This window comes from Lysinibacillus sp. NPDC093216 (assembly GCF_050280325.1).
Taxonomy (GTDB): Bacteria; Bacillota; Bacilli; order Bacillales_A; family Planococcaceae; genus Lysinibacillus.
Window position 1 is genome coordinate 1 of record NZ_JBNNVB010000004.1, and the last position, 230,686, is coordinate 230,686.

The window sequence follows — 230,686 nt, forward strand, 5'->3', positions numbered from 1 at the left end:
TATTTTTTATGAAAAAAATTGAAAGCCGGTGAAATTTTACTGATCGTAAAATTTCGCCGGCTTTTTAGTTTAGAGATGGGTTTTGTCCCAGCCTCTTGAGTTATACAAACATTATTTAGCTGGTTTTCAGGCAACTTTTTTGCCCAGTTAATTGATAAGGTGTCATGCATCCAAAATTCCGAAACTCATGAATCAAATGGGCTTGGTCATAATAACCATTCTCATAAATAACATCATTTAACGTAGAGTGGGTTGTCCTCAGAAGCATATTTAGTGATGATTGAAATCTTACTATTTGGCTAAATAATTTTGGGGAAATTCCAATATGATCTTCAAATTGTTTTCTTAAATATCTAGTTGAATATCCTACTTCTTCTGCAAGTTGAGCTATGGTAATATTACCTCTTGTCGCGTATATATTATATAATGCTTGTTTTATTAGTTTTGATGATTTATCAATCTCAAAAATTTGACTTCCCAATATTTCATTGACTCTCTCCGTAAAACTATCGTAGGTTACTACCCTTTCTAAAATATTCGTATTTACAGGAAACATTTCATTTAAGGAAACTTCTTTATCTGTAAGGTCTTTTATACCGAATTTTATTTTCTTAATATCTAGACATGGCAGAAAACGAAACCCAAAGTATGTACTGTTTGGGAGAAGGTTAATCTCTCTACTTTTAGTAACGCTTCCACAAATATTACCGTAATGCTGATCACAATTAATGAGAATATCGATACACCCATCCGGGATAACAGAAATTTGATTACTGACCCCTCCCATTTTAAATTGGTAAAACAGAATAGATGGTTGATTTGGTTTAATTCTAACTTTTTGTTCAGTATAGTAATCTGTCTGAAATTCAAAGTCAGGCTGAGACGGCAAGTAACTAATTATTTTGGAATTTAAAGGATTAATCAACTTTATACCACCTTTAATACAAATTAGTAAACGCTTACAAATCGATGTTTAATATGTGATAATTTCCTCGGTTAATCGAATAACAGCTAAATCAACGGTTTGAAAGTTGCTAATGTTGTTTACGAATGTTCGTAAAATAAGTGTAATAAAAAAAGGAAAAATAATCAATAAAATTTTTGGAAAATTTAGATAATTAATTATCTCCCCTCAGTGTTCCTTTTATTTGATGAAGATGGTAAATTCTTCGAAAAAGTAGACGAGTTACGAATAGCGGGCAGACTTTAAAACAGCTATAAAGAGCGCTTTCCCATTCATAGTAAGTTAAAAGCCTGTATCCCTTGTCACTCAAGGTTACAGGCTTTTCTAACAACGGTTCAATGCTTTATTGAGAAATATCTTCAAATCTATTAATATCCTCTTAATAGTATCGAGCTGTAAGTAATTTGAACTTCGCTGCAATCCTAAAACGGATAATCTAATTTACTTGTCTGTACGGATACCCATTTCGTAACAGTAAACTCATCTACAATCCATTCATATCCAAATCGCCCAATTCCACTTTGTTTCACTCCACCAAATGGAACATTTCCTTCTAGCACTGCAGGCATATCATTTATATGTGTTGTACCAGATTCGATCTCAAGGGCTAATCTTTCCCCTCTTTCTAAGTCACTAGTTATAATGGCAGAGGATAGTCCATATTCCGTGTCATTAGCAAAACGAATGGCCTCTTCATCACTTTCAGCCGGAATAATTTGTGCAACAGGACCGAAGATTTCACAAGATGCAAGACTTGAATCATTAGGTACATCAACAAATACAAATGGAGAAATAACATTCCCTGTAAGGTCACCTTCTACGGCAACTTTTAATCCACTTTCCTTTGCTTTATTAACTAAATCCATGATTTTATCAGCTTGTTTTTCATTTATAACAGGTCCAATAATTGTGTTAGGGTCCTTGGGGTCTCCTACTGTTAATCCCTTTACTTTTTCTACGTATCTAGCAACAAATTCATCATAAATATCTCTATGAACAATAATTCGGTTTGTAATCGCACAGATTTGGCCACTATGCAAAAATTTCCCGAAGATGGCGGCTCTCACAGCTTGTTCAACGTCGGCATCTCCTAAAACTACTAAAGGATTATTGCCTCCAAGTTCTAATGCCATTTGTTTTAATGTTCCGCCTGTTACCTTATTAATATGTTTTCCTACTGCAGTTGATCCTGTAAAACTGATAAACGAAGAATTCTTATTTAACAGGAATTCATCTTCTGATTCTTGAAGATCGGTTAAAATTGAATTAAACACTCCAGCAGGAAGTCCTGCTTCTTCGAAAGCCTTTGCAAAAACTTGTCCACCAACTATTCCAACTTGGAGATCTGGTTTATGAACAACACTGTTCCCGAGAGCAATGGCCGGGAAAATTGTTCTTGTTGCCATGTTAAATGGAAAGTTAAAAGGTGTGATGGACGTAATTACACCTAAAGGCAATCGATATACACGGCTAACCTTTCCTGGTGTAGTAGATGCATAATTTTGGGGTCTGTATATTTCATCAACCATATTAATAGAATCTTTTATGTCACTAACCCCAAAGCCAAACTCAATATGAGCTTTAAGTAGTGTTCCACCTGTTTCCCGTGTAATTAATTCCAAAATATGCTCTTTATTTTTCTCTAAATAGTCTAATGCTTTCGTTAAAACCTCTCTTCTTTGTTCTGGAGTAGATTTAGCCCATTCCTTTTGAGCTACTTTTGCTTTGTGATATGCGTCTTTTATTTGCTCTACATTCGCTAATTCTACAGATGTAATAGTTGACTGATCATATGGATCCTTTATTGAATAAGTTCTTTTACTACCACCCTCTACCCATTGACCGCCAATATAACTTTTGTTTATTTTACTTGCCCATTCAATGCAGTTCACATCTAAAGCCTGATTCTTTGTCATTTAAAGTCCCCTTCCTGAAATGAAAATCTATACTTAACGCGATGTAACCTAAATTGTAAGCGGTATTAATTGTTTTTTATTGTAAAAAGCGGAACTATACTTATCAGGATGATAATTGCTAAGAGAAGCAAAAAAATAAAAGAATAGGAATGAACGACTTACACGCCTTCTTACTTTTTAAAACGTGTATGAATATTGTTATACTTGTAAGTACCTTCCTCACTGAATTCAATCAATTCCATAGATAATGCCAGGTATCGTCTAGTAAATAGATCAGCAAAATGATCCTTCATTACTTCGAATAATTCGTCACAAGTTTCTTTCTTATTTTCAGCCGATCTTCCCGCCCCAATTTTTAATATAGCATGAACAAATGCATCATCTTCTGCTCCATCTGCTACTCGGTAATCTTGAAGTTCAACTGCTCTTGATCGAATTCCTCCAGTCGGAAAAAGATTACTACGGCTAATCAAAACATCATTCACTTTTTTAAGCAAATTCGGAATGTCTGTTTCTTTCTTTATATTATCGGTATACTCAACAATAAAATGCGGCATGTTTTCATCCCTTTCACTGACTAAAAATAGCGTTATCACTTTTAGTTTTTAAGAAATGTTTTTCGCTAATAATGGTATTTACTAGTCGTCCCACTCCTTCAATTTCAGTAATGACTTCATCTCCTTCCTTTGTATCAACTAAGCCCTCAGGCGTACCAGTAAGGATAATGTCGTTTTTATTTAATGTCATAAAACTACTTAAATACTCAATTAATTGCGGAATACTAAAAATCATATCTTTCGTTGTGCCTTCCTGAGTCACTTTTCCATTTACATAAGTACGCAATGTAAGATGCATAGGATCTTCAACATCTTTTGCATCGACTAGCCATGGACCGATTGGTGTACAAGTATCTCTATTCTTTACTTTTAAGTTTGGACGATAATAGTTTTCTAAATAATCACGGATGGCATAGTCATTTGCAACGGTATATCCTGCTACATAATCATAAGCATCTTCTCGGTTAATGTTTGTCCCGGAACGACCAATGACAACTGCAAGTTCACATTCATAATGCATATTGGTAGCCTCAGCCGGTCGGTAAGTCTGACCTCGATGACCAATCAAAGTATTAGGACCTTTTAGAAAAACTAAAGGTTCTGTTGGTGCTTGAAAAGCAAGTTCCTTTGCATGATCTGCATAATTTAGTCCTAAAGCAAAAATAGTTCTAGGTTGGACAGGCGGTAGCCAGACCACTTCCTCCTCAGAAACAATTTGTCCATTATCTAGTTTCAGGTGACCATCATTTGTTTCAATTGCGTGATGAATGACATCCTGAAATACTACACGTGCATGTTTCATAATAATCGCGCTCCTTTACAAAACAATGAGATTTTCATTTAACTGTATTTTCCAAATAACCGATTCCATCGATTGCAATCCGTACTCGATCTCCCTCTTTCACAAGCGGGGGATTTTCAGGTACCCCAACCAGTAAAACATCTCCCTCATACAGCGTCATGAATTCCGAAATTTCAGAAATCAATTGCGATACAGGACGAATTAAATTGGCCGTTGTATTCTTTTGTTTTAATTCATCGTTAACGAATACAGTAATCGTCAACTTATTAGGGTCAGAGATTGCATCGCGTTCAATAATCCATGGACCTACAGGGCAAAAGTTATCTCTTGCTTTTTGTTTAATAGCTGGTCGATAAAAATTCTCATGTGGAATACTCACATCATTTACAATGGTGTATCCTAATACATGATCTAAAGCTTTTTCTTCTGTTACACGAGTAGCATTTTTCCCTATGACAATGCCTAATGAGGCACCTACTTGCAGATGAGATGTATCCTCGGGTAATGGAATTGAAGATTTAAATCCAGTAATGGTGTTCACCGGTTTTATATATAAGACAGGCGCTTTGGGAGGCTGTTTATAAGGTTCTTTTGTTAAAGATGAACCTAATGCCTTAATCTCGCCACTATAATTTAATAAAGCCCCATATACTGTACCCGAAATTGGCGCCTCTAAAGAGGACTGTTCTACGGTTAAATTTCTATCACCGAGAATAATTGTATTGCTTTGAGGATCTACCTCCACTTCTTTTGTGTGAAGGGTTTCACTAAATTTAATAATTGCCTTACTCATAACTATTCACTCCTCTCATAAACTCGTAAATTCTTCTGATAATTACTTAATATTATTGACCTTGCAAAACTATTACTAATGATTAACTACACCTTTAACATCATTACCTATATTTGACTTAACGATAATTTCCGAAAAATTATCCTCTACATTTTTTGACTTACGGGCTCCTATAAATGTACCAATATAGCAGCCTAAGAAACCTAACGGTATTGAAAGAATTCCTGGTGATGCAAGAGGGAAAATAGGATTACCAGTAAATAAGGCTACACCTGGTTGTGGATTCCAAACATTTGGACTTAACATAACCAGACCAATCGTGCTAATTAATCCTATAAGCATCCCAAAGATTGCTCCAGTTTTGTTGAATTTTCTCCAAAAAATAGTTAATAAAATAACTGGTAAATTCGAACTCGCTGCTAATGTTAGAGCGAGTGATGATAAAAAGGCAACATTAAAATTTTGAAGAAATAGTGATAAGGCAACGGCACTAGCAGTGATGACAATCGATGCAAGACGTACCATAAACATTTGCTGTTTTTCGGTTGCTTTCCCGTCTTTTAAAATTTCGTTATAAAAGTCATGGGAAAATGCTGTTGCTCCTGTAACTACAATTCCAGCAACAACTGCGAGAATAGTAGCAAAAGAAACCGCAGAAATGAAAGCAAACATAAAATCTCCACCAATAAACTTTGCTAATAATGGCGCTGCCATATTCCCTGCTGGGTTAGCCTCTATAATATTCGAAGTCCCAACTAGTTTTGCTGCTCCAAGCCCAAGGAAAATGACCATAATATGGAATAGCCCCATAATCCACATAAGCCAAACAACTGACTTTCTGGCAACCTGAGCATTAGGTACAGTTAAAAAGCGAACTAATACATGGGGTAGACCCGCTGTCCCAAGAATGAGCCCAAGTGTTAAAGAAGCTGCATCCCATCCGTTTTTATATTTTAAACCAGGATTTAAGAAATCCATTCCAAAAGGAGTGGCTGTTTTCATATCAGTAAAAATGCCAATAAAATTAAAATTAAATTTCCACATAACCATTACAAACATAATAAAGGTTCCACCTACTAAAAGAACGGCTTTAATAATTTGAACCCAGCTTGTTGCGGTCATTCCTCCAAACAAAACAAAAGCTAACATAGCAACACCAACAATAAGGACTGAAATATTATACGGAATACCTAATAATAATTTGAATAAAGCTCCTGCAGCAACAAGCTGTGCGAGCATATAAAAAACTGAGATGATTATTGTATTGAAGGCAGTTACACCTCGTACTTGTTTAAACTTAAATCGCGCAGTAATCATATCACCTAGCGTATATTTTCCAAGATTCCTTAATGGTTCTGCAACTAAAAATAAAATGACAAGAAAAGAAACAAGGGCACCGTACATGAGGAAAAATCCGTCATATCCCGTTAAAGAAAAGGCTCCAATTAACCCTAAAAAGGTAGATGCAGACATAAAGTCTCCAGCTAAAGCAAGACCATTTTGCCTAGCAGTCAGACCACCTCCAGCTGTATAAAAAGAACCTGCCGTTTTTGTTTTTTTTGAAGCATAGTACGTAATGAAAAGTACCCCTATTGACATGAGTATAAAAAGAAGAATAATATCCCATCCCATATGTCTACAGCCCCTCTTTTACTATGATTTGCTTTACCTTTTCGTCAAATTCAGCAGCCTTCTTTACATAAACACTGCATACCCCAAATGACATAAAGATAATTGAAATACCGTAAATCCACGCCAACGTAATGTCTCCTATTACTTGGACGTTTAATAGATTTGTAAACAAGGCTAGGAATGGTAAAGCTAGTGAATAAGCCAAATAAAAAATTGTGTATGGAATAATAAACTTTTTCTTATATAAAAGTAGTTGTTTAAAATCCTCCGAAGCGGAAATTTTGTCATAATCTATTTGTTTGTTGTCTTGTTGTTCGATGTCTTTTTTTACACTACTCTGTTCTTTTACTAGCTCCAAATTGATAGCACCTCTTTCCTAATAATTTAATAGGGTACTTAAATGCTTCTAATTCTTCGATTTTTAATTTCTATTAAAAACCACTAGTTTTAGCTCTGTCATTTCCTCTACAGCATATTTTATTCCTTCTCTTCCAACTCCACTTTCCTTCACACCCCCATAAGGCATGTGATCTACACGAAACGTTGGAATGTCATTAATCATTACGCCTCCAACATGAAGATTTTCAGCTGCAGTTAACGCTGTATGAACATTATCCGTGTATATTCCCGCTTGGAGACCATATCGCGAATCATTTACTTGCTCAATTGCTTCTTCTACTGCTTGAACTTTATTGATGATCACAATTGGAGCAAACACTTCTTGACACGAAACTTTTAAAGAAGACTCTGCATTTAATATTACCGTTGGCAATAGAATATTCCCTTTTGCGATTCCCCCAGTTGCTACTTCTGCTCCATGTTGTTTCGCCTCATGAATCCAGTCTAAAGTACGTTCCACATCTCCTTTTGAAATAAGCGCTGAAACATCCGTACTTGGATCTAAAGGGTCACCAATTTTGAGTTGTTGAGTTGCTTCAACGAATTTTTGTACAAATGTTTCGTACAAACTTTCATGAATATAAATTCGTTGTAATGATATACATACTTGACCTTGGAAAGAAAAGGCTCCCTTCACACAACGATTAATAATTGAATCAATATCGATCCCTTTATCAATAATAACGGCTGCATTTGAACCCAGTTCTAATGTCACGCGCTTCAGTCCTGCTTTGTTTCGAATACCAATCCCAACAGCTGGACTTCCCGTAAATGTAATAGCTGCAATTCTACCATCGGTCACGATTTTATCCCCCACGACTCTTCCGCTTCCAGTAATAACATTAAAAGCTCCATTAGGTAAACCAGCCTCCTGTAACAACTCGGCTAAAAAGAAGGAAGATAGTGGAGTTTGACTTGCCGGTTTTAATACAATTGTATTTCCTGCGGCAATGGCAGGACCTACTTTATGGGCAACTAAATTCATCGGGAAATTAAATGGAGTAATCGCTCCAATAACCCCAATAGGTTCACGCACCGTATATGCTACTCGTTTTTCTCCACCTGGTGCAGCATCCAATGGAAGCGTTTCTCCATGAATTCGCTTTGCTTCTTCAGCTGCAAACTTATACGTTTGTATTGTTCGTTTCACTTCATCGATTGCAGTAGCAATTGGTTTCGCTGCTTCTAAAGCGATAATTTCTGCAGCTTCATCTAAACGCTTCTCAAACAAAGCTACCAAACGTTCCAAAATAGCTGCACGTTCGTGAGCTGGCATTTTCGCCATTACTGTTTTTGCACGAACTGCAGCTTCAATCGCCTCATTCACTTCTTTTTCATTAGCCTTAGGAATATATGCAATAACATCTCCAGAGTATGGAGATGTTAGAGATGCATGTTCAGTGGCTTCTTGCCATTGACCATCAATGTATAAATTTTTCTTTCTTGCTTGCACTTTTAAATTCATATTCTACTCCTTTCTGTTATAACCAACTATTAATTAGATCACTAGCTCATCTTTTTTCATGTATTCATTCATTCCATATGACTCATTTTGCTTGCCATATTTATAATCTAGCCACCTTACCTTAATCCGCTTCTTGTATGGGTTTACAGAACAATCTTTTAATTGTATTAGTAGTGAAGAGTGTTGCTCATTTATAGATATTTGGTGGCAGGTTCCATCATAATTTTTACCATCTATTTCAACTTGAATATGGTAAATACCAGGTTTAGGCATTCGGTATCTCTTTTTTACTATTAATTTAAGAAACTGATGTTTTTTGTAAAAAAGAGAACTTTGATTCACTTCTCCATTAATTTCATAAAAATCGCCAAGGTACATAGGAATCTTTTGCACATGACCTTCATCAAGCAATTTTCGGATTGCTGTTGAACTAATTTTTTCATCACAATGTTGGATCTTTGAGACAGTCGTTACTTCCAAACTTCCGGGATTATACTCTGATAACGTTTTCATATTACCGAGTCCTTTATAGCCATAATGATAATCAAAGCCTGCTACAACATGTACACAGCCAAGTTCAATAATGTATTGTTCAACAAAATCGATAGGAGAAAGACGGGCAAACTCAGGGCTAAACTCAACAACAAATAACTTCTCAACACCCAGCTTTTCAAATCGATCTTCTTTCAAAGGAAGCGGAGTTAAATAAGTCATTGGCTCCATATGAGGAAAGAGTATATCTTTTGGGTGCGGATAAAACGTCATAACACCAAAGGCGCATTGTTTTTGCACAGCAATTTGTTTTGCTGTTTCAAGAATTCTTTGATGACCGATGTGAACTCCATCAAAAAAACCAAGGGCCAAAACACAAGCTTCTAATTCAGTGAACTTTGATTTATCAATTGAACTTTTGATATAAATTGTCTCCATCGTTGGCCCTCTCCTTATATGTTAAGTTAACTGCGGTGCAGCGAGCTGGCCATATTTCCCTGCAAAGAATGTCAGAGGATTTCCTTCACGAAGGACAATATCTTCTACTTCTCCAAGGAACAGCGTATGGTCACCAGCTACTTGCTTTCCATATACATTGCATGTAATATTCGCCAGCGCATCCTTTACTACCGACATTTCATTTAGTCGGTCAAATTCTGGTTCACGCTTTTCTTTGATCTGGCCGGCGAATAACATAGAAACTTCTTGCTGGTCTTCCGATAAAATATTCACTGCAAATTTACCGGAGCGGTTAATTTTATCCAGCATTTTTGCATTTTCTTTAATCGATATTAGTACGAGTTGCGGGTTTAACGACACTGACATGAAGGCATTTGCTGTCATGCCATGAGGCTCTCCATCAATGTCCGTTGTAATAACTGTTACACCGGTTGCAAATTTACCCATGGCATCTCGAAATGTACGATCATCCATTGAAATTCCTCCATTCTTTTTATTTAAATAACTAATTCTGGTTTGCGCTGTGCAAGGTTTGGTGCCGTCGATTGAATTTGTTCATTGGTTTCAATATCTAAAAACGGAGACGTTTCATTAAACCAGCTGTCCGGTGCTTTTGCCCCCCATAATGTTTGACGACGTGGGTCATTTAAATCCCATCGAATTGGCTCGAAGTCATTGTCACTTGTTAAGTAATCTCCGTTATACAGCTCAATGCGGTATCCATCTGGATCTCTTAAATACAAGAAGAACGCATTGGATAAGCCGTGGCGAGCTGGACCTCTTTCAATGTTCTCTGAATAACCAAGAGAAGCTAAAACATCGCAGCAGTGAATTAGCGCAAGTGGATCCGGTAGCCAGTAAGCAAAGTGATGAAGACGCGGACCATCTCCGTTCATAAAGGCTTGATCATGCACGGTCTGTTTGCGGTGGAGCCACGCAGCCCAGATATTACCATCTTCTATAGTTGTATATTCAGAACATGCAAAACCTAGCTCGTTGATAAAGAAGTTGTAAGCTTTTTCTACATCCGGTACAGCACAGTTTACGTGGTCAATCCGCTGAATTCGGGCACCGCTGTATAAGTCGTAGCGCTGAAGTAAGCGCTCTGCTTTTTCAATCTTACAGAAAAATTCAAGAGGCATCCCTGAAATATCATGTACATGCAGTGCACGCCCAAGAGCATGCTGAGTTCCTTCCTTAAGCCACTTTGTTTTTAAGCCTTTTAATTGAAATAATTCGGCCAGACGGTCAAGATCTTCTTCTTTTGCTACTTTGTAACCGAGTGCATGTACCCCTAACTTATCAGACTTTTTAAGAACCAAGCTGTGGTGTGTGTGTTCTTCAAGCCCTCTCAAATAAACACAGTCGTCCTTTGTTTCCGTTTCAATCATGCCGAGCGCTTTTACATAAAAATCTTTTGAACGGTCTAAATCCTTCACATTAATAACCGTTCTGGCAATACGAATGATATTGAAATCCATACTCCTCATCTCCCTTAGTCGTTTAATTAGCTATTTTTAGCAAACTCTTCTGATCGATCCAAAAATTCTTTTACACGATCAACATATTCCTGTTTGTCATATCCGTTATAAAGCGTACTTGCCATTCTAATTGGATCACCAAAGAAGAAGCGCTCATAAAGTGTTTGTCGAGAACCGAATGAACTTATACATACATCCCATGCCAAACGATAAAGTTTCACACGATTATAAGCATCCCCAGTGGCTGATTGTAAATACTTATCAAGATCCGGACGAATATCAGAATTGAAGTCTGATTCTGATGGAATCGCCATTAAGCCACTTGCACCCACTAGTTGCATAATTTCTGTAAAGCGAGGGTAAATTTTTGGGAAGTAATGACGTGCTACATTTAACGGTGCAAACTCTGGTGTCATAATTCCCCATCTATCCACTTTTGCATTTGCTTCGGCAGCAACGACATATGCTTTCATCGTTTCAAGTGCAATAATTACCTCAGAGATTTTCTCCTGTATATGTTGGTATTGGCCAATATTAATTGTCTCTGCCATTAATTGAAGAATACCAAGTACAAACTCTGTCTTCGCAATATTTTTTGATACAACTTGATGCGTCATATGAACAACTGCATTACTTTCATTGTAGGCCTGGTTGCACACATTAACATCACCAAGGGCAAAGACTCGATTCCACGGAACGACAACATCATCAAACACAACAATGGTATCCATTTCTTCAAAGCGAGATCCTAGCGGATGGTCGAAATGAGACTTACCATAATCAAAAGATTCTCGACAAATAAATTTTAAGCCCGGTGTGTTATTAGGAATAGAAAATGCAAATGCATATGGATTTTCTTCAGCTGATTGTTTTAACAAAGTAGATGGGAATACCATGATTTCATCGGTAATACCACCTTGAGTAGCAAGTAATCTTGCCCCTTTAATAACGACCCCTTCAGATGTTTTCTCTTTAATCCGTGCTGCAATAAACGGATCTGGAAGCTGTGCTGAATTTACTCCCCTATTGACTTGAGGCTGAATCAACGTATGTGTTAAAGATAAATCATTTTCACGACAATACTCGTAGTAGTTGGTCATGTTTTCGGCATAGATGGAGTCCTGTTTTCCAAACATTTCTGAAGCTGAACCATACGCCATCATCCCGACATTAATGTAATCAGGGGAACGTCCCATCATGCCACCATTATATTTCGCCCATTCTTGCATCATTTTGCGACGTGTCACCAAATCTTCTTTTGTTTTTGGCTGAATAAAAGATGTACCTACCCGTTCACCAGTTGTTGGAGATACATATGTCATGTAATCCTTTTTGTCTGGATCATGTTGCAAATCGTAAAGTTCTGCCTGAGTCTTCATAACCCCTTTAAAAGCTGAATGTTCAGAAATCTTCCCTTCTACTCGTTTGCCATCAATCCATATATTTGCCTGTGCATTATCAACTCTTTCAATATATTGCTTTCCTGTTTTTGCTGGCATTATTGTGTCCCCCTTAAAAAATAGTTTTTACTTCCCAAATTGCGGAATATGATGATCACCTATAGCAACATGGATTACCTTTGGTTCTGTATAGAATTCAAAAATTGCGTAATGACCACCCTCTCTTCCAATTCCACTATCTTTCGTACCGCCAAATGGAATTCGAAGATCTCGTACGTTTTGAGCGTTAATCCAAAGCATACCTGCTTCAATAGCATCCGCCATACGATGTGCTCGTTTTAAATCTTTTGTCCATACAAAACCAGCTAGTCCGTAAGATACGTCATTTGCCATATGAAGTACTTCTTCATCTGTTTCAAATTCGATTACGGCCATAACGGGACCAAAGATTTCTTCCTGACATACTCTCATGTCATTTCTTGCATTTAATAAAAGTGTCGGTGGTACAAAATTACCTGCCTTTACCTTCTCCGGAACCACTCCCTGAATTACTTCACAACCTTCTTGTTTAGCGATTTCTATATATTTTTTTACTTTGTTGTAGTGATCTTTTTCAATTAGCGGACCAAGCTGAGTTGATGAATCCATTGGGTCACCGATTTTAATGTTAGCGACACGTGCTTTTAATTTTTCAACAAATTGATCTTTAATATTTTTATGCAAGAATACTCGAGAATTGGATGTGCAACGTTCCCCATTAAAAGAGAAAATCCCCCATATTGCTGCATCTAGAGCTCGTTCAAGATCTGCATCATCAAATACAATTAAAGGTGATTTCCCACCAAGCTCCATCGATGTTTTCTTTAAAGTATCCGCAGAGTTTTTAATAATAGTGGAACCTGTAGTCGTTTCACCTGTAAATGAAATCGCTTTCACATTTGGGTGAGCAACAAGAGCAGCCCCTGCAGTTTCTCCAAAACCATGAACGACATTAAAAACTCCATCCGGAACTTGAGCTTTATGAATAATTTCAGCTAACTTATTTGCAGTCAATGGTGAAAGTTCAGCTGGTTTTAGCACAACAGTATTTCCAGTCGCTAATGCAGGCGCTACTTTCCAAGTCTCTAACATGAATGGGGCATTCCATGGAGTAATTAACCCTATAACTCCTAATGGTTTATAAACTGTATAATTAATGAATTCATCATCCATTGGGTAAGATTCACCATGCAATTTTGTCTCAACCATTCGTGCGTAGAAACGGAAATTTTCTGCAGCACGTGCGGTTTGATTTCTTGTTTGGCTAATTGGCAGACCTGTATCTAATGATTCTAAGAAAGCAATTTCTTCAATCTCCTCATCGATGATATCTGCAATTCTATTAATATATTTCATTCTTTCTTTCAATTTCATCTTGCCCCACGGACCATTCTCGAACGCTTCTTTTGCTGAAAGAACAGCTTGATTTATATCCGCTTCACGTCCCTCAGCGATATAGTTGTTTATTTCATTGGTAAATGGATTTTTATTTTCAAAAGTAGCACTTGATTCACTGTCGACAAACTGTCCATTAATATAGAGTTTTACATTTTCTACTTGCTTGTGTTCGTGATTTTTTTGAGTCTCAGTTACTTGAACTTGCATGTTATTACACTCCTCACTCTTCTCTTACTCCTGTAACGAGGAGTAAGAGAATTTTTTAGATTTTGAATTATTATTTAGTTACACTCTCATTTGATAAAATGCCGTATTGATTTAAAACTTCACGAATTTCATTTTGAAGTGCCTCAGATGGTAAATCCATTGGCTTGCGTAAAACTGGCGTAATTTTACCCATCATGCCCAGAGCTGCTTTTACTGGTCCAGGGTTAGTTTCTTTGAATAACACATCATTTAATGTCATCAATTCATAATGAAGATTTAAAGCTTTTTCAGCGTCGCCTTCCTCCCAAGCATTGTGCATTTCTGCTACTTTTGCTGGTGCAACGTTTGCTGTGGCGCTAATAGAACCTTTTCCACCGATTGTTAACATTGGGTAGCAAAGAAGTTCAATTCCCGAGAATAGACTAAAATCTCTCCCACAATTTAATAGCACCCGATTGACATGTTCAAAATCTTTATTTGACTCTTTGGCACCAATAATGTTCGGGCAATCTTCAACAAGTCGAGCCATTGTTGTTACTTCCATATTTACACCCGTTCTTCCAGGGATGTTATATATAATAATTGGAATATCCACGGCATCGGCAATAGTTTTATAGTGTTTATATAATGCTTGCTGGGAAGGCTTGTTATAGTATGGAACAATGACCATCGCAGCATCTGCTCCCATTTCTTGAGCAGCCTTTGTTAGCCGAAGTGCTTCATTATGATTAACTGATCCCGTTGCTGGAACAAATGGAACTCGTCCGTTAATCGTTTTAATTGCTGTTTCCATCACAAGCTCTCTCTCTTCGATCGTTAGAGAACTAGGTTCCCCAGATGTACCGGTTACCGAAATACCATGGCTCCCACTTTCTATTTGCCAGTTAATTAAACTTTTAAATGTCTGTAAATCTAAGCTTTCATCTTCTTTGAATGGTGTAATAACTGGTGCAATTGAACCTTTTAAACTTTCTTTAGCTTTTCGAATTCTAGACATTTTATCTTCTCCCTCTATACCTTTTTATGGAATCGTTTACAAGATTAATGTATCATTAAGTATAAAATATTTAAAATATTTAAAATATTCGTGATGCATACAAAATAAATATACTTCTAAGGAGGAATTTCATGGATATAAGACAATTGCGATACTTTGCCACTATTGTTGAAGAAGGCCAAATCACTCGAGCAGCAAAAAAATTGCATATGGCCCAACCCCCTCTTAGTCAACAGCTAAAAGCGCTGGAGGAAGAACTTAGTACTCTTTTGGTAGTACGCAATGGAAAGAATATAGAACTAACAGCAGCAGGAAAAGTTTTGTATAAGAGAGCTACCAATCTGTTAAGTCAGATTGATGAAACAATTATGGAAGTGAAAGAAGTAGGAGAAGGACTTAAGGGTACCTTATCAATTGGATCTGTAAAAACATGCTTTTCTCACTTACCTGAACGCATTCGTTTTTTCCGAGAAAAGTATTCAAACGTTACATTTCGTTTATACGAAGGGGATACCTATCGATTATTACAAGATTTAAGAAATAGGCATATTGAGGTTGCTATAGTCAGGTTACCTTTAGAATCAGAATCAGATGACTTATCCTCACTGCCATTACCTCCGGACCATTTTGTAGCCGTTATCCCCGAGACGTGGAATTATGAAAATACATTAAAACTAGATGAACTTTCAAGTATGCCACTAATGTTGCTACAACGTTTTAAGGGTGTTGGTCAATACGAACTGGTTATAGAAGCTTGTAGAAAATATCACTATGAACCAAATATTGTCTGTCAATGTTCAGACGCTGATATGATTATGTCCCTAGTTAGAGAAGGTGTCGGTGCTTCCTTACTTCCAATATCTGTCTTAAGTTCATTTTCTATGAATGGCCTGAAAATATTGGAGCTCGAAGAACTTAGTATCCAATCAGATTCCGCCGTTATCTGGTTGAAGGACCGTTACCTTTCAAAAAGTGCTATTAAATTTATCGAAACTTTTAAGAGGGAATACAATTTAAATAATTTACAAGTAGAATGACTCAAATGATTCTATAAATCATATGTGTTGTAATCCAATGCATTATGTCGAGTTATTAAAAGATAAAGATTGCAAAACTACGAGGGATGATTAAAAAATTCATCGAAAGAAAATTCATGACTAAGAATGAGAGAATAAATGAAGATCATCCATTTTATTTACCTTTTTATATTGGTCTTCATTGTGGTGTTCGGGTCGGAGAATTATGCGGGCTTGAATGGAAACATATAAATTTTGATGAAATGGTAGTAGAAATTGAACAGCAACTAATAAATAAAAAATAAAAATTTACAGATGAAAATGAAAAAGAATATTTTAGACTATGGAAATGTATAGTCAAGTTTATCTTTTTATATTTCTATTTAACCGACAATCCTTTACTACATAAGGATTTTTCGGTTGTTTTTTATTTAATTTTATTCATGCTTTTATCGCCTTATTTTCTACATATGGTGGTGATATGATGTGCAAAAATAAGACCATCCGTCACACACTGGAGTGGTCTTTATATCTCTATCAATGTAAACAGTCTTGTTAACATCTATGTAAGGCTTTTAAATCGATTGTTCTAAGAATTGATGAATAAATCTTTATTGTGCTTTCTTTAGATTTAATTTGTACAAAATATTTTTCGGGAACTGTTGATAAATGCCCGTTTACAACCCTCTAGCCTTCCCCTAATAACACACCGTCAAATACATTTTGGTTATTAAATGCAAAAAGGCAGTTGAAAATCAGATTCTGCCGCACTTTCAACTGCCAACTCAAATATTTGATTACAAGGTTGTTTTTTCGATTAAATTTTGTTGCAGTGAACTGCGTTTTTTTTGTTCTGCTCCTCTAAAAACTAGAGATTATCAAGGACTAACTGGAGGAGTAAGCCCTGTAAGAACAGGAGTTATAACACTAGTTCCAGCTCCAAGGCGAATTTGTTGAACTTGCAGTACTTTTACAGTAAGCTCTAACACGATTTTTTCACGTAATGTGTCGAAAGTGCCTTCTGGTGCTGCCATAACCGGTGAAAAGTCAAGTTCAAAGAAGTTTGCAGCTACTAACTCGCCAAATGGTTGTTCATTGTATTTAACTAGATTTTGGAAGAATGCTTTATCCAATCGAGCATCCATTTGCGTAGTTTCATTAAGGAAGTTCGCTTCCGCAAACTCGGAAATTCCTAAAATCGGAGTAGGGCCTCCAAGTGTTTGTGGGAAAGTAAGGTCTGTAAAACCTGAAAACGGAACATCGGCAATTCTATCTTGGAGTGCCCCGTTACATGCTGCTGAAGCATATTCTATATTTTTGCGAATATTTCCAGCTACAAATAATTTAGCTCTTGTTACCGCAAAAAAGTCAGTGCCAGCAATACGCGCAAAAGCAACCGGTACTAGTTTCACTTGATTTAGGAATACATTTTTTTTCACTCTTTTGATTTCTGTTGCTGCAGGACTAAGCGTAATATCAGACTCCACAGCAATTTGAAGTGTTGGTTCTGCAAGTACAACTGGAACTTTAATAGTTGGAGTCACTAACGGTGTAGCGACTACTGGAGTAGTAGCAGTAGTTAATGGTATCTGTTCTGTTGATGTTACTGGACAAGGTTCGACTTGATTAACTTGAATATCTAATTGATCACTCAAAAAATTCCCTCTTTTCATTTTTTTAGTATTAGAGAGCGCTCTCTATATTGCTAGAATATGTAGCGATTAATTCTATGTATAGACGTGTATACTAGTTTTTTCTGATTTTTAAAAAGGGATTTTTAGGATGAATATTAAAATGCTAGATACTCACCATTTTTAGCACCTAGTTTTAATTGTTTAGTTACCTATTTCAACTGGAGAATTTCAAGAAAATAATAGTCAAAAGTAGAAGCAATATTACGAAGAAAGATTTTAGTGTATGAAAATTTTATGGCTGGAGGAATATGTTGACCTAAAAAAAGAAAATGGAGAACATTGTACGCCAAGTGTCATCAAATATAATACTAGAAAAATTAAATATTAGTTTTAACTATCACTCATTGCGTCACACACATACAACGACATTAATAGAGAATGGTACATCTGTTAAAACTGTATAAAAAAGATTGGGACATAGCAGGTCAGCAACTACTGAAGACCGCTATGTCCATTTAACTCAAAAGATGGCAAGAGATGCTGTCGATATTTTTAATTCCATCGCAAAAGATTTATAAATTGCTGGCACAATTTTAATGCGGTGGCAAATCGGTGGCAACCTCCACCATACTAATATAAAAACACACAATTAAAATCCTTATAAACGTTGTTATATCAACATTACTTCGAATCATCCATCTTCAGAACAGCCATGAATGCTTCTTGTGGTACTTCGACTGAACCTACTTGTTTCATACGTTTTTTACCTTCTTTTTGTTTATCAAGAAGTTTTCGTTTACGAGAAATATCCCCACCGTAACATTTCGCTAATACGTTTTTACGCATAGCTTTAATTGTTGAACGTGCCACAATTTTTTGGCCAACAGCTGCTTGAATTGGCACTTCAAATTGTTGACGTGGAATTAATTCTTTCAATTTTTCAACGATTACTTTGCCACGCTCGTATGCAAAGTCACGGTGTACGATAAAGCTTAGTGCATCGACTTGCTCACCATTTAATAAGATATCCATCTTCACTAGTTTTGAAGTCTGATAACCAATGAGTTCATAGTCAAATGAAGCATAGCCCTTCGTATTCGACTTTAAATAATCAAAGAAATCATAAACGATTTCTGATAACGGCATTTCATAAACAATGCTGACGCGTGTCGTATCAATATAATCCATTGTCATAAAATTACCGCGCTTTAATTGACAAAGTTCCATAACAGCTCCTACATAATCGTTTGGTACCATAATTGTAGCTTTTACATATGGTTCTTCCACTCGATCAATCTTTTGAGGATCCGGCATAAATGAAGGGTTGTCAACCTTTACTATAGATCCATCCGTCATTTGAACATTGTAAATTACAGAAGGCGCTGTTGTGATTAGATCAATGTTAAACTCACGCTCAATACGCTCTTGAATGATTTCCATGTGTAAAAGCCCCAAGAAGCCACAACGGAAACCAAATCCTAGTGCTTGTGATGTCTCTGGCTCATATTGAAGTGCAGAGTCATTAAGTTCTAACTTTTCTAACGCTTCACGTAAGTCATTATATTTCGCAGTATCGATTGGATATAATCCGCAGTATACCATTGGATTTAAACGACGATAACCTGCTAATGGCCCATCTGCTGGGCGATTCGCAAATGTAACTGTATCCCCCACACGAGTATCACCTACATTTTTAATAGACGCTGTTAAATAACCTACGTCACCGACTGTTAATTCATCTTGTGCTACAACTTTCGGTGTGTGTATACCAACTTCGATAACTTCAAATTCTGCTCCAGTAGCCATCATACGAATTTTATCGCCAGGTTTTACTGTACCATTCATGATTCGAATGGAAATAATAACACCTTTGTAAGCATCGTAAACAGAGTCAAAAATAAGGGCTTGTAATGGTGCATCCGGGTCACCAGTTGGTGCAGGCACTTTCTCTACAATTTGTTCTAAAATATCTTCAATCCCGATACCGGCTTTAGCAGAAGCTAAAACCGCTTCAGAAGCATCTAACCCAATTACGTCTTCAACTTCTTGACGTACACGTTCCGGATCCGCTGCTGGTAAATCAATTTTATTGATAACAGGTAAAATTTCTAGGTCGTTATCAAGCGCTAAGTATACATTTGCTAGTGTTTGTGCTTCAATACCTTGTGCTGCATCGACAACTAAAATTGCACCCTCACAAGCGGCTAAACTACGTGATACTTCGTATGTGAAATCGACGTGTCCCGGTGTGTCGATTAAATGGAATGTATACACTTCACCATCTTTCGCTTCATACTTTAATTGGACTGCATTTAATTTAATCGTAATGCCTCGCTCACGCTCTAAATCCATTGAGTCCAGGAGCTGTGCCTTCATTTCACGAGATGTTAAAGATTTCGTTTGCTCTAAAATACGGTCAGCAAGCGTTGATTTCCCGTGGTCAATATGTGCAATAATAGAGAAATTTCGTATATTCTCTTGTCTTTTTAAACGTGCTTCTCGGTTCATCTTTTCCACTCCTAATTAAACTATAATGAATTATACTATGAAAGATATGCAAAGTACAACAACAACTAGACTCAAAAGCCTATTACATCAATACTTATAAGTGTTTTTACGGTTTTTAGATTTTGCAAGATAAGGCATATAAATGCATGGATTTGGGGCTAAATGGGGCTAATAAAAATATGGCGAGCGTGTGTACAGGAATGTGTGAGTAAGAAAAATTGAGGCTAATTGCTTCGGTCTTTTTTTGTTAGTAAATTATAAGAATAGCACACTTACATAAAAATTTGCACTGCTTGGTACAGTGCATTTCTAGGTACATTCGATAACCCTTCAGAGCTAATTATGGAAGGTAACTTTATTTTCTAAATAACTACAGTTAGAACAAAGGTAATCTTTATTGATAAATATAGCACTGTACATATTTGTCCAAGGAATATGTTCAGAACATCTTTCGCATTTATCTACATATTTATCACCTAAAATACCATTCTCTAAAAAGACATGCCATTGTTTATCCGATAAACTTTCAGATCCATTTTTTATGAGGAGCAATGATATTTCTAACGCTTCACCATCGTCAAATCTATTCTCGCTTATTAGTTCTTTCAAATATGAAATAAATTTAGATGGTTCTCTTAATATTCTTTGTTTAAGCTGTTCTCCTTGCATAAAACCTCTCCTTTTTCCAACTACTTTAATTCGACAAAAGGGGATGATTTCCTTCTGAATTAGACAATAAATAATGCAGTTTATACTTAAGTGTCGTTACTAATCTCATGACAAACACCTATCGAAGGAAGTACTTTGTAAACACTCCTCATATTTTACGATTCCTCATTTTTAAGAAGCATAGCGAAAAGACGACTATTATTAGACTCTTAGTTACCGCCTGCAGATGAAAATGATCAAATCCACGACGGCATATTAGGAGAAATTTGTTGGAATTAGTTAGAAATCCATACTCTGATGATTGATAAAGATATTCGCGGTGTCTAAGTTATGTCCAGGCCAGCTGTTAAACCGCTTGGCGCTTTGATAATGCACTTCAAGACTCACAAAAAGCTGATTGGCCATTTTACAACGGGCAATCAGCTTTTTTATCGTTTAGAGATGATTAATGTACGTTGAATTGAACTACTCGCCACTTAGCTAACGCTTGAAGTGGGAGTCTTTTGTCGGGATCTGATCAAAAATCCTACCGACAACGTTCGGCGCTTAGGGATACCACTCGCAATAAACTAGACAGAAAACTACTGTCAGTCTTATTATTTTCGCCTACCACAGTAGGCGCCTTCGCTGAATGATAGAATAGCATCTTTAGCCAATATATTTAGTAAAGCAACAGGTGCTTACCCGAATTGCCACGGACGATTTGCGCCCGCCTTTTTCCTTGGCTTATTGGTCCCTAATTGTTCTCGACTCATAATTTGCGGTTCCATTCCCTTTTCGATTTGCGAACTAAGTGCTCTCGAAAGTGAATACACATTCGGTGCAAAATAGACCCGATTTGACTCTAATTGGCAAATAGGACAAGTTGATTTTTCTTTATTCCCCCCCATTGATTTAAAAAATAACGTAAACTCTCCACAATCATTGCAACGAAATGTGTAACTAGGCAAGAATAAACCTCCTTATCCTATCATTTTGGCATAATATTTTTATCGAATATTTTTGTAGGGATTGCAATGGTACAACAAGCATTTGGAACATCGACTATGCCATTGATTCTACTTTCAACTGGTGCTGTACTCAGCAGCATATAAGCTTGTTCACCTGTATAACCAAGCGTTTTTAAATACTCAATGGCATTCAAGCATGCCCGACGAAACGCAAGATTAGCATCTAAATAATGTTGTTTCCCATCCTTATTATCTACTGAAATCCCTTGGAAAACGAGGAAATCATTATAGTTTGGATCTACTGGGCCCGGTTGGAATACAGGATTTTCGTAAATTTTATAGGTTTCCATGCCACCTTTAATGACATCCACCTTTAGATCAATCCATCCTGCCATCTCGATACCACCACAAAATGTGATTTCTCCATCCCCTTGTGAAAAATGAAGATCGCCTACCGATAACTTCGCTCCCTCCACAAATACTGGGAAGAAGATTTTCGATCCTTTAGATAGATTTTTAATATCACAGTTCCCGCCATTTTCCCTTGATGGTACTGTTCGAGCTCCTTCCTTAGCTACTCGATCAAACTCAGCCCCTTTTAATGTGCCGAGCACTGCCCTCTCCGGAGTCGGTGCATTTGCCAACGTCGGAACCCGGTCCGGGTTGGTCATGATGAGTTCTTTTTCTCGTGCATTCCATTTTTGCAAAAGTTCCATAGAGGGAGCAACGCCTATTAAGCCAGGATGGATAATCCCAGCAAACTTCACACCAGGTATATGTCTCGAAGTCGTATAAATGCCTTCAAAATCCCAGATTGATTTAGCTGCTTCTGGAAATTCATCAACTAAGAAACTTCCCCCATTCTCTCTTGCGAAAATGCCGTTAAACCCCCACGCCGAATCTTGAAAAGTACCAATATCTAAAATATCTACGACTAATAAATCTCCAGGTTCAACGCCGTTCACATAGACCGGTCCACTCAACACATGAACACGTGCAAGATTCACATCTCGAATATCATTTGGACTATCATCATTTTTAATTTGTCCATCTGTCCAGTCTTTACATTCCATTCTAAAAGAAGTGCCTGGATCTACTGAAAATGCTGCTGGTATGTCTGGGTGCCATCGATTGTGACCAGGATGCGCCTGCTCTTCCATTGATTTGCTTAAATCTAGTTTGTACAGAGTTTTCACCATTTGATTTACTCCCCCTAGTTTCTATGTAAGTGATGTATGCGATTTCATATTATCAAGGATAAAAAATAATGTCAAATTATTTCGAAAATTCTATCTTTCGGTTAAGCAACCAAAAACTAGAATGAATTGAGGGCAGTCAAATGGATTATTTCTTATTTAAAAACCTCACACATTCAGTATCTCCTTTAACCCATCACAATCCACGGAATATTCTGATTATTTACTAGAAAAATGGATGCGAACAACTATTTATATATAGTTGGATTATTTAATTTCTTTGTCATTTATTGTGCATCTAAAAATGGTTTGTAACTAGGATTATTAATCTTTCCTTTTTTATGCAAATATGTACCGACAATAACGTACAGTATTAACATTGGAACGCCAATGTAGAATGAAAATCTCGTATCTGGACTGTAGGCTGTGTCTATAAGATTTACGGCCATGTATCGAAGGAATTAGAGGAGCAGTCTGTAACATAACATTAGAACGGCATAAATGCTGTTAAATCAATGGTTATTCTAAATAGCGTGCCATTTCCTCTGCAATCAATAAAAAAATGATAAAGAGTGCTTAAGATTTTCCTACAAAAAATATCCAGCTACACTTACGTGCACTCTGGATATTTTATTACTAAATTATATATTTATTGTTTGTTGAATAAGGCTTGTTAACGTATTAACACCTTTTTGTACTAAATGGACACCATCCGGAGCAAAAAACTCTGGATGATTAATTGCAACCGAATGCCAATCAATCAATGTAATATTATCATGCTCTTGAGCTTTTTGTTGTAATGAAGAGTTTACATTACTTTCCCATGAGCGCGGTACTCGAGTATTCACTAAATAAATATCGGCATTGGAGAATGCTTTAAGTAGTGCATCGATCTGATCATCCGTAAAGTAACCATTTGTGCCAAGTTGAATAATAACCGCTTTATTTGGCTCATTAAAACTAGCATAATTTGGTGCCAGTTGGACAGCTTGTGAAACTTGGCGACCAATTTTTGCATCAATTGTAATGTTAGGATAGACATTATGTAAGCTTGTAGCAATATCTATCATTAAAGAATCTCCAATAGCTAATATACCATTATAGGGTTCATTAGGATTAGCAGTTGTATCATTCTTTCCTTGCTTAGGTTCTTCTTTGTCCGGTTGATGGTTAGTTTCAGTTTTTTCATTCTTAACAATCGATGAATCGCTTTCCGTTGTTTCTTTTTCCGCTACGGTAACATTTTGCTTAGAAGGTTGTTCTCCACCATTTATTTTAATTTCTGTTGGCTTAGACTCTTTTGATTCCGTTTGTTCTTTTCCTATAACGCCTGTCATTCCAGTAAAAAATACTAGAAGGAATAGTGGAACAAGCACAGTAGAAATTTTTCTAGTAAACGAAATGCTGCCCCATTTATCTTTATTAACTACAAGATATTGTCGATAATAGGAGCGGAAACCTTCTTTCCTTATTGGCATTTCAATAAAACGATACGAAAATTCTGCAATAATCAAAATAAGAACTAGCTGTATAGCAACTCGCCAGTACGTAGGATTACCTATTTCGTGGACTGGAGTACCCAACACCATGATTGGATAATGCCATAGATAAATTCCATATGATCTTGAACCAATCCAACGTAGAGGTTTCAAAGAAAGTAATTTTCCTAAAATGCTAATTGGATGACAAACACACGCTATTAATATAGCTGCATTCAAACAAAATAGGAACATGCCTCCTCTATATAAGAAAGTTTGATATTCATTTACAAAAATAATACTTAATATGAAAATACTAAAAGCAAGCAAACTTATAGCATTTAGTTTATTAACATGGTCAGTAGTTAGTTTTTGAGAAGATAGTCTTTTCATCGGCCAAACGAGAGCAAGCCAGCAGCCTATAAGTAATTCAAAGGAACGTGTATCTGTCCCGTAATATATACGACTAGGATCAGCTCCTGGCTCATACAGTAAGCCCATTAACACAGCTGAACATAATGCACCGATAAAGATAAAAATGGCTAATTTACTCTGTTTTTTAACAAGATAAAGCCCTAGCATTAACAGAATTGGCCAAATAAGATAAAATTGTTCCTCAATTGCTAAAGACCATAAATTTTTTATAGGTGAAGGGGATCCAAAACTGTCGAAATAAGAGAGCTTATGGAAAATGAACCACCAATTACTTGAATAAAAAATAGAAGATATTGCATCTCCGCGCAATGTATGAAGAAGTTCCTTATGAAATAAGGTAGCCCAAGCGAATGAAGTAATAATCATTACGTACGCAGCAGGTAGTAGGCGTCGAAATCGTCCAATCCAAAATTCTCCTAGCCCTACTTTTAATTGATTTCCTTGTAAAGGTAAAATAGTAGAGGTTATTAAGTAACCCGATAAAACAAAAAAGATATCAACTCCTAGGAACCCTCCACTGGCCCATTTAAAGTTAAAATGATAAGCTATCACAGCTAGTACTGCTAAAGCTCGAATCCCATCTAATCCAGGGATATAACGATGATTGACTGTCTTGCCTGACATAATATTCCTTCCTCTTCTTCCGATAATCTACAAACCTTTTTTATAGTGTAAATTTTAGTATTAAGTCAATATCGTCCCCTTTTAACTAATGATTCAGTGCATTCACTTATATAAATGACGGATGAGTATAAATAAAAGTTTACATCTAATGATATTTATTAATTATCCCTCGGCATAATTGCCGCTTTCGCGCAGAAAACATTTGCCGCTGTCGTTTCGCTTTCGCGCAGAAAACATTTGCTGATAGAAGTTTAATATTCTTTTTGATCACATAAACAACTCGGAAATAACTTCTCATATGTATGTTTTCCTTCATTCTTTTAAAATAAAGGTTAATCTTATTCATATTTTATCCATCAAAAAAGCATCTCCAAAATGGTAGATGCTTAGCGTATTTCGCCTATTGCATATGCCGCTTTAAAACTTTTACAACTCTTCGTCAAATCTTTATGTGCTGACTCGAAAATTATAAGGCAAGAAATGAATAATTAAAAGGCTTAACAACTATTTTTTCTAAAACAAATTCCTGGTATTTTTGCTAACAATCATTCAATTTTCATACTTTGTCCAAAAAATGATTAAGTGCTACATCTAAACAAAAATTGGCAAAAAGAAGACTATAAAAAAGTCCAGCTTTTTGCCAATCCAAAAAATCTATTTTTTATTTTCCTGTATTGAAGGATTTTGATATAGCTTTTCCTATTACAGCAATTGTACGATTCAATTCTTCTTCTGTATTGTCAATTCCACCTATTTCGATTAATATCATTTCTTTTGTTAAATCTTGATTATAACGTCCATCCACATTGTCACCACTTTTTGATATAACACCTCTGGAAATTTTCGGCACAATTTCATTCATAGTAGCTGATAGACTTTCTGCATAAGCAGTATTCCATCTATAATTCTTATGCTCTGCACCAATGACAATCGCAATCCTTGCATACGATTCGTTATTATGGGTTATCGTTGTCGCATTTTTCTTGGCAGAATCTCGATGAAAATCAATCACTAAATCATAGGATTGCTCTTGTAAACGTTTTGCTAAATAAGGACGTACAAAGTTATAAGAATCCGGAAAACTTTTTCCCTTAAGTTTTAGTTCCTTCATAACATCAACATCTAAAACGTCAGTTTGTATACCATTCATGCTAAAATGCTTAGAAATAGTATCTTTTAAATTATAAATATTTGTTTTTTCATCATAATAGGCCGCCTTCCCGCTAACAGCTTTCACCATTGGTTGATATGATTCCTGTGAATGCGTAAATAATAACAAGACTTTAAATGGATCTTGTGTTTGATCTTGTGTTTTATCTTGTGCTTGATCTTTTGTTTGATCTTTTGTTTGATCTTTTGTTTGATCTTTTGTTTCCTCTTTTGCTTGATTCTTTGTTTCCTCTTTTGTCTGTTCCAGTGCACTTTGTTCAGGTAAATTAGTAGCGGCAAACACGACTTGTTTATCCTCAGGTTCTTTAATCGGAGTCGATGCTTGCTTGTTGAACGGAAGTTGCCCAGCAATGACAGGTAATACGAAAAAGAACAACAATAAACCAAATGACCACTGTAGTTTTTTTAGCAAAGTCACACCCTCCTCCCCTTATCGTATGGAGGGGGTATGCCTTTTAGAACGAAAAAAATTATAGATTATTTGCCCATTTCATAAGCATAGAAGACACGATTTTTGCATACTTATCTACCCAATAATCGGCTTCCTTTGGCGTTACCATTAGCTGTGTATGCGAGCCTGCGAAAGTCTCTGCAAATAATTGCTGACGCTCTTCTTTAGACCATGTAGCCCATTCTCCAAAAATCGGCTGTACTAAAGACATATCTAGTTCTTTATTTATATCTGGTTGCCAAGACGACAATGACAATTTGGATGAAGGTTTACTTCGCTCTGCCACTCGTGCAGCTATAGAACGTAGCATTACCTCTACAGCATCCGCAATTAATACAGGTGCATCAACTACTGTTGGGATACCGATTGCGGTAACAGGAATGCCAAGCATCTCATATGATATTTCCTTACGCTGATTTCCTACACCTGAACCAGGGTGTATCCCTGTATCTGTTAATTGAATTGTTTTACATAAGCGATCACTAGCTCTCGTTGCAAGTGCGTCTACAACAATAATTAATTTAGGTTTTAGTCGCTCTGCTAACGCCGCTACAAATTCACCAGTCTCGTATCCTGTTTGCCCCGTTACACCAGGCGCATACATGACGAATTTTTCATCTATTACATCTAAACTATGCAAATGATCAATAAGATACGGTCCTATAGCATCTGGTGTAATTGTCCGATTCCCTAAACCAACAATTAAAATTTTGTCATCTTCTTTCCATGACATGGATTCATGCATTTTTTTGAAATTCGCAAGCAATTCTTTCTCAAGCTGCTCAAATCCATCCTGATCTTCTAACGTCAAAGTAGGCACAGAAAGAGTAATGTACTTCCCTTTCTTCTTTCCAATTTGCTTCTCACCTTCTGCATCGACGAGCACATCAGTGATTTTTACCCGACCAGCATTGATATCTTCAATTTGAATACCACTCGACTCTTTAAGTGTATCTTTTTGCTCTTTCGTTTGATGTAAAACTACCTCTTCAGACTCATCAATCAAATCCGTACGTTGCCAATTAAAATTTTGCATACAGTTCACCTCAACTGTAGTTTGTTCAAACTGTCAAGTAAATATTCTTTGCATTTATCTATTGCAATTTGTCCTAGCGTTTGTTAAAATGATTTTTGTTGTATTGACACAAGAAATCAATGAGAAGATATCATCTCGTACCTATTTTAGGAGGTGAAACATATGCCAAACATTAAATCTGCGATTAAACGCGTAAAAGTTAACGAAAAAGCTAACGCTGCTAACACTCAAGCTAAATCTGCAATGCGTACTACAGTGAAAAAAGCTGAGAACGCTGTTGCTGCTAAAGCTGAAAACGCACAAGAACTTTTACAAGCAGCTTACAAATCTTTAGATAAAGCAGCTTCAAAAGGACTTATCCACAAAAACGCGGCGGCTCGTAAAAAGTCTCGCCTTGCTAAAAAAGCGTAATTGTTATAAAAGATCAGTTTACTCTATTAAGAGTAGCTGATCTTTTTAATTTACAAGAAAATTAATTACACCTTGATAAAGCTGCGCCTATTGCTTCGGACAGCTCATCAATAGATGTTTTCTTCTACACAATCCTTAAAGCCGACGTAGTAAAAAGAGTTCTAAATAACGCTCACGATTGCCTCCAGTTGATTTCAGTTGTAAATCAACCTCTGCTAACTGATATAACGCCTTCAATAAACTTTCCTCTGATGGACGATTACGCTGCTCAACCGTCAACTTGACACGATAAGGATGTATTTTTAAATTTTTTGCGATTTGCTGTGGATGATAGCCCTTTTTTAATAAATAAAACACATTGGACATCGTACGTACATTTGATGCAAGCAAACCGACAAGCATGATAGGCTCTTGCTTTTGACGTAGTAAATCGTGATAAATAGACAGTGCCCCTACAGAATCGTTTGCAAAATAAGCATTTAACATTTTGAAGGCATCCTGTTCTAACGTTTTTGCCACTAAATCCTCAACTAGCGTAGCCGTTATTTCACCGCCATCTCCTATATAAAGGGTTAGCTTCTCAATTTCCATTTGCAACTGTAGCATATTCGATCCAACCATTGCGACAAGCTGCTCAATCGCATTTTGTGTAATGCGGTTGCCCTCTGCTTTAACTCTACTCTGTATCCACACAGCTAAGTCCTGCTCCTTTGGTGTTTCAGCTTGGACTAATAACGCATGCTCCTTCATCATCTTTGTCACTTTTTTACGTTCATCCAATTTTTCATAAGGTGCGATAAAAACTGTAACTGAAAAATCAGAAGGATTAGCAAGCCATGTTTCTAAGCGTTTAATATCATGGTCAATTTTTTCTTTTCCTTTTTCAGTTGCCTTTAAAAAGGATGCGTTTTTAGCAATGATAAGCTTTCGCTCAGAGAAAAAAGGAATTGTATCTGCTTCATCCATAACGGCATCCACTGGCATTTCTTCCAAATCAAATGTTGACATCTCTATCTCTTCTTCGGGGCCTATCGCTTCTTTTAACCGTTTAACTGTTTCATCTATAAAATAACCTTCCTCACCAACGAGTAAATACACTGGTGAGAGCTCTCCTTTTTTGATATTATTCCAAACCGTTGAAATCATAATTTTCCCTCCATCTAGCAATACTACTAGTATACATGATTTGAAATTCCTTTGTGACTTTGACCGAATTGTGTCGATTCTTTGCCACATGGTAAATTCTCCGTTTCGATATAGCTTTTATGAAAACGATGTCTTATAATAAATAACAGAATTGGAGGGATAACAATGAATCCATTTGAAGGAAAAAACATACAATGTCGCCGTAACGATGCAACTGATTCAGGAGTTGGCTTCGGTGTATCATTTGGAATGTTTGCACTTATGTTTCTCATCGCGATAGTAGTAGAAGTAGCCTCTAAATAATTGAATGTAATGTACGAGGAAAAAGACCTTGCTCATTGGACAAGGTCTTTTCCCTTTTGCACAGACCAACTATTGCCACGAATTCTTACTTCAATCGTCCCATCTATTCCAGTTGTTAAAGTAGCTAAATTTCGACTTGTAAAACGCTCCACTACCTCACCATGCGGATGACGATAGCGGTTATTTAGTCCCGCGCTGAAAATGGTTAATTCAGGCCGTAACAGCTCTACAAAAGGCTCCATACTCGATGTTTTGCTGCCATGGTGTCCAGCCTTCAACACTGTCATATTCGCTAATTGCTTGTTGTAAAGATGGATAAGCTCCTGTTCACCATATTCCTCTAAGTCACCCGTAAACAATGCTCGAAATGACCCCTGTTGCATATATAAAACAATTGAATCATCATTCCCCTCATAAAGAGTGTCACGGGGCCATAAATAATAAAAACTAGTTTTTCCTATGCGCCATGCAGTTCCCCGCATTTTTTCTTTCACAGAAACTTTTTGCTTCTTGGCTTCCATCAGTAAATCCCGCATAACAGGCTTATCCATCGAACCAGGAGTGAGATGAATTTCATGCATATTAATCTCTTGCAAAATCTCTTCAGCTCCCTCTACGTGATCAGCATCCGCATGAGTGGCGATAAAAATATCAATGTTTCGTATCCCTTTTCCTTTCATAAATGGTACCACAACTTGTCTCCCAACCTCATATGGGCTTTCTGAAGTCTTCCATATCTCCTGTTCAAAGCGTAGTACGCCGCCTGAATCAATAACATACACAGCCCTTCTAAACGGTAATTCTATAACTGTACAATCACCCTGACCAACGTTTAAAAATGTCAGCTTAGTATCGGTAAACAACATCGGTGATAAATGAATACACAATGCAGGAATAAACATGACAACTGCAAATTTACCATACTGTTTTATCTCTATAAAATAGAAGCCCGCTAATATGCTGATCAATGCTACGCAAATAAGCCATATAGCAGGCTGCCCTGGCGACCACATCTGAAACGGCAATTCCTGAAGATATAAAATAAACTTTGTAAGCCACACACGGAACGGCTCGTATCCAACAAACAAAGCTTTCGCTACTGGCATCGATATAATCGTTATGACAAACAAGACAATATTAAAAGGCAAAATAACAAGGGAAAACAGTGGTACGAAAATAATATTCGCTAAAAATGAAGAAATAGAAATTTCATAAAAATGATGGAGTAATAATGGATAAACAAGAAGCTGGCATACAAATGTAATGAAAAATGAACGGATTAACCAGTTCGTGGATCGTCTTAAAATGACACCCGAATAGACGAGACTAACCGTTGCTAAATATGACAATTGAAAGCCAATCTGATAAATGACACCTGGTTCAAGTAGGACAAAACAAAGAAAGCTAATTGCTAGGGCATCGTCAATCGATATTTGCCACCTAGCGTAACGCATCAGCATGATTAATTCTACAACAGATACTGCGCGCCATACGGAAGGCGCACCACCCGCAATCACCCCGTAGATAGGTAAAATGATGAGTAAAACTAAGGTCGCCATTTCCTTCCGTACGCCTAGACGTAAAAGGCCTTCAAAAAACAACCATGAGACAAGTGCCACATGTAAACCAGAGATAGCAAATATATGGGTGATACCAAGCTTTTGATAGGCCCTTTGAAGCTCATAATCGACTTGATCCTGCAATCCTATTAGAAGCGCTTGTGCCTCTGCAACTAGTGAATCCGGGAATGTTGTTTCAATATGTTTTTTCATATAGTGTCTCTGTTTAGCAAGAAACGAACGTATAGATTTTTTCTCTTCAATAAAGGTCCAGCTTGAAACTTCAAATATTCCCCTAGCACCTTTACTGATTAAATATTTTTCCATAGAAAACGCATATGCATGTGCAGGTGGAAGAGGGGCTACAAGTTCTCCTTGAACTAGATAGGTCCTGCCTGTCAATGAAGTAGTTTCATACAAGCTTTTCTCTTCTTCTGATGAAAATGTATAGACGACATACAGTTTCTCACCAGTTTCAGTTTTGACAAAGCCTCTAAGCTTTTGACCATTTATTTTATATTCACTCGTCCAAGTTATTGAGAATGTTGACGGTAGAGGGGAAGATTCCGTCAGTTGAAATGTTACGATGAAGAAATAAGAAAGAAATCCAATGGCTATAACAAGCGCTGAAATTAAACGCCTTTCACCTTTCAATTTAAGCCATAACGCGAAAAGTAGAAGAATAGCGAGTAGCCAAGCTGACTTGTGTGCCGCTATTGAAGCAACAAGTACAGCTAGTGCTACGTAAATACATTTATGCTTTAAAGCTTTTTGCCAAATAATGCACTCACCTTCTGTTCATATGGGAGCAATTTTTCTGCAGGCATACCACTCTCACGAAGCTCGTTTAGCATGTCTATGTACAAGGCTAATTTTTCATCGCTTAAAAAGTCGATTTTACGTTCATCAAACGGAACGTGTACAACCTCTACACCTGCTTTTTTAAATAGTTCTTGTGCATAAGGGTTATTTTTATAATCAGTAGCGTAATACACTCGTTCAATACCTGCTTGAATAATAGATTTCGTACATGGTAGACACGGGAAATGTGTAACATATAAGTCTGCACCTTTTGTAGGCGTACCATATTTAGCACATTGTAGCAGTGCATTCATCTCGGCATGCACTGTACGCACACAATGGTTCTCAACAACATAGCAGCCATTTTCAATACAATGTTCATCACCTGTAATTGAACCGTTATAACCACCTGCTATAATTCGCTTATCTCTAACGACAGTTGCTCCTACTGCAAGCCTTGTACATGTACTACGTAATGCGAGTAAATGGCTTTGCGCCATGAAAAATTGATCCCAAGTAATTCGCTCCATATGACTACCTCCATAAATTAATAAGCTGTTCGTTTTGCAACAGTCTTTTTATACTATAGTGTAGCCCTTTTTGAAAAGAAACGTCAATATCTCAAAATTTCCTGCCATTACTTAACGGTAATGAAATCCTTCAGCTTCTCAAACGTTTTTTCGCCAATACCACTCACTTTTTTTAAGTCCTCAATTGTTTTAAAGCCACCATTCTCCTCACGATACGAAATAATGCTTTGAGCCTTAGATGGACCAATACCTGATAATGTCGTAAGTGCAGCTTCATCTGCTTTATTTAAATTAACCTTTTGATCTTTTACGCCGTTGACACCTTGTGATGCTCCACTAGTAGGCATCATCAAGATATTAGAGGTAATATCGTTAGGCTTTTCACCCTTTATCGGAATGTAAATAACCATCTCATCCTCAACTTTTTGTGCATGATTAATGAGTTGCGTATCAGCATTCTGCGTATAGCCTCCTGCAAGCTGTACTGCATCTATAATTCGCTGGTCAGTCTGCAGCTCATAGACGCCTGGATACATAACAGCACCCTTTATATCAACAAATACCTGCTGTATGACCGCTTCATCAACAGATTCTTTCATATCAGTTTGTTCAATAGGTTGGATTGTTTCGATGAGCTCTTCTTGGGGAGGTGAAGAGTCAGATCTCGAAAAAAAGAAGTAACAAAGTCCACTGATTACTAGTATGCCGGGGAGCAACATACTTTTTTTGTACTTTTGCCAAAAAGATTGGATCATCAAATAACATCCTTTCCTTTGCAAAAGGTAATCATATGGAGTCTATTTCATCTTACAATATCATTCAAGTGTTGAAAAGATAAATTATCTATTAAGACAAAAACGAAGGCATCCCTGAGCTGCAGTTTTGAGATTTATCGAGAACTTTTAATTGTTTATCGACCAACTTTATCGATTTATCTACCAACTTTTTTAATTTATCTACCAACTTTCGAAAAATGTCGACATCTACCTTCATGCAACACTATCTGACCGCACTAATAATTTGCGTATAAAAATTTTCACATCAAAAAAGCGCGAGAAATCAACGTTTCTAAATTGATTTCTCGCACTTTTTAAGGTTTCGACCAGTTATATCCCAGCCTCTTTTCAACATTACTTTCTACAAGCGTTATTCTGCTAAGATATCTTTAAATTTCGCTTGAAGCTCAGTCGTTAAGATTCCCTCATTGTAAAAATGACGAATAAACACATTTTGCATCATATCATCCTCTTGAGTTGGATCCATCTGCATTAAAATATGATTAATCTTCTCCGCGAGCTGTACTGGATTGGCATACATTGTATTCCATGCGCGAACCTTTAACTCTAAATCCGTACCGAGGGCCGCCTCCTCCAAGTCCTGTATTGGTACTGGCTCACTAAAATGTGCATACGGGTCTTCATATGTATCTGTATGTAAAAAATGAATACAATCATCTAATTTTTCTGCCACACGTATTGTATCCACAAAAACGCCTTGATCATTTTCATATAGATTGCTATTTTCTAAAATTAAAAACGGTGCTTGTTGCTGAATCCCGATTACTCGTTTTTTTAATTGAGGTGTAATAAAGATTAAGCCACTCTCTAGCTGCAATGTTTGAACGTACGTAGAAAAATTACCGTTTTCAGCAAAATCACTATATGTTTTTGGGCGATAATAAAATTCAGCGTCTAACTCCTCTGCTTCAATCGTCCATTCCACTTCTGGACAATCAAAAATAACACGTAGTGCCATTCCATTCGCTGTTTTTCTGAGCTCATCATAAATATAAAACTGCTCTGGTTCTACTTGACCTACTTCACTTAAAATATTGTTAAACGTTAGAGAAATGATTGACTTTGCAGTAAAGCCCCCTGCCATATCAAATGTTAATTCTACTTGAGTAGCATTACGGCGAATACTAACTATTGTTGCATCATGAAGGCTTTGCTCAAAGACCTCTCTTTCCTTTGGTTCTATATAAGCTAACGATTTCTGCTTTTCTTCATATGCCGCATCGAGAATATTTTCAAATAGCTGCTCCTGTTCATTTCTCCATCCTAAAAAATCTTCTCGTACATGTTTAGGAACATTTGGTGTATTCAACGTACGATCTAAAACATATGTATGAAATCGCAGTGGTAAATAGTTCATTAAACTATCGCGTATTACATCTAACTCCTGCTTCTTTTCCTTAAATGGATCAATATCATTTTCCTTTGCATAAGCAAGGTAATCTGTCCACTCTTCATCAGATTCGTAAATAAATAGTTTCATCGCATTTTCATACATTCTTTTTTCACGCAATGATAAATGCCACATAATTTCAGCTCCTTTTAATTAGGTTGTAAGATAACAGAAATATTTTTTCGAAAATTAGTGTTATTTGCGAAACAAAATAAACACCGGAAAGTAAAAACAGCTCGCTGGTAAGTTTACCAGCGAGCTGTTTTACTATTTTACCGCACGGATAAACATGCGTTCACTTTCATATTCAGGGCCTTCATCAGTAAAATCTGCTGTTACTTCTACTTGTTGAAAGCCAATTTCCTGAAGCCACGCCATATATTGCTCCATCGAGAATGTACGTTGGTTATGCTCCTCATCAAAGCGTTCATACAGATCACTCGCAGCATCACGCACATAAAACGTCATTTGGTGGACAACGGAATGTTCAAAATCGCCAGGTTCCGTATGCCATACATAGCTAATATCACCATCGTCATACGTAAACGGTCCGTCTAAAAATATATCATTCATTTTAAATAATGAATGTACGTCAAAAAACAGCTGGCCTCCATCACGTAAAGCACCATAAATGCGTTCTAATGTTGAATAAACTGCTTTTTCTTCCACTACATAATTCAGCGAATCAATAGCAATCGTTACAACGTCAAGCGCCTCAAAGCCCTCTAATTCATCCATCGACAGACAATAGAGAGGCACATGTAATCCTGCACCAGCAAAGCGCTCTGCGGCAATTGAGAGCATATCTTCCGACAAGTCAATTCCACTTACCTTGTAACCTGCCTGCGCAAACAGCAGGCCAAGCACACCTGTACCACAGCCGATATCTAAAAGATTCGGGAATTGACTGCTCGGTGCATGCTGCAAAACCCAATCCACATAAAGATTGTAAGGGATATCGGTTTGCAGCTCATCATACACGTGTGCAAATCGTTCGTAACTACTCACACTTAAGCCTCTGGCATGTCTAGTTGCGGTGCATCGCCCCATAGACGCTCTAAGTTATAATAAGCACGTTCATCTTTATGGAATACATGCGCTACTACATCTCCAAGATCGACAAGCACCCAGCGTGCTCCATCAAAGCCTTCTACACGGCGAATTTCATAGCCCTCTTTTTCTGCTATCTCTTGTAATTCACGTGCGATTGCTTGCACTTGGCGGTCAGAATTACCATGGGCAATAATAAAGTAATCTGCTAAAAGTGAAATGCCTTGCATATTTAAAACGACAATATCCTCACCATGTTTGTCGTCAATTGCTTTGTAAGCTGCTTGTAATAAAGTTGAAGTCATCCTTCACTGTCCTCTCTTTTTATCATATCGTTGTAACATTCTATTGATAATGGATAAATTGGTTGTTTTGTGTCAATTAAAAATGCCAATGTATGGCGCACACAAGCACTCATCGCTTTATCCAAATTTTTCTTTGCTTTTTTTCGCAGACGATCAACACCATCAAATTTACGATTAGGTTCAATCATATCTGCAACAAAAATAATTTTTTCTAGACGGCTCATGCCCACGCGTCCTGTTGTATGAAAACGAATAGCATTTAACATATCCTCATCTTTAATGCCAAATTCGCTTTCTGCAATATATGCACCTACTGGACCATGCAGTAATTCACTACCCCAGCCAATAAGGCGAGCATCTAATTTTTCATCACGGACGATGTTCTCCATCCATTCGATATCTGCATATTTCGCAATATCGTGAAGGATGGCAGCTATCTCAGCCTTTTTTTCATCCTCACCATATAATGTTGCTAGCTCAATGGCTGTTTCCATTACACCAATGGTATGAATATAGCGCTTCTCAGGCATGCGTGGCTTAATCGCCGCCAAGTACTGTTCGCGTTCCATATAGACCTTCCTCTCGTATGAACGTCTCTACCGCTTCAGGCAGTAAAAATGTAACCGTTCCTCCAGTAGCAAGTCGTTCACGAATCAGTGTGGACGATAAATCGATTTGGGGAGCTTCCACCATTACTATAGGGTACTCTGTAGTGGCCACTGTTCCTGGACGCTTTACTCCTACAAATTGCACAAGCTTCACTAATTCATCAATACAGTACCATGTATGAAGCGAATCAATCATGTCGCCTCCAATGATAAAGTAAAACTTCACATTAGGCTCACTTATACACATCGCAGAAAGTGTCTTATATGAATAGGATACGCCACCCTTCTCCACCTCATACGACTCCACAGAAAAATACGGATATGGACTTATTGCACGCTTTACCATTTCAAGGCGTTCCTCATCGCTAGCATCATGACGTGCGAACTTATGTGGTGGCAACGCATTGGGCATAAAGCGAACTTCATCTAGATCTAATGCATGCAGTACTTCATTAGCCATCATTAAATGTCCATTATGTGGTGGATTAAACGTACCTCCCAGTAAACCGACCCTTTTCATCGTCTCACCTTATTTCGTTGCTTTTGGTAATGCAATCTTTTTATGATTGCGTGATTCTTTATATAAAACAACTGTCAGACCGATTAATTGCACAAGCTCTGCATGAGCACCTTTAGCAAGTGCTTCTGCAACTTCATGCTTATCCTCTTCACAGTTATCTAAAATACGTACCTTAATCAACTCTCGTACTTCTAATGCTTCACGGATTTGCTTTGTCATTTCGTCATTAACGCCGCCTTTTCCTACTTGGAAAATCGGTGTTAAATGATGTGCTTCTGCACGTAAAAAACGTTTTTGTTTACCTGTTAACATAAAAATTAATTTCCTCCTAATTGCGCCTTTAATTGCGCAATCATTGAATTTGTATTTGGGTATTCACCAAGCCAATGCTCAAAAGCAATAGCCCCTTGATGAACGAACATTCCAAGACCCGTAACGACGGTTGCTCCTTTTTCCTCAGCCGCTTTTAAAAAAGGCGTCATTAATGGATTATACACAATATCGGCTACAATTGCGCCTTTTGCAAGTCGTTCTAATGAAAATGGCATTGAAAAATTGCCCGTAGCAAGTCCAGCCGATGTCATTTGCACTAAAATGCCGAAATCAGCTAATGATTCCTCAGCCTCCGCTAAAGAAATCGCATGACCTACACCCATTTCATCGACAATTGCTTGGGCATTTGCCACTGTGCGGTTAGCAATGGTTAAATTCGTAAAACCTTGCTGTTGCATTGCAAAAGCAATACCACGAGCAGCACCGCCCGCACCAATAAGAAGAACTGGCTTGTCTTTATGTGACTTACCAACCGCTTCTTCTAACGAACGTACAAAACCAACACCGTCTGTATTGTATCCTTTTAATTTTCCTTCTTTTGTTCGGACAACCGTATTAACAGCTCCCATTTTTTTTGCCAACTCATCTAGCTCATCTAAATAAGGAATGATCGCTGTTTTATGTGGGATTGTAATATTCCAGCCACTAGCACCTAATGTTTTCAGGCCAGCAACCGCTGACTCCAAATTTTCAGAAGATACATGCACTGGAATATACGTCGCATCTATTGACATTTCCTCGAACCAAGCATTATGCATCGCCGGGGATTTTGAATGCTCAATCGGATCACCCATAACCGCAAACCATTTCTTCATTTCCTAATCCCTCTTCTCTACTTGTACATCCTAAATTAGTGATGGGCGAATTGATACTTGTACACCCTTTGGGGCATAAGCTGCTACAACTACATTGGCATGCTGCACAGTAATCCATCCAAGACCAGAGAATACAACATCTGTTTTCGCTTCTTTGATAGAGAACTCATGACGCACTAATGGTGGTAGCTGTTCTATAAATTCAGCAGTTGGAGGTGCCAGCAATTCACCCTTATGCTCTGCATACAATGTATCTGCCTTCTCAAGTTTTGTTCGGTGTATTGGTAAGTCATTTGCCACGTGTACCGTAAATGCCGAACGTTCTCCTTGAATAAAGTCAAAACGAGCAAGGGCGCCAATAAATAATGTTTGTCCAGCATTTTGTTGATACACTTTTGGCTTTATTTCTTTTTTAGGCATAATATATTTTAATTCGCTAGAGTCAATATGGTGTGCCATCTGATGGTGATTAATAATTCCCGGTGTGTCATATAATGCACTACCATCATCTAATGGAATTTCAATCATATCTAAAGTGGTACCTGGGAAATGAGAAGTTGTAATAATCTCACCTTCACCAGTAGCCTGCTTGATAATGCGATTAATGAACGTGGATTTCCCAACATTTGTACAACCTACAACATACACATTTTGTCCGTTACGGTACTCATCAATGGCTTCCATTGCTTCGGCCATCCCGTTACCTTTATGGGCACTCACTAAAAGTACATCGACAGGTTGTAGACCTAGAGCCTTCGCTTCACGTTTTAGCCAATTAATCACTTTTTTCGGTTTCACAGATTTCGGTAATAAATCGGCTTTATTCGCGATTAATAACACAGGATTTTTACCTACGAAGCGGTGAAGTCCTGGTAGCCAGCTCCCATTGAAGTCAAATATATCAACAATTTTTACGATTAAGCCTTGCTGTGTTCCAAGACCGTTTAATATGCGTAAAAAGTCGTCATCTGTTAATGAAACTGGTTGAATTTCATTATAATTTTTCAAACGGAAGCAACGTTGGCAAATGACCACGTCTTTTTCTAATGATGATGGGGGTGCATACCCAACTGCTGTTTTATCTTCTGTTTGAATTGTTGTACCACAGCCAATACAATTTGGCATTTCGTTCATTCTTTTTCCTCCCAAGTACTGATTCCTTTTCGTTTTAAATTATTGAACACACGACGTTCAATAAATCGGTTGAATTTTGTTACGAGCCCATCTGATTGTGCAACTGGTTTTACTAGTACCGTATGCAAACCTAAGCGATTAGCGCCCATTACATCTGTTAGTAGTTGGTCTCCTACCATTACTACTTCCTGTGGTCGTAGTCCTAATTGAACAATTGCACTATAAAAGGCATTACGAAGTGGCTTTCTCGCCTTATGAATATAAGGAATACCTAATGGCTCAGCAAATTGCTTAACACGTGCTTCTTTGTTATTCGACGCAATAATAACACGAATGCCTGATTCTTTCATAATGCGCAGCCAAATAATTAGCTCTTCCGTTGCATCTGCACGGTCCCATTCCACAAGCGTATTATCTAAATCCGTAATAATCCCTTTAATACCTAAGTCTTGAAGCTTTTCCGGTGTAATTTCATAAATACTCGTGACAAATTCATCTGGTAATAAAAAATTATACAAAATAGCGACCCCTAATCTAAACGTATTATTCGACCATTATAGCATATTTGCGAAGGCTTCACCCATTCGAATTGGGCTTCCTTGTACAACATTTTCCGTAAATTCTATTGCATCCTTTTCAAACAGCATAACTACTGTTGAGCCGAATGAAAAATATCCGACTTCTTCACCCTTATGCCACTGTGTTGTTGTATTAGTGAGCATGATAGAATTTACAAAGGTAGCACCAACTTTAATAAATGCTATCTGTTGATCATTCGCCACTTTCAGCTCCGTTACTGAACGATAATTGTGTGAAATAGGTTTTTTACCGTATGTAAGACCGAGCTGGTTAACAGGATAAGATTTTTGACCAAGTATATATTGTCTTAGCACTTCCCCATCAATCGGGCTATGAATACGGTGATAATCTGCAGGACTCAAGTAAAACACGATAAAATGTCCATCTGCATATTGTGAAGCACGTTCTGCATTGCCAAGTAAATCATGTAAAGCATAAGGCTTACCCTTTACATGAAATGTCATATCCCATTCGATACGTCCAAAGGATTCCACTTTGGCATCCACTGGACTTACATAAGTAGTGGGATTTTGTTCAATTGGACGTGCATCTTTTAAAAGCTCTCTTGTAAAAAAGTCATGTAAACTTGAAAAATGTTGTTGTTGTTTTGAAACCTCTTCAAGATTAATATCGTATACCTTCATGTAACTCGGAATAATTCGTTTACTCCACTTTGCTTTTGCAATAGATTGCAAAAGATGGGAGGATTGCTTTCCGTTTGTTAATTCAATCAAGCGTTGATATAGTTTTTCTTTCATAAAACAAAACCCCTATCGATTAATTTAGACTGTCAATTTTTTCGCATTCGAAGTATAATGGTACAATATCTTAAGTGCAAAGGAGTGATCCCCCTTGTTTTTTTATCACAAGTTGGTGGATACCACGGTTAAGAAAATGAAATCGCAAGCAGCAAACTTTATCACAATCAGTAATATGTCCTTCGGCGGCGCGGCCATAATGGCTACACTACACGAATACTATAGCTATAGTGTCTTGTTTATCTTTATTGCAGCCCTTCTTGATCGTTATGATGGAAAGGTAGCTAGAGCACTCGGACAAGTGTCTGATCTAGGTAAACAATTAGATTCTATGAGTGATATTATATCATTTGGTGTGGCGCCTGCATTATTAATGTATAAAGTTGTCTTAGTCGACTTTGGTTTCGTCGGCATGACGATGACAGTACTATACATCATCTGCGGTGCGATGAGATTAGCTCGCTTCAATATTACTGAAGCAAACGGCTATTTTACAGGGTTACCAATTACAGCGGCAGGTACGATCTTAACTTTAACGTATTTTGCATCTAATACGTTCCACCCGGCATTTTATCTTTTCCTATTCCCAATACTAGCATTACTAATGATTAGTACAATCTCGTTAAAAAAAGTGTAACAGCGCATTTGCTGTTGCACTTTTTTTCATTTAACACAGTTTTATAACATATACTGTCGAAAAATGGGGAAAGGATGAAATCATTCAATGAGCGGAATTTTTACATCTATGTTGCAGTTATGGCTTGAAATCCCAGCGTTACTTGGCTATTTAAAGGGGCAAACATTCCATAAACCCTTTTCAAAAGAAGAGGAAGCTGCTTGTATTGAACGATTTTTAGGCGGTGATGAGCAAGCGCGTCTCGATCTAATTGAACGCAATATGAGACTCGTTGCACACGTTGTAAAAAAATTCCACCCAAAACATGAACAACTTGATGATTATATTTCCATCGGTACTATTGGTCTGATGAAAGCCGTAGAAAGTTATACGCCTGACAAAAAAACCCGTCTTGCCACTTATGCCGCCCGTTGTATCGAAAATGAAATTTTAATGCATCTGCGTACACAGAAAAAAGTGCAAAAAGATGTTAGCTTATTTGAGCCAATCGGTACAGATAAAGATGGTAATGCACTACAAATCCGAGATCTCTTACAATGCGATGAAGAAAGTGCAACAGAAAAACTTGAACATAAAGAGCATGTTGCACAACTATATCATTATTTGCATATGCTTGACGATCGTGAACTCGAAATCGTTACACTCCGCTATGGTCTAAACCAGCAAGATGCACTTACACAAAAGGAAATCGCTGCACGTTTAAATATTTCTCGTAGTTATGTATCTCGCATTGAAAAGCGAGCTCTTATTAAACTCTATCAATTATATAAACGAGATCAAAAGATTATTGAGTAATATATTGTAAATTGATACTTATAAAATTTCAACATTCCCATTACTTTATTCTGCAATTAATCTTGTATTTTTTGTTACAAAAGTACCCCTTAGGCTGGTCACCATAACGTAGAGTTGATTTTCGTTCCGACTGACGCTCTCCCGTGGGCGTCTGATGAGCCTCTTGGGGTAATAGGGTATTTTTGTGCGAAAGCGGAGCGGCAGCAACAATATGTTTTGTCTGTGCGAAAGCGGAGCGCAGCAACAACATGTTTTGTCTGTGCGAAAGCGGAACGCAGCAACAACATGTTTTGTCTGTGCGAAAGGAAGCGGCAACAACAACAACAACAGGAGGTTGGTACAAAGGCGTTGTCACAGACGTGATGTTTTAGCCTTTGTTCCCCTACCTGCTCGCTCCAGGGTCTAATCTGTGACGTTAATCCCCAAAGAGTCGCCTAGCTTCCACTCCAATACTTATATACAAAACATACGTTTTAGCAAACATCATCCCTAACTTTTAGTAATAAGCCAATCCTTAGCAAGTTAGCGTAATAAATGAAGTAATAAAAAAACTCTCTTGCGATTTTCAATCGCAAGAGAGTTTTTTATTCTGCAGATTCTGATAGTTCTACTGAAATAAGTGTACCGAGTAACATTGTTATAATGACTACACCTGCTGTTAAAAATAGCATTATGAATGCCTCCCATCTAAATATGAAGAGATTTATTTAACATCAGTTTAGCATTAGTGAGACCTTTAAACTGTGATTTTTCTCACACTAAAAGCCACTCATTTTGACTATTTTGTGTAGTTTATTTCACAGATTTTTAGACTTTATAATGATTCGATAGCTTTTAGTACGATTTGTGTGGAATGCTTTGCAGCTACTGGTAAAAACTCATCGAAGCTAAGATTCGATTCTTTTCCAGCAATATCTGATAAAGCACGAATAACAACAAACGGAGTACCAAATTGATAACATACTTGTGCAACAGCAGCTGCTTCCATCTCCACTGCCTTCATTTGTGGGAAATGACGACGAACAGCTTCTACACGAACAGGATCATTCATAAAGGCATCACCTGAGCAAATTAAGCCAATACCATATTGGTGCTCTCCTACAGCCTCTACTGCCTCTTCAGCGACTTTCATAAGTTTTTCATCCGATTTATAAGCTGCTGGCATACCTGCCATCTGCCCCATTTCATAACCGAAAATTGTTACATCTACATCATGATGACGAACTTCATCTGAAATAACAACTGCGCCAACTTCAAGAGTTTCATCATAGCCTCCGGCAGAGCCCGTATTAATGACTACGTCAGGCTTGAATTCATGTAATAGAATAGTAGTTGACATTGCGGCATTTACTTTACCAATACCACTTTTTAATAAAACTACCTCTTTCCCTTTATAAGTTCCTGTTGTATACTCACTGCCTGCGATTGTTGTGCTTTTTGCTTGCTCTAATGATGCTCGTAAAAGCTCTACTTCCTCTTCCATTGCGCCGATTACTGCAATTTTCATCTCTCTGTTACTTCCCTTCTTTATTCAACTCTATTAAAAATAATAAAACGAGTTATTTTCGTCAATAGGCTCCGTTTAATGTATTTAGTTGCTCAAGTTTTACTGGTGTCCAGCCTTCGTTGTCGACCCATTCCATGCTAACACGATACATTTTTGTCTTATCACTCGTTGAAACTGTTGCAATAGCCGAATTAGCGCTACCGTTATTTCCCATACGCCAGATAATCATATTGTCCTTTTCGATGCCTGTAACTGCCGCAACTGTTGCTACCTTCTCAGCCCAGTCTACTGATCCATCATCGTAAGAAGACACATGCTGACCTGTTTGTGTTGTAGGTGTAGGTTCCCAATTTTTATTTGTTATGACCTTGTCAACAATTGGGTTATCTGAAGTAGTTTCAGTAGTAGTGTCCTGTTCAGATGTTTGAGATTCTTCTGTAGGCTCTTCCTTTGCTGGTTTTTCCTCCTGAGCTGATTCATCATTATTTTGCTCTTTAGAAGGCTCTTCCTTCACATCTTTTTTATCGTTCTTCTGCTCTTGTATTGGCTCGTCTTTCTCAGCCTTTCCTGCATCATCCTGCCATTTAAACACAAATGTTGCTGTTATAATAATTAATATCACGACAATACCAATTAAAACATTCAATAGTTTATCTAGCTTTTTATTACGAGATGGCTGCAAATGACGACTGCTTCGAGTTTTTCGTTCACTCATGAAGTCTCCCCCTCTCTAGCCAATATTCTATCAAGTTCAACAGTACTTGCAAAATAATTGTGCTCATATATTTTTTCATAGAGAAAAATATAGACATCTCGACGTATATTCTAATAGATTTTTGTATTATCACCAAAACGTGTGGTTGATTTCCGTTCCGACTGGGCGCTTTGTTGTTGCTGACGCTTCGCTTTCGCACAGAGCAAAGCTTCCTGGGGGCGTCCGATGAGCCGCTTGGGGCAACAGATGTTTTTTTGCGCGAAAGCGTAGTGCTAACGTAGCGGCAGCAGCAGGATGTTGGTCACGAAGGCGTTATAACAGGACGTGATGGTTTTAGCCTTCGTTCCCCTATTGCTAATCCCCAAGGAGCCGCCCAGCCTCCACTCCAATCAACTTATTTACATAGTATACGTTTTAACAAAAGTCCTACAACTTTTGGTGATGAACCAGATTTTTACCATCGATGTAAAAGCTTACATAGAAAGTGTAGATTCAAGAATCCATATCTCATTGGCGTTGTTGTTGCTGTCGCTTCGCTTTCGCACAGACAATGCTAAATGAAGATAAAAGCAGCTAGCTCTCTTTTGAAAAGATTAGCTAACTGCTTGTACCAAAATTATTTTATTGAAATAATTTTAACTTTCATTTCACCACCAGGTGTTTGAACGACAACCTCTTCGCCTTCAGCACGGCCTAGCAAGCCTTTAGCAATTGGTGATTCATTTGAAATACGGAATTCCATTGGATCTGCCTCAGCCGAACCAACAATTGTATACGATTCCTCATCTGTTGATGGTTTCCCATTAATAACTTCTACAAATGTAACCGTTTTCCCTAGTGATACAACACTGTTGTCTGTTTCGTCCTCAGAAATAATAACTGCGTTACGAATCATAGATTTTAATGTAGAAATTCGACCTTCTAAAAAGGCTTGTTCTTCTTTTGCAGAATCATACTCAGCGTTTTCAGAAAGATCCCCGAAATCACGCGCAATTTTAATACGTTCTACGATTTCCTTACGTGTTTCCGTTTCTAATTTCACTAATTCTTCTTCTAATTTTCTTTTACCTTCAGCTGTCATTGGGTACTGTTTTTCGTTTGCCAAAGTTCTTCACTCCTTGTTTTCGTCAATATAAAAACATAAAACTCGATTAAGTGGCTTAGTAGGATGCACTTAATCGAATTTTATTATTTTTAAACGGTTTCAAATTACTCTTTGACCTAATAGTATGCATGCCTTTCTGAAATATGTACAGATATGCATGTAAATATTGTCAATACCACTCTATCTTATTACAATACGTTGTCGGTTTCAAGGATAGTTTTAATCTTAGTTACCATTAAATCAATCGCAACCTCATTATCCCCGCCCTCTGGAATAATAATATCAGCATAACGTTTCGTCGGTTCAATAAATAGATTATGCATTGGACGCACTGCCGATAAATATTGATCGATTACAGAATCTGTTGTACGTCCGCGCTCTTTAATATCACGCATTATACGACGAATAATACGTAAATCTGAGTCCGTATCTACAAATAATTTAATGTCCATTAAATCACGCAAATCTGCATCTTCTAACACTAAAATACCTTCTAGTATAATAACATCAACAGGCTCTACATGAATAACTTCTTTAGCTCTTGTATGCTGCACATAATCATATACTGGCTTTTCGATTGGTTGACGGACCAATAATTTTTTTATGTGTTCAATTAACAAATCATTATCAAACGCTAACGGATGGTCATAGTTTGTACCTAAACGCTCCTCAAACGTTAAATGACTTTGATCTTTATAATAAAAATCTTGTTCAATTACAACTACTGAATGATCGCGGAAAACATCATAAATAGCACGGGTCACACTCGTTTTTCCCGAGCATGAACCACCAGCGATTCCGATGACGACTGGACGCTTTGCTGCCATTAATTATTCTCCTTTCGCATCATGTTATGTGGTTTTAATGGTGTATCGCATTTAAATTTAACAATTTGTAGTGGATGACGTGCAGCATCTAAGCTATTGCCATCCTCATCCCAAATTTCACCCATTGTAAGACGGAAATTTTCGATTTCTGGTCCAAAGAACTCTACCTCATCACCAGGTTTAAAATAGTTGCGTTGTTGCATTGTAACTATTTTCGTTTCTGGGTCATGCTCTAAAATTAAACCAGCAAACTCATAAGTCGTTTTGCGGCCATGTACACCAAACATTTGCTCCTCGTGGCCAGGGGCATCATGGAAGAATGCTTCAGCAGTATCACGGTTAGCACATTTGTCTAGTTCCTCGAGCCATTCACGTTTAATTTTGAAATTTTCAGGGTCAGCACAATAAGCGTCAATCACTTTGCGGTACACTGAAACAACTGTAGCCACATAATGAATGGATTTCATACGACCTTCTACTTTTAATGAATCAATACCAAGCTCAATCATATGTGGAATTGCTTCAATCAGCTTTAAGTCTTTCGGACTCATTGCAAAAGGTGCATGATTATCATCGAAAAGTGCCTTTTCTTCGCCATCTTCTAGCTCATATAAATCATAGTCCCAGCGGCAAGATTGACAGCAACCACCACGGTTAGAGTCACGAGCAGTCATGTGATTTGAAAGTACACAACGACCAGAATAGGCTATACACATTGCTCCATGAACGAATGCCTCAATTTCAATATCGACTTTTTCCTTCATCAGCTTCATTTCTTCGCCGCCCACTTCACGTGCTAATACTACACGATGTAAGCCTTCTTCTTTCCAATACTGTACTGCCTTCCAGTTCGATAAAGATTGCTGTGTAGAAAGGTGAATTTCAAGCTTTGGTGCAGCTGTACGGCATGTTTCAATGATTAGTGGATCCGCTACAATAATGCCTGTAACACCTGCAGATTCAATATCTTGTAAATATTGCTCTAAGCCGTCCATATTTTCATTATGGGCGAAAATATTTGTCGTAACATATATTTTTGCACCGTATTTATTGGCGAATTCAACACCTTCGCGCATTTCTTCAATTGAGAAGTTATCTGCGTTTGAACGTAGACCGAACTCTCGTCCACCGATAAATACAGCATCTGCTCCATAATGAACTGCTACTTTTAATTTTTCTAAACTACCTGCAGGGGCAAGTAGCTCTGGTTTTTTTGTAATGACACGTTTACCGTCTACAATCTCACGGATTTTGTCATTTTGTTCTAATACTAATGCCATGTTCTTGCCACCTCCTAGTAAACTGTTTCCTTGAAGATAAAGCCAGTATCAAGAGGTCTGATGGCAGGCTGAATATCTTCAATTTTAGCTAATAAATCATCTTTAATATCTTCATACGCATCTTCTGATTCGTCAAAATATGTGTCAATTGCTTGACGATAAGCTTCTGTTACTGTGTTCACATATTCTGGCGTTTGAAGAACACCTTCAATTTTCAATGCATCAATGCCACCTTCGAATAATTCGCCAAGCTCATCAATAATGCACATATCGTTTGGACTGAAAATATGAGTACCATTAGCGTCCTCATAAATTGGATATTTATTATTACGTTCATCATCGTGAATGAACATATTGCGATTTTCCTTACGATTTTCAATTTCCATTACTTTATCTTGATATAAGAAATAATGGCCTAGTAATGGACGTTTTGATTGGAACATACATGTCATTCCATGTACTTGAACCTCAATCTCTACTTCTGTATTTTCTTTAATTTCTAGCACTTCATCTAAAGAAAGTTCACGTGAAAGCACTGCACGAGTTGCCCCGCGTTTTCCCCAATAATTTGCAGTAAACCAGTTCGTTGCAGTCGTTTCCGGATTCCAGTGTAGCGGTATTGTTACACCTTGCTCACGGCGGATGATTAATACTGCTGGATCACCATAAATTAAACGGTCGACACCAATACGTTGCATTTCTTTTAAATATTCGGCAAGCGCATCCAATTTTTCATTATGGAATAACGCATTTACCGCAACATAAACCTTTTTACCCGCTGCATGAATTAGCTTTGTAGCCTCTTCCACTTCACTTACAGAAAATTCTCCTGCTAGGCGCAGACCAAATTGTTGTTCGCCAATGACAAAAGCATCTGCTCCAGCCTGTAAAAGGTCTTTTACATGGTCCACTGATTGCGGTGTAACAAGCAATTCAGGTTTTTTCATAATAGTCACCTCTTCAAACATAATAATAAACCATCACCAACTGGTAAAAATGCACTTGTATAATCAGGGTGCTGCATAATCCATTCGGTGAAGTTTTTTAAATTGCGAATCATTGTACGCTTACGACGCGGAACATCTTTTAAATCCAAATCTGATAAGCCATGCATATACATATTATCGATATACAGAACTCCGCCAGATTTTACAAGAGGCGCATACTTTTCAAAAAAGCGTTGATATTGTCCCTTTGCAGCATCGATAAAAACTGCATCGAAGGTCGTTTGAATTGCTTCATCATTCACTTCTAAGGCGTCACCCTCAATGACTGTAATACGATCTGATACTGTAGAACGTTCAATATAAGCCCTTGCTCTTGTAACACGCTCTGCATCACGTTCGATTGTAACGATTTGCACATTTGGTAAAGCCTCTGCCATTCTTATTGCAGAATAACCAATTGCTGTACCAATCTCTAAAATTTTCGACGGATTTTGAATACGTAGCAGTTGATTTAGTGCATCAATGCCTGAAAGTTGCATAATCGGTACATGATTCTCCTCCGCAAATGCTTCCATTTCTAAAAGCAATTCATTACGTGGTTGAATAAATGATTGTATATATGCATCTGATAATTCCATTTTTTTAGTTCACCCTCATATCAATTATGCCTCGGCATAATTGTGTCTGGAATCGGCTTTGTGCTTAGGCCTGCACGAGGGCCGACACGATGTCGGTCATTTCGGTAATGCCACAGGACGTGGCGCTTTTACCGAGGGCCAACACGATGTTGGTCATTTCGATAATGCCACAGGACGTGGCGCTTTTACCGATGCAGGTCAGTTAGCCGTTATCGCATGGATGCGATGATTTTAGGCTAACATCCTCTAAGAATTCCTTTCCGATTTCCGTGACATCCGCCGGAGGCTTTAACTTCTTTCAGCGGATATTTGTACACAGCTGAAAAGTGACTTAAAATCGCATTCATCTCCCCGCCAATAGAGGTGGGAGACACTTGTACCTGTCGCTTCGCTTTCGCTCATATGACATTTGTAGCTGACACTTCACTTTCGCTACATATGACATTTGTAGCTGACACTTCACTTTCGCTACATAAGACATTTGTAGCTGACGCTTCACTTTCGCTACATAAGACATTTGTAGCTGACGCTTCACTTTCGCTACATAAGACATTTGCTGAAAGAAGTTAAAAGGCAACGAGCAATACTCGTTGTCTGTACTTCATCATTTAGCAACAAAAAGAAAAAGACCAAACGTGATGTCTTGGTACTTCGTCATACAAAAATGAGCAATTGTTTTTATAAGCTCCAAACAATTGCCACCACGTATATTATTCCGCATTAACGGACTGATTGAATTTTTTCCATGCGGATTGATTAAAAATCACAATTTATAATAGCACGAAAATAGAAGGAAAGCTATTTTTCTTTCCTTCTATCCACATTATTGCTATTTATTTTTTCTATTTAAAGTACTTACTCTGCTTTTTTTATATATTTATCTACTTTCAGTAAATGTTCATCATACGTTTTCGAGAAGTGGTTGACACCTTTTTTATCCGCTAAGAAGTATAGATAGTCCGTTTTACTTGGATTAAGCACTGCTTCAATCGAAGTTTTCCCTGCACCCGCAATAGGACCTGGTGGTAAGCCTTTATTTTTGTAAGTATTATAGGCATTATCTACTTCTAAATCTTTATATAGGACACGATCTTTATGGGAACCAAGCGCATATAAAACAGTTGGATCTGTTTGTAATGGCATCCCTCGATCGATACGGTTATAGAATACGCTCGCAATCGTTTCTCGATCTGTTTGGGCAGTGGCTTCTCTTTCCAATAATGAAGCAAATGTTAATAATTGATGTACTGACATTTTCTTTTCAGTTAGAGCATCGTTGTAATTTTTCACAACCTTGTTCATTGCTCCTACCATTTCGTCTACAATCGATTCTAATGATGGTTTTTCTTCGAAATAAGAATAAGTTGCAGGGAATAAATAGCCCTCTAAATCATATCGAATATTATCAGCTAAAACCGCATCTGTCACAAGCTCAGGGTATTTAGCCTTCATTTGTTGTACAAACGCATCGCTTGTTACTAAGTCCATAAATTCTTTTTGAGTGTAAGGCGTTTTCTTTTCCACAATATCACCAATTTGTTCAAGTGTTAAACCTTCAGGAATTGTCATTGTAAAGACTGGCGTACGATAAACCTTCCCTGTTTTTAAACTTTCGATTAGCTCATCCAATGTCATTGCTTGTGTTAAATCATAGTTCCCTGCTTGGAACTGGGATTCATTTTTAAATTTAGCATAATATTTAAAAACACGAGCATCTTTAATAACCCCTTTCTTCTCTAATAGAGTTGAAATAGAGCTTAAAGTTGAGCCTATTGGTACTTCAACTGCTATTGTTTTAGTTGCATCTGGATCCACTGGTTTTAAAGCACTCTTCACATAACTATAACCAAGTATACCGACAATCCCTGATATTAGAACAAAAACAATTGCTACAATAGCAACGATTTTTCTCACAATTTTTACCTCGGATTTTCTTTCTTGCATTTTTGCAAACATTTCTTGTTTTTTCGAACCGTTATTCACGGGTTTCCCCCCTATCACTCCATTATCATACTAGAAATCAACTTTCACGACAAACAGAAATAGAAAATCAGTAAAAATAGATCACTTAAAAATAGATTGCGACAAAAAGATAAATATAATAAATCAAAGTTGATTTACAGTCAACAAACTAAAACAATATAGAAATCTAGATGGATAGGTTGGCAAATTAGGAACGGAAAGCCCTTCAGTAGAAAAGCAAAAATCTGCCAACTATATCGTTAGCAGATTCAATAATATTCTCCTCACGTCAACGGTTGGAAAACTTACTATATCAAAATCAATTTTGCCTCGGCATAAGTGCGTTCAGAATCGGCTTTGTGCTTTTGCCTGCACGAGGGCAGACACGATGTCGGTCACTCAGTCGTGTGTTGTTGTTGCTTTGCTTTGCTTTGATTTGCTTCGCTTTCGCTACAGAAAATAATTGCTGTATGAAATTAAAGTGATCCAAGTGATCCCTATAATTGAAAAGCTTCTTGTTTGACATCGATTAACAAACCCTTTGCAAGCTGTGCAATAACTACATCATCAGCTGGAGGATTAAAACGACTACATTGAACATCTCGAAAAAGTCGCTGTAATTTATTAGCTTTAGATAGACTTCGTCCCCCAACAACTTGCATTGCTTTTGTTACGATGTCAATCGCATTGTTACAAATAACATACTTTGCAATACTAACATCTTCAGAAAGCTGATCCTTAATCGCTGGATTTTGTTCTACTTGCGCTGCAATACTATACAATGTTCGCCGTGCTGTGCGATATAGCACTTCTATTTCACCCATTTTTTGTTGGACATGACTAGCGTGTGCGATTGTATTTTCTAAGCTGTATGAATAGGTATTTTTAGCAAAATCAATTACATAATCCCGAGCTGCACCCGCAACTCCTAAGTAAACAGCTGGAATTTCTAACGAGTAGACGCGACCATCAGCTAAAAAACGATTCACTTCATTTGGACGATGTTTGTATAGCAATGCCTCCTCTGGAACAAACGTTTCATGAAAAATAATGTCATGACTACCCGTTGCCCGCATTCCCATCGCATCCCATGTATTAATAACCTCCACCTGATCATTTTTGGTTATTAAAAATTCCGCTGTTAAATTTTCTTCTTCAATATAGGCGATAATCGTAAATTGTTTTAATATTGGGGCTAAGGAAGCAAAAGCCTTTTCACCTGTAATGATATAGCCTCCATGCACTTTTTTAGCAATTGTTCCAGGTAAACTTCCACGAGAAATATTTCCCTTCCCTCGCTCGCTATTTATAATATTTAAGAGAGAACCTTCTTTAACTGCTTTATGGCACAATTCCGCAAATATAGGACCAGGCCATGTCTTCGCCTCCCGAACATTTAAAAAAGTTAATAAGTGCCACCCAACAGACAATGCAGTAGAAGCATCTCCTTTAGCTAATTGTTCCTGTACTAATAACATTTCATAAAGGGAAATTTCCTCACCGCCGTATTTTTTCGGCACCGTTAATTTAAAATAGCCAGCATCCTCCAATATTTTAAAATGCTCAAACGGAAATTCTCCACTCTTATCATATTTACCAGCTGTCTTGTCAATTTGTTGTGCCAATTCAAAAGCATACTGAACTAGCTGTTGCTCACGTTCGTTTCGAATAAAAACATCACTCATCAATGAGTCACCTTGCTTTTAGTAAATCTATTTTGTGGTTTTTTCAGTCCTAAATGTTCCCTAAGTGTGGATCCTGTATATTCTTTACGATAAATATCACGCTCTTGTAAAATTGGCACAACCTTGTTCACAAAATCCTCTAAATCGCGTGGCAATAAAGGAAACTGTAACATAAAGCCATCTGCCGCTTCTTCTGTAATCCAACGTTCCATCTCATCGGCAATTTGCGTTGCTGTCCCAACAAAGGCATCACGCTTTGCAGGGCCAAAAAGGCGCGCATATAATTCACCGACTTTTAAATTTTCTTTTTTGATAATCTCCAAATGCTCGTAGAAATGACTTTGAATACTATTGACCTCAGGAAAATCCACTTCGATTGCAGGTGTATCTAACGAGTATTTTGAGAAATCAACATTTCCCATATAACCCGAAACAAATTTTAAGCTCTCATATGGGTCAATCAACGCTTGTAATTCATTATACTTACGAATGGCCTCTTCCTCCGTATCCCCCACAATTGGCGATATCCCTTGTAACACAAGTAACTCCTCATCGGTGCGCCCAAAGAGAGCAAGCTGTGCCTTTAAGTGGCGATAATGCTCCTTGGACTTCCCTATATCGTCCCAATGAACAAAAACGACCTCCGCTGTTCGCGCTGCTAATGTTTGCCCTGGTTTTGAAGCACCAGCCTGCACAATAACAGGCTGACCCTGAACGGAACGTGCAATATTCAACGGACCTTTCACTGATAAATATTTACCTTTAAAAGCGGTCTCATGTACTTTATTGCGATCATAAAAAATATTATGATCACGGTCGTAGACAAAAGCATCGTCCTCCCATGAATCCCATAATGACTGCACTACATCGATGAATTCCTCCGCGCGTTCATAGCGATGATCGTGCTCCCAATGCTTGTCACGGCTAAAGTTTAAAGCCGTATGCCCTGTGGCATCTGCTGTTGTCACTAGATTCCAACCGACTCTACCATTACTAATATGATCTACGGACATTAGCTGCCTTGCTAACACATATGGCTCACTATATGTGGTTGATGCAGTTGCCCCAAGTCCGATTTTGGTTGTCGCAGCTGCTAAAGCTGTAATCTGTATAAGAGGATCAAAGCGATTTAAAATATGTGGATGTGATTCATGATTGATCGCTAAACTATCCGCAACAAAAGCAATATCAAACTTGCCCTTTTCAGCAATTTGCGCCGCCTTTTGTAATGCATTAATATCGATGCTTGCATTAACTTTTGCAGACGGATGTTTCCAAGCTGCCACATGCATTCCTGCCCCAATTAAATATAACGCAAGCTTTAACTCCTTTTTCTTAGTCATTTTCTCGTCATCTCCCTTAATATGAATCAATTTCGCTGTCGCACAAATAAACAGAGGCAATAGGCCAATACAGTGTTGATCAATGAAGATAAAAGTCTTTCCATGTAGCTAATTCATCTAATGGCATTTTTATAGGAATATAATTGCCATTAGAAATATCTTTAATGAAATTGGCAGTTTCTTCACGCTGATAGATGTCAACAATTTTTAAAAATGTCTTATTGTCCTTATCTTCAGGCCTTGCCACGATAACATTAATAAATGGCTTCGCCGTTTCATTCTCATGAATAATGGCATCTTTCAATAGTAAGCCTGCTTCGACGGCAACCCCATTATTAATGACCGCAAAATCGGCATCTTCCATAACCCTCGGTGTCGTCGCACCATCTACTGGTAAAATGTTTAATTTTTTCGGATTATCTTTAATTCGGTCCTCTCCACCATTACCATCAAAATTATCCGTAACCGTCAATAAGCCATATTCTTGTAGCAGCAATAAAGCTCTACCCCAGTTAGAAGGATCATTTGGTACAGCAATTTTCGCTCCCTCTTTCATATCATCCAAAGATTTATATTTGTTTGAATATAAGCCTATCGGAGCCATAATTGTTGTGCCAATCGCCTGTAAATCTGTTCTGTTATTTGTATTAAATAAATTTAAGTAAGCGACATGCTGAAACGCATTGATATCAACCTCTCTCTCCGCCAATGCTTGGTTCGGGTCGTATTGTGCTGAGAATGTCACTAAATCGAGGTTAATATCTTCCTTTGCAGCCTGTTCTTTTATATACTCCCATGTTTTCAATTCCGAGCTACGGATACCAACCTTCACAGTATCTTTTTCATCTGCTTTTGCACAAGCAACTAGTAGGAACAGTAATGCAATTAAACTTAATAGATAATTTAGTTTCCTCATATCAAAATTCTCCTTTATGACACTCTGCGTAATTTTCGCTCAAGACTATTTCCAATACTTTGAATGATTTGTACTAGTACTACTAAAATCACCACTGTTACTAAAATCGTTACATTGTCAAAGCGTTGATAGCCGTAAGTAATGGCTACATCACCAAGGCCACCGCCTCCAACTGCCCCTGCCATTGCAGTCGCTCCAATAAGCCCAATTGTTGCAGTCGTGACACTTAATATTAAAGAGGGGAAGGCTTCTGGTAGCAAAAACTTTTGAATAATTTGAAGTGGAGAGGCACCCATCGCCTTCGCTGCTTCAATAATGCCTTCATCCACTTCCAATAATGAATTTTCTATTAATCTTGATATATATGGCCCTATATGCAAGACAAGCGGTACAATAGCAGCTGTTGTTCCTATTGCTGTTCCAACGAGTAAACGTGTAAATGGAATGATAGCAACTAGCAAAATAATGAACGGAATGGAGCGCAGGGTGTTGACGATTGGATTAATGATTGAAAAGATTATTTTATTTTCAAGAATATGCCCTTTTCTCGTCACAACTAAAGTTATCCCTAAAATAAAGCCCAAAATAGCTCCAAAAAATAACGAAATACTAACCATGTACAGCGTATCTAGCACTGCGTCGATAATGATTTGCGAGCTCACCTTCATGTGCAATAACCTCCTCTATTTGAATATCTTTCGTTTGAATAAATTGATGTGCCTTGTCTATTTCTTTATTTGTACCAACTAGTTCAACGATTAAATTACCAAAGGGAATCCCTTGTAGCTCTGTAATATTGCCAAACAGTACATTGACATCGACATCAAATTTTTTCGCTACTTGAGAGACAACTGGTTGCCCAACGTCTACACCTATAAATTTCAGGTTATAAATCTTTTTAGATTGATCTATCGTTTTTAATTGCTCGTAGACAGATTGTGGAATGTCATCTCGAACTACCGATTGTACAAAGCTTTTAGTCGTCTCCTCTTGTGGTGCAGAAAAAATTTCAAGTACATTGCCTGTTTCAATAACTCGTCCGTTTTCCATAACAGCTACACGATTGCAAATATCTCTTATGACTTCCATTTCATGCGTAATCATTAAAATGGTAATGCCATACTCGATATTTACTCGCTTTAGTAGCTTTAATATAGATTTAGTCGTTTGCGGGTCAAGAGCAGACGTCGCCTCATCACATAATAAAATTGTTGGCTTTGTGACAAGTGCACGAGCAATGCCCACTCTCTGCTTTTGTCCACCTGACAGCTCATCGATGTAGCGCTCGGCTTTGTCCTGTAAACCGACAAACGACAAAACCTCCCTTACTTGACCTTCAATGTTTGATTTTTTTACGCCACTTAATACTAAAGGCATCGCAATATTTTCAAAGACAGTCTTTGAACGAAGAAGATTGAAGTGTTGAAAAATCATACCAATATTTTTCTTTTCCTCGCGAAGCTGCTTTTTGTTTAATGTTGTCAGCTCTTTGCCATTCACAAGAACGCGACCAGATGTTGGTTCCTCCAATAAATTCACTGTCCGTATTAATGTACTTTTACCAGCACCGCTAAAGCCGATAACACCAAAAATATCACCCTTTTGAATCGTTAAATTAATGTTATTTAATGCCGTTACAACGGTTGTTCCTACCTGAAATTCCTTTGTCATTTCGATAAATTCAATCATTTCACGTCTACCTCCTTAGCATTTCATTTCGACTACTCTCGACTTTTAAAAGAAGTTAAAATGCTGGAACGACAGCCCCCTTATACTGATCTTCAAAAAAGGTACGCGCCTTTTCGCTTGTCAGCCATTTAACGACTTTTTGAATCGCTGGATCATTTTGTTTTTCTTTTGTCGTCGCAACAATATTGACATATGGCGATTCTGGACCTTCTATAATAAGAGCATCCTTCATAGGGTTGTAGCCCCCTTCTAAGGCGTAGTTCGTATTAATAGCCGCTGCATCTACATCATCTAATGAACGAGTCAATAACTGAGAATCGACACCGATAAATTGAATATTTTTTTCGTTTTTTGTAATATCCTCAACTGTATAATCATTTTCCTTTGTTTTATCTAATTCAATTAGTCCATTATTTTGAAATAGTAGTAAAGCTCGAGAAAAATTGACGACATCATTTGGGACGGAAACTTTTGCATTTTGCGGTATATCATTAATATTTTTAATTTTTTTAGAGTACACACCAAATGGTTCAATATGAATTCCTTTTACACTCACTAAATATAAATGGCTTTCTTTATTCGTTTGTTCTAAAAAGGGAATGTGTTGAAAATAGTTAAAATCTAGTTCACCATCTGCTGTTTGCTGATTTGTTTGAACAGCATCTTTTAAAATAGTAATGTCTAATTTCACACCATCTTTTTCAAGATCCTTTGCTAAATACTCTAGTACTTCAGCGTGTGGCACATTGGCTGCCCCCACCTTTAACGTTACTGTTTCATCTTTGCTCGCTTCCCCTTTGTTTGTGCAACCTACCAGCAAACCTATTATTAATACACCAACTAGTAGTCCCCATATAGTCCTCATTTAATTTCCTCCTTTTCGAATTAATTTACTTGGTTTTAATTTAAAATAAATCTTATCTGTTTACTTATGTTTGGTCAACGCTCGATATTACATTTTATCTGTAAATATTTAAAAATTCAGACAAAACAACAAGTTGAAAATTCCGTTTTGTCTAGAAAAATAACTAAATTAGCTCGAAAATATGCAAATTTAATTTTAGAATAGAATATTTTTACATACGAGATAGAAATATTCTATTAATACTCTACAAGCTACGAAATAAAAAAAATCCGAGTAGCATTTAACCACTCGGAGTTCTAATTATAATTCATTTAATACATCTTCAACAAATGCCCATTCTTCATCTGTTTCAATCGGTAATAATTCATCAATCGTTCCGTCATTTCCAGATACGAATTGTGAAGCAAAAATATCTCGCTCCTCTATTGGCTCGTCCGTTGCCAGAACATAAAGTACATAGGATTTGCCAAATTGTTCTGATGAAAATGTATGAATAACCTCACAGACCTGATCTGCCCCATCCTCATCTGTTATTGTAAATAGTTGCGGCTCTTCTTCAAATTCGTCTAGAAGTGTCAGGACTACCTCATTAATCATTTCCCACTCTGCATCTGTTTCTACAGGCTGTAGATTTGTCATTTCTCCATTGTTATCATCATAATCAAATGTCATAGCAGAAATGTCTCCAGGAATTTCATTACCGCCTTCGTCGATTAACGAAAACAATACATATGATTTTTCATCTGCATCGAAAGTGAAGACAACACGACACTTTTGCTCCTTGCCATTTTCCCCTACTATAAGAAATTCTTGCGTTTCTTCGTTCATATAATTTCCTCCTTAATTAGACTTAATTATGTTTCCAACTTTGATACGAGTCATTTTTTGGGTAACACAAAAATATCATCTTAAATTCATTGGATTCGTCATAGTCTCACATAACCTCACAGCTATATGGCTCAACACCATAACGTATGGTTGATTTCCGTTCCGGCTGGGCGCTTTGTAGCTGACGCTTTGCTTTCGCGCAGATAAAACAATTGTTGCTGTCGCTTCGCTTTCGCACAGAGCAAAGCTTCCTGGGGGCGTCCGATGAGCCGCTTGGGCCAACACGATGTTGGTCACGAAGGCGTTATCACTGGACGTGATGGTTTTAGCCTTTGTTCCTCTATCGCTGATCCCCAAGGAGTCGCCCAGCCTCCACTCCAATCAACTAATATACAGGGTATATAATCAATTATGCCTCAGCATAATTGCGTCCGGAGTCTTTAGGCCAACATGATGTTGGTCACTCAGTCGTTGCCACAGGACGTGGCGTTCTTAGACTGAGTTCCTCTATCTCAGCGGGTTTGGACACCAGCTGAAAAATAACTTAAATACACATTCATTTCACCATCTATATAGGTGGAGACTTCTGTACCTGTCGCTACGCTTTCGATACAAAAAACATTTGAAAGAAGTTAAAAAAATGTCATCCACAACTTTCGGTGATGAAACAGCTTTATTCTTTCTAAAGTAAAAAAGGAACAAGGAGTGCTTGTGCCATCCTTGTTCCACACTTATAAAGAACGATGATTATTCTTCGTCTTCATCCTCTAAAGCGTTTAATACGTCTTCTACCATATCCCACTCTGCTTCAGTTTCGATTGGTGTTAATTCACCATCTTCACCATTTTCAGATGGAACGAATGAAGATACGAAGATTTCTACAGAGCCATCTTCATCTTCTTCTGCGCCTACCATAGAGTAAAATACGTATGATTTGCCAAATTCAGCTGATTCATGTACGTGAATTACTTCACAAAGCTGTTCATTTCCGTTCTCGTCAATCACTGTAATGTGTTGTACATGTAATTCTTCTTCATGGTTATGCTCTTGTGCCATGTAGTTGTCACCTCATCAATTAATTTTTGCTATCCAAGTAGCCTTGTAAAATCATCACAGCAGCCATTTTATCAATGACTTGCTTACGCTTTTTGCGACTCACGTCTGCTTCGATTAGCATACGCTCAGCAGCCATCGTTGTTAAACGCTCATCCCAAAGCTTGACCGGTAGTGAAAATGTTTCTTCTAAAAGCTTTTTATAGTTTTCAGAAGCTTCTCCACGTGGTCCCACCGTATTATTCATGTTTTTCGGATATCCTACAACAAATTCTGTTATAACATACTCCTTCACTAGCTCGGCTATTCGGTCAATGCCGAACTCGCCGTTAGCTTCATCAATTTTTACGGTTTCAATACCTTGGGCCGTCCACCCTAAAGCATCACTAACAGCAACGCCAACAGTTTTTGACCCAACGTCTAATCCCATAATTCTCATTTCTAGTCCTCGTTGTTCTTTTTAATATAAAACTTAACAAGCTCTTCTAGAATTTCGTCACGCTCAAGCTTGCGAATTAAATTACGAGCATCCTGATGGCGAGGAATATACGCCGGATCACCAGAAAGTAAATAACCGACAATCTGATTGATAGGGTTATATCCCTTTTCCTCTAATGAAGAATGTACTTTCAACATTACCTGCTTGACTTCCTGTTCCATTGATTCTTCTGGAAAATTAAATTTCATAGTTTGATCAAATGAACTCATGACCAGCACCTCGCTTTCAGAAATAAGGAGATGTGCAAAAGCTCATCTCCAATTTCTCTTTATTATAACATGTTTTGGCGTATTAATTAAATGGATTTAACATAATCATACACAGAAAGTAGTGCTTCATCAAGTTTTGACGCTTCTTTCGCACCTGCCATCGCCATATCTGGACGACCGCCACCTTTACCACCACATGCTTCTGCTACCATTTTTACGATATTTCCTGCGTGGTAATTACCACCAACTAAATCTTTTGTTACACCAGCACATAGCATAACTTTTTCGCCATCGACTGCACCAAGAACGATAACAGCTTTAGGCATTTTTGCTTTCAAGTCATCCATCATTTGACGCAGTTGATTATTGTCCTTCGCCTCAACTTTCGTAGATAAAACAGTTACATCCCCAAAAGTTTGCGCTGCGTCCACAATTGCGCCTGCTTGTGCATTCGCGATTTTTTGTGATAATGCCTCATTTTCACGTTGCAAATCTTTGTAGTCGGCTTGTAACGCATGTACTTTTGTCACAAGATCTTTTGAATTTGCTTTTAATAATGCTGCAGCTTCGTTTAATAGAGCTTCTTCCTCTTTTACCGCTTCATAAGCAACTTTACCTGTCACAGCCTCGATACGACGAGTACCTGCACCTATACCACCTTCTGAAACAATTTTGAAGAAGCCAATTTCAGAAGAACGTTTTACGTGAATACCACCGCAAAGCTCAATAGAGTAGTCACCAATTGAAACAACGCGAACGATATCGCCATATTTTTCACCGAATAACGCCATTGCTCCCATAGCTTTCGCTTCATCGATTCCTTTTTCTTCAATAACGACCTCTATATCATCCCACACTTTTTCATTTACAATACGTTCAATTTGTTGTAATTCCTCTTTTGTCACTTGTCCGAAGTGAGAGAAGTCAAAGCGTAAGCGATCAGGTCCTACATATGATCCCGCTTGGCTAACATGGTCGCCCAGTACATCTTTTAGCGCACGTTGCATAATATGTGTTGCTGTATGGTTTTTAATAATTAAATTACGTTCTTCACGGTTAACTACTGCTTTCACTGCATCTTCAACTTGCATTTCGCCAGATTGTACAAGTACAGTATGAAGCGGTTGACCATTTGGAGCTTTTTGTACATCTTTTACAATAGCAGTGAAGCTATCATTTGAAATAACACCGCTATCCGCAATTTGACCACCCATTTCAGCATAGAATGGTGTTTTAGCTAAAATAACTAATGCTTCTTGCCCTTCAGATGCTACCTTTGACACTTGTCCGTTGACAATGATCGCTGCAATTTCTGTATTTGTCGTTAATGTATCATAACCAACAAATTCACTCGCAACCGTCAAGTTTGTTAGTACTTCATTTTGTACTTGCATAGAATCCACATCTTGACGAGCTGCACGTGCGCGTTCACGTTGTTCTTCCATTGCTGCTTCAAAGCCTTCATGATCTACCTTCATGCTTACTTCTTCCGCATACTCTTCAGTTAATTCGATTGGGAAACCATAAGTATCATATAAACGGAATGCATCTGCACCTGGAATATAGTCATGGCCAGCTGCTTTTTGAGCTTCTACTACTTCGTTAAAGATAGCAAGACCACCGTCTAATGTTTCATGGAAGCGAATTTCTTCATTTTTAATAACACGTTGGATAAACTCGCATTTTTCCGTTACTTCTGGGTAGAAATCATTCATGATTTCACCAACAGTTGGTACTAATTCAAACATAAATGGCTTTTCAATGCCGATTTGTTTTGCATAGCGCACTGCACGACGTAGTAAACGACGTAATACATAACCACGACCTTCATTTGAAGGAAGAGCACCATCACCAATGGCAAACGCTACTGTACGAATATGGTCCGCGATAACTTTAAATGGTGTATTGATATCTTCTTCTGAACCGAAGATTTCACTTAACGCTACTTCACCTGGACGTTTGTATTTGCGATTTGCTAATTGCTCGATTTTTTCAATAATAGGCATGAATAAATCAGTATCAAAGTTCGTTGGAACATTTTGAACAACTGATACAATACGCTCAAGACCCATACCAGTATCAATATTTTGTTTTGGAAGCGGCGTATATGTGCCATCAGGATTATGGTTGAATTGAGAGAACACCAAGTTCCAAATTTCAAGATAGCGTTCATTTTCACCACCTGGATACATTTCTGGATCATTTTCATCTGAACCGTATTCTTCCCCACGGTCATAGAAAATTTCTGAGTTAGGACCAGATGGGCCTTCACCGATATCCCAGAAGTTCCCCTCAAGTCGGATTAAACGCTCTTCAGGAATACCAATTTCGTTATGCCAAACGTCATACGCCTCTTGATCTTCAGGATGGATCGTAATAGATAAAAGCTCTGGATCAAAGTCCATCCATTTTTTATCCGTTAAGAATTCCCAAGCGAAATGAATAGCTTCTTTTTTGAAGTAATCCCCAATTGAGAAGTTTCCTAGCATTTCGAAAAATGTATGATGTCGAGCCGTTTTACCTACGTTTTCAATATCATTTGTACGAATTGATTTTTGGGCATTTGTAATACGTGGATTTTCTGGAATGATACGACCATCGAAATATGGTTTAAGTGTTGCAACACCTGAGTTAATCCAAAGTAATGATGGGTCATTGATTGGCACAAGTGGTGCTGATGGTTCATGATGATGACTTTTTTCTTTAAAGAATTCTAAATACATGCGACGAATTTCTACTGCTTTCATTTGAAAAGTTCCTCCCTATATGTTTTGTAAAAATCACGAAATGAATCCGCAAATCAATTTTGCCTTGGCGTAAGCTTTCACGCAGATAAACATAAAAAAGCCCCCATCCCCAAAAAAGGGACGAGGACTTGTGATTTGTCTCGCGGTACCACCCTAGTTGTAAGTAAAAGTATACTTACCTCTTTAGCACTTGTAACGTAAGTGAACGGCAGGGATTAACTGCACTCTGGAGTAGCTTTCGGTACTTGCTATTGTGAGGATTTTTTCAGCCAAGAAATCCCTTTCTTTTACACGCACAAATACGTACTTTTTCCATCATCGTTTTTTACAATTTTCTAACGAGAATTATAAAAAAAATATTTCCTTCTGTCAAATTCGCACTATAATTGCTAATCCTAACTAAGCTCACTTTTTATGCTATCGCGAGAAATAATTTTTTTTGTAAAAAACGAAGGTAGACATTCCTGTTAACAAGACCATTACGACGATTACTACCCAAAATGCATTAGATGCATTTTGATAAGGTAGAGGCACATTCATCCCATAAATACTGGCAATTAACATCGGCACCGATATTATGATTGTAAATGAAGCAAGTAATTTAAGTACTTGACTTACGTTGTTTTGAATTACGTTACCATATGCATCCATAATATTATTTAAATTCGTTTGATTAATTTCCGTCACTTCATATGCTTGATCGATTTCAATAAGCACATCGTCTAAAATACTTGCATCATCATCATCTAATTTGATATTACTACCCTGTAATGTTTTTTGCATCGTAAATTTCATCTGTTTAAGTGATGTTACCATGTATATAAGACTTTCATTCAAGTAAAGTAGTGTGTATAGCTCACTATTACAATATGATTTGGCAAGTTCTTTTTCTGCTAATGTGATTTCCCGTTCAATTGTAGCTAAAAAATGAATATATGCCCGAGCTGTTATGCTTAATATATTTAAAGTGTTGCGCGTTTTCAAATGTGTCTCAAAAAGAGTCATCCCGCCATTAAACAAATCTTTCATGAAAGGCAGCTCTCCATTACATATCGTAATCATATGATTTTTTGTGTGAATAATCCCCAGAGGAATAGTTCGATATTTCACGTCTTGAGAAGAACTCTCGACATCTAACTGATCGTACGGGACATGAATAACCATCAAGACCGCTCCGTTGCGCTCTTCAATTCGCGGGCGTTCTTCGATATCAAGTGAATCAGTTAAAAAATCTCTTGAAACGGCAAGAGCTGCCACTACACGTTCAATTTCACTAGATGTTGGCGCTTCAAGATGAAGCCAACTGTTATATCCAATATTTGATGTTTGCTCAAATTTACCTTCGGAATTACTTTTGTATATTAAAAGCATTTTGCAACATCCTTTCTATCTACGGTATTGTATGAAAATATTAGAAACGTAAAAATTTTGTTTTGTAAAATACGTAGACAAGACCTCCACTGACCCCTAGCATTAGTCCAATAACTACTAAAAACATAATTGGCTGATCTTCATAGGGCAATGGAACGTTCATCGAGAACACACTTCCAATTATTGTCGGAATCATTAGCACAAGCGTAAGAGTAGTCAATATTTTCAAAACGCTATTTAAGTTATTGTGAGTAATTGCCGCGTACGCATCCATTAGATTGCTTAAACTAAGACTACGCATTTCCGTTACTTCCGCTGCTTGTTCAAGATCTACTAATGCATTATGCAGCATCTCCTCATCTTCACTATATAGTTTTATATCTTGTCCTTTGGAAAGGTGTAAAAAAACATTGCGCATAGCTCGTAAAGATGTCGAAAAATATACCAAACTTTTATTAATATGAATCAGACCGAACAACTCTCGGTTATTATGCGATTCTTTTAATTCTTGCTGTAATCGTCCAACCTGCGCTTTTATGCGCTTGAGAATATCAAGATACGATTGAGCAATCGCTTCAAATAGTAGCAATGTTATTCGAGTCTTCATATGCGTTTGAAAAGTTCCATACTTTCCTGAAAATATGTCTCTACATAATGGATTGTCTTGTTTTGTGACAATCACCAAATGATCTTTTACATGGATGATGCCGATTGGTATTGTTCGATAAGGAATCTCTTCGTACAAACGCTCCTCATTCATCGCCACGGGGGAATTGAGAATGATGCCCATTGACGAATCATCCTTTTCAATCCGAGGCCGTTCATTGATATCTAAAGAATCACGAATGAAATTTTCCGAAATATTAAGTTTGTTTGAAATTTGAGATATTTCAGCATCTGTCGGATCCACAAGATAAAGCAACGTGTTGTGAACAATATTAGATACCTGCTGTAATTGACCTATTGAATTACTTTGATATATTGTAAGCATCTTTTCTCCTCGCTTTCTCTACTAAAATAGTCGTTTTTTGTAAAACACCCAACCTGTTAACACGCTAATGACTATAGAGAGGGACATAAGTACTAATAATGCGTATTCTTCATCCTGCCTTGGCAACGGGAAATTCATCCCATATATCGTTGCGACCATCGTCGGAAACGTCAAGATAATCGTAAATGCAGTTAAAACTTTCACTACAATACTAAGGTTAATTTCAATCACCGCAGAATATGCGTCCATCATGCTGCTCAAATTTTCATTGTAAATTTTTGATGTATCAAGAGCTTGTTGCATCTCATTAAGAGTGACTTGTAGCCGTTTTTCATCTTCTTTATTCATTTCTAGTACTCTTGAAAATTTCCCCATCATCACAAGATTGACTTTTAGTGCCTTTATGAAATAAACAAGGCTCTTATTAATATTGAGTAAAGTATACACTTCACTGTTCTTGATTGATTTTTGTATTATTTTTTCAGATACAATAACTTTTTGATTAAGATCATCAAGGCATCGTAAACAATAACGAGCCGCAACAAGCAATAACTGTAAAATAAAAGATACGTTTATATGATTATTCTTATCGAGAATTTTGCTAAATTCCTGTAAAATTGGATGACTAACGCGACAAACTATTACAATTACTTCACTTGTTTGAATAATACCGATTGGAATTGTCCTATATGGTATAGTTTCATCATTTGGCATTTTTAAGGGTACATTGACAATCAGCAATGAATTATTTCCACTTTTTTCAATTCTTGATCGTTCATCAATATCAAGGGAGTCACTGATAAAGTCAGTTGGTACTCCAAGGCGATTAGCAACATACTGTATATCCTCTTCTGATGGTTCAATAAGATATACACAGCTACCTTGAACGATCTTAGGCTGTTCTTCCAGTAGCCCTTCTTTGCTTCTTTTATAGATTTTAAGCATTGAATCGTCCTCCTAATCTGCTGAATTAAAACAGATTTAAGTTTTTTACTCCTACTATCTCCATCGGTCGGACTCGGACTCGGACTCTCCATTTTGACCCCCTCCTTTCTAAAAATGAACTCTTTTACCCCTGCTAAAAGGATTTAATCGATATGGCATTATGCAATAAGGATCTTTTTGGAAATTAAAAAACCCTCTAGGAGTCCTAGAGGGTATAAAAAGTGCACAAAAATAAGCAGCACAAAAAAGCACTTTCGATTCCCCCTAGTCGAGTTTTAGCACTATACACCGTAAAGAGACGAATTTATCTCTTAGCCACCTTATGAAAAGCCTTAATCCGGCAATTCCTGTTCTACCCATGGGCATCTTTCGATATTTCTGGGCAGTGGCCTATGTTTGTATAGGAGCCTCACCTAACGAGGTTTTATTTAATTTCACCGCAATCGTAAGCCGTATTTTTTAATTTGTCAAGAGTAAAAAAATATTTTTTAGGTTTTTTTATTACGAATTTCCGCATGAAATGAGAAATAAACAGAGTAGTCTTCAACAAAATTTTTGCGGTTGTTTACGAAGAAATTTTTCTCTATTAAACTATTTCTCTGTTCTTTTAAGCTGTTTATTTCAAGTGAAAAATTGATAAGAAACTTTAGTAAATATTCCGGTAGACTTTGCTCCGCAACGAAAACAGAGCGACAAAAAGCACTTGCCTCTCTCCAATCTCTATGTACTTTCATAGGCACTTTCTTTTTAATCAAGAATAGATTTTTTGTTCAGCAGTTTTAACACAAAAAAACATACACAGACTTAACAACAGTTACAGAAGCTATCGATACAAATTTATTAATTTTTAATTCAAAAAACCACTTCCCTAAGATTGGATTTGAAGTCCTTTGTTAGCATAAAAATAAGCCACATCAACAACGGTTAGGCATATATGTTGTAAAAAAATTTATTGGAACGGAGATTGGATAAGAGGCTAAAGGCATTCCTTCCTGTGGTACGCCTTCGTGGCCAATATCATTTCACCCCAAGCTGCTCATCGTCCCCCCAGACGTTACGGAAATCCTCCCACTTTATGATGATACGTCGAAAATACACTATTCCCCTGATACCATTTTAAGATTTTAATTTTTGAAACAGTTATTGACAACCAAAATTATTCGGAGTACAATTCACCTGAAAACAATAAATCCTCGTTAGGTGAGGCTCCTATGTAAACATAGGCCACTGCCCAGAAATATCGAAAGATACCCATGGGTAGAACAGGAATTGCCGAATTAAGGCTTTTCATAAGGTGGCTAAGAAATGATGTCATTTCTTTACGGTGCATAGTGCTAAAACTCGATTAAGGGGAATCGAACGTACTTTTTTATTTTTTCGTGCGCTTTTCATCCCCTCTAAATCGTTAGAGGGGTTTTTATTTTATTTGACTATAAAAGGGGGAACATGTGATGGATAGTTATTCGATATGGCATTTCATATTTTTAAATAATTCGAATATGGTAAAAGGCAGCGTTTTTGCGTTCAGTCCGCATATGTCCCTTTCTTCAAAAATCCAATTATGAATTTTTTCGCAAATTGGCGTTTACCAAGATAGGTTTATTTGATGTGTACGTCGAACAAGATACATTCTAAGCAAGAAGCTCCCTTTTTACGGGAGCTTTTTTATATTATTTTTATTTTAGTGGCATTCTATAAAAAGAACTGAAGAGGTGATTGACGATGATAATGACAGTAGAAATGATAATCAAGTTAAGCCTAGCTTTACTATTCGGATTATTGATTGGGATTGATAGACAGATTAAACAAAAACAACTTGGCATGAGACCTAGTATGGTCATCTGTATTGCCAGCTGTTTATTAACAATTGTCTCCATAGAAGCATTCGGAAAATTTGGAGGTGCCAATCATCCGAATATGGATCCGATGAGACTTGCTGCGCAGATTGTAAGTGGAGTTGGTTTCATTGGTGCTGGTGTTATTTTACGAAGAAGTAACGAGGTGATTTCTGGTCTTACTTCCGCTGCGCTAATCTGGTCAGCTTCTGCCCTTGGAATTTCTATCGGGGCGGGGTTTTATATAGAGGCAACATGTGCTGTTATCCTTTTGATAGTGGCAGTCAACATTGTGCCCTTTTTCATTAAAACATTAGGTCTATCAACACTTAACCGACAGGATATTTCATTAAAAATTATCGTGGAATCGAATTATCGTATGACAGAATTAATTAAAATGATTAAGCATAGTGGGCAAAATGGATCTTCAAAAAAATATGAATATAAAATTCGGCACTTCAAGCTTAAAGATATTGATAACGATCACCAATTAATTGACTTAGTTCTTTCGGTACCAGAAGATCAATATACGACGGAGATTTATTATTATGTTAAAAAGATTGATCACGTCCTGAGTGTCGAAATTGAGAATTTGTAATAGAAAGGAGCGTCAATAATGATTAGACTACATCAATATAAATATAAAGAAGAGTACACATACTACATGTTGCAATCTTTAAAGTCTGGAAAAAAAGATTCTTTTCGAAAGGATTTTCTAGATTTACACCCTATGGATCAAGCAACATTTTTTATAGAACTTAGTGAGGAAAGACGTTTCACGATTTATTCTTTTTTAACTCCTTGTGAATTTGGAGAAATTTTTAGCGAGCTAGAACCATCTATGCAGAAAAAATGTATTATAGAGCTTGACCGTCGATTTGCAGTGGAGATGTTAAATGAATTACCTCCAGATGACGCCACAGATTTCTTGGGACTACTATCATATAAAGAAGCCGATTTTTATTTGGAACGTATGGAAAAAGATGAAGCCGATGATATTAAGCAATTACTTCAATATAAAAAAGGGTCAGTCGGAGCCTTGATGACAACAGACGTAGTAATAGTTGCAAAAGATGACTTAGTAATTGATGTGTTTGAACGCCTAAAGCATAGTGAAGGAGATGCAGAAACTTTTTATTACTTATATGTAACAGATACCAATAAACAATTGCTTGGAGTCGTATCATTACGAGAGCTAATAATTTCCCCACCAGAGTGTCGAATGGGTGAAATTATGAACTCTGGAATCATTTCAGTGTCTGCCCATACAAATCAGTCCGAGGTAACCCAAATCATACGTAAATATGGTCTTTTAGCAGTCCCTGTTGTAACAGAGAATTATGAACTGCTTGGAATCGTTACTTTTGATGATGCGCTGACTTATCTATAAAGATAGTGATATTTTCACAGCAATTATACTCAATGAGAAGTAATTGTATCAATTATACCTCGGATAAATGCGTCCGGAATCGACTTTGTGCTTAGGTCTGTAAATATTTTTTTGCGCGAAAGCGAAGCGGCAGCGGCAGTTGTTTTTTTGCGCGAGAGCGGAGCAGCAGCGGCAGCGGCAACAACATGACGTTGGTCACTCAGTCGTGTGTTGTTGCTGTCGCTGCGCTTTCGCACAGATAAATTGCCACAGGACGTAGCGTTCATAGACTGAGTTCCTCTATTTCAGCGGATGTTTTTTGTACCGAAAGCGCAGCGGCAGGTACAGATGTTTGGACACCCGCTGAAAGAAGTTAAATTAATTTTAAACAGTTACTTCCTCAAAACTAATTATTATTTTTCAAAAAGTTTTCTACCCGATTAACTAATTCTTCCCTATTATAAGAATTATAAAGCGCGCTGGCTAAACGAACTGGGTCTCCAAAGAAAAAGCGCTCATACAGTGTTTGTCTTGTACCAAAGCTGCTCATCGTTAAATCCCAAGCTAGACGGAATTTTTTGACGCGCTCCTTTCCACCATCCTGAAAAGACTGTAAATAATGCTCAAGGTCGCCGTCATCCGCAGTAAATGCTTTTTCACTTGGAATGGACATTAATCCGCTTGCGCCAAGTAACTGGATAATTTCTGTAAAGGTCGGATATACTTTAGGGAACATCTGAATAGCTACTTGTACTGTTGGGAGATCAGGTCTTATAAAACCAAATTCATCTATTTTTGCTTCTACTTCAGACTTTAACAGTAAGGCCTTCATCGTTTCTAATGTCACGATGATATCCACGACCTTTTGCTGCACATGTTGATATCCGCCGATATTTATCGTATCTACAATTGACTGTACAACACCTAAGACAAATTCTGTTTTGGCAATTTGACGTGTTAGAACTTGATGTAAACCATATGTTTGAAAACCACTTACGTTCAAAAAGTTATTGGCAACTTCCACATTCTCATAATAAAAGACGCGTTCCCACGGCACTACAACATTATCAAACACAACGATTGCATCCATTTCCTCGTAACGACTACTTAATGGATAATCAAAAACCGATTCCCCTCCGACAAATGATTGCCTACATAAAAACTTTAAACCTTTTGTATTACTTGGGATAGAGAAAGCAAAGCCTTTTCCTTCATCAAAACCATTTGTTGATATAACAAGGAGTTCATCTGTAATTCCTCCCTGTGTCGCTAGTAATCTCGCACCTTTAATTACTAACCCTTCGCTCGTTTTATCTACAATTTTAGCAGCAATTGTAACATCTTCATCTTCAAAATAAAACTTTTGACGGTTTACTTGTGGCTCGATAAATGTATGTGTCATCGTCAAATCGTTCTCACGAGCATACTCATAAAATCTTAATAAATGCTGAGAGAAACAATTTGGCTTATCTTTCAAATATTCTGCTACGGATGCTAGAGCCATTAATGTCGTATTCATGTAATCTGGGCTTCTCCCCATAAGGCCATTATTGGATAATGCCCACTCTCGTATTGCATTACGTCTTTTCACGAGATCATCGACTGTCACCGCTTGAAGGAAAGACATACCTACACGCTTATTACTTGTTGGTGAAACATATGTCATCTTTTCAAGCAATGCCTCTTCATTTTGTAAATCAAAAAGCCTTGCCTGACTCTGCATTACTCCCTTAAATGCTGGATGCTCCGACACCTTCCCTGTGACAACTTTCCCATCAATCGAAATATAAGTTTGTAAAGCGTCAATACGGTCAATATATTGTTTTCCTGTAATTACTGGCATACAGTCACCCCTAAACGTTACAAATGTTTTTATACTTGATTAGTATATGATTTTTCCCAATATTAGGTTCCGGATACGCCAACTGTATTATAGCAAACCCTATTTTTTCTTAACTGTATTACTTTTTAAATACAGTTTAAAGCCTGCAATTATTGCACGATTTTTCAGTTACTTTAGATAAAAACGGTTTCAATTAGCACTTTTTTAACGAGTTCAATTTTGCGACATATTCACAAAAAAGTCATTTTCGACTAGTACAGAATTGCTAGATTTTTTGTATATGCAGGTGTAAGATAGCTTCGTAACCAAAACAAAATACATCTTTTTATTAAGGGAGAATATATATGAATAAACAAATCGTCTCGTACGTGGCGGAAATGGAAGCTGCTTTAATGAATAAAATGGAGGATCATAATGAAGAGAATCTTTTATTTTCTATTGCTTCAGATATGATTGCCAAAGAAAAAGATCAATTTAAAAATGTTTGCCAAGCATATGAAGTCGTTAAACATCACCTAGTTGGCATCCATTAAATCAATAATGCCTCGGTATAATTGCGTCCGGAATCAGTTTCAGTGAATGTTTTTTGTACCGAAAACACGCGACAGGTACAGATGTTTGGACACCCGTTGAAAGAAGTTAAAAAAAATCGCACAAAAAACCCGATCAATTCGATTTGATCGGGTTTTTTATTTTACTTCGTGTACGGAAGAACCATTTTTTGGAAATTGTCAAATGTTGTATTTTGATGAGTTGCTAAGCGTTTAATTTGATATACATCATCGTACGGATTGTTATAGCCAACCTTCGTTGAAAATGCCATTGTGAATCCAGCTTCCTTTACAGCATTAATGTTATTCGAATTATATTGCCCAAACGGATAAGCAAAAGCCTTAGCATTCGGAATAATTGCTATACTACGCTGTAAATCCTGAACAACCTCACGGTAAGGGATTAGAAGCATTTTGCCTTTATTTCCTTCTAAAACATGTAAATTGTAAGTGTGTGATTCAAACGCAAAAACATCTTGCATATTTGTTATATCCTGACGTGAAAGGGGCTGTAAATCATTATAATTAAAAATTTGCCCATCTTTCGCACTTTCATTACGGGACGTAATTAAAAATTGTGTAGCTTTAAAGCCATTGTTTTTAAGTACAGGATACGCATATTCACGTGTCGACAATAGACCATCATCAAAAGTCAAAACAATTGAATAGGCAGGCAGTGTAATTTCATTGCGCATGAAACGCCATAATTCATCTACAGTAATGGCTTCGTAGTTTTTACTTTTTAAATACTGCATTTCTTTTGTAAATTGAACATCTGTCACCGTAGTACTTAAATTTTTGAAACGCCCAAGCTCATGCTCTTTTAATATATGATGATACATCATTACAGGGACGCCACGATCAATCGCTACTTTAGAGCTATGGATATAACCTTCACGACCACCAAGTACTGTTACGTACCAAGCTCCCTCTTTCCGCAATATCGGATAGCGGCGATTTGTATCTAGCTTAGCAAATGGTTGTAATGTTGTTGTTTTGGTATCATAAATCTCACTGTTTGCAGAAACAGGGATGAAATACTCATTTTTCATGGCATTGTCCTTACCAACATTTTTATATGAAGGCGTATTTAAAAATTTCATCTTTGATTTTTCTGCATAAACATATGATTTCCCCCAACGAACTTGAACATATGTTGGGTCCATTGAATCTACAACCTCTAGCTGTTGGCCTTTCATTAACGTAGCAATAGCCATCTCTTTATCACGGCGGAAATCATACAGAATTAAGTTTTCTAACGCCTCTATATAGCCATTTTGTTTACTAGGAGGAGTTGTAGTTGGTTTTTCAACAGGCTTTGAGGTATTTGTATTTGTATTTGTTGAATTTTGACCTTTTTCTTTTTCTACAAAATTACTATGTACAAATCCTAAGCGTCCGTTCACAGCAATTCCATACCAATTACCCATTCCGCTATATATAGGGAAGCGAACTCCCTCTGACAATGTAGCAAATTGAACAAGTTTATTGCCAGTATTATCGTAAATCGGTGCAACCTTTGTTGCGACTATATAATCAGTTATTTTAGCAACAGTTGGGACTGTGTTTTTATAAGTTGTTGCTGGAACAACGGTTGTATAACGTTTTTCAACATAACCATAATAACCACCCCAACGGATTTGCCACCAATTGGCTCCATAATCTTTTGTTACTTCAAAAGTTTGCCCTGCTGATAATGTCCCCACCTGCACTAGTGAGCCTGAACGATTATCAAAGACAGTTGCTTCCTCATTCACTTGGATGACAGTATTTTTTGCATATGCTTTTTCTGCAAAAGGTATTAGCATCATGAATAGAAGCAATAATAATAAGCGTTTCACTTTATTCACCTCAAAAAAATTTTTATTATCTTTTACTTCAATCATTAGACGATTTTCCAACCAATAAAAGTTTATAGGTTGAATTAATTTCATAAATCATATTTTCCTTCAGAACCCTTGATACTAAAGGATCACTTATCTAAATAATCATACGGCGAGACACCATCCATTCCAATCAATGGATGGATATATGGTTCTGTTTCTACCGTTAGTTTGAAATCAATGGATTGTTTTTCATTTTTTAATTCTTCGTTTAATGGAATCGTTTCTACTTCTACAATTTCCTCTGCAATTTCCATTGGATTGAGTCTTGCACGTAAAGACGTAAAGCGCTGTAAATCATCCGTACGCTGTAAGCCATCTGCTAGCACATCAGGCTCGCCACATAGAATTAAGAAATTTTTAGCACGCGTAATACCTGTATATAACAAATTACGACGCAGCATCTTAGAATAACCTCGTACAACCGGCATAATAACTGTTTGGAACTCAGAGCCTTGCGATTTATGAATAGAACAACAGTAGGCAAGTGTCAATTGATTAAGATCACTTCGTTGATAAGTTACTTCAATACCGTCGAATGATACAACAAGCAAATCTTGTTTCTCAATTGTTTCCTTTGCCTTAATAATGCTAATTACCTCACCCATATCACCATTAAAAACGTTGCTTTCTGGTTGATTGACAAGCTGTAAAACTTTGTCCTTTATGCGATATGTGACATCACCAAAAACGAGCTCTTTTCTAGTACCAGTATCGTTTGGATTAATAAGTTCTTGAATCATTTTATTTAAATTATCTATTCCCGCTGGACCTTTGTACATGGGTGCTAACACTTGGATATTACGAATTTCTTGACCTTTCACAACCGCACTTTTCACAACCTGTGTGACAACGCTTGCTACCTGATCTGAGGAGGCTTTTATAAATGAACGGTCAGTTGTTTTTAATGTTAGGTCATTTGTGATATTACCACGTTTAATTTGATGAGCAAGTTCAATAATTGTTGAGCCTTCAGCTTGTCGATAAACATCTGTCAATTCCACAGTAGGTATTTGCCCAGAAGCCAACAAATCTTTTAACACCTGTCCTGGTCCTACTGGTGGAAGTTGATCTTGATCTCCTACAAAAACGACTTGTACATCCTCATGTAAGGATTTTAATAGTTGATGCGCGAGCCAAGTATCGACCATCGACATTTCGTCTACAATAATGAGTTTCCCTGTTACCTCACGCTCAGTTTCTTCCTCTTTTTCCTGACCTGTAAAGCCTAGCAATCGATGAATTGTCATTGCTGGAAGTTCTGTCGATTCCGAGAGGCGCTTGGCAGCACGTCCTGTTGGAGCACATAAAATAATCGGAAAGGGTTCTTCTTTTTGTGCATATTCCTTCGGGTTCAATGATAGTCCGTGTAGCTTTGCATACACTTCTACTACACCCCGAACAACAGTTGTTTTACCTGTCCCAGGTCCACCAGTTAAAATCATAACGGCGGAATTTAGTGCTTGTTCAATCGCATTCGCTTGCGTTTCAGCATATGTGACATTAAGAAACTCTTCTGTTTCACCAATCACTTTTCGTATTTCGTCCTTACTAAAATGTTCAGCCTTATTGTTACGTTCGATTAAAGCTAATATTTTTGATGCAATTCCTACTTCTGAAAAATATAGGGATGGTAAATATAGTCTTGTTTCTTCCCCACAAATTTTACTTTCCTCGCGCAATTCGATGCAAGCTTTAGAAATGATTTCAAAGGGAATTTCCTCTCGTTGGCTTTGCTCAAGCATATCTTTTACTAGTGGTAAAACATTTTCTGCATCTAAATACACATGACCATCCGATAAAGCTGCTGTATTTAGAGTATGTAAAATCGCCGCCTTAATACGGTCTGGATGATTGCCAGTAATCCCTAATTTTGCACCTAGCTCGTCTGCACGAAAGAAACCAACACCCTCTACATCTTCAATCAGACGGTATGGATTTTCAGTTAATAATTCAACGGCCTCTGTTCGATATGTTTGGTAAATTTTCATGCCGAGCTGTGGTCCGAAACCCCATTCATTAAGTTGAATCATCACTCGTTCTAAGCCTAAATTTTGTTCAATTGTACGATGGATAACCTCTTTTTTTTCAGCAGATAAACGAGGCACAGCATCAAGAGCATTTGGGTCCTCTAAAATAAGACGCAACGCATTTGCTCCTAATTTCTCTACGATTGTTTCAGCAGTTTTTTTTCCGATTCCAACAAACAAATCACTCGATAAGTAATGAATAATTCCTTGCTCTGTTGCTGGCACTTCCTTGGTAAATGTCTCAATTTGAAATTGCACACCATATTTTGGATGCTGTTTCAATACACCAGTAAAACGATATTGTTCATCCATCTGTAACGGCGGAAAATATCCAACAACTATTATTTCCTTATCTTCGTACTGTAAGTTGGTCTCTTGAATTTTCACACGAACTATCGAATACATATTTTGTGCATTATGGAAGATAGAGACAATCGGGCGTCCGAGTATAAAAAATTTATTTAGTTCAAATAAATCAAGGTTCTCTGCCATTCTCGGTTCGTCCTTTCGTGTTCATTTCAACCATTATATTTTACCACACCATAATGTGTAAAATCGCTTAAAAAGAGAATTCAATAAATTTTATTCCATTTTAATCAATTATGCCTATGTATAATTCCGTGACATCCGCCAGAGGCTTTAGGCCAACAAATATTTTTTGTGCGAAAGCGTAGCGACAACAACAACAACAACAACAACAACACGATATTGCTCACTTAGGTATTTTCACAAGATGTGAAGTTCTAAACCTGAGTTCATCTATTTCAACGAGGCAACACCAGCTGTAAAGAGATTAAAACCCGTATTTCACCACTTATAGAGGTGGGAGACTTCTGTTAGCAGACATCGCTACAAGAATATTTGTAACAGCCGTTTCACTTTTCGCTACAGTAAACATTTGTAGCTGTCGCGTTGCTTTTGCTACATAAAATAATTGCTGAAAGAAGTTGAAATTAGTGTGATAAATAACATTTCACGGTTTTTATCAACCTTTCCATGCTATGATAAAGGTGAATTTGTCGCACGGAAGGATTGTGAAACTATTGGAATTTAGACCTTGCATTGATTTACACGATGGCAAAGTAAAACAAATTGTTGGCAGCACACTAGGTCATAAAAATCAAGAAGTTATCGAGAACTTTATTTCAAATCATGACTCTAGTTATTATGCAAAAATGTTTGCCCATGATCAATTAACAGGTGGTCACGTCATTATGCTAGGTGATGGAAACGAAGAAGCCGCATTAGCAGCATTAGCAGCATATCCTCAAGGGTTGCAGGTTGGTGGCGGCATCACCACGGAAAATGCAAAAAAGTATATTGATGCGGGAGCTACCCATGTTATTGTCACATCATTTATTTTCTATGATGGCAAGCTCCATTTAGATCGACTAAAGCAACTAGTACAGATTATTGGTAAACAACATCTTGTCATCGATTTAAGCTGCCGTCTGCGCGATGGAAAATGGTTTGTTGTTACTGATAAATGGACAAAGTTTAGTGATTTTGAAGTAAATGCTGAGTCTATTGCATTTATCGAAAATTTCTGTGATGAACTACTTATTCACGCTGTTGATGTGGAAGGAAAAAAAGGTGGTATGCAGGAAAGCTTAGTGCATGATTTAGCCACTTGGACAACAATTCCAACAACATATGCTGGCGGAGTTCGTTCTTTGAACGACTTGAAGAATTTTAAAAAAATCGCAAATGGTAAACTTCATGTTACAATCGGTAGCGCTCTTTCAATTTTCGGTGGAGATTTACCTTATACAGACGTGGTGAATTATTGCAAAAAAGGCGGGTTATTGTGAAGTTAATATATAAGGATTATGTTTTTCCTTTTCAAGAAACAAATTTAGAACGGATTATAGATGGCAAATATTTTAAGGTAAATACAAAAGACAACTCTCTTTCGTTGCATATACAGCTAGATGATGAACAAATGCTACTTGAGTTTTCAAAATCTTTAAAGACAACATGCGGCTTCTTATGTGATCAAGAAACAGAGCCTTATATTGGTATTTATGTCGATTTACAAATATTTGTTGATGAATTTAATAAACGATACAACTTAAATGCCGAAATTGTCGTTTAATTACTAAGGGGACTCGACACCCCTTTTTTTATTTTTACAAAATAAATTTATGAAACAAGAATATTATACATAGATTCGGAGCCCTTATTTCTATTTAGTAGCTATTTTTGTTAAGCTAATATTGAATATTAAATAATTTAGTTACTACTAAAAGAAAGGATTTTATGAAGTATGAAAAATGAACTTGAAGCAACTACTATACAAACTTTACAAACAGAATTAACACGCTTCTTTTTAGTCTATAAATTTGCCTTGCAGGAAATTGAAACGAAAATAACTATTTTACAAGAAGAGTTTAAGCTAATCCATGAATATAACCCGATAGAGCATTTATCCACTCGCGTAAAATCACCGAAAAGTATATTATTAAAGGTCAAGAAAAAGAACCTTGAGCCATCTATTGAAGCGATTCGTGAAGATATTCGTGATATTGCAGGTGTTCGAATCACTTGCTCCTTTGTTGAAGATATATATAAAGTGAGTGCGATGCTGCAGGCACAGAATGATATTGAAGTTGTGGATGTAAAGGATTATATTGCATATCCAAAGGGAAATGGCTATCAAAGCTTGCATCTTATTATAAAAATTCCTATTTTTATGTCCGATCGTATGGAGAAGGTATATGTCGAAATTCAAATTCGTACAATTGCAATGGATTTCTGGGCCAGCCTTGAACATAAAATCTATTATAAATACAACAAGGAAGTACCTGAACATATCCGTTTTGAATTGAAGGAGGCTGCTATTCAAGTAGCTGAGCTGGATCGAAAAATGGAGCGGCTTAATAAAGAAATCAATATTTTAAAAGCGAACGAAACAGAATCATCAATTTTAGAAACTACTCCAATTGCACATTTAGCACAATATATATATCAACTACCATTTGATAATCCTTCAGATGATGATGAAGACTAAAATAACTAAGGATGCTGAACTAGTTTCGGCATCCTTTTAGTTTGTTGAAATCCTATTATGTAAATGAATAGTATTACTCTTCGGCACAACGAGGGGTTGATTTCCGTTCCGGCTGGGCGCTTTGTTGTTGCTGTCGCTACGCTTTCGCACAGATAAAACAATTGCTGACGCTTCGCTTTCGCACAGAGCAGAGCTTCAGAGCTTCCTGGGGGCGTCCGATGAGCCCGCTTCGCTTCGCTCCAGGGTCTCGGGCCAACAGATGTCTTTTGCGCGAAAGCGTAGTGCTAACGAAGCGTCAGCAGCACCAATGTTGGTCACGAAGGCGTTATCACAGGACGTGATGGTTTTAGCCTTCGTTCCTCTATTACTGATCCCCAAGGAGTCGCCCAGCCTCCACTCCAATCAACCAATTCACCTAGCATGTATTATTTAGCATAGGATGTTATTTATAATAATAATACTTTTGCTGAGGAGTTGTTGATTTTTCACGGAGAGTGGCGACTCCTGCGGGATGAGCTTGCGCTGAAAGCCCCGTAGGAACGTAGTGACGAGGAGATTGAAGCCAAGCCCGCGGAAAGCGCCAACTCGGAGTGAAAATAAACCTTTGCTTATTGATACACTTTAATATATTTTTGTTCTCTTGTAGACAATTTGAAAGGATGCCAACATAATTTTGGCATCCTTTCCGTGTTTGTGAGCTTTTATATTATTTTAGTTAAATCGCTGAGCAATCATATCATAAATATAACGTGCTTGGTCGTATTCTGGCTGTAATGTAAAGGCTTGTTTTAGGTGGTACATAGCATCTTCTGTTTGTTCAGTTGATACCGCATATAGTACACCTAAATTATAATGTGCATCTGCGTTATTCCAGTCCTGTTCGATCAAATAGTCTAATTCCTTTTTACCTTCTTCGAACATTTCTAGCGCACATAGCACGATGGCATATGCTAGACGAATTTGTGCGTCTTCTGGTGCAAGCTCTGTAGCTCGTTGTAAATATGGCAGTGCAAGCTTCGGATTTTCCATTCGCTCAAAACATTTGCCCATCATATAATACACATCTGCGCCTTCAATTTTATGTTTTAGTGCTTGCTCATAAAGCTTTGCTGCTTCCGCATATCGTTCTGCATTATAATATAAATTTGCTAAACCATAATAAGCAGTTGCCGCCGTTTCATCAACTGTGATTGCTTTTTGAAAAAAACGCTCTGCACGTTCAGTATCCTCTAAGACCGCTAAAAGATTTCCGAAGTTCACATAACCAATTGGGTTTTCAGGCTCTGCTTCAATTGCTTGTGTGAAAAGTTGTGCAGCATCCTCGTAGCGCTTTTCTTGAAACGCTTGAATGCCCTGCTCGTTAAAATCCATTGTTTTTCCTCATCTCTATGTAGCGAAAGACTGCCTAAACTCTATACGCTTTAGGAAAGAGTATGAGCAATCTTTTCGCAAATCAACCTACATATGTTAGTTTTTCATTATTTTTAAAGACTTCGTCGATTGTACCGCCACCTAAACATTCTTCACCGTCGTATAGTACCACAGCTTGTCCAGGTGTAATCGCACGTACTGGCTCAGCAAACGTAATATGTGTACGTCCATCCTCTAAAATTTCCACTTCTACTGGTGTATCTGTTTGACGATAACGGAATTTTGCTGTGCATGAAAATTTCCCGGGCAATTTTTTTGTCGAAGTATAGCTCATTTTCACAGCAGTCAGTGAAGTTGAAAATAGCGAATCATTATTGAAGCCTTGTCCAACTAGTAACACATTGCGCTCTAAATCTTTCCCTAACACGAACCAAGGTTCACCGTCGCCACCAATTCCAAGACCATGACGTTGACCAAGGGTATAGTACATTAATCCGTCATGTTGACCCATTACAACACCATCCATTGTCTCCATCTTACCAGGTTGCGCCGGTAAATATTGACTTAAAAATTCTTTGAAATTACGCTCTCCAATAAAGCAAATTCCTGTTGAATCTTTTTTCTTTGCTGTAGCTAACCCAGCTTCCTCCGCAATTTTACGGACTTCTTTTTTCTCAATATGTCCAATTGGGAACATTACATGCGACAATTGTTCCTGTGATAATTGGTTTAAGAAATAAGTTTGATCTTTATTATTGTCAATGCCTCGAAGCATTTTAACTTCGCCATCGCTACTACGATCAACTCGAGCATAGTGACCTGTCGCTAAATAATCAGCTCCAAGATCCATCGCATGCTCTAAAAACGCTTTAAATTTAATTTCCTTATTACACATAACATCAGGATTTGGCGTACGTCCTGCTTTATACTCTTCTAAAAAGTATGTGAAAACCTTATCCCAATATTGCTTTTCAAAATTCACTGCATAGTATGGAATCCCGATTTGATTACATACTTTAATCACATCATCATAGTCTTCTGTAGCTGTACAAACGCCATTTTCGTCTGTATCATCCCAGTTTTTCATAAATATCCCGATTACTTCATATCCTTGTTGTTTTAGCAAATATGCAGCAACCGAAGAATCTACCCCACCCGACATGCCGACTACAACACGAATTTGTGAGGGGTCACGTGTTTCTTTCATATTGGTCACCTTTTCTTTTATTCAAATTCCATTAAATGTATATTTTTAACAATTATTTTTTTGCCAGTCTTTTTACAATCGCCGCTGTTTTTTCAGCTGCATGTTGTACATCATCTTCTGTTAAACCTTGACCGAAGCTAAAGCGGATCGAGTTACGTAATTCTTCTGCCTCTTGTCCAAACATCGCAACTAAAACGTGTGATGGGTCAATGGAACCAGCAGTACAAGCAGAACCACTCGATACACAAATACCCGCCATATCAAGATTTACTAGGAATGACTCTACTTCCATACCAGAAAAACTTACATTTAAAACGTGTGGGAGCGTATTGTCTAAATCTCCATTCATATGAAAAGCTAGATTTTCTTTCGTGAAAACATCCAGCATAATTTGCTTAAAGCGATTGTATAGCACGCGCTTTTCTTCTCGCAACTCATTTGCAATTTGCACTGCAGTCGCAAAACCAATCACTGCAGGAACATTTTCAGTACCTGCACGACGTTTTTTCTCGTGTGCTCCCCCTAATGCATAACTAGTGAATGGTGTTCCTGTTTTTTGGTATAGGAAACCAATACCTTTAGGACCATTAATCTTATGTGCAGAAACACTTAGTAAATCAACATGTAGATCAGTAACATTAATTGACTCTAAACCATATGCCTGAACAGCATCTGTATGAAAAATAGCCTTATGTTCACGTAACAAGTCACCAATTTCAGCAATCGGTTGAATCGAACCAACTTCATTATTGCCGTACATAATCGTTACTAAAATTGTATCCTCTCTTAATGCATTTCGCACATCTTCTACAGAAACACGTCCATTCCCATCAACTGGCAAATATGTCACATCAAAGCCATCTCGCTCAAGCTTTTCACAAGTATGTAACACCGCGTGATGTTCAATTTGTGTGGTAATGATATGCTTCCCTTCAGCAGCCCGTGCATAAACAGTGCCAAAAATAGCCGTATTATCCGCCTCTGTTCCACCACTTGTTATAATAATTTCTCCAGGTTGAGCACCAATTGATTGGGCAAGTATTTCACGTGCATTATCTAAATATTTACGTGCCTCTCGACCTATCCCATGAATACTTGATGCATTCCCATAAACCTGTTGCATTGCTGTAGTCATAGCGTCTATTACTTTGTCATTCATTGGTGATGACGCTGCATGATCGAGATAAATATATGAATTCATGTTGAAAACTCCTTTGTACGAAAAGCGCTAAAGACTCATCTCCCTTCCTCAGGGTAGAGAGATGTGCTTTAGCCTAATTTTAAATATAGAACATATAGCCTTCCGCTACATTTTCCTCAGTATATTGAGCTAAATCCTCAATTGTCGTTGTATCTAATACATTTTTCACAGCATCACGAATACGGAGCCATAACTCTCGCTGAGGTGCCTCTTCATTTTCAATACCTTCTACAGGTTGAATTGGACCCTCTAACACGCTAATAACATTAGCTGCTGAAATTTCACTTGGTGGATTTGCTAGCATATACCCACCATATGCACCGCGTACACTTTTCACTAAGCCTGAATTACGTAATGGTGATACTAACTGCTCTAAGTATGCCTCAGAAAGATCCTTTTCAGCAGCAATTTTGCGTAGCGGAATAGGTCCTTCTCCATAATGCTTTGCTAATTCAATCATAATCGTTAGACCATAACGGCCCTTTGTAGAAATTTTCATTTTATCACCCTCAAATAGTCTAGTCAAAAATACTACCAACAGTATATCATAATCTCCTCTCGAAGAACTCGGAAATACTCTCGGAAGGTTATGATATACTATTAATTGCGCTTTAGTATAGTTAGGCAAAATATTGTGTAACGCTTCATTCTAAGCACAAAAAATCATTGAAAACAGTTGAAAGGGGGAATTTTTAATGCATAATGAACCACTCGCTTTTCGCATGCGTCCTTTAACCCTTGATGAAATTGTAGGACACCAAGATTTTATCGGTCCTAACACCGCTCTTTATAAAATGATTCAAAATGAACATGTTCCATCCATGCTGCTATACGGTGAGCCAGGTATCGGCAAAACGTCAATAGCGAATGCCATATCAGGAAGCTCGAAGCTCCCCTTTTTCGCACTTAATGCTACTCGTGCTGGTAAAAAGGACGTCGAGGATATTGTACAGGAAGCTAGAATCTCAGGAAAAGTCCTTCTTTTTTTGGATGAGATTCATCGTTTTAATAAATTACAGCAGGATGCTTTGTTGCCACATGTTGAAAACGGCTCCATCGTGTTAATTGGAGCTACAACGGAAAATCCGTACCATGATGTCAATCCCGCTATCCGCTCACGTTGTGGAGAAATATATCAACTAAAACGTTTAACGAAAGAAAATATAATCGAGCTTATAAAAAAAGCACTTTCTGATGAAAGGCGCGGGCTTGGTAAATATCACTTTGTATTAACAGATCATCAAATTAATCAAATTGCTGAAGCAGCTAATGGTGACGCACGGAAGGCATTAACTTTGCTTGAATCAATTTATTATGCTAGTGATGAAGTAGACGGTCAAACAATCGCTGCTGATCATATCATTGAGCATCTTGTAGGCAGAATTGGCGTTTATGGTGATAAAAAAGGATCCAATTTTTATAATTTGCTATCTGCATTACAAAAATCAGTTCGTGGAAGTGATACGAATGCAGCAATGTATTATTTAGCTCATTTATTGGAAACAGGTGATTTAGTAGCTGTTAGTCGACGCTTACTTGTCATGGCTTATGAAGATATAGGCCTTGCCAACCCTGAAGTAGGACCGCATATGCTTGCGGCTGTGCAAGCGGCAGAGCGTTTAGGGCTACCAGAGGCGCGTATTCCGCTTGCAAGTGCTGTTATTGAAATGTGCCTTGCATCCAAATCTAATTCTGCAATTGGTGCGATTGATGCCGCCATTGCCAGCATTCATGCGGGAAAAACAGGCGATATTCCACATCATCTACGCGATGCTCACTATGAAGGGGCAAAAGATTTAGGTCATGTAGGCTATCAATATCCCCACAATAGCCCTATCGGAACATTTGGTGGATGGGTAGACCAGCAATATTTACCGGATGAGCTTGTAGGCACAGAATATTATAAACCTGTTATTGCGGGTGAAGAAAAACGAATGGCAGGAATCTATGAAAAGCTTAAATCTTTTCATAAGGATAAAAAGTAATAAGGTTACTGAAAAACATATAATAATGTTTTTCATGAAAATAGGGCACTTCAATCGCACTTCAATTTTAACAAGAAGCGCCTTATTTTTTTATCTTATTACTTTCTCTAAAAAAACAGGACAGACTGCTAAACAATCATCCTGTAAAGATTGCCTTATTTGTTGTATAGCGTGTTTTGTAAAATTGGTTAAATGCATCTTCTACATTTTTCATCGATGGCAGTCTCGTCGTTTCTTTCTCCTTTTTGTCCTTTTCGATATCATGTAAATAATGAAGAAAATTGTAGGTTTGATAAAGTAGACTAGCAAATTCCTGGGTGTTCTCCCGTACTTCAGAACGTATTGCTTTTACAGCAATTGCTTGACCAATTGATTGCTCCCTTGATGGAGAGGATTGATCATCTATATTATCTTCAGTCGTTCTATATAATAATTTTAATGACTCATAAACTTCCTTGTTATCACTAAAACGTTCCTTTATCCACCGTAAGACAAATTGTAATAGGACAATGGCATAAATAAGTGACAAACACTCATCTCCAAAAGATTTTTTCGACAAACGTTTAAAGGAATCGTCTTGTGTCACAAGTTCGAATATGATTAAACGAATTGGATACAGGAGCGCATGTCCACTGTTGATATATAATTTTTCTCGATCTTTATACATAGCGAACCAGAAATCCCTTACTAATGAGATAGATTTTCTTGTCGAGAGGGCTAATTGGCATTGGGTAAGCTCATGTTCAGGTGTTTCTTGTATTAACTGTCGAAATAGAAGTTCCCCATCCTCACTTACTAATAAGAGCGGTTTTTCTAATTTCGCCAAATCGATTTCGATACCGTTTACTAACATTGAACGGCCCCTTTCCTATAAATTCATACAGCATGGAATAAACCTTCATCACCACCATAACGTATGGTTAATTTCCGTTACTATTGATACTGAGCCATAAAGCTTGCAAATAGATTTGCAATTTTTAACTATATTTCGACAAAAATTTATAAATACCTTTTAAGAAAAAAGTCCTTTTTTTATTTTCGCACAACAAAATTTTAACACTACAATAACGGACTTCACGGTCTTCTCACTATAATCTATTAACATTCACAAAAAAATCTGCAATACTTTAAGATCTTGAAACCCAATCACCCTCACAAAGCAGAGTACTGTAAGGATTGGTGGATCAACCTCAAAAAGTAAGCAGATTCTAGTTGTTATATTATTTTTAAAAAATGATTCAATCACTCTTAAATTATTTCGTCATTTCATTATCAACAAATACTTTAAATTGTTGTAAGCATTGTTTGATTGAACCTTTTTGTTCAAGCACCGCATTTCGTAATGATGATGTTTTCTCTTCATCCCCTACTACTTCACGATAAAGTGCAAAAATTGCTGCTAATAATTGTTCATTCTCTTCCTGGTCAATGCTAGGTAAAGAATAGGCAGCAATCGTTAATAATTGCTCAACTTTTTCAGGTGTTTTTTGTAACTCATTGGTTGAATAATACGTTGATGCCGCTAAAAAGTAACACAGCTTTGCACAGCAATCTATAAACAAATGCCAATATGTATTGGCACTTGGTAATTCACCCGCTCTATTGTCTAAATACTCTTTATAAAATGTTGTAGCTTGTGTATATAAAGGATTTAGTTCTCTCATAGCCTTTGGATAATTATTAGATGTATCCAAATAGTCAAATACAATATCATTCATTTTCTCTTGAAGTTTTACAATGTCTAAATGATCACGAATTACTTGAATTTCCATTTTCCCACTCTCCCATGTTGTCATTTGTTTTCTAAACGTCATTCCTACTCCCCTAGGCAGTCCTGCACATCCAAACAAACTTTTTTATTATCTATTGGAATTATTAAAATTATAGCAATAAACCAAATAGAGAAGTGGGTACATGAAAAAAATAAGGCAATTTAGTGAATTAATAGCATTTTTAGCACCTTATGCGAACAATTTTGGTAGAATTATATTCTTTGTACATAATCAGCAAATAAAGATTGCTCTTTCGTTCGATCAACTATTTCTATAATACTTCCTTGAGCATATTTTTTTATTCTTTTTTGTGGCATATAAAAATAGGCAGTATTTGTAATTAACCACTCGCTAAGCGTTAATTCATTACCTGGCTGTTGATTTGTCAATATACGTTTATGTCGAAGTATATCCGCCATTTTATAAAAACCATCTGATAGCTCGTAGGCCGAAACATCAAAATTAAAAATAGGGCTAACAACTTGTCCAACATCAAAAATGTGAATTGTTTGCCCTTCTTCATCAATAGCTAATTCTACTGTACTAATTTCATCGAATAGATTTAAGCCTCTATATTCCATTTGATAGATTTGCCCCATAATAAAACGCCTCCTTTTGTAGGTTCTACAGCAAATGTTGGAGGAGTCGTAATATAAAGCCGTCCAAACATCTCAAATTGTATAGATACCCTAGCAAATATCGTAGATCCCTTTTTTTACAACGCTCCTATTGTAGCATAGAAAAAGCAGCTGTCTTCAATTGAGACAGCTACTTCCATAAAATGGCCCATCACCATTACTAAGGGTGATTTCGTTCCACTTTTATTTTATCGAGAAATTATTTGAGTTTATCGATAGATATTGTTAATTTATCGATGAAAGTTTTGAATTTATAGACTAACTTTTTATATTTATCGACATAACAGATTTTTCGAGGTTGTATTAACCTTGTACACGTGTAATTTTTACATCTTTTAAGATTGTATTCACTACCCAGCTGGCAGCGATTAAGCCTGCCACTGAGGGAACAAAGGCATTGGAAGATGGAGGCATTTTTGCTTTACGGATAGCTGCATCCGGTTTTCCGACATGCTCTACAACATCTGGACGAACAACAATAGGACTCTCATCTGAGAACACAACCGTTACTCCTTTATGAATACCATCCTTACGTAATTTTGTACGGATTACTTTAGCCAATGGGTCCGTATGCGTTTTAGAAATATCTGCAATTTTGAACCGTGTTGGATCCATTTTATTGGCTGCACCCATGCTAGATATCATTGGAATTTTACGCTTTAAACATTCCTTCATAATATGAATTTTATACATCACTGTATCACTTGCATCAATGACATAATCTATGCCTTGCGCGAAAAATTCCTCATATGTTTCCTCTGTGTAAAACATATGCATATCGATTACTTCACATTCTGGATTAATATCAGCAATACGCTCTTTCATGACACCTGACTTAGATTGTCCGACCGTTGAAAGATAGGCAACTAATTGACGATTCACATTCGTAATATCAACATTATCCTTATCTACCAAAATAATGCGGCCAATACCACTTCGCGCACATGCCTCAGCTGCAAATGAACCTACACCGCCTACACCAAGAATGGCTACCGTTGTATTTTTTAATTTTTCGAGTCCCTCTGTTCCTATTGCGAGCTCATTACGTGAAAATTGATGTAACATCCTTACACTCTCCGTCTATTGAATTTTTAGCACGCTTTAATGGGCAGTAATTTACATTGCCCGTTAAAGCCCGATTGGTGATCAGCGTTGGATAAAGCACCCAGCTAATCACTTTATTAGTAAACCTAGTTAAATACTAAGATAAAATCAAACTTATCTTACATTTTATCACGATATTCATCAAGTAAAAATTATAACTAAAAAAATTAAGTATTCCTAATCAAATACTTTTTAAGTATGTAAAGTTTGAATTGAGCCCATAAAAATCTATAAAAAATTTAGGCAATTGAATAAATCATAATCCAATTGCCTTTAGTCTCATCACTATAATTCCTGTTCATAATTTTCGGAGAAACATTCCACAAAATCTGAGCCGAGCTGAGCGTTTATTTGCTTGAAAGCTGCAATTACCGCCCCGCCGATTGGTTGTAAAACTGGTGCCATAAATTGCAATGGTATCTCGTCAGCCTGTGCGAATTGCTGTAATTTCGGTAAAAAATATGCTTCATTATTAAAAACGCCACCCACTAATACAACAAGTACTTTCCCTTCCTCCCAAGTCATATGAGCGTAACATGCTTTAATCGCCACATAATATTTCTTACTTGCATCCTCAATGATTTTAATAGCAACAGGATCACCTTTTTCTGCCACGTCAAAAACATATTTACTTAACGGTGCAATCACTGTCCGAGGATGCTCTTCTCCATATATAGGCTCTATTAATTGTGGTACATTTTCTACAGAAAAATAACGTAATACTACATCTGTCAATGCTGTTGGGTCTCCTCGCCCATCATAGCTTTGAAAAATAGCCTTCAGCACTTGAACACCTAAATCATAGCCACTGCCTTCATCATCAAAAAGATAACCCCAGCCGCCAACTCTATGAAAATGTTGCTCACGATCGTAGCCCATCGTAATAGCGCCTGTCCCTGCAATTTGCACAATACCAGCCTGCCCAAGTGTGCCTGCATAAAGTGCAATTAGAGCATCATTATCAACAATCACAGGTGCTGTTTTAGGAACGTATTGACGTACTATCGATTCTACAACTTCCTCTGCCTGTAGCTCCTTAACTCCAGCCATGCCAGCAAAACAACTATCTATAGCTGCAAATACTTGCAGATTTTGTTGTTGCAAATTTTGTAGTATATCATGAATCGTTGACTTAAAAAATTGAATACCCATAGCTGTTGGGTTACTGCGAGTCGTTACTACTTTAGCATAAACATTGCCCAGTTCATCACAAATCACTGCTGACGTTTTCGTTCCCCCACCGTCAATCGCTAATACATACATATCTTTACTCCTTTCATCTAGATTTTGCCTTAGCTTGGCTGTCGCTATAGCAATCACTTGGAGCTGCCGCTTCGCTTTCGCTCAGAAAATATCTGCTTACTAAAGATAAAAAGGGATTAAGCACTATCTACTAATGGCTTAATCCCTTCTTCTGTAATCATTTCGTAAAGCCAAATGATGCCCAAGGCTGAATATGTGCTAATAAAAATTGCTCTTCTACTACTACTCTTGCCACAACATTTGTTGATCCGGCATTCGGCATCTCCTTTAAAACAATTTGGAGCTCACCTTTATAACGTACATCTAAATTATTATCGATTGTCACATCGCCCAATGTTAATGGGTGGCTATCATGTACAGGGAAGTCACCATTTTTATATTTAACACGAGATTGCGTACTACGGATCACATAATCCGAAACATCGCCACGATTAAAATGTGGCTCCTTAAAAAGGATGACTTCTTCTAAAATAGACGTTTCAATAGACTGCTCAACTTTCAGCTCTAGCTTATGGCGATTTAATTGACCTAACGCACGTATTTCTTCCTCAGAAGCATACATATTGCCGATAATGCAATCATCTATTAAACCAGTGTGCCATAAATCCTTTGCTTGCACAGTAATTGGCAGATGACGATGCTCTTCTAATGTAGGTAATCCATGCTCGGTTTCTTCCCAAGGTCCGAACATAGCATGCTGTGATGAAATCATGGCTGCTGTACGAATATGATTTGCTTTAAATTGTTGAGATGTTTGTAAAAAATGTTGACGTGATAAACCTGTGAAACGTCTCGGATAAAAATTATGGCAGCCAATAATATTATCTTTATTCGGTTGATAGGATAATATATTTTCTACATATTTAGTACCGTTACTAATATTTAATTCTATTTTTAAATTACTTGCATCGAGCGACATAAACGCTTCTTCCTGACCAGAAAAGCCCATATCTAAGCGCAATGCCGCTAAATGATAATGCTCCTTAAAGTAACCGATATCTTTATACGTTAAGTCTAAATCTTCAAAAACAGCTGGGGCAATATCAGCTGAAATTTCAAAGTCAAGCTGCTGCGCAAATTTATTGATTTGTTGTAATTTTTGTCGTTCCTGATCATTATTTAATGACATAAGACATGTAAATATTCGATCAAAACCATTGTCATGAGCGAGCTGAACATATCGCTTCATATCGTCTAGTGTACTATGCTGAGGATATAGTGAAATCCCTAATCTTTTCAATTTAAATACCTCCGTTAGCTCACAATTACACTTCTACTTTTTGACTCTCTAATTTTGTAACATGCTGATCTTTTTGAGACTCTGCTTCAGCAGCCCGTAGTTCATTCTGCTTTGCCATGCGGTTTGCCATTGATAAGAATGGTAGGTAAATACATATCGCAACTACGATTAAGACGATACTGAGCACAGCACCACGCCATGATTGCGTTACCAAGAGACCATTAAGTATTGGAGGCGTATTCCATGGAACTGCAATCGTTGCTGCAGGTACTAATCCCCATTTCGTTGCAAAAAAGGCGATTGTGACATTAACCATTGGCGTTAAGATAAAAGGCATAAATAAAATCGGATTAAGCACAATTGGTAAACCGAACAGTAACGGTTCATTAATGTTAAATAGTCCTGGCGCTGCTGATAGCTTACCGACCGTATTATACTGCTTATTCTTTCTTGCAATGATGAATATAGCAATAATTAAGGCAATTGTTGTACCTGAACCACCCATATTGATAAAAGCATCAAAGAATGGTTTATTAATGATATAAGGCGCAGCTTTTCCAGCTGAAATAGCTGCAACGTTAGCATCTATTGCTTGTAAGTTAATAGATTGCATAAATGGCTCAATAATATTTGCACCATGAATACCGAAAGACCATAAGAAGGTTGGAATAAACGCTAAAATAAGACCTGCTACCCATGTATTTGTTAATCCCATAAACGGCTCTTGAATCGATGAATAAAACGTTCCAATAATATCTGGAATATTAAATCCGGCTGAAACGATTGTACGTACTAATGCTAGTAAGCCAATCGTAATAATCGCTGGTAGTAATGCAGCAAATGATTTTGAAACAGCAGCTGGCACACCAGCTGGCATTTTAATTAACAGCTTAGGGTTCCCAGATAAACGTGAGAATATTTCTGCAGAAATCAAAGCTGCAATGAGCGCAACAAATATTCCTCCAGTACCCGTTGTTAACCCTGTTAAACCACCTTCTCCAAACGTGCCAAATGTCATATAACTCGCAAGACCTATAACACCACCAGATAACGCATCCTTGTCATAGCTTTTTGTCAAATGGTAGGCTACGGAAAAGGCTAATAACAGAGAGATGATTCCAAATGTCGCTCCCCAAACATTGCCGCCCCACTGTGTCCAAGTTTCATGCTTCCAGATGGCATCGAGCGCATTTTGATAGAATTTGATAGGCAAAGTATTAACAAGAATCGCAAGTGACCCAACAATTGTCAATGGCATGATTGTAATAAATCCATCTCGAATGGCAACTAAATGACGCTGATTCCCTACTCTAGCTGCGACTGGCACAAATTTTTCTTCTAAAAAACGGAACATTTCACACACTCCCTTTACTTTTTATTGTGACATCAAGGCTTGATGCTATTCCCCTTTGATTCGTTCATACAACTCAATCATTTCAGTTGCTAAATCACGAAACGTAATGGCATTCATTAAATGATCCTGCGCGTGAATTAACAGCATTGACACTTCTACTTTTTCTCCCCTTGCTTCTTGTGAAAGTAGAGCCGTCTGAGAATGATGCGCTTCAATCAATGCATCGTTAGCTAACTGTATTTTTTCCTTCGCTTCCTGAATCTGACCATTTTTCGCTAGCTGGATAGCCTCCATACATTCACTTCTCGTATTACCACTGTGCACAATCAGTCCCATAATAGATTCCATCAAAACTGTTTCTTCCATTGTCGCTGCCCCCTTAACCAATCAACCGTAACGCTTGCTTTAAAACATTTTCGCCATTCATCATGCCGTAATCCGCCATGTTAATGACTTCAATCGGAAAATTCATTGCCTTGTATTTTTTTTCATATGTCCCTTTTAAGTAACGGACTTGAGGACCCAATAGCATCACATCCGCCATTTTAGTAGCTAATACTTTGTCAACCTCACCTTCAGCAATCGCATAAATATCTGCCTCAATGTTTTGATCTTGTGCGGCTTTTTGCATCTTTGACACTAGCAAACTAGTACTCATTCCCGCTACGCACACTAGCATAATGTTTTTCATAAAAACACTCCTTTTCATGATTAAGTTCGTCTTTTTAACTTTTATTTTTATGATTTTTCAACTATGAAATCGCTTTCTTATGATGAGAATAGCATCAATTGGTATATACCACAATATACTTTTTACACCATTTCCTCCCTTGTGGAGAGACTTTAAAAATTGGGCTATAACTCTGTTACAGACTACAGAATGGATTCACCTAACTGGTATAGTCCAGAAAAAAGTTCAAAAAAATTTAATTTTTCAGAATCAACTACATTCATATCCACTTTTCACCACATGACACGACATCGATACATCAATTATACTTCGGCATAATTGCGTCTCGAGGCTTTTGGCCAACAAATGTTTTTTGCGCAAAAGCGTAGTGCTAACGTAGCGTCAGTAGCACGATGTTGGTCACCCTTGTTGCTGTCGCTACGCTCTCAGCACAAAAGACATATGTTACTGACGCTTCACTTTCGCTACAAAGACATTTGCTGAAAGAAGTTAAAAGTATTCATAGAATGCTGGTTTATTAGAGGGTAACGCTTGCTGCCATCGATCAATAATGTCATCAGCCATTTCTTCATTTGCATACAAGACAGCATCCTTTACAGAAAGATAGCCTACCATCATTGCTGAAAAAAGATTAATTGGTAATGTTAACATATGCACATTTGGGATAGAATTTGTCTCAATTATCGAGACATCTCCACTTTTATTTATTTTATATGCGTGCTCATTCCAACTACAAAATGGATCTTCAATTTGAATATATAACGGCTCCTGAATATCGCCCCACGGATAATGTTGCATGAACATCAAAGCATCTACTATTCTTACCATCACATCTTGAACGACTTCCTTTTTAAACTGTGGTTCTTTAAAATAAAAGCCAAATTGATGATCGTTAGAAGTAACTCCTTTAATGTTACTTACACTCGCAGCATGAGACGTGATAAAACGCCAAATCGCTTGTTCTGCTAGTAAATCTTCAGCTATAAAATCATGAATCTCAAACGTTCCATCCTGAATGATATAGCGAATATAACCCGCAATTTTATCTTCCTTAAAATATGCCGCAAAATGACTATCAGGCATCCTTCTTTCTATCCTTTTCCACCAAGCATCATCTCGCAGCATACTCCCATTATTAAAAATCGATTGTGCATTATGAAAATCCTTAATTGCCTGAAAAAGATAATGATCTGGCCATTCAAAACTCATACGTTTTACTACGTCCAGCTGCTTTCCGAAAGAAGGAAACAGCAATTGCGGAATGGTATAACATAACTTCTCAAAAAATAATTCCCAGCCAAAGTAACGATAAAAGGATACGGAGAATGGTGCTAACACAGAAGTGCTCTGCCCATTTTCTCGCATTTTCTTCAGTGCCTCGGTCATAAGCTTTTTGATAATACCTTGTTGCCGATATTCAGGATATGTTGCAACAAAGCCAATTCCACCCATCTTGTAATTTTCACCATGAATTGTCATATTAAGTGGCAATATTAATAGCTGTCCAACTACTTTATGTTCATCGTAAGCACCTAATGTTGTGCTATGCTCAATCCAATAGTGAAAATCATCGCGTCGCGCACCCGTATACTTATTAGGAAAACAATAATCTCTTAATTGATGTACCTGTAAATAATCTTTTGGAGGGATTATTTTTATTTCCATACGCTAGAGCACCCCTTTCAGGTACTGAATATTCGTACAATTCAAGATAAACTTAATAGATTATTTTTCACATATTCCTCGACTTCTGAGGCCGTGGATAATAGTAAGATGCGCTCATTATGTGGTGTTAGCTGTTGTTTAGAAAGCTTAGCGAGATGTACACGAGTCTTTAAAATAGAGGAAGCACTCATGGAAAACTCATTTAATCCAAATCCCAGTAAAATCGGTAACGCTATTTCATCTGCAGCCATTTCACCACACATACCTACCCATTTTCCATGATGCTGTGCTGCATCAATGACATTTTTTATAAGTCTTAAAACAGCAGGATGATACGGTTGATATAAATAAGAAACATTTTCGTTCATGCGATCCGCTGCTAACGTGTATTGGATTAAATCATTTGTACCAATTGAGAAAAAATCTACTTCCTTTGCAAATACATCTGCAATGATCGCTGCCGACGGAATTTCAATCATCATCCCCACTTCTAGTGTTTCAGATATAAGATATCCATCACTCTTCAAACTTTGTTTTTCTTCAAGCAATATTGCCTTCGCCATTTTAAATTCATCCAATGTAGCAATCATCGGAAACATAATTTTTAAATTGCCGTAAGCGCTTGATTTTAGTAATGCGCGAATCTGTACACGAAACATTTCTTGTTGGGTTAAACTAATTCGAATTGCTCGATAGCCAAGAAAAGGGTTCATCTCTTCAGCAAGTTTTAAATATGGTAGATTTTTATCGCCACCAATATCTAATGTCCGAACAATCGTTGGCTTGCCTTGCATTTTCTCAAGTACGCTTTTATATGCTTGAAACTGCTCCTCCTCAGTTGGTAGCTCCTGTCGTTCCATATATAAAAACTCTGTACGAAACAAGCCAATACCATCTCCACCAGCATTAATGACCATATCCGCATCTTCAGGGTTTCCTATATTCCCTGCAATTTCTACTGAAAATCCATCCGCACTCAAACTTGGTAATGAACGATATCGAAGAAGTTCTTCCTTCTCTTCATTGTGTAAACGTTGTTGCTGCAAATAAAAGCTAGTTATTTCCGATGAAGCGTTGACAAAAATCTTGCCATTTGTCCCATCTAAAACAATTGATGCTCCATGTTGAATACCTTCCGTGGCATTTTTCGTCCCAACTACTGCTGGAATCTCTAACGTTCTTGCGAGAATAGCAGAATGAGATGTTTTGCCACCAATATCCGTTATAAACCCTTTTACATACGTTGTATCTAACATCGCAGTCATGGACGGTGTTAAGTCTTTAGCAACGATAATAACTTCAGAGGTTAAACGATTCATATCCACCATTTCAACCCCTAATAAATGGGCTAATACCCGTTTAGATACATCTCGAATATCTGCGACTCGCTCCTGCATATAGACATTATCTAGCCCTTCAAACATTGCAATGAACATATTCGATACTTTATCTAATGCAAATTCAGCATTCACCCCAGATTGAATTTTCGCTTCAATAGACGTAAGCATTTCAGGATCCTCTAGCACTAATAGATGTGCCTCGAAAATAGCCGCCTTTTCAGCACCAAATTTCTCCTGAGCTATTTCATGAATTTCTTGAAGTTCCGCTTTCGTTTTAACAATAGCTGCCTTGAACCTTTCTAGTTCAGCATGTACATCAGTAATCTTAACTTCTTCAAAAGTTAGATCTGGTTCCTTTAAACAATACGCATTTGCAAAGGCGATGCCTCTAGAAACAGCAATTCCTTGTATTTCTAACATTCCTCACCAATTCCTTTTGAAACCATAACTTCTGTTATTGTTTGAAAAAGCTTCTCGGCATCAGATCCCTCTGCTGAAATTTCTACAATGCTTCCAGGTGCTACCCCTTGTGACATAACGCCCATAATTGATTTTAAATTGACCGATTTCTCTTTATACGTTAACTGAACGTCACACTCAAACGGTGTTACAGCCGTTACAAGTAATGCTGCCGGTCTAGCATGTAGTCCCTCTGGCGCTGTTATTTTATACATTTTCTTCATCGATATCCCTCCGCATGTCATTTAAAGTTAATACGATGTTGATAATTGGTAATCATAGCCTCATTATGAGACAAATCAGAGTCAACATTATTACTTTTAAAAACTGGTAATATTTCGTCAGATAAAGCCATGTTCTCAATGATTTCACTGAATAATGCATTTAAAATAAATGAACCGATCACTGTAGAGGATGGCGCATACTGTATTTCATGGTGATGCAGCAAACCATCTCCTATTGGTATATGCGTATCGATCACTATATCTACTACATCCTCTAAGCGCTGTCCACTTTGATGGCGGGTCGGCTGTTCGCAATAAGCAAGAGATTGCAGCGACATGACCAACACTCCAGCTTCTTTCGCTAAATATGCTACATCAATAGGTGCTTGATTTCTCCCGGATGTTGAAATAACAATGCAAACATCATTTTCATGAAAATCAAAATGATCTTTATACCGTTCAATGATAGTCGGGTTCTTCTCATTTTCAGATGACGTCATTGCTCCTGCGTGTAATGTTAAAGGTTCAATAATAATAGGACATACAGGTACAAGCCCTCCTGCACGATAAAATGCATCCTGTGCTAAAAGATGAGAATGACCACAACCAAATAATTGGACAATTCCCCCACATTGAAGCCTTTTGACAATTAATTGTGCTGCCTCTTTTATTCGGGCATATTCTTGCTCCCTCACGACCTGCATTAACTTTTGAATTTCTAGATAATATGCATCCATAGGATCACCTTTTAATTTCACTAATGAATTTGTATCGATCAGCTCGATAAGTACTTCGCACAAGCTCGAACGGAACTCCATCAGATAAATAACTTGTACGTTTAATAATTAACACAGGTGCAGTATGATTAATTTGCAAAAATTTACTATCTTCTTTTGGAACAATAGCTGCCTCCATTTGCTGAATAGCATTGCCAATTTTTTGATGGAATTTTGCTTCAATTAACGCATATAATGACCCCATTATTTTCTTTTCATCTAATTCTGGATATACTTTCACAGGAATATACGTTCTTTCGATTGCCATTGGCTTGGAATCTGCACTACGGATTCGAACAACGAAGAATACCTCTTCGCCCGGCTCTAACATTAAATCTCTAGCAATATCAATTGGTGGTACGATTTTTTCAAAGCGTAAAACTTTACTGCTTGGTTCCATTCCTCTAGCCCGCATATCCTCTGTGAAACTTGTTAATCCTTTTAGCGGTTGTTCTAATTTTGGGTTAGCAACATATGTACCTTTCCCTTTTTCGCGGTACAGTAAACCGCTATTGACTAAATTTGTGATTGATTGACGAACTGTCATTCTACTAACATCAAACTGCATAGAAAGCTCTCGCTCAGAAGGAATATTTTCTCCGATTTTGTATTCTTCTAAATAAATACGTTGTTTAATAATCTCTTCTATTTGTATATAGATAGGTATATGAGAATTTTTATCTAACAAGTGTTGCACCATCCTTATCGCCTCTTTACTTTCACTTCTCAAATACAACTTTACCCCGACAAATAGTTTTTTGTACATTTAAATGTTCATCTAGTAATACAAAATCTGCATCATAGCCTTCTGCAATACGACCTTTAGTTGCAAGCTGTAATTGTTTAGCAGCATTCGTAGAGGACATTGCGACAATTTCCTGCAATGAGCAATCGGTAACTGCTTTCATATTTTTTACTGCCTGCTCCATCGTTAGCACACTACCCGCTAAAGCCCCATTAGATAAATGAGCCCCATCCTTAGAAACATGAACGGTTTGACCACCTAAATCATAATCACCATAATGTAAGCCTTTTGCCCGCATCGCATCTGTAATTAAGATAATACCATTCGCTCCTTTTATTCGATATGCTAGCTTTACAGCTTGAGGATGGCTATGCACGAAATCAGCTATAATTTCAGTCTTCACCTGATCTTCTAAAAGCACTGCACCAACGACACCTGGTTGGCGATGATGGAAAGGGCGCATTTGGTTATATAAATGTGTAGCCTGCCTTACTCCCAATGCTATTGCCTTATCCACTTCCTCAATTGATGCGTCAGAATGGCCAATGGAAGCAATAACATTTAAATCTTTTAGCGCTTCAATAAACGTAAAGCCTCCCTCTACCTCAGGTGCAATTGTGACTTGTTTAATGCGTTGCTTACTTATGTTCTGCCAGGATGTAAATTGCTCAGCAGACGGTAAAATAATGTATTCTATTGGCTGAGCTCCTGCCCGTTTTTTCGATACATATGGCCCCTCTACATGTATCCCTAATAAGCTTGCCTCATCATCATTATTTTCAAATTGAGCAACGTTGGATAAAGCGCTTTCAATTACTTCTATAGATTGCGTCATTGTAGTAGCAAGGAAGCCCGTAACGCCTTCTTGTACTAAAGAACGCGCCATTTGATGTAATGCTAATTGTGTAGCATCCATCACATCATGCCCAGCAGAGCCATGTATGTGCATATCAATATAGCCAGGTAGTAGTAGCCAATTTTTATTTTTGCCATCTATATAGCATTCGGCCTGATCAGATAGGTTATGACTTATTTTAATAATCCTACCATTATCAATGAATAAGTCACCCTTAATCGGTGCCTCATCATGATTGACTATCGTAACATTGGAAATTAAAAGTGTATTCTTCAATAGATCACCCCCTAATCATTTTTTGAGGAGCTTTGCTGAAGTTAACAAGCTATCACTTAACTTGGTATAGTTGTCTATACCAATTATATGACACTTTTACAAAAATAAAAAGTATTTTTTATATTTTCTAATTTTTTCACTAAATCATCATCACGTGGGGTTGATCTCCGTTCCGGCTGGGCACTTTGCCGCTGACGCTTCGCTTTCGCGCAGAGCATAGCTTCCTGGGGGCGTCCAGCCTTCTTTTTAAGCCAAGAATCATCGTCATTTCTCCTCTACAAATAACTATTATAAATCTTGCTATGCAGTTGTCTTTTTGAATAACCATTTATTCGCACTAAAAAAGGAGCTAATTTCATGCTCCTTTTTGTGGTTATTTACTATGTATGACGAATCCCGATTGTGCCGTTATGCCAAGAAACATTCGTTTTGAACCCGCAATTCGCAGGGGGGTGCCTGGTTTGCAGCTTTAAACGTCCCGCTCCGCATGGGGCTTGTTTGCGACTACAAAATGAAGGCTCCCGATTCTAATATGTTCGGTCAAAACTGTTAAGTAGAGCTAGCAATTAGACAAACACATCAGGATTCGTATTACAGTTATAATAACACGATATTTCTGACAATTCAAACTATTTTCTTTAAAAAAATCTTCATTCTTGCGAAAACGCAAAAAATACCTAGATTCTCAACAAATTTCGCTAGAGAATCCAGGTATTTAGGAGTATTAATTATCTTTTAAATGTTTTAATTGCTAAATTTAGCTCATTCAATTGTTCTAGAGAAACTTCACTTGGTGCATTCGTTAATAAGCAGCTTGCACTTGCTGTTTTCGGGAATGCAATTGTGTCACGTAAGTTAGTACTGCCTGCAAGTAGCATTACGAAGCGGTCAAGACCAAATGCAAGACCTCCATGTGGTGGTACTCCGTATTCAAATGCTTCTAATAAGTAGCCAAATTGAGCTCTTGCTTCTTCTTCTGTGAAACCAAGTAAATTAAACATTTTTTCTTGTAATTCACGTTCATAAATACGTAGCGAACCTCCACCAAGCTCATATCCGTTTAATACGATATCGTATGCTTGCGCGCGGACAGCTGAAGGATCAGTTTCCATTAACGGAATATCTTCGTCAAATGGACGTGTGAATGGATGGTGCGCTGCATAATAGCGACCGTCTTCCTCAGAGTACTCTAATAATGGCCAATCTGTGATCCATAGGAATGCAAATTCTGATTCGTCGATTAAGCCTAAATCTTGACCTAATTTCGTACGAAGTGCACCTAAAGATGCTGCTACAACAGACGCTTTATCAGCAACGAATACTAAAATATCGCCCACTTCAGCTTTCATACGTTCGATTAATGAAGCAGCTAATGCTTCGTCAAAGAATTTTGCAATCGGTCCGTTTAAGCCTTCTTCTGTTACTTTTAACCAAGCCAGACCTTTTGCTCCATAAATACCAACGAATTTTGTTAGCTCGTCCATGTCTTTACGAGAGTATTTGTCTGCCGCACCTTTAATGTTGATACTCTTTACTTGCTTACCTTGTGCTACTGTATCAGCAAACACTTTGAAATTACAGCCATCAAAAATATCATTTAAAGCAACTAGCTCTAAGCCGAAACGTACATCAGGTTTATCTGAGCCGTAACGATCCATAGCTTCTTGATATTTCATACGTTGGAATGGTGCAGGGATATCAATGCCTTTTACTTCTTTCATAACTGCTTGGATTAAGCGTTCGTTCATTTCAATAATTTCTTCTTGCGTTAAAAAGCTTGTTTCAATATCAACTTGTGTAAACTCTGGTTGACGGTCAGCACGTAAGTCTTCATCGCGGAAACAACGTGCGATTTGGAAGTATTTTTCGAAACCAGACACCATTAATAATTGCTTAAATAGCTGAGGTGATTGTGGTAGTGCATAAAATTCGCCTTCATGAACACGTGATGGTACTAAATAGTCACGAGCTCCTTCTGGAGATGATTTTGTTAAAATTGGCGTCTCTACTTCTAAGAAGCCTTCGTTTTGTAAGAAGTTACGAATTGTACGAGTAACGTCTGAACGCATTTTAAATGTGTCAAACATAACAGGACGACGCAGGTCAAGATAACGATATTTTAAACGCAAATCTTCAGATACATCAGTACGATCTTCGATTTGGAATGGTGTTGTTTTTGCCGTATTAATAACGACTAATTTTGTTGCTTCTACTTCAATTTTGCCGTTTGGTACATTTGGGTTGATTTGATCTTCTGCACGAAGAATAACTGTCCCCTCTACTTCAATTACGTACTCACTACGCACTTTATCGGCTAGAGCATGTGCTTCTGCAACATCAGGGCTAAACACTACCTGAGTGATTCCAGTACGGTCACGTAAATCAATGAAGATTAAACCGCCTAAGTCGCGACGACGTTGTACCCAACCTTTTAATACGACTTTTTCGCCTTTTAATACTTCTGAAAGTTCATTACTAGCATGTGTTCTTGTTGCCATTATTTAATTCCTCCAAAATTTATTTGGCTCATCTCCATAACTTTGGGTTGATTTATCCACATGACATACGTTTTCACAAAATGTCATCCCCAACTTTCGTTGATGAACCGTTTATTTTACTTATGTAGCATACCGTTCCTACTAGTAGTGAATGGATGCCAAGGAAAATTAGCAGTTCATTAGATGAATTATCTGTCCAAATGACGTAGATATTTGAATTGGACAGATAATCCTGTATTGATCTATAAACGATTTATGTTTTAACAGATTCGCTTATTGTTTTAATAGGTAGTTCACTAATTCCGAGAACGCTACTTTTTGTTGTTCACCTGATTCCATATGTTTAACAGTAGCTACTTGCTCTTCAAGTTCCGTTTCGCCTAAAACAATCGTATATTTCGCACCTAAACGGTCTGCTGATTTCATTTGAGCTTTCATTTTGCGATCTAAATAATCCATCTCTGCAGAAATGCCCTTAGCACGGAAGGTACTTGTTAATTCTACAGTTTTTAGCTTCGCTTCTTCGCCCATAGCGATCATATAAACATCGAGTCCTGATGCTGTGTCTAATTCAACACCTTCAGCTTCAAGTGCAAGCAACAGACGCTCAATACTTAATGCGAAACCGATACCTGGTACTTCTGGTCCACCAATTTCTTGCACAAGGCCATTATAGCGACCCCCACCACAAAGTGTAGTAATTGATCCAAATCCTGAAGCCGTTGACATAATTTCAAAAGTCGTATGATTGTAATAATCAAGACCTCTTACAAGATTTGGATCGACCTCATACGAAATTCCCAGTGTATCTAAGTACGTTTTAACTTGAGCGAAATATGCTGCTGACTCCTCAGTTAGGAAATCAGTTAATGCAGGTGCAGATTGCATTAATGGGTGCTCGCGGTCTACCTTACAGTCTAAAATACGAAGTGGGTTTTTTTGCAAACGATTTTGGCAGTCTGAACAAAACTCATGAATATGTGGTTCGAAGTGTTGTAGCAGTGCTGTACGGTGTGTATCACGTGTATCTTTGTCACCAAGTGAGTTAATGACTAATTTTAAATCTTTTAAACCTGCTGATTCATAGACATCCATTGCTAGTGCAATAACTTCTGCATCAATGGCTGGATCAGCTGAACCAATTGCTTCTACTCCAAATTGAACAAATTGACGGTAGCGCCCTGCTTGTTGACGTTCATAACGGAACATTGGTCCTAAATATGAAAGCTTTACTGGTTGATCAGGTGCACCAAACATTTTATGCTCAACATAAGCACGAACTACACCAGCTGTATTCTCCGGACGTAATGTTAACGAACGGCCACCGCGATCTTCAAATGTATACATTTCTTTTTGAACAACATCTGTTGTTTCACCGACACCACGTGCAAATAAATCTGTTTGCTCAAAAATTGGTGTACGAATTTCATTGTAGCGATAGACACGACAGATATCACGGATAACCGCTTCTATCTTTTGCCATTTTTCTGATTGACCAGGCAAAATATCTTGTGTCCCTCGTGGCACTTTAAAACTCATAGAAAAACCTCCTTTATTAATTGCTTATGAGCAAGCTGTCTTCTGGACTTCTCTTATTTTTTGTCCACTAAAAAAGCCCTCGCCTCCTTGCGTTATGCAAGGGACGAGAGCTGTACAAGCTTCCGCGGTTCCACCCTAGTTGACGCATCAAATACATGCGTCCTCCTCCAAATCGGATAACGGCCGATTCCGTTTTTTCCTACTAAGCGTTACCTTTTCAGAAAAAAGCCTCTCAAGTGTTGTTCACAATATACATTTTTGTAGGAAAGATTTCAGCCTAGGTCTTTCCCTCTCTTCTCCAATAGAGGTATATGCTACTCGCTTGGTCATAAGCGGTTAATCATTTTTTGATTACCCTTTATGTTAGTCACAACAAAAGGCAATGTCAACTGTTTTTATTTTTTTTACAATACATTCGATAAAATAACAAATTCCATTACCTTTTTCCCACGAATTCTATTACTAAAGCATGGTAAAATAGCACAAGATAGGAGGAGTCTGATGAGGACAAAACTTTTAAATATTAGTATCATCTTCGTACTAGTGCTAATAATTGCGATTCCAAATATGAATAATATTCAAAGAGCACTAGCAGACACCAGTGATTTAAAAGTAACTGGAACGATTCTTCATTTACGTGAGGGACCTGGACTGTCTTATCCAATCATTACAACATTAGATGAGGGTGATTCGCTAACTTCTATTAGTCGTGAAGGTGACTGGATTCAAGTAAAAGCAGGCAATTACGAAGGTTGGGTAGCATCTTGGCTAACAACTTCAATAAACGATAAACAAACGGTTGATCAAACGTTGATATCACAAGTTGATCGTCTAAATATTCGTACTGAGCCTGACATATCTTCAGCAGTTCTAGGACAATTATCAATAGGCAGCCAATCTAAACTTATTGAAAAAAATGGTGAATGGGCAAAAATAGATTGGAACGGACTAGTTGGGTGGGTATCTACTGACTATGTTACAATCAATGACCTACCTGAAAAAAAGGTTAAGGCTGAGGCTGATGAACCTAAAGTTGAAGTATCTACTACAAAAAAAACCAACAAAGATACAACATTTACAGTTTTAGTAGATGCACTTAATGTGCGCCAAAATCCCGACTTAAATGCTAAAAAAATAGGAACAGCTTCAAATGGACAAGCCTTTAAAGTACTGGCTCAAGAGCATAACTGGGTAAAAATTCAATATAACGATAATAAAGCAGGTTGGGTTTATAGCTTTTATGGTACTTTTTCAAATAAAGGAAAAACGACATCAAAATCTGCTTCTTCTTCCTCAGAGCTTGAATCTGTCACAATCATTTATAATGGGACAAACCTACGGACAGATGCATCAACGACTGCTGATGTTGTTGTACGTGTAGATGCCGGTGAAACCTACCCTATTGTAGGCGCTAAAAATGACTTTTATGAAATACAAGTAGATGACAAAACTGCATTTGTGGCGAACTGGGTCGTTACTACTTCTTCGTCGAGCAAAACAACTACTGCTATAAAAAAAGATAAATCTACACCACGCAAGAAAGGCACTTTAAATGGGCTAACAATTGTCGTAGATGCTGGACATGGCGGAAATGATCACGGCACTACCGGACAACGTGGAACAAATGAGAAGGAAATTACATTGAAAACAGCTTCTCTTCTAGCTTCAAAGTTGAGTGCTGCTGGAGCAAATGTTGTCATGACAAGAGAATCAGATGAATATGTTGCACTCCGTAAACGCGTCTCAATTGCGCACCAGTATGAGGCAGATGCTTTTATCAGTATTCATTATGATGCAACAGACGATAGCTCCGTTAATGGCTTCACCTCATATTATATGAACAGTAATCAACAAGGTCTTGCAGAGGCAATAAATAATGGACTTTCCAATAAAATCGATTTAAAGAATCGTGGTACCCAACAAGGAAATTATTTAGTTCTACGAGAAAATCGTCAACAAGCTGCACTCATTGAGCTAGGCTACTTAAGTAATGGTAGTGAGGAACGTGTTATTACAAACGCTAAATTCCGTGAACAAGCTACTCTCGGTATCTACCAAGGTATTTTAAAATACTTTAACGAAGATCGATAAAGTGAAACTTGTATCAGCGGGGATTATTAATAAGCTGCAAAGGAAAGTAGAATTGTACTTCCCTTGCAGCTTATTTATTTTGTTTTAAATGACTCTTTGTTATAGACGTTATAAGTTATGGTGTTTGCCTTTCAGTACTCACTGTCAAATATTATGTACACTCAAACGAAAAAAGGCCTCCAACTCACATTACATGAGTATAGAGGTCCTTTATGCGCTTATTTTTTCATTGTTGCTAGCGTAACCCATACAATCTCCTTCATACTAATGAAAAATGGCGTATGGCTAACCTCTAAAACAATATCATCAGGTAATACAGAGATTAATTTTCCTTGCTGAATATTTTTCTTAGTTTGCACTACAATTGCCTGACCAATCATCATGTTAAGAGTCTCGTATAAATATGGATTTGATATGCTTCCTACCTGCGTCATCTTTAATACACTTCCTTCCTACAAAACTAACCATACTATTTAATGTATGAAGGAATCATAGGAAATGTACCATTTATTTAGACTCAAGAAGTATTGTAATAGGGCCATCATTTGTCAGTGCAACATCCATCATTGCACCAAAAATTCCTGTTTCCACATGTAAACCGTGTTCACGTAAGGAATTATTAAAAGCCTCCCATAACGGTTCCGCGACTTCTGGTCTTGCTGCACTTGTAAAACTTGGACGATTCCCCTTTTTTGCATCTCCATACAATGTAAATTGTGAGACGGATAGAATAGCCCCTCCATGCTCTAAAATGGAATGATTCATTTTTCCATCAGCATCTTCCCAAAGGCGGAGATTTGCTACTTTTTTTGCTAAATATTCAACATCCTCCTGCGTGTCCCCGTGTGTAATGCCAACCAGAAGAACATAACCGCTATCAATAGCACCCGTTACTTTTCCGTCAACCGTAACAGAGGCTGCTTTACTACGTTGTAAAACTACTTTCATTTTTTAAAACCTCAATTCTCCTATTGTATGCACCAGAAGTTCCATTTTCGGTACATAACAAAGTTGCTACTGCCTAACCATCCCAATTAGTTAATAACACGTTGTACTGAATATATATCAGGTGTTTGCTTAATACGTTCCACTACTTTATGCAAATGCGAAATATTTGAAATCGAAATCGTTAAATGAATCGTTGCCATTTTATCACGATCTGCACGACCACTCACTGCTAAAATATTCGTTTTCGTTTCGCTAACAATTTGCATGATTTCATTTAAAATTCCTGGTCTATCGAAGGCCGAAACTTCAATATCGACAGGGTATTCTTTTTTTTCTGGAGTAAGTCCATGTTCCCATTCAACTTCTATTAAGCGCTCCTGCTCATCATCAACTTGAATATTTGGACAGTCCGCACGGTGCACTGAAACACCTCTTCCTTTCGTAATGAAGCCTACAATTTCATCTCCAGGAACTGGCGTACAACAACGTGAAAGTCGAATAAGCATATTGTCGATATCTTTTACGATAACACCCGATTCCGTACGTTTTTGCGGAATAGGGTTTTTCATTTTTTGTTCAATTTTCTCTAGCGCTTCTTCCTGTTCACGCTCTTTGCGACGTTTTTCCGCTAGACGATTAACAACTTGCTGAGCTGTAATTCCATTCATGCCAACAGCTGCATATAAATCTTCTTCATTTGTATAGTTGAATTTTTCGCATACTCGCTTCAAATTGTCCGCTGACATTGTTTCTTTTACGTCAAAACCTTGTGCGCGGATTTCCTTTTCTATCATCTCTTTACCTTTGATGATATTTTCCTCACGAAGATGACGTTTGAAAAACTGCTTTATTTTATTTTTCGCCTGTGAGGATTGGGCAATTTTTAGCCAATCGCGACTCGGACCAAATGATTGCTTAGACGTTAAAATTTCAATAATATCTCCCGTTTTTAACGGTGTATCAAGTGGCACCATTTTACCATTGATTTTCGCGCCAATTGTACGATTCCCAACTTCTGAATGCACACGATATGCGAAGTCGATCGGTACAGAGCCTGCTGGTAATTCAATGACATCTCCTTCAGGTGTGAATACATAGACCATATCAGAGAATAAATCAAATTTTAAAGATTCCATAAATTCTTCAGCATTAGAAGATTCGTTTTGGAATTCTAAAATTTCTCGGAACCACGTTAATTTTTGGTCGACATTTTGTTTTTCATTATCAACTTTTTTACCTTCTTTATACGCCCAATGCGCTGCAATCCCGTACTCGGCAATTTTATGCATTTCCTTCGTACGAATTTGAACTTCTAATGGGTCACCATAAGGACCAATTACTGTTGTATGCAGGGATTGATATAGGTTTTGTTTTGGCATCGCAATATAATCTTTAAAACGTCCAGGCATTGGCTTCCATAATGTATGCACAATCCCAAGCACGGCATAGCAATCTTTAATACTATCGACAAGTACACGAATGGCTAATAAATCATAAATCTCGTTGAATTGTTTCTTTTGTAACACCATTTTACGATAAATACTGTAAATATGTTTTGGGCGACCATATATATCTGCTTCAATTTCAACATCTGTAAGCTGTGACTTCATCTCACCCATTACATTATCTAAATAGGCCTCACGCTCATCACGTTTTTTCTTCATAAGACTGACAATGCGATAATATTGCTGTGGATTTAAATAACGAAGTGCTGTATCCTCAAGCTCCCATTTAACAGTCGAAATCCCAAGACGATGCGCGAGTGGTGCAAAAATTTCAAGCGTTTCTTTAGAAATACGGCGTTGTTTTTCTGCAGGTAAATGCTTTAACGTGCGCATATTATGTAGACGGTCTGCCAGTTTAATCAAAATGACACGAATATCCTGCGCCATAGCTACAAACATTTTTCGATGATTTTCTGCTTGCTGCGCTTCTTTAGATAAATATTTAATTTTCCCCAGCTTTGTTACACCATCTACAAGCATCGCAACCTCTTCGCCGAATTCACGAACCAAATCGTCGCGCGTAAAATCCGTATCCTCGACAACATCATGTAAAAAACCAGCTGCAACTGTTTCAGGATCCATTTGTAATTCAGCTAAAATTCCAGCTACTTGCACAGGGTGAATAATATACGGTTCACCTGAGCTTCGGAATTGCTCAATATGGGCATCCCTTGCTAATTCATATGCTTTTTTCACGAATGCGACATTTTCATCATTCATGTAGGATTTGACTAACTCAAAAACGTCCTCGGGAGTCAAAATTTGCTCTTTCGCCATAACATGTCCACCTTGCTCGTCAAATTTTTCAGATTAGATATAAACTTAATTGTATAAAATTTTATGGGCTATTGTAAAGTAACTGTGTCATTTTGTTTAGTTATTCTCGTGAACAATGTGAAAAATGGAAAAATATTCTCCTGAATGAATAAAAAGACCCTTTGCGAATGCAATATTTCGCAAAGAGTCTCTCTTATCGTATCATAGTTGTCGGCTTATTTATTATACGCTACAGCAATTTTTGTACCAACTACTGCATTATTTTTTACTAATGCAATATTGGCAACAAGGCTTTTACCTTCTGTTAATTCTTTCACTTTTCCAAGTAAGAATGGTGTCACGTTTTTACCTTGAATACCGTTTTCTTCTGCTTCTACTAGAGCTTTTTCAATGATTTCAGTAATGAATGAATGCTCAAGCGCGTCAGACTCTGGAATTGGGTTAGCAATAACAGCTCCGCCTTTTAAGCCTAATTGCCATTTTGCACGTAGCATTTCGGCCACTTCCTCTGGTGTATCAATCTTGAAGTTGACATCAAAACCACTTTGACGTGTATAGAATGCTGGTAGTTCATCTGTACCATATCCAACGACTGGCACACCTTTTGTTTCAAGATATTCTAAAGTTAAACCAATATCTAAAATAGACTTAGCGCCCGCACAAATTACGGCAACATTTGTTTGTGCTAGTTCTTCTAAATCTGCTGAAATATCCATTGTTGTTTCAGCACCACGGTGTACCCCGCCGATACCACCAGTTACAAAAATTTCAATACCAGCTAGCTCAGCACAAATCATTGTTGCAGCTACAGTTGTAGCTCCTAATTTTTTTGATGCTAAAAGATAGCCTAAGTCGCGACGAGATGCTTTTGCTACACCTTGTGCATTACCGAACATTTCAAGTTCTTCATCTGATAAACCAATTTTAATTTTACCGTCGATTAAAGCAATTGTTGCTGGCACTCCACCATTATCACGAACAATTTGTTCCACTTCACGTGCTGTTTGTACATTTTGTGGATATGGCATTCCGTGAGAAATAATTGTTGATTCTAATGCTACGATTGGTAAGCCTTTTGCTTGTCCTGCTTTTACTTCTTCTGATAATACGATGAATTCTTTCATGTTGTTATTCCTCCATTTCATTGTTTAACAAATCAACTGATAGCTCAGGTCTTACGGTATATGGAGATGCAAGTGTATTTTTGGCATTCGTTAAGCCTGCATCAATACATGTTGCAAATGATTGCCCAGTAAGCCAGCTATGGATTACAGCACTGACAAAGGCGTCTCCTGCACCTGTTACATCTTCAATTTTTTCTACAGCTTTAGCTGTAAAATGACTTGGCTTCGTTGTAGTGGAAGCTGCATACACACCCTTGCTACCCGCTGTAATAATTACATGTTCAGCACCTAATGTAAGAAGTTGCTGTAAAGCCTTTTCGTAGTGTGCTGAGTTTTCGATTTTATGACCTACAATCGTCTCAGCTTCATCTGTGTTACAAATAAACCATGTTACCCCTTGTAACGTATCCGGTAATCGATTCATTTTGGGCGAAGATACCGGTACGATAACAAATGGAATGTCACGGGCAATCGCAACCTGCTGTATGTAAGCAACTGTTTCTTTTGGACAGTTTAAGTCCATAATAAAGCAGCCCGCATTCATCAGCATTGCCTCATGTTTTTTTAGCAAACTTGGCAATAAAAGATCATATACTTCCATATTTGCTACTGCTAGTGCTAGCTCGCCCTGCTCATCCATAACCGCAGTATAGGAACCCGTCGAAGCGTCAGGTAGCTGCTCCACATAACGTAAATTCATAAATGGCTCTGAAGCTTCTTGGATCACTTGCCAATCAGCATCTTTGCCGGCAGTAGTCAGCAATGTTACTTGATGATTTAATCTACCTAAATTTTCAGCAATGTTTCGGCCAACACCACCTACACTAAATGAAGAGCTAGCAGGATTAGAAGTACCGAATTGGACATTCCCTTTTACATGAAATTTTCGGTCAAGATTGGCTCCACCGATACAAATAATTTCATTTTCCTCAGGCAAAATATATGCACGACCTACAATTTTCCCTTGCTTCGTTAAGCTAGACACTAAATTAGCAAGGACTGGTCGAGATAGCTTCATCTTATCTGCCATCTCTTGCTGAGACATAAACGGATTCTGGCGAATTAATGCAAGGACCGCCTGTTCTCTTTCATTCATAGCATCACCTTTTATTATATTTGTTTACATTATAAACTTTTGTTTGGTTGATGTCAAAAAATTTTTTAATAAAAAAAGTTGAAACCGATATGATACTGGCTTCAACTTTTTGTTGTGATAACTATTGCTTCAATGAAATTAAGGTGTCGTGTTAAATAAAGTATGGCTTTTCGGTATAACGAGGGGGGTGATTTCCGTTCCAACTGGGCGCTTTCCTGTGGGCGCCCAATGAGCCGCTTCACTTCGCTTCAGGGTCTCATCTGCGTGAAAGCGATAGCGGCGGAAATTCAGGGTTTTGCGGCGTTCTTTACTTGGTAGGCGGCGCAATTTCGGGGGTTTGCGGCGTTCTTTGCTTGGTTAGCGGAGCAATTTCGGGGGTTTGCGGCGTTCTTTGCTTGGTTAGCGGCGCAACTTACACTTTTAGCGGCGAATTCCAATATAACCTGGACAAATATTTTCTGTGCGAAAGCGTAGCGCAGCAACAACAAATTCGGAGGAACGGCTCACTGCTGTAAAATGCCAATCGTTGATAAAATTTTAAGAAACGACGATAGCAACAAGAGTCTCACCTTAAGCAAAGCGAGTAGCTAATTATCAAGTATTGGCATGATAAGGTGTTTGTTTTTTCACGATGATGACAAATAAACTTGCCAATGCACAGAACATCCCAGCAAGGAAAAAGGCCCAAGTATATGAATTGAAAAACTTATAGATGAGGCCTCCACCAAAGGCAGCAACTGCAGCTCCTGCTTGATGAGATGCGAAAATCCACCCATAAATAATGCCACTTTTATTTGTACCAAAAATTTGTCTAGAAATACTGATCGTTGGAGGCACTGTTGCAATCCAATCTAATCCATAAAATATTGTAAAGATTGTCAGTAAAGTGAACGACCCTTGCATTAATGCATATGGAAGTAAAAGGAGAGACGTTCCTCTTAAAAGGTAATACCAAAACAATAACCATCGATTATCAAAACGATCAGACAGCCACCCTGATAAAGTAGTGCCTACAAGATTAAACACTCCCATAAAAGAAAGAAAGGATGCAGCGGTTACGAAAGGGACACCAAAGCTAATACAGTATGAAACAAAATGAGTACCCACTAATCCACTAGTTGAAAGTCCACAAATAAAAAAACTTCCCGCTAATAACCAAAATTCTTTCTTCTTTATTGCCTCAAATAAACCATTAAAAGCATTACTAATCGGATTTTTCTTATGATCCTCTTGTTGCATTTCTAAATCTTCTTCCATTCCATAAGGAAGAATCCCAATATCCTGTGGCTTATTTTTAATAAATATTGAAATAGTGATGAACATAACAATACTTAAAATGAGAATTAATCCAATCGCCCATCGCCAAGAATAATGTTCAATAATAATCGCCAATAAGGGTAAGAGAATTAACTGCCCTGTTGCAGTACTCGCCGTTAAAATCCCAACTGCCAACCCTCTACTTTTCACAAACCAATGATTGGCTACATACGGACTTAACACCGTTAAAAAAAGACTTGCTCCTAAACCAATAATACCGCCCCATATAACGATTAACTGCCATGATTGAGTCATGAAAAGCGTAAGCATCATGCCAATGAATAATGTAGCCATCGCACCTAGCATCATTTTCTTTAAACCCGCTATTTCTAGTAATGCCGCCATAAAAGGACCCGAAAAACCATATAAAAATAGACTCACTGCAAAAGCTAAGGCAATTAAAGATCGATCCCAATTAAATTCTTTTTCAAAGGAGTCTATAAATACCCCTGATGATGACATTGTAATCCCTGCAACAATAATTGAGAAAAAGGTTACGACTAAAATAAACCAGCTATAATGAATACGTTTCATCTTGACACCTTCATTTCTTAAAAAAATTTTTAAAAGATTGCAGCTCAATACATGTATATGCATATATTACTGGAGTAAATGCCTTTCGGAAACATGTATATACATATATAATCTTAGTAATCACTTTTATTACTGTCAAGAAACATTTTCCAACTTAACAAAATAAATCAATAGGGCTACTATAATATTGAACCAACTCGAAAAGGGGTACGGAGCAATGAATAATATAGATTACACACAAATATGTGTATGTGCAAACCTTCGAAAAAAAACACGAGTCGTGACACAATTGTATGATAAATTACTACAGCCCACTGGCTTAAAAGTTACTCAATACTCAATGCTAGCAAATATCGATCATCAACAATCAGTTTCCATAAGTCGACTAGGTGAAATTTTGCTACTCGATCAAACAACCATTACACGTAATATTAACTTGTTAAAGCAAAATGGCTATGTAGATTTAACAAGAGATCCGCAAGATGCTCGAGCAAAGGTCATTACACTAACTGATAAAGGGGTTAAAAAATTAAACGAGGCTGCTCCAATTTGGCAAGATATCCAAGAAAGAATTATCAATGATATTGGCATAGAGAAGTACGAGGATTTTTATGAAACATTGAAAACTATGCAAAAAATAATTCAATCTTATGATGAAGAATAAATAAACGAACCTAAACAAAAGAATCCATTTTGAAAATGATTGATCAAAATGGATTCTTAAAGTTGTTGTAGAACTAATATGCCAATGAAATTAAAGTGCCAATTAAGTATAGTTCTTCGGCAAAACGTGGGGTTGCATGAATCACTACACCTGCTGGATTACCACCTAATTTTGTTTCTGTAAAAGCATCAATTACATAATATGACAAAGCTAACTCTCCCTTACTTTTAAATTTATAAATTTTTAATACTTACTATATCTATTAATCTCTTTATAAATAAAAAAACGCCACAAAATGTGACGCTTTTCATATTATTGTATGACTCGTCTGCAAAACGAGGGGTTGATTTCCGTTCCGGCTGGGCGCTTTCCTAGGGGCGTCCAGCCTTCACTCTAATCAACTAAAACATTAATATTCAATAAGTGTTTTTATGTTTAAGTCGCCAATTTTTGCACGACCATTCAGCTCTTTTAACTCGATTAGGAAGGCACAGCCAACAACTTGACCACCTAGTTGTTCAACTAAACGCACTGTCGCTTCAACTGTACCACCAGTCGCAAGTAAGTCATCACAGATTAATACTTTTTGACCTGGTTTAATCGCATCTTTATGCATTGTTAGTGTATCTTTACCGTATTCAAGACCGTAGTCAGCACTGATCACTTCACGTGGTAATTTTCCTGGCTTACGAACAGGCGCAAAACCTATTTCAAGCGCATAAGCAACTGGACATCCGATAATGAAGCCACGAGCCTCAGGACCTACCACAATTTCAGCACCTAATTCTTTTGCGTAACTTACAATTTGGTCTGTTGCATATTTGTATGCAGCACCGTTATCCATAATTGTTGTAATATCTTTGAAGCTAATGCCCTCTTTCGGCCAGTTTTCAACCGTTGTTACGTATTGCTTTAAATCCATGTTATTGCTCCTCCTACGAAACTTATTCGTATATTAATGTAATCGTTCATCAAACCATTGTTTTAATTCTATATAAGGGGCATATACTAGCTTCTGCTCCATTTCAATCTGTTCTGAACGCTGTTTGTAAGACGGTGCCTCTGTAAGTGCCTGTTTTGGTGCATTCACGTTGACAGTCGTCAGTCCACTCTCCATTTTAACAAAATCAAGTTCAAAAAACACCTGTGTCATAAATTTTAATGCATCTAACGGCCAACCTGTATGTTTAGCTAATTCAGCCAAATGCATATTTAATGGAAAGGCAGGGCGATTTTTCAAAAACTTATAATACCAGGAGAATTGCTCACGTGTAGGCAATCCATTGAAGTACTGAGAATCAGGCATGTAAAAATGTGCATATATACGGGAAGGAGCTGTTTTCCGTAAGACATTTTCTAACATTTGAACATTTTGTGGCAAATCCAGTAGGACGATATAATTGCTTTGTTCTACATTTGAAAGCGTAGGATCTACTGCTAGGATTGGTACACCAATTAGCGACTGGTAATAGGAAATCGTCTCTGAACGGAAGGCGATAAATGTTGCCTCCTCTTTTGGGACCGTATTTAACCAGCGGGATGTTTGGCGAATACCACGAATATCAAATAATTGCCATTCAGTCGTTTGGACATCTTCTATCATAAATTGTGCTTTTTTACGTCCTTGCCATTCGTTAATTTGTAAATCCCCTGTAAATGAAACTTTAATTCCATATGTTAATTCGTCGTGTAAATGTCCTTTATTAAATCCAACACTATCTAATTTTTCATAGCCATCCGTCAATTCCATTTTTATATGATTTTCTGCTGCTCCAATTTTCCGCATGGAGGATATCTCCACATCTTCGAGCACATAAACAGGCTTCGGAAAATCAGTACCATATGGACCAAGCGTTGAAATCTCTTCAATGGCATCTGCTGAAATTTCATCCATTTTTAGTGGTATATCAATATTGAGTACAGGTGTCAATTGCTCTTCTGATAAACATGCTCTCGCTTGAGCATCTAAGCGTGATCTTAATTCATCCACATGCTCAATAGATAATGTCATCCCCGCTGCCATAGGGTGCCCACCAAAATGAGGTAATATGTCTCTATTTTTCGCTAATTCATTATATAAATGAAACCCTTCTATACTACGGGCTGAACCTTTAGCTGTTCCTTTTTCATGGTCTAGTGAAAGTACAATTGTTGGACGATAATAAAGCTCGACAAGACGAGATGCGACAATTCCTACTACTCCAGCATTCCAGCCTTCACCAGCAATAACTAAAACGAGTGACTCCCCAACCTTTTTATCTGATTCAATGAGAGCAATGGCCTCATCTGTAATACTTTTTACGATATCTTTGCGCTCACTATTACACGTATTAAGCTGTTTCGCTATTGCTATTGCCTTAGCATTATCCTCAGCCATTAATAGCTCTACACCTGGCGCCGCTTCTCCTAGACGACCAACAGCATTTAAGCGCGGTCCAAAGTAAAAACCGATTGTTTCTTCGCTAATTTTAGCTTGCTCTGCGCTGGCTACTTCACACATTGCTTGTACCCAAGGGCTGAGTGAACGGCGCATTTCTTCTATTCCTCGTTTTACTAGGTAGCGATTTTCATCAACTAATGGTACTAAATCCGCTACTGTTCCAATAGCTACATATTCAAATAGCTGCGTTGGCAGTTCTCCATATAGAGCATGTGCTAACTTAAAAGCTACCCCTACACCTGCAAGCTCGCCAAATGGATAATGTCCTTCTGGTATACGAGGATGTAAAATAATATCGGCAGGTGGTAATTCATCGCCTGGTTCATGGTGATCTGTAACGATAACATCCATACCTAGTTCCTTCGCGACACGAATCGGTTCAATGCCTGAAATACCATTATCAACTGTTATAATTAGCTGAACACCCTCGTCATGTGCTTCACGAAATAGCACCTCATTCGGTCCATAGCCATGAATAAAACGATTCGGTATTTTAAACGATACATCGGCACCTAGATCAAGCAACACATTCAGCATTACTGTCGTGCTTGAGACACCATCCGCGTCGTAATCGCCAAATACAAGGATTTTCTCTCCGTTTTCAAGCGCATGCTCTATACGTGCCACAGCTTCTGCCATACCATGCATTAAAAACGGATCATGGATACTTGCTTCTGTCATATTTAATAAGCTCTCTGCGTCAGCAGTTGTTTCACAGCCTCGAGCTGCTAAAATTTTCGCTGCAATCGCAGAAAGTTGTAGGTCATTTTGTAATGTTTGGACAAGCTTAGCGTCTGGGTGCTCTACCTGCCATCTCTTTTTCGATAGAATCATCTTTTCACTTCCTTACGTAGGCTATTATACAGAAAATCTAACCTATCCGCACTATTTGTCAGAATGATAGTTTTATCCATTAGATTTTCAATTCAATCCGTTGGTTTTACTAAACTACTCGAAGGATAGAAGTCAGAGTGACAGATAGAAGAGTCAAAGTCGTGGTTAGAAGAACCGAAGTCGTCTATAGAACCGTCAGAATCGGATAGAACAGCCGAAGTCGTGGTTAGAACCGTCAGAATCGTGGATAGAACATCCAAAATCGTGGATAGAACCGTCAGAATCGTGGATAGAACATCCAAAATCGTGGATAGAACCGTCTAAGCCTTGGGTAGAACCTCAAAGTCATGGATAGAGCCGCCAAATTCATGGGTAGAACCTCAAAGTCGTGGATAGAGCCGCCAAATTCATCGATAGAGCCGCCAAATTCATCGATAGAGCTGCCAAATTCATCGATAGAACCGCCAAATTCATCGATAAAGCCGCCAAATTCATCGATAGAGCCGCCAAAGTCGTGGATAGAGCCACCAAAGTCGCGGATGGAACCGTCAAAGCCTTGAATACCAGTCTCAAAAGAAAAAAGCCTACTCCATTAAAGAGTAGACTTCTGAAACACACCTTTTGAAGCAAATACTAATGCTTCAACCTTATCTAAATCACCTTCATGCAATGCTGTCACGATCGCACTACCAACGATTACGCCATCACTAAGTGCCCCCATGCTAACCACTTGCTCGGGTGTTGAAATTCCAAAGCCAGCTAGTACTGGTATTTGACTTGCTTCACGTAAGCGAGCAAAATGATCATGTAAATCATTTGCAAAGCTTGTGCGAGCCCCTGTGATTCCATTGACTGTCACAGCATAAACGAAGCCTTGACTAGCAGCCGCGATACGTGCAATTCGCTCTGGAGGACTTGTTAACGATACAAGTTGAACGATGTCGATACCTTGAGGATTTAATGTGTCACGTAAAACGGCACTTTCTTCAAGTGGTACATCAGGAACGATTAATCCTTTAACGCCCCCCGCTACACAAGCCTTCGCGAAAGACTCTAACCCAAAAGCTAAAACAGGATTAAAATAAGTCATAACAACTAACGGAACTTGAATTTCTTCTTTAAATGAAGCTAATGCTTCTAGCACTTTACGTAATGTCACACCTTCTGCTAAAGCCCGTTCACCTGCTTGCTCTATCGTAGGCCCATCTGCTACAGGATCCGTGAACGGTATCCCAACTTCAATGGCCGTTACACCCATTTGCTGTAACTTCAGGATCGTTGGCTTCAAAGTTTCCAGTCCCCCATCGCCCGCCATAATATATGGTATAAATGCTTTATTACCAGCGATCTTCGTTTGTTCAATTGCCTGCTGTAGTGTTGTCATTACATTTCTCCTCCTAATGCTTTACGAACAGTATGAACATCTTTATCTCCTCGGCCGGATAAGCACACAACAATGATGTCATCTGTAGACATTGTCTTCGCAAGTTTTGCTGTATAGGCAATGGCATGAGAGCTTTCTAGCGCAGGTAGTATACCTTCTGTTCTACACAGTAACTGCAAACCCTCAAGTGCTTCACTATCTGTAATCGCATCAAATGTAACACGCCCAATATCATGTAAATAACAATGTTCCGGGCCCTTCCCTGGATAATCTAAACCAGCTGAAATAGAATGTGCCTCTTGCACAAAGCCATTTTCATCTTGTAATAAATACATGTATGCACCGTGTAAAACGCCTAGTTGTCCACCAGCGATTGCTGCTGCATGTTTTCCTGTCTCAATGCCACTACCTGCAGCCTCTACTCCGTATAGCGCTACAGTTTCATCGTCGACAAAAGGATGGAACATACCGATTGCATTACTACCTCCACCTATACAAGCAACGACTGCATCTGGTAAACGCCCTTCCTTAGCTAAAATCTGTTCTCTAGTTTCAACGCCAATTACACGCTGGAAATCCCTAACGATTTTTGGGAATGGATGTGGTCCTAAAGCTGAGCCTAAAATATAATGAGTATCTTCAACATTTGTCACCCAGTAGCGCAGTGCTGCATTGACAGCATCCTTCAATGTTTTTGAACCTGTTTCTACAGACTCCACTTTTGTACCGAGTAACTCCATGCGAAAGACATTCAATTGTTGACGTTCTATATCCTCCGCTCCCATAAATACAACACATTCAAGATTCAATAATGCGCATGCAGTTGCCGTTGCCACCCCGTGCTGCCCTGCACCTGTTTCTGCCACTATTTTCTTTTTGCCCATTCGTTTTGCAAGAAACGCTTGACCAATCGCATTATTAATCTTATGGGCTCCAGTATGATTTAAATCTTCACGTTTTAAATAAATCTTCGCGCCGCCTAGCTCTTTTGTTAAATTTTCTGCATAATACAATGGCGTCTCACGGCCAACGTATTGTTGTAAATAATAGGCCAATTCCTCAGTAAATGTTTGATCATTCATTGCCTCATCATAGGCCGCCTCTAATTCCAACAAAGCTGTCATTAATGTTTCCGGAACAAATTGTCCACCAAATTTCCCATAACGCCCTTCCTTTGTCGGTACACTATTTGCAATTGAATTTACCATTATACTCTTCCCTTCTTCACTGCCTGTATAAATGCGTTTATTTTTACTATGTCTTTTACACCGTCTGTCTCTACGCCACTCGATACATCTACCATAAATGGCGACACAAGTGATACTGCTTCTTCAATATTTTCAACTTGCAAACCACCTGCTAAAATTAGCTTTTCTCGTGGAATCCCTACCATCTCTAAGAGGGTCCAATCAAACGTGTGACCACTGCCACCTTTAAAATCTGTCCCTGGTGCATCAAATAAGTAATAGTCTACATCATAGTTAGCAGCAGCCTGAACATCTTCAATACCTCTTACGGATAAAGCTTTAATGGCTGGATAACCTTGCTGACGAATAAACTCCGGAGATTCTTCCCCATGATATTGCACATAATCTAATGGCACGCTTTCTACCGCTGTACGTAATTCCGCTGCGCTTGGATTAACAAAAACACCGATTTTTAAAACGCCCTCTGGCACATGTTTGGCTAATTGCTGTGCCTGTTCAACCGTCACTCGTCGTTTACTTGGTGCAAAGACAAAACCAATTACATCCGCTCCTGCCTCTACCGCTGCCTGCACATGCTGTTGTTCCTTCAGTCCACAAATTTTTACCTTCGTCATACAGATGCCCCCACCTTATTGACCTGTAAACTTTTTAGCGCAGTACCTGCATCACCACTGCGCATTAATGACTCACCTACAAGAACGCCACTAGCCCCCATGGCTGCCACTACTTTAGCGTCTTCTTGCGTCCAAATCCCACTTTCACTTATTAATACTTTCTCTCCTTCGAACGGAAAAGCTTCTGCAATTTCACGTGTCCGTTCCAGACTCACCTCAAAGGTACGTAAATCACGGTTATTGACGCCAATTAGCTTGGCCCCCACTGCAATAGCACGTTCAAGCTCCTCTAAATCATGCACCTCCACTAAGACTTCTAGATTTAAGCCTGTTGCATAGCTATATAGATCGCGTAATGCCTCATCTGTTAACGCGGCTACAATTAGTAAAATAATAGATGCACCTGATGCCTTTGCAAATCGAATTTGCACACGATCGATCATAAAGTCCTTACAAAGAAGTGGCGTTTGAACAGCATTTGCAACTGCAGCTAAATCATCAAAGGAGCCTTTAAAAAACTTTTTATCTGTTAAAACAGAAATGGCCGCTGCTCCAGCTTCTGCATATTTTTTTGCCTGCGCCACTGGATCTGCCCCTTCTGCGATAAGTCCCTTTGAAGGGGAAGCACGCTTCATTTCAGAAATAACCTGTAATGTTTCAGCTTTTCTCAATCGTTCAAATAATGACGGACGCAGATTTTCTGTAAAATTAGCTAACGGGTCGGGCTGTTCAAGTAAAGCACTAACTTCTATCTTTTTTTGTTCAAGAATTTTATTTAAGATATTCATTGTTGGACCTCCACTCTTTTAATATGCTCACTATAAGCGACAACTGCCTCTAATTTTTGAAGGGCACGACCGCTAAAAATACTATCCTTCGCCATTTCTACACCTTCTTTAACAGTTTCAGAAATTCCATAGCTGAACAACCCAATACCAGCATTCAATAAAACCGTGTCAAAGTAAGCACTTTGTTCACCAGCTAATAATTTACGCATAATAGCGGCATTTTCATCTGCATTGCCTCCACGAATGGCCTCTATTGGTGCATAGCTAAGACCCGCATCCTCTGGAGTTAAAGAAAAAGGAATCAAGTCTCCTTTATCTACTAAGACAAAAGTATTTTGGCCAGCTAATGACGCCTCGTCTAAACTTAGTGGCCCAGAAACGACCATTGCACGTTCACGCCCGAGCATTTGTAATACCGAAGCATACTCCATGACAAAATTCGGACGGTTAATGCCGGTAAATTGCGTCGATAAAGGCACTGGATTCGTAAGTGGACCGACAAGATTAAATATAGTTGGCTTGCCTAGTGCCCGACGTACCTCGCCGATTCGCTTTAATTTTGGATGCACATTTGGAGCATATAAAAAGGCTATTCCTTCTTTCTCTAACAGCTCAACAGTTTGCTCAATGGAAATATTCGTATGAATACCGAGTGCTTCCAAAACATCAGAGCTTCCGGATGCCGAAGAAATTTTGCGATTCCCGTGCTTCGCCATTTTGACACCTGCCCCTGCTAACACAAAGGCGCAAGCCGTACTTATATTAAATGTATTAAGACCATCACCACCGGTTCCGCAATTATCCATATAGATCCCAGCTTTTGCTGGTACGTCTAGTGCAAAGGAACGCATAACGGTAGCTAATGCCGCTACTTCATGTGCTGTTTCACCTTTAACAGATAATGCTGTTAAAAAGCTTGCAATTTCTTCCTTCGGTGTGTCATCTTGGAACATCCATTTTGCTGCCTTTAGCATTTCCTCATACATTAAATGCTCTCGTTGTTGTATTTTTTGACGAATACCATCCATTAATGTGGACCTCCTTCTTTTTCAAGTAGCTGTAAAAATTCCTGTTGGTCCTCTTCTATTTGTTTTAAACTTTCATCGACATTTGTGTATTTGGTCACCGTTACAGTTGTTTGCAGATGCATCGTTTCATTTTCTATGACAATGGATTTCCCTGTTAAAGCAAAATCAAGATGACCGTTAAAACCAATAAATCCAAGAGCTCCTCTAAATATCTCCGTAACTTGATTAGATTTCCCAAAATAGTCCCTTACCTGTTCTTTTGGCATACTTGCTGATGCAAAAGGTGGTAACGTCGCAGCTAATACATCCAGTGCATGGAGCATCGGTAATATTTGCCCTTCGACTCTCGATGCCATGTGTAATGCATGCTTTGAGCGTTCAATTCTCATCGCCTCAATGACTTGAATGGAATCTCGGAAGCACACAGACTGTAACTCTTGTCGCACGGCAGAAACAAGTACAGCATGCGACTTCCTAATATTTGTGTTTTCATAGAGCTTTCGTTCATGTTCTAAATCTTCACCTTTTGTGGAACCTCTTGGATATGTCCCCTCTGTTGGTGTTGCAATCACACGCTCACCTTTTACACGAATTAGGCTTTCAGGAGATGTTCCTAAAACAACATGATCCTCAAACTCTACATAATACATATACGGAGCAGGATGTTTTTTACGCAATTGACGATATAAAGCGAAAGCATCTCCTTGTAAATTTGCTAAAAAACACTTTGATAAAACGACTCTTGTAATATCTTCATCTAAAATAGCTTTGATAGATGTAAGAGAATTTGCAAATTGTTCATTCGTAGACGATTCAAAAGGTTCATAGCTACAAGTTGTATCCTCATCCTCCCTACCGTTTAAAAGTTGCTCTGCCAACTCTTCTAAATTTGGTTCTTTTTTTTCTGCATCGATATTTGTATGAATCAAAGTAACCTCATCTGTTACATGATCAAACACAATGACCGTCTCATACACATGGAAATGCACATCTGGGAGCTGCACTTTATCCTGAGCAGTTGATAAAATCGTTGTTGCATCATGACCAATATAACCAACAGCTCCTCCTGAAAACGGGAATTGTGTCGTATTGGATATACGCGGCATTAATCTTTTCAATAAAACAAACATATCGCCCTTATGTGTATAGGTGTTTCCAGTCTTATATGAATATTCCTGAATCTCCTCTCCATAGCCTTTATACGTTTTTCTTGGATTAGCACCAATAAAAGAAAAACGTCCTGCTCCCTCATGCTGTGCTGAACTCTCAAGTAAAAATTTACGCTTCCCTTGTAGGCGTCTAAAAATTAAAATCGGTGTTAAAGAATCAGCATTAATGGTTTTCATTTTTGTTCTTGAACTCGTCGATTGCATAATTACCAAGCTCCTTTTCTTATAAATTCACTAACGTTTAACTAAAAAATGTATAGCACCTGAATCGACTTTTATTGAATAAAGTTGAATAAAAAGGATCATCATCATAGCGTAGGGTTGATTTCCGTTCCGGCTGGGCTCTTTGCCACTGACGCACAGATAAAACATTTGCTGCTGGCGCTTCGCTTTCGCACAGAGCAAAGCTTCCTGGGGGCGTCCTTCTTTTTTTGACCTAACCACCGCCGATAATGTCTACAAATTTATTAGTAATATCTTCGGAGCATTCATCCCATGCAAATAGAAGCAATAAAAAAAGTCCTCTGCAAATAGGATTTTTCCTAATTGCAGAGGACGATCATGACCGCGTTGCCACCTCATATTAGAGCATATTTGCTCTCCCTTATGTGCTCAAACTTAGTTCGTCAGTAAAATTGACATATCTTTTTAATTAATGTAAAAAGATTTGTCTAAATCGAAGCACCCCCTATAACGTGGGGAATCCGTTCGCTATTATCAATTCCGCCTTGGCGTAATAACATCCGGCGTTCAGTAGGTGTTTGTATACCCACTGGATGAAGATAATTAGCGACTCTCATAAGTCCATTCACATAAGCTACAAATCAGTTCGCACCAGCCACTGACTCTCTAAATTGCACACTTACGCTACTACTCTTATTCAACAATTTCTCAGCTATTCTCATCTAAACTCAGCTCATCTGTTCTAAGGCTGACCTCGCTCCCGAGACCAACTACCTTGTATCGAACAAAAAAGTTAGCCTTATTTTATGCCAAGCTATGAAAATTGTCAATCAATTCAGAGAAAAAGGAAAATGTTGAAAGGACTTTTGAAATTATATAATAGGAAAAATCACCTTCTATCTGCACCAGTAAAAGGGAATTAAACTACCTACTTTTGAGAATTTATCAAGTATTGACCTTGTAAAAATATCAAGTTATAGTAAATTTAGACCATTGATTCTCTAATACATTAAAGAAGGTAGGAACGAATATGTCCGTTCGAAAAAAACTAAATATAGGTTTTATTTCACTCACTTGTTTACTTTTAATATCAAGTATTATTGCATTTTTTCAATTTAAGTCGGTGGAAGGAGATATAGTAGAGGTACTTGATCACAGAATCGTGCAAATTGAATTAACAGAGGAAATACAGCAACAGCTTGCCTCACAGGGGCTTTTTTTACGTTCCTATATTCTGAATATTAAGGATGAGACGACAAAATCAAATTTAGAACGTTATGAAAAACAATTACCAGAAACAATCCAAGAACTTTCAGGCATTGTTCGTTCCGATTACACAAAAAATATTATGAAGCAAGTAACCGAATTACAGCAAGATTTACTAACAAGTTCTGATAAAGCAGTGCAAGCATTTAATAGTGGAAATACAGATTTAGCTTTATCATACATAAATGGAGAAGTTACAAAAAGCAACAAAGAAATTTACACACTGACAAATGATTTATTAAACTATCATGATGAACAGCTGCAAAAGGTTAAAAGTAGTGTTGTCCAAACAGTTGCACAAGCTATTATTATTTCTATTGCCTTACTTGTTTTAAGTGCAATTGTTGGTTTATATTTTATGTATTTTGTAAAACGCTCCATCATTCAACCGCTTCATAAAGTGATTAATGCAGCCGATACGTTAGCACACGGTGACTTAACGATTGCTCAGCTTGAACATAACTCAAAAGATGAGATTGGTACACTTGCCAATGCAGTGAATGCGTTAAAACAGAATTTATCTGTACTACTTAAAAATATTCAGGACAACGCGACACAATTATCTGCCGCTTCTGAAGAGCTTTCCGCTAGCACTGTGGAAGTGACAACAACTTCAAGCGACATCTCACATCGAGTACAAGACACGTCAAACCATCTAACTTCATCTGCTAGTGCCTCTCAACAAAGTGCTCTAGCTATGGATGAAACAGCTGCTGGTGTACAACGAATTGCTGAGGCTACTCAAAATTTGCATCACAATGCTATAAATATGACACAGCTTGCTAATACCGGGGGGGAAACTATTACGACTGCCAAGGAGCAGATGGATACAATTTCTGAGTCAACTACACGAATTGCCGATTTAACGCAAAAGCTAAGTAAGCAATCTGAAGAAATCGGGCAAATTACAAAAGTAATTACGGCTATTACTGAACAAACAAATTTACTGGCGCTCAATGCTGCCATCGAAGCAGCACGAGCTGGTGAGCACGGCAAAGGCTTCGCGGTTGTAGCAGATGAAGTACGAAAGCTTGCTGAAGAATCCAAGCAATCTGCTGGCCAAATTGTCGCCCTTACAAATGAAATTCAAACGGATACAAAAAACGTTGCCACTGCTGTGCATGAAGGATTAGTATCTGTGCAGGATGGTGTAGCAAAAATTCATGAGGCCGGTGATGCATTCGATTCTATTACAGAGTCTGTGCAAACATTTACTGACCAAATTGAAGATATCTCAGCCACTTCGGAACAAATCTCAGCTAGTGCTGAAGAAGTAGCTGCCTCTGTAACAGAAATTGCAAATGGTGCGAGTATTTCAGCGAGCAACTCACAAATCATTGCTGAAGCAGTAGAAGAGCAAGCTGCAACAATGCAGCAGGTGAATGAGGTAGCTGAGGAATTAAGCAATAACGCTCAGCAACTCCAAGCATTACTTCTGCAATTTAAACTTTAACTTCTTTCAACAATTGTTTTGGTAGCGAAAGCGAAGCGTCAGCTACAATTGTTTTATGTAACGTAAGTGAAACGGCAGTTACAATTATTTCCTGCCGCTACGCTTTCGGTACAAATAGACATTTATTGAAAAAGTTATAGTCTCCGTACGCAATTATGCCGAGGCATAATTGATTATATGAAACAAAAAGAATCTGCTACTTTCCAAAGAAAGCAAGCAGATTCTTTTCTTTATAAAAAAACAGGGAAAGAAATGTTTCCTTTCCCTGTTTTAAAGACTTATGTTAAACAGTAGGCTCGTCAGTACCCCATTGTTTTTTCTCTTTTTTGTGTATTTGACCATCTGATTTTTTCATTTCACGAACTTTAAGTGAATACCAGATTTGTGCAGCAATACAAATTGAAGAATACATACCTGTGATTAAACCGATTAATAACGCGATTGAGAAGTTTTGAATCGACGGTGCACCTAAAATAAGAAGTGACACTGTCACGATAATAACCGTTAACACTGTGTTAACAGATCGACCCATCGTTTGACGTAGTGATTTGTTCACGATATCCGCTAACACTTCACGGTCTTTAATCGTATCATATCGATCTAAGTTTTCACGCATCCGGTCAAACGTAACGATCGTATCATTAATAGAATAACCGACAATCGTCAGTACAGCTGCAATAAACGTAATATCAACTTCTAAGCGCATGAAACTAAATACAGCAACAATTAAGAATACGTCATGTAGTAACGAGACAATCGCCCCAACACCCATGCGCCATTCGAAACGAACCGCTACATAGATAATGATACCGATAGCCGCAAGTGATAATGCTTTTACAGCATTTTTTACAAGCTCTTTACCGACAGTTGGTGACACTGTACTTACGCCAGGTTCATGACCATATTTTTTGCCAGCTTCTTTTTTGAATTTTAAAATTTCTGCTTGCGATAGGTCATGTTTGTAACGGATAACCGCAGAGTTACTCTTTTCACCTGTCAAAACGATATCTTCAGATGAGAAGCCAATACTATCTAGATATTTAGATACTTCTTCTTTATTCAACGTTTGCTCCGCCTCAATTTGCACACGAGTACCACTTAAAAAATCAATACCAAGGTTTAGACGGAATATACCAAGAACCACTAAACCAGCTACTAGAATAGCTAATGAGAATGTATAGAATTTCTTACGGTTGTGTACAAAGTCAAAACGATCAAATTTCGTTGATAAATCTAATGTACCAATATTTTCATCTAAGCTATGCTGTTTAGATTTTGCAATACCAAACCATGCTGGATTGTTGAAATAGCCACTATTTGCAAGTAAAGCTAATAGTACACGAGAACCCCAAACAGCTGTTACGAAGCTTAGTAAAATACTAATAATTAATGTTGTTGCAAATCCTTTAACAGAGCTTGTCCCCCATTGGAATAATACAGCAGCAGCTAATAATGTAGTTAGCTGTGCATCGATAATTGCTGATAAAGACTCCTTCGAGCCAATCTGGAATGCTTGTTTAACCGAATAACCTACTCGTAGCTCTTCACGAATACGCTCCGCTGCTAAAATATTCGCATCAACGGCCATCCCTATACCGAGCACGATAGCTGCAATACCTGGCAGTGTTAATACCGCGTTAATCCAGCCAAATACAACTAGTACTAGGAACGTGAAAATAGCAAGTGTAATGATGGAAATAAAGCCAGGTAAACGATAGTAGAATAGCATAAATAAGAAAATTATTACTACGCCTACAACACCTGCGAAAATTGTACTTTTCAGTGCTTGGTCACCAAATTGTGCACCAACTGAAGTAGAATAAATTTCTTTAAGCTTTACAGGAAGTGCCCCAGCATCTAAAATACCTGCTAAATTTTTTGTTTCTTCAACTGTGAAATTCCCGCTAATCATTACATCCGTTGTATTTAATGTTTGGTTAACAGTTGCTGCAGATGCATAACGAGGCTTCGCTTTTTGTGATTCAGCTTTATATGAATCAACACCATCTTCAAAGTCTAACCATACAACGAGTAAATTTTGACCTGCTGGTTTAGCGGCAATTTTACTAGTTATATCAGCAAATTTCTTTGCATCTTTTAATGTTAGGGAAACAATTGGACGGTTTTGTTGGTCAAAGGAATCCTTAGCGCCACCTGGCTTTAAGTCATTACCATCCAGCAATATATTGTCATCGACATCACGGAATGTTAAATTCGCAGTAGTAGACAATAATTTACGTGCTGATTCTTGGTCTTCGACACCCGCTAATTGTACACGAATACGATTTTTGTCTTCAACCTGAATGCTCGGTTCACTTACCCCGATAGCATTTACACGTTCACCAAGAGCTGTTGCTGTTGCCGACAAAACACCCGGTGTAATTTCTTCTCCCTTGTGTAATTCTGTCACCTCATAAAGAACCTCAAACCCGCCTTGTAAGTCAAGACCTAGCTTAATGTCCTTTAAGACGCCGCTTACAGTCGTACCAATGGTTGCTGTAAAAATAACCAATAGTAATACGAATGCAACTATACGACTTTTTAGTTTCATTTATAAATCCTCCTCGAATTGGTGTAAGGCAATTCCTTACACTACAAACAAGTATAATAGCAAGTCCTTTTGAAACGTTTATTCCTCCTTTTCCTTTAGAATAATGTTGCCTGTGCTTCAAAAAGATTGCTCTACTTATTTCAATCGTTCATAACGCGCAAATTTATCCCTGTATTTGAATAGGTGTATTCCTCCAGATTTAGAAAAGAATTATTAGGAGGTATTTGAATAAATATACTTATACAAATAAAAAAAGCGCAACACACTCATTATGAAACACGTTGCGCTTGGTGTCAATTCAACACTTTTAGTATTCTTTTATTATTTGACAAATTTCACACATTCTTCTTAAGTTTTAACCGGACCAAGTAGCATTTTTAACTCTTCCGTATTCAATTCTGTAAACCATTCATTGCTTTGTAAAAATTCTACTTGATTAAATGATACGATATCAGATGGTGATACTGAAAAAATAGTGGAGATAATTTCATGTAAACGTAATTGTTCAATATTTTTTTTGCGCCATTTTTTTTCTATACAGAAGCGCCATAGTTCTTCTGCTGTAATCGCATCATATTGAAAATGTTTAAACTCTTCTATCTTACTATCAATTGCAGGACGAATTTTTTCAAATAGTTGCTCATACTGCATACTCATTTTGAATCATCTCCAATCAAAGTTGTATCGTAAGACATGTCTGCATACAAATAGTGTAAATGAATTTTTGTGGCTTGAGAAGGGACGGATGGCATGAGTTCTTTTGTACGGGGTACACTATTTTTAATGTTCGTGATTTTTTTATCAAAACTCTTTGGCTTCTTTTATAGAATGCAATTTATGCGTATCGCTGGTGAAGAGGCAGTCGGCATTTATATGACCGTCTATCCGGCGTTCATTTTCTTCATCTCACTCATTCAACTTGGACTACCTATCGCTGTGGCAAAAATTGTAGCAGAGTTACTAGCAAAGAACAAACGCGAAGGCATCTATGGTGTTATGCGTACGGCTATACTTTGGTCATTTATTGGAATGATCATCTTTATGCCGATTGTTGCACTTACTATACCATATATCTCGACTACACTTTTACATAATGAACAAACAACAATTACGCTTTGGATTGCACTCTTTGCTGTACCAGTGTCAGTTGGTTCTGGCTTATTGCGCGCTTATTTACAGGGTATTGCGAAAATTACACCAACAGCTTGGGCTCAAATGATTGAGCAAATTATCCGCATTACCTTCATCACATTTACACTGCCTTTTGTGGCTGCCTATGATAACGCTGCCGTTACAGCAGCCTCTGCTATGGGTATTACGCTTCTAGCTGAAGTCGTTGCTTTCTTGTATTTGTGGATGCATTATATTGTCTCAAAGAAAAAATTATTGACACAAAAAAACAAAATTGAGGCTTATCCTTCCTCTCCGATGTTACGGATTGCCCTTCCTTCTGCAGGAAGCAAGCTATTTGGATCTTTTACTTGGTTTTTAGAGCCTATCATTTTTTTAAAGGCTTTAACAATGGCAGGATTAACAGCCTCCGCTGCAACAATTTTATATGGGGTTATTTCAGGTGTACTAGTCCCCCTATTATTATTCCCGGCTTTTGTGTCTGCAGCACTTTCGATCGTTCTTATACCAGCTGTTAGTGATGCCGTTGCACGTCAGCACATACCGCTCCTACAGGAACGTATTTCTGTATCATTGCGACTTTCATCATTAGTGGGCTGTGTTGCTGCTACGTACTTTTTCGTTCATGGAGACGACTTAGCTATGAAGCTCTTTCACTTACAAGAAAATCGTGGATATGTGAAAATATTGGCCCCTATTTTTTATTTTTATTATATACAAAGTCCATTGCACTCTATATTACAAGCAATCGGTGAGGCTCGTGCAGCAATGATGAACTCCATTTATGGTGGTCTTGGTAAACTCTTTGTCATGTTCGTACTTGCTTCTCAGCCTGGGATACAGGAAAAAGGTGCCGTTGTAGCAATTGGCTTTGGCGTTTTATTAACTTCATTTTTGCATATCGCAACAGTAAGACAGCGCAAAAATTTACGTGCTGGCTTTAGAATGTTTGTCGTGCCATATAGCTGCTTTATTGCTGTTTGTGTTACTCAGTATTTCCTGATGCAAATAATGCCACTGCCTTTTATTTTAAGTAGCTGTGTAACGTTGTTTTTACTATTTACTTTCTTATTATTTACCAATCAGTTGCGCATAACTGATTTGCGCTACCTTCGTAAGCTGGCCAAGAAAGTTTAAGATTCTTTCAGCTGGATATGAAGCCGATCTTCTTCCCAAACACAAAAAAATACTATGTTACTATCCGTAATATTATTTTTAGCAAGCTCTGCTATTAACCAATCAGTATCTTTATGCAAGACCTGTAAATGCCTATCCTGAATATCACCGTCGATAATCAGTGGGTAAACAAATGCCTTTTCATCTTTTTGGTATACAGACAGATTGCCCGAGGGCTCTAGATAAGCATAAGCAATATCTGTAACGGAAGCATTTCCGTTTTCGCGTAATTGTTGACACAAATCATCTAAATTATAGCGTTGCTTGCGCATTTCACTTTCTAAAATGACACCATCTCTTATCAGTAATACTGGATCACCATCAACTAGATCACGGAATTTTTTACTTTTGAGTGAAATATATGCAGTTGTTATTTGTATGAAAAACAATATGATGATTGGTAAAATCACACTAAATAAAGGACTTTCGAAATCATCAAGTGCAAACGCAGCAACCTCAGCCATTAAAATGGATACAACTAAATCTATTACAGATAATTCGCCGACCTCACGTTTACCCATTAAACGAAAAATTATTAGGATAAACACATATAAAAAGCATGTTCTAAAAATAATCGTTAAATATTCTTCCATACAGTCACCCCCATAATATAAGGTGACCGTGTACGTTACTTTTTATACAAAAAAAGCCTTGTCAAAAATGAATTCTGCATTTTGACAAAGCTATTTATATGGTGTAAGGCGTTGTCCACTAATGTTGGACAACGCCTTTAAAATCAATTTTAGTCATTGTTAACTCGTCCGATTGCCTGACGATCAAATTTTACGCGCACATTGTCTGCGATTTTTAATGTTATAGTTGTGTCCTCAATTGAGTCAATCTCACCATGTAAACCACCGATTGTAATAACTTTATCTCCACGTTGCAAATTACCCTGCATATTTTGTGTTTCCTGCTGTCTCTTTTTGGCAGGGCGGATTAAAATAAACCACATTGCAACGAACATGATTAAAATCATGATTAAGCCAGAATATTGTTCCATCATTCTTGCCCCCTTTCTAATTCTCACTTTTTTAGTATAGACTATTCCACCCTAAAAAAGCGACGGACAAGCCCATTTTTTTTCTATATTACTAATATTTTTTCTAAGATAGACAATTTTTTGCTAGAAATATTCACATTTCACACAAATTTACATGATTTTTTTACTAAATATTAGAAGTTCTTTGCGTTTGGTCCATTAAAGCCATATTTCTCGAAAAATTCTTCTCGGAAATCACCAAGACGGTCCTCGCGTATTGCCTCACGTACTTGTTCCATTAGCTTCAATAGGAAGTGTAAGTTATGGTAAGTCGTTAAACGGATACCAAACGTTTCTTCCGTACGAATTAGATGGCGGATATAGGCGCGTGAATAGTTTTTACATGTATAGCAATCACAATTCGGATCAATTGGTCCGAAATCACGTGCATATTTTGCATTTTTAACAACTAAACGACCTTCAGATGTCATTAATGTGCCATTACGGGCAATACGTGTTGGTAATACACAGTCAAACATATCAATACCACGAATAGCACCATCAATTAATGAGTCAGGTGAACCGACACCCATTAAATAACGTGGTTTATTCGTTGGCATTAATGGTGTTGTAAACTCTAACACTCGGTTCATAACATCCTTAGGCTCACCAACAGATAGTCCTCCAATTGCATAACCAGGGAAATCTAGCTCTACTAATGCTTCTGCAGAACGACGGCGTAACTCCTCGTATTCTCCCCCTTGAATGATACCGAATAGACCTTGGTCTTCTGGACGTTTATGTGCCTCTTTACAACGTTTAGCCCAACGAGTTGTACGGTCTACCGATTGCAGCATATAGTCATATGTCGCAGGGTAAGGTGGACATTCATCAAAAGCCATCATAATATCTGAGCCTAAATCATTTTGAATTTCCATCGCCTTTTCTGGACTTAAAAACAATTTGTCCCCATTCAAGTGATTGCGGAAATGAACCCCTTCTTCTTCGATTTTACGGAATTGACTAAGTGAGAATACTTGGAAACCACCTGAATCTGTTAGAATCGGGCGATCCCAGTTCATAAATTTATGCAAGCCACCTGCTTCTTTAACAATATCATTACCTGGTCGTAGCCATAAATGATACGTATTTGACAGAATAATACCTGCATTCATGTCCTTTAATTCCTCAGGTGACATTGTTTTAACAGTTGCTTGTGTACCAACAGGCATAAAAGCTGGCGTTTCAAAAGAGCCATGTGGTGTATGGACGATGCCAAGGCGTGCTCCTGTTTGCTTACAAGTATGAAGTAGCTCATAACGAATTGCTGGTTGTGTCATATTATAAAAATCCCTCTCTTATCTAAAGTAAAAACAGTACTCCGATTTTTATCTTTATTCTCCTTTTGGACGAATAAACATAGCATCACCAAAGCTAAAGAAACGATATTTTTCTTCTACAGCTTGATGATATGCACTTAAAATTGTTTCTTTTGTTGCAAGCGTACTAACAAGCATTACTAGGGTAGACTTTGGTAAATGGAAGTTTGTGATTAAACCATCTACAACAGTAAATTCATATCCCGGATAAATGAAAATAGACGTCCAACCTTGTTCTGCTCGCACTTCGCCTTCATATTTAGAGCCGATAGTTTCTAATGTACGTGTAGAGGTTGTACCAACTGCAATCACTTTTCCACCATTACTCTTCACTCTATTTATGATAGATGCGGTTTCTTCCGTTACACTATAAAATTCTGAATGCATTTCGTGATTTTCAATTGAATCTACACTTACAGGACGGAAAGTTCCAAGTCCCACATGTAAAGTGATAAATACAACTTCGACCCCTTTTGCTTTTACTTGCTCAAGTAATTCTTCTGTAAAATGCAAGCCAGCAGTCGGTGCTGCAGCTGAGCCACGCTCTTTTGCATAAACGGTTTGGTAACGATCCTTGTCCTCTAATTTTTCACGAATATATGGAGGTAGTGGCATCTCACCAAGTTGCTCTAAAATTTCATAAAAAATCCCATTATATTTAAACTCAAATGTACGCCCACCATGATCAAGCTCTCCTGTACAAGTAGCTGTCAGTAAGCCATCTCCAAATGTTACAACTGTGCCGACTTTTACACGTTTAGCTGGTTTAACAAGTGTTTCCCATTCATCCGTACCTGCCATTTGCTTTAATAGCAGTACTTCTATATGAGCACCAGTTTCTTCTTTAACGCCCATTAAACGCGCTGGTAAGACTCTTGTATCATTTAACACAAGGCAGTCTCCCGCTTGTAGCTCATCTAAAATATGAGCAAAATGATGATGCTCTACATTTTGTGAGCCTGGCGTCACTACCATTAAACGACTAGCTGTTCGGTCCAAAAGTGGTGTTTGTGCAATAAGCTCTTCTGGCAATTCAAAATCAAAATCTTCTACACGCATGAAAATACTTCCTTCTTCTAGGTTTGTTGGGGATACTCATATCCAAAATGTTCGTAGGCTGAATGTGTTGCCACACGTCCACGTGGCGTACGTTGTATAAAGCCAATTTGCATCAAATATGGCTCATATACATCTTCAATCGTTACGCGTTCCTCGCCTATAGATGCTGCCAGCGTATCTAAGCCTACAGGGCCACCACGGAAGCGCTCAATCATATTGGTCACAAGTTTATGGTCAATATGGTCAAGTCCTCTAGGATCGACTTGTAATAGCTCAAGCGCTTGCTTAGCAAGTCCCTCCGTTATCATACCATCTCCGATCACCTGTGCATAATCTCGCACTCGTTTTAGCAAACGGTTAGCAATACGGGGTGTACCACGTGAGCGTGTCGCCATTTCAAGTGCTGCTACTTGCTCAATCTCAACATCAAATAAATGCGCACTACGTACAACAATTTCTGCAAGTGACGTATTATCATAATACTCCAACCTCAATAACACGCCAAAGCGATCCCTTAAAGGTGCTGATAATGCGCCAGCTCTTGTTGTGGCACCAACGAGTGTAAATGGCGGTAAATCTAGTCGTACAGAACGCGCTTCAGGGCCCTTACCAACGACAATATCTAAACAAAAATCCTCCATCGCAGGATAAAGCACCTCTTCTATTGCACGAGGCAGGCGATGTATTTCATCGATAAATAGCACATCCCCTGGTTCCAGTGAGCTTAAAATAGCTGCTAAATCTCCAGGGCGTTCAATCGCAGGGCCGCTAGTCATGCGCACATTGACATTCATTTCATTAGCAATAACAGCAGCTAATGTAGTTTTACCAAGTCCAGGCGGTCCATATAACAGCACATGATCTAAACTTTCCTGACGAAGCTTTGCCGCTTCAATGAAAATTTGTAAATTCTCCTTTACCTTATGTTGACCAATGTATTGTGCTAATCTTTGTGGCCGTAAAGATAATTCAAACTGTTCATCATAGCTACCTGCCTCACTAGCAATCATACGTTCAGACATGTACTTCCCCCCCTTTCACTATTTTAACTTTAATAGCAATTGTAAAGCTTGTTTCATAAATGCATCTGTTGTTTCAAGCTTGTCGTTTTCTTCGAGCTGTGGACGTATTTTTTCCAATTCTTTTTCAGAATAACCAAGTGCCATTAAGGCAAGAATAGCTTCTTCAAGCTCATGTTTATATGGATTCACACCAAATAACGGTAGCTCATCTTCTGTACTTGGCAGCTCAATTGTCTCCAACAATCCGCCAAGTTTACCTTTTAAATCTAGAATCATTTGACGTGCCGTTTTCTTACCCACACCAGGAAACTTTACTAAAAACGATTCATCTTCTCGTTCAATGGCACTGATAACCTGTTGCGGATTCCCAGTAGCTAAAATAGCAAGTGCACCCTTCGGTCCAATTCCTGATACTAAAATAAGTTTACGAAACAGCTCTCGTTGGTCTAAACTTGGAAAGCCATATAACACTTGTGCATCCTCACGTACATGCAAGTGAACAAAAATTTGTTGTTCAAGGGCCGATGTCCGGAACGCAAATGGATTTGGTGTATTAAGCTGCCAGCCAATCCCTTGCTGTTCAAGGACGATATACTCCGGAGTTATACGCTTTACTTGTCCTTTTAAATAATCATACATTCTATAATCCCTCACAATCATCGTCTTCGATTATAGCATATTACGAACGAATGCTCGACTATAAGAAATAACACAAGTAGTCGTTCACATACAAAAATGACCGCCAAAAGACGGTCATTTCTTTATCATTTTATCAATATCGTACCACAGTTTTGGCCAATATGTGAGAGCCCGTTTTGTAAATGGCACTAAATAATCTAAAAATACCAGCTGTTGATTTAATGGTAAATCCGCTGCAAAAAGCCATTCACGTAATAGCTCATTTGGATATTTTAAACGATGTAGCTTTCTTTTATCTAATCGTTTCAACTCTGGTAGCTCAGCAAATATTTTACCAAGGTCATAATCTACGGCAGGCAATACACGATGTAACCATAAAATGTATTCATCATCTGCTTCCCCAAGGTGAGCCAAATCAAAATCAATTAAACGTAATTCCCCATCTGAGCACCATAAAAAATTATGATGGACGACATCTCCATGTAAAAGCGTTGTTTCTTTTTCAGGTACATCTTCCTGAGCGATTAGCTGTAACGATTTCTCACTATAATGTAAAATTTGATTGATTTCTTCCTTTGTTAAAAATGCACGAAATTCATTCCATCTGCTTTTAAAACGCATATGGCGCATTTGCCATTTTAAAAGCTGTGAATAGGTGTGCAAACCTGGCACCCGCTGCCAAGCAATTTTTTTATTTGTATCATGTAATGTATTTAATAGCTTTAGTGATTCCTTTCGATCCTTTTTATATGCAAAATTAGCACTATGACTTCCTTCTTGCCAATCTTGCACGATTAAATACTCATCTTCACTTTTCATTAAAGGTAAGATCAACGAGGGCTCCAGATGTCCAAGTCGGCGATGAATAACCCTTACCTTTTCTGCTATTTCTATCTGCTTTGCTCGTTTCACAAAATAATTTTTGGATTGATATTTATACTTCCAAATATTAGGCTTTACTTCTTCGATAATATACGCTTTTTCACCATCGATAAGGCGTCATCCCGCCTGGAGAAAAGTGCGGTGACATCCATGGTCCTACCGAAGCATGTGGCATATGGCAATGTGAAGGACACGGCATTGGGCATGGTGGTGGACATGGCGGCGGACAACAACATGGGTCCATTTGCCAAGTCGGCATCATGACTGGTTGTGCGTGACAACCACATGGCTGTTCCATTTCCGGCATCATTTCCGGCATTGGCTGATATTCTGGATTCATAGGGAAGAATGGAGATGTACTAGATTCTAAGAACTCCTCCGCCCCAGCAACTTTTTCACAACCCATTTCACATGATGGTTGCTCTGGCATTGTATAAGCCTCAACTTGCGGTTCCATTGGCATTGGCATTGGCATTGGCATCGGCCAATACATATGATGATGCACTGGCTGATGGCAGCTTGCACAATGTGGTACTGCTGGCATTTGTGGCATTTGTGGCATGATAAAAATCGGTTGTGGCATTGGTGCTGGTGGTTGCGCCATCGGTTGGGCTACAGGCTGTGGTGGTGGTTGAATTTGAATTGGAGATACAGTTTGTTCTACACTTGGCATGACAACGTTTTGATTCCAGCTAAGCTCAACAGGCGCTGGCTGAGGCATCGGCATTGGCATTGGATAAGGAATTGGAATCATCTGCGGTTCTGGCATTGGTGGTGGTGGTACAACAATTGGTGGTGGCGTTGGTCTTTGAACCTCTTTTTCTTTAACGTGCCTTGTAGGTGACTCCTTGTGCATATGTTCTTTATGCATGTGCTCCTTATGCCCCTCTTTATGGGATTCTCTATGTCCCCCCTCTCTATGCATTCCCCAATCTGTTTCTCGATGATGTTCTCTATGTGGTTCTTTGTGTATTTTTTCAGGTAGGATAATTTCCATGCCCGGTACAATATAATCTGGATTAGCAAGATGGGCATTAAGCCGCTTTAAATCTTCAAACGAAATTCCGTACTCTTTCGCAATCTTCCACAACGTGTCTCCCTTTTGGACAATATGAATACGCAATTTTTTCCTCCCTTCCTCTCTTCGTATCATATGTTCAATGTTTCATTTGGATACAAAAATTTCACGCATGTTGGAAATGCTTCATGGTACACTAGTTTTAAGGAAAACTGCTTCCTTTATTACAAGCAGAGGTGATCTCTTATGAAAAAAATGTTAGGCGAAGAACGCCGACTGCAACTCCTAGCACAACTTAAAAAAAGTACAGCACCTATAACGGGGACGGACCTAGCTAAATTCGCTAATGTTTCTAGACAAGTCATTGTCAATGATATGACATTATTAAAGGCTAGAAATGAACCTATTATTGCAACTAGCCAAGGATATCTTTATATGCATCAGGAACAATTACAACAAACTGTTGAACGTACAATTCCTTGCTTCCACTCTGCTGAGGATGCAGAAGATGAACTTATAACAATAGTTGATTGCGGTGGTACAGTAAAAAATGTTATCGTTGAACACCCAATTTACGGGGAAATTACCGCATCCATTATGGTTTCTAACCGTCATGAGGTAAAAAAATTTATTCAACGCGTCAATGAAACACAGGCAAGTTATTTATCCGAACTAACAGGTGGTACACATCTTCATGTTATTTCTGCTCCTTCTGTTGACATTTTAGATTTAATTGAACTTACTTTGCAAAAAAAGAGCTATTTAGTTGTAGATCAATAATGTAACAAATTTTTATTGAATTTAAATGATTAACTTGAATTATCATTTAATTTTTATGAAGCTTATTTCATTTGTTCCATATTCATATTGAACTTACTATTGCAATTTCAACCAAAAGAGCTATCCACTTGGATAGCTCTTTTGTATGTCAATGAAATTAAGATATTAAAGTATGGCTCTGCGGCAAAATGAGGGGGGATTTCCGTCCGCTGAAACAGGAAGTGAGTAGCATGAAACGGAAATCATCCTCATTTAAAGCTCCAACATTCACAAAGAATTTCTTGGCCATTTTGTTTTTCAATACTATGAGCTATCCACTTTAATTGGATAGCTTCAAAGCTAGAGAAATCTATTTCGTTGTGAAGGTGTTGGCAATAAACATACTTCTTTTCGTCCAAAAAGACGATATCTATTTTTTGCAAATAACCGATACATTGTATTTCGTATAGATGGAGGAATCATGATCAAAATATAACAAACAGGCCAAAAACTATCTAATCTCCTACAGATTTTAAGTGCTGCCGTGGATTCAAAATATACCTTTCCCTGTTCAATTAATATGACACTATCAATATTTTCTGGTACTTCGTATTGTGCAAGTAATGCCTGCCCAGCTTCACTTTGAATGGACGCGAATTGAAAATACGCTGCTTGATCATATTTGATAATAAATTGCACACTGCTATCACAAAAATTGCACACTCCGTCAAATAATATAATGCCGCCCATACTGATTCCTCCTCGTCAAGACGAAATTGATTACTCGTCTGATGTTCGATAAGTAAAGTATGTACCAAGTGATTTCACCTTGCAACCAAGTGCAGCTAGTTCTTCCATAGCTCCACGCATCATAGGCTCCTTTTCATCTGCTAAAACATCAATCATAAAGAAATAATCACCTAAGCCTGTTTTTAATGGTCGTGATTCGATTTTACTTAAATTTAATTGTCGCCATGCAAATACTGATAATACTTGATGTAATGCCCCTGAACGGTCCGTTGGTAATGTAATCATGAAAGTTGTCTTCGCTTGTCCATCAGATAATTCTTGCGGCAATCGTCTATTTTGCTTTGATAATACGAAGAAGCGTGTATGGTTAAAATGGAAATCATGAATATCAGGTTGAACGATTTCTAAGCCATATTTAACTGCCGCCGCTGCATTTCCAACTGCCGCAATGCACTCGTTTGGATTTTCGGATACAAATTTTGCCGCTGCTGCTGTTGATGTTGTTTGATGTAACGGAGCATGGCTGAAGCGATAAAATAAATATTTATGACATTGGGCTAGAGCATGTGGATGTGAATAAACTCCTACGATTGACTCCCAATTGTCCTTCTGCTCTTTATTTACCATTAAATGCTGCTGTATTTTTAACTGAAGCTCACCTGTAACATATAAGGTCGCCTCATGAAATAAATAATCAAGCGTTAACGATACAGATCCTTCTAAAGCATTTTCCAGTGGTACAACTGCTAAATCTACCTTCCCCTTTGCTACCGCTTCAATACATTCTGGAATTGTAGAACAAGGGACAAGCCACTCATTCGGAAAGGTTGCCTTTGTTGCTAAGTATGTAAATGATGCCTCAGGTCCTAAATATCCTATTCGTTTTTCCCATTGTTGCTCTGTCATTACATGTACCTCCTTAACTACAACTTGTAGCTTTTGATTTTATATTTAAATGGCTCATCACCATAACGTGGGGTTGATTTCCGTGCCGACTGCGCGCTTTGTTGTTGCTGTCGCTTCGCTTTCGCACAGAGCAGAGCTCCGATGAGCCGCTTGGGGCAACAGATGTTTTTTGCGCGAAAGCGTAGTGCTAACGAAGCGTCAGCAGCAGGATGTTGGTCACGAAGGCGTTATCACAGGACGTGATGTTCTTAGCCTTCGTTCCTCTATTGCTGATCCCCAAGGAGTCGCGCAGTCTCAACTTCTCCCTAAATTTCACTAATGAAAAAATTCGGAATTTTCAATCCGTGAAATTCACTTTATATTTCTACATCAAATGTTAGGCAAAGGCATAATGTGAAGCTTTCCAAAATGCTCCGGCGATTGCCGCACCTCTTAAATCAAATTATAGAATTTTTTGTGATAGTCTTTATTTTTTGTTATAGAATAAGGAGCTGTCCCATGAAGTGATCATTTCATCACATGGGACTGCTCCTTTTGAGCTTATTTACATTCTGTCAAAAATTCAAACTTGCTGTCAGTCATTACAATGCACCAGAACTAATTACTTCCGCTGACTCTACAAAATCTAAACGTTTAAGTTGCTGTATTAAATCATCCAGTTCACATGTCATACTAGTGACATCTAACGATAATGTAACATTCGCACGTCCTTGAATCGGTATTGTTTGATGGATAGTCAGTACATTGCAATGCGTAATTGTCACTGTTTCTAAAAGCTTTGCAAGTGTTCCTTTACGGTCCTGAAGCTGTAAAAAGACTGTTAAAATGCGTTCCTGCACAATTGAATGAAAAGGAAATACAGCATCCCGATATTTGTAAAACGCACTACGCGATAAATCCACCTGCTTTACCGCATCCCAAATGGAAGATACCGAACCACTTGAAAGTAAGTGTTTCGCCTCCAAAGTTTTTTGCATAGCATCCGTTAAAACATCTTCACGAACTAAATAATATCGCTGATTCGCAACATTCTTCATACGCTTCCCCCTAAAACCTATTCTTAGTCGACAAATTCAAATTCGAATTCCAATAAGCGTACAATATCACCATTTTGTGCACCACGTTCACGTAATGCTTCATCGACGCCCATACCACGTAATTGGCGTGCAAAACGACGTACACCGTCCTCGCGGCTGAAGTCTGTCATTTTGAAGATACGCTCAATCGCATATCCACCAAGAATGAATGTACCATCAGGATCACGAGAGATTTCGATTGAATCTGCTTCAGATTGGTGTTTGTAAAGTACCGTTGCATCTGATTCTTCATCTAGATCGTCGAATAATGGGAATTCAGGAGTCACTTCCAGTAAGTCGGCAATTTCAAATAATACCGGCTTTAAACCTTGGCGAGAAACCGCTGATACTGGGAAGATTTTCGCATCTTCGCCCACTTTTTCACGGAAAATTTCTAAGTTTTCCTCTGCATCTGGCATGTCCATTTTATTTGCCACAATAATTTGTGGACGTTCTGTTAAACGAAGATTATATTGTTTTAGCTCATCATTGATTGTTAAGTAATCTTCATAAGGATTGCGCCCTTCCATACCCGACATATCAATTACATGTACGATAACACGTGTACGTTCAATATGACGGAGGAATTGGTGACCTAGACCAACACCTTCGTGCGCACCTTCGATTAAACCTGGTAAATCTGCCATTGCAAAGCTACGATGATCATCCGTTTCAACCATTCCTAAGTTCGGTACGATTGTAGTGAAATGATAAGCACCTATTTTTGGCTTTGCCGCAGAAACAACAGATAATAATGTTGATTTACCTACACTTGGGAAGCCAACTAATCCTACATCTGCTAGTACTTTCAACTCTAATATAACATTTAATTCTTGTCCTGGCTCACCTTTTTCAGAAAGTTCTGGAGCAGGATTGGCTGGTGTTGCAAAGCGGGAATTCCCGCGGCCACCGCGACCAGCTTTTGCGATAATCGCTTGTTGACCATGCTCGACTAAATCCGCAATAACAACGCCTGTTTCTTCGTTCATTACAACCGTGCCCGGTGGTACTTTAACGATTAAATCATCTGCACGTTTACCATGCATCCCTTTACTCATACCATGCTCACCACGGTCAGCCTTGAAGTGGCGTTTGTAGCGGAAATCCATTAACGTTCGCAGACCTTCTTCAACTTGAAAGACAACATTCCCGCCGTGACCACCATCGCCACCAGCTGGACCACCATTCGGTACAAATTTTTCACGACGGAAGGCTACCATTCCATCCCCACCGTCGCCACCTTTTACATAAATCTTGACGTGATCGACAAACATTTAATTCACTCCCTGCTTGCACTCAATACATATATCCAAGACGCATTTGTCTCTTCCACTGTTTGAATGTCTAATTGTTTCAAACCTTTTTCGGTGAATGCATCAGCACTCCATAGCCCATTTAACGTGAATGTCACGGCAAATGTATGATCGTCAACACGTACATCGAGCACTAATCTCTGCTCTGTAAATGGATCTAATGTATCATAAACATGCATAACTGTTTTGTTTAAGTAATCTACAACTTCCGAATCAACTGTATTTGTGACAGACATTTTTATGTCACCGCTAAGCTTCATTGGTAATGAAGGATAGCGCCAACCTGCTGTTTGCAGCCATTCGATTGTTTGCGGTAATTGTAGACGATTAAGGATAGAAAGTACTTGTAATTGTTCTGAATAATTTTGAATAAGTTTTTTTGATTCATCAATTCTACCTAAATCTAAATTCATGCGAATAAGCTGAAGCTGATTCACATAATCATGATTTGCAAAACGTATTACTTCACTAATGGTTAGTGATTGATTGTTCATCCCATTCACTCCAATAAAGTTATCCTTACTAGTATAACAAGTTTTGCTGTATTTTTCCCTTAATTCTTCAATCAATTATGCCGAGGCATAATTGTTGCTGTCGCTTCGCTTTCGCACAGATAAAACCTTGTTGCTGTCGCTTCGCTTTCGCACAGATAAAACCTTGTTGCTGTCGCTTCGCTTTCGCACAGATAAAACCGTGTTTCTGTCTCTTCACTTTCGCTACGAAAACACTTGTAGCTGACGCTTTGCTTTCGCTACCAAAACCATTTGTAACTGACGTTTCACTTACGTTACATAAAACATTTTGCTGAAAGAAATTGAAATTTAGCCAAAAAAAGGACTGCAATAAATGCAGTCCTCCGCTTTATGTTATCTTTTTAAAAGATTAAGCTTCTTGTGATGCTGGGTATACAGATACTTGTTTGCGATCGCGACCTAAGCGTTCGAATTTAACAACGCCGTCAACTTTAGCAAATAGTGTATCGTCACCACCACGACCTACGTTTGTACCAGGGTAAATTTTTGTACCGCGTTGACGGTAAAGAATTGAACCACCAGTTACGAATTGTCCATCAGCACGTTTAGCACCAAGGCGTTTTGACTCAGAGTCACGTCCGTTTTTAGTAGAACCTACACCTTTTTTCGATGCGAAAAATTGTAAGTCTAAAGTTAATAATAATTTCATTCCGTTCCACCTCCTACTTGGTTGTAGTTGATTTGGATGTATTGTCCGTAATTTTGCACCATCGAATACACTTGGGCAGTCATTACTTGGACAATTAACTGTAGTTTCGCATCAATCTCAGGCTCTAATTCTGATGGTAAGTTTACCTTAAGATAGCCTCCACCTTCAGCAGCTTGTTCGATTTCTGGCTGTAATTGTAATAGTGCATAAATAGCATTTACTGTACCAATGGCAATTGTAGATGCTCCAGCACATACTAAATCCTTACCAGATTCATCGTATTCTGCATGTCCTGAAAATTCAAATGCTGACACATGTCTATTTTCATCGTGATGAATCGTAACTTGTATCATTCGCTACACCTCACAATTAAGCGTTGATAGCTTCAACAACTAATTTTGTGTAAGGTTGACGGTGACCTTGTTTACGACGGTAGTTCTTTTTAGCTTTCAATTTGAAAACAACGATTTTTTTCGCACGGCCTTCTTTAACAACTTTAGCTGTTACAGTAGCGCCTTCTACGAATGGAGCTCCAACTTTAACGTTTTCGCCACCAACGAATAAAACTTTATCGAAAGTTACAACCTCGTCAGCTTCTACACCTAATTTTTCAATATAGATTTCTTGACCAGCTTCTACTTTGATTTGTTTACCACCAGTTTCAATAATTGCGTACATTTTACTGCACCTCCTCTTAGACTCAGACTCGCCTGTTTATAAAGGTGATCCTAGGATACTTAAACCTTTCCAGTGCGGTTGCAGTAGCACAGGTGCTACAAACAATAACATTAAAATATTACCACAAGATTTTTTTTAAGTCAATCTATTCATTACATATTTCTCGAATGCTAAACGATATTTTCGATACTTCCATTCCTTTAACGCTTGAAGCCATATAAATAAACATAAAATTGCTAAAAAAATAGATTGTGGGAGGTAACATAAAGTTACCATGAATAGTATAAAGGCGATTATAAGAGAAAACCAGTAATAATATTCAAACGCACGAACACTTGGAGTGAATAAAAATAAGCATGCTAAAAATATTCTACCACCGTCCAACGGAATAATCGGTAAAACATTGATTGCTAATAGCACAAGTTGCACATTAATAAATTTAGTAGCAAGCAGTTCTGGCATAAAAAAAGCGAGGCCAATCCCCAATATTGTAGCGATTGGTCCCCCTAAGGCAATCCAAAGGAGTGACGTTGCAGGCACAACCGCTGGATTTTCAAATTCTATTTCCCCTCCGTAAGGTGTAATAACGCATGATTTCACCTTAACACCACAAAGCATTGCCGTTAACAAATGACCAGCTTCATGCCATAATAACGAAGATAAAATAATGGCGTAATAAGCAATTTGACCAGTAAAAATCATTAAAAATACGAGAGGGATACATAGAAGATGCAGTTTAATTTTCATTGGACGCCGCTGTTTCAAGCCATTGTACAATCTGCTCTAAGCTATATTGTGTTTTATCTTTTTCAATCGAAATATAGAGTTGTCCCGCCTCTTTCATGCCGATTAAATCGTTTGCCTGCACCGTTGTATATGGAAGTTGTGCTAAACTATCCAGCATCCCATAGGATACTGTTGTACCATCATCATAGCTTATTGTCATTGTTTTACCGGTATATTTAGTATGGCCGGTAAAAACGACAAGACCATTCTTTCCAGCATAAACCGGTAGGCCCATGTCATATTGCAATAAAAAACCTTCCTTAAAAACTTGCGCATTGGCAAATGATAATAGTTCAGTTTGCCCAACATCACTCGAAACTAAAATTGTTGTATCTTCTTTATTTAGCCAACTTTGCCCGAGCTCACTTAAGTAGGTTAAATCTGCTGATGTTGTAACAAGTTTTCTCACAGGTGTTTCCAATACACCTTGATCCTCTAAACGTATTACAAGCATAATTGCAGCCACAAGCAGTATCGTGACCAACCATTTCCATTTTTTAAACAAGCCCTCATCCTTTTTTCACACTATATGAGATTGCATGTCCATTCATGCACAAGAAAAAAACCTTCTCGTACAAATGCACGAAAAGGCTGATGATTATTTAGAAAATAACGCTTTTAGTTTTGAAAATACACCTCTATGCTCATCTTCAATTGCCATAAGTGGCACAGACTCGCCAAGAATTCGACGGGCAATATTACGATAGCCTAGAGATGCTTTATTAGTAGGATCCATTACTACCGGTTCACCTTTATTGGATGATGAAATAACTCCTTCATTATCTACGATGATCCCTAATAAATCGATAGACAAATGTGTTGTAATTTCATTAACATCCAACGTATCACCGCTTTTCATCATATGCTGGCGAATGCGGTTAATAATTAGTTTAGGTGCAGTAATTTCTTCCTGTTCGAGCAAGCCAATAATTCGATCTGCATCACGCACGGCAGAGATTTCTGGCGTTGTTACAACAATTGCATGATCTGCACCAGCAACAGCATTGCGATAGCCTTGTTCAATACCCGCTGGACAGTCTATTAAAACATAGTCATAGTCCCTTTTTAATTCTTCTACTAAGCTCTTCATCTGCTCAGGTTTAACAGCATTTTTATCTGTCGTTTGAGCAGCAGGTAATAAAAATAGTTTCTCATCTACTCGTTTATCTTTTATTAACGCTTGATGAATCTTACAGCGTCCTTCAACAACGTCTACTAAATCATAAATAATCCGATTCTCAAGACCTAAAATTACGTCCAAATTACGAAGTCCAATATCAGTATCTACTAAACATACTTTCTTACCTTGTAGAGCCAATGCAGTCCCCAGGTTAGCCGTTGTCGTTGTTTTTCCGACACCGCCTTTACCTGAAGTTATGACGATCGCTTCTCCCACACTAGCTACCTCCCTTAGACACATTTAATAATGGTCGAATATTTTTTAACGCGTTTATTTGATCGTACGTAATGCGCCCATCATAGCCAATAAATGCACAAGTCATCTCTTCATGTTTAATAGCTTTTACATGCTCGTCCGACATTGCCTGAACCTGATCAGCAATCATAATATGTGTGGCTTCAAAAAGAGATGCTGCAATGATTGCCTCCTTATTACCATGAACGCCAGCATGCGCAATTCCCTTGAGTTTACCTAGGACATACACATTGCCACCCGCTTCTACACGTCCGTTCGGATTGACATTCCCTACGATAATAATATCTCCTGACGAACGCAGAACTTGACCCGATCTGACCACACCAATATATGTATCTTGTTGACTTTCAATCCTTTTCTGGTTGCTTTCATGGACAGTCAGTACTTCACTTTGCACCTTTGAAACAATTAGTTGCTCTGTTTCCTGAACAATTTTAATAAGCTCTTTGATTTGTTCATCAGAACAGTATCGATAGCCCAAATATAATTGTACATCTACTTTACTATCGATACCGCTTTCTGACACTTTCTTTTTAAGCTCTTCTACTAAATCGACATATGCACATTGATCGTCTAAATGAAGAACAAATCCATCCTTTGTCCCCTTCATATTAACTAACTGTTTTTTCATGAATGCCTCACCCCACGTTGCTCTTTATTAAGAAACTTCACGTGCTCTCTGTAAGACACGCGCATTTATTAGATACTTAAAGGCCCAACCAAGAATCATTAAAAATAGTGCATTAGCAATGATCGTTGGCAGCAGTCGTGAACGTAAGAAATCCGATAATGGGATCGTTGTAAAGTCGATAAGATAGAAGAATTGATAGAGTATAAATTCTAAAATTGCTACTAAAACAACCGAAATCGTCGTTGTCACAACTAAGTGCTGATGAATAACTTTCACAATAGACCCTGCTAAAAAACAAATAAGCGGAAACAGTACTGAATATAATCCAATAATATCAATGTAAAACACATCATACAAGACACCAAAAAAAAGTCCATACATTACCGCTCGCTGACGGCTGTAATAGATGGAAATAAATATTAAATATAAGATTAAAAATCTCGGAACTAAATAAAAGATTTGCCCTTTCACTTCAATCGGTGAAAACATAGCAAACTCTGGTTCTACCAAAAATAGTAAAACTGCCACAGAGGGGATGAGAAACCGAACCATTATTCCGCCTCCTCTTTACCCTTTTGTGGATGTGTTAAATCCTCGTTCGATGTATTACCATCAGATCCGTCTATTACAGTAGCGGAACGTTTAGCAATAACAACATAGTCTAAAATTGAAAAATCAGCAGATGGTTTTACATAAGCCATTTTTGTTAAGCCAAAATCATCTGTACTTACTTCAGTTATTTCTCCGATTGGCACATTTTTAGGGAAAATACCGCCAAGTCCTGATGAAACGACTTGCTGACCCTTTTTAACTGTTAAACTTGAATCGATTCGCTTCATGATGAGTTCATTACGCTCTTTATCATAGCCCTCGATTAAACCGTATGCTTGTTTATCTCCTTGAACCATCGCAGAAACACGATAGTTTGGATTATTTGTATATAAAAGCTCTACCTCAGAGGTGAAAGGTGTCACTAAAGTAACTTTACCGACTAAACCTTTTGCTGTCATAACTGCCATATTTTTTTCTACACCGTGTGAAGATCCTTTATCTAAAATGATCTTTTCTTCCCACTGGTCAGGATTTCTAGCAATAACTGTGGCATGAATCGGATCATAAGCTTTTAAGCTTTCCGATTTGTCCGTAAGCTCTTGAAACTTTTTAATATCAGCTTTCAAGTCCGATGCCTCAGCCTGTACGGCTGCAAATTCATCTAAGCGTGCTTTTAAACGTTTATTTTCTTCGTACGTGTTTAAGAGGGAATCAATACTATTAAAAACACCAGTAATATAATTCGCCGGCTTCGCAACAATAGATTGTGCGACGCCGACAGTGTCTTTAATAATTTGCTCTGGTAAAGTTGCATTCGTCCGTTCACGTAATGAGAAGCTAATCAATGCCACAAGAAAAACCATGCCCACGAGTAGCAAAATTAATTTCTTATTGAAAAAAAAATGTGGCATTGCCTAAACCTCCTTACCCTTTAACTTGTTGTTGACGAATTAAATCAATATGTTCTAGAGCCTTACCTGTACCAATAGCAACACAGTCCAGTGGATCTTCTGCGATAAATACTGGCATATTAGTTTCTTGGCTAATAACTTTGTCTAAATTCGTTAATAGCGCACCACCGCCTGTTAGTACAATTCCGCGTTCCATTACGTCTGCAGATAATTCAGGAGGTGTTTGTTCTAGAGTTTTTCGAACACCATCAATAATAGATGCTACCGCTTCACGTAAAGATTCAGAAATCTCCTGTGAAGAAATTTCGATCGTTTTTGGTAAACCTGTTAAAAGGTCGCGTCCTCTAATTTCCATTCTTTCTTCTGGACCCTCAGCCAATGCTGTACCAATTTCCATTTTTACTGCTTCCGCAGTACGTTCACCAATTGTTAAGTTATATGATTTACGAATATACGAAATGATGGATTGGTCCATTGCATCCCCGCCAACACGCACGGATTCACTTGTTACAATACCACCTAATGAAATAACCGCTACCTCTGTTGTACCACCACCGATATCAACGACCATTGACCCTGTTGGATCCCATACTGGTAAGTTCGAACCGATTGCTGCTGCAAATGGCTCTTCAATTGTAAATGCTTCTTTAGCACCTGCTTGGCGAGCAGCATCAATAACCGCACGTTGTTCAACCGATGTAATACCATAAGGCACACAAATCATAACATTCGGTTTTTTCCAGTTACCGCCAGAATTTTTACAAGCTTCTTTTAAATAGTATTCTATCATTGCTGTAGTAATATCAAAATCAGCAATAACGCCATCTTTCATAGGACGGATTGCTACGATTGACCCAGGTGTACGACCAATCATATTTTTTGCATCATTACCAACTGCAACAATATCTCCCGTTTTTGTATTTTTCGCTACAACTGAAGGCTCGCGTAAAACGATTCCCTTCCCTTTAATAAACACTAATGTATTCGCTGTGCCAAGGTCGATCCCGACATCTTTACTTCCTAATCCAAACAATTTGTGTACTCCCTTTCTATTTAAGCCATACTTTCGTTGACATCAACTACACCCAGGCGTATTTACGCCCCAAGCCTCTATCTTCATTCACTCAGTGTTAGACACCTACTGAAAAAAAACTACACACTCATTTATCTCACACCTGTTGGAGTAAGAGTCTTTTTCTGAACAAAAATAAAATCATACCGTTCATTATAACGGAAAAACGCAAGAATTTGTAGTGCCACATACCTCTTCTCGCGGAAAAGATACTATTTTAATTCCCACCCAAACAAAAATAGTACGTATAGATTAGCATATAATTTTTATTCTTGTAAGACAACGTGTAATAGGCTACCAATTTTTGTGAATATTATAGACATTTTTCTACGAGTACAATAACGTTTTCTAAAAAAAAAGGTTCGCTTTTATTTTTGGCTTTTCGCAAAAAAATACAAAATATTTATTTATCAATTATGCCTTGGCATAATTGCGTCCGGAATCGGCCGGAGGCTTTAACTTCTTTCAGCGGGTGTTTGGACACACTCTGAAAAGTAACTTAAATTCGCATTCATCTCACCACCTATAGAAGTAGGTGACTTCTGCTGAAAGAAGTTAAAATAATAAAGCGATTTGATTCTTCACTAAATTTTGGAAACAAAGAACACTGTAAGGCTTCCCGAAATGATTCGGCAACTGCTTTACAATTCTAAATCGTGTAAATCTCGCATAACCCCCCTAAATTTTCCATCAAAAAAACTCTGCAAAATTTATTGCAGAGTTAAAAGTATCCTTTTTCTTTCAAACTAATGAACTGATGATCACCGATGATAAGATGATCTATTAAATCTATGCCTATAATATAACCAGCCTCTAAAATTCTTCTCGTCACTTCTATATCCTCTTCACTAGGTGTTGGAACTCCGCTAGATAGCAATAGGTAAGGCTTTGAAGTAATCTCTACCTTTTCCCCTGCTCCACACCGTGCATGCAACTTTCATCGCACACGGCATTCCATCGTTTGCCTTCTATTTCATTTATCTCAATCTACTAAGTTTTCGCTCAAGGTCTATCACGCTCCAATCATGGCTCGTGACCTTTTTAGTCATCCTAGAATCCTTGAAATGATTGAGTTGAAATAGTTTAGACGAAACGACTTGAGGCTATTGTTCCATTTCCATTACAGAAACTTCATTACTCCTGCCTCTACTCTCACTATCATAAAAGGAAGTTATAGATACATTCCTTTCCTTCCTAACACTTCATCGAGTGTGTACTCTTCATGTTGATAGCTTTCCACGTTCCCTTAACCCTATCAATACTTAACTTAGGTGCTAGCTCTTGCCTGGCGTCCTCTCCATCGCCTGTAACGATGCATGGAGCTTTCGAAACCACCATACTTACTCGCCCACGGAAACGCACTTGAATTCTCATCAAGTCTACTCATTTCTAAATAGTCACACTTACAGACATTTCGTTCGCTAGTTCGTCAGTGTTTTACCACATTCTCACCATATTAAGTTTTAATGACTCCCGACCTATCCGTTACACCAACTACCTCTAGTTAGCTTTCGGTTATCAATTAGATTGGCACTACGGTAACATTCAGCCGACTTCACCGAGCTTCACACCTTATTCTTATACACATTCGAATAACGTATGTCGGAGTATTAGAGTAGGCGTTTCAAGGCGTTACCCTATCATTCCACCTATCGAGTGAAGAGTTCACGGCTCTCTTACTTGTCAACTTGACGTTCGGACAGCATGCGCAACCTTTTCAGTTACGAACGTGTCGCACGGTGATTATGTGCACAAATAATAGAAGCCGCAGATCTTTTTACAGCTTCGCGATATATCTCCCGAGGATGGACGATCGAAGCATTTAGACTGCCTATAAAAATCGTCTGTCTATGAATAATTTGATTTTTTACGTTTAAAAAAAGAACTACAAAATGCTCCTGATTCAGTGAGGTCATATCAGGCATTAAATAGGCAGCTGCATCTTCCGGTGAACGAATCGTATATTTTTCATCGTTATATTTCTGTGCGAGACGTCTACCGAGTTCAATTGCCGCTAATAATTGAATGGCTTTGACCTCACCAATCCCTCTAATAGCAACCATTTCTTCTATTGTTGCATGTTTCAAATGATGTAAACGTTCAAAAACGCTTAGTACGCGATTTGCAAGTACAAGAACAGACTCTTCTTTAGTGCCTGTTCTTAGTAAAATAGCTAGCAGCTCCTGATTCGATAAACTCATAGCTCCTTGTCTCCGTAGTCTTTCACGAGGTCGATCCTCTATATTAACGTCTCGTATCATCGTCCTTGGTAAAACATCATTTGGCAAAAAAGCCTCACTCCTTTGCAAATTGGATAATATTGAGTGCTACCAATTGCGTAAACAACGCTGCAAGTGGTAAGCCGACAACATTGTTATAATCTCCTTCAATTCGATTTACTAGAAGAGTTCCAGCAGTTTGAATACCATAACCACCTGCTTTATCAAATGGATCTCCCGAATCTACGTATGCTTCGATGAGCTCCTTCGATAAATGATGAAAAACAACATTTGTCTCTTCGACGAATGTAGTTTCACTACCGTTAGGCTCGATAATGGCAACAGCTGTCATGACCGCATGACGCTTACCTGATAAGCGCAATAAGTGAGAAATTGCTTCCTCACGATTTTTAGGTTTATGGAGTAGCTCATCATCATAAACAACAATAGTATCTGCTCCAATAATCGTGGCCTTTGGAGCTTTTTTCGCCACATCACGTGTTTTTAATAGAGCTACACCTTTTACATAATCTTGCATTGTAGTTGCCTGGACGCTTGTCTCTTCTACTTCACTAGTTATTATGTCAAATGGAAGTGATAGCATAGCAAGCAATTCTTTTCGTCGTGGTGAAGCTGAAGCAAGCACTAGCTTGTGATTTGTTTTAAACATTATCTGACCATTCCTCCTTATTAGTTATCATAACGGAGAAATTGGGATTTGAAAATTTTCTAAAAATCAAGATAATGCTAATTTCACTATCTTTTGTGTTTAAAATTTCACTTGAAGACAAGCATTTTTCGATTTGTAATGGGCAAAAACTTGTAAGCGAACAATACTGATATCGGTTGAAATAGACGAGGCAGCCGCTCCAATAGATTGCCAATCAGCAGGCAACGTAGAATCCTTCGAATTATCTTTAAAATTTAATTTTGTTGCATTTTTGTCAGCTAGCACAGATGGAAGTTCTGCAATCGTTGCCTCCTTACAACTGTCACCGCTTAAAGTAAATGCTTTTTTAAATGTTGCAGGATCTTTTAAAAAGACAAGCTGACTTTCATCTGTAACCATACTTGTCCAAACATAAAATTTTCCGTCAACCTCGACAACGGCACTTTCTTTTAATGAAGGATGTTCAGATACAAACGAGCTTGCACTTTCATAATTTGAATAGACCCCTGCTTGACTTGCAAAAAACATAGGTCCGTTCGTTGCTCCTCCAGCTGTTGGAATTGTTTCTCCGGATGAATTACCATTATTACTTTTAGTGGCTACCTCAGTGCTATCGTTTTTTAAAGAAAATTTAGTACTTGCTTGAAGAATACCTAAAAAAAGGGCTACACCAAAAAGTCCAACTATTCCTCCAATAATCATCGCTCGAAATACTTGTTTTTTCATCACATGACTGACAATTTTCATTCGACCATCACCTCTTTCTTTAACATATCAAAGTCAATTTAGACAAGACGAGATTGTTACAATTTGATATATAAGTATATGTATAAAAGAATGTGTAAATGCTAATTTACTACATTTTGATTTAATAGTTATTTTCGATGTTTCACTTCAAAAATAACTATTTTTGCAACGAAAGTTTTACTATAAACAAAAGGGATCAAGCGTGTTTATTAACCATTTTTATCCACTCCAATTAATTAGAAGGCTCTGATTTCCGCTACGGGCTACTCGCTTTGTCGCTGACGCTTCGCTTTAGTGCAGAGCAAGGCTTCCTGCGGGCGAGCGTCGAGCCGCTTCCTCCGCTGCGCTCCGTGTAGGGTCTCGTCTGTCTCGCTTTCCCGCGGGAGTCGAGTAGCCCTACGCTACAATCAGTTAAAATGGGCATACATTAGCAAAATATCAACAAAAAAATCCTTTAACAGCCAATAAAAACCTATATTTCCCTAATCAACACGCCTGAAAAAAGATCAAAGAACAATTTTACTCAAATAGTCCATCATATAAATTATTTTTCACACTAAATAAAAAAAATCAGGACTCATTTTTATGAGTACCTGATTTTGTTCGTTCAACTAAATGCTAACTATTTTTTAATCTACTACGTACTTCCGTTAATAAATACAGCGAACCCGATACAATCGTTCTCGATTTGTTTTCTGACTGTAGTTTTAAAAATTGCACATAATCTTCTAAAACTGTTTTACGAGAGGCGTTCGACAGCTCAAGCATGTTGTGAGCAGCCATCGCACGGGGATTATTGAAATCAACAAAGTAAAAACTATCACTTACCTGCTCGAATTGCTGCAAAATCTCTTTTACAGCCTTATCAGCAAGAATACCCATTACAAAAGTAATCTGCTCACCTGGGAACTCTTGCTTAATCGTTTCTATTAATTTCTCAGCACTCGCTGGATTATGCGCACCGTCTAAAAAAATATAAGGCATAATTTCTTCAAAACGTCCTAAAATGGTTGCGTTTTTCACAGCTTTTTGAACAGCTTCTTTACTAACTTGTAACTGTAATGAGTTCGCCACTTCAAAAAAAGCTGTAATAGCTAGAGCCATATTATTTGCCTGATGAGCTCCCTTCATTGTGCGTGTAAGCTTTGTTATATGGAAGTCATTGTCGTTAAGCATATAGCTCTCTCCATCATTCTCTCGTTCTACATAAAATTGATGATTTAGTTCAAGAACGGATGAATGTTTTTTTTGAGCTTCCTGATAGACTATATTCTTCGCTTCTAACGGTAGATCCCCGATAATAACTGGACGATACGGCTTAATAATTCCTGCTTTATGATGGGCAATACTTTCAATCGTATTTCCTAAAAAATTCGTATGCTCTAATGCGATACTCGGTATGATTGACACAATTGGTGTAACCACATTCGTACTATCAAGTAACCCCCCCATACCTGCTTCAATAAGGGCGATATCTACATCACTAGCAACAAAGTGTAAAAATGTTGCAACCGTTAAAAGTTCGAAATCTGTTAGTCTCCCACTTAGTCCAGCTGCCTGCATTTGTTGAAATACATGATTCATTTCCGCTTCTGTAATAGCTTGACCCTCTACTTGAATTTGGTCATGTACGTCCACAATACAAGGAGACATAAATTTACCAACACGTAAACCATGTTCTTTGGCGATAGATTCTAGAAATGTAAGTGTCGAGCCTTTACCGTTAGTCCCTGCTAAATGCACGACTTGCAATTTGTTTTCTGGATTACCTACTCGTGCCAATGCCTCTTCAATCGCAGTTAGACCAGGTTTAATAACATCATCACTCTGAACATTCCACTTTTCCTTGTAACTATTCAATTTTGGGATCATCGTTGTTCCCCCTGTAGCCATTGTCGTATTTCAGCTATAAAATACAATGAGCCTGTAATGACGATAACATCTTCATCATTTCTTTGATGCAGCATCGTTTGAACCATTTCACGGCAATTCGCATTATACATTTTGTTCGTGTTTGTAGATAATGCAGCTAATTGATCAGCAGGCATAGCATTCGGTAGCTCAATTTGTGTAAACGCAATTGATGTAGCAATACTATCCATTAAAGCAATACTTTTCGCATGATCTTTATCCGATAATGCTGCATATATAAATCGATAGTTTTGGCGTGGATAAACCGTTTTTAGTGTTTGAATTAGTGCGGCAGTTCCTTCAGAATTATGTGCTCCGTCTAATATAATATTGTCAGGTAATTGCTCAAAACGGCCTGCCCACTGAGCTTTAGCCAAAGCTTGACGAATTGATTCATCTGAAATGTCAATGGCTTCATTCTCTCTTAACGTTAGGATTGCTGTAATCGCAAGGCTTGCATTATTTATTTGATGCGGACCAGCCATTTTTAATGGAACAGCCACCATCTCCACATTTGCTTTTCGGTAATTAAAGTGCTGTATATTAGTACCTTGTTCAATGTTTTCAACCGTAAAGTCCTTCCCTAAAACAAGACATGGGGCATGACGCTCATTTGCTACCTCTTCGATAACAGTAAGTGCCTCCTCACTTTTAACACCCACTACAACAGGTATATTTTCTTTAATAATGCCAGCCTTCTCAAACGCTACCTTTGCTAATGTATCTCCTAAAAACGCAGTATGTTCTAGTGAAATCGTTGTAATAATTGAAATTAGGGGCGTAATGACATTCGTAGCGTCTAAACGTCCACCAAGTCCCGTTTCAATCAGCGCAATATCCACTTCTTCATCCGCAAAATGTTGGAACATAATAAGTGTTACAACTTCAAAAAAGCTCGGAAAGTCACCTTCATAATGTGTCTCAATAATCTCAGCAATTTTATTCATATAGTGTAAAAATTGTTCATCAGAAATTTGATTTCCATTAATAGTCATACGTTCATTAACACGCTCTAAATGGGGTGAAGTAAAGGCGCCTACTTTATAGCCAGCATGCTGTAACATTTCTCTTAGCGCATTCACTGTTGACCCTTTTCCATTTGAGCCTGCTAAATGGATAGCGCGCAGCCTATCCTGCGGGTTATTAAGAAGTACCAATACCTCTCGCATTAATACGAGCGGTGCACGCTTATGATCAATTGCCTTTAACGTAAAAATAAAATCTGTACATTCTTTCATCGTTTTAAACAAAAGAAACACTCCCTCTTACTACAATATCTCTATTTTAGTATAAGTAGCGCCCAATACACATACATTTCGAAAAAAACTCTTGTACTTTGAATGAAAGCTAAAAAAACACTTTTAAAAGCGAGAATCCGTGTATTTTTAAGTTGATTTCATACTATTGCAGTTGTTGTGCACCATAATGTTCCCAACTAAATATTTTCACCTAAAACAGCACATATGTTTTGTTGCATTAAAAAACAGCGGATGACTTTCGCCATCCGCTGTCTCAATCTTACATATTTTTCAGTTCTTCTAAACGTTTTAATACAACCGCATGTTTACTTTCGTAATCGGCTAATTTTTCACGTTCTGCATTAACTAATGCTTCTGGCGCTTTGGACACGAATTTCTCATTCGATAACTTACCAGTTACTAGTTTGACTTCTTTTGCCCATTTCTCTAATTCTTTTTCAAGACGAGCAATTTCTTCTTCTAGATTAATAAGTCCAACAAGCGGTAGGAATAGCTCAGCTCCAGTAACTACTGCTGTCATTGACTGACCAGGAGCTTCTAAACTTTCTCCAATTGTTAGCGTTTCTGGATTACAGAATTTTTCTAAATATGCTTTATTGGCTTCAAGTACTGTAGCCGTTGCAGCATCCTTCGCTGAAATGTATAGCGGCACTTTTTTGCTCATAGGTGTATTTACTTCCGCACGAATATTACGTACTGAACGTATAATATCCATTAGGAGCTTCATATTATCCGCTTCCTCAGCAAAATGAAGATCCGTACGTACAGTTGGCCATGCTGCCACTGTAATTGATTCACCTTCATGAGGTAAGTGCTGCCAGATTTCTTCTGTAATGAACGGCATGAATGGATGTAATAGACGCATAGTTTGATCTAAAACGTAAGCTAAAATAGAACGAGTTGTTTTCTTAGCTGCTTCGTCATCACCGTATAACGGTAATTTCGCCATTTCAATATACCAAGAACAGAAATCATCCCAAATAAAGTTATATAGCTCGCGGCCAACTTCGCCAAATTCGTAGCGTTCTGCAAGAGATGTTACACGTTCAATTGTTTCATTTAAGCGAGTTAGAATCCATTTATCGGCAACTGATTTTTCACCAGTTAAGTCGATTTCATCAAATGTCATACCTTCCATGTTCATTAAAGCAAAACGAGAGGCATTCCAAATTTTGTTAGAGAAGTTCCAAATTGCTTCTACTTTTTCAGTTGTATAGCGTAAATCCTGACCAGGTGAAGATCCAGTAGCTAAGAAGTAACGTAATGAATCGGCACCGTATTGATCAATAACGTCCATAGGGTCTACACCATTGCCAAGTGATTTACTCATCTTACGTCCTTCACCATCACGTACTAAACCGTGAATTAATACATCTTTGAATGGACGTTGACCTGTAAATTCAAGACCTTGGAAAATCATTCGAGAAACCCAGAAGAAAATAATATCATAACCCGTTACAAGTGTGCTTGTTGGATAGTAACGTTTATATTCTTCATTTGTCTCATCTGGCCAACCCATTGTAGAAAATGGCCATAGTGCTGACGAGAACCATGTATCTAAAACGTCTTCATCTTGTGTCCAATTTTCTGCATCTGCTGGTGCTTCTTTTCCTACGTAAATTTCACCTGTTTCATTGTGATACCAAGCTGGGATTTGGTGACCCCACCATAACTGACGAGAGATACACCAGTCACGAATGTTATCCATCCAACGAGAATATGTGTTTTCGAAACGAGATGGTACGAAGTTCACTTTTCCTTCTTCATCTTTTTGAAGGGCAAGTGAAGCATCAGCGAGTGGTTGCATTTTTACGAACCATTGTGCTGAAAGATATGGCTCTACAACAGCACCAGAACGTTCAGAGTGACCTACTGAATGTGTATGCTCTTCAATACGGATAAGCACACCCGAATCTTGTAAATCAGCTACGATTTGCTTACGGCATTCAAAGCGATCCATACCGTTATACTTGCCAGCAAGCTCGTTCATTGTACCATCTTCATTCATAACAAGAATGCGTTCTAGGTTGTGGCGGTTACCAACCTCAAAGTCATTAGGATCATGTGCTGGTGTCATTTTTACAACCCCAGTACCAAATTCCATATCTACGTAGTCATCTGCTACGATAGGAATTTCACGACCTACGATTGGTAAAATAACTGTTTTACCGATTAAGTGTTGATAGCGCTCATCTTTCGGGTGAACAGCTACCCCAGAGTCACCTAGCATTGTTTCAGGACGTGTAGTCGCAACTTCCACATATCCTGAGCCATCAGCTAATGGGTATTTCATATGATAGAATGCACCTTGAACATCTTGATAAATAACTTCAATATCTGATAATGCTGTTTTTGCAGCAGGGTCCCAGTTAATAATGCGTTCGCCACGATAAATTAAGCCTTTTTCATATAATTGAACGAAAACAGTTTTAACTGCATCGGAAAGACCTTGATCAAGTGTGAAACGCTCACGAGAATAATCTAACCCAAGACCAAGCTTCGCCCATTGATCGCGAATATGCCCAGCATACTCTTCTTTCCATTCCCATGTTTTTTCGAGGAATTTTTCACGTCCTAAATCATAACGTGTAATATTATCTTCTCGTAGTTTGGCTTCTACTTTTGCTTGTGTCGCAATACCTGCATGGTCCATTCCCGGTAACCAAAGTGCATCATAACCTTGCATGCGCTTCATACGAATTAAAATATCTTGTAATGTTGTATCCCAAGCATGGCCAAGATGTAGTCTACCGGTTACATTCGGTGGTGGAATAACGATAGAATAGGGCTCCTTTTCACTTGTAGGCTGTGCCTCAAAAAATTTCCCTTGTAACCACCATTCATAACGACCCGCTTCAATGGACTGCGGATCATATTTTGTAGGCATTGAAATGTTTTCTGTCATTTTGACTCCTCCTGTTGACTTAATAATTTTACATGTGTGAGATTGTACCAATCATTCTGTTTTTATGTCTCAGGTAGAGGCATATGTACCAGAAGATTAATGAAAATAAAAAAAACTCCTAACGTCTAAAAGGACGAAGGAGTTTAAGTTCGCGGTACCACCTTTAATTCCAGCAGAGGCGTGTTAAGCTGTCACACATTTCATTAGAAAAAAATGTACTACTACTTAAGCCTTTTACTACTGGCTCTTAATTCGGTAACGGTGTTTAACCGGCTTTAACTACTGTTAGTTCACTAAAGCTGCTCGAGGGCTACATTCAATTAGGTACATATAGAAACTTTTCAGCTACCGTTTCCTCTCTTAAAATGTACTAATAATTTACTCTTCCCTGTCATAGCATCTATATTCGACTTTTTCACATTGTACCGCAGAATCGTAGAATTTTTCAAGTGATTTAGTCATTTTTTAGGAAGCACTACTAGAAAAGGAAGTGAAAATTCAAATGCGTCGACGTAAGTATAATCCTTGGCATTTACCACCATGGCTACGACAATTTCGTTTTTACTGCAAAACGATAATTGTGCCAATTTGTGTTTTTCAGTTTATACGTGTCATCATCATTCCAACATCTGGAGATTTTGTCATCCTATTGCTCCTGCTTCTTCTATGCTATTTACTTTTGAATGAAGTCATTTGAAACACGAACCTTTAGCGGCGTATAATCTTCCGTTAAATCCCAAATCATCGATGGAACTTCATGCCAGGAGCTGGATTCACGGACTACAATATGACTTGAGGATTCCCTCAACATTGTTTTTTGCACAGCTGGTGCAGCCTTTTCTTTTTTGTCTGAAGCTACTATTGCTTCAGACTTTTCCTTTTTTACTGCAAATGTTACAAACTTTGATTTTTCCTCTTGTTCTGATGTTGTTACAACTGTAGAATTTTCTTCTTGTGCCGAAGCCGCTTCAGCTGCAGGTTTTTCTTCTTGTGCCGAAGCCATTACAGCTATAGTTTTTTCTTCTTGTGCCGAAGCCGCTTCAGCTATAGTTTTTTCTTCTTGTGCCGGAGCCACTACAGCTATAGTTTTTTCTTCTTGTGCCGAAGCCACTACAGCCGCAGGTTTTTCTTCTTGAATCGAAGCTACTACTGCTGCCGTTTCTTTTATAAGAAATCCCTTCTCTATTTGAGCTGAGGCATTGACAGTGACAGGCTGTTTTTCTAAAGCATGCGCTTTTTCGAATGCTGGCTCAGGCTCATTAAAAATACTTGTAACCGTCCATTCGAGCTGACACAACTGATTCGTCAATTTAGGTCGAACATCCTTTACCATTAAATCTTCAATAGCTGCTTCCTTTGGTAAATCCACATTTAAAGGAACTGCATATTCAAAATAACCAGTATCCCCTTGAATATCGAGAGCATCAATTTGTACTAATTCTTCATCATCTAAGAAAGCTTGCATGTCTTGAAAATCAAAACGAACATGTGCTGTGATATGATAGATACCCATTAATCGTAGAGAATCTTCTAACTGCATCGTCTGCCACCGTGGCATAATTTGTACATCTGCTATTTCTGTTGGACTGCCATAGCCAGGAAAACAAAAAGTTTCACTCATATTCCAAGTTTTCTGTTCGATAATAATCCCTCCCCTTGCATCATATGAAGCTCCGAAGGATAGTATGCTATAGGATGATTAATCAATTTCGTCTTGGCTTAATAATGTAGCTGTCACTTTGCTTTCGCGGAGGATAAACATTGCGTTCGAATTTCGAACTGCACCTTGGAAAGTGACACATAGAAAGCCCCAGGAAAGAACTAGAGCGGAACAGTTAAATCACCGTTGATAAGCCTAAAAAAGGCATACTAGAAAACTTCTAGCATGCCTCTTTACTGTTGGTTCAACAGCGAATTATACATTCACCAATTTAATTCTATTCGCTACACGATCTGTTAACATTTGTGTTGCTTTTGGTACAATCGGCTTAAAGATTGGATTTAAAACAGGACCAGCTAATCCTCCTGCTGTTACTTCTAAGAAGCCTGTCATTTTTGTATTTTCTGCATCAATACTTTCTGCTAAGAAATAACCGTTTCCTGAAAAGTTATCAGAAAGTCCTTTTAACTCGAATGTTACTTTTGTAGGCGCTGCCCATTCTAAAATAGTAATCTCTACTTTTACTGTTTTTTTCAGAACACCAACATTGCCTTTAAACGTCCAATTTGAATGTTTTTCATCAATCATTTCATGTGCATTATAACCTGGGACAAGCTTTGCCCATTTTTCCATATCACTGACGAAATCCCATACATTTTCAATTCCTACGGGTACTTCGACCATATGTGTGCCAGTTGCCATATCAATTCACTACTTTCTTTTACGAATAGCTCTATTATATACGATTTCGCCTACAATTTGGCTATGCTGAAAGTTATAATTTTAATAAATTTTTTTCAAGCGGTAACGATCATACATTCATTATCATTTAACGGGTAAAAATGGATCATCACCAAAACGTGTGGTTGATTTCCGTTCCGACTTGGCGCTTTGTTGCTGACGCTTCGCTTTCGCACAGATAAAACAATTGTTGCTGACGCTTCGCTTTCGCACAGAGCAAAGCTTCCTGGGGGCGTCCGATGAGCCGCTTCGCTTCGCTGCAGGGTCTCGGGCCAACAGATGTTTTTTGCGCGAAACCCTTTTGCTAACGCAGCGTCAGCAAAAGGGTTTCATTCTGTGCGAAAACGTAGTGCAACGAAGTGACGGCAACAGCACCGATGTTGGTCACGAAGGCGTTATCACAGGACGTGATGGTTTTAGCCTTCGTTCCTCTTAATCGCTAATCCCCAAGGAGTCGCCCAGCCGGAACGAAGATCAACTTATTTACATAGTAGACATTTTACCAAAATTCATCCACAACTTTTTGTGATGAACCGTAAAAATATAACCATTGCAGACAAAAGTAAATTACATTACTAAACAACAAAAAATAGCATGCCAGAAAATACTCCTAGCATGCTATTTTGTAACTACCTATTATCTTGCTAATTGTGCAAATACTTTATGGAAAGCATCAACCGTTTTTGCGATATGCTCTTCCGTATGTGCAGTAGAAATAAATAAACCTTCAAATTGAGATGGCGGTAAGAAAATACCTTCTTCTGCCATTAGACGGAAGTATTCAGCAAATAATTGTAAATCAGACGTTTTTGCTGAATCAAAATCAATAACATCTTCGTTCGTAAAGAAGAAACCTATCATTGAGCCAGCACGATTCACAGTATGTGGAATATTGTATTTCGTTGCTGCTTCACGGAAACCAGCCTCTAATTGATCTCCTAGCTTTTTGAAGTATTCATAAGAACTATTATCAAGGCGAGATAATGTTTCATAGCCTGCTGTCATTGCTAATGGATTCCCTGACAATGTTCCAGCTTGATAGATTGGACCAGCTGGTGCTACTTGCTCCATAATTTCTTTTTTCCCTGCAAATGCACCGACAGGAAGTCCACCACCAATTACTTTTCCTAACGTTGTCATATCTGGTGTTACATCAAAATAACCTTGTGCACAGCCATAGTCAACACGGAAGCCTGTCATAACTTCATCAAAAATTAACAATGTTCCATGTTCCTTTGTTAATTCACGTAAGCCTTGTAGGAAGCCTGGTTGTGGAGGGACAACGCCCATATTCCCTGCGACTGGCTCAACAATTACTGCCGCAAGCTCTGAACCAAACTTTTCGAAAATTAGTTTTGCCCCTTCTAAGTCATTGTACGCTACTGTTAACGTATTACGTGCAATATCCGCTGGGACACCAGGACTGTCAGGTAAGCCTAATGTAGCTACCCCTGAGCCTGCTTTAATAAGTAAGGAATCTCCATGACCATGATAAGAACCCTCAAATTTCAAAATTTTATCGCGTCCTGTAACACCACGAGCTACGCGTAAAGCAGACATCGTAGCCTCTGTCCCAGAAGACACGAAGCGAATCATTTCCATACCAGGAAGACGATCTAATACTAATTTAGCTAATCGATTTTCTGTATAGCTCGGTGCTCCAAACGAAGAGCCTTTCGCTGCTGTTTCTGCAATTGCTTGTACAACTTCAGGATGTGTATGACCTAAAATAAGAGGTCCCCATGATAATACATAATCAATATATTCATTGCCATCAATGTCTTTAATAATAGCACCTTGACCAGATTCCATGAATATTGGATCCATATTTACGGATTTGAATGCACGTACTGGGCTACTAACGCCACCTGGCATTAAGTTAATTGCTTCAGCATAAGCTTGTTTTGATTTTTCGTAAGAACGCGTCATTTATTTCTCCTCCAACCAACGTGCAACATCTTTAGCATGATACGTAATGATTAAATCTGAGCCTGCACGTTTCATGCTAAGTAACGTTTCAAGCACTACTTTTTTCTCTTCAATCCAGCCATTAATAGCCGCTGCTTTAATCATTGCATATTCACCAGAAACGTTGTATGCAACAATCGGTAATGTAAAGTTATTTTTTACATCACGAATAATATCTAAATAACTTAGAGCTGGCTTAACGATTAAGAAATCTGCACCTTCTGCAATATCCGACTCTGCTTCACGGAATGCCTCCATACGATTCGATGGATCCATTTGGTATGATTTACGATCACCAAATTGAGGCGCACCATCAGCCGCTTCTCGGAATGGACCATAGTAGCTAGATGCATATTTTACGGCATATGACATAATCGGAACATTTTCAAAGCCTGCTTCATCTAGTCCTGCACGAATCGCTGCCACAAAACCATCCATCATATTGGAAGGAGCGATGATATCCGCACCGGCTTTTGCTTGTGATACTGCTGTACGTGCTAAAACATCTAATGAAGGATCATTTAAAATTTGATCGCCTTCAATTAAGCCACAATGACCATGATCTGTAAATTCACATAAGCATGTATCTGCAATAACTAAAAGCTCTGGGTAGCGAGCTTTAATAAGTCGTGTTGCTTCTTGCACAATACCATGATCATGGAATGCACCAGTTCCGACTGCATCTTTTTCTGCAGGTAAGCCAAATAAAATAACCGCAGGAATACCTAAAGCAACAACTTCATCAATCTCAGCTTCAAGTTTATCTAATGAAAATTGAAAAACTCCCGGCATAGAAGATACTTCGTTTTTAATATTTTCGCCTTCCATAACGAAAATTGGATAAATTAAGTCCTCTTTGTGTAAGTATGTTTCTTTTACCATTGATCGTATAGCAGCATTTGCACGCAAACGACGATGTCTCTGAAATTGTAATTTTGTCATTTTCTTTCTCCTACTTTCGTTATTTCCTCGATAACTGCTTGCATTGTATATACGCTCGGCATAACATCTACAATAGCACCGTGATTTAAAATAGCTGCTTCTGTAATATGACCGATTACTGCTACACGCACTGCCCCCCAACCAACTACCGAAGCTACATCCTTTGCGTAGACATCAACAGCGGAAGGGCTAGCAAAAATCACTGTGACATCACTATTCGCACAGATACATTCAATCATTAATTGTTTTTGATCATGTCGCTCAATCGTTTCATAAACTGTCCATTCCTTCAATTTAAAGGGTAGCCCTTCCTTTAATGTCTTTTTCGCTTTTTCTCCACGAATAAATAGACACGTAGGATTGCTACCTGCTACATTAGGAAATTCTTGAACAAATATATCTGCACTAAATATAGAAGGCATAAAACTCACATGGAATCCTAGCTTTTCTAAAGCTGCAGTAGTTTTAGTACCAATAGAAGCAATTTTCCCTTGAAAATGCGCAGCACTTACATTAAAGCGTTGCATCTTGTTAGCAAAAGCTTCTACCGCATTTTGACTCGTAAAAATGAGCCATTCAAATTGACGTGCAAACTCTAACTGCACATCGTCGTTACTATCGATCAGCTCACAAGTTTCAATCAATGGGGCAATTACTGCTTGGCCACCTAAAGCTGTAATATCATCTATTATTGTTGTCGTTTTAGATGTACCTGTCAAAATAATAGTTTTACCTTCTAAAGGTAAATTATTTTGCATCTTGCTCTGCCTTTACTCGTTGAATTAATTCAAAAGCACCTTGCTTCGTTAAAATCTCAGCGAGCTCTTTCCCAACTGCTTCCGCATCAGTGCCCACAACAGTTTCCTTATAAACAACTGAAGCATCTGGTGCAGCAACAAGGCCAGTTAATGTAATTTCTCCCCCATTAGACTTTGCGTATCCTGCGATAGGTACTTGACAGCCACCATCCATAGCCGCTAGGAAAGCACGCTCTGCATGTGCTTCTTTCCATGTTAGGCTATCTGTTAACTTGCCTAATTCCGTTAATAGCTCCGTATCGTCTCCACGGCATTCAATGCCTAAAGAACCCTGTGCTACTGCTGGTAGACAATCCTCTACAGATAAAAACTCAGTCACTACATCATCGCTCCAGCCAAGGCGTTTTAGTCCAGCTGCTGCTAAAATAATTGCATCATATTCATCCGTTTCAAGTTTAGCTAAACGTGTATCTACATTTCCACGAATCCATTTAATTTCTATATCTGGACGGACTGTTAAAAGTTGAGCACTGCGACGAAGAGAACTTGTCCCAACTACAGCTCCTGCTGGAAGATTGGCAAATTTCACATGTCCTTTTGAAATAAATGCATCACGCGCATCTTCACGTGGTGGAATACAGCCAATTACTAATCCTTCAGGCAGTACTGCAGGCATATCCTTCATAGAATGAACAGCAAAGTCAATTTCTTTGTCGTAAAGTGCTTGTTCTATTTCTTTTACGAAAAGCCCTTTACCACCTACTTTAGATAGCTGTACATCTAAAATTTGATCACCTTTCGTGACAATTTCTTTCACTTCAAATTCAAATGGTACACCAGCTGCTTTTAACTCATTGATAAACCAATTTGTTTGTGTTAAAGCTAGCTTACTTCTCCTAGAACCTACAATAATTTTTCTCAACAGTCTCCAACCTCTCTTCTAATACCATAAATGGAATCGTGATAAACTACTTCCTAAAAAGAAGTTAACTACAACTAATAGGTAAGCGTATATATGTACCCACGCATAAGTTGTCCCTGTCAGTTTACCTTTACGATTCACATACAATATAAAGCAATACAAAATTAAAATAATAAAGGACCCAATAATCTTCGCATCAAAAATCGAAAAACTCTCTAGCGTTAGTAGTGCCCATTCAAACCCTAAAACTAAACTTACAAATAGCACTGGAATAGCAATGAAAAATGAAACATTCATCCAGTTACTCGTCTGCTGTAGTGATGGTAACCTTGTCCATAAATGTGACCATTTTTTCTTTTTTAGCAAACGATATAATACTAAATACAATATCGCAAAAACAAATGTTAACGAAAACACTGCATACGATAATATTGCAAATGATATATGAATAAACAGCAATTCCGAAATTAAAGTATCGCTAACTACTCCTGTTGACCGTTTTGGCATAAAAGTAAAGATACTAGCGAATAAAAATCCTAGTATATTAATAACAAACACCGGTAGATCAACCCGTGCAATACAGTGCAAAATAATTGATAATGTCACGAGCAGCCAGGAATAAAAGAGAATCCCTTCTGACAAAGATAAAATCGGAAAACGCTTCGTTTCCACAAAAGTTAAAATAATAATGGCACTTTGAATTACCCATACGAATGAAACAAGCCAAAAAGCAATTCGCCTTGCTCGTATTTGCTTATAAAAGTAATCAGTAAAGTAAAATACTAGACTGATCCCATACAAGACGATCATTACTTCATAGAGCCTTGTCATTGTCAAATCAGCCAATAGACATCCCTTCTTTATTTTGAAAGTGCTAAAGTAGTGTACTTTAGCCTAGAAAAAAAAACGTTTTCGTATCCTTAGTTTACCATACAGATACGAAAACGCCTCATTTAAAAATCAGTAGAAAATCTCGTTCGCGGGATAAAGCTCGTAGGACAACTTTTCTAAAGTTGCACCGCGAACACATAGACATCTTTAGAAAGAATACTTTGGTTCAGTGGAAGATTGTGACGACTGTAAGCGCTCTTTGCGTTCAAGCTCTTGTTCTGTCATCGCAGTAACTTCAGCTTCCACAGCATCCTCAATACCGAAAATTTGTTGGAATAAACGTAACTGTTCATTTGCTTTTGGTGAATTTGCCATTTCCTTAGCTTGCAAAATTGGTTCTTTTAACAATTGATTAATAATAGACTTTGTATGCTTACTTAAAATTTTACGTTCTCGATCCGTTAAATCCGGCATTTTATTTTCGATACTAATCATTGTCTCTTCTTGAATATGATTCGCTTTTTTACGTAAAGCCGAGATGACAGGGACAACGCCAAGAGTCGCAACCCAATCTTTAAATTGCACAACCTCTTTGCCAATCATAACAGAAATATCAGCCGCAGCACGTTCACGTTCAGCTAAGTTTGCTTCGACGATGCCTTGTAAATCATCTATATCATATAAGAAAACATTTGGTAAATCTCCAACACGTGGATCAATATCACGCGGCACTGCAATATCTACCATAAATAATGGTTTACCTTTACGCAAACGTTCAACAAATTGCATCAATTCATAGTCAATAACATAATCTGTTGCACCTGTAGACGTAATTAAAATATCCGCTTCTAATAACGAACATTGTAGTTCCTTCATAGATTTTGCTTCACCGTCAAATTTAGCTGCCAGACTTTCTGCTTTTTCGAACGTACGGTTAATTACGGTTACTTTTCCTACACCGCTACCGTAAAGGTTCTCAATAGCAAGTTCCCCCATTTTTCCTGCACCTAAAATTGCTACATGTTTACGTTGTAAAGATCCGAATATTTTTTTCGCTAATTCAACTGCTGCATAAGAGACAGATACCGCGTTTTCACCGATAGCCGTTTCATTATGTGCACGCTTCGCAAATGTCACCGCTTGTTTAAATAGTTGATTGTATACCGTACCTGTTGTTCCAATCTCTTGTCCATTTAAGAAGCTTTTTCGTACTTGTCCTAAAATTTGAGTTTCGCCAAGTACCATCGAATCAATTCCAGCCGTCACTTTAAATAAATGTTCGATTGCCGCATCTTCTTCACGAATTGTTAAATACGAAGAAAATGTCTCCACAGGTAGGTCGAACCAATTTGCTAAAAATTGTTTCACAAAATGACGTCCAGTATGCACTTGATCAACTACTGCATATATTTCTGTGCGGTTACATGTCGAAACAATAACATTTTCTAATATACTTTTTTGCTTCTGCAGCGCTTCCATTGCCTGTGGTAGTTCACTCTCTATGAATGATAACTTTTCACGAATCTCAACTGGCGCCGTTTTATAATTCAAGCCTACTACGATGGTATGCATGAATAACACCTCTCACGTTCTAATTAACAAATCTCATTATAGCACAGTTCGACAATAGTTCATCAATAATTTGTGAACATGTCATGAAGAACTGAAATTCATCTACATTAGAATTATTATAATCTAAGTTTAGCAAATTATACGTTCGGTTTCAAATTTATTGTTTGTCCAGAAATTTTATAAAGAATCAGGATATATTGTTTAACCATCTTCATCTACTTCTATTAATTAGAAGACAATGATTTCCGCTACAGGCTACTCGTTTCCTGCGAGCGAGCGTCGAGCCGCTTCCTCCGCTTCGCTCTGTGCGAAAGCGAAGCGGCAGCAACAATTGTTTTATCTGTGCGAAAGCGTAGCGACAGCAACAATTGTTTTATCTGTGCGAAAGCGTAGCGACAGCAACAACAAAGCGCCCAGCCGGAACGGAAATCAACCCCACGTTTTAGTGAATGCTATAGTTTCTTAAATCACAAAAAAAGCTGAACTAATTGTTAGAATTAGTTCAGCTTAAAATAACTTTTATCTATTAATCTGTGATTGTCACGGTTTTTGTAGCTATAATTTTACCGTCTTTATCATATGCTACAAATTCAATCTCATTATTAACTTTGAAGTCCTGCATTGTTTGAACTGTTTTTGTTAGCATGTAGACACTATCACTACGCTTATTCAATTCAAATTGCACATCTCCACTTAAAGAAGGGAATCGTACATTTACCTTTGCAACATTTGAACAATTACCATCAATTCTTGCATTCATTGTAATATTGCCCTTGCGTAGAGTAACTGTCGCTTCTTCAAATAGATTTTCAGGAGTCACACAACTTGACGACGAAGTTTTACATAAAATTGAATCAATAATTTTTTGGAAAACTTGATGTAATTGTAAGTTATCATTTGCGTGGTAATAAGTACCGCCAGTTTCAGTAGCCAGTTGCATTAAAATTGCATCATTGACTTGTGATTTTTTACCCATACTTACAGTGTAAACCTTAACCCCTTTATTTTTCGCTTCGTTTAGCACTTTTGTCATTTTAGATTTACTTGTTTTACCGTCTGATACGACAATTATAGCTTTTGAAGTTTTCGAGTCATTGGAGAATTTAGACAGAGCGAGATCTATACCTGCAAAGATATCTGTAGCACCCTTCTCTTTCGATGCTTTATATAGATCTTTTTTCAAGACATTGTCTGTACTGCCCTCTCCAAGAACAGTAGCTTTTGTATTTGTTTCAATAACAATATTATTTTTAGCCTTAATTTGATTGATTACTTCCATCATCTTCTTACCACGATAATTTGTTTGGTCAGAAGCTTTCATGGAAGCAGAGTAATCAACTACGTAAGCGACTTCTGTTGCTAAAGAACAAGAATTTTTACTAAAGTAAGGATTTGTGAAAATTTCCTTTGTAATTGTTTTATCTTTTAAATCCTTCAATATTGTTGCATAACGAGGATCTATTTTATTAACTAATGTTGCTTCAGCTTTTGATTTTCCATAAATAATCGAGTCAAAGTACGCTACAGCTGTACCTGGGCTACCTGTATTATTTAAATAATCCGAAGTATTTGTCACAAATGAAGCTGTTTTCTCAACACCATCAAATTTAATTTTTACTGTTCCTTGGTAGTCAGTAATAATTTCTCCACCAGGTCTTACTAATGTAACCATTACCTTAGTATAACGATCTTTCCCCGATGGTCTTGATGCCGCATCCGCACTTTCCTTTAATGCTTCCACTCGTTTTTTATAAGCTTCTACTTGACCGAGTAATTTACCACCTTGGTATTTTAATAATACTGTTCGATCATAATTACTCAAGTTCGTGAGAATAGCATAAATTTTCATGACACTATCATAATGCTCTAGCGTTAATTTCTTTTCATCAGGCATATGGTTCATAAGTTGAATAATAGAACCGACTGGGTTTATGTTCTCTACCTGTGAGGCAATCGCATCATCAATTCCTTGAATACGATAAATTGGACGCCCATCATCTGAAATCATATACATAATTTCTGTTTTAGCAGGTGTTGTCACAGAGTCCTTCAAACGTCGATTTAATAGTTCCTCAAATAAGAAAACGGAAATATCATAGTTTTCAAACTGTAAAATGGCATGCTCATAGCCTAATGCTGGATATTTTGGATCCGAGCCACCGTATCTTAAATACATATTTTGCACATTGCCAAGAGCATCCGTTACATTTGTTTGTTGCCCAATACTAAATAGCTTTTTATCTGCATCTTTATCTAAAGGGACTGGATCGTAAACATCAATAATGTTTTCAGTAAAGAACTCAGGTAACTTTTCATACGGTACATATGGAGGTGTTACATTGCCATTTTCATCATCCGTATTTGCTGGATCATACACTTGATAATCAATGCGCATTTCTGGCTGAGGTGAGTAACGTACATGTGCATTCAATTTCTCACCTACAAGACATTTCATACCAGGATCTGTGTTGTTAATAAGTTCAAATGTAATTGTATCGCGTACAGATTTTGTTAATTTTGGTGCTATTACAATCACAGAGACAGTAGAGCCATCTGATTGTACATTTCGAACAGCTTCACCAGATGTGTCAACGATTTTTGCACCATATGACGAAGTTACACGGAATGTATAAGATTTATCATCAGGTATTGGATCGCCATTACAAGCTTTTAAAGATACAGTAATTAGCGTTGAATCTTGATCATTTGCAATTAAATCTGGTTTTTCAACATCAATACTTTGAAGAGCATTATTCACATACTCTGGTCCAGTAAAATCATTAGAATTATCCTTTGGCTCTTCAAATTCTGCGTTGTTTGAGCCCATGAAGCCTGACGGTAATGTGATTTTATCGTTATCACGACCTGCTGCTGCACGTTTTAATCCTAGTACAGCAAAGTTACCGTTTTGTACACTGCGATATAAAAATTCAGCAACATCTCCACGAGTTAGCTTTGTAGAAGGATTGAAATCGGCAAATGTCTTTTTACCAGTGCTTCCTGTTGAAATATCATTTGTGTATAAATATTGAACCGCTTGAGGCTCATCTAAATCTAAACCTTTAAAGGCAGCATATATACGCGCAAATTGTCCACGTGTAACAGCTTTCGAACGATTTGCTGTCGTGTAAGTACCGTTAAATGGTAAATAAAAATCACTATAGAAGTTATAAGCGACACTTTCGTTATATGTTAATGCATAGTTCTTATCGAGCTTCGCAAACATTACAACAAGCTCTCGTTCAGTTATTTGCTCATTAGGTAAAAAGTTGTTAGCGCTATTCAATGAGAGTAGATCATTATCGACTGCCCACGAAATAGCTTGGTATTTGCCGTTATTGGTTGGGACATCATTAATTGTCGTAGCGGCTTGAGTCACAGCTGGAGTAGCTGTCATCAAAATTAGTACGAAACAAAGCAGAGATAGAAATGCCTTTTTAGCATATGTCATTTATTTTTCAGCCCTTTCATTAATTAAAGAACAATATATCATCTCGATAGTTTTGTTTTAAATCGCTTTCTAAATAATTCAAGAAACGTTCTAACACTACGGATGCTTGTGCTCGCGTTAATGGCTGATCTGGATTAAATCGACCTGTTGTAGGGTCACCAGTCATTAAGCCTAACTCATTCGCAATGTATATTCCGTCTTTTGAATAGTTTGGAATTTGCGCATCATCCTTAAACTTTGTCACATAGCCTGGATCTGGCGCCTTATTTTCTAGCCCTAATGCACGTACAAAAATCGTAGCGGCTTGAGCTCGAGTAATTTGATTATCAGGTTTGAAGTACTCTGGCGTTACACCTTTAATAATTCCTTTTTTATACGCAGACTCAATATAGGCATAATCTTTCACCGTACGTTTAACATCTTTAAAAACACTAGTAGCTGATGTCGATTTTTTCGTTTTCGGTTCTTCCATAACACGTAAGTCAACTGCCTTACCAATCGCCGTTGTAAAGTCAATACGCTTCATCGGGGTATTTGGTGAGAAGAAGTTACTCGCATCAGAATAAATACCTAAAGAGTATAATTTTTCAATAGCTCCTTTTGCATAATGATTTGATAAATCACGGAACTTAGGAATGATTAAACGTTCAATTGTCGGCATATATTCTTTATCTAAATCAAGAGTACCTTTTTGCCCAGAGGATAAATCATACGTATATTCTGAAATAACATCTTTTTCACTTACTACCGCATATCCACCATCAAAGCTCCCTAAACTTCCTAGGTTTTCTTCATAGTTTAGTACACGTGATTTGCTTGTCGATAAGCGATTTTTCACATGGCTAGTCTTACCGTCGCTATATTTATAAACAGCTTCTGTAATTTGTGTTTCTGTTGCTCCCCAGAAGTTTTCATAGCCAGCATGACGACTATCAGTATCAATCGTTACTGTATTTTGGACTGCATTTTTTCCAGTCCCTGTTTGATAGGCATATGTTTTTCTTGAAATCACATTACCTGAGTAATAATCAGAGGCTGCACGATTGTCCGTTACAGTTCCTTGTGAAAATTGGTAATCTACCAATGTATATGTTATTTTCCCAACAACAATTTTCTCAGTATACTTTTTCACTACACCATTCGATGTTTTTTGACCAATCGTAGCATAATCTACAACATCAGATTCGTAGGTCATATTTCGTGTTAATGTAGCACCATTACTTGCTGTTAGCTTTAGATTATATGTTTCGGTTAACTTTCCTTTAGATTCTTTTTGTGTAATTTTAATGTCTTTACTAGTACCTTTAAATATAATAGGTGTTCCTGTAATGAAAACAGCTTCCTCATATGTATATTCATTTTTTACAGCACCTGTTGTTTCTAATGAAACAGCTAATGCATTTTCTGGGATAGTAACTCCAATAACAAATACAGCAAGAACCACTAACATTATTTTAGATAAATGTTTTCGCATTCTTTTTTTGTCCCTCACTTTCATTCCATACATATCCGCATCTGGAGCTGCTGTCAATAATTTTCTTCAACTTTACAAAATAATCAGGTGAATTGATTAACCATTATTATCTGCTTTTATCAACACACCTGAAAAATTCAAGGATCAATTATACCTCGGCATAATTCGGTGACATCCGCCGGAGGCTTTAGGCCAACACGATATTGGTCACTCAGTCGTTGCCGAAAGACGTGCGTCTATTTCAGCAGATGTTTGGACACCGCTGAAAAGTGACGTAAAACCGCATTCATCTCACCATCTATAGAGGTGTGAACTTCCGTAGCGCTGAAAGAAGTTAACATCTGCTCGTCTTCTACGCAGGGCGACAAAGTTTCCCACCACAAGCGAATATATTTGTCGTAAAAATACTCGCAGAAGACTCACAGACTTCTAAATTGATTAATCAACTAATATTAAATGAGCTTTGACAAAACGATCTGATAATACTACTAAACGATCAGAAGGTTTTAAATCAGATGCTTGAATAACTTTACCAGCTTTAATAATTGTAGCTTGATCAATATTCATATCAATCATTTCACCAGCTTCATACCAGCGACCATTTTGCCATTGACTAACGCTCTTCACATTAATTACAGCTGGGTATTTCGATTTAACTGACTGTAGTTTACCAGTTAACATTAATGGTGCAACAGGCTTCGCTTTATTTAGAATATGAAGGGCTTGTACATGACCATCCTTCACATAGAAGTATCCATATTCTCCTTCATATAGATGAAGCTCAATATCAGGAATAACACTATAAATTTTGTTACCATCATCTACTATAGCCTTTGTTGAATTACTAACAGATAGTACAGTACGCTCTGTTTTCTTGAAGACATTTGACTCGATCTTCATCGCATCATCAATTTCGATTAAATAGCCATCTGCTTGTGATAAACGTCCATAATATAACTCATGACCTGATAAGTTTGGTGACATAAAGCTATCACTTGTTACTTCCACAACTTGGGCATAATGATCACGTGCAGCACCGTCCGAAATAACAAAAGCTGTACCATAAGCTAATAAGCCAGTAGGTTCAATTAAACGACCATTTCTAATTAAAATCGTTCCATCGTGGAAGTATAATGTACCGGCAGATTTAAGTTTTAATAATTGATATTTAGTATCTACAGAAAGCATTGGCTCATAGTAAGTTCGCTCATTGTTTTTCAATACAACAATCTTTTCAATCACTTCTTTGCCAAATTGTTTAACTGTTGCATAATATGCTTGACTGCCAATGTAATTTTTCAACTGACCTTTATCAATTTTTGTATTTCCAACATATATCGGAACCTTCGATGAAAAATTCATCGTTGATAAAGCTGTTGTTGTGTCAGAGCCAAATTGCCAATTTATAAAAGCATGTTGGTTTTTGACAGTTAATTTATTTGTATTGGCATTAACTGTCTGTATCTCACCTTTATACAGGTTTTCAACTAATGTACCCGTCTCACTAATGTCTATTTTTGTGACAATGGATGTGTTTCGATTTTTAAGGCTAAGCTTCACACGATCCCCCACATATAAAGCGCTAATATCGACAGCTGAGGAGTTTTTTTGATATTCTGTATCTTTATTTATATAGTAAGTTGTTTCCTCCCCAATATCTGGCTTCAGCATAATGAATAGTCCATTTGGATCAATACTTGTCACTACTCCAGCAAGTATTTTTGTATTTTGCGCAACTGTTGGAGATTCTGTTTCATTTGTAGAATTAGAAGTACCTCGCAGCTCAACAACACTGCGAAGGGAAATTTCCGCTTCTACTTTCATTCCCATCTTAAAGCCTTCGATTGTTGTCACTGTATTATTAATATATAGGCGGGCACTATCATTGATATTGTATGTAGCTTGATGACCGCTTTCATTTTGCAAAGTAATTTTACTAAGCTTTTTTTCTATTACTCCGTTAGAATTTGCATATTCTGAAAATGTTACATCAACAAAGGTCCCAGTCACCATTTGGGCAGCATGAGCTGTTTTATTTGATGAAAATCCGAGAACCGCTAGTAACACAATCATTAGTATGTATGGAATCTTCTTCAACAAATCCCGCCTCCTAAAAAATTGTTATTATAAATAGTATATCGTACTATTGGTAGTTTTTCCTATTCAAAAAGTTACATTTTAGTGCTTTTACTTACTTTTTAAATCTACCATTAGACACAAAGATAGAGGTAGCTTCCATTTTCAAGCTACCTTTGCTTCATCATACTTGAACGTCAATTGTATGTCCGGCTGTCGGATGTGGAGCATCTAACATTTCAACTAATTGTTCTGTATTTTGCTGTTGCATCTCCATTGCCTGCTTCGTTACAGCTAGAGATACATTTTGCATTAAAGTTGCTTGATTCATTGCCATTGATAAAGCTGCGATATCCATTTAGTCCACCTCCTATTTAATTTATCGGTCAGTTGTCCCATTCATCAAGCGATTCCCCAAATTTTTAATAAAAAAACATCTACTGTCCTAAATAATAGACTCAATAGATGTTTTTTTATTACATTTTATTTTCGATTGTACGCCAAGCTTCTTCAAAGCCAATTCCTTTTTCTGAAGAAAAGACAATAAGGGGATCATTTTTTTCCATGTCTAGCGTTTCTTTCACGATTTTTTTATGCTTATCCCATTTACCTTTTGGAATTTTATCTGCTTTTGTTGCAATAACAATACAAGGAATATTGTAATGCTTTAAAAAATCATACATCATGCGATCATCAGCTGTAGGGGGATGACGTAAGTCAACAATTTGTACGACTGCCTTTAATTCATTGCGCCCTGTGATGTAACGCTCAATCATTTTTCCCCATGATTCACGCTCAGTTTTTGAAACCTTTGCATAACCATAGCCCGGAACATCTACAAAAAATAATTGTTCTTCAATTTTGTAAAAATTAAGCGTTTGTGTTTTTCCGGGCTTTGAAGAAATACGTGCTAAAGCCTTACGACCGATCATTCGATTAATAAATGAGGATTTCCCCACATTTGAACGACCGGCTAGTGCAAATTCTGGCAGTCCATCTTCTGGATATTGGTCTGGTCTTACAGCACTTATGACCATTTCTACGTTATGGACTTTCATTTTCTTAAAAACCTCCGTCCAGTGCATGGGCTAATACTTCATCAGCCGATGACACTAGTTTAAATGTTAGTTGTTCGCGTACACTTTCAGGAATATCCTCAAGATCTCGCTCATTATCTTTCGGACAAATAATTGTCGTTAAGCCCGCTCGATGCGCACTGAGTGTTTTTTCCTTTAAGCCACCAATTGGCAGTACACGTCCACGTAATGTAATTTCACCTGTCATGCCGACTTCACGGCGTATTGGACGATGTAAAATTGCGGAAACAATTGCGGTTGCCATAGTAATACCTGCGGAAGGTCCATCTTTCGGAACAGCTCCTTCAGGAACATGAATATGAATATCATGTGTTTCAAAATATTCTGCATCCACTTTTAGATCTCCCATTTTTGTACGGACATACGATAAAGCTGTTTGAGCAGATTCCTTCATGACATCGCCAAGCTTACCAGTTAACTGCAATTTTCCTTTACCAGGTGTTAATGATACCTCAATTTGTAATGTATCACCACCTACAGTTGTATAAGCAAGCCCAGTAGCTACACCGATTTGATTTTCCTCTTCTGCTTGTCCATATCGGAAACGATGTTTACCGAGTAATTCCTCTAACGTTTTCGAGTTCACTGTTACTCGTTTTTTCTCACCAGAAACGATGATCTTAGCGATTTTACGACATAGGGTTGCGATTTGACGCTCTAGTCCGCGAACACCTGCTTCACGAGTATAATAACGGATAATATCAACTACGGCTTCGTCTTTAATAATAACTTGTGTTTTTTTCAAGCCATGCTCTTTTAACTGTTTCGGTATTAAGTGATTTTTCGTAATTTGCTCTTTTTCAATTTCTGTATAACCAGCAATTGAGATTACTTCCATACGATCTAGTAACGGCCCAGGAATTGTACTTAAATCATTCGCAGTTGCTATAAATAATACATTTGATAAATCATAAGGTTCTTCGATGTAATGATCACTAAATGTATTATTTTGAGCCGGATCTAAAACTTCAAGCATTGCTGCTGCAGGATCTCCCCTAAAGTCATTAGACATTTTATCAATTTCATCTAGAAGGAACACAGGATTAATTGTTCCTGCCTTTTTCATCCCTTGGATAATACGACCTGGCATTGCCCCAACATACGTACGACGATGACCACGAATTTCCGATTCGTCTCGTACCCCACCTAATGAAATTCGGATAAATTTGCGATCCAAGCTTTCTGCAACAGATCGAGCTAATGATGTTTTACCTACACCTGGAGGGCCAGCTAAACATAATATTGGTCCACGTAACGATTTTTTCAACTGACGTACAGCTAAATATTCTAATATACGTTCTTTTACTTTTTCTAAACCGTCATGGTCACGATTTAAAATGTCCTCTGCATGTTCGATATTCATGCGATCTTCAGTCGAATTTGTCCATGGTAATGAAACAATCCAATCAATATAGTTTCGGATGACGCCACTCTCTGCACTAGCTGCTGGTAGCTTCTCATAGCGATCCAACTCTTTAAGCACTACTTCTTTCGTTGATTCAGGCATCCCTGTTTCGTCGATACGTTTACGTAATTCAGCTACTTCACCAGTTTTTCCTTCACGATCTCCTAGCTCTGTTTGAATAGCTTTCATTTGTTCACGTAAATAATACTCCTTTTGCGTACGCTCCATGGATTGCTTAACTTTTGTATTAATTTTCTTTTCAAGATCAAGTACTTCTTGCTCGTCATGTAAACGAATAATTAAATGATCTAATCGCTTCTTTACATTGAGCATCTCTAATACTTCTTGTTTATCTGCAATCTTAAATGGTAAATGCGATGCAATGATGTCTGCTAAACGACCTGGCTCTTCAATGTCTGCCACAGTACTGATGGTTTCAGATGTAATTTTATTGGAGCCTTTCGCGTATCTTTCGAAATACGTTAACAACGTACGCATTAAAGCCTGTGTTTCAACATCCTTACCGATTGTTTCCTCCTTAACATCGATGTCAACAATCGTATATTTTTCTAGCGCCCGATAGTTAGACCATGTTGCACGCGCTACACCTTCCACTAAAATACGCAGTGTTCCATTTGGTAATTTTAACATCTGTTTGACATATGCCATCGTACCAACTGTATATAAATCTTGCTCATCAGGCTGTTCATCATGCACTTCTTTTTGTGTTACCAATAATATCAATTGGTCCTCTAGCATCGCTTGTTCTAGCGCCGCTACAGAACGATTTCTACCCACATCAATATGTAACACCATCGACGGGTATACTAAAAGTCCACGTAAAGGCAATAATGGTACACTTGTTGTTTTTTGTATTGTCACCATGCGGGTATTCACCTCCGTCAAAATTTTCTTATTCACTCCCACGCTACTAGTATGTGTCTAAAAAGCTGATTCACACTAGTTAATCAATTGAGCCAAAAATTTCATCTAATTACAGTTGGCTTTATGTATGAATGAATAAAAAGCTGACTGTCGATATGTGCGAATATTGCACAATCGAAGTCAGCTAAATTACTCTTTATCTCATAACAATAGACATTAGTATCTGTTCGTTATGCTGAAGTTTTTGTGTCGCTACCTTCATCGAGTTCAGTGCCATCTTCAAGAAGCAATTTCGGTTTTTCTTTATCCGTAATTGTTTTTGCCGTAATGATACATTTTTTCACGTCTTCGCGTGAAGGTAGTTCGTACATTACATCAAGCATTGTTGACTCAATAATTGAACGAAGACCACGTGCACCCGTTTTCCGTTCTATTGCTTCTTTTGCAATTTCAGAAAGAGCACCTTCATCAAACTCAAGCTCAACACCATCTAGTTCAAGCATTTTTTGATATTGCTTAGCTAGTGCATTTTTAGGCTCCGTTAAAATTTGTACAAGCGCAGCCTCGTTTAATTGTTCTAGACTTGCAAGTACTGGTAATCGACCGATGAATTCTGGAATTAGACCAAATTTTAATAAATCCTCTGGAATCAACTTTGCCATAATTGAGCCTTCATCCATATCAATTTTGTTTGGATCTGAACCGAAGCCAATTACTTTTTCACCTTGACGACGTTTAATAATGGATTCTATTCCATCAAATGCTCCACCCACAATAAATAAGATGTTTGTAGTATCGATTTGTAAAAACTCTTGGTGTGGATGCTTACGACCACCTTGTGGTGGGACACTTGCAACTGTACCTTCTAAAATTTTTAGAAGGGCTTGTTGTACACCTTCACCAGAAACATCACGTGTAATGGATGGATTTTCGGATTTACGTGCAACTTTATCGATTTCATCAATATAGATGATTCCTTTTTCAGCACGTTCGATATCGTAATCTGCGGATTGAATTAATTTTAATAAAATATTTTCAACGTCCTCACCAACATAGCCAGCTTCTGTTAGAGAAGTAGCATCTGCAATAGCAAAAGGAACGTTTAATATACGTGCCAATGTTTGGGCCAATAAAGTTTTACCGCTACCAGTTGGGCCGATTAACACAATGTTCGATTTCGCTAATTCTACATCATCAATCTTACTATTTGTATTAATGCGCTTGTAGTGATTGTAAACCGCAACTGCTAAAGCTTTTTTAGCACGATCTTGTCCTATTACATACTCATCTAAAATCGTTAAGATTTCTTTCGGTTTTGGAATATCTTGGAATTCAATTTCTTCTTCAACACCCAGTTCCTCTACAACGATTTCTGAACAAAGTTCGATACATTCATCACAAATATAAACACCAGGACCTGCAACTAGTTTACGTACTTGTTCTTGTGGCTTTCCACAGAATGAGCATTTTAAATTGCCTTTTTCATCATTAAATTTGAACAATATGTTTCACCCCTATTCAAGCAACAATCTTACAAGATTATTGAATCTTTATCAAATAAATTGTCTGCATCTATTTACACCACGGCGTTTATGTTTCAAGATTTTAAAAAGATTTCGACATTCATTGCACGAAAAACATTAACATTTATCGCCAATAATGCCCATTCATTAACTTGATGAATTCCAGCTCATCACCATAGCGTGTGGTTGATTTCCGTCCGGCTGGGCGCTTTGTAGCTGACGCTTTGCTTTCGCTACAGAAAACATTTGCCGCTGTCGCTTCGCTTTCGCACAGAGCAAAGCTTTCTGGGGGCGTCCAGCCTCCACTCCAATCAACTTATATAAATGAAGTGGCATACGTTTTAACAAATCTCATCCACAACTTTTGGTGATGAACTTGAATTCCGCTAATTATACCGTTGAATTCCATGTGTTGTTACTGACTGATTCTTCAGAAACCTCTAGCGACGAAAGACCTTTCTTTTCGTCAAGATTTCTGACACTAGACTGATATTTGGCTTGTGACCCTCACTATATACCGGTAATACAAGTTAAAAATACTCAAATGAGTAACTTACATTTCTATTAATTATGCCTCGGCATAATTGCTGCTGTCGCTTTGCTTTCGCGCAGAAAACATTTGTAGCTGTCGCTACAGAAAATAATGGCTGAAAGAAGTTAAAATCTATTACATTCGCCAGAGGCTTAACTTCATTCAGAAGAGGATGTATTTCGTTATTCCTCATTCGGAAGGATTGAGACATCAATATGATCTCAACTGAATAAAGTCAAATTTTAGCATCGTGTGAAAAGTCAAACAATACTATGTATTAGGTAAGGCCTTTTGCCTATCCCCTTTTCAAAAAAGTATTTCCTTTTGGAGGATGCTTTTTGCGGTGAAAATAGTCGTAATATTAATAATATAATTAATTGAACTAATTCTAAAGGGGAATCTAGCTAAACCTAAATAAAAAATATGTGATAAAACAAGGCACGGTTTAATGCCGTACCTTGTTTTCATTTTTCTATCCAGTTACAAAAAATCCTATTCAGTAATTTTAGCGTTTTCTACTAAAAATTCAACTGTTTTTTGAATTTTAATGTCGTTTTCAAGAACTGCTGTGCCACCTAAAGCTCCAGTAATTTGCTCTTTAGTCATGTTAAATTGAGCAGCCATTTTTTCTAATTCAGCTGCGATATCAGCTTCAGTTGCTTCAATTTTTTCAGCTTCAGCAATTGCTTCAAGTGTTAAAGATACACGTACGCGGCTTTGTGCTTCTTCTTTCATTTGTCCACGTAAATCTTCTTCTGATTGACCTGAGAATTGATAGTAAAGGTCTAAGTTCATACCTTGCGTTTGTAAACGTTGACCAAATTCTTGTAACATACGATCAGTTTCAGAGTTAATCATACCAGCAGGTACTTCAAATTCTGCACTCTCAGCAGCTTTTTCTACTAATTCATCACGAAGTGCTGCATCTGATTCTGCTTGTTTTTGTTCAGCAGTTTGCTCTTTGATTTTAGCACGTAAAGCTTCAACACCCTCAACTTCTGGGTCTAATTCTTTAGCGAATTCGTCGTTTAATTCTGGAAGAACTTTTGTTTTAACTTCTTTTACAGTTACTTTGAAAGTAGCTTCTTTACCAGCTAATTCAGCTGCATGGTATTCTTCTGGGAAAGTAACAACTACGTCTTTAGATTCACCATTTTTAATACCTACAAGTTGCTCTTCAAAGCCTGGGATGAATGAGCCTGAACCGATTTCTAGTGGGTAGTCTTCACCTTTACCACCTTCAAATGCTTCTTCACCTACGAAACCTTCAAAGTCGATAGTAGCTGTATCGCCTTCTACGATAGCTTCGTCTTCTTTAATTTCAAGCTCTGCTTTACGAGCTAATTGGTCTTGAATTTGTGTTTCTACTTCTTCATCAGTAACTTCTACTGGAAGTTTCGTAACTTCTAAACCTTTGTACTCACCAAGTTTTGGCTCTGGTTTCACTGTTACTTGAGCAGTAAATGTGAAATCTTTACCATGTGTGAAGTTTTCTGTACCAGAAATTTCTGGGTAATCAACTGGCATAATACCAGCTTCATCGATCGCTTTCGAATAAGATTCAGGAACGATGATTTCTAATGCATCTTGGTATAAAGATTCGATACCAAAGCGTTGTTCAAACATATTACGAGGCATTTTTCCTTTACGGAAACCTGGTACGTTAATTTGTTTTACAACTTTTTTGAACGCTTGGTCCATTGCTGCGTCTACTTCTGCAGCAGGTACTTCGATTGTAAGAGTACCGATATTACCTTCTTGTTTTTCCCATTTTGCTGACATGTATAAATACCTCCAAATAAATAATCAAGTTTATTGTTAGACAATTCATTCGTAACTACGATTTTGACAACCATTTTAGTATAACATAGATGCGTATAGTTTCAACTTATTTCATACTTCATGTAGTTCCGTTAACTTTTCTAACATTTGTAAAAAGTCAATGATTTCATAGTCCATTTCCTGTACTTTTCCGAGCATAGATTGTACAAAGTCTATATAACTATAAGCAATATCATCGGCTTCATACGGGTGCCATTCAAACGGATACGTCACAATGGCATGCTTCGCCATTAAATATTGTACCATTTCTAACGTCGATGGGTCTTGCTCTAATTTATTTTCGATTATATTTTTTACTTCCCTATACTGAGGCAACTGATTTGGTAAGACTAAATTGTTAGGGTTAATAATCTTTGTTCCATTAAATTTTGAAACAGTAATGTCTATTGACACTTCTTGTTCCACTAAAAGGATTAATGCTAAGCTCTGAACAAATGGATGGATTGTTGGACATTCAATAATAGCTTTCAATGCTGTCTTTAATTGTCGTACATTCGTATCCATTAAGCGATGCAGCCGAATTGATTGTTCGTTCGGCGTTAATGCACTAAATTTCGAAAGTTCATATTCTTGCTCTTCTAACAATCGTTTAGCATCCTCTTTTTTTTGAAGATTCTTAGCAACTTCTTGATTCAAGCTTCTTAAGCGTTCAAATTTCTCAAGCTGATCTTCTGGAAGTACGTTTTCTTCAATTAATGTCGTAATTAACGACTCTACTTGATGGTATTCCTTTAACTGCATACATACTGTAACATACAGTTCCATTACTTCTACATACAATGTCGTCCCCATAGCAAATAATTGCTCACAAACATTTTTAACTTTATCGTATTCTTTTAATTCATATAAAGCATACGCGTAGGTACTTAATGCAATTTCGTCTCCAGCTTCATATGAAAATGCTTTTTCAAAGCTTGCCACAGCCTCTTCATATTGATAATTTTCCGCATACATATGTCCTTCACGTATTAATGTCTGAACAGCACCAGGAAAAACAACAATATTGTCATGTTTGATAACATGCCGTTTTCGCTTTGTCATTTTTCTCACCTCTTTAGCTCTATTTTACTCATTAGTTAGTTCTTATTGAATGACCATCATAACATGGAGTTGATTTCCGTATTCGCTGAACGCTTTACCAGTAAGCTACTTTTATTTGGTCACGAAGGTTTATCCATATCTAGGACGCCCACCTTCACTCCAATCAATCTCATTAGTTGATCTACGTTTTAATAAATGTCACTTTCAACTCTTTAGGTAAATGACAACACTTATATACCAATAAATCAATCCACTGCTTATTTGCAACAAAAATCTTCACTTATGCATTTCATATTTTGTAATAAATTGTATTATAATTAATACTATATTTTATTTATTGTTATTACAGGCATCCTACTTTGTAATTTAAAGTTCTTCACAAGGAGTGGAATACATGCAATTAATAGATACAGTTAGTGAATTTGGTAGTAGCATCTCTCCTATGTATGAGGCACTATCAATTAAAGTTGTTTCGTTATCTACAGCGGACGGTCCCCATCTGAAGGATTATCCGATTGAATTTGAAATACTCACAAGAACTAAGATTGATGTATACACACAAGAAGCGATTACACATATTATAGGTATCCAAGGTCACATCCCTGGCTCCATTTCACTTGGACACCCACATGAGTCACTTTATATTATTCCCCAAAATGTACACATTGAATGCAACTATAAACTTCTAAGTATCGACAAAAAAGATATGCAACGAATCTTACTGCACTCTCAACCGAATCTTCATTATAGTGAATGGCTAATTGATGCCATTAAAAATGCAAATATTCTCGTAGAATTAAAAACTAATCAAAACACCTTTACTGAATGGCCGCTCGGTATAAAATCGGCCGTTATATCATAACTGGGATGAGACATACTTTAATAGGTATGTCTTTTATTATTGGAAACTATCGCGGCAATGCAAGATGTCCTTAAAAAACATGACTCTTCTGCAAAGCAAGGGGGGTGATTTTCGTTCCGACTGAGCGCTTTCCTGGGGGGCGTCCGTTGAGCCGCTTGGGGCAACAGATGTTTTTTTGCGCGAAAGCGTAGTGCTAACGTAGCGGCAGCAGCAGGATGTTGGTCACGAAGGCGTTATCACAAGACGTGATGGTTTTAGCCTTCGTTCCTCTATTGCTGATCCCAAGGAGTCGCTCAGTCTCCACTCCAATCAACCAATTCACATAGCAAATACCTTCTGGCATGTCACTCTAATTAATAGTAAAAAAAGATATTAAACAAGAGTGGGAGGCTACAGCAACAATTACGCCAAGGCGAAAAACGCTCTTTAATAAATCTTTCCCTTTTTGTTGCTTGTCTATCATAACAACTTTCTCTTGATTCTGGAATTCCCATTGTGAATATACTCCTAGACAACTTCACAAATCAACAAATTTATCGTTGAAACGCTATAATAAAAATGCATAGCTCTAAAAGCATTTTTACTATATCTGCGCATTGTTATATAAGTAACTACAAAGACTAGTGATTATAAAGGAATACATTTAACAAAATGCTCTTATAGAGAATTAACTTAACTTCGGGGGAATTACATATGGATATCAAAAATACGTTACAATCATTTTCCACTATGACACACTCAGCACAACAAGAATTTATGTTGCAGAAAGGTGACTGGTTGTTACAAGAAATGTTAACGCACATTGGTTCACCAGATGCAGAATTACGAGACAAATTAATATATCGTACTTTTATTGAAATACTTAGCGATAATTTACTGAGCACCGAACAGTTACAATATTTATTTGATACTGTTATAGGCGACGATTTTTTATATTTAAAGTTAGGCGAAGAATTGACAGATAGTGTTTTTACACGTTCGTTTTCTGCTTTAATTGCAGCAAGTATTCTTGCAAAAGATGCTGAACAACTGGTTTTAAATGATGATCGTCTACAAATTTTCTTTCAAAAGATTGGCCGCTATTTATTATTGGAAAAAGATACACGAGGTCATGTTCATGATAAAGGCTGGGCGCATAGCATTGCACATGGCGCAGATTTAGCAGCAATGACGATTAAACACCCTAAATTCGATTTACAGCATGCGCCTTTCATCTTGCATGCATTGAAACTTGTTACATGGAAAGATACTGTCTTTGTCAACGATGAGGAAGAACGCTTAATTAATATAATTGAAGCGTTACTAGCTCGTAACTATTCCGAGGAAGCTTTAATAGAATTTGTCGAACAGGTATTTGATAAATTTGAAATGCATTTAGTGACGCAGGGCTATAACGAAGCCTTTTTTAGCGGACGTACATGCACATTAAATTTAATGAAAACATTGTACTTCGCCTTAAAGATGAATAACCTAGCCCCAAAACTTCAAAATACTATCTATGGACAAGTAGCAAAATGGCTAAAGCTTGGAGCTTAAAATTTATCTTCATTCACCTCGGCGTAATTGTGCTGAATAAAGATAAATCACTTTCTTTCTACTTAGAACATTTATTTTCGTCTTCATAACCAAAAATAGCAAACCAAGGATATCCTTAGTTTGCTATTTTTACTTTTTGGATAAAACATTCAAAATACACTATATGGAAGTCTATAATTATATTAACATAATTAATATTATACCCCTTTCCATTCATCCCTTACATTTAAAGTTTATCCTGATATATCCATAATCCCTCTTTTCATGTACTCATCTTTTTAAAAAACGCAACAAAAAAGCATTCAAAACCTTAACGTAACGGCGACTTTATTACAAAATGAAGTCTAAAATGTGAACTGATATTTTCACAAAAAAAACTATTTACATGGTTAAACACTAGAAACTCAGTGTTTTCAACGTTTCAACAGTGTTTATTTAATTAAATGCAAAAATACTAATATTGAAATAACGATTTTTGTTCAAAAAATGTTCATATTCATCCCCAGTTTACTATTAAAAATATAAAAAAATAATTTTTTTCTTTAAAACAGGGCGTATAATCCTATATGCAAACAATGACATTTGTGTCGATCGATTATGACACATTGTTTAAAAATCGATTACACAGATTAATAACTTTGCGAACGCTTGCACTAGACCAGTCAAATACTAGATTCAATGTTTCATAATGAACCATGTCATTGTAAGTATTTCTGATAATTTGATTGGTACAACAATTAAAAGAGGTGACCGTATTACCCACTATTTATAATTTCGAATCTATATAAAACAAATGAAATTTATGAATAGCCGTTTTATAGAAAGGAGTCAAACATGAAGAAAAAGTTAAGTTTAATGTTAATTGCATTTGGTGCGCTTGCAGTTCTTTCTGGCTGTGAACCCCTTACAATCTTTGATCCAAAAGGGCCGAATGCCAAAACATTATCAGACACAATTATTTTATCCATTATTACAATGGCCTTTATATTACTAGTCGTGTACGTGCTTTTAGCATTTATGTTAACAAAATACCGTGCTTCAAAAACACCTGCCGATTATGAGCCTCCTCACGAAGAGGGTAGTCATCTACTTGAAATTACATGGACAGTTATCCCTATTATCATAGTGGCATTCTTAGCAATTGTTACTGTAAGAACAACAAGTACAGTAGAGGCAACACCAGAAGGTTATGACAATAAAGAGCCACTTGTTATTTACGCATCATCTTCTAACTGGAAATGGCATTTTAGCTATCCAGAGCAAGGTATTGAAACTGTAAACTATGTAAATATTCCAACTGACCGTCCAATTGAGTTCAAACTTTACTCATTCGGACCAATCACAAGTTTCTGGATTCCGCAATTAGCTGGTCAAAAATATGCGATGAGTGACATGTTAACAACTATTCACCTTGCCGCAGATGAGGTTGGTTCATTCATGGGCCGTAACTCTAACTTTAGCGGTCGCGGATTTGCTGAAATGGAATTTGAAGCGCAATCTATGACACAAGAAGACTTCGACAAATGGGCTTCTGATGTAAAAGCAAACGAAAAACCATTAACAAAAGAAAAATTTGATGAACTATTAAAAGCAGAACACGTTGGTCGTTCAAGCTATTCATCTACACACTTAGAATTTAGTCCAGCTCCAATGGAACACAGTGAACACATGAAAATGGGAGACATGGATCATAGTGATATGGACCATGGGGATCATTCTGATTCACAAGAAAATTCTGAAGCAACACATTCACATTAATTTTTAAACCCGAAAGGAGCGCATCCAATGAGTATGGAAGAAGTATTCCATCCTATGCAAGAACCGATGATTTTAGCGGCAGCTATTAGTATCGTAGTTGGAGCAGTGGTAATTGTAGCAGGCCTTACGTATTTCAAAAAATGGGGCTATTTCTACAAAAACTGGCTATCAACTGTTGACCATAAAAAAATCGGTATTATGTATATCGCTACAGCACTTTTGATGCTATTCCGCGGCGGTATCGATGCATTGTTAATGCGTGCACAAACGGCAGTTCCTGATAACGGACTTCTTGATGCACAACACTATAATGAGATTTTCACAACACACGGTTTATTAATGATTTTATTCATGGCTATGCCATTCGTAATTGGTTTAATGAACATTGTTATCCCACTGCAAATTGGTGCACGTGACGTTGCCTTCCCACGTCTAAATGCAGTCAGCTTCTGGTTATTTGCAGCTGGTTGTGGTTTATTAAACCTATCATTTATCATCGGTGGTTCACCTGATGCTGGTTGGACAGCTTACTTCCCACTATCTGGGACAGAATTTAGTCCAACTGTTGGGAACAACTACTATTCTTTAGCTTTACAATTATCAGGGATTGGTACGTTAATGACTGGTGTTAACTTCATCGCAACAATCATTAAAATGCGTGCACCTGGTATGACATTAATGAAAATGCCAATGTTCACTTGGTCAATTTTAATTACAAACGTTATTATCGTATTTGCATTCCCAGTGTTAACTGTAGCACTTGCATTAATGATGTTAGACCGTCAATTCGGTACACAATTCTTTGCAATGCAAAATGGCGGTATGGATATGCTTTGGGCCAACCTATTCTGGGTTTGGGGACATCCTGAGGTTTATATCGTTATCCTACCTGCTTTCGGTATTTTCTCTGAAATCATTGCGACATTTGCACGTAAAAACTTATACGGCTATAAATCAATGGTTATGAGTATGGTCGTTATTTCGTTACTATCATTCTTAGTATGGGCCCACCACTTCTATACAATGGGTCACGGTGTAATGGTAAACAGCGTATTCTCTATTACAACAATGGCAATCGCTGTTCCGACAGGGGTTAAAATATTTAACTGGTTGCTCACAATGAGACACGGTAAAATTCAATTTACAACTCCTATGCTTTATGCTCTTGGCTTTATTCCTATCTTCACAATTGGTGGGGTTACAGGGGTAATGCTTGCAATGGCAAGTGCTGACTATCAATATCATAATACGATGTTCTTAGTTGCCCACTTCCACTATGTATTAATTCCAGGTACAGTATTTGGTGTACTTGCAGGTTACCACTACTGGTGGCCAAAAATGTTCGGTTTCCGTTTAAATGAAAAACTAGGTAAAACTGCTTTCTGGTTTATCGCAATTTGCTTTAACGTAACATTCTTCCCTCTATTCATTTTAGGTTTAGATGGTTACGCTCGTCGTATGTACACTTACTCTGAGTCTACTGGCTACGGTCCATTGAACATGCTATCGTTCATCGGTGGTCTTGGTCTTGCTGTCGGCTTTGCGTTAATCGTATATAACATTTATTACAGCTGGAAACATATGCCTCGTAATGAAAAAGCAGATGTTTGGGATGGCCGTACATTAGAATGGGCTACTCATTCTCCAGTACCAGAATATAACTTTGCAGTAGTTCCAACTGTTACACGTTTAGATGAATTCTGGTTCGCGAAAAAAGAAGGTCGCGATATTACAGCAGGTAAAATTGAAAAAATTCACATGCCTAACAACACTGGCACACCATTCTGGATGAGTGGATTCTTCTTCCTTGCAGCATTCTTCGCTGTATTTAATCTATGGATTCCAGCCATCATTAGTATGATTGGTGTATTCGGCTTTATGATTCACCGTTCATTTGAAAAAGATCATGGTCGATACATTTCAGTTGAAGAAGTTATGGCAACTGAGAAAAGCTTGAGAGGTGATAAATAATATGAAAATCGATTCTTCACTTCCATTAGAATATAGTACAGAAGAAAATCGCCTGAAAATTTTCGGTTTCTGGATTTTCCTTGGCGCCGAAATCGTATTATTCGCCACACTATTTACAGTGTATTTCACACTTCAAACACGTACTGGTAGTGGCCCAAATGGCGCTGAGATTTTCGAATTAACACCAGTATTATGGGAAACATTCTTATTATTAACAAGTAGTTTCACAATTGGTCTTGGTGTTCATGCAATGCGTATTGGCAATAAAAAAGCGATGATGGCATTTTTCATCATCACACTTCTATTAGGTCTTGGCTTCTTAGGCATTGAGATTGATGAATTTATCACATATGTTGATGAAGGTGCAACAATTACAACAAGTGCATTCTTATCGGCATTAATGACTTTACTTGGTACGCACGGTGCCCACGTAACATTCGGTTTCTTCTGGGGCGTTGCAATTTTAATCCAAGTAGCTAGCCGTGGTTTAAACCCACAAACGGCTAACAAAGCGTTTATCTTCTCACTGTACTGGCACTTCCTAGACGTTGTTTGGATTTTCATCTTCAGCTTCGTCTACTTGAAAGGACTGATTAGCTGATGAAGGAATTATTCCCAAAACAACATGTGATGGGCTTCGGCTTCTCACTATTACTAACAGTTGTAGCTTTATCTGTCGTAAAATTTGATATGTCATTTAACATGGCATTTGGTGTTTTACTAGTGACTGCTCTTGCACAAGCAACTGTACAATTAGTATTATTCATGCACATCGGTGAATCTGAAGATAAGAAAACGTTATATACAACGATTTTATATTCAGTATTCGTAGGTGTTGTTACAATCCTAGGTACATTATTCGCAATGATCTGGGGCTATAATTGATAAACAGAGCCGAGAAAATGATTTCATTTTCTCGGCTTTTTCTTTTTGTAAATATATTTATTTCAATATCGAAAGTAGACTCCACTCGAAATAGAAATCGTACAACACTCCCCCTACTCTTCTTATGTACAAACATAGCAATAACTGATCTTTTTAAAATTTATATAGACAATCAACAGAACGCTTTTCAGGCCTCCTATAAATAGCTACTAACTGTAATACCCCCAAGCTACAATGCAAATTCATTAGAATACGCTACAAAAAAATAATCTCCTAGTGATAGTCCTTGTCTTAACACCATTGGCTCATTACCAAAACTTATGGATGACATTTGTTAATGCCATTTATCTTCATTCAGTAGAAGAATCCTACCTCTGAAGGTGGGGAGACGAATGCGGATGTGGTTCCTTTTCAGTGGGTGTCCAAACACCTACTGAAAAAGAGGAACTCAGTCTAAGAACGCCACGTCCTGTGGCAATTTATCTGTGCGAAAGCGAAGCGACATCTACAAATGTTTTATGTAGCGAAAGCAAAGCGACAGCTACAATTACGCCAAGTCAAAATTGATATTAGTTGATTGGAGTGGAGACTGGGCGACTCCTTGGGGATTAGCGATAGAAGAACGAAGGCTAAGAGCATCACGTCCTGTGATAACGCCTTCGTGACCAACATCCTGTTGGCCCGAGACCCCTGCAGTGAAGCGAAGCGGCTCATCAGACGCCCCCAGGAAGCTCTGTGCGAAAGCGGAGCGGCAGCAACAACAAAGCCCCCAGTCGGAATGGAAATCAACCACACGTTATGGTGATGAGCCACACCATTGCGATATTTTACAATAACTAACAACAGATTTATTGATCATCGATTAATATTCATGAACCAATCTTCTTGCGACTTATCATGAGCAGGAAGGCTTATAAACAAATGTACCGGTTAGGCATTTACTATTATTTTATTTTTGAAATGGTACTGTTTTTTAAATAATGAAACTTTTACTATTGTAGTAATGTATACTAATAGTTGATGTTTTTACCAAGAATAGGAGATGAAAGTAATGAACAAATTTTTTAAAGTTTTAAGTGTTGGAGCACTAGCACTGACACTAGCAGCTTGTAACAGTAGCGCTACCCCAACGAAAGACACAACTAATAAAAGTAAACTCACTTTAGAGCAAGTGTATGAAAAAGCAGTAGAGCGCCAAGCTGACATTAAAAGCTCGAGTGCAAAAATGGAGATGACTCAAGAATCCAAAGTTGGATCAGGTGAACAATCTATGGAGTTTACCATCGATTCAAAAATGGATATGGATGTAGTTATCGATCCAATTGCTATGCACTTATCAGGTTCAATGACAATGCCAGATATGGCTGATGAAGGCCAAGAAAATATGGAAATGCCAATTGATATGTACATGAAGAAAGACCAAGGCTTTTTCATGAAGAATGAAGATACAAATTCTTGGTACAAATTGCCGGATGAGCAATTTGATTCAATGATGGAACAAACTGCATCATCTGCGGATGCTAAGGCACAATTAGAACAGCTTAAAAACTTTATCAAAGATTTCAAATTCGAACAAACAGATGATGCATATGTCTTAACTTTAGACGCTAAGGGCGATAAATTTAAAGAACTTATCGATTCTGAAATTAACAAATCAATGAAAGATATGGGTCTTGAAGAAAATCCACTTGATAAATTAACAATCGATAAAATACACTACATTCTACAAATCGATAAAAAGACTTTCGATACAACTAAATTGGATATGAATTTCGATTTAAAAATGAAAGTTGAAGATCAAGAACTATCAATGAAAACTAAATCAGTTGTGACGTACACTGATTTCAATCACTTAAAAACAATCGACATCCCACAAGAAATTATCGATAAGGCACAAACTATTGCACAATAATCAATATAAAAAGGGATCTGCATACTTTAATGTACGCAGATTCCTTTTACTTTTAGTACCACCTCAAGCGGACTTTTATAGTATATCAATTATGCCTCGGCATAATTGCATCCAGAATCGGCTTTGTACTTAGGCCTGCAGATGTTTTTTGCGCGTCAGCGGCCCCGACGCAGGTCAGTTAGCCTTTATCGCATGGATGCGATAGGCTAACATCCTTTAAGAACCCCTCCCCGATTCCGTGACATCCGCTAGAGGCTTTAGGCAAACTCGATGTTGGTCACTCAGGCGTTTTAACAGGATGTGAAGTACTTATCCTGATTTCCTCTCCTCTATTTCAGCGGATGTTTGGACACCCATTGAAAAGTGTTTGAAACCTCATTCATCTCCCCCCTATAGAGGTGGGAGAATTCAGCTGAAAGAAGTTAAAATTAAAAAGATTGCCCAGTCTTTCATGTACATATACTAGTCCCAATAATTTTTCATTAAATCATTTGCCCACCGTGGCTGTTTTATTTCACCTTTTGGTAAAAATTCTTTCATTACAGGTTTTATATCAATGATTGGTGTTCCATCAATAGCATCTAAGCCTTTAACGATTAATGATCTATCCTTTAATTCTAGTAATTCTACAACCGTTACACCTAGTTTATTAGGTCTATTTTTACCTCTCTGAGCAAAAATACCGACTTCCGGATAGTCCTTATTATTTCTTGGGTGTCTCGCTTCATATTGGATCTTTTCATCTGCAACTTTGTCAAAATAAAAAATTATTTCTAAATGGGAAAAATCATCAATCCCCTTTAAAGACGATTCATGCATATCTTTCGTTAACTCAATAATAGAAATGACGTCACCCCAATTGTCATCTTCAATCATTTTTCGACTATTGCTCACTACAGCTATAGGTTTAATGTTATAGAGCATATCAAGACCTCTTCTCTTCGTTGATTTCTTCATGGTATTTCCGTTTAACTCCAATATACTTCAGCTACTACCGATGTCAATTTAAGGTAATGAATTTACAATTTCACAGGAGTTTCACCATTAATAGAGAACCGATAGTCTCTCTTATAGCAAATGTGGCAATAAATCTCTTTAATGCATGTATTCACTGTTCTTTTTTATTTTATTATTCGTAAAAATAAAATACATGAAAATGTAGCGAGGGTTATGATATGGTATATTATCTACAATGAAATTTTAGAAGGTGGAAAACATGCTTGAAGTAAGTGAAAGTAAGTTATCACAATATATATTACATTTTATTGATGATACACTCGTGTTAGGTGAGGAATCATTATCACAACCAGAGGTCATGCTAGAGGCAGCTTTTACACAGCTAGCTTTTAGCAAAATCGATTTAGAGCAACAATTCGAATTTTTTCATGAAACAGACATTGCGTTAAACGAGGTTTACACATATGTGAGGGCTATATTTGATCAGGAGACTAGTTTCTTAGAACAATCAATCAACATTGCTAAACACTTACATAGTGTATCTCAACATCCTAACATTAAAAGTGGCGAATTGTTTATTGGATTATTTGACAATTGTTTTCTAGCTACAGAAGCTAAAAAAATAATCGCCATCGTTAAAATTGATGAAAAGGAAATGTTTTTAGATGTAAAAAACGACCACAACAAAATGGTCGTCAATGGCATTGATGGAATTAATGTAAAGAAAATTAATAACATGGCCATTATCGTAGATATGGGAACAGATGAGACACCTGCTGTCTTTATGAAAACGAAAAGGAAAGAAGATATTGTCTACTGGCAAGAACGATTTTTAAAGATAAAAGCAGCTGATGAACATTATTACAAAACGAATTTAGCGTTAACAGAATGCAAAAAATATATTTTAAAAGAAGAGAGCTTTACAAATACTGAGAAACTGGGGCTTTTAAATAAAACACTTGATTACTTTAGAAATGAAGATGAATTTCAAGTAAATAATTATATTGAAAGAGTGTTTGATAATGCTGAACCAACACAGAAAGATATTATTATTAATTCAGTAAAACCATATGAAACCGTAATTTCTGAGAGTGCGCTTGAAAAGGCTGAAAAAAAATATAAACGTAAAATTAAACTCGATTCCAATATTGAAATCCAGGTGAATGTACAGGATATCGAGCAAGTGGATGAACTAATTGAAGTGGGCTACGATGAATCTACAAATCGAAAATTCTATAAGATTTATTTCCAGGAAGAACTATAATTAAATTTTAAGAGACTTTCCAAGTTTACCAGGGAAGTCTCTTTTTTTGCTCCTCACCCTAGCGTATGGTTGATTTTCGTACAGAAAACATCCGCTTCGCTGCAGGGTCTCGGGCCAACAGGATGTTGGTCACGAAGGCGTTATCGCAGGACGTGATGCTCTTAGCCTTCGTTCCTCTATCGCTAATCCCCAAAAAGTAGCCCCGTCTCCACTCCAATCAACTTATATCAATTGCCTTGGCATAATTGCCGCTGTCCCTTCATAGGTAATTATAATGATTACAAATTATTTTATATAACAGGAGGGTCTTTTTAATATGTCCTATATAAACGAATTACTGAATTATATTGATAGTGCTTCAATCGAGATTTTACTCGAACTTTTTTTGGTAACGACCTGTATTTCAACCATAATTTATTTAGCAACTAAAAACAAATACATTTCGTACTTATCGTCTGCGCCAATATTTTATTTTCTTTCAATAAGTTTCAGCAACAATTCACACTTCATTCTGCTTGTCTTAGCAATGACAGTTCAAGCCTCTGTTATTTTATTTATCCAGAAGAAGAATCTACTAAAGGTAATAACAATGAAAGACAAAGCTCACGACAGTATTTAACATGATAAAATAAAGGACTTGTTTTTACGATTTATCAACAAGTCCTTTTACTCTTTTATACTATCAATTTAATTTCCTCTAACACTGCTTATTTCCATGAATATCTGATAGTATTGCTACTTTCACATATCCTCAGCTTAATTAGTTTTACATTTCTGGAGCTTCCATACCGAAATTTGTCCATTCTTCTTTAGCTGGACCATAAATGCCTGGGACAGTTAATCCCGCCTGTCGCATAAGAACCGTCATTTGTCCACGATGGTGATTCTGATGTTGAATCAAAAACCCTAACAGTGTACCAATTCGCATTTCTTGACCGAAAAAATTGATGTGCTCGTGAAGGGTTTGATCAGTCCAATTGGTTTTTACAGCTTGCACAAACGCATTATTGACTTGAGAATAGCTATCTGCAATAAATTGTGCTGAAGTAGGAACAGGATAATCTTTAGTTGGACCTTCAAATGCTAAATTTGAATTTGAATTAATGATGCGAATTGCAGCAACAGTATGCCAAGCAATACGTCCTAAAGTCCAATTTTCAGACGTTATTTCCTGTTTAAGTGATTCATCAGTTAGATTATTCAATAACCTCTGTGTACAATTTGCTTCGAACTCCCAAGACTTAAAAAAATCATTTAAACTCTGATACATAATAATCCCCCCTCTTTTCTTAAAAGTGACGACAACAGAAAAGTGCTCTCATCGTAAAGGAAATGTTTATAGATTAGTAGAGGTTTTCAATATATTTATTTAATTCTTTTTGATTAATCGATCCTTTTATCGTGGACATTAATTTACCTTTAGAATCAAATATAAAAGTTGTTGGATAAGCAAATATTTCAAATGATTTTTGAAGTGTACCGTCTAAATCAAGAAATATAGGAAAATTCAAATTGTATGACTCTTGAAATTTCATGGCATTTTCAATACTATCTTTAGAAGTTGCATTGATCGCTAACAGCTCAACATTTTCAGGTTTATTTTTATAAAAATCCCTTAATTCGGAAGCTTCTTCTTGGCATGGTCCACACCAAGATGCCCAGAAGTTAACGATTAGGACCTTTCCATTGTATTCTTTAAATGTTGTTGATGATTCGTCTAATCGTGTTAACTTTGCATCAAAAACAAGCTGTTTTGTCCCATCTTCATTTTCTGCTATCGGATTGACTGTTGCTTCTTTTATGAATACATTTTTGAAAACAATCCCTACAAGTAATACGACTATCAAAGCTGAGAAATATAAACCTAAACGCTTTTTAATTTGCATAAATAATCACCTAAATTGCCCCTTTTAAATATCGTTTTTTTTTAATGTACCTAGATTGAATTTTGATAAGCTAATATTAAATTTTCTTTGGCTTTCTGACCTGCTAATCCAGTTTTTAATACTTCATCTGATGTTTGATGATCTAAAGTTTTTGTGAATTGGTTTAATAGGTTATCTTTCAACACATCGGGCATCTCCCCTGTGCTTTGATCTGTATCATGTCCCTTTGGTAATTTAGTTTCTTTAATCATTACTCTTTCCCCATCTAATTTAGTTACATAATGACGAATATAACCACCTTCTCTTTTAATTTCATATTTCGCTTTTGCCAGCTTATTTTTATCTAAAAATAAATCTGGAGATAGTCTATTAATCTCACCTTTTTTATTCGTATGTATGTAATTATTATTTGTAGATTGGATCCTCATTTTAGTGTCCTCTTTCATTCGTTTTTTCGATATTCAAAGTAGAATACTTAATTAATTTTCCATTATGTAAATCAATTACCATTTTAACCAATTTAATTAATTCGGTCTACTCTCTATAAATCGTAATAGCTATCCCCTGCAAAAAATTCTTTCGAACAAATCAGTAGTAATTCTCATATTAATATTGCGAAGATTATCTTGATGTTCCCTTTATAACTGGTTTATTCACGAGATCCATTATATGAAAAATTTTCCACATAAAGATTGACCTCCAAATTTGTCCAATGTTATATTTACTAATGCAGTAATTTACTAAATTACTAAAAATTAAATTAACAAAGGGAGATGTAATTGTTGAAAATACCTACACATTTAAAGCATAAACCTGTTATTGTTGCTGAAAATTACGCCAATATAGATGGGCGCACTGCTTATCATACAGATGCACAGGGGCTCTCACTTGGTTTAGCTCAATGGAATGACAGAGGCAAGGTTGATATTTCTGCTAAAGTGTGGCGTCATACAGGTGGTAAATGGTCACGTCAATCGGAGGAATTACCACTTCATCGCGTGCTTGACCTCGCTATATTAGTATGTGAATCTCAGCTTCATTTTAAGGAAGCTTATCGCTACGATCATTTATATGATGAAGAAAATCCTGTTATTAAACGTGTTGGCTTACAAGGGGATGCAATGACAGTGGAAGTATGTACGGATAATGAACAAATTGAAGAAGATATTAAGCTCTTTAGTCAAGCTTTAAGTGCGGATGGTGAACTAATTGGCGAACGCCTGCGCACGCTATCACATATTTTAAAGGAAATGGGTTATTAAAACCCAAGAGGGGATAAAAATGAACCAACAAATTTTACATGATGATAAGAAACTGCAAAAAGCTTTTTTTAACTTTTTAATCCCGATTATGCTAGCGAATGTGCTGCAGTCACTAGGGCAAGTCTTTGGCATGTTTATCGTTGGGCGCAATTTAGGTGTTGATGCGCTAGCGGCAATTTCAGCATTCTTTCCATTCTTCTTCTTTTTAATGGCATTTGCTATTGGGATTGGCTCAGGTAGCTCGATTTTAGTAGGGCAAACTTATGGGGCTGGCAATCATGAGAAGATGAAGGAGGTTGTAGGGGTAACTTTAGCCTTTACAACGATTTTATCGATTGTCGTCGCGATTTTTGGTGGCTTTTTCATTGAGTGGATTTTACGCTTTATGCAAACACCTGCAAATATTTTAGATATGAGTATTAGCTATGCTCAAATCTTATTTTTCACACTACCGATTATGTTCTGGTATATGGTGTACACAACTTTTATGCGTGGTGTAGGTGATTCTAAAACACCCTTTTTATTTTTAGTCATAAGTGTTATTTTAAATATCGCATTCCTACCACCATTAGTTTTCGGCTGGCTTGGTCTGCCTAAGTTTGGCTTAAACGGTGCTGCTTATGCTTCTGTTTTATCGAATTTGGTGACGATGATATTGTTATTTGCCTACTTGCATAAAACAAAGCATATTTTACGCTTAGACAAATCGATTTTACAGCATTTTAAATTAAAGAAGGATATTTTAGCTTCATTATTAAAATTAGCCATTCCAGCAAGCATTAGTATGGTTGCGATCTCTGTAGCAGAAATTGCTGTAATAGGCTTCGTTAATGTTTACGGCTCCGATGCTACTGCCGCTTACGGTGTTGTCAATCAGGTCGCTAGCTATGCACAGGTGCCCGCGATGAGTATTGCTATTGCGACATCTGTATTTGTGGCGCAGGCTTTAGGGGCAAACTCTACGGATATGATTAAAAAAATTCGTCAATTTGGTGTGCTCGTTAACTATATTTTAGGTGGCGCGATTATTTTAATAATGTATTTATTTGCGGAGCCTATTTTATCTTTCTTTATTGATAAACAGGATACGGTACTTATCGCCAAGGATTATTTATATATCGCGTTTTGGAGTTATTTAATTTTTGGCCATACACAAACCGTTTCAGCTACAATGCGAGCTACAGGTGTTGTCTTGTGGCCTACAATTTTCCTAGTCATCGCAATTTGGGTAGTCGAGGTACCATTGGCGTTTATTTTATCGCACTACACGTCATTCGAACTAAATGGCGTTTGGATCGCTTACCCTACTACCTTCTGTGTGCATTTTGTATTACAATACGCATACTTCAAGCTAGGATGGCAAAAACGAACATTAAAAGCAATGCTCAGCGATTGATTTTTATGTTCGAGTCTGTAGACAAAGTTATATGTAACTTTGTCTACAGCAATTTTATATAGGTATTTGGGGTAAATAGAATTTGTTGATTTCCCATTATTTAAGCTTGATTAGGTGGAATTATTCCCCAAACAAGTAGGAGAAAGAATACTAACCCAATTAAAAAGAATATTAGTGAAGTAATAAATATCGGACCTATTTGATAAGTGAACTGTTCTCTTTTCTGAATTATGCCTGTTTGCCCACTAACTTGAGATGCAAATAATCTAGACATAGCTCCCCCACTACTTGAAAAGTAAAAAGTACCCCCAGCAAAAACTATACCAGTGAAAAACATTACCTCGATAAATCTTACGGAGAAAAATGAAGCAATAAAATACGTAATTAAAACTTCCACAATAAATGCTACTATCATAATTATCAAATTTTTCCTACTCATATAAATCCCCCTACTCTTCAAAGTTTATGCTTCTTACTCTGTATACGATTTAAATTGTATTAAGTTCTAATTTTACACTTATTAACCAATCCGTTTTTTCTTTACAACACTTCTTTTTTCGCATAAAAAAAAGGCATCCTAATGAAAGGATGCCTTTTCTATGGTTACATCATTAAAATTAAAGTTTTACGATGTTTGTAGCTTGAGGTCCACGTTGGCCTTCTTCTACTGAGAACTCAACTTTTTGACCTTCTTCAAGTGTTTTGAAACCGTCACCTTGGATAGCTGAGAAGTGAGCGAAAACGTCATTTCCACCTTCTACTTCGATGAATCCAAAACCTTTTTCTGAGTTAAACCATTTTACTGTACCTTGTGCCATTTTGCATGACCTCCATTAATAATATTTAAGTAAAATCATTTTAATTCAAAAGAAAAAATCCACATATTACAAAAAGCATCAAACAAAACACGATTACTCTTTGTAATATGTGAATTTATTGTTCTCTTGAAAACGATTTTATTATACTTAATATATAAGAAAAAATCACATTTGTCTAGTGTAAAAGAAGATTTTCTAAAATTTAGTTTCTTATTTGCCCGCTTTGTTACAAAAATAAGTTCAACTATGAGGTATATTTAATCCTTTTTAGATCAATGTAATCCTTTAGCGGCGGATATTTTTTGTGCGAAAGCGTAGCGGCAGCAACGTGTTCTGTCTGTGAGAAAGCGTAGCGTTCAGTAACAGCACGAGGTTGGTCACGAAGGTTTATCACAGGACGTGATGGTTTTAGCCTTCGTACCTCTATTGCTAATCCCCAAGGAGTCGCTCAGACTTCACTCCAATCAACCACTTCACGTTGCATTTATCGTATCTTCTGAAATGCCACCCTTATTTATAGTGCTAAAAGAAGTTTAAAGTGTTTCATATATAACTTGTCCCATTTGAGTGACGTCATAATCTCCTAGTGCGACTACTTCTGATTGGAAATCTGGTGAATTTAAAATCTCTTTTACCGATTCAATCAGCAGTTGGTTTTCGGGTGTTTTTAATAGGACAATATCATAACGTTCTCTAATAAGTGGTATAAAGTCAACCTCTATGAGTTTTGATATTTTTTCAATACCTATTCCAATGTCTGCATGCCCTTTTGCGACAGCAGAAGCTACATCTATATGGCTCATTTCTTCTTCGTTATACCCTTCAATTGAGGATGGAGATATGTGATGAATACGTAACTGTTCATCTAGGAAAGTACGAGCACCTGAGCCTTTTTCACGATTCATCAATTTTAGTGATTTAGTCTTAAAATCATCCATTGATTGAATTTGCAATGGGTTTCCTTTTTGAACATAAAAACCTGCACGGCGTGAAATTAGATTGAGAAGAATATAAGAGTGACTTACAAAAATCTTTTTCAAATAAGGTGTATTATATTCCTCTGTATCACCATCGTACAAATGTAAACTCGCAATATCACAATCCCCGTTATACAACGCCATAACACCATTAAAGCTACCTTCATGCGAGCGCAACACTTTATTAGATTGTTTTTTCTCTATATATTTCCCTAATAAGTCTAAGGCTAAATCTTGGCCGCTAATAATAATCTTTTTATTTTTTGTCGAAGGAGAAGTCGAGGCAGTAGATGCAGCAGGAGTTGCTCCTGTCTTGTTCTTTTGTATATATAATTGTAAATCGGTTTTATCCACACGCATTTGTCGACCTACACGAAAAATGGGTAAATCACCCTTTTTCACTAAATCGTAGATCGTTAATTTTGATACCTTTAATAATTGAGCCACCTCTTCAATCGTATAGGAATGTTCATGTGACATGTAAAAAATCTCCCCTTCTGCTTCTATTGATTCTATAGTAACGTAATTATAATATTTTTAGACCATCACCATAACGTGTGGTTGATTTCCGTTCCGACTGGGCGCTTTGTTGCTGTCGCACAGAGCAAAGCTTCCTGGGGGCGTCCGATGAGCCGCTTGGGCCAACACGATGTTGGTCACGAAGGCGTTATCACAGGACGTGATGGTTTTAGCCTTCGTTCCTCTATTGCTAATCCCCAAGGAGTCGCCCAGCCTCCACTCCAATCAACTTATTTACATAGTATACGTTTAACAAAACTCATCTACAACTTTTGGTGATGAACCATATTTTTTACATCTTGAAAGTTTCTAGCGATTTGGTATTTCTTTTTTAGACATAACTAATTATAATTAGTTATGTCTTGTTATAACGAGTTATAAAAGGAGTATAATCAAAGTGAAAAAGTATTATAGTTTAATAGCTTCATTGGTACTACTGATTGGTATTTTAGCAGGTTGTGGTAGCCAAGGGAGCAACAACAAAACAAACGAGTCTGTTGAATTAACAATTTCCGCAGCAGCTAGTTTACAAGATTCATTAGAAGAACTTCAAAAAGCCTATCAAAATGAACACGATAATATTAAAATCACATTTAACTTTGGTGGCTCTGGTGCTTTACAACAACAAATTGTAGAAGGTGCTCCTGTTGATCTTTTCTTTTCAGCAGCAGAAGATAAGTTTGATGAGTTAGTACAAAAAGGTTTAATCGACAAAAAACAAGGAACGGATCTTTTAGCGAACGAATTAGTATTAATCGTTCCTAAGAAAAATGAAAAACAGATTCAATCATTTGAAGACTTATCGAAAGTTGATAAGATTGCCATTGGTACACCTGAAACGGTCCCTGCTGGCAAGTACGGTATAGAAACACTGAGAAACATGAACCTTTGGGAAAATGTAGAATCGAAAGTAGTCTATACAAAAGACGTACGACAAGTTCTTACTTATACAGAAACTGAAAATGTTGATGCAGGTTTGGTTTATAAAACAGATGCCCTTGTGTCAGAAAAAGTCAATGTCGTTGCTACAGCCAAAGAAGATACACATACGCCTATTATTTATCCTGTAGGTGTTATCAAAGATAGTAAGCATGCGAAAGAAGCGGAAGATTTTTATCACTATTTACAAAGTGATCAAGCGATGAAAGTATTTAAAAAATACGGCTTTCAAGGAACTCATTAATAGATGAGTACTGATTTCTGGTCACCTCTTAAGCTTTCTATTGAGATAGCGCTTGTGTCAGGAATAATTGTGATAGTAGCAGGTATTCTATTTGGTAAATGGATGGCAAAACGCAATTTCAAAGGAAAATTATTTCTAGAAACAGTGTTACTTTTACCATTAGTATTACCTCCTACTGTAATAGGATTTCTTCTTATTATTATTTTTGGCAAAAACAGTGTACTAGGTAACTTGATTACATGGCTTTTTAACCAACCCGTTATGTTCACTTGGTGGGCCGCAGTCATTGCCTCTACTGTTGTTGCATTTCCTTTAATGTATCAATCAGCTAAAACTGGCTTTGAATCTGTTGATGTGGACATTGAGAACGCTGCACGTGTTGATGGTGCTAACGAATGGCAAGTCTTTTTCTTTATTTCTATCCCTCTTGCATTAAAATCAATTGTCTCAGGTGGAATTTTAAGTTTCACACGAGCTTTAGGTGAATTTGGTGCAACCTTAATGTTTGCCGGTAACCTTCCAGGCAAAACGCAAACTACGCCACTTGCTATTTATATGGCGATTGGTTCAGGTAACATGTCGCTCGCTTGGTCATGGGTGATTTGTATGATAGGTATTTCCTTTCTTATGCTTCTGAGCGTTCATCTCATTAAGGCATAAGGTGAAACGGTCTTCCCCCTACTTTTACAGGGTAAATATAGTAAAAGATGTAGTCGGTGCAAAGTAAACTGTACCAACTACATCTTTTCTTTTTATCCTCCACTAATGGGTGGAATAAAGGCGATTGTATCCCCTTCTATTACAACTGTTACATCTGTTGCAAATTCCTCATTTACTGCCGTCATAACATGTTGTAAATTAACTTGTGGATATTGTATTTCCATCCATTCTTTAATTTGTCCAATTGTTCGGTCTGACAGGTCTACACATAATTTTGACTCACCGATTATTTCTTGTAAGTGAGCAAATAGTAATATGTTAATCACAAGATTCCTCCTCACTGATTGATGGATTTCCTTTTGGATAAGGGACATTTTCTAATTGATCACCAATCCATTCAGTGCCATCTTCCCAATACTCTTTTTTCCAAATAGGCACAATTTGTTTAATACGGTCAATCGCAAATTCATTGGCTTCATAGGCTATTTTACGATGTGGTGATGAAACCGCAATGACAACGGCAATATCCGAAATTCCCAAATGACCAACACGATGTGTAATGGCTACTTTCGCTTCTGGCCATCGCTCTTGTATTTCTTTAGATATTTGTTCGAACATTTTAATAGCCATAGATGGATAGGCCTGATATTCCAAATGTAGTGTTTTCTTGCCTTTCGTCATTTCACGTACTGTTCCGATGAAAACAGTGATTGCACCAGCATTTCGATCTGTTACTTTTTGTCTAACTTCTTCAACATCAATTGGTTTATCCATGATTTCAAACAACGATGTAGTCATGATTTTCTCCTCATTTCCTGCATAAGAACTTCCATATATTGCGCTTTTTCTTGAATTGAATAAGTTGGGTAATCTAACGGTTTCCTAAGTGGATATGTCGGCCAATAAAGAACACAGACGATATTGCCTACCTTTTCTAGCAAGGATTCATCTTCCTCCTGTCGCAAAAGAACAACCTTCGGATAGTCTTCATTTTTATAGCCTTCAATGAAAATAAGATCCATATTAAATGTTTCATAAATAGCTAGTATATCAGCAAGCTGAAAGTTACTTTGGTGAATGCTCATGCGCAAAGTACCTTCTCCCTCAACTGCTGTCACACTTGCGCCAGCCTTCTCATGACGAACACTATCTTTTGAACTTTCTATCATAGGGATACCACCATGTCCATGATGCTTGATTGTTCCTACACGAAAGCCTTCTGTAGTGGCTTGAGTAATGAGTTGTTCCATTAACGTTGTCTTCCCACTATTTTGATAGCCTACGATTTGTAAGATTTTTCGATGTTGCCCCATGGCCACTCACTTCCCTGCAAATCTTCTAATAATAAAACAACAACTTGCATTCCTTTTTCGTATCCACGTGATCCACCTGGTAATACAATAAAAGAATTGGCTTCTGCTAAGGAAGAAACGGCACTAGATTTATCGAACCCTGAAGGAACTGCAACTAAATGACCGTTTTCGTAAGACGCATTCGCACGCACAAAACGGGTAAACGGATTCGGTTTTTTAAAGTCCGCATTTAAAACAGCCTGCTCTCTACGTAAATGTGGTTGCTTATTACCAAAAGCTGAACGAATAATAGGTCGTGTAAATAATTCAAAACCAACATAACAAGCTGATGGATTACCTGAAAGTCCAAATAATAATTGACCATTTCGAGCCGCAACAGTTGTTACACTGCCTGGTCGCATTGCTACTTTATTAAAAAGTACTTGTGCGTCAATGGCTTCATAAATAGCAGGTAAGTAATCATAATCACCTACTGATACTCCTCCTGTTGTAATCAAAATGTCTACTTCCTGAAGAGCTTTTTCAACAGCTTGTATACATAAATTTAGATCATCGCTAAACTTACCAAAATATTTGACGGTTGCCCCAGCACGTTCAATTTGAGCCATTATCATATATGCATTGCTATTACGAATTTTCCCTGGCTGCAAAGCATCACTCGGTTCTAGTAATTCACTTCCTGTTGCAATTACGCCAACGATTGGTTTTCGAAAAACAGGTACTTGATCATAACCAAAAGTAGCAAGTAATGCGACAACACCTGGATTGATGTATTGTCCTTTTTCCATAAGAATTGCGCCTTTTTGAACGTCCTCTCCCTTATAGGAAATATTTGTTCCTGTTTCATAAGAGCGTTTAATCGACATATAAGATTGATTGTCTTCTTCAAATGTGTGCGTTAATTCTAGCATAACGACTGCATCACATCCGTTAGGGATAGGAGCTCCTGTCATAATGCGCACCGCTTCTTGATTACCTACTTCTCTCTCATATACATAGCCCGCGCCAATTTCCCCTACTACTTTAAAGGTTACTGGATTGTCCGAACTTGCCTCTTGACTATCAACCGAGCGAATAGCATAGCCATCATAAGGTGAACGATTAAAGGCTGGTACATCTTGGTCTGCAGCTACATCTTCTGCTAAAAAACGTCCATGTGCTTGCTGTAGTGAAACGACCTCTATTTTTTCTTGGAATGCAAACTCCATGACACGTTGAACAGCTTCTCCAACAGCAATTGGTTTTCTTTTTTCTAACATTTTAGAACACTCCTTTATCCGAATAAACGATAATAAATGGTTTTAGCTTTTTGTATATCTTGTACACCGTGAATGACAACTCGTCCATCTTGGAAAATCACTAGACGATAATCTTCTGCTTGGCAAGATAATAAATAGGGATTTTGCTGAATATCACCATAGGGACTAAGTTTGATAGCGAGCTGATCAAAATTATAGTGAATCGGTTTTGCTGGACGTATTTGAATAGCATCGCGACCACATAGTACATTTAACTTTGTTTGATTTTCATATGATAAATACGGATAGGTCGGATTTTTGCCACAGGATGGACAGTCATGATTGCGAATTTTTTCTACGTTTATTTCATAGTGTTGGTTTTGCCAAACATCAAAAGTTAAATAACTTTTTCGTAATGCTTCTTCATCGCCTACTAAAAACTTTAATACCTCAGCTACTTGATAAGCTGCGACGATTTGAACAGTCGGACTTATAATTCCTACTGTATCGCATGTCATCCCTGTATTAGGCATCGCTGCTAGCAAACAATGTAAGCAAGGTGTTTTACCTGGCACAATCGTATAAGTAGCGCCATAACTACCAACACAAGAACCATAAACCCAAGGGATTTGATATTTTTGTGCAAGATCGTTCATCATAAAGCGAATATCGAAGTTGTCCGTTGCATCCAGCATAATATCTACATCTGCAAGCAGTGGGATTATTTGCTCTGTACACGCATCAAAAATATATTCGTTAATTTCTACCTCTGCGTTAATGCTTTGTAGTCGTTTTTTTGCAGCGATTACTTTAGGAACTTTTTCTTGCGCATCTCGTTCGGTATATAGTTGTTGTCTTTGTAAATTACTCCACTCTACATAATCACGATCAATAATCGTCAATTTTCCGACGCCTGCCCTTACAAGAGCCTCTGCGCTAGCACTGCCTAAAGCACCAACTCCTATCATCAGGACATGCTTTTCTTTTAGTAGTAGCTGCCCGTTTTCTCCGATTGGGCTGAATAATTGTTGTCTAGAATATCTATTATGCATAAACATTTTTGCCTTTCTTTCTATGAATTTTAGTTTGACCTTTTAATATATAGCTTTATAATAAAAGCAATGTTTTTCAGCAAAAACAAAAATCAACTCTTTAAAAGGAGGTCTTTTACCTTGCATCCCACACATAGTGAACTTCCTATACGAGCTGCCATTTTAACAGTAAGCGACACACGCACGAAGGCGGATGATCGTGGTGGTCAGCGTATTCAATCATTACTTCAAGAAGCTTCATTTGAATTAATAGACTACCAAATGTCAAAAGATGAACCTCTTGAAATCTCAAACCATGTACAAAAATGGTGCGATGATCAAACCATTAATACCATTATCGTAACAGGAGGAACAGGATTTACACCGAGAGACCAAACTTATGACACGATTCTCCCTCTTTTCGAAAAAGAAATGATGGGATTTGGTGAATTATTCCGAACACTCAGCTATGAAGAAATAGGCCCAAAAGCCATGTTTAGTCGTGCAACAGCGGGTAGTCGCGATAAAACAGCTATTTATGTACTACCAGGTTCCACTAATGCCGTGACACTTGCCATGACAAAACTGATTCTTCCTACTGTGCAACATTTTGTCGGTGAGTTGAATCGCATATGAAAACGGCTGGTGTTGTCTTAGCTGGCGGCCAATCTTCACGGTATGGTCAACCGAAAATGTTCGAATTTTTTGCTGGTCTACCTTTATATAAGCACAGTCTCATAGCCTTACAAAAAAATCAACTACAGCCTTTAATTATTGCTACAAATGCTAGCTTGCAATCAACGTTTGTAGAAGAAAATGTCCATTGGATCATTGAAGAACAGCCTCATCAAGGACCTCTGTTTGCCTTGCATAATATAATGACAAATTTTCCGGAAGTAGAGTGGTTTTTCGTAATAGCAAGTGATATGCCTTTTATTAATGCAGAATTTGTCCAAACTATGCTCACATTTATCGATGATCGTTATGATGCGATTGTTCCTAAACAAGCTTCAAGATTACAACCTCTTGCTGCTTTATATCGACGCAGTGCTTTGCCAATAGCACAGCAATTAGTCCAACAAAACAAGCGAAGTATGAAAGTCTTGTTAGAGCAACTTCAAGTATGTTATGTCCCATTTGAAGAAGAAAGCTCAACATTTATCAATATCAATTCTCAACAAGATTGGCTACAAACATTTGAAAGGAAGTCTAATAATAATGAGTAATTTTACACACTGGAATGAAGAAGGTCGCCCCAAAATGGTCGACATTTCAGATAAAACAATCACAAACCGTACAGCGATCGCTCGTAGTACAATCACGTTATCCGATGAAGTCTATCAAGCTATCCAACAGGGAGGCATTAAAAAAGGCGACCCTACGCAAGTGGCACAAATTGCTGGGATTATGGGCGCTAAAAAAACGGCTGATATTATCCCAATGTGCCATCCGATTATGTTACAAGGAACAGATCTTCAATTTGAATATACAAAAGCAGAGGATGGTTACGAACTACACATTCAAGCTACTGTAAAATGTAATGGTAAAACAGGCGTCGAAATGGAAGCACTAACCGCTGTATCCATTGCTGCACTGACTTTTTATGATATGTGTAAAGCCGTCGACAAATCTATGGTCATTAAAGAAACATACCTTGTTCAAAAAACAGGCGGAAAAAGTGGCGACTTTGTGCATAAATAAACAGAAAAAATCCGGCATTATTTTGCCGATTTTTTTCTGTCTTTTAACAAAAGTCACCAGCAACTAATACCACTCTATTTCGTCTACCCACCGATATGTGACATTTCAATTTTTGAGTTTTTCCTTTTTTCCATTGTCTGTTCATTTCGTTCATCGGAATAGCGATCTTCTCTATTTTCCCAAACATTCGAAATGCATTGGGTGATGGTTTCATCATCTTCCCCAGACCTTAACAAATCTCGGAGATTCGTTCCCTCTGTTGCAAATAAACACGTATATAATGTGCCTTCTGCCGAAATACGAGCACGCGAACAAGTGGAGCAGAAAGAATCTGTTACAGATGATATCACGCCAATTTCACCCTGAGCATCCTCATATTGATAACGCGTAGCCACTTCCCCTTTATAATTAGGGTCAACAAGATGCAAAGGGGAAAATTGGTTGACCTGGTCAGTGATTTCTTTCTTCGACACAACCTCATCCAGTCGCCAACCATTCGAATTACCGACATCCATATATTCAATAAAGCGCAGAATATGCTGTTTCTCTTTAAAATACTCTGCCATTGAAATGATATCTTGCTCATTTTTTCCTTTTTGAACGACCATATTGATCTTCACTTGTAAACCCGCTTCTGCCGCTTTTTCTATACCTTCTAATACCGTTTTCACTTTTCCTCGATGGCCATTCATCTCGAAAAAACGTTCTTCATTTAGAGAATCTAGGCTAACAGCTACTCGTGATAAACCTGCTCTCGCCAATTCATTGGCATATTTTTTCAACAATGTGCCATTGGTCGTTAAGGCAATATCTTCTACGCCATCTATGCGATGTATACGTTCAATTAATGTCGGCAGATCACGACGTAGTAAAGGCTCACCACCAGTAATGCGTACTTTTTTCACACCTAATGAAACGAAAATCTTTACTAATCGCTCGATTTCTTCAAAACTCAATATTTTATCGGACGGTAAAAAAGCATAATCTGGACCAAATACTTCTGCAGGCATGCAATATTGACAACGAAAATTACAACGATCTGTCACGGATATCCTTAAATCTCTTAATGGTCTGTATAGTTGGTCTTGTAGACTAGTAATTTTAATCTCTTCCTTTCATTTTGATCAATTTCTAGGTAAGTGAATACGTTCTTTGTGTGTATAAATATTAAGTGCATTTTGACGAATAAAGCCTACCGTCGTAATACCAAGTTGCTCTGCCAATTGCAATGCTAATTCTGTTGGAGCCGATTTGGACAGCACAATTTCACAGCCAATTTTCGATACTTTAAGTAAAATTTCAGATGAAATCCTTCCGCTAAATACGATAATTTTGTCCTGAATGCTAATTTTGTTTTTTAGGCAATAACCATAGATTTTATCTAAGGCATTATGGCGTCCAATATCCATTCTACTTAATAAAACACCATTCGCATCACATAACGCTGCATTATGAACACCACCAGTTTGCTTGAATGTTTCGGCCAAATCTTGCATATCGCGCATTAAACGAAAACAATCATCTGTTGTAATACGCACATGAATGCCTTCCATTTTTTTAGCTACTAATGCATCATTAGCAAAAACAAAACCTTGGCGGCTCATGCCACAACAAGAAGTAATGTAACGTTTATTTTGAATTTGTTGAAAGTAAGGATTCACACGCTTTGTTTTAACATGCACAAAACCTTCTTTTTCTTGGTGCCAAATCGCTTCAATATCTTCGTAATCGCGAATAATTCGTTCAGAAGCCAAGTATCCAATAACCATATCTTCTACATACTCTGGTGTGCAAACCATCGTCACGAATTCTTGCTCATTAATCTTTACTGTGACTGCATATTCTGTGACAACGGTATCTTCTATTTCTTTGATTTGATTACCTTCAACACGTATTATTTCTCTAGTTACTGCGCGTTCCATATGGCATCCCTTCTATTCACTAATATTATCTTCAAAAACAAAGACAGAAATAGCAAAATCTTCTTCAATTTTGATATCTGAAAATAAATGGAGTAACTTAGTACCCATCAATTCTTCCATGCCTTCTGGAGGTGATTTAGTATACAAATCTTGAATCATTCTTGTACGTGCAGCATGAACCATTTTTAACCCTTCAGGCGTACTCGCAATAAATTTTTCTGTCGGTGTGATATTACCATATAAAGTTGAGACAGCCATGTTCTCTACGAAAACAGTATGAATACGCTCTGGTCCTTTTCCAAATATATCTTTGCGTAGTTTTCGAATAATGTCGTTGAACTCATGCACTTTTTTTGACATTTTAACGATTCTCCCAACGTAATTAATCTTTTTTTCCTATGTTCATGGGGGTTACCCATACAGTTTGTTAATAATATAGCAACTTAAATAAAAATTAAAGAGAAAATATCCAATGATAATTATTATCAGTTAATAAATTTTATTATAATTATTGTCCATTTTGACTGAAAAGGCTATAATAATGGGTATTACATATGGAATGAAAGTATTTTGATTCCTATGTCATGGTTTCATACAACTAAGTTTGAACTATAGGCATGGTGGTTTTAATATTTATATTCTATAGTTATATTGAATAAAAAATAAAAGTTGATTGAATTTTTAGCAAGGCCTGTTAAGAATTTTATCCACCATGAATAAATAGCATGTTAGTACATGCCTTTTCATGGTGGATTTTTTTATTTTTGAGCAATATCAACATCGACAACTAATAATTAATGTTTCTTCATCTATGTTGGTGTAGAAATTGGACAAATTGGGAAATGACATTATAACAAGACAATTTTTTAAAAGTAACAAGACAATCAAAATAAAACTCGTAACTCTATTCCCGATTTATCCTAAGTATTAACCTGTTGTCAAATAAGTCTCAAAGAGCAAAAGGAGGAAAATACTTTGACTACAATTAAAATTAATGGCCAACCGTATGATGTAGCTGAGGGAGCTACAATACTTGATACCATTAATCAAAATGGCATCGCCCATCCACAAATTTGTCATGTACCATCTGTTGATCCTATCGAAACTTGTGATACATGTATCGTCGAAGTGAATGGACAATTAGTTCGCTCTTGTTCAACAAAAGCAGTAAACGGCATGGATATCCAACTTACTTCTGATAAAGCGAAAGCTGCACAAACAGAGGCGATGGATCGTCTACTAGAAAATCATTTACTGTACTGTACTGTTTGTGATAATAACAACGGAAATTGTACATTACACAACACAGCAGAATTAATGGAAATCGAACATCAAAAATATCCGTATCAACCAAAAGTCGAACCACACGAAGTAGACATGTCGCACCCGTTTTATCGATATGATCCAAACCAATGTATCGCATGTGGACAATGTGTAGAGGTTTGCCAAAACCTACAAGTTAATGAAACATTATCTCTTGACTGGGAAGCTGAAAGACCAAAAGTAGTTTGGGATGAAGGCGTTGCCATTAACGATTCTTCATGTGTAGGCTGTGGGCAATGTGTTACCGTTTGTCCATGTAACGCATTAATGGAAAAATCAATGCTTGGTGAAGCTGGCTTTATGACTGGGCTTAAACAAGAAACATTAGATCCGATGATTAGTTTAATTAAGGAAGTCGAGCCTGGCTATAGCGGTATCTTTGCTGTTTCTGAAGTCGAGGCTGCTATGCGTAGTAAACGTACGAAGAAAACAAAAACAGTTTGTACTTTCTGTGGTGTAGGTTGTTCGTTTGAAGTTTGGACAAAAGATCGCAAAATTTTAAAAGTACAACCTTCTGAAGGTCCTGTAAATGCTATTTCTACTTGTGTAAAAGGAAAATTCGGCTGGGACTTCATCAACTCTGAAGAACGAATTACAAAACCATTAATTCGTAAAAATGATGCATTTGTTGAATCTTCATGGGATGAAGCTCTTGACTTAATTGCTACTAAACTAGGTGGCATTCAAAAAGAACACGGTTCTGGTTCTGTCGGCTTTATTTCTTCTTCAAAAATTACAAACGAAGAAAACTACTTAATTCAAAAAATGGCACGTCAATTATTCGAAACAAACGATGTTGATAACTGCTCACGCTATTGTCAATCTCCAGCTACAGATGGCCTACTACGCACAGTTGGTATAGGTGGCGACGCTGGAACGATCAAAGATATCGCAAAAGCTGGCCTTGTTATTATTGTTGGGGCAAACCCTGCAGAAGGTCACCCTGTTTTAGCTACTCGTGTAAAACGTGCCCATAAGTTACACGGTCAAAAATTAATTGTTTCCGACATTCGTAAACATGAAATGGCTGAGCGTTCTGATATTTTCATGCGTCCAAAGCAAGGTACAGACCAAGTATGGTTAATGGCTGTTACAAAATACATGATCGATCAAGGTTGGCATGATGAAGCCTTCATTAAAGAGAACGTGCACTTCTTTGATGATTTTAAAGATGTACTTGAAACATACACACTAGAATATGCAGAAAAAGAAACGGGCATTTCAAAAGAAACTTTGATAAATGTTGCTGAAATGATTCGTGATGCTGACGGTACATGTGTACTTTGGGGTATGGGTGTTACACAAAATACAGGTGGCTCATATACATCAGCTGCAATTTCTAACCTACTTCTAGCTACTGGTAACTATCGTCGTCCAGGTGCAGGTGCCTACCCTCTTCGTGGTCACAACAATGTTCAAGGTGCTTGTGATATGGGTACACTACCAAATCTATTACCAGGTAATCAAAAAGTAATAGACGACGAAGCACGTAAGAAATTTGAAGAAGCATATGGTGTGAAAATCAAACCTGAACCAGGTCGTACGAATATGGCAATGTTAGATGCGATCATGGAAGGTAAAATGAAAGCAATGTATTTAGTTGGGGAAGATATGGCACTTGTAGATTGCGATGCTAACCATGTAGATAAAGTACTTTCACAATTAGACTTCTTTGTTGTACAAGATTGCTTCCTTTCACGTACAGCACAATATGCGGATGTTATTTTACCAGCAGCACCTTCTCTTGAAAAAGAAGGTACTTTCACGAATACAGAGCGTCGTGTACAACGACTATATCAAGTATTACCAACACTTGGTGAATCAAAAGCCGATTGGGAAATCCTTCAATTAGTAGCACGTCGCCTAGGTGCTGACTGGAATTACAGTCACCCAAGTGAAATCTTTGCTGAAATGGCTAGTCTTGCTCCATTCTTCTCGCAAGCGAACTATGATGTATTAGAAAATTGGGGTAGCTTCTGTTGGGGTAGCAATGATGGTAAAGACACACCTTTACTATATGAGGATGGCTTTAACTTCCCTGACAAAAAAGCTCGCTTTGCTTTAAATGATTGGATCAGACCGGTTGAATATGAAGCGCAATATGATTGCCATATTAACAACGGTCGTATGCTTGAACACTTCCATGAAGGTAATATGACAAATAAATCAAAAGGTATTCAATCCAAAGTACCTGAAATTTTTGTTGAAGTATCACCAGAACTAGCAAAAGAACGCGGCATTGAAGATGGAGCTCTTCTTCGTTTAGTGTCTCCTCAGGGCGCATTAAAATTAAATGCCCTAGTAACAGATCGTGTACAAGGAAATGAACTTTTCTTACCTATGAACTCTGTTAGCAAAGATTCAGCGATTAATTTCTTAACGGGGCCAGCTGGAGACATCAATACATCGACACCGGCGTACAAACAAACAAAAGTACGCGTAGAAGTATTGAAACAAAAAGGAAAATCTCCACTTCCTAGAACAAACCCGCGTTATAAAAAACGTCATCCACAAAATGGTGTTGAGGTACAACGTAAATGGAATCGTCCTGGTTACGTTCACTTAACAACTAACGAAAGGGAGTGATTTCATGGCTGCACCAATTACGACAATTCAAAAAACGCAAGTAACAGAAGAGCAACTAAAAGAAGAAAAGTTAGAGAATTTAAAGCAACTTCTTTCTGAGAATGAAGAAATGGTGAATCAGGTCTTTACGATCATGGCAGAATTAAATGATATTGGAGCGCTAGAGGCAGCTACGAAACTACTTGAAGCAAAAGAGGATGTTGCACATATCGCTCTTGGTCAATTAACGCGTAAGCCTGTGACGAATATCATCAACAACTTAATGGGTGTTGCAGGAGCATTAACCGAATTGAATCCAGAAACAACAACAAAGCTTATTGAAGGCTTAAATACCGGCTTAGATGAAGCGAACAAAGCCGTTGAATCGGATGAAAAAGTTAGCGCCTTTAAGTTATTCAAAATGTTAAACGATCCTGATGTCAATCGTGCTGTAAACTTTGGCGTTCACTTCTTAAAAGGGCTTGGCAAAGGCCTAAAATAGGAAGGTGGTTTCTAATATGCTAACGAACGAACACATTTTAAAAACTTTGCAGAAAATCGATGATCCAGAGCTTCATAAAAGCATCGTTGACTTGAATATGGTACGCAATATTCAAGTCAACGGTACGGATATCTCACTTGATATTATCTTGACTATTCAAGGATGTCCTCTGAAAGCCAAAATCCAACAAGATGTTGAAGAAGCGTTGAAAGCAATCGGCGCATCAAATGTCTCCATTACATTTGGTTCTATGACAGATGACGAACGTCGTAGTTTAACAGCTTCTTTAAAATCAGAAAAAGTTACGGATAAAGGTATGCCTAAAATGCTTCTACCCGATTCTGGTGTCAAATTTATAGCAGTTACTAGTGGTAAAGGTGGCGTCGGTAAATCTACCGTGACGATTAACTTAGCAGTAGCTCTTGCCCGTCTTGGAAAACGTGTAGGTATTTTAGATGCCGACATATATGGATTCAGTATTCCTGCCATGATGAAGATTCAACAAAAGCCAACAATGATAGACCAAACAGCTATTCCAGTAATAAGTCATGGTGTAAAAATCATGTCGATGGGCTTTTTCACAAACGAAAACCAACCTGTCATGTGGCGTGGCCCAATGCTCAACAAATGGATTCGTAATTTCCTTGTTAATACACATTGGGATGAATTAGATTATCTCCTTATAGATTTACCACCTGGTACAGGAGATGTAGCCATTGATATGGCAGCAATGATTCCACAAGCACAAGAAATTATTGTAACAACACCACACCTTGCAGCTTCTCATGTTGCTTCTCGTGCGGGTCTGATGGCTCAACATACGAACCACACGATTCTTGGTGTTGTTGAAAACATGGCTTACTTTGAAAATTCAAATGGTGAAAAGAACTATCTATTCGGTCAAGGTGGCGCAGAAAAATTAGCAGATGAGCTTCAGACAAGTATCATCGCTCAAATTCCATTTGCGCAACCTGAGGAAAATACAGGTTCTTCCGTTTATGACGAAGACTCCATTATCGGTGAGGTATTTACCCACCTTGCAGAAGATATGATGTATCAATAAAGTGAAACTTTCATCAGTGGGCGGGTTTCTTCATCCCCCTACTTACCCATCAGGCTTTTGCAGGCAGTTAATCTCTCGCCTAAGAGCATGATAAAACACAAAAATCCTTGTCTCGTTTAACACGAGACAAGGATTTTTTAATGGAGCCATGTTCAAATTTGAAACACTCCCCTATATGTAATTCAATAACCAGCCTTTTTTAAAACCTGCATAAAATAAAAACGGTACGTATTTGTAACAAAAGAATCCAAAGGCAGCCCAACATTTAATTGATACTTTGTAAAAATAAAATAAAAACGCTTATCCCATTTTAACCGTAATAATTCCCCAGCATCTTCACCGTATTTCTCCGTAAATTCCTCAATTAAAGGTTCAATCATATAGTAGCAATAGTCTTTTAAGTTTGCGAGGGCCTCTATATCTTTCTCCTTTTGAAAACGTGTAATCCAATCTTCTAGTTGTTCATTCATGTTAAAATCCATCTCTCTTTTTTGAGTTTCTTCCTATTATATTATAACTCTTTTTATAGGTTTTCGCTTCTTTCGTTTCTTAGATATTTTGTTTTGGGTTGATAAAATAATGAGCTTTAAATCTATTCAACATTTGAGATGCTCACCTAATGAATAATAACTTGTTGATTAGATTGTATCCCCTTTTTCTGTAAAAAAACTTTTCATCATTGGGTTGGGAGTCCGAAAACTCATGAATGTTTTATTGTTATGTCAAAAAGTCAAATAGATTTTTGAATATCAAAATAGCTAATAATATGAAGTGTTAATAAGGATTTTTTTACTACGAAAGTTGAGTTATAATAAAAAGGTTATAGGTCTTTTAATAAAAGGAGTAATTACATGGCTGGAAAACAAATTAACCCAATATTAATTCAAGCATTAACAAATCAAGAAATCACTGAAATCCCATCATCCCCTACGTTCAAGTATTTAGGCGGGACATATGTAAAGTCAGTCGTCGATAATTTTAAAAAAGTAATGACTCAGCATGAAAAAAATGAAATCATGATGACTTGCAAAAGCTGTAACAAATCAGGCAAATATAATATTGGAACCATGTTCATCAAAGTTCCTACAAATAACCAAAATATACAGAAACCAGAACAACAGTACACTGGGTATTTCCGTTGTAAGCATTGCAATACTGCTGGACAGTGGGAAGAGTCGTCAGAGCTATATATGTTTAGCATTGCAGCTCTATTGGCACCCGATAACGAAAATAACTCTGTTCAATTTGGTGAAATGCAACTTTTTGATGGCACTTCACCAAAATATGCTACAGATGGAGAAGAACATCTCTTACATTTAATTTCCTCTTCACCAAGCAACGCTTTATTATGGAATAAACTAGGTAATTTATACATTACTGGTGCGAGACCTGAACTTGCAATAGCAGCTTTTGAAAAATCTATTGCTATCGATCCAAATCAAATAGAGTCACACCTGTCTATTGCCAATATTCTTAAAGACATTAAGGATTATCAACATACTATTCATCATTTGCATCAGATGATGTTATCCGCAGAGCATTATGAGCATCTTAATGCAAATCGTTTAAGAGAATTATTAGCGTACGGAATTTGCACAAGTTTCATCACTTCGGTTGAATCAAAACAGAAATATTCACCGCTTCCTACAAAAGAGCAAGTAATGTCAGCTGATAGAGAAATTAATCTAGCTACTGAAGAACTCCTTCAAGGTATTGAATTATATTCTGATGACGTAACTTCATTTTATCCGCTCGCCGAAGCATTTATGGGAAAACGAGCTCAAGAGTTAAATTAGAAGATACTATTAATTATACTAAAAGTTCCAGCTGGGGCTTTGCCGCTGACGCGCAGAGCAAAGCTTCCCGGAGACGTTCGATGAGCCGCTTGTCTTTCCATTTTCTATCCTTGTCAAACGTATTCTTAAAAAAGGTAAAGCGCCTCATTCCCTTCCTGTTTCCATTCGTTGTAGGAAAAATAAAAGTAACTCATTTTATCTCCCTGCCATACCGATAACGCAATAACAGAACTTAGTATGGCTGCAGGTGGGAATCAAAAATGTACATGGTTAAACGAGCGTTTTTGTACATACTAATAAGCGCATTTATACTCAATCAATCCTGTTGCTCCAGAAGTGGTTAACTTGCTAGTTTTGTTCCAGGTAACTTTTCAATAATGCTTAATTCAACCAATTTTGAAACTAAAGGGATTAAATTTATGAAACAGCTCAATCATTAATGTAATAAATTCTTTTAACTAGTGGATGTTAAAAATAGACATTCAGTTAATTTATGAGCCTTTGGTTATATTCAATCCACTTTTCCATTTCTCTCTCTACAGCTCGATTTTGCCATTCAAACCAAATACCTGAACACTCACTACAGTGACTATCTACTCCACTTTTTTTATGCATATCTTTACGTGTAAATACAGTTTTTTTACGACAGCTGTAGCAGTAAATTTCTAACTCTTTATCAAATTCCATAACGATCAACTCCAACATTTTTACACATATTTCTTTCCCTTTTTTATATAAATTATTCTAATTTACAAAAAAACATCACGGATGGTAGTGAGAACTTCAAAATTTATTAACCCAATAGAGGTTAAGTGCTATAAAATACATTTTTTCGGAAGTTGATCTAATCACATTAAGAATGAACAAGATGAAAAAAAGTGCCTCAAATCCTTGAAACAAAGGATTTAAAGCACTTTTCAGTTGATTCTAACTTGGCTCTTTTTGATCCTCACGAAGAGGTCTTCTTATGATTTATTAAAGCTAATCATTAACTTAATCCTGCATACAGTAGTCAGTCGCGACCTGCTTCATAAAACTTCTGCGCCACCATTGCCGGCCTTGTACGCGTGTCCGTAAAGTGGTCACCGTCGCCTACAATCAGGCGGAACTGCCCGAGCCGACTGGACATATTCGGATGCCAGCCGTAATTCTCTCCTCGTGGTAATGCGTTGTCTTGGTAGAAATAGACATAGCTTTTGGGCGTAGGTAGCGAGTAGAACGTTTTAAGATCCAGTTTCTCAAAAAGCGGCTTAGCCGGTTCTGGCGTAACGCTTTCATACATCCGTTTAGCTTCCTCTAAAGTGGCCGTATTAACGAACGAATCCCGAAACAGGGAAAACGGCATAAAAATCGTATCGTCCTTCGAACTGGCTCTGAGCTGTTCAAAACCTTGTATCATTTGGGGCGAGAATTCGTCAGCAACTGATTCTCCGTCTTTCAGTACGAACGCGTCCCAGAAGACAAGTCGCTTTATGCGATCCGGAACCTGTTCCGCAACCTTTTGAATGACTGATCCTCCGAAACTGTGCCCGACGAGAACAAAGTTACGTAGATTCCATTTTGTTATAAAATCAACGACGGACTGCGTGATCATCGCATGCGTGACATTTTTATTCGGATCTTCGCCATGACCTGCGTATTCAGGTGTATAGACGTCATGCCCTCGACTGCGCAACTCTGCAGCTACTCCATCCCAGAAGTGAGCATCAGCCCAAGCACCATGCACAAGCACGAAAGTAAGCCGTTGCTGTGAGGGTAAATGGTGTCTTTCATCAAATTCAATGGCACTATTGCTCCAAGGAGACCATCCATCAGAATAAGGTGGGTAATAAAAACTGTTGGGCATAGACCTATAATCGGGATAGGGAAGTTGAGGATAAGGAAACATGAGCAAGCACCCTTTCAATTCGACATATATTATCAGCTTATGCCCAGTGTATTTGAGAGGTTCCCACAGTCAAATCTTCTAAATGTTGTACAGCTACGTTCATGGCAGCAATCCTTTCCTCGAGATTGCTTTAGGTTCCACTCTGGATGCTTTATAATGTTTTCACTCGAGTTTTCTAAACAATCTATAAAAGAGCTTCCCCATAATTTATGGGAAAGCCTTTAGATTACTCCATGCTGGCGCACTAAAATAAGAGAACAAATCTTTTCACTATTTTTTTATAGAGTAGATTATTTAATTTGATAATATGAAATTTAATTAGCGCGTTAAGGTATATTCTCGTGTTCCATCAAACGATGTAAGACCATCACCGTTAACAGTACGCGTTAGCATAATTTTATTATCTTTTAATTGTATCGTTCCGCTACCAGGGGCATCTGCATAACCGTCATGAAATGAAAATTCTGCATATCCCTGATTGTTCAATGATACAGTTACGGAATAGTCATCAATTTGACGGCTTTTCTGAGTGTATTCAAAAACATTAACAATATACTGATTATCTTTTATACTAAAATTTAAAGACATACCACCATTTTCTACAACATTACTATTACTCTTCCATTCTCCTACGTACTTATCAAAGTTGGTTGTAACTATTGGTGCTTGCTTGGTAGATGTTCGCTCTTCATTTTTTGACAAATAAAGCTTCACAAACTCATAGGAACGAGCTCTCGTGTATTCTACAAGCTTACTTGCTTTATCTATACTTTCCATCGCCCCACCTTCATTTTCTAGACCTGCCTCTTCTACTGCTAAATCTCTCTCTTTAATCCATTTCCGTTGAACCAAGCGGAGTTCATTAAATTCTTCAGTCGGGATGCTCATTTTAATATCCCCATAAAGCTCATTTAACAAATTATCCCACGCAATATATTTTTGATTTAACTCTTCTAAAATATCCGATGTGACTCCTGAATTACCCTTTGTATATGTTGCTACTAGGTTCTCAACATTAATTAATTTTTGCTTGTATGGATTAGTGGTTTCAATAGCTTGTACTTCTTCTGGGACTGTCTTTTCTTCTACTGATTTTTCTACTATCTTATTTCCACGTATATAATCATGTAACTTCCATGCACCATCTTCGTACATTAATTCGCTAATGTCTTCTCGTACGAAGTCGGATATAACATCATCAATATCTGCTATTACCTGTATATGATTGATCCCTTTTGTTTTTACTTCAATTTTAGTATATAGTGGTGCGCCCGGTAGGAATGTATTTTCACATCCGTAACATAGTCCGTATATAGTCGTTTTTAATTTACCTTCAACAAACTGTTTTGTAACATATTGACGTAGAGTTGGGGTCATCTCCTTATAAATTTCTTCGTTCATACCAATCCTAGCGACATCATACTTTGCATCCATTTCCCCAGATATTTCAAAAATAGATTTTGTAATCACAGCTAGTAAAGTTTTTATTTCTTCTACAGTTGGTTCCACAATTGCTTCTTTTTCTATTGTGGTTTTCTCCTTAGTTGGTGCTTCTTCTTTTATATTTTCTTTTGAATCACTGGAAAATACAAATGCAATTCCTATACAAGTAATCACAAATATAACACTACCAGCAAAAATCCAATATTTATTAATGTTCATCATTTTATCTCTCCTATTTAACACGATAAAACAACATTCTATTAAAGAATTACGGTAAAGGGCCACTTTTAATAAGGTGAATATTTCAGTTAAATAGAAGGAGAACTATCTAGTTTGCGCTGAAAGAAACTCCTATTGGGTAAACTCCATGATCAAAAATCCACCCTAAATCTTCTGAAATAATGCTCATTTCCCTCGAGAATATTAGTTATAATCTTCTAATCTCGTCTTTTATAGATTCCATTTCTCTTCTAGTTGATTTTAAATTATATATCATTTCTTTATTTTGATTTAGAAACTCTTCGTTTTGTAATAATATAGTACATTCATTTAAATTTAGGGCTGAGCCCTTTCTTAAATACTTTATGTTTTTTTGTATGATATGTAGTATTTATCCAACTCCCTTTTTTATAGCTTTGTAAGTAACCCATTACTAGGTTTTTTTCAAACTTTTAAAATACTCCCAACTTAATCGTTTTAAAAAAAACTTCAATTTACCTATTACGATAACTACTCCAATTACCAAAAATAAAAACTTTGTAAAGTCACTTATATATCCGTTTATCGTTTCAATTTTTATAGTTGCAGCATGTTCTGCGTAAAATTCACTTCTTTTTTCTACCAAGTTACAATTTAAGTAGGATAAAACCACCATTCTTCTCCAACCAAATACTTAAAATAATACTATAAATAACAAAAAAACACTATATTAAAACACAATCCTAATAAATTTTGAAATAGCTCGGTAAACTGTCTTTGTGTTGATCTCCATTGATGCAGCGATGGTATTCGCTTTTAAGTGACAAACTCCTGGATACTCTAATGAATGAGAAGCTAACTTGAAAACGATAGCTCGTTCTGATTCTGTTAGGTCATAGTAATGTACAGTCATGTGGTCCTCCACACTCTTATCCATATCTGCTATTGTGTCGAATGTTGTGTATTGTGCTAGATATTCAAATGCCACCGTTTTCACCTCACTCTCTTGGTCCTTGTACCAATTATTTAAACTTTTCTTCTACAGCTGCTAATCCTTCGTTTACGATACCCAATAGTTTAGTTGCAAACTCGACAACTTCACTGGATTCGCCGTACTTGATAGTTCCTTTCAAGTAACCTTTTACGGTAGATAATACGAGTGTTTGCTCTAATAAATAGTTAGAACGTTCTTGCTCGAGTTTGAAATAATTGTTCAAATCCCCTTCATAATTAATTAGTTATATTTTTTCCTTATTTAATTAAATATATATCCAATAGGTTATAATAGCGAGTATTTTTCATAACTTTTTGGATATATTTATTTCAAATATGGATTGATTCATATATAATTAGAGGCATGAGTATAACTGATAGGAGGGAAAGCAATGAATGAAATGGGTGAAAAAATTCGTATTGCACTTATTAAAAGAGGCATGACATTGACGCAACTTGCTGAAAAGCTTGAAGTATCTCAACCCAACTTATCGAAGAAGTTAAAACGAAATAATTTTAATGAAGAAGAACTACGAAAGATCGCTGAATTGTTGGATATGAAGTTTGAGGCGCATTTTGTAATGGAAGACGGTACGAAGATTTAAAACAGATAACTAAATAAGGTTGTCTGTTTTTTATATGTACTTTTTACTCAAAATTACCTAGAATGGTAATATAGAGGGAGGAATTACAAATGAAAAAATTATTCTACATAGGAGCCATGTCTGTATTATTACTTTCTGCTTGTGGCGTAGATAAAGCTGAAGATACTGATAGTGCTCAGGAAGAATCAGCTAAAGCGAAAGAGAAAGAGGCTGAACAAGCTAAAAAAGAAGATAAAGCTAAATCAAAAGAAGAAAAGAAAAATGCTAATAACAATGACGATCTTGCCGATAAAGCAAAAAAAATCATAACAGATAAACTTGGTAAAAAGAATAATCAAAAGAAGGATACTGTCAAGAGCTATGCTGTTACTAATGAAGATAACGGCAAAGGATTTATTATTGAATTAAATGCCAACGAAAACTTTTCAGTAAATATGACTAAAAAAGGCATGTGGATGGATTCGAAAAAAATTCTTGAGCCACTTAGTAAAATGAATAATTTCGAAAAAATTATCGTGCATTGGTATTACCCACTTGTTGATACTTACGGAAATGAAAAAGATGTATTAGTAATGTCATTCGACATCGACAAAACTACTTTAAATAAAATTAAATGGGATAATTTCTTAACTGATAATGTTCCGAATGTAGTTAATAATTACTTTGAGCATCCAGCTTTGAAAAATTAGTCACTCAAATGAGTGGCTTTTTTCTTTCGATATAGAAATCATTTGATTTATATTTCACATGATTTAAAAGTAATTCTACAACCTGTGTTTCATCAAATATAGTTTCATGTTTTCCAACTTAAATACTACCATTTAATAGAACAGTGAAATGTTAAATTTATTAATTAATACAAATTAAGGAAATTTATTAACATATTTACATTTGAACCGATAATATCCTTGTAACACAAAAAAATCAAAAAGGAGATGTACATATGAAAAAATATTTACTAGCTGTTGGAATTTTAACAAGTGGGTTGTTGGGACTAAATACAGCTGAAGCTTCAGAAATAGAAAAAGATACGATTGAAGCAGATCCATTAATTGAAAAGCTAAAAACAGAACACCCTGATTGGACTATTACACAGGTAACTTCAGATGAGGCTGCTAAAGTTAAAGAAGAATTAAAAAATAGTCCAGTTCTAAGAGGTCCAGCAGCACCATTAACAGCTCTTTATATTGACAAAGTAGTATCTCAAGTTGGAACAATCAATGAACGTACTGAGAATATTGGCTTGCAGCAAACTTCTCATGCAGTTTCAGGCACTGTTTCTGTAGCAGTTATGGAAGTTGGTTATGGAAATGACAATCAATGGTTAGATGATGAGCGTATTACTTATCAAAATCGTGATTATAAAATTAATGTAGCTAATATAGATACAAATAATGACAGAATTATAGATGCGTTTTATCATACAGTAACTTTTAATTCAGACTTAAAAATCTCAAGTGGAACTTCTGCATTATATAAGTTTAATTCTACTTCACAAAATTACCCTTGGAACACCATTGAAAGAACTATAAATATTCCACATTTATAATTCAAGAATCCATGGAAGAGAGGTGTATTTTTAAAATGGTTTCTATGGAAGATTTGAGTATAAGGTTAACTATCCTTCAAGGAGCTTACGGATATAAAGGTTTTACTGAACAAGTTGGCGAGAATATGTATAAAACTGATTTGAAAGCTTTTCAAGAAACAATAGAAAATGCAAAAGAACCTATTGATGCTAGTAAAGTTTCAAAGTTATCATCTGATCAAATTAAAGTGTTACAAGGTGCCCCAAGTGGTAGTTGGTTAGTTCCTTTATTGAATAGAATGGGACAATTAGGGATGATTGATTTGCGAGAGGGTCTAGTAAACCCTAAATTATTCCAATATACTTCGACAATAAATGCTTATAAACGATCGATTTAAGACATTTTAACGGAAACACAAAAACCCAGGACTCAAAATTAATTGAGTACCTGGGCATTTTGTTCAAAATACGATTTTTTTAGAACTTATGTAGCTCTATAAAGAAGATTGTTTGCATTTTCTGTAGCAAAAACAGATTACAGTGTTGTGTCACAGTTAATAAACAACAACTTCAAAAGATATATACATACCATTTGTGTAATGTTTATGAACGACAGCTGTTCCACTTTTATATCGTTATAAGTGTTTATCAACAGATATCATTTTTGCGATTAGCAAAAATAGAAGTATGAGCGTTAGCGAATGCTTCGTAAAGAACTCTACGGCTCATTTCATTCGCCTATCGCTGCCAGCAAACTGTCATCGATGATAAGCACTTTTTATATACCTCTCTTTAAGGACGACACCTCATAAACGTTGATATGGTGCGGTTTATGACGGTCAATAAGCACTTTTTATTTCGGATAAGTGTTGCGGTTGTGGTCGTCGTGAACTTCGGGCGAGAATTTCATCGATAAGATGTGATCTTTCAAATATAAAGACGAGTTTGCCCTGCCTATGTCGACTTGGCTCCATTTTGATTAAGGCTTGTCCAGCATCGATGATTTTCTGTGCTACTTGGCGAGAATGGATTACGATAAATTTTTCGTTTTTCGCTTGCATTGTTGTTCAACCTCCTGTATAATGACATTATAAAATGAAATATGATAATATAGGTTTAGTCTACACAAAAAAACAGACGCACCAACTTTTATCATATCGTCAGCACTTGCGGAATGTAAAGTGCTTTTTTGCATTTTTTTAAACTTTTTTCCTTCTATTACATATACCCGCACTCGATTAACATTTCGGACATGATTTCGCAAACTTTCATCTACTATATATTGCACACTAAAACGTCCTATTTCGGGACAACTTTTAGGAAAAATTTATTCCTCCTAATTAAATTGCGTTCATCATTAATTCCATTTCGGACACTGCATAAATAACGTTCTGCACCGTTAAGGCGTCTCCCATGAATACGTAAAGAGCGCCTTGACCTTCGCTGTAATATGCGTCAGTTTTACGTCCAGTCTGCTCGAGTATCTTCCGTTGAATATTTACAATGTCCGCTGCGATATTCATTCCGTTCAATCCTCCTTATAATTCCATTTGATTTAGCGTCGAAGCGCTTTTGATGATAATTACACCAACTTATGATTTAAAACCGTTTTTAGCCACGGCTATAAAGGCGAAATGAAGGCGCTAAACTCCTCTACTATCTGTACCCGAACAACACCCCGTTTTCGGACCTCTTTAATAATATTTAATGGAATAATAATCCTGTTTACCTTGATAAGAATAAAACGATAAAATATGTTGTGCAAACTTTAAATTTGCTACAAGGAAATATTCAAACAGTTATACATAGGAAGTGAAGAATTTGTATTATACAGTACTCTTAGTAGGATTGTTACTTACTCTCTTGCACGGTATATTATTAATTATTTTGTATCAAGACAAAGAATTGATATCTTTTGAAGGATTTAAGGCTCTTTTTGTTTTTTTAATAGGTGTTTTATTTTTAGTGGTGACCACACCAAGTCTAAAATCTATTATTCAAAAAGATTATGACGTTATTAGTGGAGATTGTACGATCGAGGTTAATTCAGCCGGACGCCGTGCATCAGCAACTTTTAATATGATAGATACTGATGAACAATATTACTTTAACGAAATCCCTGAACTGGATGCTTACGGTAAGTCAATTCCTTACTATTGTAAGATTGCCGTTACAAAAGACCATAAGCTTGAAATTGGTTATGAAATTTATGATGTAAAATCACGAAAATTAATATTAAAAAATGACTAGAGACGAATGCAAACGTCTCTAGTTTTTTTGGTCAATGTTGGCGCTACGATTATGTTACTAGATACTTGTTGGCGCAAGCTCTAGCGAATATTTGCCGGTCCTGTTGGCGCAGGATCAGCGTTATATATGACTCTACTAGTTGGCGCTAGTTGAGCGTTTAACTTTTCATATATTAATCGTTACACATATAAACAAAGCTATTGCGATAGAAAACGCTGTTGTACCGTAATACCATACTCTAAGTTCACCGTCTTCGCCTTCTTCACCGAAAAAATATGCGTCTACCTGCTTCGCTGTATCTACGGCTGCTTTCCGTTAGCAACTTAATGTACGCCTTCTTATATTCACGCTCAAACGACTGTGACGACGGTTTACGCGCAACTCCTTGTTTCATGCTGGAATACCCCCAATCACCAACTCCTGACCATCAACTATCAAGGCACGATAAAAGTCTGAACAAACTACATGCATATGATCGAAAATTGGAATTGTTTTAAGTGCTGTATTTGATAAACGCATTACAATCGTTCTCCATGCGCCGTTCTCTGTAGATACAGCCTCGTAATTATTTAAGTAATCACTACTATCTGCGATAACAATCTCCGTAGCTTGATCAGCTACTTTTTTCGTATACTCTGCTATTAAACGCTTGCACTTACGAATAGTGTCGTCGATCATTTCTTGTACGTATAACGGAACTGGTGTCGTAGGGACTGTATAATCCCACCGACAGTTACGTCGCTTCACAAACACTTGATAAGACGTTGAGAGTACACCTTCTTTTTCAAACGCCACAATTTGATACTCCACTGACCAAACTTCGTTGTCTGTTAACCATTTGCCTTCGTTTAACGTCGTAAACACTTTACATTCCGCCTTCCGTAGTGTCATTTTTGCACACTGTAGCGTGCTTTGTAGTTAATATAATATACACTACAGTGTGCATTATCAACATTAAATTGAAGTTATATACACTACAGTGTAATATGAAATTAAAAAGGATTGTGACTACATATGATTAAAGTACATTTATCTCGTTTATTAGGTGAGAAAAGAATGAAGATTTCTGAATTAGCGAAAGAAACTGGTTTACATAGAAATGGTCTTTCACGTTTGTATAACGAGGAAACTGATGGAATAAAGTTCGATACATTAGAGAAGGTTTGTAAAGCTTTAAATTGTGAAATTAGCGATCTCATTGAAATAGTAGACGAAGAAAAAGCGCTCTAGCATCATAGCTAGGCGCTTTCTTTATTATAGTGAGTTTTCTATTAATTGAATCATTTCCGCGTGATGCTTATCTAGTTTCTCATTAAATTCTTCCAAGAATATATCAAATGGTTTGTTAAATTCAGACGTAAAATACTCAACTACACAATCTTTTGTACAAAATTCCATTGCATGGTACTCCATAAATTCCATTGCATCCATATGAGGATCAACAATATAGAACCAAGCTTTATTACCTTCTGAATCAAATTTTACTAACGTACTGCAATTTTTACAACGCCTTGCTTTTTTGTTTACTTGTTTTAGTTCAACTATTTCATCGATTGTTACTTTTTCTACATGTTCTTTTTTATATTCTTCTACTGATTTATATCCCAAAAACATATTAATCCCCCCCTTACATTTATTATACAAATTTATATATTATTTCAAATGAATATTTTGTAATTCACACTTGACATATTTTCGTAGATTCTCAATCATGAAGCCGAGATAAGGAAAACGGCTTGGCGCAGATTTCGGTTGCCTACGTTAGAGACTCAAAAAAAGAATCAACTAACATAGACAGCCGATTCCATGAATCCTCAATTAAGGTATCCGTATTGTATGCCCTTGTTTAATCGTGATCCTTTCGAATCGATACATCTACTAATCTACTTCCGCCCCCGATAGTTACACTGGATTATGATTTGTCATAAAATACGTTATGTGATGTATCCTGCGTGACCGTAGCCACTCAGACCTTCCACTCCTAGCCGTTTAATTGGTCGCTAACACCATTCACACTCAAAGCGAAACAAGGAACACCCTATAATGAGTGCTAGTCGCTTTTGTGCAACGGTACGACGAACCTTTCCAGTATCTTTAACGTCTGTTAGTGGGCTACCAAGACGGAACGAACCTATTTTTGACAATAGGAAAGCAGACCTTTGCATTTTACGTTTTTTCCGAGTAAAATGAAGGCATATAATCGCTCATATTCAGTTATGGGTGAAACACTTATGCTGGCCGGCATATTAGTGTTAATCGTATTAAGTTAAGGTCTAGCGTTGGAGCGCTAGGCTTTTTCTTTTATCTAAATTCACGTAGCTTGTCCGCTACTTCTTCCGGATCAAGATGTAAATAACGCGCAGTTACAGCAAAGTCACTATGACCTAACGCCTTAGAAACTAACGCTAAATCTCCGTTACTACGTTTATAAATATCTTTCGCAAACCCTCTGCGTAATGCGTGCGGATTAATATTTTCGATACCATATTTTCGCTTATAGTAATTCAATCGTTTAGCAATCGCATTAGACTTAGGCGACTCGTCATTAACGATGCCTTTACCTTGATGCGTTAGAAATACGAACTTATTCTCTAATCCCTTTTCTTCACGTATAATCATATTCTGATCGAACAAAACTTCGAATATTTTCTGCAACCGCATATCAAACGGCAATAGTATAACTTTCCGATTCTTTAAGAGTGCGCCATCAATACGGAGTAAACGATTCTCTAAATCCACATGGCGTTCTTCCAATGCTGATAATGTCGCAAGTCGGATTCCTGTTTGATACATCGTTAATATCGCAGCTGCATCCCTCAACTCGATAAAATTAGATAGGTCAAGTTGACGTAGAACGTTAAATACATCATCTTCCGTTGCACCAACTTTAATAGGCTCGTCTACGCGAATGTTGATATTTCGCCAAAACATATCGTTAAGCCAACCATTGTTAAAACACTTTCCGAGAAAAGCGCAGAAACACTTCAAACGAACGCGCTTTGTCGTATCCTTTTCTTTCATTTGCCCTAACCATTCGTATATGGCATCGGCATCTATAGCAAGCAAGTATTCAACGTCTGTCTTACGAACAAAATCATTTACGTACGTTTCATAATCGTGAATTGTACGCTCACGCAATCCGCTCGCTCGCATCTGTTTTACGATAATCTCTAACGCTTTTTCGATAGATAGCGCTGACTTCGGATTAACAACGATCGGGTTCTTGCTATCCTCCACGCTGAATATTCCGT

General features: G+C 37.4%; 218 protein-coding genes, 1 other RNA gene, 2 pseudogenes, 2 riboswitches and 5 other annotated features (1 of these 228 cut by a window edge). Of the genes and pseudogenes, 46 read left to right on the plus strand and 175 right to left on the minus strand.

Features of this window, described 5'->3' with window-relative positions; translation table 11 throughout:
* Positions 1 to 115 precede the first annotated feature (115 nt).
* The 14 genes from ACQKOG_RS06185 to hpaI form a co-directional block, all read right to left on the minus strand.
* A complete protein-coding gene (locus ACQKOG_RS06185; RefSeq protein ID WP_402870396.1) occupies positions 116 to 925 on the minus strand; it encodes a helix-turn-helix domain-containing protein in 810 nt (269 codons plus the stop codon).
* Positions 926 to 1,386: 461 nt separating this feature from the next.
* Positions 1,387 to 2,880, minus strand: a complete 1,494-nt coding sequence (locus ACQKOG_RS06190) for an aldehyde dehydrogenase family protein (protein ID WP_402870393.1) — start codon at positions 2,878 to 2,880, stop codon at positions 1,387 to 1,389.
* Positions 2,881 to 3,050: 170 nt separating this feature from the next.
* Complete coding sequence (locus ACQKOG_RS06195; RefSeq protein WP_370079486.1) at positions 3,051 to 3,437, minus strand: 5-carboxymethyl-2-hydroxymuconate Delta-isomerase; 387 nt, start codon at positions 3,435 to 3,437, stop codon at positions 3,051 to 3,053.
* A 13-nt stretch (positions 3,438 to 3,450) separates the two neighbouring features.
* Positions 3,451 to 4,239: a fumarylacetoacetate hydrolase family protein gene (locus ACQKOG_RS06200; protein ID WP_427445643.1), complete on the minus strand. Its 789-nt coding sequence runs from the start codon at positions 4,237 to 4,239 to the stop codon at positions 3,451 to 3,453.
* A gap of 34 nt (positions 4,240 to 4,273) precedes the next feature.
* Positions 4,274 to 5,032 (minus strand): fumarylacetoacetate hydrolase family protein, encoded by a 759-nt coding sequence (locus ACQKOG_RS06205; RefSeq protein WP_370079488.1) that lies wholly within the window; start codon positions 5,030 to 5,032, stop codon positions 4,274 to 4,276.
* Positions 5,033 to 5,107: 75 nt separating this feature from the next.
* The gene (locus tag ACQKOG_RS06210; protein ID WP_402870385.1) at positions 5,108 to 6,664 is read right to left on the minus strand and encodes a solute symporter family protein; all 1,557 of its coding nucleotides are present in this window, start codon (positions 6,662 to 6,664) and stop codon (positions 5,108 to 5,110) included.
* A gap of 4 nt (positions 6,665 to 6,668) precedes the next feature.
* Positions 6,669 to 7,022 (minus strand): DUF485 domain-containing protein, encoded by a 354-nt coding sequence (locus tag ACQKOG_RS06215; RefSeq protein WP_370079490.1) that lies wholly within the window; start codon positions 7,020 to 7,022, stop codon positions 6,669 to 6,671.
* 63 nt (positions 7,023 to 7,085) lie between these two features.
* On the minus strand, positions 7,086 to 8,528 hold the full coding sequence (locus ACQKOG_RS06220; RefSeq protein WP_370079491.1) for an aldehyde dehydrogenase family protein: 1,443 nt from the start codon (positions 8,526 to 8,528) through the stop codon (positions 7,086 to 7,088).
* A gap of 33 nt (positions 8,529 to 8,561) precedes the next feature.
* Complete coding sequence (locus tag ACQKOG_RS06225; protein ID WP_427445647.1) at positions 8,562 to 9,458, minus strand: cytidyltransferase; 897 nt, start codon at positions 9,456 to 9,458, stop codon at positions 8,562 to 8,564.
* A gap of 21 nt (positions 9,459 to 9,479) precedes the next feature.
* A complete protein-coding gene (locus ACQKOG_RS06230; RefSeq protein ID WP_370079493.1) occupies positions 9,480 to 9,953 on the minus strand; it encodes a flavin reductase family protein in 474 nt (157 codons plus the stop codon).
* A 23-nt stretch (positions 9,954 to 9,976) separates the two neighbouring features.
* Positions 9,977 to 10,960, minus strand: coding sequence for a 3,4-dihydroxyphenylacetate 2,3-dioxygenase (hpaD, locus tag ACQKOG_RS06235; protein WP_402870382.1), 984 nt, complete (start codon positions 10,958 to 10,960; stop codon positions 9,977 to 9,979).
* Between the two features lie 26 nt (positions 10,961 to 10,986).
* Positions 10,987 to 12,459, minus strand: coding sequence for a 4-hydroxyphenylacetate 3-monooxygenase, oxygenase component (gene hpaB / locus ACQKOG_RS06240; RefSeq protein WP_427445652.1), 1,473 nt, complete (start codon positions 12,457 to 12,459; stop codon positions 10,987 to 10,989).
* Positions 12,460 to 12,486: 27 nt separating this feature from the next.
* Entirely contained in the window at positions 12,487 to 14,004 is a 1,518-nt protein-coding gene (gene hpaE / locus ACQKOG_RS06245) for a 5-carboxymethyl-2-hydroxymuconate semialdehyde dehydrogenase (RefSeq protein ID WP_370079496.1), read from the minus strand.
* Positions 14,005 to 14,074: 70 nt separating this feature from the next.
* The gene (hpaI, locus tag ACQKOG_RS06250) at positions 14,075 to 15,001 is read right to left on the minus strand and encodes a 2,4-dihydroxyhept-2-ene-1,7-dioic acid aldolase (RefSeq protein ID WP_427445655.1); all 927 of its coding nucleotides are present in this window, start codon (positions 14,999 to 15,001) and stop codon (positions 14,075 to 14,077) included.
* Positions 15,002 to 15,132: 131 nt separating this feature from the next.
* Between hpaI and ACQKOG_RS06255 the strand changes: the two genes are divergently transcribed.
* The gene (locus ACQKOG_RS06255; RefSeq protein WP_370079498.1) at positions 15,133 to 16,038 is read left to right on the plus strand and encodes a LysR family transcriptional regulator; all 906 of its coding nucleotides are present in this window, start codon (positions 15,133 to 15,135) and stop codon (positions 16,036 to 16,038) included.
* Positions 16,039 to 16,154: 116 nt separating this feature from the next.
* Complete coding sequence (locus ACQKOG_RS06260) at positions 16,155 to 16,322, plus strand: hypothetical protein (protein ID WP_427445658.1); 168 nt, start codon at positions 16,155 to 16,157, stop codon at positions 16,320 to 16,322.
* Between the two features lie 573 nt (positions 16,323 to 16,895).
* On the opposite strand, the gene ACQKOG_RS06265 is transcribed toward ACQKOG_RS06260, so the two are convergent.
* The 8 genes from ACQKOG_RS06265 to gpr form a co-directional block, all read right to left on the minus strand.
* Positions 16,896 to 17,672, minus strand: coding sequence for a CsxC family protein (locus tag ACQKOG_RS06265; RefSeq protein WP_370079500.1), 777 nt, complete (start codon positions 17,670 to 17,672; stop codon positions 16,896 to 16,898).
* 660 nt (positions 17,673 to 18,332) lie between these two features.
* The gene (lepA, locus tag ACQKOG_RS06270) at positions 18,333 to 20,159 is read right to left on the minus strand and encodes a translation elongation factor 4 (protein WP_370079501.1); all 1,827 of its coding nucleotides are present in this window, start codon (positions 20,157 to 20,159) and stop codon (positions 18,333 to 18,335) included.
* Positions 20,160 to 20,495: 336 nt separating this feature from the next.
* Positions 20,496 to 20,828, minus strand: coding sequence for a hypothetical protein (locus ACQKOG_RS06275; RefSeq protein WP_370079503.1), 333 nt, complete (start codon positions 20,826 to 20,828; stop codon positions 20,496 to 20,498).
* Positions 20,829 to 21,508: 680 nt separating this feature from the next.
* Complete coding sequence (locus ACQKOG_RS06280; protein ID WP_427445661.1) at positions 21,509 to 21,778, minus strand: FmdB family zinc ribbon protein; 270 nt, start codon at positions 21,776 to 21,778, stop codon at positions 21,509 to 21,511.
* A gap of 20 nt (positions 21,779 to 21,798) precedes the next feature.
* The gene (gene fmdA, locus ACQKOG_RS06285) at positions 21,799 to 22,977 is read right to left on the minus strand and encodes a formamidase (protein ID WP_427445663.1); all 1,179 of its coding nucleotides are present in this window, start codon (positions 22,975 to 22,977) and stop codon (positions 21,799 to 21,801) included.
* A 638-nt stretch (positions 22,978 to 23,615) separates the two neighbouring features.
* The gene (locus ACQKOG_RS06290) at positions 23,616 to 25,511 is read right to left on the minus strand and encodes an acyltransferase family protein (RefSeq protein WP_427445665.1); all 1,896 of its coding nucleotides are present in this window, start codon (positions 25,509 to 25,511) and stop codon (positions 23,616 to 23,618) included.
* Positions 25,512 to 26,172: 661 nt separating this feature from the next.
* Positions 26,173 to 27,099: a stage II sporulation protein P gene (spoIIP, locus tag ACQKOG_RS06295; protein ID WP_427445667.1), complete on the minus strand. Its 927-nt coding sequence runs from the start codon at positions 27,097 to 27,099 to the stop codon at positions 26,173 to 26,175.
* Between the two features lie 52 nt (positions 27,100 to 27,151).
* Complete coding sequence (gene gpr / locus ACQKOG_RS06300; protein ID WP_402870355.1) at positions 27,152 to 28,168, minus strand: GPR endopeptidase; 1,017 nt, start codon at positions 28,166 to 28,168, stop codon at positions 27,152 to 27,154.
* A 162-nt stretch (positions 28,169 to 28,330) separates the two neighbouring features.
* Here gpr and rpsT point away from each other — a divergent pair, with 162 nt between their 5' ends.
* Positions 28,331 to 28,579: a 30S ribosomal protein S20 gene (rpsT, locus tag ACQKOG_RS06305; RefSeq protein WP_142508923.1), complete on the plus strand. Its 249-nt coding sequence runs from the start codon at positions 28,331 to 28,333 to the stop codon at positions 28,577 to 28,579.
* A gap of 135 nt (positions 28,580 to 28,714) precedes the next feature.
* Here the strand turns inward: rpsT and holA are convergent, their stop codons facing one another.
* Positions 28,715 to 29,725 (minus strand): DNA polymerase III subunit delta, encoded by a 1,011-nt coding sequence (gene holA / locus ACQKOG_RS06310; RefSeq protein ID WP_427445670.1) that lies wholly within the window; start codon positions 29,723 to 29,725, stop codon positions 28,715 to 28,717.
* Between the two features lie 165 nt (positions 29,726 to 29,890).
* Between holA and ACQKOG_RS06315 the strand changes: the two genes are divergently transcribed.
* Complete coding sequence (locus ACQKOG_RS06315) at positions 29,891 to 30,028, plus strand: YqzM family protein (protein WP_142508925.1); 138 nt, start codon at positions 29,891 to 29,893, stop codon at positions 30,026 to 30,028.
* Positions 30,029 to 30,060: 32 nt separating this feature from the next.
* Here ACQKOG_RS06315 and ACQKOG_RS06320 read toward each other — a convergent pair whose 3' ends face one another.
* The 13 genes from ACQKOG_RS06320 to ACQKOG_RS06380 all read right to left on the minus strand — a co-directional run bounded on the left by ACQKOG_RS06320 (position 30,061) and on the right by ACQKOG_RS06380 (position 41,207).
* Entirely contained in the window at positions 30,061 to 32,241 is a 2,181-nt protein-coding gene (locus ACQKOG_RS06320) for a DNA internalization-related competence protein ComEC/Rec2 (protein ID WP_402870352.1), read from the minus strand.
* Positions 32,242 to 32,348: 107 nt separating this feature from the next.
* Positions 32,349 to 32,918, minus strand: a complete 570-nt coding sequence (locus ACQKOG_RS06325) for a ComE operon protein 2 (RefSeq protein ID WP_402870350.1) — start codon at positions 32,916 to 32,918, stop codon at positions 32,349 to 32,351.
* A 107-nt stretch (positions 32,919 to 33,025) separates the two neighbouring features.
* Entirely contained in the window at positions 33,026 to 33,673 is a 648-nt protein-coding gene (locus ACQKOG_RS06330; protein ID WP_402870348.1) for a helix-hairpin-helix domain-containing protein, read from the minus strand.
* A 391-nt stretch (positions 33,674 to 34,064) separates the two neighbouring features.
* On the minus strand, positions 34,065 to 35,240 hold the full coding sequence (locus ACQKOG_RS06335) for a DUF4085 family protein (protein ID WP_427445674.1): 1,176 nt from the start codon (positions 35,238 to 35,240) through the stop codon (positions 34,065 to 34,067).
* Positions 35,241 to 35,372: 132 nt separating this feature from the next.
* Positions 35,373 to 36,113, minus strand: coding sequence for a class I SAM-dependent DNA methyltransferase (locus ACQKOG_RS06340; RefSeq protein ID WP_402870342.1), 741 nt, complete (start codon positions 36,111 to 36,113; stop codon positions 35,373 to 35,375).
* A 2-nt stretch (positions 36,114 to 36,115) separates the two neighbouring features.
* The gene (gene rsfS, locus ACQKOG_RS06345; protein WP_370079516.1) at positions 36,116 to 36,460 is read right to left on the minus strand and encodes a ribosome silencing factor; all 345 of its coding nucleotides are present in this window, start codon (positions 36,458 to 36,460) and stop codon (positions 36,116 to 36,118) included.
* Positions 36,457 to 37,029 (minus strand): bis(5'-nucleosyl)-tetraphosphatase (symmetrical) YqeK, encoded by a 573-nt coding sequence (yqeK, locus tag ACQKOG_RS06350; protein WP_402870339.1) that lies wholly within the window; start codon positions 37,027 to 37,029, stop codon positions 36,457 to 36,459. The genes rsfS and yqeK overlap by 4 nt, the downstream gene beginning before the upstream one ends.
* A complete protein-coding gene (locus tag ACQKOG_RS06355) occupies positions 36,998 to 37,588 on the minus strand; it encodes a nicotinate-nucleotide adenylyltransferase (RefSeq protein WP_370079518.1) in 591 nt (196 codons plus the stop codon). The genes yqeK and ACQKOG_RS06355 overlap by 32 nt, the downstream gene beginning before the upstream one ends.
* Positions 37,589 to 37,597: 9 nt before the next feature.
* Complete coding sequence (yhbY, locus tag ACQKOG_RS06360) at positions 37,598 to 37,900, minus strand: ribosome assembly RNA-binding protein YhbY (RefSeq protein ID WP_323653381.1); 303 nt, start codon at positions 37,898 to 37,900, stop codon at positions 37,598 to 37,600.
* Positions 37,901 to 37,905: 5 nt separating this feature from the next.
* The gene (gene aroE / locus ACQKOG_RS06365) at positions 37,906 to 38,736 is read right to left on the minus strand and encodes a shikimate dehydrogenase (RefSeq protein ID WP_370079520.1); all 831 of its coding nucleotides are present in this window, start codon (positions 38,734 to 38,736) and stop codon (positions 37,906 to 37,908) included.
* 30 nt (positions 38,737 to 38,766) lie between these two features.
* Positions 38,767 to 39,870, minus strand: a complete 1,104-nt coding sequence (gene yqeH / locus ACQKOG_RS06370) for a ribosome biogenesis GTPase YqeH (protein WP_370079521.1) — start codon at positions 39,868 to 39,870, stop codon at positions 38,767 to 38,769.
* A complete protein-coding gene (locus ACQKOG_RS06375) occupies positions 39,867 to 40,388 on the minus strand; it encodes a YqeG family HAD IIIA-type phosphatase (protein ID WP_049667747.1) in 522 nt (173 codons plus the stop codon). The genes yqeH and ACQKOG_RS06375 overlap by 4 nt, the downstream gene beginning before the upstream one ends.
* A 36-nt stretch (positions 40,389 to 40,424) precedes the next feature.
* Positions 40,425 to 41,207 (minus strand): phosphatidylserine decarboxylase, encoded by a 783-nt coding sequence (locus tag ACQKOG_RS06380; RefSeq protein ID WP_370079522.1) that lies wholly within the window; start codon positions 41,205 to 41,207, stop codon positions 40,425 to 40,427.
* 136 nt (positions 41,208 to 41,343) lie between these two features.
* On the opposite strand from ACQKOG_RS06380, the gene pssA reads away from it, so the two are divergent.
* Entirely contained in the window at positions 41,344 to 41,844 is a 501-nt protein-coding gene (gene pssA / locus ACQKOG_RS06385; protein WP_142509087.1) for a CDP-diacylglycerol--serine O-phosphatidyltransferase, read from the plus strand.
* A gap of 87 nt (positions 41,845 to 41,931) precedes the next feature.
* Complete coding sequence (gene sigK / locus ACQKOG_RS06390; RefSeq protein WP_370079523.1) at positions 41,932 to 42,639, plus strand: RNA polymerase sporulation sigma factor SigK; 708 nt, start codon at positions 41,932 to 41,934, stop codon at positions 42,637 to 42,639.
* Positions 42,640 to 43,453: 814 nt separating this feature from the next.
* On the opposite strand, the gene mtnN is transcribed toward sigK, so the two are convergent.
* From mtnN to ACQKOG_RS06465, 15 genes are all read right to left on the minus strand, one after another.
* Positions 43,454 to 44,146: a 5'-methylthioadenosine/S-adenosylhomocysteine nucleosidase gene (gene mtnN, locus ACQKOG_RS06395; RefSeq protein ID WP_370075346.1), complete on the minus strand. Its 693-nt coding sequence runs from the start codon at positions 44,144 to 44,146 to the stop codon at positions 43,454 to 43,456.
* Between the two features lie 61 nt (positions 44,147 to 44,207).
* The gene (locus ACQKOG_RS06400; RefSeq protein ID WP_370075347.1) at positions 44,208 to 44,861 is read right to left on the minus strand and encodes a YrrS family protein; all 654 of its coding nucleotides are present in this window, start codon (positions 44,859 to 44,861) and stop codon (positions 44,208 to 44,210) included.
* 616 nt (positions 44,862 to 45,477) lie between these two features.
* Positions 45,478 to 45,966, minus strand: a complete 489-nt coding sequence (gene greA / locus ACQKOG_RS06405) for a transcription elongation factor GreA (RefSeq protein WP_049667741.1) — start codon at positions 45,964 to 45,966, stop codon at positions 45,478 to 45,480.
* Positions 45,967 to 46,154: 188 nt separating this feature from the next.
* Positions 46,155 to 46,793: a uridine kinase gene (gene udk, locus ACQKOG_RS06410; protein WP_370075348.1), complete on the minus strand. Its 639-nt coding sequence runs from the start codon at positions 46,791 to 46,793 to the stop codon at positions 46,155 to 46,157.
* On the minus strand, positions 46,793 to 48,073 hold the full coding sequence (locus ACQKOG_RS06415) for a peptidase U32 family protein (protein ID WP_370075349.1): 1,281 nt from the start codon (positions 48,071 to 48,073) through the stop codon (positions 46,793 to 46,795). The genes udk and ACQKOG_RS06415 overlap by 1 nt, the downstream gene beginning before the upstream one ends.
* A gap of 14 nt (positions 48,074 to 48,087) precedes the next feature.
* Entirely contained in the window at positions 48,088 to 49,020 is a 933-nt protein-coding gene (locus tag ACQKOG_RS06420) for a peptidase U32 family protein (RefSeq protein ID WP_370075350.1), read from the minus strand.
* A 5-nt stretch (positions 49,021 to 49,025) separates the two neighbouring features.
* Positions 49,026 to 49,658 (minus strand): O-methyltransferase, encoded by a 633-nt coding sequence (locus ACQKOG_RS06425; protein WP_370075351.1) that lies wholly within the window; start codon positions 49,656 to 49,658, stop codon positions 49,026 to 49,028.
* An 855-nt stretch (positions 49,659 to 50,513) separates the two neighbouring features.
* Complete coding sequence (gene mltG, locus ACQKOG_RS06430) at positions 50,514 to 51,641, minus strand: endolytic transglycosylase MltG (protein ID WP_427445682.1); 1,128 nt, start codon at positions 51,639 to 51,641, stop codon at positions 50,514 to 50,516.
* A gap of 476 nt (positions 51,642 to 52,117) precedes the next feature.
* Complete coding sequence (locus ACQKOG_RS06435; RefSeq protein ID WP_427445684.1) at positions 52,118 to 53,305, minus strand: acyl-CoA dehydrogenase family protein; 1,188 nt, start codon at positions 53,303 to 53,305, stop codon at positions 52,118 to 52,120.
* Positions 53,305 to 54,648, minus strand: a complete 1,344-nt coding sequence (locus ACQKOG_RS06440; RefSeq protein ID WP_402870324.1) for an LLM class flavin-dependent oxidoreductase — start codon at positions 54,646 to 54,648, stop codon at positions 53,305 to 53,307. Before ACQKOG_RS06440 ends, ACQKOG_RS06435 begins: the two co-directional genes overlap by 1 nt.
* Positions 54,649 to 54,727: 79 nt before the next feature.
* A complete protein-coding gene (locus ACQKOG_RS06445) occupies positions 54,728 to 55,564 on the minus strand; it encodes a MetQ/NlpA family ABC transporter substrate-binding protein (RefSeq protein WP_370075355.1) in 837 nt (278 codons plus the stop codon).
* Positions 55,565 to 55,578: 14 nt separating this feature from the next.
* A complete protein-coding gene (locus ACQKOG_RS06450; RefSeq protein WP_049667732.1) occupies positions 55,579 to 56,232 on the minus strand; it encodes a methionine ABC transporter permease in 654 nt (217 codons plus the stop codon).
* Entirely contained in the window at positions 56,174 to 57,253 is a 1,080-nt protein-coding gene (locus tag ACQKOG_RS06455) for a methionine ABC transporter ATP-binding protein (protein ID WP_370075356.1), read from the minus strand. Before ACQKOG_RS06455 ends, ACQKOG_RS06450 begins: the two co-directional genes overlap by 59 nt.
* 55 nt (positions 57,254 to 57,308) lie before the next feature.
* On the minus strand, positions 57,309 to 58,118 hold the full coding sequence (locus ACQKOG_RS06460) for a MetQ/NlpA family ABC transporter substrate-binding protein (RefSeq protein WP_370075357.1): 810 nt from the start codon (positions 58,116 to 58,118) through the stop codon (positions 57,309 to 57,311).
* Positions 58,119 to 58,418: 300 nt separating this feature from the next.
* Positions 58,419 to 58,946: a DUF1292 domain-containing protein gene (locus tag ACQKOG_RS06465; protein WP_370075358.1), complete on the minus strand. Its 528-nt coding sequence runs from the start codon at positions 58,944 to 58,946 to the stop codon at positions 58,419 to 58,421.
* A gap of 264 nt (positions 58,947 to 59,210) precedes the next feature.
* Between ACQKOG_RS06465 and ACQKOG_RS06470 the strand changes: the two genes are divergently transcribed.
* A complete protein-coding gene (locus tag ACQKOG_RS06470) occupies positions 59,211 to 59,351 on the plus strand; it encodes a hypothetical protein (RefSeq protein WP_370075359.1) in 141 nt (46 codons plus the stop codon).
* Between the two features lie 342 nt (positions 59,352 to 59,693).
* Here ACQKOG_RS06470 and ACQKOG_RS06475 read toward each other — a convergent pair whose 3' ends face one another.
* The 8 genes from ACQKOG_RS06475 to ACQKOG_RS06510 all read right to left on the minus strand — a co-directional run bounded on the left by ACQKOG_RS06475 (position 59,694) and on the right by ACQKOG_RS06510 (position 67,495).
* Positions 59,694 to 60,002 carry a DUF1292 domain-containing protein gene (locus ACQKOG_RS06475; protein ID WP_370075360.1) on the minus strand — a complete coding sequence of 103 codons (309 nt, stop codon included), beginning with the start codon at positions 60,000 to 60,002 and terminating at the stop codon, positions 59,694 to 59,696.
* A gap of 19 nt (positions 60,003 to 60,021) precedes the next feature.
* On the minus strand, positions 60,022 to 60,438 hold the full coding sequence (gene ruvX / locus ACQKOG_RS06480) for a Holliday junction resolvase RuvX (protein WP_370075361.1): 417 nt from the start codon (positions 60,436 to 60,438) through the stop codon (positions 60,022 to 60,024).
* A gap of 2 nt (positions 60,439 to 60,440) precedes the next feature.
* Positions 60,441 to 60,707: an IreB family regulatory phosphoprotein gene (locus ACQKOG_RS06485; protein WP_004226839.1), complete on the minus strand. Its 267-nt coding sequence runs from the start codon at positions 60,705 to 60,707 to the stop codon at positions 60,441 to 60,443.
* Positions 60,708 to 60,793: 86 nt separating this feature from the next.
* Positions 60,794 to 63,454 carry an alanine--tRNA ligase gene (gene alaS / locus ACQKOG_RS06490; RefSeq protein ID WP_370075362.1) on the minus strand — a complete coding sequence of 887 codons (2,661 nt, stop codon included), beginning with the start codon at positions 63,452 to 63,454 and terminating at the stop codon, positions 60,794 to 60,796.
* Between the two features lie 113 nt (positions 63,455 to 63,567).
* Positions 63,568 to 63,782: a binding site (T-box leader), on the minus strand.
* An 89-nt stretch (positions 63,783 to 63,871) separates the two neighbouring features.
* A complete protein-coding gene (locus ACQKOG_RS06495) occupies positions 63,872 to 64,825 on the minus strand; it encodes a magnesium transporter CorA family protein (RefSeq protein WP_370075363.1) in 954 nt (317 codons plus the stop codon).
* 40 nt (positions 64,826 to 64,865) lie between these two features.
* A complete protein-coding gene (locus tag ACQKOG_RS06500; RefSeq protein WP_370075364.1) occupies positions 64,866 to 65,816 on the minus strand; it encodes a magnesium transporter CorA family protein in 951 nt (316 codons plus the stop codon).
* Positions 65,817 to 65,837: 21 nt separating this feature from the next.
* Positions 65,838 to 66,761 carry a magnesium transporter CorA family protein gene (locus tag ACQKOG_RS06505; protein ID WP_427445690.1) on the minus strand — a complete coding sequence of 308 codons (924 nt, stop codon included), beginning with the start codon at positions 66,759 to 66,761 and terminating at the stop codon, positions 65,838 to 65,840.
* Between the two features lie 253 nt (positions 66,762 to 67,014).
* Positions 67,015 to 67,189, minus strand: a riboswitch (M-box (ykoK) riboswitch).
* Between the two features lie 60 nt (positions 67,190 to 67,249).
* The gene (locus ACQKOG_RS06510; RefSeq protein ID WP_370075366.1) at positions 67,250 to 67,495 is read right to left on the minus strand and encodes a hypothetical protein; all 246 of its coding nucleotides are present in this window, start codon (positions 67,493 to 67,495) and stop codon (positions 67,250 to 67,252) included.
* Between the two features lie 451 nt (positions 67,496 to 67,946).
* Positions 67,947 to 68,121: riboswitch (M-box (ykoK) riboswitch) on the plus strand.
* A gap of 368 nt (positions 68,122 to 68,489) precedes the next feature.
* Here ACQKOG_RS06510 and ACQKOG_RS06515 point away from each other — a divergent pair.
* Both ACQKOG_RS06515 and ACQKOG_RS06520 read left to right on the plus strand, forming a co-directional pair.
* Positions 68,490 to 69,194, plus strand: coding sequence for an MgtC/SapB family protein (locus ACQKOG_RS06515; RefSeq protein WP_370075819.1), 705 nt, complete (start codon positions 68,490 to 68,492; stop codon positions 69,192 to 69,194).
* 18 nt (positions 69,195 to 69,212) lie between these two features.
* Positions 69,213 to 69,986, plus strand: coding sequence for a magnesium transporter (locus ACQKOG_RS06520; protein ID WP_370075367.1), 774 nt, complete (start codon positions 69,213 to 69,215; stop codon positions 69,984 to 69,986).
* A 385-nt stretch (positions 69,987 to 70,371) separates the two neighbouring features.
* Here ACQKOG_RS06520 and hpaB (ACQKOG_RS06525) read toward each other — a convergent pair whose 3' ends face one another.
* Positions 70,372 to 71,808 (minus strand): 4-hydroxyphenylacetate 3-monooxygenase, oxygenase component, encoded by a 1,437-nt coding sequence (gene hpaB / locus ACQKOG_RS06525; RefSeq protein ID WP_427445693.1) that lies wholly within the window; start codon positions 71,806 to 71,808, stop codon positions 70,372 to 70,374.
* Between the two features lie 344 nt (positions 71,809 to 72,152).
* Here hpaB (ACQKOG_RS06525) and ACQKOG_RS06530 point away from each other — a divergent pair, with 344 nt between their 5' ends.
* Positions 72,153 to 72,341, plus strand: a complete 189-nt coding sequence (locus tag ACQKOG_RS06530) for a hypothetical protein (protein ID WP_370075369.1) — start codon at positions 72,153 to 72,155, stop codon at positions 72,339 to 72,341.
* 161 nt (positions 72,342 to 72,502) lie between these two features.
* Here the strand turns inward: ACQKOG_RS06530 and ACQKOG_RS06535 are convergent, their stop codons facing one another.
* The gene (locus ACQKOG_RS06535) at positions 72,503 to 74,293 is read right to left on the minus strand and encodes a polysaccharide deacetylase family protein (protein WP_402870295.1); all 1,791 of its coding nucleotides are present in this window, start codon (positions 74,291 to 74,293) and stop codon (positions 72,503 to 72,505) included.
* 38 nt (positions 74,294 to 74,331) lie between these two features.
* Positions 74,332 to 76,764, minus strand: coding sequence for an SF1B family DNA helicase RecD2 (recD2, locus tag ACQKOG_RS06540; RefSeq protein ID WP_370075371.1), 2,433 nt, complete (start codon positions 76,762 to 76,764; stop codon positions 74,332 to 74,334).
* A gap of 551 nt (positions 76,765 to 77,315) precedes the next feature.
* Here recD2 and hisA point away from each other — a divergent pair.
* From hisA to ACQKOG_RS06555, 3 genes are all read left to right on the plus strand, one after another.
* The gene (gene hisA, locus ACQKOG_RS06545) at positions 77,316 to 78,083 is read left to right on the plus strand and encodes a phosphoribosylformimino-5-aminoimidazole carboxamide ribotide isomerase (RefSeq protein ID WP_427445695.1); all 768 of its coding nucleotides are present in this window, start codon (positions 77,316 to 77,318) and stop codon (positions 78,081 to 78,083) included.
* Positions 78,080 to 78,367 carry a hypothetical protein gene (locus ACQKOG_RS06550; RefSeq protein ID WP_370075373.1) on the plus strand — a complete coding sequence of 96 codons (288 nt, stop codon included), beginning with the start codon at positions 78,080 to 78,082 and terminating at the stop codon, positions 78,365 to 78,367. Before hisA ends, ACQKOG_RS06550 begins: the two co-directional genes overlap by 4 nt.
* Before the next feature lie 171 nt (positions 78,368 to 78,538).
* Positions 78,539 to 79,282, plus strand: coding sequence for a GTP pyrophosphokinase (locus tag ACQKOG_RS06555; RefSeq protein ID WP_402870290.1), 744 nt, complete (start codon positions 78,539 to 78,541; stop codon positions 79,280 to 79,282).
* 711 nt (positions 79,283 to 79,993) lie between these two features.
* On the opposite strand, the gene ACQKOG_RS06560 is transcribed toward ACQKOG_RS06555, so the two are convergent.
* The 4 genes from ACQKOG_RS06560 to cymR form a co-directional block, all read right to left on the minus strand.
* The gene (locus ACQKOG_RS06560; protein ID WP_427445698.1) at positions 79,994 to 80,653 is read right to left on the minus strand and encodes a tetratricopeptide repeat protein; all 660 of its coding nucleotides are present in this window, start codon (positions 80,651 to 80,653) and stop codon (positions 79,994 to 79,996) included.
* 82 nt (positions 80,654 to 80,735) lie between these two features.
* Positions 80,736 to 81,860: a tRNA 2-thiouridine(34) synthase MnmA gene (gene mnmA / locus ACQKOG_RS06565; protein WP_370075376.1), complete on the minus strand. Its 1,125-nt coding sequence runs from the start codon at positions 81,858 to 81,860 to the stop codon at positions 80,736 to 80,738.
* Between the two features lie 52 nt (positions 81,861 to 81,912).
* A complete protein-coding gene (locus tag ACQKOG_RS06570) occupies positions 81,913 to 83,061 on the minus strand; it encodes a cysteine desulfurase family protein (protein ID WP_427445700.1) in 1,149 nt (382 codons plus the stop codon).
* A 79-nt stretch (positions 83,062 to 83,140) separates the two neighbouring features.
* Positions 83,141 to 83,560 carry a cysteine metabolism transcriptional regulator CymR gene (cymR, locus tag ACQKOG_RS06575; RefSeq protein WP_132356936.1) on the minus strand — a complete coding sequence of 140 codons (420 nt, stop codon included), beginning with the start codon at positions 83,558 to 83,560 and terminating at the stop codon, positions 83,141 to 83,143.
* A gap of 196 nt (positions 83,561 to 83,756) precedes the next feature.
* Between cymR and ACQKOG_RS06580 the strand changes: the two genes are divergently transcribed.
* Positions 83,757 to 85,046: a replication-associated recombination protein A gene (locus ACQKOG_RS06580; protein WP_370075378.1), complete on the plus strand. Its 1,290-nt coding sequence runs from the start codon at positions 83,757 to 83,759 to the stop codon at positions 85,044 to 85,046.
* Between the two features lie 136 nt (positions 85,047 to 85,182).
* Here ACQKOG_RS06580 and ACQKOG_RS06585 read toward each other — a convergent pair whose 3' ends face one another.
* The 18 genes from ACQKOG_RS06585 to hisS form a co-directional block, all read right to left on the minus strand.
* A complete protein-coding gene (locus ACQKOG_RS06585; RefSeq protein WP_427445703.1) occupies positions 85,183 to 85,899 on the minus strand; it encodes a hypothetical protein in 717 nt (238 codons plus the stop codon).
* Positions 85,900 to 86,299: 400 nt separating this feature from the next.
* Entirely contained in the window at positions 86,300 to 86,860 is a 561-nt protein-coding gene (locus tag ACQKOG_RS06590; RefSeq protein ID WP_415731163.1) for a hypothetical protein, read from the minus strand.
* A 170-nt stretch (positions 86,861 to 87,030) separates the two neighbouring features.
* Positions 87,031 to 87,417 carry a hypothetical protein gene (locus tag ACQKOG_RS06595; protein WP_370075381.1) on the minus strand — a complete coding sequence of 129 codons (387 nt, stop codon included), beginning with the start codon at positions 87,415 to 87,417 and terminating at the stop codon, positions 87,031 to 87,033.
* 342 nt (positions 87,418 to 87,759) lie between these two features.
* The gene (locus ACQKOG_RS06600; RefSeq protein WP_370075382.1) at positions 87,760 to 88,521 is read right to left on the minus strand and encodes a tRNA threonylcarbamoyladenosine dehydratase; all 762 of its coding nucleotides are present in this window, start codon (positions 88,519 to 88,521) and stop codon (positions 87,760 to 87,762) included.
* 324 nt (positions 88,522 to 88,845) lie between these two features.
* Positions 88,846 to 89,823 carry an N-acetylglucosamine kinase gene (locus ACQKOG_RS06605; protein WP_427445705.1) on the minus strand — a complete coding sequence of 326 codons (978 nt, stop codon included), beginning with the start codon at positions 89,821 to 89,823 and terminating at the stop codon, positions 88,846 to 88,848.
* A 157-nt stretch (positions 89,824 to 89,980) separates the two neighbouring features.
* Positions 89,981 to 91,063: a DUF871 domain-containing protein gene (locus ACQKOG_RS06610; RefSeq protein ID WP_427445707.1), complete on the minus strand. Its 1,083-nt coding sequence runs from the start codon at positions 91,061 to 91,063 to the stop codon at positions 89,981 to 89,983.
* 25 nt (positions 91,064 to 91,088) lie between these two features.
* Positions 91,089 to 92,417 carry a PTS sugar transporter subunit IIC gene (locus ACQKOG_RS06615; RefSeq protein ID WP_370075385.1) on the minus strand — a complete coding sequence of 443 codons (1,329 nt, stop codon included), beginning with the start codon at positions 92,415 to 92,417 and terminating at the stop codon, positions 91,089 to 91,091.
* A 45-nt stretch (positions 92,418 to 92,462) separates the two neighbouring features.
* Positions 92,463 to 92,783, minus strand: coding sequence for a PTS lactose/cellobiose transporter subunit IIA (locus ACQKOG_RS06620; RefSeq protein ID WP_049667708.1), 321 nt, complete (start codon positions 92,781 to 92,783; stop codon positions 92,463 to 92,465).
* Between the two features lie 13 nt (positions 92,784 to 92,796).
* The gene (locus tag ACQKOG_RS06625; RefSeq protein WP_427445710.1) at positions 92,797 to 93,108 is read right to left on the minus strand and encodes a PTS sugar transporter subunit IIB; all 312 of its coding nucleotides are present in this window, start codon (positions 93,106 to 93,108) and stop codon (positions 92,797 to 92,799) included.
* Between the two features lie 489 nt (positions 93,109 to 93,597).
* Positions 93,598 to 94,773, minus strand: coding sequence for a GNAT family N-acetyltransferase (locus ACQKOG_RS06630; protein WP_427445712.1), 1,176 nt, complete (start codon positions 94,771 to 94,773; stop codon positions 93,598 to 93,600).
* A 41-nt stretch (positions 94,774 to 94,814) separates the two neighbouring features.
* The gene (gene ptsP / locus ACQKOG_RS06635; RefSeq protein WP_427445714.1) at positions 94,815 to 96,533 is read right to left on the minus strand and encodes a phosphoenolpyruvate--protein phosphotransferase; all 1,719 of its coding nucleotides are present in this window, start codon (positions 96,531 to 96,533) and stop codon (positions 94,815 to 94,817) included.
* On the minus strand, positions 96,527 to 96,796 hold the full coding sequence (locus tag ACQKOG_RS06640; RefSeq protein WP_402870270.1) for an HPr family phosphocarrier protein: 270 nt from the start codon (positions 96,794 to 96,796) through the stop codon (positions 96,527 to 96,529). Before ACQKOG_RS06640 ends, ptsP begins: the two co-directional genes overlap by 7 nt.
* Before the next feature lie 17 nt (positions 96,797 to 96,813).
* The gene (locus ACQKOG_RS06645; RefSeq protein WP_415731221.1) at positions 96,814 to 97,533 is read right to left on the minus strand and encodes a sugar isomerase domain-containing protein; all 720 of its coding nucleotides are present in this window, start codon (positions 97,531 to 97,533) and stop codon (positions 96,814 to 96,816) included.
* 4 nt (positions 97,534 to 97,537) lie between these two features.
* The gene (locus ACQKOG_RS06650; RefSeq protein WP_415731220.1) at positions 97,538 to 98,260 is read right to left on the minus strand and encodes a GntR family transcriptional regulator; all 723 of its coding nucleotides are present in this window, start codon (positions 98,258 to 98,260) and stop codon (positions 97,538 to 97,540) included.
* A gap of 31 nt (positions 98,261 to 98,291) precedes the next feature.
* Positions 98,292 to 99,449: an N-acetylglucosamine-6-phosphate deacetylase gene (nagA, locus tag ACQKOG_RS06655; protein ID WP_427445716.1), complete on the minus strand. Its 1,158-nt coding sequence runs from the start codon at positions 99,447 to 99,449 to the stop codon at positions 98,292 to 98,294.
* 389 nt (positions 99,450 to 99,838) lie between these two features.
* Positions 99,839 to 100,038: non-coding RNA, 6S RNA (ssrS, locus tag ACQKOG_RS06660), on the minus strand.
* A gap of 139 nt (positions 100,039 to 100,177) precedes the next feature.
* Positions 100,178 to 101,947 (minus strand): aspartate--tRNA ligase, encoded by a 1,770-nt coding sequence (aspS, locus tag ACQKOG_RS06665; RefSeq protein ID WP_427445718.1) that lies wholly within the window; start codon positions 101,945 to 101,947, stop codon positions 100,178 to 100,180.
* 273 nt (positions 101,948 to 102,220) lie between these two features.
* Positions 102,221 to 103,486, minus strand: a complete 1,266-nt coding sequence (gene hisS, locus ACQKOG_RS06670; protein ID WP_370075393.1) for a histidine--tRNA ligase — start codon at positions 103,484 to 103,486, stop codon at positions 102,221 to 102,223.
* A 96-nt stretch (positions 103,487 to 103,582) separates the two neighbouring features.
* Positions 103,583 to 103,825: a binding site (T-box leader), on the minus strand.
* 162 nt (positions 103,826 to 103,987) lie between these two features.
* Here hisS and ACQKOG_RS06675 point away from each other — a divergent pair.
* Entirely contained in the window at positions 103,988 to 105,577 is a 1,590-nt protein-coding gene (locus ACQKOG_RS06675; RefSeq protein ID WP_427445720.1) for an N-acetylmuramoyl-L-alanine amidase, read from the plus strand.
* A gap of 218 nt (positions 105,578 to 105,795) precedes the next feature.
* Here the strand turns inward: ACQKOG_RS06675 and ACQKOG_RS06680 are convergent, their stop codons facing one another.
* From ACQKOG_RS06680 to ACQKOG_RS06705, 6 genes are all read right to left on the minus strand, one after another.
* Positions 105,796 to 106,011, minus strand: a complete 216-nt coding sequence (locus ACQKOG_RS06680; protein WP_370075395.1) for a DUF2642 domain-containing protein — start codon at positions 106,009 to 106,011, stop codon at positions 105,796 to 105,798.
* Positions 106,012 to 106,084: 73 nt separating this feature from the next.
* Positions 106,085 to 106,525, minus strand: a complete 441-nt coding sequence (gene dtd, locus ACQKOG_RS06685) for a D-aminoacyl-tRNA deacylase (RefSeq protein ID WP_370075396.1) — start codon at positions 106,523 to 106,525, stop codon at positions 106,085 to 106,087.
* An 86-nt stretch (positions 106,526 to 106,611) separates the two neighbouring features.
* Positions 106,612 to 108,807, minus strand: coding sequence for a RelA/SpoT family protein (locus ACQKOG_RS06690; protein WP_370075397.1), 2,196 nt, complete (start codon positions 108,805 to 108,807; stop codon positions 106,612 to 106,614).
* 215 nt (positions 108,808 to 109,022) lie between these two features.
* Positions 109,023 to 109,931, minus strand: a complete 909-nt coding sequence (locus ACQKOG_RS06695; protein ID WP_370075398.1) for a pseudouridine-5'-phosphate glycosidase — start codon at positions 109,929 to 109,931, stop codon at positions 109,023 to 109,025.
* 4 nt (positions 109,932 to 109,935) lie between these two features.
* The gene (locus ACQKOG_RS06700; RefSeq protein WP_370075399.1) at positions 109,936 to 111,027 is read right to left on the minus strand and encodes a carbohydrate kinase; all 1,092 of its coding nucleotides are present in this window, start codon (positions 111,025 to 111,027) and stop codon (positions 109,936 to 109,938) included.
* Between the two features lie 594 nt (positions 111,028 to 111,621).
* Positions 111,622 to 112,878, minus strand: a complete 1,257-nt coding sequence (locus ACQKOG_RS06705) for an MFS transporter (RefSeq protein WP_370075400.1) — start codon at positions 112,876 to 112,878, stop codon at positions 111,622 to 111,624.
* A 217-nt stretch (positions 112,879 to 113,095) separates the two neighbouring features.
* Between ACQKOG_RS06705 and ACQKOG_RS06710 the strand changes: the two genes are divergently transcribed.
* The gene (locus ACQKOG_RS06710) at positions 113,096 to 113,542 is read left to right on the plus strand and encodes a MarR family winged helix-turn-helix transcriptional regulator (RefSeq protein ID WP_370075401.1); all 447 of its coding nucleotides are present in this window, start codon (positions 113,096 to 113,098) and stop codon (positions 113,540 to 113,542) included.
* A 73-nt stretch (positions 113,543 to 113,615) separates the two neighbouring features.
* Here the strand turns inward: ACQKOG_RS06710 and ACQKOG_RS06715 are convergent, their stop codons facing one another.
* The 9 genes from ACQKOG_RS06715 to ACQKOG_RS06755 all read right to left on the minus strand — a co-directional run bounded on the left by ACQKOG_RS06715 (position 113,616) and on the right by ACQKOG_RS06755 (position 123,211).
* Positions 113,616 to 113,750 (minus strand): hypothetical protein, encoded by a 135-nt coding sequence (locus tag ACQKOG_RS06715; RefSeq protein ID WP_370075402.1) that lies wholly within the window; start codon positions 113,748 to 113,750, stop codon positions 113,616 to 113,618.
* Between the two features lie 201 nt (positions 113,751 to 113,951).
* Positions 113,952 to 114,464, minus strand: coding sequence for an adenine phosphoribosyltransferase (locus ACQKOG_RS06720; protein ID WP_370075403.1), 513 nt, complete (start codon positions 114,462 to 114,464; stop codon positions 113,952 to 113,954).
* 33 nt (positions 114,465 to 114,497) lie between these two features.
* On the minus strand, positions 114,498 to 116,816 hold the full coding sequence (gene recJ / locus ACQKOG_RS06725) for a single-stranded-DNA-specific exonuclease RecJ (RefSeq protein ID WP_427445726.1): 2,319 nt from the start codon (positions 116,814 to 116,816) through the stop codon (positions 114,498 to 114,500).
* Positions 116,817 to 117,408: 592 nt separating this feature from the next.
* Complete coding sequence (gene trpA / locus ACQKOG_RS06730) at positions 117,409 to 118,200, minus strand: tryptophan synthase subunit alpha (RefSeq protein ID WP_370075405.1); 792 nt, start codon at positions 118,198 to 118,200, stop codon at positions 117,409 to 117,411.
* Positions 118,200 to 119,408 (minus strand): tryptophan synthase subunit beta, encoded by a 1,209-nt coding sequence (gene trpB, locus ACQKOG_RS06735; RefSeq protein WP_427445728.1) that lies wholly within the window; start codon positions 119,406 to 119,408, stop codon positions 118,200 to 118,202. Before trpB ends, trpA begins: the two co-directional genes overlap by 1 nt.
* Positions 119,408 to 120,022 (minus strand): phosphoribosylanthranilate isomerase, encoded by a 615-nt coding sequence (locus ACQKOG_RS06740; RefSeq protein ID WP_370075407.1) that lies wholly within the window; start codon positions 120,020 to 120,022, stop codon positions 119,408 to 119,410. The genes trpB and ACQKOG_RS06740 overlap by 1 nt, the downstream gene beginning before the upstream one ends.
* Positions 120,019 to 120,810, minus strand: a complete 792-nt coding sequence (gene trpC, locus ACQKOG_RS06745) for an indole-3-glycerol phosphate synthase TrpC (protein ID WP_370075408.1) — start codon at positions 120,808 to 120,810, stop codon at positions 120,019 to 120,021. The genes ACQKOG_RS06740 and trpC overlap by 4 nt, the downstream gene beginning before the upstream one ends.
* The gene (gene trpD / locus ACQKOG_RS06750; protein WP_370075409.1) at positions 120,807 to 121,838 is read right to left on the minus strand and encodes an anthranilate phosphoribosyltransferase; all 1,032 of its coding nucleotides are present in this window, start codon (positions 121,836 to 121,838) and stop codon (positions 120,807 to 120,809) included. The genes trpC and trpD overlap by 4 nt, the downstream gene beginning before the upstream one ends.
* On the minus strand, positions 121,838 to 123,211 hold the full coding sequence (locus tag ACQKOG_RS06755; protein WP_370075410.1) for a chorismate-binding protein: 1,374 nt from the start codon (positions 123,209 to 123,211) through the stop codon (positions 121,838 to 121,840). Before ACQKOG_RS06755 ends, trpD begins: the two co-directional genes overlap by 1 nt.
* A gap of 344 nt (positions 123,212 to 123,555) precedes the next feature.
* Positions 123,556 to 123,900 (minus strand) — a binding site (T-box leader).
* Between the two features lie 320 nt (positions 123,901 to 124,220).
* Here ACQKOG_RS06755 and ACQKOG_RS06760 point away from each other — a divergent pair.
* The gene (locus ACQKOG_RS06760) at positions 124,221 to 125,909 is read left to right on the plus strand and encodes a methyl-accepting chemotaxis protein (protein ID WP_370075411.1); all 1,689 of its coding nucleotides are present in this window, start codon (positions 124,221 to 124,223) and stop codon (positions 125,907 to 125,909) included.
* A gap of 283 nt (positions 125,910 to 126,192) precedes the next feature.
* Here ACQKOG_RS06760 and secDF read toward each other — a convergent pair whose 3' ends face one another.
* Positions 126,193 to 128,460 (minus strand): protein translocase subunit SecDF, encoded by a 2,268-nt coding sequence (secDF, locus tag ACQKOG_RS06765; RefSeq protein ID WP_370075412.1) that lies wholly within the window; start codon positions 128,458 to 128,460, stop codon positions 126,193 to 126,195.
* Positions 128,461 to 128,808: 348 nt separating this feature from the next.
* Complete coding sequence (locus tag ACQKOG_RS06770) at positions 128,809 to 129,117, minus strand: post-transcriptional regulator (RefSeq protein WP_370075413.1); 309 nt, start codon at positions 129,115 to 129,117, stop codon at positions 128,809 to 128,811.
* A gap of 93 nt (positions 129,118 to 129,210) precedes the next feature.
* On the opposite strand from ACQKOG_RS06770, the gene ACQKOG_RS06775 reads away from it, so the two are divergent.
* Positions 129,211 to 130,728: a putative polysaccharide biosynthesis protein gene (locus ACQKOG_RS06775; RefSeq protein ID WP_370075414.1), complete on the plus strand. Its 1,518-nt coding sequence runs from the start codon at positions 129,211 to 129,213 to the stop codon at positions 130,726 to 130,728.
* On the opposite strand, the gene ACQKOG_RS06780 is transcribed toward ACQKOG_RS06775, so the two are convergent.
* The 8 genes from ACQKOG_RS06780 to ACQKOG_RS06815 form a co-directional block, all read right to left on the minus strand.
* The gene (locus ACQKOG_RS06780; protein ID WP_370075415.1) at positions 130,725 to 131,360 is read right to left on the minus strand and encodes a DUF421 domain-containing protein; all 636 of its coding nucleotides are present in this window, start codon (positions 131,358 to 131,360) and stop codon (positions 130,725 to 130,727) included. The two genes, ACQKOG_RS06775 and ACQKOG_RS06780, sit on opposite strands and share 4 nt — an antisense overlap.
* 149 nt (positions 131,361 to 131,509) lie before the next feature.
* Positions 131,510 to 131,770 (minus strand): preprotein translocase subunit YajC, encoded by a 261-nt coding sequence (gene yajC / locus ACQKOG_RS06785; RefSeq protein ID WP_370075823.1) that lies wholly within the window; start codon positions 131,768 to 131,770, stop codon positions 131,510 to 131,512.
* A 173-nt stretch (positions 131,771 to 131,943) separates the two neighbouring features.
* Positions 131,944 to 133,089, minus strand: coding sequence for a tRNA guanosine(34) transglycosylase Tgt (gene tgt, locus ACQKOG_RS06790; RefSeq protein WP_370075416.1), 1,146 nt, complete (start codon positions 133,087 to 133,089; stop codon positions 131,944 to 131,946).
* Positions 133,090 to 133,143: 54 nt separating this feature from the next.
* A complete protein-coding gene (gene queA / locus ACQKOG_RS06795; RefSeq protein WP_370075417.1) occupies positions 133,144 to 134,187 on the minus strand; it encodes a tRNA preQ1(34) S-adenosylmethionine ribosyltransferase-isomerase QueA in 1,044 nt (347 codons plus the stop codon).
* A 17-nt stretch (positions 134,188 to 134,204) separates the two neighbouring features.
* Positions 134,205 to 135,209 carry a Holliday junction branch migration DNA helicase RuvB gene (ruvB, locus tag ACQKOG_RS06800; protein ID WP_370075418.1) on the minus strand — a complete coding sequence of 335 codons (1,005 nt, stop codon included), beginning with the start codon at positions 135,207 to 135,209 and terminating at the stop codon, positions 134,205 to 134,207.
* Positions 135,210 to 135,227: 18 nt separating this feature from the next.
* Positions 135,228 to 135,848: a Holliday junction branch migration protein RuvA gene (gene ruvA / locus ACQKOG_RS06805; RefSeq protein WP_370075419.1), complete on the minus strand. Its 621-nt coding sequence runs from the start codon at positions 135,846 to 135,848 to the stop codon at positions 135,228 to 135,230.
* A 114-nt stretch (positions 135,849 to 135,962) separates the two neighbouring features.
* Positions 135,963 to 136,760, minus strand: a complete 798-nt coding sequence (locus ACQKOG_RS06810) for a phosphotransferase (protein ID WP_370075420.1) — start codon at positions 136,758 to 136,760, stop codon at positions 135,963 to 135,965.
* A gap of 70 nt (positions 136,761 to 136,830) precedes the next feature.
* A complete protein-coding gene (locus ACQKOG_RS06815) occupies positions 136,831 to 137,853 on the minus strand; it encodes a LysM peptidoglycan-binding domain-containing protein (RefSeq protein ID WP_370075421.1) in 1,023 nt (340 codons plus the stop codon).
* Positions 137,854 to 137,994: 141 nt separating this feature from the next.
* Between ACQKOG_RS06815 and ACQKOG_RS06820 the strand changes: the two genes are divergently transcribed.
* On the plus strand, positions 137,995 to 138,528 hold the full coding sequence (locus ACQKOG_RS06820; protein WP_370075422.1) for a transcription repressor NadR: 534 nt from the start codon (positions 137,995 to 137,997) through the stop codon (positions 138,526 to 138,528).
* A 339-nt stretch (positions 138,529 to 138,867) separates the two neighbouring features.
* Here the strand turns inward: ACQKOG_RS06820 and ACQKOG_RS06825 are convergent, their stop codons facing one another.
* Positions 138,868 to 139,257, minus strand: coding sequence for a thiol-disulfide oxidoreductase DCC family protein (locus tag ACQKOG_RS06825; protein WP_370075423.1), 390 nt, complete (start codon positions 139,255 to 139,257; stop codon positions 138,868 to 138,870).
* Positions 139,258 to 139,287: 30 nt separating this feature from the next.
* Positions 139,288 to 140,163, minus strand: a complete 876-nt coding sequence (pheA, locus tag ACQKOG_RS06830; RefSeq protein WP_370075424.1) for a prephenate dehydratase — start codon at positions 140,161 to 140,163, stop codon at positions 139,288 to 139,290.
* A 169-nt stretch (positions 140,164 to 140,332) separates the two neighbouring features.
* On the opposite strand from pheA, the gene ACQKOG_RS06835 reads away from it, so the two are divergent.
* Positions 140,333 to 140,482, plus strand: coding sequence for a hypothetical protein (locus tag ACQKOG_RS06835; protein ID WP_370075425.1), 150 nt, complete (start codon positions 140,333 to 140,335; stop codon positions 140,480 to 140,482).
* Between the two features lie 262 nt (positions 140,483 to 140,744).
* Here the strand turns inward: ACQKOG_RS06835 and ACQKOG_RS06840 are convergent, their stop codons facing one another.
* The 38 genes and pseudogenes from ACQKOG_RS06840 to ACQKOG_RS07025 form a co-directional block, all read right to left on the minus strand.
* Positions 140,745 to 141,200, minus strand: a complete 456-nt coding sequence (locus ACQKOG_RS06840; protein ID WP_053484814.1) for an ACT domain-containing protein — start codon at positions 141,198 to 141,200, stop codon at positions 140,745 to 140,747.
* 23 nt (positions 141,201 to 141,223) lie between these two features.
* On the minus strand, positions 141,224 to 142,513 hold the full coding sequence (obgE, locus tag ACQKOG_RS06845; RefSeq protein ID WP_370075426.1) for a GTPase ObgE: 1,290 nt from the start codon (positions 142,511 to 142,513) through the stop codon (positions 141,224 to 141,226).
* 5 nt (positions 142,514 to 142,518) lie between these two features.
* On the minus strand, positions 142,519 to 143,046 hold the full coding sequence (locus ACQKOG_RS06850) for a Spo0B domain-containing protein (RefSeq protein ID WP_370075427.1): 528 nt from the start codon (positions 143,044 to 143,046) through the stop codon (positions 142,519 to 142,521).
* A 67-nt stretch (positions 143,047 to 143,113) separates the two neighbouring features.
* A complete protein-coding gene (locus tag ACQKOG_RS06855; protein ID WP_370075428.1) occupies positions 143,114 to 143,395 on the minus strand; it encodes a hypothetical protein in 282 nt (93 codons plus the stop codon).
* A 39-nt stretch (positions 143,396 to 143,434) separates the two neighbouring features.
* Positions 143,435 to 143,734, minus strand: a complete 300-nt coding sequence (gene rpmA / locus ACQKOG_RS06860) for a 50S ribosomal protein L27 (protein WP_132356986.1) — start codon at positions 143,732 to 143,734, stop codon at positions 143,435 to 143,437.
* Positions 143,731 to 144,087 (minus strand): ribosomal-processing cysteine protease Prp, encoded by a 357-nt coding sequence (locus ACQKOG_RS06865; RefSeq protein WP_132356987.1) that lies wholly within the window; start codon positions 144,085 to 144,087, stop codon positions 143,731 to 143,733. Before ACQKOG_RS06865 ends, rpmA begins: the two co-directional genes overlap by 4 nt.
* Before the next feature lie 16 nt (positions 144,088 to 144,103).
* Positions 144,104 to 144,412, minus strand: a complete 309-nt coding sequence (gene rplU / locus ACQKOG_RS06870) for a 50S ribosomal protein L21 (RefSeq protein WP_323647589.1) — start codon at positions 144,410 to 144,412, stop codon at positions 144,104 to 144,106.
* 14 nt (positions 144,413 to 144,426) lie between these two features.
* Positions 144,427 to 144,502 (minus strand) — a sequence feature (ribosomal protein L21 leader region).
* A gap of 45 nt (positions 144,503 to 144,547) precedes the next feature.
* On the minus strand, positions 144,548 to 145,159 hold the full coding sequence (locus tag ACQKOG_RS06875; RefSeq protein WP_370075429.1) for a stage IV sporulation protein FB: 612 nt from the start codon (positions 145,157 to 145,159) through the stop codon (positions 144,548 to 144,550).
* A complete protein-coding gene (locus ACQKOG_RS06880; protein WP_132356989.1) occupies positions 145,149 to 145,703 on the minus strand; it encodes a peptidoglycan DD-metalloendopeptidase family protein in 555 nt (184 codons plus the stop codon). Before ACQKOG_RS06880 ends, ACQKOG_RS06875 begins: the two co-directional genes overlap by 11 nt.
* Positions 145,704 to 145,796: 93 nt before the next feature.
* A complete protein-coding gene (minD, locus tag ACQKOG_RS06885) occupies positions 145,797 to 146,594 on the minus strand; it encodes a septum site-determining protein MinD (RefSeq protein ID WP_370075430.1) in 798 nt (265 codons plus the stop codon).
* 1 nt (position 146,595) lies between these two features.
* Positions 146,596 to 147,264: a septum site-determining protein MinC gene (gene minC / locus ACQKOG_RS06890; protein ID WP_370075431.1), complete on the minus strand. Its 669-nt coding sequence runs from the start codon at positions 147,262 to 147,264 to the stop codon at positions 146,596 to 146,598.
* 27 nt (positions 147,265 to 147,291) lie between these two features.
* Positions 147,292 to 147,816 (minus strand): rod shape-determining protein MreD, encoded by a 525-nt coding sequence (gene mreD / locus ACQKOG_RS06895; protein WP_370075432.1) that lies wholly within the window; start codon positions 147,814 to 147,816, stop codon positions 147,292 to 147,294.
* Complete coding sequence (gene mreC / locus ACQKOG_RS06900) at positions 147,816 to 148,727, minus strand: rod shape-determining protein MreC (protein ID WP_370075433.1); 912 nt, start codon at positions 148,725 to 148,727, stop codon at positions 147,816 to 147,818. The genes mreD and mreC overlap by 1 nt, the downstream gene beginning before the upstream one ends.
* 13 nt (positions 148,728 to 148,740) lie before the next feature.
* Entirely contained in the window at positions 148,741 to 149,760 is a 1,020-nt protein-coding gene (locus ACQKOG_RS06905; RefSeq protein ID WP_132356994.1) for a rod shape-determining protein, read from the minus strand.
* Between the two features lie 760 nt (positions 149,761 to 150,520).
* Positions 150,521 to 150,667: pseudogene (locus tag ACQKOG_RS06910) on the minus strand (JAB domain-containing protein); the annotation flags it as partial.
* An 871-nt stretch (positions 150,668 to 151,538) separates the two neighbouring features.
* A pseudogene (gene radC, locus ACQKOG_RS06915) lies at positions 151,539 to 152,060 on the minus strand (RadC family protein); the annotation flags it as partial.
* Positions 152,061 to 152,094: 34 nt separating this feature from the next.
* Positions 152,095 to 152,688 carry a Maf family protein gene (locus ACQKOG_RS06920; protein ID WP_427445741.1) on the minus strand — a complete coding sequence of 198 codons (594 nt, stop codon included), beginning with the start codon at positions 152,686 to 152,688 and terminating at the stop codon, positions 152,095 to 152,097.
* A gap of 99 nt (positions 152,689 to 152,787) precedes the next feature.
* Entirely contained in the window at positions 152,788 to 153,435 is a 648-nt protein-coding gene (locus ACQKOG_RS06925; RefSeq protein WP_370075436.1) for a hypothetical protein, read from the minus strand.
* Between the two features lie 618 nt (positions 153,436 to 154,053).
* Complete coding sequence (locus tag ACQKOG_RS06930; protein ID WP_370075437.1) at positions 154,054 to 155,307, minus strand: bifunctional folylpolyglutamate synthase/dihydrofolate synthase; 1,254 nt, start codon at positions 155,305 to 155,307, stop codon at positions 154,054 to 154,056.
* Positions 155,304 to 156,596, minus strand: a complete 1,293-nt coding sequence (locus ACQKOG_RS06935; RefSeq protein ID WP_370075438.1) for a bifunctional folylpolyglutamate synthase/dihydrofolate synthase — start codon at positions 156,594 to 156,596, stop codon at positions 155,304 to 155,306. Before ACQKOG_RS06935 ends, ACQKOG_RS06930 begins: the two co-directional genes overlap by 4 nt.
* A gap of 268 nt (positions 156,597 to 156,864) precedes the next feature.
* Positions 156,865 to 159,510 (minus strand): valine--tRNA ligase, encoded by a 2,646-nt coding sequence (locus ACQKOG_RS06940; protein WP_402873226.1) that lies wholly within the window; start codon positions 159,508 to 159,510, stop codon positions 156,865 to 156,867.
* Positions 159,511 to 159,636: 126 nt separating this feature from the next.
* Positions 159,637 to 159,914, minus strand: a binding site (T-box leader).
* Between the two features lie 269 nt (positions 159,915 to 160,183).
* Complete coding sequence (locus tag ACQKOG_RS06945) at positions 160,184 to 161,131, minus strand: valyl-tRNA synthetase (RefSeq protein WP_427445745.1); 948 nt, start codon at positions 161,129 to 161,131, stop codon at positions 160,184 to 160,186.
* A gap of 294 nt (positions 161,132 to 161,425) precedes the next feature.
* Positions 161,426 to 161,872, minus strand: a complete 447-nt coding sequence (locus tag ACQKOG_RS06950) for a CoxG family protein (protein ID WP_370075441.1) — start codon at positions 161,870 to 161,872, stop codon at positions 161,426 to 161,428.
* A gap of 675 nt (positions 161,873 to 162,547) precedes the next feature.
* Positions 162,548 to 163,840, minus strand: a complete 1,293-nt coding sequence (gene hemL, locus ACQKOG_RS06955; protein WP_370075442.1) for a glutamate-1-semialdehyde 2,1-aminomutase — start codon at positions 163,838 to 163,840, stop codon at positions 162,548 to 162,550.
* Positions 163,841 to 164,821, minus strand: a complete 981-nt coding sequence (gene hemB, locus ACQKOG_RS06960; protein WP_402873231.1) for a porphobilinogen synthase — start codon at positions 164,819 to 164,821, stop codon at positions 163,841 to 163,843.
* On the minus strand, positions 164,818 to 165,579 hold the full coding sequence (locus ACQKOG_RS06965; RefSeq protein ID WP_427445748.1) for a uroporphyrinogen-III synthase: 762 nt from the start codon (positions 165,577 to 165,579) through the stop codon (positions 164,818 to 164,820). Before ACQKOG_RS06965 ends, hemB begins: the two co-directional genes overlap by 4 nt.
* Positions 165,569 to 166,501, minus strand: a complete 933-nt coding sequence (gene hemC / locus ACQKOG_RS06970; RefSeq protein WP_427445750.1) for a hydroxymethylbilane synthase — start codon at positions 166,499 to 166,501, stop codon at positions 165,569 to 165,571. Before hemC ends, ACQKOG_RS06965 begins: the two co-directional genes overlap by 11 nt.
* 18 nt (positions 166,502 to 166,519) lie before the next feature.
* Positions 166,520 to 167,347 (minus strand): cytochrome c biogenesis protein CcsA, encoded by an 828-nt coding sequence (gene ccsA / locus ACQKOG_RS06975; protein ID WP_370075446.1) that lies wholly within the window; start codon positions 167,345 to 167,347, stop codon positions 166,520 to 166,522.
* Positions 167,348 to 167,539: 192 nt separating this feature from the next.
* The gene (hemA, locus tag ACQKOG_RS06980) at positions 167,540 to 168,904 is read right to left on the minus strand and encodes a glutamyl-tRNA reductase (RefSeq protein WP_370075447.1); all 1,365 of its coding nucleotides are present in this window, start codon (positions 168,902 to 168,904) and stop codon (positions 167,540 to 167,542) included.
* 526 nt (positions 168,905 to 169,430) lie between these two features.
* Positions 169,431 to 172,355: a vWA domain-containing protein gene (locus tag ACQKOG_RS06985; RefSeq protein WP_427445753.1), complete on the minus strand. Its 2,925-nt coding sequence runs from the start codon at positions 172,353 to 172,355 to the stop codon at positions 169,431 to 169,433.
* Between the two features lie 19 nt (positions 172,356 to 172,374).
* Positions 172,375 to 173,829: an S-layer homology domain-containing protein gene (locus ACQKOG_RS06990; protein WP_370075449.1), complete on the minus strand. Its 1,455-nt coding sequence runs from the start codon at positions 173,827 to 173,829 to the stop codon at positions 172,375 to 172,377.
* A 438-nt stretch (positions 173,830 to 174,267) separates the two neighbouring features.
* Entirely contained in the window at positions 174,268 to 175,926 is a 1,659-nt protein-coding gene (locus ACQKOG_RS06995; RefSeq protein WP_402873957.1) for a hypothetical protein, read from the minus strand.
* Between the two features lie 163 nt (positions 175,927 to 176,089).
* Positions 176,090 to 176,263, minus strand: coding sequence for a YjfB family protein (locus ACQKOG_RS07000; protein WP_012295488.1), 174 nt, complete (start codon positions 176,261 to 176,263; stop codon positions 176,090 to 176,092).
* A 118-nt stretch (positions 176,264 to 176,381) separates the two neighbouring features.
* Positions 176,382 to 176,963 carry a ribosome biogenesis GTP-binding protein YihA/YsxC gene (yihA, locus tag ACQKOG_RS07005; RefSeq protein WP_427445756.1) on the minus strand — a complete coding sequence of 194 codons (582 nt, stop codon included), beginning with the start codon at positions 176,961 to 176,963 and terminating at the stop codon, positions 176,382 to 176,384.
* A gap of 4 nt (positions 176,964 to 176,967) precedes the next feature.
* The gene (gene lon, locus ACQKOG_RS07010; protein WP_402873960.1) at positions 176,968 to 179,292 is read right to left on the minus strand and encodes an endopeptidase La; all 2,325 of its coding nucleotides are present in this window, start codon (positions 179,290 to 179,292) and stop codon (positions 176,968 to 176,970) included.
* Between the two features lie 230 nt (positions 179,293 to 179,522).
* On the minus strand, positions 179,523 to 180,794 hold the full coding sequence (gene clpX, locus ACQKOG_RS07015; protein ID WP_323647644.1) for an ATP-dependent protease ATP-binding subunit ClpX: 1,272 nt from the start codon (positions 180,792 to 180,794) through the stop codon (positions 179,523 to 179,525).
* Between the two features lie 1,045 nt (positions 180,795 to 181,839).
* Positions 181,840 to 183,129: a trigger factor gene (gene tig / locus ACQKOG_RS07020; protein WP_370075452.1), complete on the minus strand. Its 1,290-nt coding sequence runs from the start codon at positions 183,127 to 183,129 to the stop codon at positions 181,840 to 181,842.
* Positions 183,130 to 183,240: 111 nt separating this feature from the next.
* The gene (locus ACQKOG_RS07025) at positions 183,241 to 184,230 is read right to left on the minus strand and encodes a CDC27 family protein (protein WP_415731118.1); all 990 of its coding nucleotides are present in this window, start codon (positions 184,228 to 184,230) and stop codon (positions 183,241 to 183,243) included.
* A 394-nt stretch (positions 184,231 to 184,624) separates the two neighbouring features.
* Here ACQKOG_RS07025 and ACQKOG_RS07030 point away from each other — a divergent pair, with 394 nt between their 5' ends.
* The 7 genes from ACQKOG_RS07030 (at position 184,625) to ACQKOG_RS07060 (ending at position 193,154) form a co-directional block, all read left to right on the plus strand.
* Positions 184,625 to 185,092: a hypothetical protein gene (locus ACQKOG_RS07030; protein WP_370075454.1), complete on the plus strand. Its 468-nt coding sequence runs from the start codon at positions 184,625 to 184,627 to the stop codon at positions 185,090 to 185,092.
* A gap of 693 nt (positions 185,093 to 185,785) precedes the next feature.
* Positions 185,786 to 186,628: a DUF2785 domain-containing protein gene (locus ACQKOG_RS07035; RefSeq protein ID WP_427445759.1), complete on the plus strand. Its 843-nt coding sequence runs from the start codon at positions 185,786 to 185,788 to the stop codon at positions 186,626 to 186,628.
* Positions 186,629 to 187,462: 834 nt separating this feature from the next.
* Entirely contained in the window at positions 187,463 to 188,386 is a 924-nt protein-coding gene (gene qoxA / locus ACQKOG_RS07040) for a cytochrome aa3 quinol oxidase subunit II (protein WP_415731116.1), read from the plus strand.
* Between the two features lie 27 nt (positions 188,387 to 188,413).
* Complete coding sequence (gene qoxB, locus ACQKOG_RS07045; protein ID WP_370075460.1) at positions 188,414 to 190,357, plus strand: cytochrome aa3 quinol oxidase subunit I; 1,944 nt, start codon at positions 188,414 to 188,416, stop codon at positions 190,355 to 190,357.
* A 1-nt stretch (position 190,358) separates the two neighbouring features.
* Complete coding sequence (qoxC, locus tag ACQKOG_RS07050) at positions 190,359 to 190,958, plus strand: cytochrome aa3 quinol oxidase subunit III (RefSeq protein ID WP_370075462.1); 600 nt, start codon at positions 190,359 to 190,361, stop codon at positions 190,956 to 190,958.
* Positions 190,958 to 191,242 carry a cytochrome aa3 quinol oxidase subunit IV gene (gene qoxD, locus ACQKOG_RS07055; RefSeq protein ID WP_370041694.1) on the plus strand — a complete coding sequence of 95 codons (285 nt, stop codon included), beginning with the start codon at positions 190,958 to 190,960 and terminating at the stop codon, positions 191,240 to 191,242. Before qoxC ends, qoxD begins: the two co-directional genes overlap by 1 nt.
* Positions 191,243 to 192,293: 1,051 nt before the next feature.
* Positions 192,294 to 193,154 carry a DUF6612 family protein gene (locus tag ACQKOG_RS07060; RefSeq protein ID WP_427445763.1) on the plus strand — a complete coding sequence of 287 codons (861 nt, stop codon included), beginning with the start codon at positions 192,294 to 192,296 and terminating at the stop codon, positions 193,152 to 193,154.
* A gap of 462 nt (positions 193,155 to 193,616) precedes the next feature.
* On the opposite strand, the gene tsaA is transcribed toward ACQKOG_RS07060, so the two are convergent.
* The gene (tsaA, locus tag ACQKOG_RS07065) at positions 193,617 to 194,078 is read right to left on the minus strand and encodes a tRNA (N6-threonylcarbamoyladenosine(37)-N6)-methyltransferase TrmO (RefSeq protein ID WP_427445846.1); all 462 of its coding nucleotides are present in this window, start codon (positions 194,076 to 194,078) and stop codon (positions 193,617 to 193,619) included.
* Between the two features lie 292 nt (positions 194,079 to 194,370).
* On the opposite strand from tsaA, the gene ACQKOG_RS07070 reads away from it, so the two are divergent.
* The gene (locus ACQKOG_RS07070; RefSeq protein ID WP_370075466.1) at positions 194,371 to 195,375 is read left to right on the plus strand and encodes a hypothetical protein; all 1,005 of its coding nucleotides are present in this window, start codon (positions 194,371 to 194,373) and stop codon (positions 195,373 to 195,375) included.
* A 766-nt stretch (positions 195,376 to 196,141) separates the two neighbouring features.
* Here ACQKOG_RS07070 and ACQKOG_RS07075 read toward each other — a convergent pair.
* The 3 genes from ACQKOG_RS07075 to ACQKOG_RS07085 all read right to left on the minus strand — a co-directional run bounded on the left by ACQKOG_RS07075 (position 196,142) and on the right by ACQKOG_RS07085 (position 197,689).
* Entirely contained in the window at positions 196,142 to 196,645 is a 504-nt protein-coding gene (locus ACQKOG_RS07075; RefSeq protein WP_427445765.1) for a DinB family protein, read from the minus strand.
* Between the two features lie 73 nt (positions 196,646 to 196,718).
* Complete coding sequence (locus tag ACQKOG_RS07080) at positions 196,719 to 197,261, minus strand: TlpA family protein disulfide reductase (RefSeq protein WP_402873979.1); 543 nt, start codon at positions 197,259 to 197,261, stop codon at positions 196,719 to 196,721.
* Positions 197,262 to 197,311: 50 nt separating this feature from the next.
* Complete coding sequence (locus ACQKOG_RS07085) at positions 197,312 to 197,689, minus strand: hypothetical protein (RefSeq protein ID WP_427445768.1); 378 nt, start codon at positions 197,687 to 197,689, stop codon at positions 197,312 to 197,314.
* Positions 197,690 to 198,043: 354 nt separating this feature from the next.
* Here ACQKOG_RS07085 and ACQKOG_RS07090 point away from each other — a divergent pair, with 354 nt between their 5' ends.
* Both ACQKOG_RS07090 and ACQKOG_RS07095 read left to right on the plus strand, forming a co-directional pair.
* Complete coding sequence (locus ACQKOG_RS07090) at positions 198,044 to 198,523, plus strand: DUF6530 family protein (protein WP_427445770.1); 480 nt, start codon at positions 198,044 to 198,046, stop codon at positions 198,521 to 198,523.
* Between the two features lie 19 nt (positions 198,524 to 198,542).
* Complete coding sequence (locus tag ACQKOG_RS07095; protein ID WP_370075475.1) at positions 198,543 to 199,919, plus strand: MATE family efflux transporter; 1,377 nt, start codon at positions 198,543 to 198,545, stop codon at positions 199,917 to 199,919.
* 100 nt (positions 199,920 to 200,019) lie between these two features.
* On the opposite strand, the gene ACQKOG_RS07100 is transcribed toward ACQKOG_RS07095, so the two are convergent.
* The 3 genes from ACQKOG_RS07100 to ACQKOG_RS07110 form a co-directional block, all read right to left on the minus strand.
* Complete coding sequence (locus ACQKOG_RS07100; RefSeq protein WP_427445772.1) at positions 200,020 to 200,358, minus strand: hypothetical protein; 339 nt, start codon at positions 200,356 to 200,358, stop codon at positions 200,020 to 200,022.
* A gap of 178 nt (positions 200,359 to 200,536) precedes the next feature.
* Positions 200,537 to 200,737, minus strand: a complete 201-nt coding sequence (locus ACQKOG_RS07105; protein WP_049667605.1) for a cold-shock protein — start codon at positions 200,735 to 200,737, stop codon at positions 200,537 to 200,539.
* Positions 200,738 to 201,270: 533 nt separating this feature from the next.
* Positions 201,271 to 202,194, minus strand: a complete 924-nt coding sequence (locus ACQKOG_RS07110) for a substrate-binding domain-containing protein (protein WP_427445775.1) — start codon at positions 202,192 to 202,194, stop codon at positions 201,271 to 201,273.
* Between the two features lie 147 nt (positions 202,195 to 202,341).
* Between ACQKOG_RS07110 and ACQKOG_RS07115 the strand changes: the two genes are divergently transcribed.
* From ACQKOG_RS07115 to modB, 3 genes are all read left to right on the plus strand, one after another.
* Positions 202,342 to 202,512, plus strand: a complete 171-nt coding sequence (locus tag ACQKOG_RS07115) for a hypothetical protein (protein WP_402873987.1) — start codon at positions 202,342 to 202,344, stop codon at positions 202,510 to 202,512.
* A 118-nt stretch (positions 202,513 to 202,630) separates the two neighbouring features.
* Positions 202,631 to 203,416 carry a molybdate ABC transporter substrate-binding protein gene (modA, locus tag ACQKOG_RS07120; RefSeq protein WP_370075481.1) on the plus strand — a complete coding sequence of 262 codons (786 nt, stop codon included), beginning with the start codon at positions 202,631 to 202,633 and terminating at the stop codon, positions 203,414 to 203,416.
* Between the two features lie 3 nt (positions 203,417 to 203,419).
* Complete coding sequence (gene modB / locus ACQKOG_RS07125) at positions 203,420 to 204,076, plus strand: molybdate ABC transporter permease subunit (RefSeq protein WP_402873990.1); 657 nt, start codon at positions 203,420 to 203,422, stop codon at positions 204,074 to 204,076.
* Positions 204,077 to 204,168: 92 nt separating this feature from the next.
* Here modB and moaD read toward each other — a convergent pair whose 3' ends face one another.
* From moaD to ACQKOG_RS07150, 5 genes are read right to left on the minus strand one after another with little or no spacing between them, the layout of a single operon-like run.
* The gene (moaD, locus tag ACQKOG_RS07130; protein WP_402873993.1) at positions 204,169 to 204,402 is read right to left on the minus strand and encodes a molybdopterin converting factor subunit 1; all 234 of its coding nucleotides are present in this window, start codon (positions 204,400 to 204,402) and stop codon (positions 204,169 to 204,171) included.
* The gene (locus tag ACQKOG_RS07135) at positions 204,395 to 204,874 is read right to left on the minus strand and encodes a molybdenum cofactor biosynthesis protein MoaE (RefSeq protein ID WP_402873996.1); all 480 of its coding nucleotides are present in this window, start codon (positions 204,872 to 204,874) and stop codon (positions 204,395 to 204,397) included. The genes moaD and ACQKOG_RS07135 overlap by 8 nt, the downstream gene beginning before the upstream one ends.
* Entirely contained in the window at positions 204,871 to 205,389 is a 519-nt protein-coding gene (gene mobB, locus ACQKOG_RS07140) for a molybdopterin-guanine dinucleotide biosynthesis protein B (RefSeq protein ID WP_402873998.1), read from the minus strand. Before mobB ends, ACQKOG_RS07135 begins: the two co-directional genes overlap by 4 nt.
* A complete protein-coding gene (locus ACQKOG_RS07145) occupies positions 205,356 to 206,648 on the minus strand; it encodes a molybdopterin molybdotransferase MoeA (protein WP_402874001.1) in 1,293 nt (430 codons plus the stop codon). The genes mobB and ACQKOG_RS07145 overlap by 34 nt, the downstream gene beginning before the upstream one ends.
* Before the next feature lie 14 nt (positions 206,649 to 206,662).
* Positions 206,663 to 207,679, minus strand: a complete 1,017-nt coding sequence (locus tag ACQKOG_RS07150) for a thiazole biosynthesis adenylyltransferase ThiF (protein WP_402874085.1) — start codon at positions 207,677 to 207,679, stop codon at positions 206,663 to 206,665.
* A 120-nt stretch (positions 207,680 to 207,799) separates the two neighbouring features.
* On the opposite strand from ACQKOG_RS07150, the gene ACQKOG_RS07155 reads away from it, so the two are divergent.
* Genes ACQKOG_RS07155 through moaC form a run of 3 tightly spaced genes read left to right on the plus strand, consistent with a single transcriptional unit; the run spans position 207,800 to position 209,359 of the window.
* Entirely contained in the window at positions 207,800 to 208,294 is a 495-nt protein-coding gene (locus ACQKOG_RS07155; protein ID WP_402874004.1) for a MogA/MoaB family molybdenum cofactor biosynthesis protein, read from the plus strand.
* A complete protein-coding gene (locus tag ACQKOG_RS07160; protein WP_402874006.1) occupies positions 208,291 to 208,884 on the plus strand; it encodes a molybdenum cofactor guanylyltransferase in 594 nt (197 codons plus the stop codon). The genes ACQKOG_RS07155 and ACQKOG_RS07160 overlap by 4 nt, the downstream gene beginning before the upstream one ends.
* Positions 208,877 to 209,359, plus strand: coding sequence for a cyclic pyranopterin monophosphate synthase MoaC (moaC, locus tag ACQKOG_RS07165; RefSeq protein WP_370075498.1), 483 nt, complete (start codon positions 208,877 to 208,879; stop codon positions 209,357 to 209,359). The genes ACQKOG_RS07160 and moaC overlap by 8 nt, the downstream gene beginning before the upstream one ends.
* An 83-nt stretch (positions 209,360 to 209,442) precedes the next feature.
* Here the strand turns inward: moaC and moaA are convergent, their stop codons facing one another.
* From moaA to ACQKOG_RS07180, 3 genes are read right to left on the minus strand one after another with little or no spacing between them, the layout of a single operon-like run.
* Positions 209,443 to 210,459: a GTP 3',8-cyclase MoaA gene (gene moaA, locus ACQKOG_RS07170; protein WP_402874088.1), complete on the minus strand. Its 1,017-nt coding sequence runs from the start codon at positions 210,457 to 210,459 to the stop codon at positions 209,443 to 209,445.
* Between the two features lie 24 nt (positions 210,460 to 210,483).
* Positions 210,484 to 211,281 (minus strand): formate dehydrogenase accessory sulfurtransferase FdhD, encoded by a 798-nt coding sequence (fdhD, locus tag ACQKOG_RS07175; RefSeq protein WP_370075500.1) that lies wholly within the window; start codon positions 211,279 to 211,281, stop codon positions 210,484 to 210,486.
* A gap of 12 nt (positions 211,282 to 211,293) precedes the next feature.
* Positions 211,294 to 211,641 carry a DUF2294 domain-containing protein gene (locus tag ACQKOG_RS07180; RefSeq protein WP_049667590.1) on the minus strand — a complete coding sequence of 116 codons (348 nt, stop codon included), beginning with the start codon at positions 211,639 to 211,641 and terminating at the stop codon, positions 211,294 to 211,296.
* 615 nt (positions 211,642 to 212,256) lie between these two features.
* On the opposite strand from ACQKOG_RS07180, the gene fdhF reads away from it, so the two are divergent.
* The 3 genes from fdhF to ACQKOG_RS07195 are packed head-to-tail and all read left to right on the plus strand — an operon-like array spanning position 212,257 to position 216,734.
* Positions 212,257 to 215,190 carry a formate dehydrogenase subunit alpha gene (gene fdhF, locus ACQKOG_RS07185; protein ID WP_402874010.1) on the plus strand — a complete coding sequence of 978 codons (2,934 nt, stop codon included), beginning with the start codon at positions 212,257 to 212,259 and terminating at the stop codon, positions 215,188 to 215,190.
* 4 nt (positions 215,191 to 215,194) lie between these two features.
* Positions 215,195 to 215,671, plus strand: coding sequence for a DUF1641 domain-containing protein (locus ACQKOG_RS07190; protein ID WP_427445782.1), 477 nt, complete (start codon positions 215,195 to 215,197; stop codon positions 215,669 to 215,671).
* Between the two features lie 16 nt (positions 215,672 to 215,687).
* A complete protein-coding gene (locus ACQKOG_RS07195) occupies positions 215,688 to 216,734 on the plus strand; it encodes an Mrp/NBP35 family ATP-binding protein (RefSeq protein WP_370075505.1) in 1,047 nt (348 codons plus the stop codon).
* A gap of 182 nt (positions 216,735 to 216,916) precedes the next feature.
* Here the strand turns inward: ACQKOG_RS07195 and ACQKOG_RS07200 are convergent, their stop codons facing one another.
* Positions 216,917 to 217,204, minus strand: coding sequence for a hypothetical protein (locus ACQKOG_RS07200; RefSeq protein ID WP_370075507.1), 288 nt, complete (start codon positions 217,202 to 217,204; stop codon positions 216,917 to 216,919).
* 381 nt (positions 217,205 to 217,585) lie between these two features.
* Here ACQKOG_RS07200 and ACQKOG_RS07205 point away from each other — a divergent pair, with 381 nt between their 5' ends.
* A complete protein-coding gene (locus ACQKOG_RS07205; RefSeq protein ID WP_370075509.1) occupies positions 217,586 to 218,530 on the plus strand; it encodes a tetratricopeptide repeat protein in 945 nt (314 codons plus the stop codon).
* Positions 218,531 to 219,016: 486 nt separating this feature from the next.
* On the opposite strand, the gene ACQKOG_RS07210 is transcribed toward ACQKOG_RS07205, so the two are convergent.
* The 5 genes from ACQKOG_RS07210 to ACQKOG_RS07230 form a co-directional block, all read right to left on the minus strand.
* Positions 219,017 to 219,217 carry a hypothetical protein gene (locus tag ACQKOG_RS07210; protein ID WP_370075511.1) on the minus strand — a complete coding sequence of 67 codons (201 nt, stop codon included), beginning with the start codon at positions 219,215 to 219,217 and terminating at the stop codon, positions 219,017 to 219,019.
* Between the two features lie 325 nt (positions 219,218 to 219,542).
* Positions 219,543 to 220,418, minus strand: a complete 876-nt coding sequence (locus tag ACQKOG_RS07215; protein WP_402874018.1) for an alpha/beta fold hydrolase — start codon at positions 220,416 to 220,418, stop codon at positions 219,543 to 219,545.
* Between the two features lie 318 nt (positions 220,419 to 220,736).
* On the minus strand, positions 220,737 to 222,083 hold the full coding sequence (locus ACQKOG_RS07220) for a lysozyme inhibitor LprI family protein (RefSeq protein ID WP_402874021.1): 1,347 nt from the start codon (positions 222,081 to 222,083) through the stop codon (positions 220,737 to 220,739).
* A 706-nt stretch (positions 222,084 to 222,789) separates the two neighbouring features.
* Positions 222,790 to 223,047 carry a helix-turn-helix domain-containing protein gene (locus tag ACQKOG_RS07225; RefSeq protein WP_402874024.1) on the minus strand — a complete coding sequence of 86 codons (258 nt, stop codon included), beginning with the start codon at positions 223,045 to 223,047 and terminating at the stop codon, positions 222,790 to 222,792.
* Between the two features lie 34 nt (positions 223,048 to 223,081).
* Complete coding sequence (locus ACQKOG_RS07230) at positions 223,082 to 223,276, minus strand: hypothetical protein (RefSeq protein WP_402874027.1); 195 nt, start codon at positions 223,274 to 223,276, stop codon at positions 223,082 to 223,084.
* Between the two features lie 168 nt (positions 223,277 to 223,444).
* On the opposite strand from ACQKOG_RS07230, the gene ACQKOG_RS07235 reads away from it, so the two are divergent.
* The 4 genes from ACQKOG_RS07235 to ACQKOG_RS07250 all read left to right on the plus strand — a co-directional run bounded on the left by ACQKOG_RS07235 (position 223,445) and on the right by ACQKOG_RS07250 (position 225,583).
* Positions 223,445 to 223,657 carry a helix-turn-helix transcriptional regulator gene (locus ACQKOG_RS07235; RefSeq protein ID WP_024364944.1) on the plus strand — a complete coding sequence of 71 codons (213 nt, stop codon included), beginning with the start codon at positions 223,445 to 223,447 and terminating at the stop codon, positions 223,655 to 223,657.
* Between the two features lie 89 nt (positions 223,658 to 223,746).
* A complete protein-coding gene (locus tag ACQKOG_RS07240) occupies positions 223,747 to 224,346 on the plus strand; it encodes a hypothetical protein (RefSeq protein WP_427445787.1) in 600 nt (199 codons plus the stop codon).
* A 254-nt stretch (positions 224,347 to 224,600) separates the two neighbouring features.
* On the plus strand, positions 224,601 to 225,206 hold the full coding sequence (locus ACQKOG_RS07245; RefSeq protein WP_370075521.1) for a DUF4879 domain-containing protein: 606 nt from the start codon (positions 224,601 to 224,603) through the stop codon (positions 225,204 to 225,206).
* A 35-nt stretch (positions 225,207 to 225,241) separates the two neighbouring features.
* Positions 225,242 to 225,583, plus strand: a complete 342-nt coding sequence (locus ACQKOG_RS07250; protein WP_053592712.1) for a hypothetical protein — start codon at positions 225,242 to 225,244, stop codon at positions 225,581 to 225,583.
* A gap of 441 nt (positions 225,584 to 226,024) precedes the next feature.
* On the opposite strand, the gene ACQKOG_RS07255 is transcribed toward ACQKOG_RS07250, so the two are convergent.
* Together ACQKOG_RS07255 and ACQKOG_RS07260 are read right to left on the minus strand one after the other, a co-directional pair.
* Complete coding sequence (locus ACQKOG_RS07255; protein WP_370075523.1) at positions 226,025 to 226,246, minus strand: hypothetical protein; 222 nt, start codon at positions 226,244 to 226,246, stop codon at positions 226,025 to 226,027.
* 279 nt (positions 226,247 to 226,525) lie between these two features.
* Positions 226,526 to 226,708 (minus strand): hypothetical protein, encoded by a 183-nt coding sequence (locus ACQKOG_RS07260; protein ID WP_370075525.1) that lies wholly within the window; start codon positions 226,706 to 226,708, stop codon positions 226,526 to 226,528.
* 298 nt (positions 226,709 to 227,006) lie between these two features.
* On the opposite strand from ACQKOG_RS07260, the gene ACQKOG_RS07265 reads away from it, so the two are divergent.
* The gene (locus tag ACQKOG_RS07265) at positions 227,007 to 227,435 is read left to right on the plus strand and encodes a hypothetical protein (RefSeq protein WP_370075527.1); all 429 of its coding nucleotides are present in this window, start codon (positions 227,007 to 227,009) and stop codon (positions 227,433 to 227,435) included.
* A gap of 390 nt (positions 227,436 to 227,825) precedes the next feature.
* Here ACQKOG_RS07265 and ACQKOG_RS07270 read toward each other — a convergent pair whose 3' ends face one another.
* Positions 227,826 to 228,299 (minus strand): hypothetical protein, encoded by a 474-nt coding sequence (locus ACQKOG_RS07270; protein ID WP_427445791.1) that lies wholly within the window; start codon positions 228,297 to 228,299, stop codon positions 227,826 to 227,828.
* A 150-nt stretch (positions 228,300 to 228,449) separates the two neighbouring features.
* Here ACQKOG_RS07270 and ACQKOG_RS07275 point away from each other — a divergent pair, with 150 nt between their 5' ends.
* Complete coding sequence (locus tag ACQKOG_RS07275; protein WP_370075532.1) at positions 228,450 to 228,665, plus strand: helix-turn-helix domain-containing protein; 216 nt, start codon at positions 228,450 to 228,452, stop codon at positions 228,663 to 228,665.
* 24 nt (positions 228,666 to 228,689) lie between these two features.
* On the opposite strand, the gene ACQKOG_RS07280 is transcribed toward ACQKOG_RS07275, so the two are convergent.
* Both ACQKOG_RS07280 and ACQKOG_RS07285 read right to left on the minus strand, forming a co-directional pair.
* Positions 228,690 to 229,049, minus strand: coding sequence for a hypothetical protein (locus ACQKOG_RS07280; protein WP_427445793.1), 360 nt, complete (start codon positions 229,047 to 229,049; stop codon positions 228,690 to 228,692).
* A 687-nt stretch (positions 229,050 to 229,736) separates the two neighbouring features.
* Positions 229,737 to 230,686: the 3' portion of a tyrosine-type recombinase/integrase gene (locus tag ACQKOG_RS07285; protein WP_427445795.1), read on the minus strand. 43 nt of this gene lie beyond the right edge of the window; 950 of the gene's 993 nt are visible here — the last part of the coding sequence; its start codon lies off the right edge, out of view; it ends in the stop codon at positions 229,737 to 229,739.

Coding starts and splice junctions, on each gene's coding strand:
- pssA (WP_142509087.1), top strand. CDS start 41,344: ATGAAATCGCAAGCAGCAAACTTTATCACAATCAGTAATATGTCCTTC.
- ACQKOG_RS06840 (WP_053484814.1), bottom strand. CDS start 141,200: ATGAAGAATGTTGCGAATCAGCGATATTATTTAGTTCGTGAAGATGTT.
- ACQKOG_RS07100 (WP_427445772.1), bottom strand. CDS start 200,358: ATGAGTAGGAAAAATTTGATAATTATGATAGTAGCATTTATTGTGGAA.
- lon (WP_402873960.1), bottom strand. CDS start 179,292: ATGGTGACAATACAAAAAACAACAAGTGTACCATTATTGCCTTTACGT.
- ACQKOG_RS06850 (WP_370075427.1), bottom strand. CDS start 143,046: ATGAACAATCAATCACTAACCATTAGTGAAGTAATACGTTTTGCAAAT.
- hemB (WP_402873231.1), bottom strand. CDS start 164,821: ATGACAAAATTACAATTTCAGAGACATCGTCGTTTGCGTGCAAATGCT.
- ACQKOG_RS06645 (WP_415731221.1), bottom strand. CDS start 97,533: ATGGATGCATATTATCTAGAAATTCAAAAGTTAATGCAGGTCGTGAGG.
- rpmA (WP_132356986.1), bottom strand. CDS start 143,734: ATGAAATTATTATTAACTTTAGACTTACAATTTTTCGCATCGAAAAAA.
- ACQKOG_RS07240 (WP_427445787.1), top strand. CDS start 223,747: ATGAAAAAATTATTCTACATAGGAGCCATGTCTGTATTATTACTTTCT.
- ACQKOG_RS06500 (WP_370075364.1), bottom strand. CDS start 65,816: ATGCTTACAATATATCAAAGTAATTCAATAGGTCAATTACAGCAGGTA.
- ACQKOG_RS06505 (WP_427445690.1), bottom strand. CDS start 66,761: ATGCTTAAAATCTATAAAAGAAGCAAAGAAGGGCTACTGGAAGAACAG.
- hpaI (WP_427445655.1), bottom strand. CDS start 15,001: ATGTCTAGAATTCGAAAAGCTAAAGAAAGTTTAAAAGGTTCAATTGCA.
- aspS (WP_427445718.1), bottom strand. CDS start 101,947: ATGGCAACAAGAACACATGCTAGTAATGAACTTTCAGAAGTATTAAAA.
- ACQKOG_RS07080 (WP_402873979.1), bottom strand. CDS start 197,261: ATGCAAATTAAAAAGCGTTTAGGTTTATATTTCTCAGCTTTGATAGTC.
- rplU (WP_323647589.1), bottom strand. CDS start 144,412: ATGTACGCAATTATTGAAACTGGTGGTAAACAAATCAAAGTAGAAGCT.
- ACQKOG_RS07205 (WP_370075509.1), top strand. CDS start 217,586: ATGGCTGGAAAACAAATTAACCCAATATTAATTCAAGCATTAACAAAT.
- ACQKOG_RS06675 (WP_427445720.1), top strand. CDS start 103,988: ATGAGGACAAAACTTTTAAATATTAGTATCATCTTCGTACTAGTGCTA.
- gpr (WP_402870355.1), bottom strand. CDS start 28,168: ATGCAAAATTTTAATTGGCAACGTACGGATTTGATTGATGAGTCTGAA.
- ACQKOG_RS06615 (WP_370075385.1), bottom strand. CDS start 92,417: ATGTTCCGTTTTTTAGAAGAAAAATTTGTGCCAGTCGCAGCTAGAGTA.
- tsaA (WP_427445846.1), bottom strand. CDS start 194,078: ATGCTCTATAACATTAAACCTATAGCTGTAGTGAGCAATAGTCGAAAA.
- mtnN (WP_370075346.1), bottom strand. CDS start 44,146: ATGAAAATTGCAGTAATCGGCGCAATGGAAGAGGAAGTAGAGCTTTTA.
- ACQKOG_RS06595 (WP_370075381.1), bottom strand. CDS start 87,417: ATGGGGCAAATCTATCAAATGGAATATAGAGGCTTAAATCTATTCGAT.
- ACQKOG_RS06780 (WP_370075415.1), bottom strand. CDS start 131,360: ATGGAAGAATATTTAACGATTATTTTTAGAACATGCTTTTTATATGTG.
- ACQKOG_RS06720 (WP_370075403.1), bottom strand. CDS start 114,464: ATGGATTTAAAGCAATACGTAACAACGGTTGAAAACTGGCCGAAAGAG.
- ACQKOG_RS06190 (WP_402870393.1), bottom strand. CDS start 2,880: ATGACAAAGAATCAGGCTTTAGATGTGAACTGCATTGAATGGGCAAGT.
- ACQKOG_RS07105 (WP_049667605.1), bottom strand. CDS start 200,737: ATGGCACAAGGTACAGTAAAATGGTTTAACTCAGAAAAAGGTTTTGGA.
- ptsP (WP_427445714.1), bottom strand. CDS start 96,533: ATGTTAGAAATACAAGGAATTGCTGTTTCTAGAGGCATCGCCTTTGCA.
- ACQKOG_RS06535 (WP_402870295.1), bottom strand. CDS start 74,293: ATGAAATTAATTCAACCTATAAACTTTTATTGGTTGGAAAATCGTCTA.
- ACQKOG_RS07060 (WP_427445763.1), top strand. CDS start 192,294: ATGAACAAATTTTTTAAAGTTTTAAGTGTTGGAGCACTAGCACTGACA.
- hpaD (WP_402870382.1), bottom strand. CDS start 10,960: ATGGATTTCAATATCATTCGTATTGCCAGAACGGTTATTAATGTGAAG.
- ACQKOG_RS07180 (WP_049667590.1), bottom strand. CDS start 211,641: ATGTCAAAAAAAGTGCATGAGTTCAACGACATTATTCGAAAACTACGC.
- ACQKOG_RS06700 (WP_370075399.1), bottom strand. CDS start 111,027: ATGAATGAAAGAGAACAGGCGGTCCTTGCATTAATTCGCCAGAATCCG.
- ACQKOG_RS07160 (WP_402874006.1), top strand. CDS start 208,291: ATGAAAACGGCTGGTGTTGTCTTAGCTGGCGGCCAATCTTCACGGTAT.
- ACQKOG_RS06530 (WP_370075369.1), top strand. CDS start 72,153: ATGAATAAACAAATCGTCTCGTACGTGGCGGAAATGGAAGCTGCTTTA.
- yqeK (WP_402870339.1), bottom strand. CDS start 37,029: ATGGAACGCGAACAGTACTTGGCGGCGATTAAGCCACGCATGCCTGAG.
- ACQKOG_RS06775 (WP_370075414.1), top strand. CDS start 129,211: ATGAGTTCTTTTGTACGGGGTACACTATTTTTAATGTTCGTGATTTTT.
- ACQKOG_RS06210 (WP_402870385.1), bottom strand. CDS start 6,664: ATGGGATGGGATATTATTCTTCTTTTTATACTCATGTCAATAGGGGTA.
- ACQKOG_RS06555 (WP_402870290.1), top strand. CDS start 78,539: ATGAAAAATGAACTTGAAGCAACTACTATACAAACTTTACAAACAGAA.
- hisS (WP_370075393.1), bottom strand. CDS start 103,486: ATGAGTTTTAAAGTGCCACGAGGGACACAAGATATTTTGCCTGGTCAA.
- moaC (WP_370075498.1), top strand. CDS start 208,877: ATGAGTAATTTTACACACTGGAATGAAGAAGGTCGCCCCAAAATGGTC.
- recJ (WP_427445726.1), bottom strand. CDS start 116,816: ATGATTCTATCGAAAAAGAGATGGCAGGTAGAGCACCCAGACGCTAAG.
- ACQKOG_RS07250 (WP_053592712.1), top strand. CDS start 225,242: ATGGTTTCTATGGAAGATTTGAGTATAAGGTTAACTATCCTTCAAGGA.
- ACQKOG_RS06435 (WP_427445684.1), bottom strand. CDS start 53,305: ATGAGTGATGTTTTTATTCGAAACGAACGTGAGCAACAGCTAGTTCAG.
- ACQKOG_RS07085 (WP_427445768.1), bottom strand. CDS start 197,689: ATGAGGATCCAATCTACAAATAATAATTACATACATACGAATAAAAAA.
- ACQKOG_RS07135 (WP_402873996.1), bottom strand. CDS start 204,874: ATGACTACATCGTTGTTTGAAATCATGGATAAACCAATTGATGTTGAA.
- ACQKOG_RS06605 (WP_427445705.1), bottom strand. CDS start 89,823: ATGTATGTATTAGCGATTGACGGTGGGGGAACGAAAACGTCAGCAGTG.
- ACQKOG_RS06275 (WP_370079503.1), bottom strand. CDS start 20,828: ATGCAAGGAGAACAGCTTAAACAAAGAATATTAAGAGAACCATCTAAA.
- qoxB (WP_370075460.1), top strand. CDS start 188,414: ATGAGTATGGAAGAAGTATTCCATCCTATGCAAGAACCGATGATTTTA.
- ACQKOG_RS06570 (WP_427445700.1), bottom strand. CDS start 83,061: ATGAATTCATATATTTATCTCGATCATGCAGCGTCATCACCAATGAAT.
- ACQKOG_RS06770 (WP_370075413.1), bottom strand. CDS start 129,117: ATGAGTATGCAGTATGAGCAACTATTTGAAAAAATTCGTCCTGCAATT.
- ACQKOG_RS06930 (WP_370075437.1), bottom strand. CDS start 155,307: ATGATCCCAAAATTGAATAGTTACAAGGAAAAGTGGAATGTTCAGAGT.
- ACQKOG_RS06445 (WP_370075355.1), bottom strand. CDS start 55,564: ATGAGGAAACTAAATTATCTATTAAGTTTAATTGCATTACTGTTCCTA.
- ACQKOG_RS07150 (WP_402874085.1), bottom strand. CDS start 207,679: ATGCATAATAGATATTCTAGACAACAATTATTCAGCCCAATCGGAGAA.
- ACQKOG_RS06495 (WP_370075363.1), bottom strand. CDS start 64,825: ATGCTTTTAATATACAAAAGTAATTCCGAAGGTAAATTTGAGCAAACA.
- queA (WP_370075417.1), bottom strand. CDS start 134,187: ATGCGTGTAGAAGATTTTGATTTTGAATTGCCAGAAGAGCTTATTGCA.
- ACQKOG_RS06520 (WP_370075367.1), top strand. CDS start 69,213: ATGATTAGACTACATCAATATAAATATAAAGAAGAGTACACATACTAC.
- qoxC (WP_370075462.1), top strand. CDS start 190,359: ATGAAAATCGATTCTTCACTTCCATTAGAATATAGTACAGAAGAAAAT.
- trpA (WP_370075405.1), bottom strand. CDS start 118,200: ATGACAACACTACAGCAGGCAATTGAACAAACGAAGATCGCTGGTAAT.
- ACQKOG_RS07280 (WP_427445793.1), bottom strand. CDS start 229,049: ATGTTTTTGGGATATAAATCAGTAGAAGAATATAAAAAAGAACATGTA.
- ACQKOG_RS06825 (WP_370075423.1), bottom strand. CDS start 139,257: ATGGGCGGCATTATATTATTTGACGGAGTGTGCAATTTTTGTGATAGC.
- ACQKOG_RS06315 (WP_142508925.1), top strand. CDS start 29,891: ATGAATCCATTTGAAGGAAAAAACATACAATGTCGCCGTAACGATGCA.
- hpaB (WP_427445693.1), bottom strand. CDS start 71,808: ATGCCAGTAATTACAGGAAAACAATATATTGACCGTATTGACGCTTTA.
- udk (WP_370075348.1), bottom strand. CDS start 46,793: ATGGCAGCAAAGCGTCCAGTCGTCATCGGAATCGCTGGTGGTTCATGC.
- ACQKOG_RS06330 (WP_402870348.1), bottom strand. CDS start 33,673: ATGATCCAATCTTTTTGGCAAAAGTACAAAAAAAGTATGTTGCTCCCC.
- ACQKOG_RS06485 (WP_004226839.1), bottom strand. CDS start 60,707: ATGAGTTCATTTGATCAAACTATGAAATTTAATTTTCCAGAAGAATCA.
- ACQKOG_RS06755 (WP_370075410.1), bottom strand. CDS start 123,211: ATGCAATCGACGAGTTCAAGAACAAAAATGAAAACCATTAATGCTGAT.
- hemL (WP_370075442.1), bottom strand. CDS start 163,840: ATGACGCGTTCTTACGAAAAATCAAAACAAGCTTATGCTGAAGCAATT.
- ACQKOG_RS06440 (WP_402870324.1), bottom strand. CDS start 54,648: ATGACTAAGAAAAAGGAGTTAAAGCTTGCGTTATATTTAATTGGGGCA.
- hpaB (WP_427445652.1), bottom strand. CDS start 12,459: ATGCCAGCAAAAACAGGAAAGCAATATATTGAAAGAGTTGATAATGCA.
- ACQKOG_RS06195 (WP_370079486.1), bottom strand. CDS start 3,437: ATGCCGCATTTTATTGTTGAGTATACCGATAATATAAAGAAAGAAACA.
- ACQKOG_RS06710 (WP_370075401.1), top strand. CDS start 113,096: ATGAATAATATAGATTACACACAAATATGTGTATGTGCAAACCTTCGA.
- hemA (WP_370075447.1), bottom strand. CDS start 168,904: ATGCATACCATCGTAGTAGGCTTGAATTATAAAACGGCGCCAGTTGAG.
- ACQKOG_RS07195 (WP_370075505.1), top strand. CDS start 215,688: ATGCTAACGAACGAACACATTTTAAAAACTTTGCAGAAAATCGATGAT.
- ACQKOG_RS07220 (WP_402874021.1), bottom strand. CDS start 222,083: ATGATGAACATTAATAAATATTGGATTTTTGCTGGTAGTGTTATATTT.
- ruvX (WP_370075361.1), bottom strand. CDS start 60,438: ATGAGAATTATGGGATTAGACGTTGGGTCAAAAACTGTTGGCGTTGCT.
- qoxD (WP_370041694.1), top strand. CDS start 190,958: ATGAAGGAATTATTCCCAAAACAACATGTGATGGGCTTCGGCTTCTCA.
- ACQKOG_RS06515 (WP_370075819.1), top strand. CDS start 68,490: ATGACAGTAGAAATGATAATCAAGTTAAGCCTAGCTTTACTATTCGGA.
- ACQKOG_RS06425 (WP_370075351.1), bottom strand. CDS start 49,658: ATGGAATTATCAGATGCATATATACAATCATTTATTCAACCACGTAAT.
- ACQKOG_RS06475 (WP_370075360.1), bottom strand. CDS start 60,002: ATGGCACAAGAGCATAACCATGAAGAAGAATTACATGTACAACACATT.
- ACQKOG_RS06585 (WP_427445703.1), bottom strand. CDS start 85,899: ATGTTAGTAAACGGTATCGAAATCGATTTGGCGAAATTAGAAAAACCG.
- ACQKOG_RS06875 (WP_370075429.1), bottom strand. CDS start 145,159: ATGAAAATTAAACTGCATCTTCTATGTATCCCTCTCGTATTTTTAATG.
- ACQKOG_RS07245 (WP_370075521.1), top strand. CDS start 224,601: ATGAAAAAATATTTACTAGCTGTTGGAATTTTAACAAGTGGGTTGTTG.
- ACQKOG_RS07095 (WP_370075475.1), top strand. CDS start 198,543: ATGAACCAACAAATTTTACATGATGATAAGAAACTGCAAAAAGCTTTT.
- fdhD (WP_370075500.1), bottom strand. CDS start 211,281: ATGGAACGCGCAGTAACTAGAGAAATAATACGTGTTGAAGGTAATCAA.
- ACQKOG_RS06230 (WP_370079493.1), bottom strand. CDS start 9,953: ATGGATGATCGTACATTTCGAGATGCCATGGGTAAATTTGCAACCGGT.
- ACQKOG_RS06255 (WP_370079498.1), top strand. CDS start 15,133: ATGGATATAAGACAATTGCGATACTTTGCCACTATTGTTGAAGAAGGC.
- ACQKOG_RS06290 (WP_427445665.1), bottom strand. CDS start 25,511: ATGTCAGGCAAGACAGTCAATCATCGTTATATCCCTGGATTAGATGGG.
- ACQKOG_RS06225 (WP_427445647.1), bottom strand. CDS start 9,458: ATGGAGACAATTTATATCAAAAGTTCAATTGATAAATCAAAGTTCACT.
- ACQKOG_RS06580 (WP_370075378.1), top strand. CDS start 83,757: ATGCATAATGAACCACTCGCTTTTCGCATGCGTCCTTTAACCCTTGAT.
- ACQKOG_RS07075 (WP_427445765.1), bottom strand. CDS start 196,645: ATGTATCAGAGTTTAAATGATTTTTTTAAGTCTTGGGAGTTCGAAGCA.
- ACQKOG_RS06200 (WP_427445643.1), bottom strand. CDS start 4,239: ATGAAACATGCACGTGTAGTATTTCAGGATGTCATTCATCACGCAATT.
- ACQKOG_RS06990 (WP_370075449.1), bottom strand. CDS start 173,829: ATGCGAAAACATTTATCTAAAATAATGTTAGTGGTTCTTGCTGTATTT.
- rpsT (WP_142508923.1), top strand. CDS start 28,331: ATGCCAAACATTAAATCTGCGATTAAACGCGTAAAAGTTAACGAAAAA.
- ACQKOG_RS06865 (WP_132356987.1), bottom strand. CDS start 144,087: ATGATACAAGTTACGATTCATCACGATGAAAATAGACATGTGTCAGCA.
- ACQKOG_RS07070 (WP_370075466.1), top strand. CDS start 194,371: ATGCTTGAAGTAAGTGAAAGTAAGTTATCACAATATATATTACATTTT.
- ACQKOG_RS06965 (WP_427445748.1), bottom strand. CDS start 165,579: ATGCAAAATAATTTACCTTTAGAAGGTAAAACTATTATTTTGACAGGT.
- ACQKOG_RS06925 (WP_370075436.1), bottom strand. CDS start 153,435: ATGAAAATTGTCAGTCATGTGATGAAAAAACAAGTATTTCGAGCGATG.
- yqeH (WP_370079521.1), bottom strand. CDS start 39,870: ATGAACGAAATGCCAAATTGTATTGGCTGTGGTACAACAATTCAAACA.
- ACQKOG_RS06740 (WP_370075407.1), bottom strand. CDS start 120,022: ATGACGAAGGTAAAAATTTGTGGACTGAAGGAACAACAGCATGTGCAG.
- obgE (WP_370075426.1), bottom strand. CDS start 142,513: ATGTTTGTCGATCACGTCAAGATTTATGTAAAAGGTGGCGACGGTGGG.
- mnmA (WP_370075376.1), bottom strand. CDS start 81,860: ATGAAAGAAACACGTGACCCCTCACAAATTCGTGTTGTAGTCGGCATG.
- rsfS (WP_370079516.1), bottom strand. CDS start 36,460: ATGACTTCAACTTTATTACAAGCAGCTTACAAAGCAATTGACGACAAA.
- ruvA (WP_370075419.1), bottom strand. CDS start 135,848: ATGTATGATTATTTAAAAGGACAAGTAAAGCGTATAACTCCGGAGTAT.
- yihA (WP_427445756.1), bottom strand. CDS start 176,963: ATGAAAGTCCATAACGTAGAAATGGTCATAAGTGCTGTAAGACCAGAC.
- ACQKOG_RS06945 (WP_427445745.1), bottom strand. CDS start 161,131: ATGAGTGAAACTTTTTGTTTTCCTGGCTATGGCAGTCCAACAGAAATA.
- ACQKOG_RS06625 (WP_427445710.1), bottom strand. CDS start 93,108: ATGAAAAACATTATGCTAGTGTGCGTAGCGGGAATGAGTACTAGTTTG.
- pheA (WP_370075424.1), bottom strand. CDS start 140,163: ATGACAGAGCAACAATGGGAAAAACGAATAGGATATTTAGGACCTGAG.
- ACQKOG_RS07000 (WP_012295488.1), bottom strand. CDS start 176,263: ATGGATATCGCAGCTTTATCAATGGCAATGAATCAAGCAACTTTAATG.
- trpB (WP_427445728.1), bottom strand. CDS start 119,408: ATGGTAAATTCAATTGCAAATAGTGTACCGACAAAGGAAGGGCGTTAT.
- recD2 (WP_370075371.1), bottom strand. CDS start 76,764: ATGGCAGAGAACCTTGATTTATTTGAACTAAATAAATTTTTTATACTC.
- ACQKOG_RS06630 (WP_427445712.1), bottom strand. CDS start 94,773: ATGGAAATAAAAATAATCCCTCCAAAAGATTATTTACAGGTACATCAA.
- holA (WP_427445670.1), bottom strand. CDS start 29,725: ATGATTTCAACGGTTTGGAATAATATCAAAAAAGGAGAGCTCTCACCA.
- ACQKOG_RS06220 (WP_370079491.1), bottom strand. CDS start 8,528: ATGAATTTAAAAGTGCAAGCAAGAAAGAAAAATTTATACATTGATGGT.
- ACQKOG_RS06985 (WP_427445753.1), bottom strand. CDS start 172,355: ATGACATATGCTAAAAAGGCATTTCTATCTCTGCTTTGTTTCGTACTA.
- ACQKOG_RS06820 (WP_370075422.1), top strand. CDS start 137,995: ATGAAAAAAATGTTAGGCGAAGAACGCCGACTGCAACTCCTAGCACAA.
- ACQKOG_RS06590 (WP_415731163.1), bottom strand. CDS start 86,860: ATGACGTTTAGAAAACAAATGACAACATGGGAGAGTGGGAAAATGGAA.
- qoxA (WP_415731116.1), top strand. CDS start 187,463: ATGAAGAAAAAGTTAAGTTTAATGTTAATTGCATTTGGTGCGCTTGCA.
- ACQKOG_RS06620 (WP_049667708.1), bottom strand. CDS start 92,783: ATGGAAGAAACAGTTTTGATGGAATCTATTATGGGACTGATTGTGCAC.
- ACQKOG_RS06510 (WP_370075366.1), bottom strand. CDS start 67,495: ATGAAAGTACATAGAGATTGGAGAGAGGCAAGTGCTTTTTGTCGCTCT.
- ACQKOG_RS07200 (WP_370075507.1), bottom strand. CDS start 217,204: ATGAATGAACAACTAGAAGATTGGATTACACGTTTTCAAAAGGAGAAA.
- aroE (WP_370079520.1), bottom strand. CDS start 38,736: ATGAAGAAATGGTTTGCGGTTATGGGTGATCCGATTGAGCATTCAAAA.
- yhbY (WP_323653381.1), bottom strand. CDS start 37,900: ATGTTAACAGGTAAACAAAAACGTTTTTTACGTGCAGAAGCACATCAT.
- ACQKOG_RS06940 (WP_402873226.1), bottom strand. CDS start 159,510: ATGACAGAAAACATTTCAATGCCTACAAAATATGATCCGCAGTCCATT.
- ACQKOG_RS07025 (WP_415731118.1), bottom strand. CDS start 184,230: ATGACAAAGCGAAAACGGCATGTTATCAAACATGACAATATTGTTGTT.
- ACQKOG_RS07035 (WP_427445759.1), top strand. CDS start 185,786: ATGGATATCAAAAATACGTTACAATCATTTTCCACTATGACACACTCA.
- minC (WP_370075431.1), bottom strand. CDS start 147,264: ATGAAAAAACAGTTAGTTAATATGAAGGGGACAAAGGATGGATTTGTT.
- ACQKOG_RS07260 (WP_370075525.1), bottom strand. CDS start 226,708: ATGAATATCGCAGCGGACATTGTAAATATTCAACGGAAGATACTCGAG.
- ACQKOG_RS06695 (WP_370075398.1), bottom strand. CDS start 109,931: ATGAAAGAATTCATCGTATTATCAGAAGAAGTAAAAGCAGGACAAGCA.
- mreC (WP_370075433.1), bottom strand. CDS start 148,727: ATGCCACATTTTTTTTTCAATAAGAAATTAATTTTGCTACTCGTGGGC.
- ACQKOG_RS06470 (WP_370075359.1), top strand. CDS start 59,211: ATGAGCCGCTTGGGCCAACACGATGTTGGTCACGAAGGCGTTATCACT.
- tgt (WP_370075416.1), bottom strand. CDS start 133,089: ATGACACAACCAGCAATTCGTTATGAGCTACTTCATACTTGTAAGCAA.
- ACQKOG_RS07145 (WP_402874001.1), bottom strand. CDS start 206,648: ATGTTAGAAAAAAGAAAACCAATTGCTGTTGGAGAAGCTGTTCAACGT.
- ACQKOG_RS06355 (WP_370079518.1), bottom strand. CDS start 37,588: ATGAAAAGGGTCGGTTTACTGGGAGGTACGTTTAATCCACCACATAAT.
- ACQKOG_RS07030 (WP_370075454.1), top strand. CDS start 184,625: ATGCAATTAATAGATACAGTTAGTGAATTTGGTAGTAGCATCTCTCCT.
- yajC (WP_370075823.1), bottom strand. CDS start 131,770: ATGGAACAATATTCTGGCTTAATCATGATTTTAATCATGTTCGTTGCA.
- ACQKOG_RS06455 (WP_370075356.1), bottom strand. CDS start 57,253: ATGATTGAATTTATCGAAATGACAAAGGAATTTCAGGTAGGAACAACC.
- ACQKOG_RS06325 (WP_402870350.1), bottom strand. CDS start 32,918: ATGGAGCGAATTACTTGGGATCAATTTTTCATGGCGCAAAGCCATTTA.
- ACQKOG_RS07110 (WP_427445775.1), bottom strand. CDS start 202,194: ATGTCACATGAACATTCCTATACGATTGAAGAGGTGGCTCAATTATTA.
- alaS (WP_370075362.1), bottom strand. CDS start 63,454: ATGAAAGCAGTAGAAATTCGTCGCATGTATTTAGAATTCTTTAAAGAA.
- secDF (WP_370075412.1), bottom strand. CDS start 128,460: ATGAAACTAAAAAGTCGTATAGTTGCATTCGTATTACTATTGGTTATT.
- ACQKOG_RS07215 (WP_402874018.1), bottom strand. CDS start 220,418: ATGTTTCCTTATCCTCAACTTCCCTATCCCGATTATAGGTCTATGCCC.
- trpC (WP_370075408.1), bottom strand. CDS start 120,810: ATGAATATCTTAAATAAAATTCTTGAACAAAAAAAGATAGAAGTTAGT.
- mreD (WP_370075432.1), bottom strand. CDS start 147,816: ATGGTTCGGTTTCTCATCCCCTCTGTGGCAGTTTTACTATTTTTGGTA.
- ACQKOG_RS06560 (WP_427445698.1), bottom strand. CDS start 80,653: ATGGATTTTAACGAGCAGGGCATTCAAGCGTTTCAAGAAAAGCGCTAC.
- ACQKOG_RS07115 (WP_402873987.1), top strand. CDS start 202,342: ATGAGCCGCTTGGGCCAACACGATGTTGGTCACGAAGGCGTTATCACA.
- ACQKOG_RS06205 (WP_370079488.1), bottom strand. CDS start 5,032: ATGAGTAAGGCAATTATTAAATTTAGTGAAACCCTTCACACAAAAGAA.
- ACQKOG_RS06950 (WP_370075441.1), bottom strand. CDS start 161,872: ATGGCAACTGGCACACATATGGTCGAAGTACCCGTAGGAATTGAAAAT.
- ACQKOG_RS07275 (WP_370075532.1), top strand. CDS start 228,450: ATGATTAAAGTACATTTATCTCGTTTATTAGGTGAGAAAAGAATGAAG.
- mobB (WP_402873998.1), bottom strand. CDS start 205,389: ATGGGGCAACATCGAAAAATCTTACAAATCGTAGGCTATCAAAATAGT.
- dtd (WP_370075396.1), bottom strand. CDS start 106,525: ATGAAAGTAGTTTTACAACGTAGTAAAGCAGCCTCTGTTACGGTTGAC.
- hpaE (WP_370079496.1), bottom strand. CDS start 14,004: ATGCAAGTTCAAGTAACTGAGACTCAAAAAAATCACGAACACAAGCAA.
- tig (WP_370075452.1), bottom strand. CDS start 183,129: ATGTCAGCAAAATGGGAAAAACAAGAAGGTAATATCGGTACTCTTACA.
- ACQKOG_RS06690 (WP_370075397.1), bottom strand. CDS start 108,807: ATGGCGAAAGAGCAAATTTTGACTCCCGAGGACGTTTTTGAGTTAGTC.
- ACQKOG_RS06465 (WP_370075358.1), bottom strand. CDS start 58,946: ATGAACGAAGAAACGCAAGAATTTCTTATAGTAGGGGAAAATGGCAAG.
- ACQKOG_RS06420 (WP_370075350.1), bottom strand. CDS start 49,020: ATGAAAAAACCTGAATTGCTTGTTACACCGCAATCAGTGGACCATGTA.
- ACQKOG_RS06760 (WP_370075411.1), top strand. CDS start 124,221: ATGTCCGTTCGAAAAAAACTAAATATAGGTTTTATTTCACTCACTTGT.
- ACQKOG_RS07190 (WP_427445782.1), top strand. CDS start 215,195: ATGGCTGCACCAATTACGACAATTCAAAAAACGCAAGTAACAGAAGAG.
- ACQKOG_RS06680 (WP_370075395.1), bottom strand. CDS start 106,011: ATGACGCAGGTAGGAAGCATATCAAATCCATATTTATACGAGACTCTT.
- fmdA (WP_427445663.1), bottom strand. CDS start 22,977: ATGGTGAAAACTCTGTACAAACTAGATTTAAGCAAATCAATGGAAGAG.
- ACQKOG_RS07255 (WP_370075523.1), bottom strand. CDS start 226,246: ATGCAAGCGAAAAACGAAAAATTTATCGTAATCCATTCTCGCCAAGTA.
- lepA (WP_370079501.1), bottom strand. CDS start 20,159: ATGAACCGAGAAGCACGTTTAAAAAGACAAGAGAATATACGAAATTTC.
- ACQKOG_RS07235 (WP_024364944.1), top strand. CDS start 223,445: ATGAATGAAATGGGTGAAAAAATTCGTATTGCACTTATTAAAAGAGGC.
- ACQKOG_RS06260 (WP_427445658.1), top strand. CDS start 16,155: ATGACTAAGAATGAGAGAATAAATGAAGATCATCCATTTTATTTACCT.
- ACQKOG_RS07210 (WP_370075511.1), bottom strand. CDS start 219,217: ATGGAATTTGATAAAGAGTTAGAAATTTACTGCTACAGCTGTCGTAAA.
- ACQKOG_RS06380 (WP_370079522.1), bottom strand. CDS start 41,207: ATGAAAGAAAAACTATATCAACGCTTGATTGAATTAACAAACGGAAAG.
- ACQKOG_RS06640 (WP_402870270.1), bottom strand. CDS start 96,796: ATGAAGAAAATGTATAAAATAACAGCGCCAGAGGGACTACATGCTAGA.
- modB (WP_402873990.1), top strand. CDS start 203,420: ATGAGTACTGATTTCTGGTCACCTCTTAAGCTTTCTATTGAGATAGCG.
- trpD (WP_370075409.1), bottom strand. CDS start 121,838: ATGGATGGTATTCGTCAAAAAATACAACAACGAGAGCATTTAATGTAT.
- cymR (WP_132356936.1), bottom strand. CDS start 83,560: ATGAAAATTTCTACAAAGGGCCGTTATGGTCTAACGATTATGATTGAA.
- ACQKOG_RS06705 (WP_370075400.1), bottom strand. CDS start 112,878: ATGAAACGTATTCATTATAGCTGGTTTATTTTAGTCGTAACCTTTTTC.
- ACQKOG_RS06415 (WP_370075349.1), bottom strand. CDS start 48,073: ATGGCATTAGTATTAGAACAAAATGACAAAATCCGTGAGATTGTAGAC.
- ACQKOG_RS06450 (WP_049667732.1), bottom strand. CDS start 56,232: ATGAAGGTGAGCTCGCAAATCATTATCGACGCAGTGCTAGATACGCTG.
- ACQKOG_RS06600 (WP_370075382.1), bottom strand. CDS start 88,521: ATGTTACATCAATTTTCACGTAATGAGCTCGCAATAGGAACAGAGGGA.
- ACQKOG_RS06400 (WP_370075347.1), bottom strand. CDS start 44,861: ATGAGTGAACGAAAAACTCGAAGCAGTCGTCATTTGCAGCCATCTCGT.
- ACQKOG_RS06335 (WP_427445674.1), bottom strand. CDS start 35,240: ATGTGGCATTTATCATTGCGTGAAAAAAGAATGTATGAAAATGCGATG.
- ACQKOG_RS06460 (WP_370075357.1), bottom strand. CDS start 58,118: ATGAGGACTATATGGGGACTACTAGTTGGTGTATTAATAATAGGTTTG.
- ruvB (WP_370075418.1), bottom strand. CDS start 135,209: ATGTCTGAACGTATGATTGCTAGTGAGGCAGGTAGCTATGATGAACAG.
- sigK (WP_370079523.1), top strand. CDS start 41,932: ATGAGCGGAATTTTTACATCTATGTTGCAGTTATGGCTTGAAATCCCA.
- ACQKOG_RS06920 (WP_427445741.1), bottom strand. CDS start 152,688: ATGTTTAAAACAAATCACAAGCTAGTGCTTGCTTCAGCTTCACCACGA.